The following is a 228,261-nucleotide window of genomic DNA, read 5'->3' as shown; positions in this document are numbered from 1 at the left end:
GGCCAAACATGACGGTGATGCGGCCGTCCGCTTGCTTGTGCCATTTTTGGTTGAACTCGATGGCCTGCGCCTTCGACGCCTCACCCTTCGGCGGGAACCCGATCAGACCGCGGGAGAGCACGCCGCGGATGCCGGCGTCCTGAGTCGCGCTCGCCACACCGTCCATTTCGAAGTACATGTCGGTGAAGGTGGTGGTGCCGCCTTTGAGCATCTCGAGGATCGCCAGTTGCGTGCCCCAGTAGATGTCGTCTGCGGTCATTTTGTCCTCGATCGGCCAGCAGCGCTCTTCCAGCCACTGTTGCAGCGGCAGATCATCCGCGTAGCCGCGCAGCAAGGTCATAGCCGCATGGCCGTGCGTGTTGATCAGGCCCGGCATCGCCAGTTTGCCTTTGCCGTCGATGACGCGGTCAAAGCCTTCCGTGGAGCCCGTGTACAGGCCCTCGCCGATCTCGGAGATGCGCTGACCTTCGATGATCAGGTAGCCCTCTTTGATGTAGGTCTCTTCGGTAACCGGCACGACAACCGCGCCGTTGATCAAAATGCGTCCCATTTTCTCTGTCTCCCTTCGACTCTACGAACGTGATGCCTCACTTTTGTCCATACGAAGTTTTATAAGCATCCCGCAACCACTCTACGTCTTCGTGTGAGAGCAGGAAAGGATTGCCGAGTTGCTTGGCAACGGCAAAGATCTGGGCGCTCTTTTCAACGACCTGCGAGACGCGCAACGCCTCGGCAACGGTGTCGCCGACTCCGACCATCCCGTGATTTGCCAGTAAAACAGCATTTTTGTTGCCCAGAGCTTTGACGGCGTTGTTCGCCAGTTCGGTGCCGCCCGGCAGCGCGTATTTGGCCACGGAGACGGAGCCGCCGACGACCTGCGCCATGTCTTCCACCAGCGGCGGGATCTCTTTGTGCACCACCGCGCAGGCACTCGCGTAGAGGCTGTGGGTGTGCATGACGCCAAACACGTCCGCGCGGGCGCGGTAGATCGCCAGGTGCAGCAACAGTTCGGAGGTCGGCTTGAGCGTGCCGCCGACTCTTTCCTCGGTGTTCAGGTCGATGACGACGAGCATGTCTTCGGTCATCGTCTCATATTCGACGCCGCTCGGGGTGGCGACGATCAGATCGGTGCCCGGCACGCGTGCGGTGACGTTGCCCCACACGGCGGTGACGAGGCCGGTGGCGTGCATTTTCTTCGAGGCTTCGACGACTTCTGTTTTGGTCCTCGAAAGGTCTGGATGGTCAATCATGCTGTTCCTCCTACTTCAAGCGGCTCATCGTGTCCGTGTTCGGATGTTTCACGACGCCCTTGTCGGTAATGATCGCCGTGATCAACTCATGCGGCGTGACATCAAACGCCGGATGCAGCGCCGGCACGCCCTCCGGCACCATGCGCTGGCCGCCGATAAAGACGACCTCGTCGGACGAGCGTTGCTCGATCTCGATCTCGGCTCCCGTCTCCATCTCGTAGTCGAGCGTCGACATCGGAGCGGCCACGTAGAACGGTACGCCGTGGTGCTTCGCCAGCACGGCCAGCGAGTAGGTACCGATCTTGTTCGCCGCGTCGCCGTTTGCCGCGATGCGGTCCGCGCCGACGATGACGAGATCGACCATGCCTTGTTGCATCAGGTAGCCCGCCATCGAGTCGGTGACGACGGTGACCGGGATGTTGTCGCGGTGCAGTTCGAAGGCGGTCAGGCGTGCCCCTTGCAGGTACGGACGCGTCTCATCCGCGTAGACGGAGACGTTTTTGCCGGCCTCTTGCGCCGCGCGGATCACGCCCAGCGCCGTGCCGTAGTCGACGGTCGCCAGCGAGCCGGTGTTGCAGTGCGTCAGGATGCGGGCGTTGTCCGGGATCAGCGGCAGGCCGTTCTGCCCCATCGTCTTGTTCAGGCGCACGTCTTCCTCCGCGACCAGCTCCGCCTCGCGGTTGATCAGGTCGACCAACGCCGGTACGTCGAGGTCGGAGTTGCTCTCGATCAGGCCGCGCATGCGCTTGATCGCCCAGAACAGGTTGACAGCCGTCGGCCGGGTCTTGGCGAGGCGTTCGCACACGCCGTCGATGTAGGCGAGGAACTCGCCTTTTTCCAGCTCACGGCCTTGTTGCGCGCCGATGGCGACGCCGTACGCAGCGGTCGCTCCAATGGCGGGTGCGCCGCGCACTTTCATTTTTTCGATGGCTTCAGCCACCAGTTCGTATGTATCGCAGGTGTCCCAGATCTCGTGTTCCGGGAGTTTGGTTTGATCCAGGACGTCGAGCGTCCGGCCGTTCCAGCGCAAAGGTTGCATAGCGTCTCGTCTCTCCTTCAGTCTGTCTGATACTTACAGCGAACCCAGTTCGGCCAAGGCGTGCGGGCAGGCGCAGGTGCGCTCCCCGGTCCCGCGCTCGATCACGCGGAAGAACAGCTCGCGAATCTTCTGCACGTTGTCCTTCATCGTGTCGATCACCTCTTGGTGAGTCAGCGGATGCGGCGCGATGCCCGCGCAATAGTTGGTGATCATGCCGACGGTCGCATAGCACATCTCCGACTCTTTGGCGAGGATCACTTCCGGGACGGTGGTCATGCCGACCACGTCGCCGCCCCAGGCAGCATACATGCGGATCTCCGCCGGCGTCTCAAAGCGCGGTCCTTCCGTGCAGACATAGATGCCGCCGTCGACCAACTCGATGCCGTGCTCTTGCGCGGTCTCGCGGACATGCCCGCGGATGCGGCCGCAATACGCGTCCGACAGGTCGATGTGGACGACGCCCTCCGGCGCGCCTTCATAGTAGGTCAGCGGGCGCGACTTGGTCATGTCGATGAAATCATCGACCAGCACGAGGTCGCCCGGCTTGTACTCCTCTTTCAACGAGCCGACCGCAGCGGTCGCCAGCACGGTGTGCACGCCGATCTCCTTGAGGGCGCGGATGTTCGCCCGGTAGTTGATCTTGTGCGGGGCGACGCCGTGGTTGTAGCCGTGACGCGGCATAAAAGCCACGCGCTTGCCCGCGTAGGTGCCGAGCGTGATCTCTGCGGGGCCGTATGGGGTCTCTATCGTATGGCGTTCTGCGTCTTCAAGCAGAGCGGGATCGTATACGCCAGTCCCGCCGATGATCGCATATTCCGCATTCATCTCAGGTTAAGCCTCCTAGCTGGAAGAAAAAATCAGGTCATACCCATTTAAACAGAGGAACGATTCGTTCGTCAAGGTGATCTTGAAAATTCGTAACCACCAGAGGAGTTACTATTTCTATTTCAACGGATGATGCTTGATAAAATGCAGGATCTCTCCGATGTCTGCGCCCGGACCCGTCATCGGGGCAAACAGGTCGCCGAGATCCTCGATCCGCTTTTGCATCGTGCGGATCGTAAACTGGCCGGGCAGCACGCCCGCTTCGATCTCCTCCCACCGCAGCGGCGCGGAAACGGCAGCAGACGCGACGGCGCGCGGCGTGTAAGGGCCGGACAGCGTCTTGCCCTTGTGATGCTGGAGATAGTCAAAATAGACCTTGTCTCCCCGGTCTTTTTTCAAGCGCTCGACGGTGCAGATCTCTGGCGCCTGTTGCACCATAAACTCCGCGATGAATTTGGATACCACCCGCGTGTCGTCAAACGTGTAGCCCTGAGCCAGCGGCACAAATACCTGAAGGCCCGTCGCCCCTGACGTTTTCGGATAGCTCGGCAGTCCGAGATCATCGAGCGCCGCTTTCAAATGCAACGCCACCCGGCACGCCTTGCGAAACCCTTCCGCGTCGACCCCCTTCACGGTCGGGTCGAGGTCGAAGGCGATGTTGGTCGGCCGATCCAGATCGCCGATCAGCGAGTACGACGGATGCAGTTCCATCGCCGCTTGATTCGCCAGCCACACGAGCGTCGCCGTATTGTTGGCGAGGATGTACTCGATGTCCCGCTTGGAGTCGTCCGACCAGACCGGATGCGTTTCGATCCACTCCGGCGCCCCGTCCGGGATGTTTTTCTGATAAAAAGACTTCTCGTGAATTCCGTTCGGAAACCGGATCACCGTCAGCAGCCGCTCGCGGTAATGCGGCAACATCACGGGCGCCATCGTAATCATGTACTGGATGTATTCCGCCTTCGTCACGCCCGCTTCCGGCCACAGCACCTTGTCGAGGTTGGTGACATGTACCGGATACTCGGCCATCAGCGTATGTCCCTTTGCCATCGCGCACACCTCCTCACAGCCCGCAGGATGCCGGATCGCGCTGCACAAACCCCTGAATCGCCGGAGCCCGCAGCGTCAGATCGGATGTCCATTCCATGTAGTTCACTTCCGCGACCAACTGCGGCGGGAACCAGATCAGCTCGTCATACGTGCTCCGCAGCAGCTTCGGCCTGACAGCAAACGGGCACGGCTGATCCTTCACCCCGCGCGAAAACGCTGTCAGCGCCTGAATGTCCGATCCGCTCAGTCCCGACCCCGCCTTGCCGATGCAGATCAATTTTCCGTCCGCGTACGCCCCGAGCACCAGCGAGTTGACCCGCCCGCCCTTGAGCGTCGCCCCGCCGACGACCGCGTGGATCGTGCGGATGTATTTGACCTTTTTCCACGTGTCGCTGCGCTCGCCGATCTTGTACAGGCCCTGCTTTTCCTTGCAGACGATGCCTTCCATCCCCTGTTCGCGCATCACGTGAAACAACGCCGTGCCGCTCGGCTGGTTGCCGACGATCTTCACCTGCTCGGTCTCCGTCAGCACGCTCGCCAACTTCTCCTGACGATGCACCAGCGGCTCGTCCACCAGCCAGCGGTCGTCGAGGTACAACAGATCAAACACCATGAAATAAATCGGAATGCTGCGGCTCATCATCCGAATCTTTTCCGGGCTCTTCGACAGATCCCGTTTTAAAATATTCGAAAACGACGGCTTTCCGTCTGTCCCGATCGCCACGATCTCCCCGTCGAGCACAGCCGAACGTCCCTGGATGATCGACGGCAACGCCTGCAACTCCGGGTAGTTGTCCGTGTGATCGTTCAACCGCCGGTTGACCAGCCGCACCCCCGATTCGTCTAAATAAGCCACCATCCGCACGCCGTCCCACTTGATCTGGTACAGATAGTTCGGGTCGTCAAACGGCTCGTCCACCAGCACCATCGCCATCGGGATAAAGGGTTGGATCATTCGGCCGTTTTACGCCGACGCCGCTTCGGCTTCGCTGCCGCAGCCTGTTCGACCCCTTCCCCGTCCGCTTTGGCCGCTTCCGGGCGGTCGACGACCGTCTCGCCCACTGCGACCGGGCGCGATGCTTCTTCGCCGCGCGTAACGTTGAGCGACGCCTGCAGAGCCGCCATCAGGTCGTGGATCTGGTCGCGCTTCGGTTCGGCCGCCTGCGTGATCTCCTCGCCTTCGATCTTCTGCTCGATGGCCTGCTGCAACGCCTCACGGTACTCGTTTTTGTACCGCTCCGGCTCAAAAGGGATCGCCAGGCTCTCGATCAACTGCCGCGCCATCTGCATCTCCGTCTCGGCCACGTCGAGATCGGCCCCGACCGCCGGCAGTTGCGACACCGACCGCACTTCGTCCGGGTAGAAGATCGATTCCATCACCAGCACATTTTCATACGTCCGCAGCACGCCGAGCGTCTGCGTCGAGCGGATGATCATTTTGGCCACCGCGATCTTGCCTGTCTCCTCCATCGCCCGACGCAGCAGCGCGTACGCTTTGCTTCCGGTGTCCTCGGGCGCGAGATAGTACGATTTGTTGAAATAGATCGGGTCGATCTCCTTCAGATCGACAAAGTTCAGAATGTCGATCGTCTTCGTCCGCTGCGGCGCGATCTGCTCCAGTTCCTCGTCGCTCATCAGCACGAACTGACCGGGTTGATACTCATAGCCGCGGGTGACTGCATTCCACTCGATCTGCTTGTCACACGTTGGGCAGGTCCGAATGTTTTTCACCGGCGAGCCGCACTCCGCATGCAGATATTTAAACTTCACATCCTTGTCTTCCGTGGCCGCGAACATCTTGACCGGCACATTGACCAGACCAAACGAGATCGAACCTTTCCACATCGTATGCATACCGCCCACGCCCCTCTCTTGGTGATGAGGTTAGTATGCGACGACATGCAAAAAACCCCTCATGATTTCCATGAGAGGTTCTCATTAGTCGATATAGTAGGCGAGTGCCTGCAGTTCGGTCGTCACGTCGGAACTTCTGACATGCACCTCGCTCGGGACGCGCAGCGAGACGGGAGCAAAGTTTAAAATCCCCGATACGCCCGCTTCCACCAAACGGTCGGCGACCTGCTGAGCGGCCGTCGCCGGCACGGTGATCATGCCGATGCGGATGTCCAGTTCCTTCACCACGCGGTCCAGTTCGTCGATGTGGCGGATCGGCATGTTGCCGACGCTCAACCCGATCTTGGCCGGATCGGTGTCAAAGATCGCGACGATCGACATTTTTTCCTTTGTGTAGCGGTTGTAGTTGGACAGGGCGATGCCCAGATGTCCGGCTCCGACCAGCGCGACGTTCAAGTTGCGGTCGAGCTTGAGAATTCCCTTGATCTTTTCAATCAGGTAGGACACTTCATATCCGATCCCTTTGCGTCCAAATTCGCCAAAGTACGCGAGGTCTTTGCGAATCTGCGCCGGGTTCATGTCGAGTTTCTGACCGAGTTCATAAGAGGAAACAGTCCGGATGTTCATGTCGACCAAGTGTTGCAGATAGCGGAGATAGACCGGCAGCCGCCGGACGACAGCTTCCGAGATCTTCGGCGTTTTCAAAGTATCCCTCCCCTTGCGAGACGAGTCCTCCCTAACATTTTACTTCGCCGCAAGCGTTGGAATTCCTGTCCCGTCGCCTTTTACGAGGATAATTTTTCTAAGTCTTTCGTGCCGTAGTGGTGCATCAGTTTGCGCTTCACCCGGCACAAGGCGTTGTCGACCGCCTTGGTCGTCGTACCCATCTCATCGGCGATCTCCTTGTACGTGTTGTGATCGACGTACAAGAGCAACACGCGCAGTTCAAAAGCGGACAGAGACTCTGTCAATTCCTCACGCAGTTCCTTCAACTGTTCGCGAGCGAGAAACACGTACTCCGGATCGGCGATCAAAGGACCCGGCAGCGTATCCATCAAGGTGCGGTCGGTGTCTTCCTCATAGATCGGACGGTTGAGCGACAGGTAATAGTTCAGCGGCTGATGCTTGAGACGCATCGCCGTCTTGATCGCCGTGATCAACTGGCGGGTGACGCAGATCTCCGCAAACGCGCGGAATGGGATGTTGCGCTCCGGCTGATAGTCGCGGATCGCCTTGTACAGACCGATCATGCCTTCCTGAATCAAATCTTCGTTGTCAGCGCCCGCCATAAAATACGAGCGCGCCTTCATCCGCACGACCGGCTGAAAACGCTGGAGAATGTCGTCGACCGCCTCTGCGTCCCCTTGCTGGGCCCGCAAGACCAGTTCCTCCGCCGTCCCTTCTTCCGGGACGAGCATCATCATTGCGTTCTGTTGTTCGATTACCGTAGCTGCCATTACCGCGATCCCCCCGAGGCACCCATCTAAACGAGTCTTTTTCTAGTTCTAATCCTACTCGCATTCGCTAACTTCCGTCAATCGACGAAAATAGGCGATATAAACGAATTAGCTCCCGTTTCGACACGATTACATATGCAACTCGACACGTCTTTCAAAGTAGGAGAATATTTAGAAAATAATGTCGAAAAATGTTGCACTCCAAAGAAAAGAGGAAAAATCGCGATGATTTTTCCTCACTCTTTTGCCGGCAACGGCGATTTTAACCAATTGTAGACGGTGCGCAACACTTCGCGCTCCGTGCCCTGGTACGTCCACGGATCGGGTAATGACTTAATAAAATGCCGCCCGTAGCGCGTTTCGGTGATCCGGCGATCATATACGACGATGGCGCCGCGGTCGCGCTTGGTGCGGATCAGGCGGCCAAAGCCCTGTTTGAAGCGAATGATCGCTTGCGGGACGCTGTACTCCATAAACGCGTTGCGCCCCTCCCCTTCCAACTTCTCCGTCCGCGCTTCGACGATCGGCTGGTTCGGCGGCCAGAACGGCAGGCGGGCGATCACGAGCAGCGTAAGGTCGTCGCCCGGAATGTCGACCCCTTCCCAAAACGAGCTCGCTCCAAACAGCACCGCCCGGTCATGACGTTGAAACTCCGTCACGAGGCGGTGGCGCGAGGTCGAGTCCACGCCTTGCCCGAGGACGGTGATTCCGTGCTCGGCCAACTGCGGCTTGATTTTGTGGTACGTCTCGCGCAACATCCGGTGCGACGTGAACAGGACCAGCATCCGCCCTTGCGAGACGCGGGCGAGGTTGGTCAGCGACTCGGCGAACGACGTCGTAAACTGATCCTCCGGCACGCCTTTGACCGGCAGCGAGTCGGTCGGTACGCAGAGCAACGCTTGATTTTTATAGTGGAACGGCGAGTCGACCTGCAGGGACAACAGACGCCCCATCTCCTGCGACTCGTACAGCCCCAGTTGATGAATCGCGTACTTGAAGTCTTGATTGATCGTCAGCGTCGCCGACGCCAGCACCACGCTCTCCTTTTTCGAGAACAGATGCGTGTGCAGAAGCGGGCCGACGTCGATTGGCGCCGAGTAGAGGAACACGATGGGTCGCGACGCCCGTTCGTCCGCTTCCAGCCACAGCACCGACGTCTCACTGCCGACCGAGCGCATAAACGAGGCCAGATCCATCCAGCCTTGGTCGATCTCTTTGACCTGCCCGTTGATGTCGGTGATGAGACCTGCGTAGATCTCATCTCGCATCAATTCTTCCGCGTACTCTTCCATCTTCCCGGCCAATTTGCGCATCGTCTGCACTTCCGACTGAAGGTTTTCACAGGCGGATGCGACTCCAGTCCACGCCTCGGCCATCTTTTCGTTCTCCATCGCGTCCGGTTTCAGCCGCATCGTCACGCGGCCGCTGTCCATGCCGGTCGCATGTTTGAGGATAAAGTCGTGCAACTGGCGAAATACGTCCTCGTTGCTCTCCCGCACCTCGCCGATCTGCTCCATCAGCCGCTCCAGCACGTCGCGCAGATCGCCGTAAGCGGTCGCCTCGTCGCCCTGAAGCCCGTCCACCGCTTGGAGCAACTGGAACAGCAGGCCTTTGTTTTTGTCGCGCAGCAGGCGGTTCAGCGCCCCGTACATCTGGAGGTAGGAGACTTCCGACCCGAGATGCTTGGTCGCTTCGTCTTCCATGTGATGCGCCTCGTCGATCACCAGATAGTCGTAGCCCGGCAGGACGTTGTGATCCGTCTTGACATCGGTCAGCACCAGCGAGTGGTTGGTGATCAGCACATCAGCATGCTGCGCCCCCGAGCGCGCCCGGTGGTAGTAGCAGTTGCGGAACCACGGGCACGCCTTGTTGATGCACGAGTCCGCCCCGGACGCCACCTTGCCCCAATGGTCGCCCTGCGGCCCCGCCAGCGTCAGTTCTTCACGGTCGCCGCCGTCCGTCTCCAAGAGCCACGTCAGCATCCGCACGAAAAAGGTGATCTCGTGGTTGTCGGCGATCCACCCTTGGTGGTTGATCTGCGTCGCCACTTTGCGCATGCACAGATAGTTCGCCCGGCCTTTGAACACCGAGATGTCAAACGGGAACGGCATCACTTGTTCCAGCAGCGGAATGTCCCGTTCCCGCAGTTGCTCCTGCAGGTTGATCGTGTGCGTCGCCACCACCACCCGCTGCCCCTTCGCCTTGGCGTAGTAGACAGCCGGGATCAGGTAAGCCAGCGACTTGCCGGTGCCGGTACCCGCCTCGACGATCAGATGCTTGCCCTCGTCGAACGCCTCCGCCACCGCGCGCAGCATCTGCATTTGTTCCGGACGCTCCTCATAGCCGCTCATCAGATCGGACATCGGCCCGCCCTTCGCCAGCACACCGGCGACCTCCTCGATCTCAAATCCGTCGAGGGTGCCGCCCGTCTCATTTTCTTTGATCGTGACCGGCACCGGGCGGTGCATCAGCCGGTCGATCGTCACACAGCCCTCCGGCTCGTCGAGTTGCATCAGCTTGGTGCTGCCCTCAGCCAACCGGCGGAAGAAGTGGCGCAGCGGCCAGTCGCCGTACTCGGTCAAGGCATGGATCTGCTGCAGGATCAAAAACGGCATCTCCTCCGCCTTGGCCAGCAACAGCTTCAGCACCTCTGCCGTCGCCGTGGCATCGTGCATCGCCCGATGAGCGCTGTCATGCACGATCCCGTGATGGCGGGTCAACGCCTCCAACGCATAGCTCGCCTGCCGCGGCCACAGGATCTGCGCGAGGCTCAGCGTGTCGATCACTTCGCCTGCGAACGCGAGATAGCCGCCTTCTTCGAGCGCTTCATTTAAAAAGCGCAGATCAAACTCCGCATTGTGCGCCACCAGCACACTGTCGCCGATAAAGCGCAAAAACTCACCGATCACGTCATCGATCACCGGGGCTTCCTTCAATTGTTCATCGGTCAGCCCGGTCAAATCTTTTATCAAAGGCGGGAGCGGAACTCCCGGGTCGATCAAGGACTGGAACGTATCGGTGATCTGACCGTTCTCCACCCGCACTGCGCCTATCTCGATGATCCGATCGGTCGTCGGCTGCAGGCCGGTGGTTTCCAAATCGAAGACCACGTATGTCTCGGACACCCTAGGGTCAACTCCTGTTTCTGTTCTTTAGGAAATCACGTCGCAAAATAGAGAAAAGACGACCGCCCGAAAAAAGGACGGTCGTCTTTCTTTATACCCTATCTTACTCGTTGCTGTCGAGCAGATAGACCGCTTTTTTGTTTTCCTTGATCTTCAAAACTTGATACGGGAAGGACACGACCTGCGCATGCGCATCGCCTGCGTCCTCTTTCAGGTTGGCTTTGACGAACACGCCTGCGTCCGTTTCATCGAGGCTCTCGATCTCAACGCTGAAGCTTGCATCCGGCACTTCGCCGCCGGTGATGATCACGTAGGTGTAGTCGCCTTCGACCACGCGGAACGTGCCGGTGACCGTCTTGTTCTCCTGTACGACCGTGTAGACCGTCTCCGGCAGATCGCCGGTCACCCGTTCAAACTCGACCTTTTTCGCCGATTGCAAAGAGCGAGCGAGAATGTTTTCCGCGAGGATCGCCGCATCGCCTTTCATCAGGCCATGATCCGGGGAGAAGTGGCCTTGGCCGTCGCCGACCATGAAGCCGAGTTTGTACATCAGTTCCGCTGCCTTTTGTTGCGACTCGGTAGCGGCGGTCAAGTCGGTGAACGGGTTCAAGTTGATCCCGCCTGCGATGCCGGTGTTGGACGGCGGCATCACTTGCGCGATCCACTCCGCCACTTCGGCACGGCGGACATACTCGTCATTCGATTTGTTTGCGTCGTTGATCGACTTGCCGAGCACCTTTTCGATCAGCGCTTTTGCTTCAGAGCGCTTCATCTTTTCGGACGGTTTGTAGGCTTCCGATTTGTTGGCCATGAAGCCCATCTTCACCAGACGGTGCACCGAATCTTTGGCGTAATGATCCGCCAGATCGTTGTACCCCAGCGTCACGGTGTTGGACAGGTTGACTTTTGCATGGCCTTCGTGGACGTGACCTTCTTCTTTCACATCCTGGATATGAACATCATAGTCGCCGTTTACCGGTTTCACATGGTCAGTCGATGCGCTTACAGATGCCGTCGAGCCTGCGAGCAGGGCAGCGGCGAAGAGCAGAGCCGTAGCTTTTTTCATTGAAAAATGCCTCCTTGTGATCTAGCGTTCTGAATTTATTTCACTACACAGTACGATGCGTGAGACATGGAAAAGGTTTCACCTTTTGCGAAAGTTTTTCCTGATTCATGATCATGGGAAGAATTCATAAACGAGAAAGACCCGTCCCTTTCCGAGACGGGTCTTCCTCTTATTCTTTTTCTTTTTGCTGCCTCTCGCCCTACACCGTCATCTCCGCACGCACCACTTTGCACCGTTCAAAGCACTGCTGCGCCCGCTCCCGCTCGCCGAGCGCGTAATGCGCGATCCCTTTGTAGAACAGCGATTCCAGACAGTCGCGGTCGTACACCAACGCCGCGTTGAAATAGCGCAACGCCTGCGTGTAGGTCTCCTCCTCCAAAGCCAGCCGCCCGAGATGATACAGGCCGAGCTTTTTCTCCGCGTTGCCTTCCATCGCCACCAGTTGCAACAGTTGCTCCTTGGCCGCCTCCCGCTTGCCCATCTGACTCCACGTGCGGGCGAGTCCTGCCAGCGCGTGCGCGTCGCGCTTGTTTTTGGTCAGCAGTTTGTTGAAACACGACTCCGCCGTCTGGTATTGCTTGGACTGATACGCCGCCCAGCCGATGTTAAACGTCCCTTGTCGATTTGTCGGGTCGCACGACACCTGCTTTTTAAACAACGCATACGCTCCGTCCACATCGCCGTCCCGCATCGCCAGCCAGCCAAGGCCCCCGTACGCCGGACCCGAGCCCGGATAGTAGCGCAACGCCTTCTTATACAGCGCCCGCGCCTGATCTTTCTCGCCCATCAGTTCCGACAGCCGGGCAAAGTCGAGCAGCACCTGCTCATGGGCCCCGTTCACGTCGTACGAGCGCGCCAGATGGCGGTAGGCCCGCTCGCGGTGACCGAGCTGCTCCCAGATCAGGCCGCAGAGACGGTGTGACTCCCAGTCTTCGTGATCGAGCACCAACGCCCGCTGAAAATGAGTCAGCGCCTCGCGCAGATTGCCGAGGTTGAAATGGCAGCAGGCGATGTTGTAGTTGACATCTTTAAAATTGGGCACCAACTGCGCCGCCGCTTCAAAATCGACGAGCGCCTGTTCATATTTTTCCTGCTCCGCGTAGATGTGCCCGTAGGTGGCGTGCACCGTCGCCTGCAAAAATTCATCCTCTTCATCCGCTTGGATCATGTTCAACTGATGGTCGGCCTCTTCCAGATTTCCCTGCGCCAGATAGCCGAACGCCAGATACAGACGCGCGATCAGGAACTCGCCGTCGATCTCCACCACCCGTTTAAACTCGTTGATCGCCTCCGGATACATCAGCAGGTCGAAGTAGCCGATCGCCCGCCGGAACGACCGCACCATGTGCTCGTCGCTCGGGCGCATCGTCATCCCGTCGCCGACCTGCCAGGTAAACACGCCCGGCGGGTTTTTGCCTTTGCTTTTGCCCGTGGGTGCGCCTTTCGCCGCCTCCTGCGAATCGGTCTCCGCCGGTTTGACCGCTTTCTTCGCTTTCGGCTCCTGCGGGAAAATGTTCAGGCTCTGCAACGCCGCCAGCTTGTTCTGCAGATCCTGCAACTCCGGCGTCGGCAGCGAGCCGTCGAGGTCGAGCTGATAACGCTCGCCAAGCTCCGTGACCCGCTCCTCAAACGACAGCCATTGCTCGACAAATTTGTCGCAGGCGTTGCGCAGTGCGATCAACTCTTCGCCGAGAATGTGCCGCTGGTCGGTGTCCGCCTCCGTCAGTTGCGTCTCGATCCGGTCGACCGCCTTGTTGAGCAGATCAAACGGTTTTTCAAACATGACAAAAACCCCCGTTCCCCAAAATGTCTTAGTGACTAGTTTGGTTCCCGAGGGTCTCTTTTATCCCTGTTTTTGCAGAACTGGATCGAAGTGGATCAGGCGATGACGCCTTGCTTTTCCTTGATCAGATCGGCGATCTTGTTGTCTTTGTCCATCAGCGCGACGGTCGGTTGGTGACGGCGCGCTTCCTCGTCGCTCATCGAGGCGTAAGAGATGATGATCACCGTGTCGCCCGGCTGAACCAAGCGGGCCGCCGCCCCGTTCAGACAGATCACACCGCTCCCACGGCGACCGGAGATCACGTAGGTCTCCAGACGGGCGCCGTTGTTGTTGTTGACGATCTGCACCTTCTCGTTTTCCAAGATGTCGACGGCGTCGAGGATGTCTTGGTCGATCGTGATGCTGCCCACGTAGTTGAGGTTGGCTTCCGTGACGGTCGCCCGGTGAATTTTTGCTTTCATCATCGTACGGAACATAGTGTATGAACTCCTTTGGTGACAGGTCTGTCTCTTTAATGTGTGGTCAAAACGGTGTTGTCAATCAGGCGCGTTTTGCCAAATCGCACCGCCAGCGCCAACAGCGCCGGTTCTTCGATCTTTTGTATCGGAGCCAAGCCGCGGAACTGCACCAGCTCCACGTAGTCGATCTGCGCCAACGGCTGCCCGGAGATCTCTTCGCGCACGGCCGCCACAATCGACGCCACATCGCGCTCTCCGCTCGCCACCAACTCGCGAGCTGTTTTCAAGGAACGGGACAGCACCAGCGCTTGAGCGCGCTCCTCGTCGGTGAGAAACACGTTTCGCGAACTCATCGCGAGTCCGTCCGCCTCGCGAACGGTCGGGCAGGGCACGATCTCCACCGGCAGATTGAGATCATACACCATCTGCTGGATCACCGCCACCTGCTGCGCGTCTTTCATGCCGAAAAAGGCCCGGTCCGGGAGCACGATGTTGAACAATTTAGTCACCACCGTCGACACGCCTTGGAAATGCCCCGGACGCGACGCGCCGCACAGCCCGGTCGTCACTTGCTCCACATCGACGTGGGTCAGCGATTTGCCGTTGCCGGCCGGATACATCTCGTCGACGCTCGGGGCAAAGATCAGATCGATCCCCGCCTGAGCTGCCAACGCCGCATCCCGCTCCAGATCGCGGGGATAGCGGTCAAAGTCTTCATTCGGGCCAAACTGCAACGGATTGACAAAAATGCTCATCACCGCGACGTCGCACTGCTCCTTCGCCGCTTCGATCAGCGACAAATGCCCTTGATGCAGATATCCCATCGTCGGGACGTACCCGACCGTTTTGCCCGCGAGCCGTTGCTCCCGGACGTATGCGCGCACTTCTTGTATAGTATGAACGATCATCATGCCAGGCCGTTCTCCTCTTTTACTTTTTGCAAGACCTCGTCCGACATCTTGAACCCGTGCTCAGGACCCGGGAACACGCCGTCCCGCACCTCGCCCGCATACGCGCGGACGCTGTCTGTCATCGCCACGTTCAACTCTGCGTATTTTTTGGCAAACTTCGGCAGATAGCGGTCGGTGATGCCGAGCATGTCATGGATCACCAACACTTGCCCGTCACACCCGTCCCCCGCCCCGATGCCGATCGTCGGGATCGACAGCGATTCGGAGATCAACTGCGCCAGTTTCGTCGGCACGCACTCCAGCACCAGAGCAAAGCAACCGGCCTCTTCCAGCAGTTTTGCATCTTCGAGGATGCGCTGCGCTCCGGCGAAGTCCTTGCCTTGCACTTTGTAGCCGCCCAGTTGGTTGACCATCTGCGGCTGCAAGCCGAGGTGCCCGACCACCGGGATGCCTGCCCGGACGATGGCGCGCACCTGCTCGATCACTTCGCGGCCCCCTTCGAGCTTGACCGCGTCGGCAAATCCTTCTTGGATCAAACGGCCCGCGTTGCGCACCGCTTCCGGCGTGGAGATGTGGTACGAGAGGAACGGCAGATCAGTGACGATCATCGTCTCCTTCGCGCCGCGTGTAACCGCTTTCGTGTGGTGGATCATGTCATCGACCGTCACCGGCAAGGTCGAGTCATAGCCGAGCACGACCATGCCGAGCGAATCGCCGACGAGGATCATGTCCACGCCGCCTTCTTCCGCCACACGGGCGGTCGGGTAGTCATAGGCCGTCAACATGACGATGTTGCGTTTTTCCCGTTTCATATCCAGCAGTTTGACCGTGGTGGCCTTGTTCGTACTCATTCCTACTCCTCCTTGGTCCCTGCTGCCATCAGCCTTGACCCCCGTGGCCAAAAATCAAAAAGACCCCTTCATGCCGTATATGGGCGCGAAAAGGTCACAAGATCAACAGTCACGTTTGTCCTGTCTCGGTCCGCTAACGGCTCAGAGCAGATGCAATTGTAAGTCACGCATTCAGTGCTACAGAAAAGTCATGCGTACACACACCAAGAGTACAGTTCCCACGGATACTGTCTCCTCGTCAAGTATACATGGGAATCACAGGGATGTATAGGTTTCCTGAAAAAATTTCGACTCTTTTCCGGGAACTGATTTGTGCGCAAAAAAAGACTGCAAACGTAGTGTTCGCAGTCTGCCCGCTCTTACGCACCTTACGCAAACAAAATATCAGCCGAGTAGATCTTTTCCGTCTCCCCGTCCTCGCGGCGTACGAGCAGCACGCCAAACTCGTCGATGTCGAGCGCTTCGCCGGTGATCGGCCCTCTGGCCGTCTGGGCGACGATCTGGCGTCCGAGCGTGATGTTCGACCGCTTCCAGTCCTCGCGGATCGACGCAAACCCGCCCCCGTCCACATAGCGGCGGTACAGCGGCTCCAACTCCTCCATCACCGCCCGCACCACCTCGGCACGAGGGATCGGCACGCCCTTCACTCCCTGAAGCGACGTCGCGATGGACTGGAGCTCCTCCGGAAACTGTTCCTGCGGCACGTTGACATTGATCCCGATCCCGAGCACCAGATGATGCACCTGATCAAACTCGGCATGCATCTCCGTCAGGATCCCGCAGCATTTGCGCTTGTCAAACAGGATGTCGTTCGGCCACTTGATCCCGGCCTCCACGCCGGTGAGCCTCGTCAACGCCCGCGCCATCGCCACCGCCGTGACCAGCGTGATCTGCGCCGCATGCGCCACCGGTAGCTGCGGCCGCAGGATCAGCGACATCCACACGCCCGAATGCGGCGGCGAAAACCAGTTCCGCCCGCGACGGCCGCGACCGGCCGTCTGCTCATCGGCGATCACCAGCGTCCCTTCCGGCGCACCGTTGAGGGCGAGTTTCTGAGCCATCGTGTTGGTCGAATCGATCGTCTCGTGATAGACGATGCTCTGTCCCAGCAACGACGTCCGGAGCCCGTCGCGAATCTCCGATGCCGTCACCAAGTCCGGGGACTGCACCAGTCGGTAGCCTTTATTGCGCACCGCTTCGATCTCATACCCTGCGTCTTGCAACTCCTTAATGTGTTTCCAGATCGCCGTTCGCGACACTCCGCAGGCTTGGCACATCGCCTCTCCGGAGACAAACCCGCCCGGCTGTTCGCGCAGCATGTGTAAAATGGATTCCTGCATCTATATCGGTACTCCTTTTTTCTGTGTCTGCTGGATCTCTCTTGTATTGTATAATACTTGCAGTCCAGAACCCAAGCTAATTTCACGACTGTCAGTGAAATCCCACCCGGAGGTCTTTCCATATATGATCAATCCAAACCTGCTGCTCGGCGTGCTCATGCCGCATCCCCCGCTCTTGATCCCCGAGATCGGCGGTGAAGAACTGTCCCGCATCTCCTCCACCCAAACGGCGATGCAAGCACTGAGCACCGAGATCGCCCGGCTCACCCCGGACGTCGTCGTCATCATCTCCCCGCACGGCCCGATGTTCGACGACGCCGTCGCCGTCATGGGCGGCGACCCGTTGCGGGGGCATCTGACCGAGTTCGGCGTCGGCCGTCGTTTTGTGGTGGGAAATGACGGGGCACTCGTCGACGCTCTTCTGGAAGCAGCCGAGACGCGCGACGTGCCGGTCTACCAGATCGACGACGACATCAAAAAAGAATTCACCATCGACATGGAGCTCGATTACGGTGCGACCGTGCCTTATTTCCACATCAAAGAAGCAGGCTACCCCGGGCCCCTGCTGCACCTCACCCCCGGCGGCCTGCCGCCGGAGACGCTGTATGCGGCGGGTCAATGTGCCGGAGCCGCCCTGCTCGCCACCGGACGCCGTGCCGTCGTCATCGCCAGCGGCGACAACTCCCACGCCCTCGCAGACGACGCACCGGCCGGGTATCGCGAGGAAGGGCCTGCGTTTGACAGGTTTTTGCAACGGGCGTTGGCGGAGAGCGACTGGCTGGCCCTGCTCACCCAAGACCCGGAGTTTCTCGAACACGCCGCCGAAGACACCGTCCGCTCCTGCGCCCTGCTGCTCGGCATCTTCGACGGCATGGCCCTGCGCGGTGAGGTCCTCTCCCACGAAGGCCCGTTCGGCGTCGGCTACACCGTCGCCCGATTCACCCCGACCGGGGAGGAGACCGAGTCCCTGCTCCCCGTACTGTTGCGTCATCGCAAGGCAGAGCTCACCCGGATCCGCGCTGAGGAGTCGCTTCACGTCCGACTGGCTCGTGCGGCACTGGAAGCCTACGTCCGCGACGAGACCTGGAGTGAGCCGCCGACGCCGTTGCCTGCCGAACTTCGAGGACGGGCCGGGTGCTTTGTTTCCATAAAAGAAAACGGCGTCTTGCGCGGCTGCATCGGCACTGCCGCTCCTACGCGTGCCAATCTGGCGGAGGAAATCATCCAAAACGCGATCCACGCCGGTACGGAAGACGACCGATTTTTCCCGCTGGAGGAGGATGAATTGGAAGGACTCGTCTACACCGTCGATGTCCTCGGCGAAGAGGAGCCGGTACACAACCTCGCAGACCTCGACCCTCGCGTGTACGGCCTCATCGTCATCCAAGGCCAGAAAAACGCCCTCCTCCTTCCCGACCTGAGCGGCGTAGATTCGGTGGAGCAACAAATCGCCTACACCAAGGAAAAAGCGGGCATCGCCTTTGAAGACGAGGAAGGTGTGGAGTACTACCGGTTCCGAGTCGAGCGCTATAAATAAACAAAAAGGCAACCCGCACAACATGTGTCAGGTTGCCTTTTTTTAAAATAGGTCGATCCACACAGCTTGAGGTTTCGCCGCATCAAGAGTATGGCACATCAGGACTTCGGCAAGATCTTTGGCGAGGGATCGACATTCTGAATCTCCATCCAATCGATCAGTCTCTGCACAGCCTTCTTGTTCCCCTTCGCCACGTACAACTGCTCCCCGATCTCAAGCAACACCAGATCCTCCGGGTCTTCGATCCCCATCTGCACGTACACATTCATCTTCTCATACTGGATCTTCGTATAGACCGGAGAATGCGCGATCCCGATCCCATACGGCTCCAGCGACTCCAACACATCATCCGACATCTCCTGGATCATCGCCCATCCTTCCGGCGCCCAATCCGCGATGCCGATGCTCTGAAACTCCCGCGGCTTCTTTCCGATATTCTCCTCGATCCGCTGCTCCAACATCTGTTTCTCATCCTTGCCGATCTTCTCAATCCCCGAACCCGTACAGCCCGCCATCACCAACGCCACACTCCACACCGCCACCGCCGCTATCCACTTTTTCAATTCATCCCATCCTTTTTGTATGTAAATTTAGAATTTTCATGTATAATGAAATCAAACCACGAACCATTCAAAACAAAAACAAAGGGAGCGATCATCCAATGACCACCAGCCAACAACAACTCGACATTGAACAACTTCGCACCAAATGGGCCGAACTCCTTCCTTCTTTGGAAGAAAAAGGTGCCCCTTTCTATACACTTATGAAATTTAACGACGACAAGAACCTCGGCGAAATCTTCGCCTACCCGGGCGTCTCCTTCGGCTTTGATGTCCACGTCCTCACCGTCACCCTCTTCCCGACAGAAGAGATCGCCCGTCAATCCGAAGCACTGCTCAACAAGAGCAACCCGGAATGGCGCGTGGTGGGACTGAACGACGAGTTCCTGGAACTGGTTCTGCATTTGGTACGAGCACAAGGGCTGAAACTCAGCATCTCGTTGAACCCGAACGATGCCGTGGTCTATGCTACGGCGAAAGTAAAAGAGCTCGGGGCCGCCATCATGGAAAAAGGCTGGAACGAGGATCTGCTGGATCGCGCAGAGCAGAAGGCGTAAGAAGCGCAAATAGCAAAAACCACTATCGCAGAGATAGTGGTTTTTCCATAATTCTCTTCTACAATTCCTTCAACATCGACAACAACTCCGTAAACGAACCACAAACCGGCCGAATGGCCTCCTCCCGCAGCACTTCCTCATATGACTTGCCTGAGTCCCCCAGCCCCTCGTACTCGTAATCCTCTCTCGCCAACGCATACTCGTGATACCAAAACACGATGCTCGGGTTGTCTTTATCCTGGCTAAAATCAAAGCAAAAGCAGTTACCACTGGGATCATCGGCGAACGGAACCACACCTGTGGGGAGCCTTTCTTCCAAAATACGATACGACTCAATCAGGGAGTTTGAGTCATCTTCCGCGAAGCTGAGTAGCACTCCAAAAACGACTTCATGCCCGCTAGGCAATTGTACTTCATTGGGTCTAGGTCGTCCCCCGTCATTCACCAGCACGCATTCCACGTAATCTGTAGGAAAACCAACACCCAACTCCTGTTCCACTTTTCGAATCTCTTCCAAACTACTTCTTCTTTTCACGTACTTCCAAACCAAATTATTCATAAGTGATCCTCCTCGTCATCTATATTTATCTCCACCGCCCCAGATCGCACGCCCTCCGGTGTGTGTGGCTTTTTTATGTATACTGATGTCTACTAGTTGGAGTTTTCCTTCCACTTGATGATGATGCCATGTGTATCCGTCAATCTGATCTTCACCGTCCCGGATCAGTTCAAGTTGAAAATCCGTAAATTGCTTCGAATCAACCTTACCTTCATCAATTGCTTTTGACAATTGCTTGGTTGCTTTTCGGAATTGAAACGTATCTCGTTTCAAATAATCATCCGGGTCGAGTTTCATTTCAAACTTCGAGAACTTGTCGAAGATCGGGAAGCCTAAAACATCGTACTCAACCCCATTATAAACAGTCCCCGCCTTGCTTTGATTCATGATCGAACGCGCTCGAGCCGTATCCTGATTGAGATACACTTCCACATTCTCGACCACGCGCTTGAACTCCTCTTTGTTCGTGTACCCTTTCACTTCGTCCACAGATAGCAAAAATTCGTCGAGACTGTCATAACCTTTGGGCAAAACTTTTTTATAGGGGCGCAAAACACGCGTGCCCTCAAATGATCCGCCAGTAATGCGGAAAATAGTTCGCCCACTCGGACCACCTGCCCCTGCTCCCTCAAAAGCGAGCGGCATGCTTCGTTCAAGCTTGAACATTCGCGCACCTTTCGTCAACGCTTTCCCCGCCATGCGCAATGCGCCGCTGGAGAAGATACCTGCCGCCGCCATTCCTCGCTCCACACTGGACAGTTCTTCACCGGTGATGACATCACGACCAGTTACTGCGTCAAAAAAGGACAAAACGTTCCCAACGATCGGGATCATATGTGCACCAGCCGAGATCACTTCCGACCACCACTGTTCAGATTCCGTTTTTGGCAATGAATCCGCGATCTCGCGGAATGCTGCAGATGCCTGCGCATCGGCAATTCCAGCCTCACGCTCCATCTGCCATTCCAGCTCCCGAATTCGCTGGATGATATGCCGACGATGTGCTTCTTCGTCTGGTGTGAGGTTATGTGGGCTCCCGAGCGTGTTCTCTAATCGTTTGATTTCCATCTTCAGTTGTTCGACGTGTTCCATTTTATATGCGAACGTTAGAAACACTCTAGATGCTTGCTCCAATGCAGAGCCTGCTTTTAACATTTCTCCTTCCATCCACTCACTGGACTCTTCAAATGAAGTAGCTCCTTCACCTGACCAGCCCTGAGTGCCTGTGACCAGTTGCTCCGCGATTTGTCGAAAGCGATTGACCTGTATTCGCAACTCCTGTGCGGCCGCTGCAAATTTATATCCTGCCTCTCGCATACGGGCTGAATCTGCTTGTACGTACATTTCTACACCTGCCATAATAATTTTATTTAAATAACGAAAATTGTTCACATAGATGATTCCACATGATCGCCGGTAGATCCTTCTAATATAATGAAAAACCACTAATCCAACGATAGTGGTTTTTCATTACCCCTTTATACAATTCCTTACGCATCGACAACAACTCCGTAACCGAACCGCAATTCGGTCGGACTGCCTCCTCCCGCGTCACTTCCTCTTACGACTTACCCAAGTCTCTCCGCCCTCGTAAACCTCCCTCGTCAACGCATACTCGCGATACCAAAACACGATGCTCGGGTTATCTTTGTCCTCATAGCTAAAATCAAAGCCTAAACGATTACCGCCCGAATCATCGGCGAACGAAACCCCATCTGCAGGAGACCTCTCTTCTAAATGATACGACCTAATCAGGGAGTCCCATGAATGGCAGTTTTAACAATAAGGAGGTCTATATCTTCTGATTCAAATCGCCGATCAGATCATTAATATCGCTCAACCAGCGACAGTCCTCAGCTGCCTTCACAAATCTTGCATACTCGCTTTCATTTTTCTTAGAGTCATACAACTCATCCCCCAGGACATTCGGATGCATGGCGGCCGCCATAAAATAGACCTGTTTCATCGGATCAGCCAAAGCTGGAACCCCTGCCAGATAACGATCAAGAAACTCATCGACAGCAGTATCGTCCGTCAAGAAATCCCAATTCGAGGAGATAGACCTGCCCAACAACTTTTCAACGTGCGGCTTCTCGATCCCATTGCGCAATGAACTGACGATGAAATACACTCGATCATTCGGAACACCGTATATCTCTTGCGATTCTTTCACAACTGCTTTGATGTAATCGTACCATCCCTCACCACGGTGAAAGCCCAGATCAGTCATGAACTTCAATGTTGCACACGGTTTTTCTTCCTTATAGAAAACAATCAAGCCATCCTTTGCGCGCTCCACCGTGATCCGGTCATCATCGAGTTGTTCCATAAAAAAGTCTTCGAGTGCAGTCCCTATATTGATCGAGACACGGCGTGCCGCTTTTTTACGTTTGAAGTTAGCAAGGCGCAGAGCCTCCTCCTCCATGTACACCTTCGTCACTTGCATGAAGAGCTCATGCGTGCGAGAATAAGGCGTATGGTCACCCGAGTTTGGGATGAGCCGTTTAATCTGTTGTGCCAAGACAGGGGTGTTCAACACAGCAGAGAGGTTCTTTCCCGTCAAACTCTCGATCAGCATTTGTAGGAACTGGTTGTTCTGTTTTTGAACCTCAACCAAGCTTTCCAAGGACTTGCTGATGCTCTCGAAATACTGTTCTGTCTGATTCACTCACATTACCTCCTGAGTATATATTTATTTCACAGAGAGATGGCGGTCTCTCTAGAAATAAATATAACACAGGAGGTTTTTGTGTTACAATCATTTCTTTGGATGAAAATCACAACTGCGTTATTACTAAGTATATAATCATTCATTCCAAAGCATACTCCCCCGCCATATTTCCCTCCCCGTCCCAATATACTGTCTTGTCAAAGGAGGTGACACATCACATGTTCACTCGATACTGGAACCCCTATCTCGCGATGATCCTCGCGGGTGTGCTGGCTGCTCTCTACTTCGGCATCACCGGAACGGTCTGGGCGGTCACCGGGGAGTTTACGCGGTATGGCGGGCATCTGCTCCACGCGGTCGGGATCGACACGTCCGGTTGGGCGTATTTCAATCTCGTCAGTATGAACGGCACGCCGCTTACCCGAACCGACGGTTGGATCGTGATCGGGATGCTGGGCGGGGCGTTGATGACGGTGTTGCTCAGTCGTTCGTTCAAGATCCGCATGCCGCAGCAGAAGCGGCGGCTGGTGCAAGGCTTCATCGGCGGGATCATCGCCGGGTTTGGGGCGCGGTTGGCTTTGGGGTGCAATTTGGCCGCGTTTTTCACCGGGGTGCCGCAGTTTTCGTTTCATGCGTGGATCTTTATGTTTGCCACGGCGGTCGGTACATACCTCGGGGTCAAGGTCGTCAACACGCGCTGGTGGCGCGGCAGGCCGAATTTGAAGAAGGTGACTGCGACGAAAAAAGCATTCGCTACCGATGGAACAACAAAGACCAACCTTACAAATAGCACCCCACACCCAACCACAGCCATCACTCACACCACCATCCAACCCAACACAGACTCCCGCACTTCCCAAACTTGCACTTCCCAATCTCGCACTCCTCAATCTCGCACTCCTCAATCTCGCAGCATCCAGCCCATCCTCGGCACCATCGTCGCCGTCCTCCTCACAGCCCTCGCCGTCTTCTACTTCGCCACGGCCAGACCGATGCTCGGCGTCGCTCTCCTTGCGGGCGTTGGATTTGGCGTGCTCATCGAGCGCGGTCAGATCTGCTTTACCTCCGCCTTCCGCGATCTCTGGATCAGCGGTCGTGCAGTGATGACCAAAGCCATTGCCGTCGGCATGGCGGTCAGCGTCGTCCTCACCTTCCTCTTTCTCTACACCGGCTCCACCGCGCTCATCAAAATCGCGGCTCCCGGCACGCTCGTGGGCGGGTTGCTCTTCGGGCTTGGCATCGTGCTCGCCGGCGGCTGTGAGACGGGGATGATGTACCGGATGATGGAGGGCCAAGTGCTGTTTCTCGTCGTTGGCATCGGCAACGTACTAGGCGCGACACTTCTCGCGTACGGCTGGGATCACCTCGGCATCGCCGCTCTGCTCGTGGCAGGCTGGCAACCGATCAACCTCATCAGTTCTTGGGGCGCAGCATGGGCGCTGATCGGCACCCTCGCAATGCTCGGCATTTGGTACGCGCTCGCCCACTGGTGGGAGAAACAGTATCGCTACGGTCGCGGTCTGAAGATTGGCGGCGGCGAAAAAGGCGAAGCAACCAACGCAAAGGAGGTCTACTCATGAACCTCGATCTCACCGAAAACCAGAACCTCGACATCGACTACGTCCTCGACATCCGCGGCGAACCTTGACCGTTTCCCATCATGTATGCGCTGGATGCGCTGCAAAACATGGATCCGGGCCAAGTCCTGCAGGTGATCGCCGATTGCCCGCAGTCGTTCCGCAGCGTCCCGGAGGAAGTCATCAAGCACGGCTATGAAATGGTCGGCGATCCGATCCGTGACCGGCAAGACCTCTATTTCACGATCCGCGTCAAACACACCGCTCCCGACTAAAAAACGAGCCTGCCGCACTGGCACGCTCGTTTTTTTCTTCTTTATAAACGCTCCCTCCGCTCCACCGCTTCTTTCAATGCGCGCAACATATAGCCGATCCCCTTCTGCCCCGCCAACGGTCGGTGAATCACGGCCTGCCCGCCAAACACCGCCTCCACGACCCGCGCATACTTTTGTCCGCCCAGCAGCACGACCTCCTGTACATCCGCCAGCCCCTTCTCCGCCAACTGCCGCCGGAGTGCGTCCGGGATGATCACCCCGGACTTTCCGCTCGAAAACGAGACATCGTACGCTTCCGGCACCACGTCATCCGGCAGCAAAAATCCATGCTTGGCCGACAAAATCACCCAGCGGTCGAAGAACAAGTCCGCGTACTGCACCGACAGTTTGGCAAACGTGCCCGTATAGGCATGTCTCGCCGCCACCGGGCCCGCGTTTGGATCTTTGTCCCAGATCTTGGTCTTTCCGCATTGTACGATCCCAAGCCGTTTGCTCATCGATTGTCATCCCTTCCGCAAGTACACGTTGTCAATTCAATTAAACTATGGTATTTTGATTTTTAGTTACCCTCATAGAAGTCACCACTTCAAGCATAGGGTACATGATTTAAGGATTCAAGAGGAGGTGAGGAGCATGCAAAGTGCGATTCTGCGCAACGCGTTTCATTTTCATGAAATCGCGGAAAACGTTCTCAGTCTGGTGCGCGATCTGGTCGGAGCAAAAACGTTTTTTATCGCGTATACAAACCAGGAAGTTTTCACCGTGCTGAAGTTGATCAGCGAGGAAAACAGCCCGCTGCGCCCGGACAGTCTGCCGCTTGAGTCGTCTTACTGAGGCATGATCTACCTCGGCGGCCGTGAGCCGCTGGTCATCCCTGACGCCTCCCAGCATCCCGTTACCAAAGACCTCCCGATCACCAAATCGGGAAATATCGGCTCCTATCTCGGCGTGCCGATCCTGCTCGCCGACGGTACGATGTTTGGCACGCTGTGCGCGCTGAACAGCGAACCGTACGATTTCACCCAAGATGAGCAAGGCATCATGACGCACCTTTCAAAATTTCTCTCGCACGCCCTCGATCTCGAACAGTTGGCGGCGAATTTCCAATTAAAAAGCATGGCTCTGGAAGCGACCCCGAACGCGGTCGCCATCGTGACCATCGACGGGGACATCACATGGGTCAACCCGGCCTTCACCGAACTGACCGGTTACGAAGCGCGGGAACTGCCCACCTACCGCATGCTGGTCCCCGATGACAATCCGGAGGACAAAGCGACGTTCCACCAGATCCGCACAGCGGTCAACAACGGCAGCCCCTGGAGCGGCGAAGTTCTGACCCGACGCAAAGACGGCACCCGCTACGACAGCGAGCTGACGGTGACTCCCGTGCTCGACGAGGCGGGCAACGTGCGCTACTTCGTCTCGATCCAACGCGACATCACCACGCGCAAACAGACGGAGACTCGGCTCCATTTTCTCGCTCACTACGACACGCTCACTCAGTTGCCCAACCGCGTGTTGTTCCAGGAGCGATTGACCGAAGCTCTCTCGTGCGACGACCAAGACGCGCTTCCGGCTCTCTTGTTCGTAAACCTCGACCGCTTCAAAAACATCAACGACACGCTCGGCCATCACATCGGCGACTTGCTGTTGATCGAAGCGGCGAAGCGCATCAAGGACTGCGCAGGTCCTCGCGCCTTCGTGTCGCGGATCAGCGGCGACGAGTTTACCGTCCTCCTGCCCGGTCCGTTCGACAGCCTGACCGTCGAACAACTGGCCGAGCGCTTGATCCAGTCGATCAAACAGCCGATGCTCGTCGACGACTATGAACTGTTCATCTCCGCGAGCATCGGCATCTCGACGGCGACACGGCAGATCGATCCGGACACGCTGTTCCAACAGGCCGACCTCGCCCTCTCCCACGCCAAAGAGTCCGGTCGCAACCGCTGCCGCTTCTACACCGACGACATGGACAACTCCGGTCGCATCGAGATGGAAAACGCGCTGCGCAAAGCGGTCGACCGCGGCGAACTGATCTTGCACTACCAGCCCAAAGTCGACCTCGCCACCGGCAAGATGGTCGGCATGGAAGCGCTCGTGCGCTGGGAACATCCGACGAAAGGTCAGATCCCGCCCTACGTCTTCATTCCGCTGGCGGAGGAGATCGGCATGATCGGCCCGATTGGCGAATGGGTGCTCCGCGAGGCCTGCCGCCAGAACAAGCAGTGGCAAGATCAAGGCCTGCCCGCGCTATGCGTGGCGGTCAACCTGTCCGTCTCCCAGTTCCAGTACGGCAACATCGTCGAACAGGTCAAAGCGGCGCTCGCCGACACCGGCCTCGACGCAGAGTGGCTGGAACTGGAGATCACCGAGAGCATCATCATCCAAGATACGGAAAAGGTCATCTCCACCCTCCGAGACCTGCAGATGATGGGCATTCGCATCGCCATCGACGACTTTGGCACCGGCTACTCGTCGCTGTCCTATCTGAAAAAGTTACCGATCGACTCGCTGAAGATCGACCGCTCCTTCGTCAAGGACATCACCGGCGAATTAGAGGAAGAAGAGACGATTGCCAAAGCGGTCATCTCCCTCGCCCAAAGCCTCAAACTGCGCGTCGTCGCCGAAGGGGTGGAGACGGAAGCCCAGCTCCACTTCCTGATGTGCCAAAACTGCGACATGATGCAGGGCTACTACTTCTCCCGCCCGCTGCCTGTCGAGGAGTTCGCTCAGTTGCTGGCGAGCGGACGCGACTTGTTTGCAGGAGTCCGCGTCAACGCATAAAAGACCAACTGCCCGCGCGGCAGTTGGTCTTTCTGTTTGTATCCCGCAGGCTCTAGCGCAAAAAACGCACGCGCCGGATCAGCCCGTCCTCCACGAGGTAGACCGCGACGACGTGCCGCTCCTCCTCGCTGCCCATCGAGCCGGTCACCCGCTCCTCATCGATCACATAGGAGCCGACCGGGATGCGGTTCATGATCCGGCAATGCAGATTCGGCGAGTTGGCAAACAGGTTGGCGTACCGTTCGCGCATCGCGTCACGGCCCTGCATCTGCACGTGGCCGACACCGTCCTCGACGAGGCAGTCCTCCGCATAGCAGTTCAAAAAAGCTTCCAGATCGCGAGCGTTGTACGCTTCCAATTGCCGTTCCACAGGGAGCAAGCGATTTTCCATCCGACTCTTTCCTCCTGTAACGCAAATCGTCCGTTTCCCGACTACTATAAGGCAAAGGAGTTGGAAAGTCCATGAAAAAATGGTTGTTGTTTTTCACAGCGGGCGTCGTCGCCGGTGCGGTCTATCTGGCGTGGCAGTACTACACCATCGCCCATTTCGGCGAAGGAGAGGTCCCGACACCGTCCGACGCGATCATCGTCCTCGGCGCAGAGGTGCGCGGCACAGAGCCGAGTCCCGCGCTGGCCGAGCGATGCCGCTGGGCGTTTGAGGCGTATGAAAAAGGGCTCGCCCCGAAGTTGATCCTCTCCGGCGCCAAAGGCAGCGGCGAGATCTCCGAGGCCGAAGCGATGAAGCGGTATCTGGGTCGATTGGGCGTGCCGGAGGACGCGATGCTCCTCGAAGAAAACTCCTACTCCACCCGGCAAAATCTCCAAAACTCCAAAAAGATCATGGAGCGGGAAGGCATGCGGACCGCGGTGATCGTCACCCACCATTTCCATCAAAAGCGGGCCGCCGTGTTGGCCGATCAGATCGGACTTTCGGTCTCCTTCCACGGCGGTGTCTCACAGTCGATGTATGAGCCGTATTGGACACTGCGGGAGACGGCGGCGATCTTGAAGACGTACATCGGGAAGTGATCCTTCAAAAACAACCCCCTTTTCTCTGAAAAAGGGGGCTTTCTGCATTCTGCTAGTCAACACGCTGTATCTTCAAATCGTAAACGTCCATGAACTGAAATCGGCGTCTTCCAGTTCGTCAAACACATCCACATACTGATCGCGCACCTGCACGATCTCCGCCAGCGTGTCGAACAGCACATCGACCAACGTCGGGTCAAAATGCGAGCCCCGCTCCGTTCGGAACAGGTCCAAGACACGGTCGAGATCCCAGGCCCGCTTGTAACAGCGGTGGCTGCTCAAGGCGTCAAACACATCGGCGACAGCGGTGATCCGTCCGTAGAGGTGGATGTTCTCGCCGCCGATGCCGTGCGGATACCCCTTGCCGTCCCAGCGCTCGTGATGCTGTCCGGCGATGATCGCCGCCGAAGAGAGGATCTCGCGCCGCGACTTGCTGAGGATGTTGTAGCCGACGGTGGTGTGCGTCTTCATGAGCTCGTACTCCTCGCGGGTCAGCTTGCCCGGCTTTTTCAGAATCGAGTCGGGGATCGCCACCTTGCCGATGTCGTGCATCGGCGAGGCCATCTGGATCAGGTCCGACTCGCTCTCGCTCAGCCCGTAGCCGACAGCGAGGATCTTGGAGTATTTGGCGACGCGCTTGACGTGATAGCCTGTCTCCCGCGACCGCGACTCGCCGACCTCGCCCATCATATAGATCACTTCCCGCTGCGTTTCCGCGATCTCGTTGGCGAGCATCGCCGCCTCCAACGATTTGCCCGCATAGTACGCGGCGAGCGACAGATAGTCGAGATCGCGCTGGTGAAACAGGCCGTCCGGCGTCCGTTTGTTGATCGCCTGAAACGCGCCGATCACCTCGCCTTGATTGTTGCGGATCGGGATCACGAGCAGCGCATGCGTCCGGTAGCCGGTCTGCAGATCGATCTCCGGGTTGAACCGGCGATCCTGATAGGCGTCATTGATGATCAGCGGCTGCCCGGTGCGGATCGTGTCTCCGACCACACCGGCATGCATCGGAGTGCGGATCTCGCCGACCTCGTGCGCGACCTGCGTCCGCAGCTCGCCTTTCTCCTTGTCGAGCAGCCACAGCGTGCAGCGGTCGGCCAAGATCATCTCCCGTCCCATGTCGGCCATCAAGGTCAACAGCTTGTCCAGACTGCGTTCGTCCGCGATGCGCGATGTATAGGTAAAGATCGTTTTGAGCAGAGCATCAGGATTTACTTCATGTTGTGGCACGTGCATGGCTATTCAGCACCTTATGAATCAGATTTATAACTGTTTTACAAATTCATTTTAACATGGGTGCTTGAATTCGCCAAGTTTATAAAAACGACGCGTAGTAAACGTCCCCTCTTTCGTCGTCCATCAAACTCCCTCGTCGAGCAGTACCGTCTGGCTGGCCTCATAACCGCGCCCTGTCGGCTGCGAACAACGCTCCATCCAGATCCGGGCCATGCGGTCATTCGGCACGGTGGCGAGACAGTCGGCAAACATCTCTTTTGCGACCTCCGTCTCGCCCCGTTGGAACAGCCGGATCGCCGTCTCATAGCGCAGTTTCGTCTGTCGCTTGCCCTCGCGCACGTCGTCCGGGTCGGCATCAAACACTTCGTACAGCACGATCTCTGCCGTCTTGCCCCGCACGCGCACGCGGTCGAGCAGGCGGATCGAGTACCGGGCCGGATCTTGCAGCCGCCGCAGCGTCGCCTCCGCGATCAGCAACGACACGCCGTACAGTTTGGTCAGCCCTTCGATCCGCGAGGCGAGATTGACCGCGTCAGAGATGACCGTCGAGTCCATCCGGCGCAGACCGCCCAGCGTGCCGAGCATCAGCCGCCCGGTGTTGATTCCGATGCCGATCTCAATCGGCTCTTCTCCCGCATCGACGCGTTCGCGATTGTACTCATACACCCGATGCTGCATCGCAATCGCGGCTCGCAGCGCGTCGTCCGCCCCTTTATCGAACAGCGACATGATCCCGTCACCCACGTACTTGTCGATAAAGCCGCGGTTTTCGATCACGCACGGCTCCATGCGGCTCAGATACTCGTTGAGAAAACGGAACGTCTCCTCCGGCGTCATCTTTTCCGCCATCGTCGTAAAGGAGCGGATGTCGGAAAACAACACCGTCATCTCCGCCGATACATGATCGCCGACCGTGATGTCGGTAATGCTCTGCTTGTTGAGCAGTTGCAGGAACTGATGCGGCACAAATTTGCCGTACGCCTCGCTCAGCTCCACTTGACGCCGATACAGCTTGGCATTTTCAATCGCCGCTGCGATCTGCGTCGAAAGCAGGTTGAGCAGTTCAAAGCGGTCGGCGGTAAACGCTCCCGTGGTCAGGTTGTTCTCCAGATAGAGCACGCCGACCAGACGACTCTGATTGAGAAAGGGCATGCACAGCACCGACTTGGGCCGCACGTCCCGGAAATAGACGTCCTTGGCAAAGATGTCGCTCTCCGAAGCATCGTGCAACACGACCTGCTCTTTCATCCGTCGCACATACTGCAAGACGCTGACCGGCAGATCGCCGCGTTTGCTGAGCGGCACCGATTGCAACACTTCGACCGTTTCGCCATCCATTTTCTCCGCTTCGATGAACAGTTCAGGACCCCGCTTGACCAACAGCACGCCCTTTTGCGCACCTGCGTTTTCCACGACGATGTTGATCAGATTTTCCAGCAGTTTGTCCAGCACGATCTCGCCGGAGATCGCCCGCGATGCTTTCATCAGCGTCACGAGGTCGATCTGCCGCCCGCCTTCCGAAGTCTGATGCGTGGACGACGTCATCGCCAATTCGGCGCGGGACGCGTCCATCTCCCACAGGTGGGTCAACAGATGCCCGTATTGCTCCGACAGATCGCTCGCCTTTGCCGTCGCCCCCCATTTTAAATAGGTATACAGCGCATCGGTCAGATAGGCTTTGGCCACCTTTTCCCGGCCGCATTTCAGATAGTAGCGTCCGGCGCACTCCTGCGCGATGGCGGCGTTTTGGATGAAACCATGCTCCAGTGCCGATTCAATCGCCCGATCGTACAGTTCCATCGCCGTCAGATCTCGTCCTTCGATCCGTTCGATCTCCGCGCTGATCAGCCAGTATTTATGCAAAAAGTTCTCTGGTCCGTTCACCGACCACTTCTTCAACTGGCGCAGGAGGCTTTTCAGTTTTTTCCGGTACCCTTTTTGCTCGCCTTTTTTGGCACAAGGATAAAGCGCGCAAAGGGTCAACGCGTGGTAAAACACATACTCCGGCACCTGCGGTTGAGCCAGAAACGACCCCAAGATCTCCTCCATCCCCTGCGCCATTTTCAGCGCGCCTTCGTACTCGCCAAAGAGATAATTCGCCTTTAGCTTATAGAGGAAATAATAGCTTTGCCGGCGCAGATGGTCGTCCTCCGCCAGTTTTTCCAGATACGTCTCTTCGTCAAAGTCAGCGTCCCGAAGCGAGCATTTCCCCGCCGTCTCGCCGGTGAGATTGGACACCATCGCCTTCAAGATGAGGTAGTTGTCATGGAAATCAAACATCCTCGCCCGATTGGCAAAATCCATATAAGCGCGCATCTCGCGCTGCACATCGACCAGCGGATCTCCTGCGATCAACCGGCATTGCAACATCTGGACCAGCGTGAAAAAGGCGTAGAGCACATCCCCCGACTCAAGGGAACTTTGAAAGCCGATCTTGTAATGGTCGATCGAGGTGCTGATCGGATTGAGCCAGTGATTGGAGAACGTCGCAAAGGAAAAATCGCTCTTGCTCTTCATCTCCGGATAATAGCGGTCGTTAAAAGCGGTGGCGAGCTTGGCAAACCGATAGCCGTTTTTATGATCGCCAAACCCCACTCCAAGCAGGACGCTGTAGCCGCCGTACGCCAGCGAACCGACGATGGAGTTGCCGTGTTTGAGCGACATGTTCAACGATTTGAGCGAGAGCAACGCAAACAGGTTCTGGTTGGTGAAATAGGCGGCCGTTGCGACGTTGAACATGATCTTCATCGCTTCCGTCCGGTACGGGTCGGTGACGGTCGGCAGGTGCAGCAGGTCCTCGACCTCGCCACCCTGCAGTTTCCACTTCAGATTCCATTTGACGAGCAACATCTCGAGGGCGATCCGCCACGCGCCCGTCTTGCCGTGCAAGCGGATGCCGAGCAAATTGATGCATTCGAGCCCGAGGCGAATGACCTCTTCGTACAGCCCTTTGGCGAGGAACAGCGTCGTCTTGATCTGATAGAGATGCGCCTGCTCCAGCACCGTGCGGGCGTTTTGCATGATCAGGTCAAAACACTGCTCCGCCGTCTCAAAATGGCCGCACAGATACTCGACCTCGGAACGCTCGATATACAGCGCATACGCCGTCTCGTATTGCGCCGTCCAGCAGTCAGCCTCCAGCAAAGACACGCCTTGACGAAGATATTTCAAGGCCGGCTCATATGCGGTCGAGAATTTTGCCCGCTGCCCGGCGAGGAGATTGAGCGAGATCAATTTCTCGAGTTGCTCGCGGGTGGCCATAAACTCACGACCGACATTGAGGTGGTTGACCATGTCAAACACGCGGTCCTCCCACTCCTCCTGCCGATTCGCGTACGTGTCCAGCATCAGGCTGCCGATCTTCCAGTGCACCGACTTGCGCTCCGTCTCCGGCAGCAGCGAATAGGCGACCTGTTGCACCCGGTCATGCAGAAATTTGAACGACACGTTAAATTCGTCCGGCAGCACCGATCCCGGACCTTGCGTGCCGTAGAGCAGTTTGTACGACGTGCCGACCGGCACGACCAGTCCGTCCTGCAACGCGCTCCACAAATCGTCGGCCGTCTCCTGCCGCGTTTGGTTGAGCGCGGCGCAGAGCGTTTGAAAATCAAACGTCGAGCCGATGCAAGCAGCGACCTTCAGCACCTCTTGCGTGTACGGCGGCAGAGCTTTGACCTTTTCCAGCATGAAATTGACGAGATCGTCGGTGATCTCCAAGATCTCGATGCCGGCGAGGTCCCAACACCATTCCCCTTGCTCATGATCGAAGTAGAGATGGCGGTCCGCATACAGCGACTGCATAAATTGGCGCACGAAAAACGGGTTGCCCCCCGTCTTTTGCATGACGATCTCCGTCAGGCCGTCGCTCCGCTCCTCCTCACATTGCAACGTGGCGGCGATCAACTGCCGGACGTTCGCGTGATAGAGCGGTGTCAGCAAGATCTGGCGGAGCGAGCGCTTTTTGCGGCGCATCTCCTCGATCATCAGAGCGAGCCGGTCGGAAGCGGACACTTCGTTGTCGCGGTACGCCCCGATGAACAGCAGATAGGACGTCTCCACCTCCGACAGAAAATATTCCATCAAATTCAGCGACGCCGGGTCAGCCCACTGCAGGTCGTCGAGAAACATCACCAGCGGATGTTCCCGTTTCGTGAACACGGAGAGCAGATTTTGCATCGCCAGTTGAAATCTCACCTGCGTCTCCAACGGCGGCAGTTTAGGCACGGCCGGCTGTTTGCCAATGATCATCTCCAGCTCCGGGATTACGTCGATGATGACCTTCCCGATGCCGCCGAGCGAGTGCAACATGCGCTCACGCCACAGCGAAATCGCTTCCTCGCTCTCGGTCAGCAGTTGGTTCATCAACTGACGCAGCGCTTGGATCAGCGCATGATACGGGATGTGACGTTTGAATTGGTCAAATTTGCCGGAGATGAAAAAGCCGCGCTCGCGGAGCACCGTCTTGTGCATCTCGCCGACCAGCGCCGATTTGCCGATCCCGGAAAAGCCGCTGACCAGCACCAACTCGCTCATCCCTTGCGAGGCGAGGTCGTACGCGGCCAGCAGTTCGTTCAGATCCTGATCGCGGCCGTAGAGCTTGGCCGGGATGAGGAACATCTCCGATTTGTCCGCTTGACCGATGGGAAACTCAGCGATCTCGCCGGTCTCCGCCATCCGGTGCAGGCAATACTCCAGATCGCGCTTCAGCCCGTAGGCGCTCTGGTAGCGGTCTTCGGCGTCCTTGGCGAGACAGCGCATCACGATGTCGGACAAGGGCTTGGGCACGGCCGGATTGACCAGACAGGGCGACACGGGCTGGCGAGCGATGTGGCAGTGGATCATCTCGACCGGGTCTTCCGCCGCAAACGGCAGCTGCCCGGCCAACATTTCATAAAACGTCACCCCGAGCGAGTAAAAGTCGGTCCGGTAGTCGATGGCGCGATTCATTCGCCCGGTCTGCTCCGGCGACATGTAGGGCAGCGTGCCCTCCAGTTGCTCCGGGGTCAACATCTCCTGCTGCTCCCCGGTCAGGAGCGAGGCGATGCCAAAGTCGGTGATCTTGATGCCCCCGCCGTTCGGGGAGACGATCAAGTTTTGCGGCTTGAGATCCTTATGGATCACCTGCCGCTGGTGGAGCGCGCCGAGCGCGTCGGCGAGCTGGATGGCGAACGAGAGAAACGTCGTGATGTCAGGAGGCTCTGCGGTCAGCACCTGGCTGAGCGCGACACCGCCGGTGTCTTGGAAGACGATCGCCACCCCGTTGCCAAACGGGATGAGATCGAGCGAGCGGATGACCCCGTCGTGCTCGATTCCTTTGGCGATCTCGTACTCGCGCTTGTATTTGGCGATGTCGTCCAAAGGCGGATATTCTGCCTTCAGCGCTTTGACGATCACGCGCTCTTGCGTTGGGGCATGCAGGGCCCGATAGACGACCGCCTTGTTCCCTTCATAGAGCTCCTCGACGATCTCGTAGTCGGCGATCGCAAACAACATGGCTTTCTTCCTTCTTTGTGTAAGAGTCGCTTAGAACAGGATCTCTGCCAGCGCGTGGATCGAGAAACGCTTGGTGTCGAGGATTTTTCCTTCCCAGGGCAGCCCTTGTTCAAAGCGCTTTTTGTCGTGTTTGTGCCAAAGTGTCAGCAAGTCATGCTCATACATCTCAAAGATCTCGCAGGGCGGCGCGTCCGAATCTGCCGCATCCAGAATGCAGTTGACCGCACGCCGAGCCGCTTCGTTGGCCGCTTCCATCGACGCGAGGTCGGTGTTGGTGCGCACATAGTCGGACGCGAGAAACAGATTCGGAATGCGGGTGTAAGCGAACGGACGCAGGTCGAACGTGTGGACGTTGTTGACCAGCAGAGGTTCGAGGTTGATCTTATCCCGCGGATTGAGGAATTGAATATCCGGATCAAGGAAAGAGCTGTGCAGCATTTCGTCATCGAGCACGACCTCGGTATGGTTGAGGCTGCGTTTGATCTGCTCCCACACCTCTTGATGGATCTCTTCCTTCGTGCACTCCATCGCCGTTTTGCCAAAGAGGATGCCCGGCGTGGTCCAGTCGGAGACGTCGACGGAGAGGATACCCTTCACCGTGCCGTCACCGCGGTTCCTGATGTCATAGCCGTCCCAGAACTGGATCTGCGAGATCGAGGTCAGCGCCCAGGGCGAGTCCATGTAGGCGACGTGACCGCGCACGACCTCGACGTCTTCCTTCAAATAATATTGAATGCCGGTCATCCATTGCACCGACGTCGATAACTTTTGGATCGCCGCCAAGTTGGGCGCTTCGACCAGCATCTCGTCGGAGATCAGCTTGGCAAACACCTCGACCGGCAAGGCGGAGAGGAAATAGTCGCCGCCGACCGTGTGCGTCTCGCCGTTTTCCACGACGGTGACCGACGTGATCGCGTTGTTTTTGCACTGGATCGACGTCACTTCCGCGCCGAGGTGATAGTCGACGCCTTTTTCTTGTAAAAAGTGCAACCACGGCCCGATCCACACATCGTTGGTCGGACCGTTCAACACGCGGTCGTTCGTTACGCCCGGCGTCAGCATATCCAGAAACAAAGCGGCCGCCACATCGCCGATCGTCTTTGTATTCGACTCTTTCGCTTTGGCAGCGACCAGCGTGCGGGTGATCGTGGCGAAAAACTTTTGGTAGTGGACCGATTGATTTTCCGCGTCGATAAACTCCCACCACGAGATGTTTTGGTATTCGAGCAGTTTGCGCTCGCGGCAGGATGACATCACTTGCCAGGTCTTTGCCGCGGCCAGTTCGATCTCGTCTTCGCTGAGGTTGAGGTCGCTGTCGATGATCGACCGCAGCGCCGTCTTGAGATCCTCGATGGAGGACGGGAAACTGGACAAAAGTACGGTCAGCGGATGGTCAAAGCGAGCCATCCCCATGCGCGGCACCGGGACCAGATTGTCAAAAACTCCGTTTTCGTTTTGACCGTATGGAATGCGCTTCATCGTATCGGTGATATGTCGATAAAATCCGGGGAAAAATCGAAATCCGTGCTCACCCGGCAGATCGAAACGACCGTCCGTTCCCGAGCCCGGCACCGGCATGGAACGCGCCTTGCCGCCCGGAATCTTCTTGTATTCATAGAGAGCCACGTCAAACCCGCGTTCGATCAATTCATGTGCGGCGCTCATTCCAGCCACGCCGCCCCCCAGAATGACCACTTTCTTTTTCATCCCCCATAATCCCCTCTCACACATAAACACTCAAATCGGTTCGACCGATCTTTCCCCCTCTTTATTTATATCATTTAGACCGAAATTAAAAAACGGTTGTTTTGCAAAAAGGGAGAAAAAAAGACTTGGCTCAATCGCCAAGTCTTTCGGTTAATAATGTGGTTATTGATGGTCTCTAATAGGTGTATCTCATGAAGACAGAACCGCTCGTGGAGTTGGCCGCCTTTTGCATCCTGATCGTGTCGGTGGACGATCTGCTCGGCAGAACAGACGGTGTCGAATAGATCACGTCGACATATCCTTGATTGTCCGTGATCACTTCCAGCGGCACCTTCGTCAACAGAATCGATTGGCCGTTTACCAGGACATATGCCTGACCCACCGTTTCTTTATCGACCGTTACGGAGTTCGAAGCGGTGAGATAGACAGCCGTGTACGGACTGGTGTAATTGATTCGCTTTGATTCCCAAGCAACGAAGTGCAACGGACCTTTCGGGATCGTCGTTCCGGCTGCGAGAGACCCAGTTTTCGCAATCAAAGAGGTGCTCGCCTCAAGTTGATTCACACCTTTATAGGTATAGGTGATCTTTTTCGTGATCGACGGGTTCACCGCTTGGTTTTGCACCAAGATCGTGTCTACCAAAGCTGCAGCCGGCAAGTACATCGGCGTCTTGTAGTCGATCGAGATCGACCCGGTCGAGTCGGTGCGTACCAACGTGGGCACGCCCGGCGTCAATGCGACTCCGCCAGACTCTGCCGTCGCTTTGCTCTGTGCGTTGAGCGTCAGATAGACGGGCGTATTTTTCATCGCCTGGACCTTCGAATCATAGACAACGAGATCGACCGTTTTGGTCGTGCCCGGTGCCAAAGTGCCCGATGCGGCGATGTATTGCGGCATAATCACTTCTTTCATCGCCGTGTAGGTGTAGGAAATGGAACTGGTGGATTTCGGATTCACTTGCTTATCTTGCACTTTGATCGTATCGGTACCACCGTTCGGCAACTCAGCCGGAGCGGTGTAATCCACGACGACTTGCCCGAATTGATTGGCCGTGAACTCCTGCGGAACGTTCGTCAGTTCTGTGCCGTTGACCCATGCGGTGCCGCCACCGCCCGTTTGGGCAATCGACAGCCAGACCTTCCCGTACGGGAACGCCTTTTGGTTCGTTCCGGTCACGTTGACAGCGAGGCGCTTTGTTTCTGCAGGTTGCAACGTGCCTGTATCCGCGACGAAACGCGACGGGACAAATACGACACGAGACACACTGGCGTAGGTGTAGCTCGCAGACGCTTTCGGACGGACGCTGATCGGCGAATCGAACACTTGGAGCGTATCGGTGCCGCCGTTCGGGAACAAGCCGGAAGCGGTGTATTCAATGGTCATATTGCCCAAGTCATCCGTTTGGAACGCCTCAGGAGTCTCCCCCACCATGCGGCCATTGACGGTCACGGTACCGCCATCCACCGCTTTTTTTACGGCCAGAAACACTTCTACCTTGCCAAATGTCGTGTTCGATCTGCCGGTTGCTTTGAGCTTGAGCTCCTTGGTTTCATTCGGACGCAGGCTGCCGGTCGTCGCGATAATCGTCGGCGAGAGCACGAGGCTGCCAAGCGGCGAGTACGTATAGGTGGCGGTCTTTAACATCGTCGGACTCACCGCTTTGTCTTGGACGACAACCCGTGCAGTGCCGCCTGTGATCGGCAGCATTTCAGGTGTCGTGAAAGTGACTGTGACCTCGCCGTCTGGGCTGGTCGTGAACGGCTTCGGCGTGGTGTCGAGTGATTCCTCGCCGACCTTTGCCGTGCCGATGCTGCCTGCCGGGAGCGACAGCCAGACCTGGTAATTTCCAAGACCTGCGCTCGGGTACGACGAATCCATCGCTTTGACCACAAATTTAGCTGAGCTGTTGCCGAGCAAAGAGCCGGTCGGAGCGATCGTTTGGCTCACCGACAAGGACTTCAGTTTCACAAAAACAGCTAGAGGTTGAGCCGGCGAGGACACAGATGGGTTGGTGAGGTCGCTCAATCTGAGATTGACTATACCCGCATCGCTTTTTGAAATGCGGAACGTCGCGATGCCGTCTACCGCCGCTACGACGTACTTGCCATTGACGATTTTCGCTGGCGCACCGTTTTGATCCGTGACCGTGACACGGCCGGAATAGCCGCGAACGAGCTCCAAAGCCACCTCGTCAGTGGCCGTCTCGACAACCGTGCCGTTGGCTCTGACCAGCTTTGCCTGCAAGGTCGCTTCATTGCCGACCAACACTTTGTCTAACACAGGCACGACGATTCGAGCCGGTACCTCCTGTACGACAACCTGCTGTTCCGCACTTTCATTTGTTGCTTGTGTATCGGTCGGAGCGGCTGCTCCGGTGGTGACAGTGGTGGACGTTGCGGTTTCGGTCGAGCCCGTCCCGGTCTCAGCGAACGTAGTCGGCACAACCGTCGTCAAAATCAACGCCGTCGCCAACAGGTTCGACACGAACTTCATCCCTTTTTGATTCAATGATCTTCACCCTCTCCAGTTGCTTATCTGAATATATATGACTAAAAGGATCAAAATCCTGCCGTTTCGACAAAAAAAGAACCCAGTTATCACCAACTGGGTTCTTTTCCTCACTTATGGAGCGTCTCTCTTGAGCAGAAGAAATTGTTCTCTGTCATCGGGGTCGGCAAACTCCGCGATCTGATCGTGCTGCTCATACGTCCCGGTCGGCACATCGATCAACGTAAAAGCATCACCGATCACGTACCCCTTCTGACCGATCTCCCGATATTTTTGCACATGTGTGTCAATGAATCGTTCGGTTTGATCTTTATTGCCTTTATTGCCTTGATTGTCCAGCATCTTGGTCCGACCGTCACCCGCCCGGACGATTGAATATTGCCCGTCGTCTCCGAATATATGCATCGTGTCTTTCCCGTGCACATATTTTCCTTCATTCGTCAGACATCCTGACAAGATCAAGATCATCAGCAACGCACATCCCACGAAGACCGTCTTCCACCCGTCTCTCATCTCGCCATTACCCCTGTCGATAGGTCCTCTTCTTCACCCGCTTCGCCAACCATGCGTCCCGCTCAGCCAGCAACCGCTTCATCACTTCTGTCTCAAACACATAGATCTCCGACTCCGGGCCAAACTGCTCCCGGCGGCGGTCGGCAGCCTCGATCTCTGCGTGGAGACGGTCCAATCGTCTCGACCAGCGGGCGGCCGGGGAGAAGTACTCCAGATAGAGCCAGTAGAGCGGCGCGAGGATCAAAAACGAGGTCAGATAGGTCAGCAAGGGATGTACCCGCATCACATCGAACGTCGCTTCCAGCCACCACTGCAAGGAGAAATAAACCAAGACAAACAACGCTGTCGACACGTCATCCACCCTCTCCTTCATCCAGAGTCAGTTCCCGCAACAGTTCCTCCCGCCGATTTCGCTCCGGCTCCCGGAGCACGAGTTGAGCCAGCCGGTTCAGCATCTTGCCGAGCATCGGCCCGGTCGGGACACCGGCGTTGAGCAGATCCTGCCCGCTCACCGCCAGATCCTGCAACGACCAGAGGGGTTGCCGTTCGGCCTGCTCCTCGATCAACCGCTCCCAGTCGAAGTCCCGCTTCCCGGTCTTCCCCGCTTCCAGCGCGGCAAACGCCTGACAGCCTCGTTTCACCGTCTCATACCCATGTCGGTAAAACACCTGCCGCCACTGTTCGGCGCTCCATCGCCGCGGGTCGCCGTACTCCTGCATCTGCCACGCCCCGCGGATCTGCGATTTCACCTCACCGGACAGCTTGAGATCCTGCACCGTCTTTTCCATCCGGGCACTATCGGTCTGCACCGCCCGCAACACGACGACCAGCCGCACGGCGAAATCACGCGGCGCATCTGCCGCCCATCGCCCGGCCAGAAGCCATGGATCGATGCCGAGCCCCCACGGGTCGTTCACCCGCACATCGAACGTCTGCGGCCGTGACAACACATAGCGCAAGGCATCGGTCTGCTGGAGCAGCGGGATCGCCGCATCGGGTGCTGACAACAGCATCTTTTGCCACTCGTCGCGGATGCGCTCGCGGGAGATGCGGCGCAGCGATTGCGACTCATACGTGATCGCCCGCAGCGTCTCCTCCTCGATCACAAACCCGAGCTGCGCCGCAAACCGGATCGCCCGGAGCATCCGCAGCGCGTCTTCCTCAAACCGCCGAAACGGATCTCCGACGGCGCAGATGATTTTGTTCTCCAGATCCTCTCTCCCGCCGAACGGATCGTGGAGCGTTCCGTCACGCCCCAGCGCCATCGCATTGATCGTAAAGTCGCGCCTCGCCAGATCCTCCCGCAACGAACGGACAAACACCACCTCATGGGGTCGACGTCCGTCCTCATAGTCGCCGTCGGTGCGAAACGTCGTCACCTCGTAGCGGGCATGATCGGTCAGTACCGACACCGTCCCGTGCTTGATCCCGGTCGGTACCGTATGCGGAAACAAGGCTTGCACCGCCTCCGGGAGCGCAGACGTGGTGATGTCATAGTCGTACACGTCGCGCCCGAGACGCTTGTCCCGCACGCACCCGCCGACCAGATACGCCTCATGCCCGGCCCGCTCCAACTCCGCCACCACTGCCCACGCATCCCGTTCCATCGGTGTCAAGCCTACTTCACTTCCCTCCACGCAAAATCGCCGCGCTCGAGCGCCTTCACCAAAATCTCTGCCGTCGCGATGTTGGTCGCGACCGGGATGTCGTGGACATCGCACAAACGCAGCAACGCGAGAATGTCCGGCTCATGCGGTTGCGCCGCCAACGGGTCGCGGAAAAACAGCACCAGATCCATCCGGTCCTCCGCGATCAACGCGCCGATCTGTTGGTCGCCGCCGAGCGGCCCGGACAGAAACCGATTGATCGTCATTCCTGTCGCTTCCATGATCCGCAGCCCCGTCGTGCCGGTGGCGTACAGCGTCGCTTTTTCAAAAATGTGCTTGTACGCCACGGCAAAATTGACCAGCGTGTCCTTCTTTTTATCGTGGGCGATCAAGGCGATGTTCATGATCTCGCCCCTCCTTTAGTCCAACAGGTTTTCGAGGCCGTAGACCAGCCCCGTGTAGTTCATCACCATTTTGCAGGACATCACCACGCCCGGCATGAACGACTCGCGGTTGATCGAGTCATGGCGCAGGGTCAACGTCTGTCCGAGCCCGCCGAAGATCACCTGCTGATGCGCCACATAGCCTGGCAGACGTACGCTGTGCACGCGCATGCCTTCATAGTCGCCGCCGCGTGAGCCGGTGATCGTCTCGTGCTCGTTCGGATGGCCTTGTCCCATCGCCTCGCGTTCCTTCGCGATCAGCTCCAGCGTTTTCAGCGCGGTGCCGGACGGGGCATCGAGCTTTTGGTCGTGATGCATCTCGATGATCTCCACATGCGGCATATACTTCGCCGCCATCGCCGAGAAGCGCATCATCAAGATCGCGCCGATCGCAAAGTTCGGCGCGATCAGCCCGCCGATCTCCCGCTCTCGGCACTCGCGATCCCAGTTTGCGATCTCCTCCGGCGTCATCCCCGTCGTGCCGACGACCGGACGCACGCCGAGTTCAATCGCTTTGTCGAGGTTGCCTTTCACGACAGACGGATTGGTGAAATCGATCATCACCGTCGCGTTCGTGTCGATCAGCGCTTTGCCGAGATCGTTGTAGAAAGCAGCCTCGCCGCAATCAAACCCGAGCACCTCCGACACCTGCACCCCGTCCAGCGTGCGGTCGACCGCGCCGACAAAGTCCAACTCCGGATCGTTCATCACCGCTTTGACCGTCTCGCGGCCCATCTTGCCTTTCGCGCCGACGACAACGACGCGGATTTTCTCTTCACCCATGATTACTTCTCCTCCGTATCCTTTCGCGTCCACCGGTTGGCATCCCGCGTGTTGAATTTATGCATGACGGCCTTGTGCGCCTCTTCCAGATCGATGTCGAGCGAGTTGGCCATGCAGGTGATGACAAACATCAGATCGGCCAGCTCCAACGCGATGGAGCCTTCCGCCTCTTCCTTCTTCTTCGGTTTCTCTCCATATGTATGGTTGACCTCACGCGACAGCTCCCCGAGCTCCTCGGTCATCCGCGCGATCAACGACAGCGGCTTGAAATAGCCTTCTTTAAATTGAGAGATGTAGTCGTCGACTTCCTTCTGCATCCCTTTGATCGTCAAATCAGCCAAAATTCCACTATCTCCTCTCTCTGGTTGCGTTTCCCTCGATTATAACAGTTCCTGCCGAGCAATGCTAAACTTGGAAAGGAGTGATCACCATGTCGGACAACCGCAACACCGCCATCCCGCCGGGTGGCATTCAGTTGGGCACATTCTATCATCCCGACTTCGATCAGGCGACCCGCTCAGATGAAGCGGGCACCAATACGACGTCCAACCCGATGACCTCGAAAGAAATCTTGGAAGAAACGCTGGAAGCGCAAGGCAAAGACCCACACCCTTAAAAATAAGGGTGTGGGTTTTTCTTTATTTCCGATACTCCTCCACCGTCATCGCGTACCGGTCATGGTCTTCCCACACATCGTTGATCTTCAAAAACCCCTTGCACAGCCCTTCATACCGGAATCCCACCTTCTCCAGCACCCGTGCCGACCGCTTATTGCGGGGCATCACGTTCGCCTCTACTCGGTGCAGATCCAGCACATCAAACGCGTATTTCAAAGTCAGCCGCACGGCCTCCGTCATATATCCCTTGCCGTTGTGCTCCTGCCCGATGTAATACCCGATATGCGCCCCTTGGTGAATGCCCCGAGCTATGATGTTCACCGTGATCCGTCCGATCAACTCGTTCGTTTCCTTCAAATAAATCCCCAGCGCGTAGTTCTTATCTTCCAAGGCAGCAAGTACGAACCGCTCAATGTCCGCCCGTATCCAATCCAACGTGAACGACTCCGGCCGATACGGCTCATAAGCAGTGAAAAACTCCTGATTGCGTTTGCGCAGTTCATACAGTTCCTGCGCAACATCCAGCGTCATCGGCTTAATAAATACCCTCTCACCCATTAATACCATAAAATCTCACCTCTTTGTCCAGCATACTCTTCCTCCCAAACATAAACAAGCCGGGTCGTCCATATGTATGTCTAAGAGTAGTCCGTACATTTGGAAAAGGAGATGAGGCACGCAATGTCTAGCAGACGAAAGCGCACCTCGACAACACTCCTGGCGACAGCGGTCGTGATGTTGACCCTCTCCCTCGTCTTGTATCCGGAAGCTGGATTCAAGGCCGGGATCGCCGGGCTGAAATTGTTCTGGGACGTCGTGTTTCCCTCGCTGCTGCCGTTTTTCATCCTCTGTGAGGTGATGCTCGGCGTCGGGGTGGTGCACGCGCTCGGGGTGCTGCTCGAACCGCTGATGCGCCCGCTGTTCAGCGTGCCGGGCGTCGGGGCGTTTGCCCTGTCGATGGGTTTGGCCGCCGGGTATCCGATGGATGCAGTCATCACCGGCAAGTTCCGCAAAGCAAAAATGTGCACCCGCATCGAAGGGGAGCGACTGCTCGCCTTCACCAACACCGCCGATCCCCTGTTTATGTTCGGCGCGGTCGCAGTCGGGATGTTCCACTCGCCGCAGCTCGGGATGCTGCTCGCGCTCGCTCACTACGTCGGGGCCTTCCTCGTCGGCGTGGCGTTCAAGTTTTACGGCATCGGCAAAACGTCCCGCGACGATGACGAAGTGGTGCAGGCGCCTGTGGTCAAAGGCAATATCTTCCGCCGCGCCTTCCGCGAGATGATGAAAGCTCGCGAAGAAGACGGCCGTCCGTTTGGCAAGCTGCTCGGCGACGCCGTCAGCGATTCGATGAAGACTCTGTTTATGATCGCCGGTTTCATCGTCTTCTTCGCTGTTCTGTTCAAAGTCCTGTCGCTGGTCGGCATCGTGCCGCTGCTGGCGATTCCGTTCACGGCGCTGTTCATGGTCTTTGGCCTGGACGTCTCGCTCGTCGAGCCGTTCATCGCCGGCCTGTTCGAGATCGATATCGGTTCGGCCGCTGCGGCTGCCACCCAAGCACCGCTCGTCGAACAGCTGATCATCGTCTCCTTCATCATTGCGTGGTCCGGCCTCTCCGTCCACGCCCAGGTCGCGTCGGTCCTCACCGGCACCGACATCCGCATGAAGCCGTACATGGTCGCTCGCCTGATGCACGCCGTGCTGGCAGGCGCGTTCACCTTGATCTTCTACAACATGGGCTGGGGCCAATCTGCCCAAGCCGTGATGGCGCCGATCATGCCGATGATGGCAGCGGTCGCCGATCCCAGCCAGCAGCATTGGGGCCTGTCCCTGATCGTCCTGCGCAACTGGTTCCTCCTCTTTGGCGGTGTCATCGCCGTCTCCCTGATCTGGCACTTCTTCCGCCAAGCCCGCGTCGTCGCTTGGAGCAGCCGCTCCTCGTCGGGTCGCAGAAGATAGAGAAAAACCCCTCGTGAGAGGGGTTTTTTCTTTCGTCTATTCCTTCCATTTAAAAATACCACTTCGTCACATACTGATCGATCAGGATTAACGCCCCGAGCACCCATACGTACCACGCGAACATCCGCATGCCCTTGTTTACGATCAGGCGGATCATGTACTTGATCGCCCAAAATCCGGCCACAGCCGCCGCCAGCGTCCCGGCCAGTTCCGGCAGACCAAAGCTCATCGCCGCGCCTCCCTCGCCTTGTGCGAGGTCGTTCAGGTGCAGCAGGTTGGCGCCAAGGATGACCGGCACGGAGATCAGGAACGAAAACTTGGCGGCAAACTCCCGATCCAGTCCCCGGAACAGCGAGCCCATGATCGTGAGCCCCGAACGAGACAGTGCCGGCAGGATCGCCGCCCCTTGCAGCGTGCCGATGATCAGGGCGTCTCCATAGCCCATCTCCCGCTCTTTCTTGTAGCCGCGACGGGCTGCGTCCGCCCACCAGATGACGAGGCCGGTCAGGATAAACTCGACCCCGAGCGTCTCGCCGGACGCAAACACTTCGTCAAAGTAGTCTTTGAACAATAGGCCGATCGCCGCCGTCGGGATCGCCGCCACGAGGATCAGGCGGCCGAGCTTGCCGAACGGGTTCCTCACGATCTCCACGATGTCCCGCCAGTAGACGGCAAGGACGGCGAGCAGCGTGCCGAAGTGCAACAGGATGTCAAAACTGAGCGCACCTTCCTCCAGACCAAACAGCTTTTGAAACAGCACGAGGTGCCCGGAGCTCGAGATCGGCAAAAATTCGGTCAACCCTTGCACGATCCCGAGGAAGAGAGCCTCCCACAGAGACAACGCGATTCCTCCTCTCTCGTTTCCAAAAAATCATTCATCCCTCTATGCCTATGCCCGTCCCGCAAGTTCCAAGACAAGTTGTGCCCGTTCCTCACATAAATTGGACAAAGAGGTAATAAGGTTGCAAGAGGAGGGGAAAAGCTATGACACGAACAGAAATACGACTCGCGTTACAGGTCGCCTTTACGTACATCGGTACGGTCGTCGGCGCCGGATTTGCTTCCGGGCAGGAGATCGTCACCTTCTTTACGATGCTCGGGCCGTGGGCCTACCCTGGCATCCTTTTGGCCACCTTTTTATTTGCATGGGTCGGCACCCAGATCCTCACCCTCGGCCGCAAACTGAACGCCCGCTCTTACCGGGAGCTGACCGCGTATCTGTTTGGGCCAAAGTTCGCCGCTGTCATCGACACATTTATGATGATCATGCTGTTCTTCGTCACAGTCGCGATGCTGGCCGGGGTCGGGGCTTTGTTTGAGGAGCAGTTGCACCTCTCCTTCCAACTCGGCGTGCTGTTTACGATGGTGCTGACGTTCCTGACGATCCTGCGCGGCATGAAAGGGATCATGATCGCCAACACGATCATCGTCCCGGTGATGCTGACGGTGATCCTGACGATCTTCGTCCAGAGCTATCTGCAGACCGATCACCTGCCGACGGTCGTCAACACCGGGGTCGAGCCGTGGCGCTGGGTGCTCTCCGGCATCTCCTATGCAGCGCTCAATCTCGGCCTCGCCGTGTCGGTGCTGATCCCGCTGGGCGGCGAGATCAAGAGCACCAAAGCGCTGAAACTCGGCGGGCTGCTCGGCGCGGCAGGGCTTGGCCTGATGCTGCTCGGCGCGCAGTATGCGATGTCGACGCGGATGCCGATGATCTTGGAGTATGAGGTGCCGATGGGCTTTCTCTCCTCGACGTTCAACCCGCTGATGCAGGCGTTGTTCATCGTCGCGCTGTGGGGGGAGATCTACTCGACCCTGATCGCCAACGTATTTGGACTCGGCTCACAACTCGCCGCACAGCGCAGTCCGATGCAGGCTCATCTGATCACCATCCTGATCCTCACCGCCGCCTTTTTTGTTGCACAGGTCGGGTTCTCCAACATCGTCCACTATCTGTACCCGGTCTTTGGCCACCTGAGCTTCCTTTTGCTCCTCTTGTTGCTGTGGCCCCGCCATCTCTTCCGAAATAAGGTTTGAGCGCACTCGGCGCAATATGCTATTCTAGATAAGGCTGCGCTTGAGGAGGAACTATGATCAAAGAAACCGTCTTGCAACTCGTAACCGACTACGGGTACTATGGGCTGTTTATCTCCCTGGTGCTCGGCATCGTCGGCCTGCCGATCCCCGATGAGATCTTGATGACCTACTGCGGATTTTTGGTCTCCCAACAACGTCTGGACTACTTCGCCACGCTCGCCACCGCTTTTTCCGGCAGTGTCGTCGGCATCACGCTCTCCTACTGGCTCGGGCTGCGCTTCGGCCTCCCGCTGGTGGAACGCTACGGACGGCGCGTCGGCATCACGGAAGTGCGGCTCCAGCGGGTGAACGGCTGGTACACTCGATTTGGCAAGATCGTGTTGATGATCGGATACTTTATCCCCGGCGTCCGGCACGTCACCGCCTTCGCCGCCGGGGTGAGCCGGATGCCGTTCGGCTCTTTCGCTGTCTACGCCTACACTGGCGGCCTGATCTGGTCGCTGACCTTCGTGACGCTCGGCAAGCTGCTCGGCGTGCACTGGACGCAGGTGACCGCGCTCACCCACCGCTTTATGCTCTGGGCCGTCGTGATCGCCGCCGTTGGAGGACTCTTCTACGGACTGGTCTTCTGGCGTAAAACGCGATCTGCCAAATAGAGTACATAAAAAAGACGGCCCGCGGCCGTCTTTTTTCATTCCGTTCTAGAAAAGATCCATCAAACTCGCAAACAGATTGTTTAACATATGCAGCCAGATCGGCGCCCACAGCGAACCGGTGATCCGGTACAGCCAGCCGAACAACAGCCCCATGCAGAAAATCGGCAAGAACAGCACCACATCCGCGTGGATCAAGGCAAACAAAAACGCTGATGCCACCAACCCAATCACAGCGCCGAACCGGACGGTCAGCACCGACTGGAGCACACCCCGGAACAGCAGTTCTTCCCCGACCGGCGCGATCAACGACGTGGCGAGGATCGGCATCAAGGACAGCAGCAGGCCGTCTTTCAACGCGCCGTGCAACTCCTCGGAGATGTGCTGCTCACGGTAGGAGTCGGTGTTGACCCCAAGCCATGTCCCAAGATGGGCGCTGACCAGCGACATCGCGTAGGTGAAGACAAAGAACATCAGCACATACCCGGCCATCTTCCACGTGATCATCGGGCGTCTCAGCCCGATCTCGCTCAAACGTTTGCGGAAATAAATCGGGATCACAGCCATCGCGACCAACTGCATCGACACGCCGCCGATGGCCGACCCGGCGGAAGAGTTGCGAAACGCCTCCGGGATCAGCAGGCCAAACCCGGAATAGTACAGGAGCATGCCGCCGAAAAACAGCAGCCCCACCCAGCCGTAGGACACCAGCATGTCATAGATCGTCAACCGGCTGCACGGCGGCTGTGCCGGCTCTTTGCGCCGCCTTCGCTTGAACATCCACCCGATCAAAAAGACGAGCAGGCCGGCGAACAAACACATCAGTCCGATAAACGACCACAGTTTCGACACCTTGGCCGCGTCGATCAACACGTGCCACAGTCCGTCATCGTCTTTTCGCCACGTGATTGACGACAGGGTGAGCAACACTTCCTGGAGGTAGACGGCGACCAGCAAGATCGCCCCGCCAAACTGGATTTTGCGCCCGATTCCGTGCGCTCGTTTCAAAGCATTCTCCCCTTTCGAAGTCTGAGAGTTTCAGGTACACTAGGTAGGAATGCAGGATATGCTAGAATAGAAAGGCGGTACCAACATGCAACAAAAACATATCCTTTCGCTGCTGGGCATCATCGCAGGTGCCTTTTTGTTTACGTTCGGCCTCAATAACTTTATCATCGCGAACAAACTGGCAGAAGGCGGCTTTGTCGGCGTGTCCCTGCTGCTCCTCTACCAGTTCGACATTCCGCTGGGCTTGTCGTTCCTCGCCTTGAACATCCCGTTGTTCTTCATCGGGTGGCGTCGTTTCGGCCGGCAGTTCATCGTCAAAACGATCGTCGGCGTCGTGGCCGTCTCCGTCGCCTCCGAAGTGACGCAGGGCTGGTTCCAGATGGGCGTGCAGGACCGGTTGCTCGCCGGTCTCTACGGCGGCGTCTTTGCGGGTCTCGGCCTCGGCCTGATCTTCCGCTGCGGCGGCACGACCGGCGGCGTAGACATCATCGCCCGGATCGTCAACCACCGCTTTGGCTGGAGCATGGGCCGCACGATCTTTGCGGTCGACGTGATCGTCATCACCGCCATCGCCTTCATCGTCGGCATCGACAACGCCATGTACTCGCTGGTCGCCCTCTTCGTGGCCGCTCGCGTCATCGACGTGGTCGTCGAAGGGGTGTCGAACTCCAAGGCGATGTTCATCATCTCCACCGACCCGCAGGCGATCGCCGACAAGATCCACACCGAGCTCGAGCGCGGCACGACGCTGCTCAAAGGCATCGGCGGCTACACCGGCCAGGACAAGGAAGTCCTGTACGTCGTCGTCTCCCGCGAGGAGATCGCCCGCATCCAAGAGATGTGCCGCGAGATCGACCCGACCGCTTTCCTCGTCGTGAACGATGTCCACGACGTGCTCGGTGAAGGGTTCAACCCGCTGGCCAAACAGCGATAAAGCGAAAAACTAGGAGTCCGACACGGATTCCTAGTTTTTCTTTTTGCGCAGGACCCGCCAGCCGACCAGCAGCATCAACGCGCTGCCGAGCGACCCGTACGTCCACGGCGTGAGCGTGACGTGCAGCACCGGCAACAGCGGCGGCTCTTCCATCATCTGAATGCTCGCCGACACTTTGCCGACCGACGCCTTGTACGCCCCCAGCGAGTCGAGGCAGCCTTGTTTGTCGGTCATCTGGTCCATCGCGATTTGTCCCTCGACAAAGCGATGGGCCGACACCTGCAGATTCAATTCGCTCGGGTCGCCGTGCAGTTGCATCGCCAACCAGATCTGATCGCGCTCTTGACGCGCTTTGGCAAACATCGCCTTGGCTGCCTTTTGATCGCCTTTTCCGACCGCCTCGATGCTTTTGTCGAGGTGGTTTTCCAGCGAACGGGCAATCGGCAACCACGCCGGCGAGTTCGGATACGCGAGCGAATCGAAAGCGACCGTGACGCGGTGAATACGAAACTCCGCCACCGCCTGCTCCGGTCCTTTGGCCGCCGCGTACATCGCTTTCAAGCCGACCAACTCCGCCGAGATCGCCTGTACCCCTTCGATCCGCTGATGGACATCACCCACCTGCAAGCGGGTATACATGTCGGACAGCGCATCCAGTTCCGCCAACACTTTTGCAGGCGCGTCCGCTTGACGGATCATGTTCTCCACCTTGACCGTCTGTTGATACAGTTCGATTGGGTGCACGGACTCCGCCGCCTGCACCGGAGCGGCCGACAGCACCACGAAAATGACCAACAGCAACCCTATCCATCGCTGCCACATAACAAAATCGCCTCCACCAACAATTTATGGGTGGGGGCGATCATTTAGACATGCTATTTCAGACGAGCCAGCCTGGTGATTTCTTTCGGACGCAGCACCGCGACCAGCGTCAGCGTCGCAAGGCTCAAGATGATCGTCCAGAACGTCACTTCCGGCAAGAAACGGTTGTCCTGCAGCCACGGATGGATGCCGTACACGTAGTCGACAAAGTCGTTAAACAACAGCCACACGGCCCCGATCCACAACACGCTCCACGTAAAGCGGTAGCGGTAGTTGTACAGCAGTACCTCAAACGCCATCGCACCGTGCGACGCGAGCAGCATCAGATTGGCCGGATGGACCTCTTTGTCGGCGATCCAGTATGTAACGATCACGCCGCATGCCCAGATGCCGTACTTGATGTTCGTAACCATCGACAGCATCTCCAGCACCGGCGAGTGTTTGCCGAGCAACCAGAGCAAAACGACGAGGGTAAACAAGGACGACGAAGTCGGGCTGTCCGGCACGAAAAAGTTCCACAGCCACGGCGTGTCGGCGAGTTGATCTCCGTACCAGATAAAGCCGTAGATCGAGCCGAGCAAGTTGGCAATGAACAGAAACCAAAGGAACGGTCGGCTGTCCAAGGTGGTGCGAAGCAAAGGAGTACTCCAATTCACAGCTGCAACCTCCTGCAAATTTCAAAAAAACCGACCCATCGGGGTCGGTCTTTTTGATTCCATTACTGTTGCTTTTGCTTTCCGAGCCATTCGGCGACAGCTTTGATGTCTTCCGGTTTGGTCAGACCGCCACCAGCCGGCATGTTCGGCGGGAAGCCCTTGGTAATGACTTCTTCCAACTTGGCAGCGTCATGCTTGTTGCCGATGCCGAGCAGGAACGGACCTACAGAGCCTTTGAGGTCTGCACCGTGGCAGCCTGCGCAAGATGCCGAGTAGATCTTTGCACCCGGGTCTGCTTCGTCCACCAGTGCGGTGTCGGTCGGCATCGCCGACTTGTCGACCTGCTTCGGCAGGTGAGCCAGCGCCTCTTCGTGCTGAACGTCCGCTTCGTAGGTCATCCAGATCATCAGGAGCAGAGTCAAGATCATCGAGGTCGTAGCGACCGGACGCTTGAACGGATGACGCGCTTTGGAGTTATCCAGCCACGGAGCGAGGATCAGGAGGGTGACCGCGATGCCAGGGATGACAACGGTACCCATCCAGACCATTTTGCCCGGGAAGTATTTCAAAAGCTGATACAGGAACAGGAAGTACCAGTCCGGCATCGGGATGTAACCCGACGGGTTCGGGTCGGCAACATCAGAGAGATGCACCGGGTTGAAGATGATCCAAATCGTGAAAGCGACCAGGAACAGTGCGCCGACGATCCATTCCTTCAGAAGGAAGTTCGGCCAGAACGGTTCAGATCCGATCGGCTTCTTTTTGTCTTTTTCGCGAAAACGGGGTGTGCCGGGAATCCGGTCACGGTAAAAATCTTGTCCCATTTCTGTTTACCTCCTTCTCCATGCAGTTGAGCTTTTTACGTGCATAAACTTCTTACAGCGGACCCGCGATGCCTTGCTTACGGATCATGATGAAGTGCAAGCCCAACAGGCCGAGAAGTGCGGCCGGCAGGAAGAAGACGTGAATCGCGAAGAAGCGAGTCAGCGTCAGCGCGCCGAGGATGTCGCCGCCTACGAGCAGGGTCTTGATGTACGGACCGAGGACCGGAACGGTCTCTGCGATCTGTGCACCGACGGCGGTCGCCCAGTAAGCCTTTTGGTCCCACGGGAGCAGGTAGCCGGTAAAGCCAAAGCCCATGACGACGAAGAAGATCAGGACGCCAACCACCCAGTTCAGCTCACGCGGAGCCTTGTAGGCACCGGTAAAGAAGACGCGCAACATATGCAGGAACATCATGATGATGACCAAACTTGCGCCCCAGAAGTGCATGCCGCGAACGATGTTCCCGAGCAGAACTTCGTCCGTGATGTACTGGACGGAGCGGTAAGCGTTGACAATATCCGGAACATAATACATCGCCAAGAACATACCGGACAGGATCTGGGTGACGATGATCAAGAACGTCAGACCGCCGAAGCAGTAGACAAACGCAGACATTTTGTTCGCCGGGTTTACGTGAGCCGGGACATCATGATCCGCGAAGTCGCGCCAGATCGGAGTGATGTTCAGACGCTCGTCAATCCAATCGTAAGTCTTTTTCAGCATTCGTTCTCACCTACTTCCATTTACACTTTACGCTGCTTCAAGTTGCCCAGCATAACTTTGCCGCCCTCGATCTTGACTTCATAGACGTCAAGCGGACGTTGCGGCGGTTTCGCCGGGTCGTTAATCCCATGGACAGTGAAACGGCCGCCGTGGCACGGGCAGTGGAACCACCATTCGCCGTCTTTCGACGGTTCCGGGTTTCCGCTTGCATCGACCGAACCGGCAACCTGACAGCCCAGGTGGGTGCAGATCGGGGACATCGCGAGGACTTGACCTGCCTCGTCCTTGATCAGCCATGCACGGACCTTGACGTTCTCTTCAACCCAGCCATCCTTGCGGTGAACCTTAAACTCAGCCATCAGCGGGAAGTCGGACTTTACGTCCGCTTCTGCGATACCGGTGTCAAAGAAGTTGCCACCGGAGCTGCGGGTGAGCGGGTCAATAGCGAACGGAACCAGAGGTGCTGCGATGGTCGCGGCCATGAAAGCACCGGTGCCGCCGAGCGCATAGTTCAGGAATTGACGGCGGGTGAGGCCTTGTTTCCCCTCTTTACCTCTCTGATCGCTCATGAGTGCATCTAAACCTCCCTACCAGACAAAAATTCGAACAGTCATTTAACTAGAGGATCATACCAAAACCGCGAACCCATTTCTCTCGCGGCGAATTAACCCAAGCGCGGATTAATAGGTATGTTTAGATAAAATGACCCGAACATCTCGTTTCAATCTTACATTCTGCCCTATTGAGTGTCAAGCAAGTCATGTGCAATTTTTCTCATAGGCAAAACGTTGTTCAATGCCCTGTCACAACTGGGCTTTTCTAGTTTCTCCCGGAGCTTTGTAACCTATTCGGGAGCTGGCAACACTGGCGAATCTTGTTTGAAACTGTCACAAAATGTTACGAGTTTGTCTCCCACATCTTGGTGATGCCGGCCAACAACCGCTCCCCGATCAGCTCGACCAATCGCTCGCCCTTTTCCACGGAAGCGGATGCCGGGTCGCCCGAGTAGCCGTCCGGATAGAGCGTGCGGCCCATGCCGGGGTATTTGTGTGCCGGATGCTCCGGTTCGTGCCGCTCTTTGGCCAGCGACAGATCGACGATGGATCGGTCGACCGTCATCACCAGCGAGGTCTCATCCTCACCGCCGTGGCCGACGCCTGGCGTGATCGTCTTGATCTCGTCCCGGTAGTCGACCCAGTAGTTGCTGATCCACACGTTCAGCCCTTCGTCGACGAGTCGATTGGCCGCCTCTTGCAGCGGCTGGATGTTGCCGCCGTGGCCGTTGAGCAACACGACGTTTTTTACACCCCAGCGCGCAAACGACGACACGACAGCGTGGACATAATCGGCAAACACGCGTCCCGGCACGTCGATGGAGCCTGGGAAGTCCTGCAAGGCCCACGTCGACCCGTAGGCGATCTCCGGCGCCGTCCAGATCCGTCCCATCAGTTTGCTTTCGATATACTCGGCCAACTTGCGCGGGATCAGCACATCGGTGCCGAGCGGCGCGTGCGGACCGTGCGCTTCAATCGTGCCGATCGGCAGCACCATCGTATCGACGTAGGGGCGGTATTCTTCGAAGTTTTTCATATGTACATGCGTCAGTTTCAATAGTTCTGTCCCCCCTTCCCGTTCCTGGCGGTCCTCTTTATTATGGACGAATGTTCGGCTCCGTGTACATCTACAGTTCTGTGAACAATAAAAAAACCGGCCCCCTCAGTGAGAGCCGATCTCCAGCACCTGATTCAGTTCGGCGGTGAGTTGACGGAACGTCTTCTTGTCGCCGCGGTCCAGCGCTTCGTCGATCTGTTTGTACAGCGATTCGAGGCGATGGTGTTTGATCGCGTAGTCGAGCACCATCTCCGCTTGCAAGGAGACCAGCGCGTCGATCGACTCGCGAGTGTCGTCCATCGGGTTTTGCTCCAGAACCGCTGCGTACTCAGGCGACACGGAACGCTCTTTGAAGAAGAGGCCGATGTAGATATCTTCGGTGGGGTTGTTGTGAATATCGAGGAATGCTTTCTCCACGTCGGAGGTCACACGCTTGTTTTTATAAAATTTGAACGGCGTCATCTGCACGCATTTCGTCGAGAGCAAAATGGTTTTCGGGAGGTTCCGGAAGTTGTCGATGAAGTGAACGCGCTCAAGCAACTGGTCGGAAGAGGCCATATATTGCAAGAGCCATTCAGCCTCGCGGTTCTGCAGTTCGTACTTCTCTAGAAACCATTTGATAAACGTCTTCTTCTCGGCAATCGTAATCACTTCACTCATCATCGTACCCTCCTTCTCTTTATCCATCATCCTTTAAGGATTACAAACAACATCGAAAATTCTGAAAGTTGAGGTGTTACTGTATTATATTCGGCAGAGCTTGTAGATTTCCTCTTTTTCTTGAGAAAGTGAAGATTGTGTAAAAGCCCAAGTCCTGTGTGCGTTCTGTGATTCTATTGTATGTCACCGTAAGATTGTCTGTGAAGGGGGAAATGGAGGAAAAACAAAGAGCAGACCTCCCCGGCGGAGGTCTGCTCTCAGATCGCTTCTGTCTGGCACCACTGTTCGATCATCCGCTCGACGTTGCCCGGCACCATACCGGCCGTCTGGTCGCGCAGAAATTGCAACACCGTCTCCCCCGTCCAGCCGCTGTTCAAGGCGCGTCGCACGCTGGACTTGGTCAAGCGGTGCACCCGCATCGTATCGACGCGGATCAAGTCGGTCAGCTCGTCCAGTTTCCTCTCCACCTGCGCGAACGCCTCCACAGGCACCAGCAGGTCAAAGTTCGGCTGCAGGATCAGCGGCATGCGCGGCAGTTGTTCCTCCGCCTTCTCCTGACTTGGCGAACCGCCGAGTTCCCCTTTTTCTTCCAATAAGAGTTCCCGACCCAGCGCGGTCACTTTCACCACCGCTGTCCCGTCGGCGAGCTGCCCGTGTGCGAGCAGCCCTTGGTGGACAAGCATGCCGTAGATGCGCTGCTCCATGACCGTCGGAGCTTTGTCAAAGTAATAGTCGTTCACATACGCCGCGAGCAGAGCGTTCATCGACTCGACGTGCACCCAGTCCTCCCGTGCCGCCTGCGAAAGCGTGGCGATGCAGTGTTTCAATTTCGGGATCGGACGGCGGTAGAGCAACCGCCAGTACCGGAACACATCGACCGCCCGCTCTTTCTCCTCACGGGAGATCCACTGCTGTGCCTTTTGGTGCAGGAGCAGTTCCCCGTCCGCCGTCTCGACGATCAACTCTCTGGCGTGGCAGTAGTCGTAGATCAAAGCAAAACGGTCCGGATAGTCGTGAAAACGGCGTCCGTAGCCGAACCGCCACGACACTTTGCCGAGCGGCTCCTCTTTGATTTCGAAGAGGGAGAGGATCTGTCCGAGCTGGCGTTTGAGGATCGTGCCGTCCTTGGTGATCCGCACCTCGTACTTGGCGAGGAACTGGAGAAAGACGGTCGTGTCGCGCACCAACGCCATGCCTTCGTCCCGGTAGATGATCGGCTGCGAGTCGGCCACTTGCACACGCTGTTTCAGGCTCTCCGTCAGACAGGTGCGGATCGATTTGCGCAGATCCTCGGGGACGAAGTAAAATTGGCGACCGCCTTTTGCGTGGAGCTGGAACAGCCAGCCCTCGGCGAGCAGGCGGTTCATCCATTTCAAATCGTCGCCCTCTTTGTCCGTCCCGGCACGGCGGACGGCGGCGAGCACTTCCTCACGGGAAAACTCCCGTCGATTGTCGAGCATCAGTTGCGAGACGGCCTCGCGCAGCACGGCTTCCCGGATGCCGGTGAACGATTTGCTGATAAAACGACGGTCGTTAAAATGCGCGATGATCTCCTGCATCAGCGCATTCTTCGAGCTCTTTTGGCACTCAAAATTGTACGCGTCCGCGATCTGGCGCAGCGTGTTGATGTCTGACGAGTTCAGGCATTCGGCGAGTCTCATCGCTTATCCCTCCATATCCAGCACGTGATACGTATAGCCCTGCTCGGTCAAAAACAGCTGTCGGTGCGTCGCCATCTCCCAGTCGACCGTGTCTTTGGAGACGACCGTGTAAAAATGTGATCCGCCGCCGTCCGGTTTGGGCCGCAGGAGACGGCCGATCCGCTGCGCCTCCTCCTGCCGCGAGCCGAACGAGCCGGAGATCTGGATCGCCACGTTGGCGTCGGGCAGGTCGATGGCGACGTTGGCGACTTTGGACACGATCAGCACCGACAGCTCCCCCCGGCGAAACTGGTCATAGAGGCGTTCCCGCTCCGGCATCGGCGTCTTGCCGGTCAACACCGGCGCGCAGAATCGCTCCCCGACCTCGTCGAGCTGTTCGAGATACTGCCCGATGATCAGGATGCGGTCGCCGCGGTGCTTCTCCAAAAGCGACGCGATCACGTCGTATTTGCGCGGGTTGGTGCTGGCGAGCCGGTATTTTTGTTTGGGGAGGGCTTTGGTGTAGCGCACCCGCAGATCGTGCGGCAGGCCGACCGCCACCTCGTAGCAGGTCGTGGGCGCGATATAGCCGCCCTGCTCCATCTCCTTCCACGGCACCTCGTATTTTTTCGGGCCGATCAAAGAAAACACATCGCTCTCCGCCCCGTCTTCGCGCACCAGCGTCGCCGTCAGCCCCAGCCGCCGCGTGCTCTGCACATCGGCGGTCAGGCGAAAGATCGGGGCCGGGAGCAGATGCACCTCGTCATAGACGATCAACCCCCACTTTTCGCCGTTCAGCCGGGCAAAATGCGGGTGCTCCTCTCCCCGGCGGTACGTGAGCATCTGGTAGGTGGTGACGGTGATCGGCTTGATCTCCTTTTTGTCAGCCGAGTACTCGCCGACCCAAGCCGGGTCGAGGTCGGTCTTGTCGAGCAATTCCCGCATCCACTGTCGGGCGGCGACGACATTCGGGGTGAGCACCAGCGTGTGCGCCGACACGGCGGAGATCGCCGCGATGCCGACCACCGTCTTGCCTGCGCCGCACGGGAGCACGACCACGCCGCTGCCACCGTCCGGCCCGTCAGAAAGAAACGCGTCGACGGCCGCCTGCTGGTAGGGCCGGAGCAAAAAGGCGGCTCCGGAACGGGTCTTGTTTTGGAGCGACACCGGTAGCGGCTGCCCGTCGATGTAGCCGACGCGGTCGAGCACCGGATAGCCGTGCGCGGCGAGCAGTCGCTTGACCGCACCGCGGGAGGCGGGCTTACACTCCAGCACGGTGCGCTTGCGGCCGTGCAGATGCTCTTTCAGGCCGTCCAACTGCCGGATCGCATCGAGCATGTCCCTGTCGCCCTGCAAGACGTGACAACCGCCTCCTGACGTCAGCACCAGCGAGCCGTATTTGTTCATCTCCGCCAACACGAGCTGCTGCAGGTCGAGCGGCAGCGGGTAGCGGCTGTACCGATGGAGCACGCCGAGCACATCGGCCGGGGTCTGCCCCGTCGACGCTGCATTCCACAGCGACAGGCGGCTCAGGCGGTAGGTATGAAAGCCTTCCGGGCTTTTGAGCAACTCAGCAAACGTCAGCAGCATCTCCCGGAGCAGCGGGTAGTCAGGATGACCCGCCTCCACCAGCATCGTGCCGTCCGACTGGACGATCAATGGGTTGGGAGACGTGGAAGCGGATTGAGGGGAATGGGATGAGAATGACATGGTGGCACACTCCTTCCATTCATCATTTTTCCAAATTGCTCCGTGATGTATGCGAAATCGAAAAAAAGCTCTGATCGAATGTCGATCAGAGCTTCGGACTTTCCAGCAGGCATTCTCCTTAGCAATCGGTGTTGCTCGGGCCGCCGCCCAAGGACTCGTCATACAGCGTAAAGCCGGGACCGTCATCGTAATCGATGACGAGGTCGCCGATCAACGTGGCAGCCTTCGGGTCAAAGAGGAACAGGATGCCCTCCTCCTCCACCCGCTCATCTTGCGGCGTCGGCTCATCCAGAGCCAACCTGTACTCGGGACCGCCTCAACCAGGGGTGATGCGAACACGCACGCCCAGATCATCCCGGCCGGACTCGGCCAGCATCTGTTCGATGCGCTCCGTGGCATACATGCTGATGTCAATCGAGATCATTCCGTTTCACCTCGCTCCAAGTCATGATAGCATAAGCATGTCCAGATGCGATACAATAAGCGCATACATACAGAAGGAGTTGACAGTCTTCCATGACCTTGACTGAAATCACCGTCGAGCAGGCGGTGGCCGAACTGAACAAACTGAACGGCAAGGATCTCTCCGTTGCCCTCAAAGGCAAAGAAGTCTCCTGCACGTTCCACCTGAAAAACGTCGAAGTCCACATCGAAGAACAGGATCACGAACTGGATGCGGTCCTGATCGCTTCCGACAACGAGGACGACGGCGTCGCGATCGTGCTTCACGACGCACAACGCATCGAATACTCGCTGGAAGCAGCCCGTTACCAACTCGTCGTCACCTACAAAGGCGGCAACCAGATTCAATATTGGATCAGCACCGAGCTTTAATGCCGGTGCTTTTTTTATGTACAAAAAGTACAAAAAGAAGAACTCCGCTTTTTCCACCAAGCGGAGTCTCAAGGAAGTGTTCGAGTTGAAGAAGTGAGTTACCTCTGTATTGTACCACGAAAAACGTAAGTTTGCCTCAGGAAATAGTTTCAAAACGTTTACAGGGGCCGATCAGAAAAACATCCGCTTGATCCGCTCGGCAAAAGCGGCGATGTTGCTTTCACCCTCTGTCGCTTTGTACCATTTGCGAATCGTTTCCAGCACCCAGGACGGCACCGGCATGCCCGGCACGTACATGTCGCGGTAGTAGTCGTAGTACGCCTTTTTCAGCGTCTCCCATCGGGCGCATTCGTCCACCTTGCCATAGTCGGACACGTCGACCAGATAGCCTCGCCCTTCATGGAGCAGCACGTTTTTTAGGTGAATGTCGGCCGGGTTCAGCCCGATGTCGCGGGCATACCCGATCGCCGTATCGACATCGTGGATCACCTGCTCCGGGATCTCCGTGCCTTGGAGCAGGCAGTCATATAAGTTGCGTCCGGGGCGAAACTGGATCACGAGATAGTTGTCGCCCCGCCCGTAATATTTGGGAAAATAGTCGGACTGTCCGAGTTGCTCATAGATGCCCGCTTCCTGCGTTGCGATGTGCTCGAACGTTTCGGCAAACACTTTGACCGCCAGTTCCGGATGGTCTTTGGGTTGAAAGACGGCGGCTGAGTTGCCGACGCCGATCACCCGCCACGAGTCCGGGTGGGAGATAACATGAACCGGGTCGCGCGGGTTCACCGAACGCACGCGCACCCCTTTGATCCATTCGTTCAGTTGTTCGGCCGATAGTTCCATCAAGGATTCCCTCTTCCGCTGGAGTCTTTACAAGATCGTATACGGAAGAGCGCGGCATGCGTTTCACTTGCGCCGCAGGATGCAAGGCACGCCGAATCCGATGGCGCCAGGCTGGCTCATCTTCTCCATGTACGCTTGCCCGCGAGCGCAGACGCTCGGGCATTTCAAACAGACATCGACCGTCACAATCGGCATCTGCTGTTGCCGCTGCCCATCCAGTACAACCTTTTTCTTTTTTGCTGCCGGTTTTTTCCCTGCCATCGCACCCCTCACCTTTCCCGCTGTCTGACATCCCTTTTTGCTGAGATATCGTATGCAGGCGTCTGTCACGACGCGACAGGCAAGGAGAAGGAAACCGACAGATTTTTAACGTTTGTTCAGCATGTTGACCAATTGCTCGGTCATGCCGGCAGACAGTTGGGTAAACAGCGTGGAGGAGCCTTTTTCAAAGACGCCGCTGCGGTTGTAGATCCGCATCTTCATCGCCACGATCTTGTAGGTCATGCCGCCGAACTGGCGGGTGACGTTCGTGTCGCCGTACGTTTCGACCACGTCGTCAAACCCGTCTTCGTCCCGCGAGATGACCCCGAGGATGTCGTCGAGCAGGATGTGATAGGAGATGTCGTCGCGCAGCAAGATAAATTCTTTGTCGGTGAGGCGATACCCGGTACCTCGACGGATCTCTGTCCGTTTGAGCTCTCCGGACAGCGGCTTGACATTGATAAACCGATTCATGTACCAGACTCCTCTCTGCACCGTCTTTCAACTGATAAAAGACTGCAATTTTTTTAGTATATGCCCATCATACTCCGACCCATGCCAAAAAGAAAGAAGCCGACCTTACAGTCGGCTCCTCTCTCTGCTTATTTGGCCACGATATGACCGAGCGCCTCGCCCATGCGGACGACAGCTTCCGGTTTCAGACGCTCCTCCAGTTCGACGCGGCCCGGCTCAAAGAGCAGAATGATCGTCGAGCCAAATTCGAAGCGGCCGACCTCGTCCCCTTTGCCGTACACCGGTCCGTTTTCCAGTTCCTGATGCTGGAGGCGGCCGCCTTTGATGTTCGTGCCGGCCTTGACATCGTACTCCACTTTGACCGAGCCGACGATGGTCGCGCCGACTTTCACCAGCGCCACTTCGCCCGCTTCCGTGTCAAAATAAGTGATCAGGCGTTCGTTTTTGGCAAACAGGCCCTGCACCGCCCGGACACCGAACGGGTTGACCGGGAACAAGGTGCCCGGCACGTAGGTGTAGGCGGTGACGCGACCGGCCAGCGGCGTGTGGATGCGATGGTAGTCGGTCGGGCTCAAATAGACGGTGAGGAACGTGCCGCCGTCATAACGGCGCGCCCGCTCGGTATCGCCGCCGAGCAGGTCGGAGACGGTGTAGGAAGTGCCCTTCGCTTGCACGATCTGCCCTTCGCGGATCGGCCCGACCTGCGACACTTTGCCGTCGACAGGCGAGACCACGCTGGTCAGCCGTTCGTCGACAGGTCGCAAGCCCGGCTTGAGGCGGCGAATGAAGAACTCGACGAGGTTGGGATACTCCGCGATGCTCTTCTCCGCCTCGGCGACGTTGATGTCGAATTTTTTTACATAGCCGGGGATAAAGCCCCGTGAGATCGAACTTTTCGCAAAGCTCCCGGCGAGGCGGGAGATCGTATTTTTCGGAATGAGGTTCATTAAAGCAAGCTGCACGCGATCGTTCATCTGTTCCTCCGCTGTCGACTGGTTTATCCTGTATCATTAGCAGATTACAGCATTCTAGCCAAAACGTAAAGGAATCAGAACGACATCGTGCCTTGAAAGACCGGTCGCGCCCCCCCGCCGACACGGGCGGTGCGCGGGCTGCGCGGCTCGCCGTCCAGTTCGACATGGATGAAACTCGGGCGGTCGCATTCAAAACCCTGCTCGACGATCAGCCGCACCTGTTCCCGCTCCGGCGTGAGCACGCCGTGCTGGAGCAAAAAGGCGGCCAGTGCGCCGTTGGCCGTGCCGGATGCCGGGTCCTCCGGGATGCCGACTGCCGGGGAGAAGTTTCGCGTATGCAGGTGCGAAGTCGGCTCCACCGTCTCAAAGGAATAGCAATGCGTGCTGGTCACGCCGAGTCGCCGGTTGCTGGCCGCAATCGCGTCGAGATCGGGACGCATCCGCTGAAAAGCATCCAGCGTGCGGATCGGGATCATCAGATCCCACAGCCCGGTGTAGGCCAGCCCCAGCGGCCGTTCCGGGTCGAGGTCCGACTCGTCGAGCCCGAGCAGCGTCGCCGCCTCCGCCCGTGTCAGGTCGCACGGGCGAAACTGCGGCGCGGCCTGCGTCACCACCACCTGTAGCCTCTCTTCGGCGTCGCGGGAGAGCATGACCGGCAACAGTCCGGCCTTGGTCTCGATGATCACCGTGCGCGGCAGTTCGCCGCCAAAGCGCTGTTCCAGCCCGAGCGCGGCAAACGCCGAGATCGTGGCATGTCCGCACAGATCGACCTCTTCCTGCGGGGTGAAATAGCGGACGCGCAGGTCGGCGTTCGGCACCTCGCTCGACAGGACAAACGCAGTCTCCGTACAGTTCATCTCGCGGGCGATCTGTTGCATCTCCCGCTCGGTCAACCCGTCCGCATCGGCCACGACACCGGCCGGATTGCCGCCGAACGGAAGGTGTGTAAAGGCGTTGACTTGATAGATTCGGATTTGCGTCATTGTTGCGAATCCTCCTTAATGCTGTCTCCGATTTACTAAATAACTATTTCGTGCCCCTTTACAAAATCACCTTCCTGAGTAAAAGAAAAGGCCCCCTTATCGGGAGCCCGTTCGTTCAAACAGAAAGCCTTGGCCGCGGATCGTTTGGATCTGATAGCCGCTGTCTTGCATCTTTTTGCGCAGGCGGTAGACGAGCGAACTGAGCTCGTCGGTGCCGACGTCCGGCACGCCGCCTTCCTCCACGGCGCGCTCCGGCCAGACGGCCCGCTTGATCGCCTCCAGAGATACCAGCGCTTCCTCCCTCTCCTGCAGCGTCACCAGCAGCCGCCATTCCTTGTCGGACATGGGGATCGGCTCGCCGTTCACATAGCAAAGCCGCCGGTCGCGGTCGATGCGCAGCCCCTCCGCCGGGAGGGTCAGCGGTTCGAGTTCCAACGTCTGGTCGGCAAACGTGTGCGAAAACCGCAGCACGATCATGCCGCCGGCCAGCCGGATCACATCGGACGTGCGCAACGGAAACGGTGTAAACGGCGCGACGATCTCGCCGCTGACCTCCGTCCCGTGCTTGCTGCCAAGGTCATAGAGCAACACCCGGCCGCCCTCGCGCCGGATCGCCGCATGTCGACGGGAGATGTACGCGTTGGCAAACGGGATGTCGGGCACCGCCTGCTGGGCGGGGCGGCCGATCACCGTTTCATCCGCTTCGAGGAAGAGGCAAGCGCCCGGTTGATAGGGCTCTCCTTTTTCTACATACAGACAAGCGAATGGTTCCACGTGTCTCTGATCTCCTCTCTCGCTGTTCACTTTCTCCCATCATACTGAAAACTCAGCGATCCAACAACCGCGTTTGATAGAGACGGCGGATCTTGGGCGCCAGATAGTGACTGCCGCCTTTGTTTTGCACCTGTTCGATCATCATCACGACGAGCAACTGCGGATGCTCCGCGTCAAAGGCGACAAACCAGCCGTATTCGGTACCGGTCTTGCCCTGCTCAGACTTGAGTTCGGCGGTGCCGGTCTTGCCCGCCAGTTTCAAACCGTTGATTCGGGCAGCGTGTCCGGTGCCCGCCGGGTGCTCGATCACCTGGATCAGATCGCGGGCGACGGTGTCGGCGCTCTCCGCGGAGAACGCGTTTTGCTTCCAGATCCGTCCGGTGGACTCCCCTTCTTTGTCGAGCAGTTCCGGAGCGAGCAGACTGCCTTTGTTAAGAAAAGCGGTATAGGTGACGGCGACATGTAGCGGACTCATCAACACCTCACCTTGGCCGTAGCCGGAGTCGGCGAGCTGGATCTCGTTTTTGATGCCGTCGTTCGCCAGCGTCGAAGGATCGATCGGGTAGGGCAAAGGCAATTTTTCGCCAAAGCCGAATCGAGTCGCCGCTGCGGTAAACGTGCTCTCCCCCATCGCCAGCGCTGCTTTTGCAAAGTAGATGTTGTCGGAGGTGAGCAGCGCTTTTTCCAGATCGACCTCGGAGTACCGCTCGGAGACTCGGGTTACCCGGTAGTTGCCCCACGAGGCGTCCTTTTGCCAGTGGAGCCCTTTGATCGTGAACGTCTGCTCCGGCGTGATCGCCCGGTCATCCAACGCGAGGGCGGCTGTGACCGGCTTGAACGCGGAGCCCGGCGAGTAGAGGCTGGCGAAGCGGTTGAGGAACGGGCGATGCGGGTCTTCGTTCCACCGCTTCCACAGTTCCTCGCTCACGCCGCGCACCATCTCGTTTGGATCGTAAGACGGCGCACTGACGAGAGCCAGCACCTCGCCGGTCATCGGATGGAGGGCGGCCACCCCGCCGACGTCCGTTTTGATCTGCTCATAGGCGGATGTTTGCAGATCGGCGTCGAGCGTCAGTTTGATCGTCTCCCCGTTTTTCGCTTCTTTTTTGACGATGACCATCTTTTCGTTGCCTGCGCGGTCGTGGATCGTGAGGACCGCGCCGTTTGTGCCGTGCAGTTTGTCTTCATAAAGGACTTCGAGCCCCGTTTTGCCGACCCCGTCGCTGATATAGCCGACAAGGTGAGCGGCCGCTTCCGAGAGCGGGTAGAAGCGCACCTTTTTGACCTGCGACGTCACGCCGGGGATGTCGTAGAGGCCCGCGAGGCGCGTATCGTTTTTCGGCAAGACGGTAATCGGGACAAAATAGTCCGGTTGCACCCACGGTGCTTTGAGCTTTTGGTTGATGTGCGATTCGCTGACTCGCAACTGTTTCGCGAGCGTGGCGACCGAAGCAGCACCCAGTTTTGCCGGGACGAGGCCGATCTCGACCTGCTCTGCATTGACAGCCAACCCCTTGCCGTTGCGGTCGAGGATCTCGCCCCGGTCGGCGGTGAGCGTTTGAACGCGGATCGTATCGCCCTCGCTCAGTTCCGGGTGGAGGTAGCCCGGATGCCAATTGACTCCCCATCTGCGGCCTTCGCGTGTCGCGACGCCTTTTTGGTCGTACTCGACGTGCCCCGCCACCGTGTCCATCCGCAGGCGGAAGTGAAACTCTTGCGACGGCCCTTTACGCCTCTCCCTTCCTTCTTTTTGGCGACCGACAGTCAGACGGGCCGCTTCGATCCCTTCATAGATCGCCTGATGCCGCTTGACAAATTCCTCTTCTGTGATCGTTCCTTTGGCATCCTCGGACAGATAGCCGTACATCGCGGCATAGTCCTTCTGCTGCCACGCTTGCATAAATCCATCGATTGCCGCTTCCGGCGACGCCGTCTTCCCCATGGCAAACAAGCCCCCGGCCACGGCCAAAAGCACGACACATCCCGTGAGGACCCACGTTTTCAGTTTCTTTTTCATGGAGTCAGTGTACGGCCGATTGGCTCCATTTACCATGACAACAAGCTCAGATTTTTATGAGAGAAAGGAAAAAGAGAACGGCCGGCAGGCCGTTCTCTTCTACATGCCGATCTCCTCCGCGCCGCTCTCCTTCCGGTCTTTTCGGCATGACGCGCAGACGTGGAGCGTCTCGGCCATCAGTTCGCTCGTCTCCATCGTCTCGTCTTCGATCTGTCCGCACACTTCGCAGAGATTGGCCATGCGGGTCCCTCCTCTCAGAGATTCGGTTCGCCGTCGACGACGCCGTAGCCGCGATCCAGCACCGCCGTTTTAAAGTCTTCGTATCGGGCCGCCCGCTCGTCGTAGGAAAAGGTGACCTCCGCTCTGTCCGGCCAGATCGCGACTTCCTGGATGCCCCAGACGCCGCGGATCGCCGCTTCCACCCGCTCCACGTCTTCTTTTGCGGTCATGCCTTGAATCTGAATCTTTCGCGTCGTCATGCTCTCAATCCCTTTCCCATGCCGCGCAGGAAATTCATCATCACGCCAAGCGAAGTCTGCACTTCGGGGTCACGCATCGATTTGAACAGACCCATCATCCCGAGGTGTGTGTGCTCTTCCTTCGCTTCCGACGCCTCGTCGACGCCTGTCGCCACCGCGCCGAGCAAGGTCTCCAGTTTCGCCGGGTCGAGCCGGCTCAGAAACTGCACCGCGCCCATGCCGTTTTTGATGATCCGTTGCGCACCCGATTTGTTCAGTTGGTGCAGACCGATCAGGCCGATCTTGTGACGGTTGGTCAAAAAGCCTTGCGCCATCTCCAACAGGCCCGCCTGATGCAGTTGGTTCACCACGTCGATCAGGATCAGCAGCGCTTCTTTGTTCGCGGCGGCTGCCGTCAGGATCTCTTGGATCGCCTGCGCTTGCTCCTCTTCCGCGTTCGGCACCCGTTTCTCAATGTGTGTGATGGCCTTTGCCATGTGTGTCACCTCCGTCGATCACCTGGGAGATCGGGATGTAGTCATCACGCTTCCACTTTTCCTCCACCCGCACCCCGATCTGCGGCGTGCGATGGCCGAAGCGATGGTTCCACGTCGGCAGAGGCTTGGGCCCTTTGTCTTCCAAGACCTCCATCTTCACGCTCATCTCCTTGTAGTTCGGCGTGTGCGTGATCTTGTCGTGGTAGGAGGAGGTCAGGCGGTTGATCGCCGCCTCCGGGTCACGGGTATTCATCGTCAGGTACAACTCTTTGCCCTGTACCGTGTCGGTGACTTCCACGCGCACTTTGACGTGACCGTACGGCGAGGTCAGCCGCACCAGCGAACCGGATTCCAACCCCCGCTCTTTGGCCAGTTCGGTCGAGACCTCCAGCCATTCGCGGGGTACTTTGTGGGTGAGCCCTTCCGATCTGTACGTCATGTTGCCTTCGTGGAAATGTTCCAGCAGGCGGCCGTTGTTCAAGTGCAGATCGTACTCCTCGCCCGGATGGAACGGTTGGGTCCACTCCACCGGGAACAGGCGGGCCTTGCCGTCCGGGAAGGCAAATCGCTCTTTGTAGAGCAGCGGCGTGTCACTCCCGTCCGCCGCCACCGGCCAGAGCAGACTCTGCCACCCTTCCAGCCGCTCGTAGGTCACACCGGCGAAGATCGGCGCGAGGCTGGCCGCTTCCGCCATCAACTCGCTCGGGTGCCGGTAGTTCCAAGCTGCGCCCATGCGGTTGGCGACCAGTTGGAGGATCTCCCAGTCCGGCTTGGAGTCGCCGAGCGGCTGGAGTGCTTGGTAAAAGCGTTGGACGCGCCGTTCCGTGTTGGTGAACGTGCCGTCCTTTTCCAGGCTCGGAGCGGCGGGCAGCACCACGTCCGCGTACTGCGCGGTACGGGTGAAAAAGAGATCCTGCACCACGAAGAACTCCAATTGTTCAAAGGAATGCTCCACATGGTTCGAATTGGAGTCGACGAGTGCCATCTCTTCGCCAAACAGATACATCGCCTTCAGCTTGCCTTTGGTGATCGCTTCGACCATCTGGTGGTTGTTCAGGCCGGGCTGCTCCGGCAATTTCACGCCCCACGCCCGTTCGTATTTGGCGCGCACTTTTTCGTCCTGCACCGCCTCGTAGCCCGGCATCCACGCCGGCATCGTGCCAAAGTCGCACGCGCCCTGCACGTTGTTGTGCCCGCGCAACGGATAGGCTCCGGCGTTGGGTCGGCCAAAGTTGCCGGTGACGAGCAGCAGATTGGCAATCGCCGTCGAGGTGTCGGTGCCGCCCATATGCTGAGTGACGCCCATCGCCCACAGAATGCACGTGCCGTCCGCCTCGTGGATCATCGCGGCGATCTGAATCAACTGCTCGCGTGCGATCCCTGTCCTCTCCGCCGCGTAGTCGAGGGTGTAGCGTTCGAGCGACGCCACATACTCCTCCCAGCCGTTGACGCGGTCGCGGAGAAACGCTTGATCGTGCCAGCCTTGGTCGATGATGTACTTCGTCACCGCCGACATCCAGATCAGGTCGGTGCCAGGGGTCGGATGAATGTACAGGTCGGCCCGCTCACCGAGTTCATGACGGCGCAGATCGAAGACGATCAGCTTTTGGTCGCGCAGTTTGTGCGCCCGCTTGACGCGGGTGGCCAGCACGGGATGCGACTCGGCCGGATTGGCCCCGACGACGATCACGAGGCCCGCCGAGGCGATGTCGTGAATCGTGCCCGCGTCACCGCCGATCCCGACGGTGCGCATCAGGCCCGCGGTCGCCGGAGATTGGCAGTAGCGCGAACAGTTGTCTACGTTGTTCGTTCCGATCACCGCCCTGGCAAATTTTTGGGCGATGTAGTTTTCTTCGTTGCTGCACTTCGAAGAGGCGATCACCCCGATGGAGTCCGGGCCGTATTTCTGCTTGATCTCGCCCAGTTTGGAGGCGATCAGGTCGAGCGCTTCGTCCCACGTGGCTTCGACAAATCTGTCCCCTTTGCGGATCAACGGATGTGTCAGCCGCTCCTCGCTGTTCACAAAGTCCCAGCCAAATTTGCCTTTGACGCAGGTGGAGATCGAGTTGACCGGCGCTTCCGCCTGCGGTTCGATCTTGAGGATCTTGCGCCCTTTCGTCCAGACCTCAAAGGAGCAGCCGACCCCGCAGTAGGTGCAGACCGTTTTCGTGCGCTTGATCCGGGAGGTGCGCATCGCCGCCTCCACCTCGGAGATCGCAAAGATCTCCTGATAACCCGGCTCCACCGCTTTGGTCAAATCGATCATCGGCAGGAGCATGTCATTCGGGATGTCGGTGAGATAGCCCGCTTCGCCGAGCATCGTTTTTTCCATCAAGGCGTTGCACGGGCAGACGGTCACGCAATGCCCGCAGGAGACGCAGGAAGACTGGTCGATGGGCGCACCGCCGTCCCACAGGACGCGCGGGTGTTCCATGCTCCAGTCGATAGTGAGCGTCTCGTTGACCTGCAGGTCTTGGCAGGCTTCCACGCAACGGCCGCAGAGGATGCATTGATCCGGCTCGTAGCGGTAGAACGGATGCGTGGTGTCGGGCGGGTACGGCTTGGGTTGAAATTCATATTTTTGGTGCTCGACTTGCAGATATTCGGCCGTGTTGTGCAACGTGCAGTTGCCGTTGTTGTTGTCACAGACGGTGCAGTACAGCTCGTGATTTTTTAAAAGGCGCTGCATCGCTTCGAGCTGCGCCGCCTTGGCCCGCTCAGACACGCTGTTGATCACGTCGCCCGGACGCGCTTTCGTCGAGCAGGACCGCACCAGTTCGCCGTTCACCTCGACCAAGCACGTGTCACAGGACTGGATCGGACCGAGGGCGTTGTGATAGCAGACGTGCGGCAGGTAATAATCTTGGGACTCGGCGATCTCGAGGATGCTCTGCCCCTCTGAGAAAGGAAAGTCCTTGTCATTCATGCGGATCGTGGATTTCGGGTACTGGTCGTTCATCATGAGTCGGGGTCACCACCTGATGTTGTACGGGATAGCGGTCTTTGGTAGTATGACCTGCCCGGATGGGAAGATTCACAGGTTTTGACAATCCCGGCAGGTGCAGTAGAATGGAGAGTACACAGAGGAAAGGCGGTGCCCTCGTTGCAACCGGTCGTGAAAACGCGCAAGATCCTCTCCTATCACAACGGCGCACTGCTGGAGGTGCAAGACCGGATCGTGACCGAGTACCCCGTCACGATCTATTTAAACAGCGAAGAATTTGCCACGATGGTCTGCACGCCTGAGCATCTCGAGGAAATGGTGATCGGCTTTTTGGCGTCGGAGGGTGTCGTGCGGAGATATGAGGATATCAAGAGCGTGACATTGGATGAAAACCAAGGGCTCGCGTACGTCGAGACGGAACAAGTGGTGAAATTAAACCATCAACTCTATTCCAAACGGTATATCACCTCCTGCTGCGGAAAGAGCAGGCAAAGTTTTTATTTTTACAACGATGCCCGGACGGCGAAAACGATCACGTCGCGGAATGTGACGGTCTCCCCGGAGGACTGTTTGGCACTGATGCGCCAGATGCAGGACGGTGCGACAGTCTTTCAGGAGACGGGCGGCGTGCACAATGCGGCGCTGTGCGACAGTCAAGGCGTGTTGCTGACGAGGACGGATATCGGGCGGCACAACGCCTTGGACAAGATCTACGGCCATTGCCTGCAAAACGGCATCCCCGTCGACGACAAGATCATCGTCTTCAGCGGCCGCATCTCGTCGGAAGTGCTCCTCAAAGTCGCCAAGATCGGCTGCGAAGTCGTGCTCTCCAAATCGGCTCCGACCGAATTGGCCCTGGAGATGGCGGATGAACTGGGCATCACGGCGGTCGGGTTTATCCGAGGCGGATCGTTGAACGTGTACACGCACCCGGAGCGGATAATGGTGCGGGAGTTGGAGTAAGTGAAATCATAAAAAATCCCGGTTCTCTGAATTTCATGGAGAACCGGGATTTTTACGTTTCAATTCGACCTCGTCAAAAACTCACAATAATGCAACAGCCGCATCAACGATTTGGCGCGAATGTAGGGTTCATCAAATTTCATCGGCTTGGCATTGGCTTCGAAAAACCACAGCTTGCCGTCGCTGGCGAGCCCGATGTCCATCGACATCTCACCGATCAGCCCGCCGTCGCGAGTGGCGGCCCGCTCGATCGTCTCCGCGAGCCGAAGTGCCGTCTGCTTGACCTTGTTCCCCACCTCGTCGCCCTTCTGGCGGCCAAAGCTCGCGCGGAGCAGCTTATCCGCCTTCTCGATCTGCCCCCCGTTCGGGACGTGGGTGGTGATCCCGTCCGCATCGGCGATCCGAGCCCCCATGCCGGTCACCTGCCAGTTGCCGTAGCGATTTTTCTGCAAAAGCAACCGCAGATCGAAGTGCCGCCCGGCATGCGAGGTCAGGTAAATGCCCTGCTGGAGCAAATAGTCCCTCCCCCGCGTCCGACTCCAGACCGCGTCGGCTGCGTCTTGGCGATTTTTGTGCGTCGTGTGCGAGCGTTTGCCGTTGTTTTGGTAGGTGACTCGGAAGCGCTCTCCTTCGCGGCGGACTTGAATGATGCCGTCGCCCGCTTTGCCGTCGACAGGCTTTACGTATAGCAGTTCATGCTGTCTCACCCAGCGGCGCAGTTGGTCGTGGCTCTCCAATGGTGCCGTGCGCGGCAGGTAGGGCGCGGTCTCCTGGTCGTCTTGGAGCCAGCGGTAGAGATCGGCTTTGTTGAAAAATCCGTTGTTAAAGAGAGGGATGCCCCGCTCGGCCAGCCACTTTTTCGCCCGCACCACGTCCGCCCGCGCCTCCGATTCGCGGTCCGGCACGCGGTTGTAGACGACTGACGGCAACGGGAGCACCACCTGCCGCCATTTCGTGCCGGTCGCTCCTTTGCGCGGTCCGGCATGGATGTAGCCGAGGACCGAGTCGCCGCCTTTGGCGAGACCCTCGGGGGTAAAGACCGCGACGGTCAACCCGAGCCGCTTGCCCATTTTGGCGATGTCGCGAAAATTGGCGCGGTTGCCGCGAAACGTCGTCGCTCCCGGGCGTTTGACCGTCAAGATGCCGATGATCGGACCAAGCACGATGCCCTGTTTGTTTTTCGAGACTCGAACCGGGAGCAGGGTGTCCTCCGCGTGAACAGCCGTCCGCCACGTCGGAACGACGGGCAAGATCACCGGCGATCCGTGCGGGCTCAGGCGCACGCGCAGCCGCTTGTGATACGGGAGCCGCATCTCGCGGCGGGCCGTCTCGGAGATGGAGAGATACCAGTGCCGCGCCGGGTCTTTGGCGGCGTGTGCGGGGCCACCGTCCGGGTGGGCCCGCACGCCGATGTGGATGATGTCCTTACGGTTCATCCTCTTCCTCCTTTCCGGTCAGGGGGGGCTGTGCGGGCGAGACTCCGCCCGTCATCGGCCGTCCGATCAGATAGGCCGCATACTCGACGATGCGGCTGGCCGAACGCCGCCCTGCCTCCTTGAGATCCCGATGGCGGAAGATGGCGCGGCCGGGCTTGGCATTGCCTTCGAACACCCACACCCGCCCTTGCTCATCGAGGCCGACATCGAGGCCGAACTCCGCCGTCGGCCCTTTGAGATGGCCTTCGAGGACTTGGCAGATGCGCACCGACGCCTCGATCATTTTTTCCCGCATCTGGGAGGCGTTCTCGCCGTACCATGCTCGCAGGACGTCATCTCCCGCGATCACCCGGCCGCCGTTGTGCACGTGCGTGGTGACGGCCGCCTTGCCCGCCACCTTGCCGCCGATGCCGCATGCCTCCCAGCGCCCCTGGCCGTTTTTGTGCATGTGCATGCGGAAATCGGTCAAACTGCCTTGGTAGCGCATCAGCCGGATGCCTTGCTGCATGATGTAGGTGGAGCGCGGGTTGTTCTTTTTCACGAAGAGATCGAGCTGCGTCGCGCTGTAGAACAGCCGGGTGACGTGCTCCTTCCCCCGCTTGTAGCGCACGCTGTAGCGATCGCCGGTGCGTTCCACGCGGTAGATCCCCATGCCAAGACTCCCCCCGGCAGGTTTGAGAAAGACGAGATCGTGCGTGCGGGTAAATTTGTCCAGACCCTCCGCCGTCGTCAGCCGTTGCGTCGCGGGGGTCAAATCTTTGGAACGCGGATCGCCGAGCAGCCAGCCGTACATCTCGCGTTTGCTCAGAAACCGCTCGTTGAAGAGCGGGATGCTGTTTTGTTCAAAATATTTTTTGGCGGCCATCACCGCCGGAGCCCCTTCCGCCTTGCGGTGCGGGGCGCGGTTATAGACGACATCCGGCAGCGGAAACCGGTAAAACCGCCACCGCTCCCGACCGGGCGGACCGACCAGCGTCACCCCGCGGATCGTCTTGCCCGCGCGGTCGATGTCGCTCGCGTTGAAGATGTAACAGAGCGCGTTCCACCTGCGAGCCGCCCGCACAAAGTCGCCCAACAGCCCCGTGCGACCGCCGACCGGGCGCTGTCCGTCCTGCCGCACCCCCGTCGTCAAGATGCCGATCACCGGACGCCCCTCCTGCAGGCCCCACTCGCGCAGTCTCGCGCGCGGAACAGACAATGTCAGGGAGTTGTGCGATTTGCGAAGCGAGGATTGAGGCCGGTTCAATTGATCCACAAAGGTGCCCTCCCTTTGGTCGTGATTGTGTATGATATGCAGGATGGGTTGTGGCGGTCTCTGTTAGATGGGAAAAAGCCAAGGCATGGCGCCTTGGCTTTTTTACATTTCTTCCTCCCAGTTTTCCTTCGCTTCCACGAGTCTGGTCACGAAGAAATCATGAAAATGGTCTGCTCGTTTCCCACTGAACCCTGCTATTCGATCCCAAGAGATGACCGGACATTCGGTGTCTGAAAAATCTCGAGTATCAAGGCAATAGTAAAATTCATCGCAATCCTCAATGACAATGAACGCTTCGGGTAGTCCGTACTGACGAAGGCGTTCCGTGTAAGAAATCACAGAGGGAATGGTTGATTTCCCACAACCAAGAATATCTACGCCAAACAACCCTCCAGAGCCAAAGTTCCTCAGAAACCATTTGTAACTCTCAGGGAAACGCACACCTAATTCTTCTTCAATACTTTTTATATGCTCATCCGGAATACCACCAGTAAAGTCGGTATCATCTGCGTTTTTCTGGATAAAGGTCTTCAACTCAAGGCTGTTCACTGCCTACACCATCTCCCCAATCATTGACACAAATTCCAAAATCGACAACCTCGAATGTTATAATTCCGTCTTGGTCTATTCACATCGGATTGTCAGGATATTCTTCAAAATATTTTTCAATCAAAGCCGTAATCGGGCCAACTCTTTCCTCACTATACAACAAGTCACTAAGGTGCCGAATGTCATGATTCATAGGCTGGTTCACCTTTTTGCGTCATCTGTATCGTCGTACAATCGTTCCAAAAATTCATAAATATCGCGAGCAAGTAAATACATATTGGTCATATCATCAGGCTCATCCGATTCTTGCTCATGATCCCAGAAGTAAATTTGCTCATAGTACGGCTCTTTGGTTCCTACACAAATGACGTTTCCGCCTGGGTCATCTCCGATCGGTATGAAGCCGGTTGGCAATCTGTCTTCGTAGATATCCATGACCTTTTCTAAGTTATCATACATGTCGCCGATTCCATTTAATACGTTGAGGACACTTGTGCCTTGTTCATCCGAGATTTTAAAAACGTTCAGTTCAGGATATCCACCATTCCATTGGAGCAAGAACGTTTTGTATTTCAATGGTAAAATCACGCCCTGAACGGCTTCGAATTGCTCGACCTGCTCCAACGAAAGTTTTTCATGAGAGTTCCCGATCTTCGCCATCCTACACACCCCCCGTTATAGTGATGACTATTGAAGACTTGTTTTGAGTGCTTCCTCCAACATAGTGTCAAAGGCGACGAATGTATTCATTACAGTACCAGAAGGCTTATCCAGTTCTACAAACACTCGATTCATTCTGTCATAGCAGTACCAAGCCGAATCCGAATCCCCGAAAAACACGTACTGCTGCTGCCATTCGTTCTCATACCAAAGCTCATTCATTTCAATAAATCCCTGAACTTCATCATCCGTTTCCGGTTCCTGCAATTCACGATCAACCCCGTACAGCACCAATCCATTAAAATCCAGCCCATTTACGAGTTTGAGGAACTCGATGTATCGATCCGACACCTCAAAATGGCGGAACTTCAACTCGAACTCCTGTTTCATCTTCGTTAATTCCTGAATCTTTGCAGGTTTACGAAGAGCCCCGCCATACCTCTCTTCAATTTTCTGAATCTCTGACAAGAATAGTTCCCACACTATGAATTCCTCCCCGTCAATCAACTTATTTGCCTGAAGGGTAAATATCACCCTCCGGTATCGGCCAGTTTATCATTTTATTTTGACCTGGAGCTAAATCTCTGGTTAGAGCGTTTTGTTCATTGGTTATTGCCTTATGGTACGGGTCATTTCTTATTAGAATCAAATTATCAAGGGCATTTGTCCCCCCATCATCTAATGGCAATTTGTGATGCACCTGCCATCCTTTCGGGTTATATCCATCCCTCATTCTTGCTATATCAGTTTCTGCCAAGCCTGCGATACGGAGTTGTTCGACTTTCTGAGGTGCATTAGCCAACTGTCGAAGATATTCCTTCCTCACAGAACTATCGAATTCTTTACGAAGTTTAGCTGTTTCGTCTGGAAATCTCTTTGAATAGATGATCTCTTTTACTTTCACACCCTCAAGGTGAACCTTTTCGCCCTTTAATGTCCCAACGAAGTCATCTGAAACCCGCTCAGTTGCCCCAACTGATACGTTTGCGCTATCCGAAGACTGTTCACCCTTGAAATACGATAACAGTTCCTCGTTGGACTGAATCACACGATCAGACACACGAATGACTGTGCCGTCTGAGAAAATCACTTTTGGGGACGGGGTGAGGATATTGCCAAACAACTCAATTTTCGACTTTACGGCGATTGATGCGAGTTCTGCACCTTCCTCGGTCACCCCTGCTCCCTTTAAACCGATTACACTCCAGATGATCTCGTGAAATGTCTTGCTCCATCCGTAGGTATTGCCTCGTTTCCAATCGGATACGAACTCGTCTTTCTTACGAACGAGACTCGCGACGACGAGATCAGGATGAGTGACCGCATAGGCGATGTCCTGTACGGTATCGATAGGATGAGAAACAGCGGTAATGAGACCGAAAAGCAGTTCCTTTTCTCCATCCACGCCGCCCGCGATGAATCCTTGCATTTTATCCAGAATCGACTGGTCGTCCTGCTGATGATCCTCAACATACTCTTGGACTCCTACTGCATCCGCGCGTTTGTATGAACCCATCGTGAGTGTAGGAGCGATCTTCTCCTCCTTCAACAGTTCCGGGTGACGGCGATAGTAATCCTGCCAGTGTTTCGGAAGTCCGTCAAGCAAAGCGGTACTCGCATCAGCCCCCGGTATGAGCGTGGCAGGTATCATCTTCGCGATCATCTGAAACTCAGCGGATGCCTGCGAGTCTGCTAGGCTCGCCTCTGAGTCAGCTTGATACCGCAGTTGCGCCGCTTGATGGCGGAGGTGTTGGCGGGTGTGGATACTGTCGAGGGTGTCGTCACCGTACTCGAATGCGCGCTGGTCGAGATGATCAGCACGCAGCCGGAGTTCGAGTACGCGCTCCATTCGCATCGCGAACCGACTCATCGTGTTCGCGATGCTCGTAAAGGCACTGCTGGCCTGTTTTACGTCTGCTGCGAGTCGTTCACCCCGAAGTTGAAAGGATTGCGCGCCCTCACCAGACCAGCCCTCTTGTCCTTGACGGACGCTGGTTGTCGTTTCGAGGAGTCGATCAGCATTTCTCTGCATCTCTTGCGCGGCTGCGGCAAATCGCTGAGCACCGTATCGCAGAGTGCTTGGGTCGGCTGTGATCAAGGGGTGCCCTCCCTTATATGATTCTTATTTAAAATAATAAGACTAGTATACTAGTAAGTAGACCTTATTGGACAGTAGAAATAGCGGGAGAGTCCAGCTTCTTCTCCCGCGAATGCTTCTATCCACTTCACAGCGCGATTCCCCTCTTCGACAACGTCTCATGCGTGACCGCTCGCATCTTCTCCAGCACATCAGCCACCCGCTCAAAGTCGCCCTGGATGCGATAAACCTGAGACAGCGCGTGCATCGTTTGATCGTACTCCAACGCCTCGTCCAACTGCTTAAATCCTTCCGAAGCCAACTGATAGCGACGAGTCGCTTCTTCCATTTGGCCGCGAGCCTCTGCGATCCCTGCCAGCGTTCGGTTGACTTTGGCTTGATACAGATGGGGCACCGGCAAGAGGGTCTGAGCTTGGTGGCACGCACTTTCTGCCTTTTCAAGCTCTTCTTTGCACAAATAAACATGAGCGAACTCAGCGTGGGCCATCCCGATTGTCTCCTTGTCGCCGATCGCTTCCGACTTTTGAATCGCTCGAATCAACATCGCTTCCGCTTCCGGCACACGACTCGCCTGAACATACAGCGAGGCGTTATGGATCTCCAACTGAATCGTCATCAGTAGATTGTCCATCCCTGAGAGGATCGACGCAGCCCGTTCCGTGTCTGACAAGTTAAAAGCCCCCGGCTGGAAAAGCCGAGAGCTCGAATGACCGATACCTTTTCCTAATGCGGCAACCCCGTTGCATCCCTTAACGCGTCGGCCATGACGCTGTACGCCACGCGTACGTCGGCGCGGTCTGTGAGGTGCCAGAGGTCGCCGAGGATGTCGCAGACGCGCTCTGCATCTTCTCTCTGCGGGACGCCCAGCACTTGCTCCACTGTGATCTGTGCCCCTTTGCGGGCAGCGTTGGCGGCGTAGTTGTAGGCGATCCTCGCGTCTTTGTCGGCGGTGCGGGTGAGGGATTGCATTTGCAGGATGGCTTCGCGGGCGGCGTCGGGGGCGATTTTGAGCGACGCGGCGGGTGCGGTATTCTTCGCGAGCTCGGCTGCGACGGCGTTGCGGAAGTCGTTGACGGTTTTGCCGAACATGGCAAAGTACTCGTCCGGGTCGGTGTGGTCCGTCCCGCCGAATTTCTTCCCTACTTCGTGGTGCGACAGGATCATGTCCGTGCCTCGCCCGTACACTTGGCAGCGGTAGGTGAACCACTCGACGGCCCCGTCCCATTGCTTCTTAAAATCGGCCGCATTCGCAGCCCGACACAGTTCCACGCCCTCGGTGAACGCATTCGCTTTCGGACCTACATGCCAGCCGACCTCGTCGAGGGGCAACGTGACCAGCACCTCTTTCCAGTCGATGAAGACGTGACAGTTTGCCCCTCTGTCGCCGGTGTTGAAATAGTTCAGTTGCCTGCGGGCATCTGCGTTTGATACGGTCTCGTGCAGGACGAGGTAGCGAGTTTCCGTTCGCTTGCGGTTGCTTCTGTTCGCAGGATGAGTGATGTAGGCCGTGTTTACAGGTAAAGACATTTTGTCACCTCCTTCTCTCCTGCTCAGTATCTCCCCCCGCAACGAAAAAGAGCCAGATAACCTCCCTGCAAAAAGGAGGCTACCTGGCTTGCCTGTTGCGCCGTACTTTTTTCCGATTTGCTTTCACCGCAGGCTGAGCACCGGAACTTCGCCTGGCAGTTTCTTGGGGCAGCCCCCAAGAGCGTTTGATGTCGACTCCCTCGTTCCAGGCGATCCCCTGCTCCACCATCTCGGGGATGACGCGCAGAACGCCTTGGTAGCGGCGGTAGGTCGAGGTGTCTTCGACCTCGCGCCAGACGCGGCGGAAATCGGCCATCAGACCGAGTTTGTCGCAGGTGTAGAACATCCGCTGTTTGCGCGGGTTGCTGAAGATGTCGAGCGACAGGTCGCGGTAATGCACCGCCACCACGTACGCCAACGCCAGCACGGCATGGGTGATCTCCGGGGTGATCAGCCAGCTCCCCGGCGTGCGGTATTCAAATCCGCCGTGCGATTTGAACCGGACGTCGCCTAAAAATCCGTACTTCGGACGCCGCTTCACCGCTGTGCTAGACGCTTCGATCATCAAGACGGGAAATCCGAGATAGTTGTCGAGCGCCTTGACGAGCCGCGAAGAGAAGGCGAGGTCGGAGAAATGTACGTGGCCGCCCAACGAATAGTTCGGGAAGGGCATGCTGCCCGCCAGCCACTGCAACTCGCGGGAGGTGATCAGCCGCTGCGCCTCGGTCAGCGTTTCGCGGATGTTCGCGACGAGATCCTCCGGTGTGCGGGCCGGATCGGGTCGCAACTCCGCCAGCGGGAACCGCTTTTGGTCGAGGTTGATGCTGCGGTCGTCGCAACCGACGCGCCCTTTTCGCGGCAAAAATTTGGAGGCGAGCACCATTTTGCCGCGCGGCGACCGCAGCATGAACTCCAAGTCGGTGCCCATGAGGAACGGCCGGTTGTTGCGACCGTCCGCGTCCCACACGCGCTCCTCCGCCCGGTCGCGGGTGATGAACGCTTGCAAGGCGTCTTCATACAAATCGAGCATCCGCCCTTGCAGCACGGGCGCTGGATTGACGTTGAGGCAGATCGTGCGGTCGCGGGCTGTGATGCCGATGTTGACGACGCCAAAGTCCAGCCCCAGCGCATGCAGGGAGCGCAAAGCGAGGCGCACCGCCCGCTCGGCATAGACGTCTTCGTCGAACGGCACTTCTTTAAATCGATCCTGCGCCCGGCCCATGCCCTGCTTCAACCAGACCGATTTGCTGTCCGCTCGAAATAAGGCGAGCGGTTGCAGGTCGAAGAGCGGCACGCGGTAATGGCGCATCACTTTAACCCGCTTGCCGCTGTCGAGCGTGACGTAGTCGGCCAGTTCGGACGACAGGTCGCTGGTCGAGAGCGGCGCGTACACCCCGTTTAGTTTCAAGATGCGCAACATGCGCGTGCGATTCGATGTATTTACTATCGCCTGGCGGGGGTTGAGCGTCCATGCGGCACGACTGTCGCTGCCCTGCACGTTCCCCCAGCGAATCACCACATCCTGACTGGCCACCGGGTTTACGTGTTCGACGCCGGTGCACTCCTCGACGCGCTTCAGCAGGCGCTTGGCGCTCGGTTGCCCCGAATGCAACAGCCAGTAACCCATAGCCACGTCTCCTTTCCGTTGAGCATTGAGGGGTGATCAGCCCTCAAGATGTTGTTTGCACAGATAGAGCGCATACTGAACGGGTCGCTGAAACGCCAGCAGAGCGAGGTCTTTCCACTCCCCTTCTTGCGTGTTCGGTTTTTTCCACGGCTTGGCATTGACTTCGATCACCCAGATGCGACCGTAGTCGTCGAGTCCGAGATCGAGTCCCAGTTCACCGAGCGTGCCGCCGACCTCTTTCTCGATCACGGCCGGCACCGCTTCTGCGATCGCGTTCAGGCTTTTCATCACTTTGGTGACTTTCTTGTCATCGCGCAACACGTCTTTGAGCAGTTGTTTGACGGCCAGCGCGTCGCCGCCGGTCGAGAGGTTGCTGGTGATCTGCCCTTGCTGCGCGATGCGGCAAAAGGATTTGGTGCGCTGCCAACGTCCGGTGCTGTCCTTTTGCAGGAGCAGCCGGATGTCGAACGGCCGCCCTTGGTAGGTGCGCAGCCACAACGCTTTTTGCAAGAGATACGGCCCTTTTTTCAAGCGGCCCTGATAGCGTTTGAGAAACGTGGAGATCGTGCCGGCCTGCCCTTGGCGCAGACCGCCCTCCTTGGTCTTCATCTGGTAATTGACGCGCCCGTCCGACCGCCTTTGCACGCGGATGATGCCGATGCCAAGGCTCCCGTGCACCGGTTTCATGTACACGTCTGGATGGCGGTACAGAAAGCCCGCCGCCTGCTCGACCGATTGAAAGATCGCAGCGTCCGGCACGTACGATTTGGTGCGGTCACTGCCTTGCAGCCACTGATGGACTTGCCATTTGTCAAAATAGCCGGGGTTGAAACAGCGCGGTGCCAACAGTTTATACAATCGTTGCCGCTCCGGTGCCACGTCGGAGCGGTTCTCGTAGGTGCGGGAGATGATCTGGTCGTACAGCACGTCGGGCAGCGGGACGCGGGACTTGGTCCAGCGCTTGCCGTCGAGCCAGTAGCCGGTGACGGAGAGGTCTTCCCAGTCGATGTCCAGCGGCGAGAACACGTAGCCGTGCATCCCGGTCTGGGTGGCGGCTGTCAGCAGGTTGCGAAAGGTCTGTTGCTGCTGGCCGGTGACGCGCTCGCCTTCCGCCTTGACGTTGGCGAGGATGCCGAGGACGTAGCCAAAGCGCAGCCCGGGACCGCTTTTGTGGAGCGACAGTTTTTTTTCCGGCAGGTGGAGTTCGTGGAGCACATCAGGCGACACGAGCGCGATCGGGTCGCCGCCCTTGCCGCCGCGCTCCGGCAAGGATTCCAGTTCGCGGACGGTCACCGTCATCCGTTTCGCGCCGAACGACAGCGGATACGAGCCATTGCCAAGACTCAGCTCTTTGAGCACAGTTCGCGGCAGAAAGAGCGTCCCGCGTACTGACGGGGCAGCCGCTTCGACTCGGATTTTTTTCGGAAGAGCCATTCCCCGTCCTCCTTTCCAAGCAGAGGGGTGCTTCATGTGTGATCAGCATATTCAGGCGTCTTCCGATGTGTCAACGCCCTTGCCAAAGCCGGTGACGAGCTTGGCGAACTCCAGGTTGCGGCGCAGGGACAGCGAGCGGGTCTGCGGCGATGTGTCTTTGAGCATCTGGCGTCCGGGGCGCGGATTGACTTCGATCAGGTAGATCCGCTCCCCTTGCGTCAGGCCAAAGTCGATGCCGATCTCGCCGATCCGTCCTGCTTTTTGTTCTAAGGCTTCCGCGATGCGGACGGCCGCTTGGTCGAAGCGCTGGAGCAGTTCGCGGCGGTTCGCCTCCTTTGGGTAGCCGTTTTGTGTCAAGAAGGTCTCGGCGAGCACCGCGTTGCCGCCGGTGTGCAGGTTGGTGGTGATGCTGGCACGCGGGCCGACGCGAGCGACGCGGGCGGTGATCACCCAGCGGTTTTGGCCGTCTTTTTGAATCAGCCAGCGAAAGTCGACGGGACGAGTGCCTTGGGCTTTAACCAGTTCCAGGGCTTGTTGAACGAGAAATGGACGTCGGCCGCAGAATTTTTTGGTAAGGAAGGACTGCCAGACGGAGCTGCCCCGGTTCATGCGGCGGTTTTGGGTCTGACCGCCCGCTGTGTATTGAACGCGGATGCCGCGCGGGTCTTGCTCCAGTCGGTAGATGGAGCGGCCTTGGGTGCCGTATGACGGTTTGACGTAGACGGCGGTGTGGCGGCGCAGCAAGTCTTCGATATCGAGCGGCGAGCGCACGAGGCGCGTATCCGGGAGCAGGTCGCGGGTGTCGGCGCGTTTTTCGAGCGTTTGGTGGACCTCCCATTTGCTGCCGACGGCGAGGGAAAACGTGCCGTAGGGCACGCGGCGCGACATCTGGGCTTGGTCGCGGCGCATCTTTTCGCGCCAGAGCGGCGGCGTGCCCATGATCTTCGGAAGCACGAGGTCGGGCAGCGGTCGCTTGGTGCGCTGCCAGGAGTTGTTTTGCCAGACATAAGCGGTGGTGAAGCCGCTGTCCCAGTCGGCGTCTCCCGGGGAAAAGACGTAGAGGAGCACGCCTTCTCTGCGGGCGATCTCCATCTGATCGCGAAAGACGGCGGTCAGTTCGCCGAACGGTTTTTTCGGGTCGCGGGACGGGAGCGCGTACAGCCCGATGCACGGGCCAAAGCACAGCTCGCCGTCTTGGGCTTTGACGGAGACGGTGCCGCGCGGCAGGTAGAGCGATTTGCGGATACGGTCGGTCAGTTGCACCTCCTGCTCGTCGGTGAACACCGCTTCGGCGGTGATGCGGCGGTTGCCGGCGCGGATCGTGATTCGGTCGCGGGTGCCAAGGCGCAGGTGCGGGTGCCACTCGCCTGGCAAGGAGAGGATCGCTTGATCCGAGCCGGGCCAAGTGGAGATCGAAACCGTTCCGAGCGGTGTCTGTGCCATGAAAGCATCTCTCCTTTTTGAGTGAAAAAAATGCGGGCATCTATGTATATGAAAAAAGACCCCGTTCGTCGACGGGGTCTAGGGCGGGGACAGCTTGGGGGAGCTGTCCCTTTTGCAGGTGGGGATCGTGATCTTGGGGAGAATCACGACGCGAGCGAGGTTGAAATGTTGTGTTTGTGGAAAAATCGGGGTTAGTCCTTTTCCGATTTCTCTTTTTCGGACTCTTCTTTTTCAGACTTTTCTTTTTCTTTTTCAGCTTTCTCAGCTTTTTCTTTTTCAGACTTTTGTTTTTCAGACTTTTGTTTTTCAGACTTTTGTTTTTCGGACTTTTGTTTTTCAGACTTTTCTTTTTCGGACTTTTCTTTTTCGGATTTCGGTTGCTCGGTCTTTTGCTGCTTTTCAGTCTTCGGTTGTTCGGTCTTTTGTTTGTGGGTTTGTTCCGGCTTTGCTTGTTCCGGTTGTTTGCCGGAGTGGGACGGTTGTTGCTTGTCCGACTTTTGGGTAATGGTGGCCGCTGCTGCCGGGTCGGTCACAGCAGTGTCGGTCGATTCGGTGGCTTCCGGAGTTTCCGTTTCCGTTTCGGTCTCGATCTCGTCCTCTTCGTTGGACTCTTGGCCGTTCTTCACCGATTTCTTTTGCTCTTTTACTTTCTGTGCCAACTCTTTCGGCTTCACACCGAGTTCCTGCGCGAGCTTGCCAAATCCGCCGTGCTCGCCGCTCGTGACGAGGCCTGCCACTTCATCGACCGTTTTGCCGGTAAGATCCGCGAGGGCGAAGATCTTGGCGATCTGGCCGTAGCCGAGGCCCTGATCGTGCATCGCTTGCACCTGCGCCGGGTCGAGACCTTGCACGACGCGGGCGAGGATCACCGCTTCTTGCTGCTGCTCCTCCAGTTCGGTCTGCTCTTGCTCGCCAAGATGCGTCACGAGCTCTTCGGTGATGCTGCTCGACTCGGCCAGCAGTTTCGACAGCTCTTCTTGCTTGGCTGCGTCGACTTCGCCGTCGGCCGATGATTCGGTGATTTTGGCGACCGCTTCAGCGAGGACTTCTTGGTAGGCGGTCATCAGTTCTGCGACTTGCTCCGTCTCGCCCTGCTCAGCCATCGCTTCCGCTTCGGCGAGGCGCTCTTGCGCTTGTTGGAGCAGCAGTTCTGCCTCTTTCTGGTCATCGAAGGTGATCAGCAACTGCAGCGTTTCACCGAGACGGTCGAAGAAATAAGCAAACGTCTCATCCGGGGTCGCCCCCTCTTCCGCGGCCGGTTCTTCAGCGTCGGATTCGGTTGCGGTGCCGCTTTCGGTCTCAGTTTCACTTTCGGTTGCGGTTCCGTTTTCGGTTGCAGTTCCGTTTTCAGTCGCAGTCCCGTTTTCGGTTGCAGTTCCGGTCTCTGCCGTCGTGCCGGACTCGGTCGTGGTGACCGTTCCTTCGTCGCCTTCTGCTTGTGCGACGCCGCCCGAGAGCAGCAGCACAGCGAGCGCACTCGTTACGAGCCATTTGTTCATGATGATCACGCCTCCTGATGGATAAGAAAAAATAAGCCCTCTCCACCGGAAAAGGGCCCTTTGCGATGCCGTCCGGCACCGCTCCGTTGCAACCTGGCAATCTTTGATCGATCTCTCGATCCGAAGACCCACGGCTTTGCGTCCTTGCCTTTCGACAAGTTTGCCCATTCCGTTTGAAGTTAGCTTTATTGTAATGGAACCGCCCGCTCCCTCCAACGCTCAAATCTTGGCAGTTCTCCAAAAAAATAGACGACGCCATGACGGCGTCGCCCGATTAATCCTCGAAGTCTTCGTCCTCTTCGAAGATCTCTTCCTCGATATCTTCTTCGTCGTCTTTATAGATCGGCGCATCGATCGTCAGCACCCACACTTTGGTTTTGCCGACGATTTCCACAGCCAGCTCTTTCTCGACGCGGACCAGAATCTCCGAGCCGTCGTCGACGACGGTCGCATCCAGGCAGTTCGGTTGTTGGAGCGCCTTGACGTAGGTTTGCACCTCGTCACGGGAGCAATGCGGGTCAAGGTCACGGAGCGGAACCACCTCTTGATAGGAGACGGTGTCTTTGGCAATCGCCGTTTCGCTGTTTCCATGGTACGAATACCACACGTTCAGATCGAGGCGCCCGCGCACTTCCACCGCGTCGCCCACCAGTTCTGCCTCATAGGAATGATTCATGACCCAGCATCCGCCGATCGTCGTCGGGCGGTTGGCCGGACGGATCGTGTACGTGGTCTGCGAGTATTTGCTTCCTTTGCCGCAGACCGCACTGGTGATGATCTCCCGGGCTCGATAGTCTTTTTCGCGTGCCATCTAGCTACCTCCTCTTGAAGTTCAGGTACGTGCAGGCAACGGACGGATCGCCTTTGTCGATTGCGAACCTTGGAAAGAACTCGCAAGTAGTACCATTTCTATGCGGGACATTTGCCTTTGGTGCAGGTGCCCTCTACTCGGTACTTACGTCGCTGCACTCCCGTTTTCAGCCATGTGAAATAGGGGTCAACTGTCCCTATATCCTATGCGGGGGTGGAAAGAATGTGCAGGTGTCTCTATGTTTAACGCCTATTTTCCAGATGTAAGCCTTGATAAGAACTTCTGTTCGGGGTTATAATACAGAACAAACGTTCTGAATATGCGAGGTGAAGAGACGATGAACCGCGGCAACAAACTCTGGGAAGGCCACCGCATGATCATCCCCGAACACCGCGCCTACATGCTGGCCCGCGAAGACCGGCAGATGGAACGCGAACGTCCCGTATTAGATGAAGACCGACTGGAAGAGATGAACCGCAGCCTCTCCGAAGCGGTGCAAGAAGGACGGCTCGTGACGCTGACCGTCTTCCACCCTCTCGCTGATGAAGAAGTCTGCATGGTGCCAAAGCGCCTGAAAGGCGACCACCTGTGGGGATTGGCCCTGAGCGGCGAGGCTGTGGGGGTGAGGTTTTTGGATATTGTCGGCGTGGAGTAAGCAAGAAGCCAACAAAACATAACTATTATTTCAGTCAACTAAAAAGACCATCTGCCCGCTCGGACAGATGGTCTTTCCTCTTCCTTCTACAACCCTTCAATCTGCTCGATCACCTTTTCCAACTCCATCTCCGCCATCGAAGTCAGGCGCAGGTGGTGCTCGCCGAACGGGAGCGGCGAGGTGACGAGGTTGGGGACGATGACGACGTTCATCCCGGCGCGATGAGCGGCAAGGGCGCCGTTGGGAGAGTCTTCGAAGGCGATGGCGTGCTGGGGTTCGACGCCGAGGTCTTCGAGGACGCGCAGGTACAGCGCCGGGTCGGGCTTGACCTTTTCCACGTCATCGGCGGTGCGGATGTGCACGAAATGATGACGGAGACCGAGTTCCTCCAGATGGCGGTCGATCCAGTCGCGATGTGAGCTGGAGGCGAGGCCGATCTTCAACCCGAGATCCTTTGCCGCGCGGATGTAGTCCTCGACTCCGGGACGCGGCTGCTGCCCTTTCGAGAGCTCTCTCTGGCGGGCTTGGTACGCCGCTTTGACAGCCGGTCGGTCGACCGGGCGGCCGATCAGCTCTTCCAGTTTGCGTTCAATGAAATCGGGTCCCGAGTGCGTGCCGACGATGCTCCCGAAGATCTCCAACGTAAAATCAGCGCCGTACTCCGCGTAGATCTCCCGTACCGCGTTGTACCATTGCACTTCTGTATCGACGATCAGACCGTCAAAGTCAAATACGACCGCTTGTATCTTCGCCATGTGCAGTTCCACTCCTATTGCGTGTATGTGTCTCTCTTTGATTCTACCCGATTGAAACATTTCCTTCCAATCACAACATTCGGCGAAACTTTCTGTCACTTTACCCGTATGTAAAGTCAGGAGGTGAATTCCATGTGGTTTATGATCCTGCTCGGTGCCGCATGCGTAGGTGCGATGTTTCTGCTCAGCCGTCTTAGCATCTCCGACCGTCAACAACACGACTACCACGCCGAGGACGACGTCCATCGGCAAAATCACAACAATACGCTGTTGTAACGTGAGAAGCCGCCCCGTCTACGGGTCGGCTTCTTTTTCATCTGTGCTATTCCTTGACCTTCAGCTCGACGTTGGCCGTCCGGGTCTCGCCAGCGACGGAGGCGCGGACGTGGGCTGTCCAAATCCCGCCCATCGGGAAGGTGCCGGTGCCCGAGTAGACGCCCGGCTCTGCCGTCTCGTTGAGGGAGACCCGGTTTTCGCCGTGATCCATCTCTTTCATTTCCAGATACATCGCCACGTCCGCTCCGGCGATCTCCTCATCCCGTTCCTGTTTGGTCACGGTGACGCGAAACGTCGTCTCAGCACCCGCCACCGGCTGTTTGGGCGTCGTCTCGATCACGGCGTGTATGCCGCCCTGCTGAGCCGGCGGACTGTCACTGCGCGCGCACCCGCCGAGGAGCAGGGCAGCCATCGCGATCAAAAGCAAACTGCGTCTCATGCTGCGATCCCCTTTCTTCTGCTCTTCATCCACCAGTTCAACAGCGGCGGGATGCCGAACATGATAAAGAAGAGCCGGAAAAATTGATACCCCGAGACGATCGACAGGTCAGCCTGCACCAACCCCGCCGTCGCCCCCATCTCCGCCATGCCGCCGGGCGCGATGCTCAAAAACCCGGTCGCCAACGATTCGCCGTGCGCGGCCGACAGCACATAGCCGACCAGCAGTGAAAATCCGATCAAACACACGCTGCCGACCAGTGTGTACAAGGTCAACGCCCGCACGTTGCCGACACTCTGCGGCTTCATCAGCAGTCCGAGATGCGTGCCGAGCATCACTTGCGGCACGATCAACAGCAAAGGCGGCACCGGCGGGGCCGGCACGAGCAACAGCACCACCAGCGCGGTCACGGCCATCGGCCCGGTCAGATAGGAGATCGGCATCCGCGCCTTCTTCCCCACCCACGCCCCGAGCACCGCTGCCACCGCATACGCGAGGTAGCTGTACCACGGATAGCCGAGTAACGCCGAGATGTCCCAGATCGAGCTCCCGGCCCCGCCTGCCGCCGGATCGACCTCGCCGCCCGCGAGACCGTGCACCGTCAGAAACGGCACGACCATCACGATGGAGATCAAGCGGATCGTCTGCATCAATGTGACCACCGTCACGTCAACCTGCGGATAGCTCTGGGCGAGAAATGCCATCTGCGACAGCCCGCCCGGCACGCTGCCAAATATCGCGCTCTCCACATCCACTTTGGAGCCGCGTGCGACGAGATAGCCGAGAAACAGCGAAAATCCAATCGTCACGACCGTCGCCACAAAGATCGACGGCAGTTGATGCACCACCTGCCACGCCGTATCGCGAGTGAACGAGCGGCCGAGCAGATAGCCGAGCACGATCAAAGCAAATTGCTGAAACTCGTTCGGCCAATACAGGTCCCGCCGCGTCATCAGCCTGTACACCATCACGGCTGCAAGCGGCCCCAAGAGCCACGGCAACGGGATGCCGCTCCAAACAAACAGCAAAGCCCCGGCCAACGCGATCCCTGCCGTCTCCAATCCGCGGCTCCATCGATTCTCAGATTTCATTGCCGGTCATCTCCACGTCTCTTTTACAAGTCCTCTGACTCCCACTGTACCACAAATAGCCAAAAAGAAAACCCGCAGACACAGCGGTCTGCGGGCAGATTCGTCATTCAGGCTCCTCAAGGCAAAGCAGGCAAATACACAGTCACCGTCGTCCCGCCCGCATCGCTTTCGATCTGCAACGTACCGCGATGCGCCTCGACGATGCGGCGCGAGATCGAGAGGCCAAGGCCGGTGCCGGTGTCTTTGGTGGTGAAAAACGGCTGACCGACCTGCGTCAGGATCACTTCTGGAATACCCGGACCGTTGTCGCAGACCTCGATGCGCACCTGCCCGCCGCAGCTCTTGCTTCGCACGCGGACCTCGCCCCCGCCTGACAACGCTTCCATCGCGTTTTTGATCAGATTGAGCAGCACCTGTTTGATCTGCGCACGATCGATCTCCACCGACGGCAACGACTCCGGCAGTTCGGCGACCAGCTCCACGCTGCGCATCGCCGCTTCATTTTTCATAAATTCGATCGCCTCTGCGATCACCCCGCTGACCGGAACGCGCTGCGTCTCCGGAAAGGACGGCCGGGTCGCCAGCAGAAAGTCGTTGACGAGGCGATTGATCCGGTCGAGCTCCTCCAACACCAACGAGCGGTAGGCCCCCGCACGCTCCGGTGACTCGAACAGCACTTGGATAAATCCTTTTACCGTCGTCATCGGATTGCGAATCTCATGGGCAAATCCGGCCGCCATCTGGCCGATCAGCGACATTTTTTCCAAGCGCAGCATCTGCGTGATGTCCTGAAACATCGTCGTCGCGCCCAGCAACACCCCACGCTCACTGCGGAGCAATTTCGTATTGACGTTAAACACGCGGCCTTGGAAGTTGCTCTGCACCGAATGGTACTCCACCCCGTCTTGCAACGTGCGCGTCAGATAGCTGTCATAGCCTTTCGACAGTTCAAGAAAGGAACGACCGATCACTTCTTCACGAGCCGTGCCGAACATCGTCAGGTAGCTCTCGTTGACGGTCGTGATCACGCCTGCACGGTCGACGATGATGATGCCGCAGTTCATCGAGTCAATTAAAAACGCGGCGTCCTGCATCGTCATCATCGATTGTTCCTCGTCGCTTGGCATCGGATACCCGATCGTCATCGTGCCGCGCGACTCGCCGTCCGCCCCGGTCAGCGGCACCATTTCGCGATGGATCGAGAGCAAAGCCCCAAATCGGTCGTAGATCGGCGCGGTGCGAACCGTCTTTTTCTTGTACGTCAGATCCTGCTCGGTCAAATCTTGTGAACGGTAAAAGGAAATGCCGAGTTGCAGGACCGGTTTGCCGATCAGATCCTCACTGGAGTAGCCGGTGTACAGGACGGCGTTGCGGTTCACATATTGACACACCCCCGCCGCGTCGGTCAGCAAAAAAGGGTTGGGCATGTCGTCGATCAGGACCGCCAACTCGTCTGACAGCGGTCCGCCGTTGTAATCTTTTAGCAGTCGTCCAAAAAAACGGGCCAAACTCATCGGCTTCTGCGGCATAAAAATTCCTCAATATTTGTCGAATGATATGCCTTCATTATATCGCATCGCGCACTCCTGCCGCCACCGGTATGTTGCGGCGGTGAAACGGGCATTCTAGCAGCGGGTACAGCACTCTAGGTGGAGGGGGATGGGTCTGATGCCGAACCACAAGAATATCTTCCGGAACAAAGTCGACTTTGCTCACGAAGAGTTCGCCACCGAGTTTTACAAACCGAAAGGACGTCCGCGGCCGAGAGAGATGAAGTCGCAACAGGGTCAGTACACCCACAACGACTTCACGCACAAATCGCTCAAGCGTCAGATGCACGCCAAGATCGGCAACGCCAGCGAGTAATTTTTCGACGCACTCCTTTTTGGTCCCGTACCCGGCATGGAAAAACCCGCGCTGTCTCGTTGGACAGCGCGGGTTTTTCCGTATTTTATATGAAGAGACTCAGATCTCGTAGACAGCGCCTTTTTCCGCGACCAGCACGTCGCGGCCAAACTCCGCCTCGGCCTCCGCTTTGAGCAGCGAGCGGTCGTAATCCGGGTAGATGTGGGTCAAGCATAACGTTTTGACGCCGACGCGCTTGCCGATCTCGCCGACTTCTTTGGCGGTGAGGTGGCCGATCTGGTCCGGGCCTTTGTCCTTGTGCAGCCAGGATGCCTCGCACAGGAAAAAATCAGCCCCGGCTGCCAACTGCTCCAAGCTTTCCGACAGGCCGGAGTCCCCGGAAAAGACAAATCGCTTGCCTTTGTATTCCGCCGAAACGGCCAGACACGGGATCGCGTGCTTGGTGTTGGCGAACGTAAATTTCATGCCGCACAGTTCGATCTCCGTCTCGGCATCGAGCGGCGACGCTTGGACGTGTTCCAAGAACGGCAGCTCTTGGAAATCGGCCGCCGGTTCTTTGTTGGCATAGATCGTCAGCGGGTCTTTGCGACCGCCGTGCAAGCGCTGGATCATGATCCCGTAGCGCAGGACCGGAATATCGGACACGTGGTCGGCATGGTGATGCGTGATGATCACAGCGTCCAGATCGGCGATGCCGATGTGTCGGGTCATCTCCGCAAAGACGGCGCTGCCGCAGTCGATCAGCACGTTGCCTTCCTCCGTGGACAGCAAATAGCCGGTGGTCGCGCCCCCCGGTGCCGGGTACGGGCCCGTTTCGCCTAAAATGCGCAATTTCATCATGGCAACAAAACTCCTCTCTCCTTCAAACCTTCTGTCAGCCCCTGCCGGTAACCGGCGAGATCCCCCTGCTCGATCAACTGCCCCCCGAGGCGTTCCAACTCCGCCACCGCCCGATCAAGGTCGGTCGCGTCGACCGTCAGGATCTCCCCGTCGTAGCTCGCCAGTTTGTGGCGGTACTTGGGGTCGTAATACAGGCCGAGGATCTGCTCGCAAAACTCCTCATAGCGCTTGTTTTCCAGCTTGTCCCGCATCTCCTCGAAGTCTTCGCGGCGAATGCGCTTTTGAATGGATAACAGCGCTTCTGCCAAGCCGGCCTGCACCGCTTCGTTTTGATGCGGGATATAGTCTTCAAACAGACGGTCCACGCGCTTGTTCATGGGAGCTTCGATCAATACGTGCAGACCTGCTTTTTTGTCCCGGTCCAGCCACTCCGGCATCACCGAACGGCCGATGCGACGGCTCTCCGCTTCCATGTACACGGGGCGGGAAGGATCGAGCAGGCGCAGCTCCTCGAACAGCAGCGAGTCGAACGTCTTTTGATTATGCGGCTCCCCGAGCCCGATCGCGCCAAACACCGAACCGCGATGGTTCGCCATGCCTTCCAGATCGAGCACTTGCTGGCCCCGCTCCTGCAACAGTTGCAAGATGCGAGTCTTCCCCACCCCGGTCATGCCGTGCAGCACGATCAACGGCGCGGTCAGGCCTTTGTACACGTCGAGATAGTCAATGACCATCTGGCGGTAAGCGCGATAGCCGCCTTTCAGCCGCCGCACCGGGTATTTCAGCAGATCCATAAACGTGCAGGCGGCAAAGCTGCGCATCCCGCCCCGCCAGCAAAAGATCACCAATTCGCCCTGTGCCAGCAACGGCTCCATCTGCTCGACCAACTGCGGGATCTTCGGCGAGACGGTCAGCATCGCCAGTCGTCTGGCCGCCGCCGGGCTCTCCCTTTTATACACCGTGCCGATCATCGCCCGCTCTTCGTCGGTGAACAGCGGCACGTTGACCGCGCCGGGGATCGTCCCTTCGGCAAATTCGCCGGGGGATCGCACATCGATCAAGATCCGCTCCTGTAGGTTGTGAATGTCATGTACGCCGATCTCTTGAAAACTCATCCTCGCCATCTCCAATTAACTGACAAAATGAGACGAATCGACAGCGGCTTCGGTCGAAACAGGGCGAGGAATCTCATTGCCTCGGAAATCTTCAATTTCCACGAGGTCCACTTCATCACCCGTTTGCAAACCGGCCGCGTTGGCTTCGTCCGTATCGATATGAAAATCAAGCTTGAACGACGGGCTCACCCGCGCCACCACATGGTCAAAGATCAAGCTGCGGTCGCCGCTTTCCGCACGCACGGCGATCTCCTCTTTGTCATGAACGCCGAGCGCCCGCGCATCTTCCGGAGTCAGGTGAATGTGGCGCATCGCCACGATCACGCCTTTTTTCAGCTCCACCGAGCCCTGCGGCCCGACCAAGGTCAGACCTGGTGTGTTTTCGATGTCGCCCGACTCGCGCACCGGCGCGTCGATGCCGAGTTTAAAAGCATCCGTTCTCGACACTTCCACCTGCGTATGCGGGCGGACCGGACCGAGGATGCGTACGTGCGGGATCGTGCCACGCGGGCCTTGCAGGTCGACCGTCTCGTCGGCGGCATACTGCCCGGGCTGCGACAGGTCTTTTTTCGGGTGCAAGACCGCACCTGTGCCAAACAGTTTTTCCAGATCCGTTTGGCTGACATGGACGTGACGGGCAGAAACCCCTACAGGAATGCTCATCCAGATTCTCCCCCTCATTATAGCGAAGTCGTGACAGAGCGACAATTTGATTGTTTGTAGCGTGCCCTCGTCGCTCTCATGCTACAAAGAAAGACCGCCTGTAAAAACAGGCGGCCTTAACGAATCTTGGATTTCTGTTTGAGTTGCTCCACGATCTCCATCGGCACGTGCACCGAGCCGAGATCACCGCGATGCTCCGCCCCGCCGCCATGAAAATCGGAACCGCCGGTGGCGAGCAAACCGTGGCGTTTTGCGAGCGCGGCGTAGTGTTCCCTCTTTTCCGGCGAATGGTCCGGGTGGTACGCTTCAAGGCCGACCAGTCCGAGCGGCACCAGCGTGTCGAACAGATAGTCTTTGTCAAACAGCCCCGGATGAGCGACAACCGGGCAACCGCCCGCTGCGACGATCAGTTGCACCGCTTCTTCCGGTGTGACTTTCAAGCGCGGCACATAGCCGATCTTGCCGGAGCCGAGATAGCGGTCAAACGCCTCGGGGATGTCCTGCACATAGCCTTTCTTGATCAGCACGCGGGCAAAATGCGGACGCCCGACGGAGCCTGCCGCCTCCGCCAACACTTCTTCGCGGGTGATCTCAAGGCCCGCCTTTTGCAAGTTGCCGATCATCCGGTCGAGGCGCGTCAGACGGTCTTCGCGCATGTTATCGATCAACTCGCGAAGGCCCGCGTGCTCCTGATCGTAATAGTAGCCCAGCACATGGACTTCCCGCCCTTCAAACACGGTGCTCAATTCGATGCCGGGGACGATCTCGACGCCCACTTCCCTGCCTGCCGCTTGGGCTTGTGCGAGGCCGTCGGTGGTGTCGTGGTCGGTGACGGCGACGGCCGTCAGACCGTTTTGCTTCGCCAACTGAACCAATTCGCGAGGCGTGAAGGTCCCGTCGCTGGCGGTGGTGTGCGCGTGCAAGTCTGCGATCTGCATATACGGATCGACTCCTTTGCGGGGAATCTGGATACTTCGAATCATGAATGAGTCGTGACTAGTCGTGCAGGATGCTCTCCAAGACGCGCTTGAAGTTGGCACCCATTATCTTGCTCGCGACGCGGTCGCCGTATGCTTTGACCAGCGCCTCTTCCAGACGCGGCAGGTCGCCGCCGTGGCGCAGGTCGAGCGGCGTGCGCTCGATGCCGTCAAAGTCGGAACCGATGCCGATATGATCCTCGCCTCCGAGGGTCAACATCCGGTCGATGTGGCACATCAGATCGTTGATAGCGACTTCGCCTTCCGATTTGATAAAATGCGGGACAAAGGTCACGCCGACCACGCCGCCGGTTTGGAACACCGCTTTGAGCTGATCATCGGTCAGGTTGCGGCGATGGTCGCACAGGGCGCGCGCGTTGGCATGCGAGTTGATCACCGGCGCGTTGGCGACTTCGATCACGTCCCAAAAGCCTTTTTCGGCAACGTGCGCCACGTCGACGACCATGCCGAGTCGGTTCATCTCGGCGACAACATCGCGGCCAAACGCGGTGAGACCGTGATCTTCCGGATCGTTGACCCCGTTCGCGATGCAGTTGCCCGGGTTCCAGGTCAGGCCCATCGCCCGCACGCCTTGGGCGTACAGACGGCGCAGGATGCGAATGTCGCCTTGCAAGCAGTCGCCACCCTCGATGGAGAGCAGGCCGGAACGCTGGCCGTTGGCCAAGTTGTGCACCAAGTCGCGCTTGGAGAGGATCGGCCGGATCTTCCCTGAGGAGCAGACGTCTTCATAGAACATGTCGATCATCGCCAAGATCGATTTGAGTTGCTCCGCCGCTGTCATCCGGGAACCCGGCCAGAGCACAAAGAACTGCAGATCGATGCCGCCTTGCACGATGCGGTTGTAGTTCAGATGCAGGGTGTGAGTATCTTGGTAAAAATCCAAACTTTCTGTTTCCATGCGATACAAAATATCAGCGTGTCCGTCAATGCGCAGCAAGTGAGTCCCCTCCATCTCTTTCCGACCTCTTTCGACAACGCAAATAAAAAAACCTGCTTATCCCCAGATAAACAGGCAGCATCTCTCTTGTTATGAAAAGATACAAAGATAAAGACCGATGTTATCGCGGTTCCACGATCAGTTTGATCGCCGTACGTTCTTCTCCGTCAATCATGATATCGGTAAACGCGGGAATGCAGATCAGGTCTACGCCGCTCGGTGCTACAAAGCCGCGTGCGATCGCCACCGCTTTGACAGCTTGATTGAGTGCGCCCGCGCCGATCGCTTGAATTTCAGCATTGCCTCGTTCGCGAAGAACCCCTGCTAGTGCGCCTGCTACAGAATTAGGATTCGATTTAGCTGAAACCTTTAATACATCCATTTCAAGTTCCTCCTTTAAGGTTGGATCGCTTAGGTGAGATCGCCTAGGACACTTTATCTATATTTCGATCAATACGAAATAATTCCTTCAATAAAGAATCTAATTTTCTCAAAATTCCCTCACGTCAACCTAAAGAAAGAACGGAACTGGATCTAACAGGTCTTTACCAACTGTCAAACGGGCGATCCGGCGTGATCGAAATGCGTTCGATCGAGACGGCGCGGCCGCGTTCGTTCGTATCGATCACGACGCCGTGCAGTTGCCCTTCGCCTTGTGCCACTTCAAAGCGGGTCGGGAGTTGGGTGCGGAATTTGTGCAGCACGCCCTCTTTGGTCATGCCGATGATCGAGTCATACGGGCCGCACATGCCGACATCGGTCAGAAAGGCGGTGCCGCCCGGCAAGATGCGCTCATCTGCCGTCTGCACATGGGTGTGCGTGCCGACGACGGCCGATACGCGGCCGGCCAGATGGTAGGCCATCGCCGCTTTTTCCGACGTCGTCTCGGCGTGCATGTCGACGAAGATGTGCGACGTCTGCGTGCCGACCTCCGCCAAGATGCGGTCCGCCTCGCGGAACGGGTCGTCATAGTCGCCCATCAAGGCGCGTCCCAGCAGGTTGACGACGGCGATCTGCTCTTGACCGACCTTGCACAGGGTGTAGCCCTGACCGGGCGCACCGGGCGGGAAATTGGCCGGTCGCACAACACGTCGGTCGCTGCCGATGAAAGACAGCGAGTCGCGCTGGTCGAACGTGTGGTTGCCCATCGTCAGCAGATCAACCTCTGCATCAAACAGAGCTTCTGCCAGCCGCTCGGTGATGCCACGCCCGTTCGGCGCGACGTTTTCCGCGTTGGCGATGGTGATGTCGGGACGATAACGCTTGATCAATTTCGGCATCCACGCCTCCACCGCTTGCTTGCCAGGATGTCCCACGATGTCTCCTAAAAACAAAATGCGCACTTCTGTTCCCCCGTCCTATCTATTGAAAACGAACACGCGGCCGCCTTCACGGTAGCCGACGATCGGCTTTTCTTCCCGAATGGTGTTTTTGTTTTGCAAGATCCGTTCGATGACCTCTTCCTGGGCCGCCACTTCCTCTTCATACGGCGACAAAAGCTTGTCGTCGCTGAACAGGTCCCCGTAGTACTGCCGGGCCAGTTCCATAAACAGCCGCACCTCCGGCAGATCGAGCTGTTGGATGCGCTGCTCATAGCACAGGGCCGTCGCTCCCTCCTCGAACCGTTCAAAACGGATCGTGCCCGCGTCTGCAAAAGAAGGTTCCAGTTCCCGGCATGCCGCCACATACGTTTCGACGTACTGGATAAACGCCTGCTCCTTTGTCAATTCTACAATACCTTTTAAGAAAATGCGAAATGTGAGGCGTTCCGTTTCCGGGCAAAACCTCACCGATGACAGCTCCGGATAGCGTATCAAAAAAGAGACGACCAAAGAGGTTCCCGGCGACTCTTTCACCCTCATTTTAGACAACCAAATCAACACCTTCTGCGACAAAGTATAGAAAACGACCGTTTTGTGTCTCTACTTCGCCCTTTGCGTTTTAGATTCCTGCAGGTAAATTTGACCGAACCGTCTCACAATCAGGAGGAGAAAAAAATAAAGCAGCCGGAATGGCTACTTTATTTTGCGTATTCGACGGCTCGGGTCTCCCGGATGACCGTAACTTTGATTTGTCCAGGGTAATCGAGTTCGCTCTCGATTCGTTTGGATATCTCACGTGCAACGCGTACCGATTCTGCGTCGTCAATTTGCTCAGGTTTGACGATGATCCGTACTTCACGTCCTGCCTGAATGGCATATGACTTTTCCACGCCGTCAAACGACTCGGCGATTTCTTCCAACTTTTCAAGACGCTTGATATAGATGTCAAGCGTTTCACGACGAGCACCGGGGCGGGCTGCCGACAGAGCGTCTGCTGCCGCGACCAGCATGGAGATCGGCGAGGTAAACTCGATGTCTCCGTGATGCGCGCCAATGGCATTGATGACGACCGGGTGTTCCTTGTATTTCTTTGCAAGGTCAACGCCGATCTCCACATGCGAACCTTCGACTTCGTGGGTGATCGCCTTGCCGATGTCATGCACGAGACCGGCACGTTTGGCAAGTTGTACATCGAGACCCAGTTCAGCCGCCATGAGGCCGGCCAGATGGGCGACTTCGATGGAGTGCTTGAGGACGTTTTGACCGTAGCTTGTACGATATTTGAGTCGACCCAAGACTTTGATGAGGTCCGGATGGATTCCGTGGACCCCGGTTTCGAAGGTTGCTTGTTCCCCTTCTTCGCGGATGCGCTCGTCGATCTCGCGGCGAGCTTTTTCCACCATCTCTTCAATGCGAGCCGGATGGATACGTCCATCGGCCACAAGCTTTTCAAGTGCGAGACGGGCGATCTCCCGACGAACCGGGTCAAACCCGGACAGAATAACCGCTTCCGGTGTGTCATCGATGATCAGGTCGATGCCGGTCAACGTCTCCAGCGCGCGGATGTTGCGGCCTTCGCGGCCGATGATCCGGCCCTTCATCTCGTCGTTGGGCAGAGCCACGACGGAGACGGTGGTCTCGGCTACGTGGTCGGCTGCGCAACGCTGAATGGCAGTCGCGATCGTTTCCTTCGCTTTTTTCTCTGCTTCTTCTTTTGCTTGTTGCTCGATCTCTTTCATCATGATGGCCGCTTCATGGCGGCATTCATTTTCCACGTTCGTCAGGATCAACTGACGGGCTTCCTCACGGGTCAGACTGGAAATGCGCTCCAGTTCGGACACTTGTTCGTGAAGAAGAGCCTCTATACGCTCTTTCGCTTCTTCAATACTACGTTCTTTATTCGATAGAGCATCTCCGCGCTTCTCGATCGCTTCGGTCTTGCGGTCGAGAGTCTCTTCTTTTTGAAGCAGGCGGCGCTCGAGACGCTGGATCTCGTTGCGGCGCTCGCGGATATCTTTCTCAGCTTCGGAACGTAACTTGTGAACCTCTTCTTTCGCTTCGAGCACCGATTCCTTTTTCTTCGCTTCCGCTTCTTTGGCAGCAGCTTCTACGATTTGGGTGGCGCGCAATTCGGCGGTGGCGATCTTGCCCTCCGCGATGTTGCGGCGCACCAGATAACCGGCGACTACGCCGACGACCAAGAAGATCACCGATAAGAGTATCGGAAATAAAAGATCCATGGGAGTGAGCCTCCTTGCTCAGTTCTATTCTGATCTGAGCAAATCAACGGGGTCCCGGTAGGCGAAAGTTACGTACGTGAGACCGATCAAGCTGTTAGTATACGCAGTTCATATTGTATCGTTTGTGTCAATCATTGTCAAGATTGGAGCCAGCACGGAAACGGCGGATCGACTCGTAGACCACGTCGGACGAAAAGCCGCGCCGCGCCAGATGAGCCGCCAGCTTGCGCGTTTCATCGGCGGTGAACGCCAACTGTTTGCGTCCAATCTTTTTCTCCAACGCACGCATGGCAGCGTCGAGCTGTGCGTCGCTGTCGAGGCTCTCCAGCGCGCGGGAGATCTCCGCGCTGCCGACCCCCTTTTGCTGCAGTTCCCAGCGCAGCATGGCGCGTCCGCGGGGCTTGCTGCGCATGCGGCTCTCCACCCAAGCTTTGGCGTAGAGCTCATCGTCGAGGTAGCGGCGTTCGACCAGCCATTCGACGGTCATCGCGACCACCTTTTCCTCGAATTCCTTGCCCGCCAGATAGTCGGCGATCTGCTTGGCGGTGCGCGCCTTCATCCCGAGGTATCCGATGGCGAGGTCACGGGCCTTGAGCACCTGCTCGTCTCGCCACAGCGCCTCCAGTTGCTCGGAGGTGACGTCCATCCCCTTTTTCATCCCGTGATGGTAGGCGACCTCGCGGAACACGCCAAACCGGAACTTGCCGTCGAGAAACAGCGAGACCCGGTCCGGATTGCCTTTCTGTGTCAAAAGGGCGGTCAATTGACCGCCCTCGAAGGACACTGCTTCTTTTGGTTCTTCCTGCTTAGTCATCTAACAGGCCGATTCCCAGATCGTCTTCTTGATCGGCGATCTCCTCGGCCGTCGCTTTGAACTCTTCGGCGACTGCCTTGCCGATTTTGTGATATTCACGAATGCGGTTTTCCACCTTTTGCGCGATGGCCGGGTGGTCTTTGAGGAACTGCTTGGCGTTTTCGCGGCCTTGGCCCAGTCGCTCGTCTTCGAACGAGTACCAAGCGCCCGATTTGTTGACGATGTCGAGGTCGGTGCCCATGTCGACGAGGGAGCCTTCACGGGAGATGCCTTCGCCGAACATGATGTCGACTTCCGCTTGGCGGAACGGCGGCGCGACTTTGTTTTTCACGACTTTGATGCGGGTCCGGTTGCCCATCACGTCGTTGCCTTGCTTGATCGCTTCCGCACGGCGCACTTCGAGGCGCACGGTGGAGTAGAACTTCAGCGCACGGCCGCCGGTGGTCGTCTCCGGGTTGCCGAACATGACGCCGACCTTTTCACGGATCTGGTTGATAAAGATCGCGATGGTCTTCGATTTGTTGATGACGCCGGCGAGCTTGCGCAGCGCTTGCGACATCAGGCGGGCCTGCAGACCGACGTGCGAGTCGCCCATGTCCCCTTCGATCTCCGCTTTCGGCACGAGGGCTGCGACGGAGTCGACGACGATGATATCGACCGCACCGGAGCGAACGAGCGCCTCGGCGATCTCCAGCGCTTGTTCGCCGGTGTCCGGCTGCGCGATCAGCAGGTCGTCGATGTTGACGCCCAACGCCGCCGCATAGGTCGGATCGAGAGCATGCTCGGCGTCGATGAACGCCGCTTGGCCGCCTGCGCGTTGCACTTCTGCGATCGCGTGCAGGGTGACGGTCGTCTTACCGGAAGATTCCGGGCCGTACACTTCGATGATGCGGCCTTTCGGGTAGCCGCCGACACCCAATGCGATATCCAAAGCCAGAGAGCCGGACGGGATGACTTCCACGTTCATCGAGGAAGCCGCCTCACCGAGCTTCATGACAGAGCCTTTTCCGAACTGTTTTTCGATCTGGCGCAGTGCCATATCGAGAGCTGCTTTGCGGTCAGTAGCCAATTTTCTGCACTCTCCCCTGTATACGTTCTACGAATCAAAAAGATTCGCTGTTGTTTCTCCAAATCCCTGCTCCTATCATACCTCAGGAGCGGCAGAAAAGCAAACGTTTGTTCGCAAGAAAATGCCCCTGTTTTACACAGGGGCATTTCGGGATGCGTTTATCGTTTGGCCCGTTCGCGGGGGCGGGCCGGTTCGAGGTTGATCCGGGAGCCGTTGATCCGCGACTTGCGCAGTGCTTCAAAAACAAACGGCGCCGACTCTTCCTGTACTTCGACAAACGTAAATTTATCGAAGATGTCGATCTTGCCGATGGCATTGCTCGGGATGCCCGCTTCGTCGGCGATCAGCTTGACCAGATCGGACGGACCGATCTTGGCGCTGCGGCCGATGTTGACAAAGAAGCGCACCATGCCCGGCGCACCGCCGGTCTCACCCCAGTTGTACTCCGAGTCGGATGCCGGTTCAAAGTCTTCACCGCTCGCCAGTTTGAGAGCGGCGGCCGCCAGATCGAGCGGGTCGATCTCGTCGACGAGCCCGGCGAGGATCGCCCGGTACATCGCCAACTTGCCGTCTTGGACGGTGCGCACGAGGCGCTCGCGCCACATCTCGGACTGACGCTCCGCAACGTCGGCGAGCGTCGGCACTTCCCGCGCTTCGATCTGCGCTTTGGTCACGCGCTCGATCAGCTTGAGCATCTTGAAATCAGGCGGCGTGACCAACGTCAGCGCGAGGCCCGCCCGTCCCGCACGCCCCGTGCGGCCGATGCGATGGACATAGGACTCCGGGTCCTGCGGCACGTCGTAGTTGATGACGTGCGTGACGTTTTCCACGTCGATGCCGCGGGCGGCGACGTCCGTTGCGATCAAGATCTCGATGTCGCTCGTGCGGAACTTTTTCATGACCCGGTCGCGCTGCGCCTGGGACAGGTCGCCGTGCAGACCGTCCGCCAGATAGCCGCGCGAGATCAGGGCGTCGGTCAACTCATCGACACCGCGCTTGGTGCGGCAGAAGATGATGCCAAGCTCCACCTCTTCGCTGTCGATCACTCGGCACAGGCTCTCCAACTTGGTGCGCTCCAGCACTTTGTAATAGACCTGCTCGATCAGCGGCACCGTCATCTCGCCCCGGTCGATGGTGACGCTCTCCGGGTCTTTCATGTACCGCACGGAAAGGCGTTTGACCTCCGGCGGCATCGTCGCCGAAAAGAGCAGCGTCTGCCGCTCATCAGGAGCCTCTTTGAGGATCGCTTCGATGTCTTCGATGAAGCCCATGTCCAGCATCTCATCCGCTTCGTCGAGGACGATCGTGCGCAGCTTGTCGAGCTTGAGCGTGCCACGGCGCAGGTGGTCAAGCACCCGGCCCGGCGTACCGATCACCACCTGCACGCCCTGCTGCAGCGCCCGGATCTGACTTTGTATCGGTTGGCCGCCGTAGATCGGCAGGGCGCGGACTTTTTTGTACTTGGCGATCTTGCGCAGTTCGCCTGCGACTTGGATCGCCAGCTCACGGGTCGGGGTGAGGATCAAAGACTGCACGCCTTTGCCCACCGCCGCCAGTTCGATCAAAGGAATCCCGAAGGCGGCCGTCTTGCCGGTGCCGGTCTGCGCCTGACCGATCACATCGCCGCCCGCCAGCACCTTCGGAATGCATTGCACCTGAATCGGCGACGGCTCCTCAAAGCCCATTTCGCTGATTGCCTGTTGAATCTTTTTATTCAAATTCAGATCGAGAAAAGTCGTCATTCGGTCACCAATCACCTTTCGCTATCGTTCTGAATGCGTTGCATCAGATCGTACAGAGCCACTTTGGCGGTGCGCAGACGGAACTGGTGGCGGTCGCCTCGCAGATGATACTCCTCCACCGTCGTCCCGTTCGGACCGGCAACGCCGACAAAGACCAGACCGACCGGCTTTTCTTTGGTGCCGCCCCCAGGTCCTGCGATGCCGGTGACGGAGACCGCCCAATCGGCTCCCGTCGTCCGGCGCGCTCCTTCCGCCATCTGCCGCGCGCATTGGGAGCTGACCGCCCCGTGTTCGCGCAGCACCGACTCTTCCACGCCGAGCACGCCGTGTTTCACGTCATTATGATACGAGACCACGCTGCCCCAAAAAATGTCCGAACAGCCGGGCACGTCGGTGATCATCGTCGCGATCATCCCGCCGGTGCAGCTCTCCGCCGTGGCCATCGTCTGCCCTTTCGCCCGCAGCAGTTTGCCGACCTTCACCGGGAGCGTCTCGTCATCCACGCCATAGATGTACTTTCCGATCCGCTCGCGGATCGCCGTTTCGACCGGCGTGATCAACGCCTGCGCCTCCGCTTCGGTGGCGGCGCTCGCCGTCAAGCGAATCATCGCTTCACCCTCTGACGCATAAGGCGCCACCGTGGGGTTGGTCTGGCTGTCGACGATGTCCTGGATCTTGATCTCCATCGCCGATTCGCCGATACCGTAGGTGCGCAGGTAACGAGAGGCAAAGACGAGGTTTTCCTCGCCCTGCAGCCGGCGCAGGATCGGCAACACTTGTTCTTCGTACATCGGCTTCAACTCAGTCGGCGGTCCCGGCAGCAGGAAATAATGAACGCCATCCCCTGCCACATACTGCCCCGGTGCCGTGCCGCGCGGATTTTCCAGCACAGTCGCGCCTTCGATCACCATCGCCTGCCGCTTGTTGTTTTCAGGCATCTCACGTCCACGATATGTAAAAAGGCTCCGAATATGTTCAACGATTTCATCTGATATATTCATCGACTTTCCAAGACACGAAGCGACAACGTCACGTGTGATGTCGTCTTGCGTCGGACCGAGGCCACCGGAGATCAACACGATGTCCGCCCCGCGCTCTTTGGCCAAGGAAAGCGCCGCTTTTGCCCTGTCCAGATTATCCCCCACGACCGTGTGGTGGTAAACGGAAACGCCGATCTCCGCCATCCGCGTCGACAGATATTGCGCGTTCGTGTTGGCGATCTGTCCCATCAGCAATTCGGTGCCCACAGCCAGAATTTCTGCGATCATCCCCGCATCCGCTCCTTTTGAAAAAATGGTAGCCGGGGAACTTCAGCTCTCCGGCTACCGCAAAGACAATCTAACGACGCTTACACTTCTTGAATCGCGTGTTTGTTTTTGACAAAATAATCGATCCCCGACCAAACGGTGATCACGACCATCGTATACACCATGATCAAATCAAACGGAATGCCCAGAATGGCAAACGGGAAGTTGTTCAGCACGAGCACCGCCACGGCGATGATCTGGAACGTGGTCTTCCATTTGCCCCACTTGCTCGCTGCGATGACGATCCCGCCCGCCGCTGCGACGGCGCGCAGTCCGGTCACAGCAAACTCGCGGGAGATGATCACGATCGCCACCCAAGCGTCGAGCCGTCCCATCTCCACCAAGGAGATCAGAACAGCGGAAATCAGCAATTTATCAGCCAGCGGGTCCAGGAATTTCCCAAAATTGGTCACCATCTTGCGGCTTCTCGCGATATATCCGTCCAGCCCGTCTGTCGCCGAGGCGATGATGAAGATCAGGGCTGCGATCAGATCAGAGACGACCAGCGTATGACCGAGCACCGTAAACTTCCCCAGATTTAAACGGACCAACAAGAAAAACATCACGATGGGAACCAACGAGATCCTGGCTAAGGTGATGCGGTTAGCCAGATTGAACTTCAAACTAGACAGCCTCCCCCGAGAGGTCGAAGTCGTAAGCGTGCGTGACGCGAACCTTGATCATGTCGCCAACGTTCGCATCGCTGTTCGCCACGAAGACCAGCCCGTCGATGTCGCGAGCGTCAAACTGCGTGCGGCCGACGCGGATCTTTTCATCCTCTTCGTCGAACTTCTCGATCAGCACGTCGAGCACTTCGCCGACGTGGCGCGCCTGACGGGCAGACGCCACTTCACGGGCGACTTCCATCAAGATGTTGTGACGGCGTTCCTTGACCGCTTCCGGCACCTGCTCGCCAAACTCGGCGGACGGTGTGCCTTCTTCCGGCGAATAGGTGAAGACGCCGATGTGATCGAACTCGAGGTCGCGGACAAAGTTGCACAGGTTCTCGAAGTCCTCATCGGTCTCACCGGGGAACCCGACGATGATCGACGTGCGCAGCGCGACGTTCGGCACGCGCTCGCGGATCTTTTTGACCAACTTGCGGACGCCTGCCTGATGGCCTGGGCGCTGCATCGATTTGAGGATTTTGTCTTCGGAATGCTGCAACGGCATGTCGATATACTTCGCCACTTTGTCGCACTCGGCGATGGCGGTGATCACCTCGTCGGTGAAGAAGCCCGGGTACGCGTAGTGAAGACGGATCCAGAACTGGCCTTCCACTTCGTTCAGGGCACGCAACAGATCGGCCAGACGACGCTCTTTATAGATGTCGATGCCGTAGTCGGTGGTGTCTTGCGCGATCAGGATCAGTTCCTTGACGCCTTGATCGACCAGCCCTTGCGCCTCGGTGACGATCGATTCGATCGAACGGCTGCGCAATTTACCGCGCATGGTCGGGATGATGCAGAACGTGCAAGCGTGATTGCAGCCCTCTGCGATCTTGATGTAGGCTGAGATGTTGCCCGAGGTGTGAACGCGCGGGGTCGCCTCATCATACAGATAGACCGGGTTGTCTGCGGAGAAATAGCGCGGACGGGAGCCGGTCAGCGACTCTTCGACGAGGTCGGTGATGCGGATGAAGTCCTGGGTGCCGACGATGCCGTCGATCTCCGGGATCTCGTCCATCAGTTCGTCTTTGTAACGCTGCGCCATGCAGCCAGCGACGAGCACCGATTTGACGTTTGCCGTCTCTTTGAGCTGTGCCATGGTCAGGATCGTCTCGACCGACTCCGCTTTGGCGGTGTCGATGAAGCCGCAGGTGTTGACGACAACGACGTCCGCGTCTTCCGGATTTTCCACGATGGTGTAGGCCTCGCCTTGGGCGATGCCCATCATCACTTCCGAGTCCACGAGATTTTTTTCACAACCAAGGGTCACGAAGTGTATCTTTTTTGCGTTTTCTTTTTCGGTGTTTGTAGTCACTTTATCTATATCCCTTCTAGCTGAAACTCTGCATACGTACCACAAGTATAAACGAACGGCGGACAGGGTGTCAAAACCTAAGAAAGGTTCCACCGGGGGTGGAACCTGCGATTAGCGATAGTTGGTGTATTGCAGATCGACGCTCAGGTCGGCATCGCGCAGGAGCGCGATCACCGCTTGCAGGTCGTCACGGCTCTTGCCTGTGACGCGGACTTGATCGCCTTGCACAGCCGCCTGCACTTTGAGTTTCGAATCTTTGATGATCTTTACGATCTTTTTCGCGTTGTCTTGATCGATCCCTTGGCGCAGTTTGGCGACCTGACGCACGGTGCCGCCCGATGCCGGTTCAACCTTGCCGAGATCGAGCGATTTGAGCGAAAGCCCGCGCTTGATCAATTTGCTCTGCAGGATATCGATGACGCTGCGCAGTTTGCCTTCGTCGTCAGAAGCGAGCTTGATTTCATTCTCGCCCAGTTCGATGGAGCTCTTGCTGTTTTTAAAGTCAAAGCGGCCGGTCATTTCCTTGACCGCCTGATTGACCGCGTTGTCCAGCTCTTGCATGTCGATCTTGCTGACGATATCAAAAGATGCATCTTTTGCCATTGTCTGACAACCTCCTCTTGCCCGTATGTACGCTGACAATTATACCATTCCTTACCCGTCTGCGCCAAAAATAAACACCAAAAAATGACACCAAAAAAATTCGACTCCGCACTTTTAATTGTTCGATGTCGGTGTTAGAATACGAACATACATTCGACAGGAACAAACGTTCGCGCGTTCGTGTGTTCGCATTTCGCGTGAAAGGAGCTTGATTCGAGATGGACGCGTCGTTCGACCCTCTCACCTGCGTCAAGAGCGTGCTGGTGATGCACGTGCTTCGCCAACAGATCGAGTCGGACTTGGCGGCGTTGCAAAACAACCTCACCCTGCGGCTGGCTCACAGTTATCAAATGTGGTTGAAAGGCGTGCATGCCCGGCTGCTCACCCTCATCGGCGAACGCAAGCGGGAACTGCGACGGCACAGCGTTCGCATCGTCAAACAACAAAAAAACAGTCTGGATTTCTCCATCGCCTACACATGGAAGGGCTATGAAGTCCAACACTGTTTTTTGCTCGCCGCGCTGTTGGCGGAGGCACAAGAATTATTTACCCGCTATCTAGAAGGAGGTCTCTATGAAGGGTCAAGAACAAATTAGACTGGCACGGGCGCTTTATCAATTGCAGATCTACTTTGCGGCGTTGCGCCTGCCATTCGGGCTTCGCGATCTCTATCGACTCGCCTATGGCGATGATCTCTGGGAGGAGATGCCCGGTGCGACGTGGATCGATCATCTGCACAAAGATCCGACCATCGTCTCGGCTCGGGACGAATTTTATACGCTGTGGACGATCTTTGAAACGCTGGAGAGGTCAGGTCTCAGACTGTTGCTGGAGGTGATCGACGAGGAGACAGCGCGGCTCGGGATCGGCATGGGCGTGATCAAGCCTGGACACTTCCGGCGCAGACCGCCGGATGATCCAAACCGGTAGATCGGGCTGTCTTGCACAGCACCGACCCCGAGGACTGCCAATTGAGGTGTGACTTGCGGGAGGTTACGGTTTGATGTGGAACGCGTAGGTGTAACCGCGCAGTTGCGGTTCAAACGCCACGTTCTGATCGTTGATCTTCATCGTGACACCTTTCGAGTTGCCGGTGAGGACGGCGATGTTTTGGTTCGCCTGCCACGTGCGGGTCTCGCCCGCCTTGACGGTGCCGGTCTCGATGATCTTGCCGTCGGCCGTCACTTGGATCCAGCAGTCGGACGTTGCAGCCAACTGCATCGACATCGGCCCTGTGGTCGTGACGGCGTAGGTGGTGCTGTTGTTCGTCTTTGCCGATTGCTCGACCGTGGTCTTTGGCTTGGGCGGTTCCGGAGCGGGCTGCTGCGCCGGCGCGGGCGCAGGTGTCTGAGCCGGTGCCGGCGCGGTCTCCAGAGGAGCAGCCGGTTGACCCTCCGCCTCTGTCTTGGCCGTTTCCTGCGACTTGCTCTCTGTGTCCTCCGTCTGGTTGTTGCTCACGATCACGCCGTAGCCGATCGCCAGCACCGCCACGACGGCGACCACCGCGACGATCTGCGGAAACGCGCGCGACCCGAGCAGCGACGGACGAGCATTGGTCAGGCTCGCCTCCCGCTCCTTTTTGACGCGAGTGCTGCGCATCTCTTCCGGCGGCGGCGACTGCACGTCTGCCGCCAAGCCGTGTTGTTCGAGCAGTTCCTGCCCGTTCACGCCCAGATATTCGGCGTAGCTCTTGATGAAACCGCGCGCATAGACCATCCCGGGAAGTGCGGACAGGTCGCCCTCTTCGATCGCTTCCAGATACCGGCTGCGGATCTTGGTCGCCTGTTGCACTTCCTCAAGGGAGCAGCCCTTTTGTTCACGCAGTCGTTTCAGCTCGTTTCCGATCTCTTGCACGAACATACCTCCTTCGAAGACATGGCTGACTTTGGTTAACTGATATCGAAGGATGAGAATCCGGTCGTGATCATCTGGTACGAGATCTCCTCATCCGGGTTGTGGCGCAGTTCGATAATGCGGTCGAAATGCTCCCAACCGAACTCGGTCTCACGCACAAAGATGTCCGGGTGCTCGATCACCTTCGGAGCGTCCAAGCGCATGATCTCGCGCACCAGCGAATGATGCTGCTCGTTGGAGCGCAGTGTCGAGACGATGCCGTCGATGATGTAGACCATGTTCTCGGTCGCCATCTCATCTTCTTCCAGCCGATAGCGGATCGTCTGACGCAACAGCGTCGAAGACACAAACGACCAGCGTTTGTTCGCATAGACGCTGGCTGCGACGACCGACTCCGTTTTGCCGACGCGCGGCATCCCTCGAATCCCGATGACCTGATTGCCTTCCTTTTTTAGTAATTCCCCCAAAAAATCGACAAGGATTCCCAATTGGTCTCTGGTAAATTTATACGTTTTCGTGTTCTCTTCCGAACACTCTCGTTGAATGAACACTCCGTGACGCAAAGCCAAGCGATCGATCAGCGTCGGCTGGCGTAGTGCAGTGACGGTGATGTTCTCCACTTTGCGCAGCATCGAACGCAGCGCGGGGATCTTTTGGCGATCATCCGTCTGCAGGAGAAAGCCGCGATTTTTATCCTCCACCCCGCTCACGGTCAAGATGTTGATCGAGAGCATACCCAGGAGCGACGCGACGTCGCCGAGCAGACCCGGGCGGTTTTTGTGGATGTGATATTCGAGATACCAATCCTCCAAAACGTTCAACCCCTTTTCTTTTCCGCTGTCCGATTTCAATCGCGGCGCGCCGAGAGGAAGCTCTCCGGCTGGACGCGTCCGGCAGCAAGCAGTTCTTCGATCTGTTCAAGACGGGTCGCCAACCCTCGGTCGGCAAACAGTTCCGGCAGCCGCAGATCATACTGGTTTTTTTGTTTGAGAGCGGCGGTCTGATCGCCTGCCCATCTGCCTGAGGTCAGCACGCCCGCCTCTTCGCCGATCATCGAATCCAGCACGGTGGCCGGCAGGGCGGCGACCCGCTCTTGCAAAGTGATCGGACGGCTGTCCTGATCGGTGCGGATCAGCACCATCCCCTTGCTGCGCATCGCGGCAAACGCCGACTCCGGCGCAGTCCGCTCCGTGCTGTCGAGGAAGATCAACCCCCGTCCGCTGAGCTTTGGCTGCGGAGTTCGGGGTTGCGTGCCCGTCCGTGAGCTCTCCTGCTGCGGGGCAAACGCAGAGGCCGGCACCTGCACCGGCGCGTCCTTGCGGCCGCCGTAGATCACGCCCGCGAGGATCATCTGCCAGTCCGGGTCGGTGGCCGGACGGACTTTGTCGACGAGCACCGTAATCGGCTCGCTGGACTGCTTGTTCGCTTCAGCGGCTAAAAAACCGGCGAGAAACAGCAGTTGTTTGCGCTCCAGTGCCACTCGGCGCACGTTGGTTCCTTCTGTTGCACCTTCCCCTGCCACGGCAAATCGCAACTGGGGATGCTTGGCGGCGACATCTGCGAGGTTGTCGACCGGCGTGCCCAGCACGACCAGATCAAGACCTTGCATCTGTGCGGTCTGTTCCAAAGCGGCTGCTGCCTCCTCAGGTTTGACAAAGCGAACCTGCGCGGTGACAGACTTCTCCTGTGCTGTTTTGTTGACAGCCGCTTGCAATGCGTTGTTTTCTGCTTCGTCGCCCGCCGCTGCGATCACGGCGAGCGACCATTTCGTTTCCTTGGATTCTAGATGATCGAACGTCGGCTTGTGACACCCGGTCATCATAACGGCGATGAGCAAGGCGGCTAACAGCCCTCGTCCTGTATATGTTTTCATGACGGAATCAAACACTCCTGCTTACAGTATCAAGCTTTAGTATAACATACCCCGCGCGGGAGATGAGGATTTTTCCATAGTAGACTGCTTTCTGGTCGGGAAAGATTAGAACTGTACATTCTTCGACGAGGAGGAGGCGATCGGCCATTCGCATCGCAGAAGTCCATCGGGAACCGCTGCCTAAGGACGGAAAGTGGCTCTTGATGATCAACGTGCTGTTTGCGGGAGCGAGCGCCCTGTCGAACACGTTTTTGAACATCTATTTGTGGAAGTTGCTCAAGGATCTCGAACAGATCGCGATCTTCAATTTCTACATCTTTGTGTTCACCGCAATCGGTTTTGCGGTCGCCGGTTGGCTGGCCAAACGATCCGACCGGCTGTACACGTTGCGGCTCGGAATCGGCATCCTCGCGCTGTTCTACGTGCTGATTCTCTTGCTCGGAGCCCGGGTGGGCTCCGTCTATGCCTGGCTTGGCTGTCTGCAAGGATTTGGCGCGGGCTTTTACTGGCTGTCGTTCAGTGTGTTGGTGTTTGAAGTGACCGAACCTGAGACGCGCGATCAGTTCAACGGTGCCAACGGGTTTCTCGTCGCCGTCGCGGCCGGTGTCGCCCCGTTGCTCGCCGGGCAGGTGCTTTCGATGTTCGCCGATGTCGGGTACCGGATTTTGTTCATCCTCTCCTTTTCTTTTTTCTTGGCTGCCGTCCTGATCACGTGGTGGCTGAAACTGCGCTCAGGACCTCCTCTTTATGATCTGTACGCAGGGTTTCGTCCGGAAGAACATCGGGCACTGTGGCAACGAACGCTGACTGTCGCCCTGCTGATGGGGTTCCGCGAGGGGACACTGTATTTTCTGCCCTTTTTGCTGGTCTTTCTCGTCACGAAAAACGAGTTGCTGGCCAGCCGCTATCTGCTGCTGACGTCGGTGCTGTCACTGCTCTCCTACTACTTTGTCAAACGGTTTCTCACGTTTGAGCGCCGCAGCACGTTTGTCACCGTCGCCTCGTTTGCGCTGGGCGGGTCTGTGTTGCTCCTGTTGTTCCAAGTCAACACTTTCTCCCTGTTTGTGTTCGGCATCATGAACTCGCTGTTCACGCCGATCTTGCTCGTGCCCTACTCCTGCCTGACGTACGATGTGATGGGCCGCCTGCCGCAAGCGGTGCATCGCAAGGTGGAGTATCTGGTCATCCGCGAGGCGGCTGTCAATCTGGGACGCTGCCTGTCGATCCTCGTGTTGATCGGGGGAGCTGCGTGGTTTCAGGATGCGCTGGCGATTCGCACATCCTTTCTGCTCGTCGGGGTCACCGCTGTGATCGCGATGTTTTTCTATCGACGCTCCTTGGAGGAGTATCGAGCCTGCTCCAAATAAAAAAGGAACTTCGCTCTGACGAAGTTCCTATTTTTTCTTCTTTTTTGCGGCCCGCATCACGAAGACGAACGACAAGACAACGAACAGGATAAACAAAAACGCCATCGAAAAATCTGCACCCACCACTCTGCACTCCCCTCTGTTTGTCTTCTGCTCCCCATTGTATCAAAAACTTTCGCTTGTAAAAACAATTCCTGTGCTATCATGAATATACATAGTGTATCCGACGGTCAAGGTAAGGGGAGTTGCAGATGGCACACGACCATTACAATCAATCGAAGTACACGAGTGATCAAGCTCTCTATCAGCTCGACTTTTACCTGAGAGCGCTGGAGTTGCCTTTTTCCGTAAAGGATCTCTACCGCAAAGCCTATCAAGAACGGCTCGGTCCGCATTACAGCGACGAGTGGCTGGATGATCTGGAACACGATCCGGACGTGCAGGAAGGCATGAGCGAACCGTTCACCACCCAGACGATCATCGAGACACTGATGCAAAACGGCCACGAGTCGATCGTGCGGGCTCTGCTGCGCGAAACGCGCAACTTGGGCGTCGGCTTTACGCAGGCGTATATCATTCGCACCAACAAATGGCGTTGATTGCGGACAGAAAAAAGCCGCCTGGCTCTCGGCACACGGCGGCTTTTTCGTTACCGGTTGCGTCCGCGACGGCGGTAAGTGATTAGCCACGCGAGCACGCCGACCGTCGCGGCGATCGTCAGCACCCAGATCCCGTTGGCTGTCCACCACATGGAAGGCGGCATGACATCTCCTCCTTTTGCGAATGGCTTTCTCAGCGCCTCAGTCCAGATGGCGGCTGAGTTCTGACAAGAATCGCTTGATCGTGTCTTCCGTTCCCGGTTCGAAGTCGGCGTCGAGGTTTTCATATTCTTTCAGATCGCTTTGCAACACATCGACCAGTCGCTTCACATCGGTGATCGGGACCTCGTACAGGTTGATTACTTTCAACGCATCAGAACGCACAAACAGGCACCTCCGCTCCGTTTCCTTTTAGGATGCGCGGAAGGTGCCTGTTTTAGTGATCGAGTTCCTTTTATTGCCCCAACTCCGGCCAGATCTCTCCGACCGGCAGTTTCAAGACTTTGGAGATCTTTTGGGCGATGTGCCGCTTGGGCACGCTGTTATTCTGTACCATGTATTCGAGAGCCAACAGCGAGACGCCCGTTTGCTCCGCCACTTTTTGCAGGGTTAATTTTTGCTCTTGGACCAAATGCTCCAGAGATTGAGTCTGTTTCACGCGCCAATCTCCCTCCTTTTCCTTCCATTGTACCACAGCCGCACAGAAAAAGACGGAGAGAACGCCTCTCCGTCTTTTTTCCTGTGCCTGTAAAATTTAGCGGCTGCCTTTTTGGTACGGCTTGCCGTTTGCTGCCGGAGCTTCGGCACGACCGACGACACCTGCGAGTGCGAGGATCGTCAGCAGATACGGCAGGGCGTTGAGCAGTTCGCTCGGAACGTACGCGGTCAGGCCGAGGACCTGTCCGGACACACCGAGTGCCGTTGCAAAGCCGAAGAACAGCGCAGCACCGAGCGCGCCGCTCGGATGCCATTTGCCGAAGATCATCGCCGCCAACGCCATGAAGCCGTGACCGGAGACGGTCGCGTGCTGGAACGAGGAGGAGATGGCGATCGACAAGGCGCTGCCGCCGATGCCGGCCAAGCCCCCGGAGATGATTACCGCCATGTAGCGCATGCGGCGAACGTTGACACCGACGGTGTCGGCAGCTGCCGGATGTTCACCGACGGCGCGCAGGCGCAGACCGAACGGCGTTTTGTACAGAACGTACCACGAGATCGCCACGAGGATGATCGCGAGGTAGGTCAGCGCGTAAACGTTGAAGAAACCAGGCCCGATCAGCGGGATCGAGCTCAGTCCCGGGATTGCGAACTTGGAGAAGGCGTGCTGAACGGTGGTCGTCTGCCCCGCCCCTTCGAACAGTTTCTTGACCATGAACATCGCCACGCCCGCGGCGAGGAAGTTCAAGGCGACACCGCTGACGACTTGGTCGGCGCGCAGGTCGATGGAAGCAAACGCATGCAAGAGGGCAAACAGCATACCGGCCACCATCGCCGCCAGCACGCCGAGCCACGGCGCAAGCGCCGGGGAGATCCCCATCCGCTCACCGGTCCAGATCGTGACGACGGCGGCGGTGAACGCACCGATGACCATCAGGCCTTCCAGTGCGATGTTGACCACGCCGGATCGCTCCGAGAAGACGCCGCCCAGCGCGGTGAAGATCAGCGGCGTGGCATAGATTAAGGTGCCACTGAAGATCGTGATCAGCATATCGATCATGCTCATTTTGCTTGCACCTCCCGACGACGGCGCAGATAGCCGAGTACCGATTGGACAATCGCCGAAGCGGCGACGAAGTAGATGATCATCGAGATGACGATGCGGATACTTTCCGTCGGGATGCCTTCCACGCGCTGCATGTTGTCAGCGCCGAAGGACAGGCCGCCGAACAGCAGGGCACCCAGGATGACGCCAAACGGATGGTTGGTGCCGATCAGCGCGACGGCGATGCCGTCAAAGCCGATTCCGGTAAAGCCGGCGGAGATGTTCATGTAGCCGTAGACACCCAGCGTGTCGGCCGCACCGCCTGCACCGGCCAGCATGCCGGAGATCACCATCGAAAGGATGATGTTCTGCTTGACGTTCATCCCGGCATACTCGGAAGCGTGCGGGTTGAAGCCGACGGCGCGCAGTTCGTAGCCACGGGTCGTCTTCCAAAGCAGGAACCAGACGACGAGAGCCAAGATCAGCGCGATGATCAAGCCCCAGTTGACGCGGGCCCCGTCGAACATCGTACGTAAAAACTCGGAGGTCAAGGACGCGGACGGCAGGATGTCGGCCGTGCGCTCGCCTTGCCCTTTGAGGAAGTTGCGGATGATGTAGTTGGCGCTGAACAGCGCGATGTAGTTCAGCATGATCGTGGTGATGACTTCATGCACGCCAAGGCGCGCTTTCAGCCAACCGGCAAATCCGGCGTACAGACCGGACGAGATCATCGCCACCATCACAGCGGCCAGCGCGTGCAGGCCCGGCGGCAGATCCCAGCTCATGCCGACCCACGCGGCGGCGAGCTGGCCGATGATGAACTGACCCTCGACGCCGATGTTGAACAGACCGGTGCGGAACGCGAACGCGACTGCGAGACCGGCAAAGATCAGCGGCGTGACAGCGCGCAGTGTCTCGCCCAAGAAGTACTCGCTGCCGAAGATGCCTTGGAAGATCAGGTTGTACCCGAGGATCGGGTCATAGCCCATCAACAGCATCAGGACAGCCCCGAACAGAATGCCCAGCACGACCGCGATCACCGGAACGAGAAACGCATTCCATCTGGATGTAGAATTGTTCATCTGCGTCTCCCCTCCTTACGACTTTGCGCCGCCGGCCATCATCAGGCCGAGTTGGTCGTGGTCGGTTTCTTCCGGATTCACGATCCCGACGATGCGGCCTTCATAGATGACCGCGATGCGGTCGCTGACGTTTAAGATCTCGTCCAGTTCGAGCGACAGGAGCAAAACAGCTTTGCCCGCATCCCGCTGCTCGACCAGCTTTTTGTGAATAAACTCGATGGCACCGACGTCCAGACCGCGGGTCGGTTGCGCGGCGATCAGCAGGTCCGGGTTGCGGTCGACTTCCCGCGCGATGATGCCCTTTTGCTGATTGCCCCCGGAGAGTGCCCGTGCAGGCGTGTCTTCGCTCGGAGTCCGCACGTCGAACTGTTTGATCAGCTTGCGAGCGTATTCGAAGATCGCGTTCCGTTGCAGGACGCCCGTTTTGGCGAACGGGGACTTGTAGTACGTTTGCAGCACCATGTTCTCGCCGATGGAGTAGTCCAGCACGAGACCCCGTTTGTGACGGTCTTCCGGGATGTGTCCGACACCGCGCTCGGTGATCTTGCGCGGCGGTTGATTTTGAATCTCAGAGCCGTTCAGCTTGATCGAACCGGTCTTGGTCTTGCGAAGTCCCGTGATCGCCTCGATCAATTCCGACTGGCCGTTGCCTTCGATCCCGGCCACGCCGAGGATCTCGCCGGCCTTGACCTCCAGCGACAGACCGCGCAGCGCGTCGACACCCCGGTTGCCCTCGACGATCAGGTCGCGAATTTCCAGCACCGGCCCTTTCGGCTGCGGCGGCGTTTTTTCCACGGTGAACGAAACGTGGCGGCCGACCATCTTGGCGGCGAGGTCATCGACGTTGGTCTCGTTGATCGAGACGGTGTCGATATACTTGCCGCGACGGATGATCGTGACGCGGTCGCAGATCGCCATGATTTCTTTGAGTTTGTGCGTGATGAAGATGATCGTCTTGCCCTCGCGGACGAGATTTTGCATGATCTCCATCAACTCTTTGATCTCCTGCGGCGTGAGAACGGCGGTCGGCTCGTCGAAGATCAAGATCTCCGCGCCCCGATACAGCGTTTTGAGAATCTCCACGCGCTGTTGCATGCCGACGGAGATGTCTTTGATTCGGGCGCGCGGATCGACTTTCAAGCCGTAGCGCTCAGACAGTTCCGAGACTTTTCGCTCCGCTTGTGCGATATCGATCTTGAGACCCTTGGTCGGTTCGACGCCGAGCACGATGTTTTCGGTGACGGTAAACGGCTCAACCAGCATGAAGTGCTGATGCACCATGCCGATCCCGAGGTCGTTGGCCATGTTCGGGTCGGTGATCTTGACCGCTTTCTCCCGGATCTTGATCTGGCCTTCGTCAGGCTGATACAGACCGAAGAGAATGTTCATCAGGGTCGATTTCCCCGCCCCGTTTTCGCCGAGCAGGGCGTGGATCTCGCCTTTCTCCACAACCAGGTTGATGTGATCATTTGCTGTAAAGCCGGCAAATCGTTTCGTGATTCCCAGCATTTCGACTACTGCTGGCACAGGCCTTTCCCCCCGTTTTCCGTGCCTTTATCCAAAAACAAGGCTGATGTGAACGTTCGCACCAGCCTTGGCTTTTAGATCAGGATCAAATTTTTACTTGAAGTTGTTGAACGCTTCTGCGGTCGCCGGGACTTTGATTTCTCCTGCGACGATCTTTTTCTTGTAGTCGTCCATCAGGGTGATCACGTCTTGCGGAGTGTTGGTGCTGGTGGTCGGAGCGTAGCCGACGCCGTCTTCTTTCAGGCCGAGCACGGTGTTCTTGCCCGCCACTTCGGACCACTTGCCGTTTTTCAGTTGCTCGGTGACTTGGTAGACTGCGTTGTCTACGCGCTTGACCATGGAGGACAGGGTGTTTTTCGGAGCCAGGTTGGACTGGTCGCGGTCTACACCGATGACCCAGTGGTTCGCGCCGCGCTCGACCGCTTCTTTGAACACGCCGTCGCCGGTTGCGCCGGAAGCGTGGAAGATGATGTCCGCGCCTTGTTGGTAGATCTGGGAAGCCAGCAGACTGCCTTTGTCCGGCTTGTCAAATGCATCCGCGTACGCCACGATGACTTCTGCGCCCGGGTTAACCGACTTCACGCCCGCTTTGAAACCGTATTCAAACTTTTCAATGAGCGCAAACTTGACGCCGCCGACAAAGCCCACTTTGTTGCTCTTGGTCATTTTGCCAGCCAGAACGCCCATCAGGAAGGAGCCTTCTTCTTCTTTGAAGGTGACAGACGCAACGTTTTTCGGGATCTCGCCGCCGAGGTTGGAGTCGATGATGCCGATGTGCGAGTCCGGGTTTTCCGTTGCGACTTTCTTGATGTCGTTTTCCATCAGGAAGCCGATGCCCCACGTCAGGTCGGTGCCCGACTTGACGAAGGAGGTCAGGTTCGGCGTGTAGTCTTCCGCACGCTTGGACTCTTGGACTTTGACTTCGACGCCGAGCTTTTCTTTGGCGCGGGTCAGGCCTTCCCATGCTGCTTGGTTGAAGGAGTTGTCGTGGATGCCGCCAACGTCGGTAACCATCGCGATGTTCATCTTTTTGCCTTGATCGCCGCCGGCAGCACCGCCGCCGTCTTTGTTATCGGATGTGCCGCAGCCTGCCAGCATGGATGCTGCGAGAATGCCGGCAAACGCGGCACTCATCAGTTTTTTACCTTTCATCTCCAATGTTCCCTCGCTTTCATGATTTGAACAATTCGGTGTGCGGAATGCAGTCAGACATAGCTGCGAGAACTGGTATGTACCTTCTCATGTTTCCCATTTCCGTGCGTTCTAACATCAGGGACGCCGACGCAAGACATGAAAATGGAACGTGTCGGTGCGGAAGTAGTTCGCCGACAGCAGTACTGGACAGCCGTTTGAATCGAAGTGCATCTGCTCCAAGAGCAACAGAGCGTCTCCTTCCCGAACACCAAGCGCCGGAAAGACAATCTCGTGGCCTGCGATCGGTTTGATCGCCGTCTCAGCGTACGCGATCGTCCGGCCGACTCGCTCCAAGTCGGTGAAGATCGAGCCTGAGAACTCGTTCAGCCCGCTTGGCAACACCGACTGCGGGATGCGGTCTTCACAGTAGACGACCGGATCTCCGTCGGCGGTGCGAATGCGCGTGATAAACCAAAACGGCTCAGGTGTGTTGAGGCCAAACCGCTCCAGATCTTCCGGAGATGCTTCGCCTTCCGTTGCTGTCAATCCAATGGTGCCCGGTATGCGGTTTGCCCGTTCGATCCATTCGGTCACGCTGAACAACTGCTCGATGCCTGCCTGCACGACAGACCGCTCTGCTATGAACGTGCCGATGCCGTGCCGGCGAACTACGACTCCCTCTTCCTCCAAAACGCGCAATGCCTCTCGCAAGGTCGCGCGACTGACGCCAAACAGTTTGGCAAGTTCAAATTCAGAAGGCAGACGAGTGCCCGGCGGCCATTCACCATTCGCTGACTGATCTTTGATGCGGTCGATGACCAGCATGTACAAGGGGCGTGTGTCCAGACGCAATTGATTCACTGTTACCTCCCCGGTCAGATGTCTGACACCAGTTCCTATTCTACATATTTCGACCCTTCTGTGCTAGAGATATTTTGTCACATTTACAAAAAAGATAAACAAACAACATGATTTGCCCCTACCCATGTCATCATATGGAAAAACAGGCAGCCTTATTCGGCTGCCTGTTGTTGCATCATCATCCATTGGTCGCGCGTGACGAGCACTTCGCGAGGTTTGCTGCCTTCGAACGGTCCGACAAAGCCCCGATCCTCCATCTGATCGACGAGACGGGCGGCCCGTGCGTAGCCGACTTTCAGTTTGCGCTGGATCAAGGAGACGGACGCCTGTTGGTTGTCGACGATCAAAGTGACCGCGTCGTAGAACAGGTCGTCGACATCGTCGTCGCCTCCCCCGCTCCCTTCATCACCCGCCGGTTGAGTCAGGTCGACGGTGTAGTGCGCCTCCTGCTGCGACTTGGCCGCGTGGACCACGCGCTCGACCTCCGCGTCGGAGAGAAACGCGCCTTGGACGCGCACCGGCTTGCTCGCGCCAACCGGCAGATACAGCATGTCGCCGCGTCCGAGCAATTTTTCGGCACCGCCGCTGTCGAGGATCGTGCGCGAGTCAACCTGCGAGGAGACGGCAAAGGCGATCCGCGACGGGATATTCGCTTTGATAACACCGGTGATGACGTCGACCGACGGACGCTGGGTGGCGATGATCATGTGAATGCCCGCCGCCCGCGCCATCTGTGCGAGACGGATGATCGCGTCCTCGACGTCGCCGGGAGCGACCATCATCAGGTCGGCGAGCTCGTCGACGATGACGACGATAAACGGGAGCGGCTGGGCTCCTTTTTCGTTCATCAGCGCGTTGTAGCCGTCGATGTTGCGGCAGCCGGTCTTGGAAAACAGCTCATAGCGGTGCTCCATCTCCGCGACGACCTTTTTCAACGCGTAGGCGGCACGACGCGGGTCGGTGACAACCGGAGCCATCAAGTGCGGAATACCGTTGTAGACATTCAGCTCGACCATCTTCGGGTCGACCATGATAAATTTGACCTCGGACGGTTTGGCCTTGAACAGGATCGAGGTGATGATCCCGTTGACGCAGACCGATTTGCCGGAGCCGGTCGCCCCGGCGACGAGCAAGTGCGGCATCTTGGCGAGATTGCCGACGATGGGACGGCCGGAGATGTCACGACCGAGCGCGACGGTGAGCTTGGAGTCACCGCCGGAAAACTCCGGCACGTCAAGCACCTCGCGCAAGGTGACGACGGCGACCTCGGAGTTCGGCACTTCGATGCCGACGGCCGATTTGCCGGGAATCGGGGCTTCGATCCGAATGTCTTTGGCTGCCAGAGCCAGCGCGATGTCGTCGGCGAGGTTGACGATCTTGGAGACTTTTACGCCGGTGGCCGGCTGCACCTCATATTGAGTGACCGTCGGGCCGATCTGCGCGTTGACCACTTTGACGGAAACGCCAAAGCTGTCGAAGGTCTGTTCCAATTTTTTGGCGTTCTGCTTGACCGAGTTGACGCCGACGTTGCGCGCGCCGCCCTTTGGCATGTCCAGCAGGGTCAAAGGCGGGATCTCGTAGTGCTCGTCCTCGATCCGGGGCGTCAGTTCCAACGCCAGATCGGGCGGCGCTGCCTCAAGGCCCGGCACCCCTTTTACGGGGAGCGGCTTTTTCGGCGGCAGATCGACCGGCTTCATCGGCGGAACGGGCTCCACCGGGAACTGCACCTTGATCTGCGGGGAATTGTCGTCCTGCATGAAGCGCGGCAGTTGGACCGGAATGTCGAGGTCCTCCTCGTCCGCCTTCTCCTCCCGCTGCTCGGCGAGCAATTGATCGGCGAAGGAGGAGACAGTAAAGGACATCTCCTGATCGGCGACGGCGACTGTCGTTTCTGCCGCGACGGCCAGCTCTTCCTCATCCGATTCCCACGGCGGCGTGTCATCGTCGCGGGCAGCCGCTTTCTCCTGGCGACGCTGTTCTTTTTCCTGTTGCTTTTGCTCCCGCTTTTCCCGGAGCAGACCGCCCCATTCGCGCATTGACTCATAGGTGTTTGCCATGCGGTTGGCGGCGCGCTGACGGCCTTCGCCCAGCACGGCGACAATCGATTTGCGGGTGATCAGGATCACCGAGATCAAGCTGCCCATGATCAGCACGAACAACGTGCCCGCCGTGTCAAACAGCACGTGCGTCGACATGAAAAAAACGTAGCCGATCAATCCGCCGCCGGCAGACGGTTTGGCCGCGATCTGTCCGTTCGATGCCACCGGCACGGTCGAGTTGTAGTCGACCTGCAAACCGATGCGCTCCCACGTAACGCCAAACATATCGGGCGTCTCTTTCATATGCGGCAGGTGGATCGAGTCGTACAGGTTCATATGCGACCAGGTCAACACGACCAATAAAAAGACGAGAAAGCCCCACTGCCGGGCGTTCATCACGATCCGGTGGCGGTGAATCATCAGATACAGGGCGCAGTAGATCAGATAGCTCTCCAGCAACCAGTCAAAGTTGCCCCCAAGCCAGATAAACACCGAGTCGATCGTCTTGCCCACCCAGCCGGAAGCGGCAAGACCGAGGATCGCCAGCGTGATCAGCGAGAGACCGATGATTTCAAATTTGATAAAACGCTTGGTTGAATCGAGTTTGCTGCTGCCTTTTTGGCTGCTCTTGTTGCTTTTGCTCTTCGTGGATTTCGCCATGCGTCATTCTCCGTTCTGTACTCCTTTTTGCCTTTAGAAAGTTTCTCCAAATTCCCGCTATTTCCTTCAACTCCCCTCTCTAAAAAATGAAAAAAGCCGCCCGCTCGGACGGCTTCTTCCTTATTGTTGAAAGAGGCAGACGGTCTGCCCCGGAGCAAACTCGGCCCGCATATAGCTGGCCGGTTTCGGACAGAGCAAGCGAATCACCTTGGCATAGCCCGGTTGATCGGCGCTCGGTTCGACCAGCATCTTCACGCCTTGCACCTCTGCCTCGATCCAATTGTACGTCGCGTTGTCCATGCCTTCAAAGATAAACTCCTCCGGCATCGTGGACCAGATCAACATTACTGGATCACCTCACTGCCCTGCGGCTGCGAACGGCGTTCCCCGATCAGTTGGTTGAGCTTGCGGATCGCGTGACCGATGCCGCCGATCTCGTTGATCAGGCCATAGTTGACCGCGTCGCGGCCGACGACGGTGGTGCCGATGTCGCGGGCAAGTTCCCCCGTTTTCAGCATCAGCTCACGGAACTTTTCTTCCGTGACGGCCGAGTGCGTGGTAACAAATCGAATCACGCGCTCTTGCATTTTCTCCAGATACTCGAACGACTGCGGCACCCCGATCACAAGTCCGGTCAGACGGATCGGGTGGATCGTCATCGTGGCCGTATCGGCGATGAACGAGTAGTCGGACGCCGTGGCGATCGGCACGCCGATCGAGTGCCCGCCGCCGAGCACCAGCGTGACGGTCGGCTTGGACAGCGAGGAGATCATTTCTGCGAGCGCGAGACCCGCCTCGACATCGCCGCCGACGGTGTTCAGGATGATCAACACCCCTTCGACCGAGTTGTTTTGCTCAGCCGCGACGAGTTGCGGGATGATATGTTCGTATTTGGTGGTCTTATTCTGCGGCGGCAGGACGACATGTCCTTCCACCTGTCCGATCACTGTGATGCAATAGATGTTCGATTGGTCGGTCGACGGTACGTTGGTTGTGCCGATCGCTTGGATGTTGTCGACCGGGCCTTTGATCATCGGTTGATCGAGGGGCGGCATCCCAGGCGGTCCGGACGGTCCCGGTCCCTGCGGGGTGATGCCGGGCGGCATGTCCATCTGGCCGTTTCTCCATTCTTGCATGTGACCATCCTCCTAACAGTTCTCACCGCTAGTATGAGCCACCTTTTTCCCGATCATGCAAAAAAGTCCGGTCGAAGATCGACCGGACTTTGGATGTGACGATTATGAATTAGACTTCCATGATGATCGGCAGGATCATCGGACGACGACGCGTTTGCTCGAAGAGGAAACGGGAGAGCGCGTCACGTACGCCGGTCTTCAGCGAAGACCATTCGTTGACGTTTTCTGCCACCATGCGCTGGAGCGTTTGCGTGACGATGCGGTTCGCCTCTTCCAGCAGCTTCTCCGATTCGCGGACGTAGACGAAGCCGCGGGAGATGATGTCCGGACCCGAGAGGATCGCACCGTCTTGTTTGGAGAGCGTGACGACCACGACGAGGATGCCGTCTTGCGAGAGCAGCTTGCGGTCGCGCAGGACGATGTTGCCGACGTCGCCGACTCCGAGGCCGTCGATGAGAACGGTGCCTGCTTGCACTTTGCTGCCGACACGGCCGCGGCCGTTTTGGAACTCAATCGAGTCACCGATGTCGACGATGAAGCAGTTTTCCCGCTCAACGCCGGTAGAGGTCGCCAGTTCCACGTGACGCTTGAGCATGCGGAACTCACCATGAACCGGGATGAAGTACTTCGGCTGGACGAGGTTGAGCATCAGTTTCAGCTCTTCCTGCGAACCGTGACCGGAGACGTGAACGCCGGAGACTTGCTGGTAGATGACCTTCGCACCGATGCGGAACAGTTGGTCGATGGTGCGGGAAATGTGCTTTTCATTGCCGGGGATCGGCGAGGACGCGATGATGACGGTGTCGCCCGGCATGATCTCGACTTTGCGATGGGTCGCGCGCGCCATGCGGGTCAGTGCCGACATCGACTCGCCTTGCGAACCGGTCGAGAGGATGACGACCTTGTCGGCCGGCAACTTGTTCACATCGTCCGGGTCGATGATCGTGCCTTTTGCCACGTTCAGATAACCCAGTTCGATGGCGATGTTGATGTTGTTGACCATCGAGCGGCCGACGATGGCGACTTTGCGCCCGAAGCGCTCGGCCGACTCAAACACCTGTTGAATCCGGTGCAGGTTCGACGCAAAGGTCGCGAGGATGATGCGGCGGTCCGCTTGACGGAACGTCTCATCGATGGTTTGGCCGACGACGCGCTCGGACATGGTGTAGCCCGGACGCTCTGCGTTGGTCGAGTCGGACAAGAGAGCCAGAACGCCCTTTTCACCCAGTGCAGCGAGGGTGTGGAAGTCGGCCTTCCGCCCGTCGACCGGGGTGAAGTCAAATTTGAAGTCGCCCGTGTGAACGACGACCCCTTCCGGCGTGTCGATTGCGAAACCGACCGTGTCCGGGATCGAGTGGTTGTTGTAGAACGGGGTGATGGTGAAGACACCCGCTTTGATGATGCTCTTGTTCGTAATCGTGATGAGTTTGGTGACGTCGAGCAGGTTGTGTTCGCGAAGTTTGCCTTCGACCAGACCCAGAGTGAGTCGAGTGCTGTACACCGGCACGTTGATGTGTTTCAGGAAATACGGAAGACCTCCGATGTGGTCCTCGTGTCCGTGCGTCAAGAAGACACCGCGGATCTTCTTTTTGTTTTCGATCAAATACGTGATGTCCGGAATGACGATGTCGATCCCGAGCATTTCCTCTTCCGGAAATTTCAACCCGGTGTCGACGACAATGATGTCATCTCCGTACACGTACGCTGTCATATTCTTGCCGATCTCCCCTACGCCGCCCAACGGGATGATCGACAATTTGTTGTTGTTCTTGCTCAACTCTACACCTCCAAATCAGATAACCGTATCAAAAAAAGACTTGTCCTAGTTCGCGTCACCATTAACCCGTACCAGTCACTTGGTAAATATTATACATGATCGCTACCTTCGAGACAAGAGAACCGTAGGCGTAGTATTTCCGCAACCTTTTTCGATTACCCGTTTTCCTCGACTTCATCCCCTTTTGACGGGACTTGCCATAGAATGTATAATGTGTAGACGTTGAAAAGTAGGTGTATAGAATGCGCGATCCAATTATACGAACCAACCTCATAGATACAGGGCCTCAACCAATAGCTGGTTGAGGCCCTTTTTGTTTCCCTGAGGAAAGAAAGATGGAGAGGGGCAAGATAGAGAGATGAACCATACACAAAAAGGTACCGCCCTGTTTGCGGCATGGATTTCTCTGCTGAGCAATCTGTTTTTAACGGTGATCAAATTGGGAGTCGGTCTGCTGTTCAACTCCCCGGTACTGGTCGCCGACGGTGTACACAACGGCGCCGACGTGGTCGCTTCTCTGGCTGCGCTGTCGTCGATGCGCATCTCCTCACGTCCCGCCGACGAGGATCACCCGTACGGCCACGGCAAAGCGGAGGTGATCGCATCCGGCGCGGTCGGGATCATCCTCGCCCTCGCCGCAATGATGATCGGCTATCATTCCTTCCTGGCGCTGTTTGAACCGGCGCATGAAGCGCACTGGATCGCTTTGGTCGCCGCCTTGATCTCAATGGTCTGGAAGCAACTGCTTTACGTCTTTACGATCCGTATCGGCAAAGCGTCGAACAGCAAAGGTCTGATCGCCACCGCCTACGACCATCTCGCCGATGTGTGGGCGTCGCTGGCAGCCGTGATCGGCATTGGACTGGCTCTGCTCGACCAACATGTGGCGATCCCCTTCGCCCAATACGGCGACCCGCTCTCCGGGATCATCGTCTCCGCGCTGGTGCTCAAACTCGCCTATGACATGTGCCGCGAATCGGTGGAGATCCTGATGGAAAAAGCGGTTGAACCGGACAAACTCTCCGAATACGAGCGGCTGGTCCTTTCGGTGCCGCAAGTCAAGCGCATCGACCGGCTCCGGGCCCGCGAGCACGGCCACTACATTCTCGTCGACGTGCGTGTCGGCATCTCCGGCGAATTATCCGTTCAGGAAGGCCACGACATCGGCCGGGCGATCAAACTGGCGATCATGAACGCGCACTCGGACGTTGATGAGGTGCTGGTGCACTTAAACCCGTGGTACGCGACCGACGTGCCGCCGCCTCCGCACCTTTGAGGAAGAACAAGATCGAAGAAAGGGTGAACAGCGCCACGATCCAAAATGCCGCCGCGTCATAGCGGGCGAGCAGAAACCCGCCGACCCACGGGCCGAGGAAATGACCGAGATTTTTCAGGTTTTGCGAGCCGAAGTACGCGCCCCGCATCCCCTCCGGCGCGAGACGGTCGATAAACAAACTGCCCGCCGGGAAGGACAAGACTTCCCCAAGCGTAAACACCACCATCGCCATGATCATCAGCGCCCACGTATCCGCAAAGGAAAAGGCGCCGATCCCCACCGCATACAGCACCGTGCCAAGCGAGATCAAAAACATCGGCGAGAACTTCTCCGCCCATCGGGAGATCGGCAGTTGCAGCGCGACGACGACGATGGCGTTGACGCTGCACAGCAGGGCAAACAGCGTCACCCCGTCGGTGAAACTGACCTCTAAAAATTGGGAGAGCGTCGAAGTCATCTGCGTGTAACCGAACGTAGTGATCGTCCCCCCGATCACGTACAGCAGTAGAGCATTGTCATGCGCCACCGTGCGGACGGTCTGGCGAAACGTGACGTGCTCTTTTTTCTGCTCCTCCAGTTCCCGCAGGCCAAAGCGGTTCATCAGCACATGCAAGGAGACGGCATAGATCAGATACACAACCCCGCTGAGCACAAACGGCAGCGGACCTGCCGCCAGACCCAGCCACGCGCCGAGCATCGGGCCGACCGCAACGCCGATGTTAATCGCGGTGTAGCGCAGCGAAAAGACGCGCATCCGCTTTTCAGGCGGGGTCAGATCACCCATCAAAGCTTGCGACACCGGCTCGAAGAACGCCCGGCACAGGCCGTTAAGAGCACTGAGCAAGATCAGGATCCACGGCGTCTCCGTGACAGCAAACGTGAGGAATACGACGCTCCAGACGTACAGCGCCCCGAGCATCACCACCCGGCGGCCAAATCGGTCTGACAGCGTGCCGCCGAAAAATCCGCCGAACGTGCCGGCCAGCGGACCGACCCCGACTGCAAGGCCGATCATCTCCGGGCTCATATCGGTGCGAAAAGCTAAGTATAAGGCCAAAAACGGCAAGCTCATCGAACCTGCCAGACGGGCCAGAACGGTTCCGACCAGCAAGGAATGGACGATGGGATGATACGAATTGAGAAAGACACGCAAACGTTGCATGCCAGCACCCCCTTTGTTGTTTTTCTGTTTTCTTTATTCTGACTATACTCCATTTTCTTGGGAATTTGTTATAGAATACCGGTAAGGAGTTATCAATATTTTCGATTGGAAGGTTGACCTCATGAACCTCGAATATCTGGAGATGTTTTTGACCATCGCCCGCTTCGGCTCGATCAACAAAGCGGCCGATGCTCTCTATCTCGCCCAGTCCACCCTCACCCACCGGCTCAAACAGTTGGAAAAGCAGGCAGGGGCCTCCCTCTTCGTCCGCACGGCCAGCGGAGTGGCTTTGACGCCGGAAGGACGCCGCTTTGTGCCGGTTGCCACGTCGGTCGTCGAACAGATGCGCTCGTTTCGCCAAGAAGCCGGAGCGAGGCGTCCGCTGACGATCTCCGCCGGCAAAGCGTTTGCTTCCTACGAACTTCCCCGCTTGATCGGCAGTTACCGCCGGCAGCACCCGGACTTCACCTGTTATGTAAAATCCAATCTGTTCGAAGAAGCGATCACCGCCCTTTTGACCGGCACCGCCGATCTGGCTTTGCTCGGCAGCGAAGTCTATCATCCCCAGTTGCAACAGATCGCGTTGACAGACGACCGGATCGTGCTGATCGTCGCGCCGGAGCACCCTTGGGCGGAGCAGTTCCCCGGTTTTGATCATTGGGGACTGCAAGAGGTGATCGCCTTTGCTGATGCGTCCGCCCCGTTCCGTCAGCGGGTCGACCGCTTTTTGGCGGAACAGGGTCTCTACTCGAACGTGATCATGGAATTGGACAGTTTCAGCGCCGTCAAGCGGATGGTGATGCAAAATCTCGGGGTGGCGATGCTCCCGGAGCGCACCGTCTGCGAAGAGGTCGCGGCAGGCACGCTGATCATGCACGATATCGCGGGCGGGGTGCTGACCCGACCCACCCTGATCGCGTTCGCCAAGCACAAGGAACAGGATCAAACGTTTCGTGATTTTGTGGAGTGGGTCAAACAGGCCTATTGATCGTCAAAAAAGCGCATGAAAAAGAGCCGGACGCTGATCGTCCGGCTCTTTTTCGACACTCACCCATCTCGTGATCGGTCAGGCTTTGTCTTTGACTTTTTTCAGGCGTTTCTTGACTTCCTCGATCAATGATTCGTCCGCTGCCACCAGCGGGAGCCGCACGCCGCCGACTTCGATGCCCTGCGTGCTCAGCGCCGCTTTGACCAGCGTCGGGTTGGTCGTCAGGAACAGACCTTTGAAGACCGGGGTCAGTTCGATGTTCAAACGAACCGCCTCAGCGAGGTTGCCTTCAACAAATGCGTTGATCATCGCAGTCATCTCTTCGCCGACGACATGTGCCGCCACGGAGACGATACCGTATGCGCCGATCGACATCATCGGCAGCGTCAGGAAGTCATCGCCGCTGTAGACGTAAAATCCTTCCGGCGCGCCGCTCAAGATGTCGATGATCTGGGAGAAATCGCCGCTCGACTCTTTGGTGGCGACGATGTTCGGGATCTGTGCCAGGCGCAGTTGGGTCGAGGCTTCCACGTTGATGGAGGTGCGACCCGGAATGTTGTAAAGGATGCACGGGATCTTGACCGATTCCGCGATCGTTTTGAAATGCTGGTAGAGTCCTTCTTGCGAAGGTTTGTTGTAGTACGGAGCGACGAGCAACAGGCCGTCGACGCCCAGCGCTTCCGCCTCTTGGGAAAACTGCACGCTGTCAGCCGTGTTGTTGCTGCCGGTGCCGGCGACGACCTTGACGCGACCTGCCACCTTTTCGACAACGTGTTGGAACAGTGCGAGCTTTTCGTCGTGCGAGAGAGTCGGCGATTCGCCGGTGGTACCTGCGACGACAATCGTCGTGGTGCCGGTTGCGATCAGGTGCTCGACCAACGCATCAACTTTTTGGAAATCAATGTTGAGTCCTGCGTCAAAAGGCGTGACCATCGCCGTCATCAGTCTGCCAAAATCCACGTCTTTCCACCATCCTGTATCGATTGTCCCTGTCAGGCGTCTGCCCTACAGAGCGTGTAGTTTAAACGTATTGTGCAGGGCGCGCACCGCCGCGACCATGTCTTCGCCGCGCACGAGCACCCAGATCGTCGTGTGCGAGTCGGCCGATTGCAAGATCTCCACGCCTTCCTCGGTGATCGCCTCGACGATCTGCGCCATCACGCCCGGCACGCCGGCGATCCCGGCTCCGACGGCCGCCACTTTTGCACAGCCGCGCAGAACGTCCGGCTCAAAGCCGAGCTCCCGCAACACGTGCACCGCTTGTTCGGTGTCCGCATCCTGTACCGTGTAGGCGACGCCCCGCGAGTTTACGTTGATAAAGTCGACAGAGATGCCGTTTGCCGCCATCGCTTTGAAGACTTGCAGTTGCATGCCCTTCTGACCCGGCTGAGCATACACCTTGATCTGGGTCACGTTCGCCGCCTGCGTGATCCCGGTCAGCAGACGGTCCTTCAGTTCCCCTTCAATCCGGTCGCTGTCGACCTGATTGGTGACCAGCGTCCCCTCGTCGCGCGACATCGTCGAACGCACGCGGATCGGGATGTTTTTTTGCATCGCGATCTCCACGGCGCGCGGGTGGATCACTTTGGCTCCTTGATAGGCCAAGTTGCAGATCTCCGCATACGTAACGGTGTTCAGACGACGCGCTTCGTCGACGATGCGGGGATCAGCCGTCATGATGCCTTCGACGTCTGTGAAGATGTCCACGACCTCTGCGTCGAGCGCGACGCCGAGCGCGGTGGCGGTAGTGTCGCTGCCGCCGCGCCCCAGCGTCGTGACCTCTTGGTCCTGACTCCAGCCTTGAAAGCCGGTCACAATCACGATGCGTCCTTGTTCCAATTCATTCAAGATCCGCTTCGGATTGATCGTCAAAATGTGAGCCCGCGTGAAATCATCGTTCGTCGTGATCCCGGCCTGCCCCCCCGTCAACACTGCCGTATCCACGCCGTGTTGACGAAGGTGTGAAGCAAAGACGACGCCGGAGATCAATTCCCCGCAGGACATCAAGAGATCGAGCTCGCGTCGGTTCGTGCGGTCATCCTCTCCGATCAGCCCAAGCAGCGTATCTGTCGCATACGGGTCGCCTTTGCGCCCCATCGCCGACACGACGACGACAACGCCGTATCCACGCTCTTTTGCCTCCAGGATGTGTTCGATCGCCCGCTCGCGAACTTCACGGGTGGCGACCGACGTGCCGCCGAACTTTTGAACGAGTATGCGCATGGCTGTCCCCTCTTATCCAGTTTTTGCAAGTGTTTACGCCCGATGTGAAGATTTAACGGGTTTTGACCATGTATTCTGCGATCTGCACGGCGTTCCACGCAGCGCCTTTGAGCACGTTGTCCGAGACGACCCACAAGTTCAGGCCGCGCGGATGGAACAGATCCCGACGGATGCGTCCCACATACACGTCGAGCGTGTCTGCGGTGGTCGCCGGCATCGGATATTCTTGTTCGTCCAAATTGTCAACCACGGTGACGCCGGTCGCCTGCTCCAGCAGCCCGCGCACTTCCTCCAGATCGAACGGACGCTTGGTCTCGATGTAGACCGATTCGGAGTGACCAAAGACGACCGGCACACGCACGGCGGTCGGCGTGACCTGAATCTCTTGGTCACCGAAGATCTTGCGGGTCTCGTTGACCATCTTCATCTCTTCTTTGGTGAAGCCGTTATCGGTGAACGTGTCGATCTGCGGAATGACGTTAAACGCCTGCTGGTGCTTTTTCGGCAAAGAGCCGACCGGCAGATAGCTCGGAGTTGGTTGCTCCCCGCCCACGATGGCTTTCGTCTGCGACATCAGGTCGTCGATCCCTTTTTGACCGGCACCGGACACCGCCTGATAGGTGGAGACGATGATTCTGTCGATGCCGTACGCGTCATACAGTGGTTTCAGAGCGACGACCATCTGGATGGTCGAGCAGTTCGGGTTGGCGATGATGCCCCGGTGCTGCGAGATCATGTGCGGGTTGACTTCCGGCACGATCAGCGGCACTTCCGGCACCATGCGGAACGCGGAGGTGTTGTCGATGACGACAGCGCCGCGCTCCACCGCTTCCGGGGCCAGACGCTCGGATACGGAACCGCCTGCGGAGAACAGAGCGAAGTCCATGCCTTCGAACGCCTCCGGGCGCGCTTCTTCCACTTTATAGGTCTGACCTTTAAACTTCAGCTCCTGCCCGACAGAACGGGCAGAAGCGAGCAGACGAAGTTCACCGACAGGAAAGTCGCGTTTTTCGAGCGTTTCGACGATTTTTTGTCCGACTGCGCCGGTGGCTCCCACCACTGCGACATTGTAGCGTGCCTTTTTCTCCATAAATTGCCCAACTCCTATTCTTGATTAAAGGACTATGCTTGCAAGTCCCGCCACTTCTCCACGACCATCGGTTGGAGTTGTTTTTTCTCGAGGGCGTGTTCCAGCGTCGGGATGATCAACTCATTGCGTGCGACCAGGGAATTGATCTTTTTCCAAGGATCATCTTGCCCGAACGGCACGAAGAAAATGTTTTTCGTCGCCAAAAGCCGCCCGACATTGACCGCGTTCAGGCCAAGTCCGTCGTTGGTCGAGATCGAGATCACGACCGGGCGGTCATTGCGCAGCGTGGATTTGGCCGCCATCAGCACCGGCGATTCGTTCATCGCGTTGGCAAGCTTTGCCAGCGAGTTGCCGGTGCAAGGAGCGATCAGCATCACGTCGAGCAGTTTCGACGGGCCGAGCGGCTCCGCTTCCGGGATCGACTTGATCGCCGTCTCGCCGGTGATCGATTCAATTTTGGCCACCCACTCATCCGCTTCGGCAAATCGGGTGGTCGTCGATTGTACAGTATACGAGAGAATCGGCACGACGCGTGCGCCAAGCTTCATCAATTCTTCCATCGCCGGTTGAACTTCCGCATAGGTGCAATGCGAACCGGTCAAACCAAAACCGATCGTTTTGCCTTTGAGATCCATATGCTTTCCCTCCAAGGATTACGCGTGTTCCCAAAGCAGACGGCAGATGGTGCGAGCCAAGATCTGACCGGCTGTCTTCGGGGCAACGATCCCCGGCAGGCCTGGAGCGAGCAGTGCTTTGATTCCCCGTTTTTCCGCATAACGAAAGTCTGTGCCGCCCGGTTTGGACGCGATGTCGATAATCACAGAGGAGCGCGGCACCTTGGCCAGCACCTCCGCCGGCAAGACCATCGCCGGAATGGTGTTGAAAATCAGATCTGCCTCCCGGACAGCCTGTTCCAACTCGTTCATCGGCACCGCTCGCAGTTTCATCTCCTGAATGCGGGCGATATCTGCCGGTTTGCGTGCGCAGACAGTCACCTCCGCCCCGATGCCACCAAGCATCCGGGCCAGCGTGATCCCGCAGCGACCAAAACCGAGCACGACGGATCGCGAGCCGTGAATGGTGATGTCGGTATGCTCCATCGCCATCTGGATCGCCCCCTCCGCCGAGGGCACCGAGTTGTGGATCGCCACTTCGTCCAGCTCCATCAGCTTGACGAGGCGCAGATTGCGCTGCCGGCAGATCTCGCTGAGTTTCTGCCTGGCGATGCCGGTGAAGATCTGAGCATGGCGCGGGATCGCGTCAAAATGCTTTTGTTCCAACACCAACTCGGTTGAGGAGTATTTGCTTTCCACTTTACCAGTATCGTCCATCCCGGTGACGGGAAGCACGATTGCATCAACGTCAGCCAACACATCAGGGGTGAGTTCTGCCTTCACCGTGTCGGCGAGGGGTGTCTCGAACTGGTCGAAGCCGATCAATACGATGCTCGCATCGAGATCGCTCGCGTGCTTGATGACCTCCATGATGCGGGCATCGCCGCCGACAAACGCCATCTTGATCCCTGTCAGCATGCTTCTCCGTACCCCTTTCAAAACATTTTACGCGATTTTCTAAAATATTCAAGGCTTGAGGCTTTGCTCAGTCCGGCACGACAGCAGCACGGTTCACGGGGAATGCTCCATGCCGCGGTCGTTGCGAGTGAGATATCGTATGCCGCTGCCTAGTTGCTGGTTCCTGTTGACGAGGACGTTTGCTCAAACGGGTGCGTGTCACCTTCGCTGTCCAACAAGATCATATCCGGTCCGACCTTGCGGATCGCGTTCCAAGGAATCACCGTATCCTCCCGCTTTTTACCAAAAGGCAATCCGCCCGCTGCCAGAAGGATCGACTCGATCTTGCCCGTCTCCTCGTCGATCCACAGATCTGCTCCGCCGAGCACGCCCCGCCTTGTTCCCGTCTGTACATCGATCATCTCTTTGCCAGCCAGTTCGCTCAATCTCATCGCTGTTATGCCTCCTTCGCCTGTGGGCGTGTTTTGGTATTGCTTATGCGTCCGGAAAACGAAAAAGTACCCGTCTGCATCAGACGGGCACTTTCAGGTGATTTATGCGTTTTCGTTTGGAGCACGCAGATCGTCGAACGGACCGACGGCCGCCATGGCAAACGTGCCGCCGAGCATCTGTTTGGCAGCGGCATTGACTTGGTCGAGCTCGACCTTTTTGATCTTTTCGACCAGATCGTCGAGCGTAACGTGCCGACCGAGCAGCTCGTTTTTGCCGAGGCGGCTCATGCGGGAAGAGGTGCTCTCCAGCGACAGCATCAGCGAACCTTTGACCTGCTCCTTGGCTTTGTTCAGTTCCTCTTCTGTGATCCCTTTGGCCGCGATGTCGGCGAGGATCTCGCCGCACAGGTCGGTGACCATCTGCGCCCGCTCGGGACCCGTGCCGACGTACAGACCGAACATGCCGGTCTCTTTGTAAGCGGTATGGTACGAGTAGATCGAGTACGCAAGACCGCGCTCTTCGCGGATGTCTTGGAACAGACGGGACGAGGAAGAGCCGCCGAGCACGTTGTTGAACAGGATCGTCGGGTAGATCATTTCATGGTCATACGCAAAGCCCGGAGCGGCCAGCAGGATGTGTGCTTGCTCCGTGCCTTTGTTGCGGATCGCTTTGCCGGACGAGAAGGTGGCCGCTTTGTCCTGACGTTGCACGCGCGTTTGCGGCAGGTCGCCGAACAGGGCCTCGACCAGTTGGAGAGCCTCGCGGTGTTTGACGTTTCCTGCGATGGCGATGACGATGTTGTCGGTCGTATAGTTTTGTTGCATGTATTGGAAGAAGTCCTGCTGCCGGAAGGAGTTCAAAGACTCCTCCGTGCCGAGGATGTTGTAGCCGAGCGCGTGATCCGGGTACACGACTTCTGCGATCATGTCGTGCACGAGATCATCGGGCGCGTCTTCATACATTTTGATCTCTTCGATGATGACGCGGCGCTCTTTGACGAGTTCTTCCTCGGCAAATTTGGAACGCAGCAACATGTCGGCCAACGTCGACATGGCGAGACCGAAATGCTCATCCAATACTTTCGCGTAATAGCAGGTGTATTCTTTAGAAGTAAACGCGTTTACCTGGCCGCCGATACCGTCAAACATTTCGGCGATCTGCCGGGCAGACAGCTTTTCCGTTCCTTTAAACATCATGTGCTCGATAAAATGGGTGATGCCGTTGGTCGCCGGATTTTCATCCCGGGAACCGGTTCCGACCCAGATACCCAGCGATACGGAACGCACAGACGCGATCTCTTCGATCACGACGCGCATGCCATTGGAAAGAACCTCACGATAGATCAAGTATATCCTCCTCTGTTACAGAGAGACAACACATCGTCTCGCCTGTTTTCTTCAGGCCATCCGATTTTGGTCTGAACATCTTTTGGGGTGATGCAAAATTTACTATAACATACATTCAGCCTATGTCGCCAATTTCCACCATGTGATGTCCCCTCTGAGATTTTCCCGGTTGCTCTGTACTTTCCTTATTATATGGGAATCGCGCACGAGCTAGTACAAGCTCCAAATATAGCTACTTTTCGCTAAAAAAGGCTGTCGAGAGCTCGACAGCCTAGGGGTTTTGCAAGGGCCGGGTCGGATCGATCAACTCCGAGACGGTGACAAGGTCGTAGCCCTTTTTCTTCAGATTGGGAAGCAGCGACCGCAACGCCTCGCGGGTCGGTTCGGTCGGATGCATCAGGACGAGCGCTCCATTTTCCGCACGGGACAGCACTTTGTCCTGAATCGAGGCGGCAGGCGGTTTGCGCCAGTCCAGCGTGTCGATCGTCCAGAGAATCGTCCGCATCTTTTGTCCGTGCGCCTGTTTGACCGTCTCATCGTTAAACGCGCCGCCCGGCGGGGCGAACAATGTCGGCGTTTGACCGGTCGCCCGTTTGATCGCCTGATTGGTGCGGACGATCTGGCTCAGTTGACTGCGGCTGTCGAGATTGGCCATGTCCGGGTGCGAATAGGCGTGGTTGCCCAGTTCATGACCGCGCACGAGGAGTTCTTTGGCAAGGTCCGGATTTTTTTTGGTCCAGGAACCATCCAGGAAAAAAGTGACCTGCACGTTGTGTGTCTCAAACGTGTCCAACATGTCGGCCAGATACTCCTCGCCCCACGCCACGTTGACCATCAAAGCCATCTGTTTTTTCTCGCCGTTGCCCCGGTAGATCGGCAACGGTCCAAGGTCATCGAGGGAGATGGCGGCCGGGATCTGCTTGGCTACCAGCGGGATGCGGTCACCTTTGCTCGCCTTCGCCTTTTCCATCGTGGCTTCGACGTCGACTTCCACACCGTTTAAGGAAGGGATCGCCTTCCAGACCGGGTGATTTTGGGCATCGATGGGGTCGGCGTTATACTGCTTGGCCAACACTTCGACTCTTTTGCGCAGGTCTTTGTCCTGCTGATTCGCCATCGCGCTGACGACCGGCATCGGATGATCGACTTTCGCCGGGGCGCTTTCTGCACCGGAGCGAAAAAGACCGCTCAGGAGAAACACGAGGGCCACCGCACCAAATAAAAGCGGACGGCGTTTCACGGCTGAGACAGTCGGGCTGTTACGGTGCTTCATGATCTGTCACCCTCCCCTCGCATCTCGTTGACAGATCGCACGTCATACCCGCTGTCACGCAAGCTTTTCAACAGGCCCGGCACCGCAGCGGCCGACAGTTGATCCACGCGCATCCGCAGGATATCGCCCGGTTGCACCCCTTCGTGCATCCGGCCAAATACGTGAACGGCGTCATCCTTCGTTTTCGGAGCGGCGTCAATCGACCAGCCGATCAACTCGGCATGGCGGGATCGAATCGCTTTGGCGACCGCGCTTTTCGCTTCTCCATGCGGGACTCGAAACGCCCGGTGTTCCGGGAGACCCGCCTTTGTCCACGCGGCGTCGGAACGCTCCAACTCCGCCCGCACTTCTTCTGCCGACATCTGGCTCGTGTCGCGGTAGGTGTACAGGCTCTGCCCGACCTCATGCCCGGCAGAGACAATCGCCTGAGCGCTGCGGGGGTTGGCCTCGATCCACGAGCCGGTCAGGAAAAAGGTTGCCTTGACGTTGTGCGATCGCAAAGCGAGCAAAATGTCGCCGATACGCGCTGAGTTGGAGTCCGCTCCCACATCAAACGTGAGCGCGACAACGGAAGCTTCCACCGGGTAGGACTGAACGGGGATCGACATCCCTTTCAGGTCTCGTACATATGTATTGATCGCCAGCGTGTCGCTGATCCCGGAAAACAGCAACAGACAGGCGGCGCCGGCGGTGAGCAATTTGCCGACGTGGATGCGACGTGCAACCGTCATTTTCTTCATCGTCTTCATGGCGTCCACCTCACTCGCTTCTAATTTATGCGGGTCAAAGGTGGACTAGACCTCAAGGGGCGGTGCCAGCCCTCGTGGAGCAACTCGGAACGCAAACGAAAAAAAGAGGCAGATCGCTCTGCCCCTCTTACAGGTGGTTTCTGACTAACTGGATTAGCTGCGCGGACGCACGCGGTCACGGTCGCCGCCGCCACGCGGGCCGCGGTTGCCGCCACCGCTGTTGCGGCGGTCTTCATCGCGGGATGCCTTGATCTGACGCTGGATCTCTTCCAGCGGCGTCGGCGGCTCGCCGCGCATTTCGCGAAGTGCTTCGCGATGGGACAGGTTGACGCGGCCTTGCGGGTCGACCTCGGTGACTTTGACCGGCAGAATGTCGCCGACGTTGCAGACGTCTTCCGTCTTCGCCACGCGCTCTTCCCCCAGCTGCGAGATGTGAACGAGACCGTCTTTGCCCGGCAGGACTTCGACGAACGCGCCGTATTTCTCAACGCGGGTGACTTTGCCGCTGTAGATCGCACCCAGTTCGACTTCGCGGACGATGCCTTCGATGATCTCTTTTGCCTTTTCACCCGCTTCGCCGTTGGTCGCGGCGATGAAGACGCGACCGTCTTGCTCGATGTCGATCTTGACGCCGGTCTCTTCGATGATTTTGTTGATCACGCGACCGCCCGGCCCGATGACGTCGCGGATCTTGTCCGGATGGATGCGCATGGTGATAATGCGCGGTGCGTACGGAGACATTTCCGCGCGCGGCTCTGCGATCGCTTCCAGCATTTTGCCGAGGATGTGCTGACGGCCGCGGTGCGCTTGCTCCATCGCACGCTCCAGCACTTCACGGTTGATGCCTTTGATCTTGATGTCCATCTGCAGAGCGGTGATGCCCTCAGCGGTGCCTGCGACTTTGAAGTCCATGTCGCCCAGGTGGTCTTCCATGCCTTGGATGTCGGTGAGGACGACCATTTTGTCACCGTCTGCGATCAGGCCCATCGCCACACCGGCGACCGGTGCTTTCAGCGGGACGCCTGCGTCCATCATCGCCATGACGGAGCCGCAGATCGCTGCTTGCGACGTCGACCCGTTCGACTCGATGATCTCGGAGACGACGCGGATCGTATACGGGAAATCGTCAGAAGACGGGATTACCGGTTCCATCGCGCGCTCGCCGAGTGCGCCGTGACCGATATCGCGGCGGGACGGAGCACGTAGCGGACGCGCTTCGCCGACGGAAAACGGCGGGAAGTTGTAATGATGCATGAAGCGCTTTTCGGAGTCGAGGCCGAGACCGTCGATCTCCTGCGAGTCGCCAAGCGTGCCGAGGGTGCAGACAGACAGCGCTTGCGTTTGACCGCGGGTGAACAGACCGGAGCCGTGAACGCGCGGCAGCAGACCGACCTCGGTCGAGATCGGGCGGATCTCATCGATGGCGCGGCCGTCCGGACGAATGCCTTCGTGCACGATGGCATGACGAACTTGCTCCTTGACGATGTCATAGAGCACTTCGCTGATATCGCCTTGGTGAGAAGCGAACGACTCTTCACCCAGCTCTTCGAGCAGTGCCGCTTTGACTTCTTCTTTCACAGCGGAGATGTTTGCTTCACGCTCTTGCTTGTCGTACGTGCGGATCGCTTCTTTGAGCTTGTCCGTCGCCAGGGAGCGGACTTTGTCATTGATCTGTGCATCGACTGCGTGCAGGATGACTTCTGCCTTTTCCGGTTGCAGTTCGGCGACGATCTGCTCTTGGAAAGCGACCAGTTCTTTGATCGCATCGTGTCCGAACATGATCGCTTCGATCATCACCTGTTCCGGGACGACGTTTGCACCCGCTTCGACCATGTTGATCGCGTCTTTGGTGCCGGCGACGATCAGGTGGATGTCCGATTTGGCAGCTTGTTCGACGGTCGGGTTGATCACAAACTCGCCGTCGACGCGACCGACGATCACACCGGCAATCGGGCCTTCAAACGGCACGCTGGAGGTCATCAGAGCGGCCGAGGTGCCGATCATCGCAGCGATTTCCGATGCGCAGTCTTGATCCACGGAAAGTACGAGGTCGACGACTTGGATGTCGTTGCGGTAGCCTTCCGGGAACAGCGGACGGATCGGTCGGTCGATCAGACGGCTGGCGAGGATCGCTTTTTCCGACGGACGTCCTTCGCGCTTGATGAAGCCGCCCGGGATTTTACCAACCGCATATAAACGCTCCTCGTAGTTGACGGTGAGCGGGAAAAAGTCAAGATCTTTCGGTTCACGGGAAGCGGTCACCGTCGAGAGCACGACCGTGTCGCCGTAGCGGACCATCACAGAACCGGTCGCTTGCTTGGCATGCTTGCCGAACTCCAGGGTCAGCGTACGGCCGCCGAGGGTAGTGGAAAACGTTCTATGCATATGAAAACAAGTGCCTCCTTTCGGCTGTTGCGCCGAAGAGTATGGGGTTTATGTATGACTCATGGGTTACTTTAGTTCGCACTACGCACAAGTATTTCCTTCTTTAGCGTAGAAAAATCATGCAAAACACAAAGAAGAAGCGGGAATCCAGTAGAATCCCGCTTCTTTCCATGTTACTTACGCAGACCGAGTTTCGCAACCAGGTCGCGATAACGGTTAACGTCTTTGTTACGCAGGTAGTTGAGCAGGTTACGGCGACGGCCGACCATTTTCAACAGACCACGACGGGAGTGGTGGTCTTTCTTGTGCGTGCGCAGGTGATCGTTCAGGTAGTTGATCTTGTTGGTCAGGATCGCGATTTGTACTTCCGGCGAACCGGTGTCGCCTTCGTGAACTTTGAACGATTCGATCAGGTTGGTCTTTGCTTCTTGATTGAGTGCCATTGTTATGGTACACCTCCAAATAATATATCCCCAAGGCCCAGAACGCCGTCGGTGTGTTCGGCGATCCGCGCACGTGGTTCACTGTGTCATTTGCCGATGACGGTGATGACGAGTCGGCCCTGTGCAATGTCTTTCGCCACGATGTCAAAAGCTCGACCGCCGATGGATACAAATCCACGGAAGCGAGTCGCCACCGGCACAAGACCTGGAATCAGCTTGGCAGCGCGCACGATGTCATCTACAAAGATGCCGCGTTGGCGATCTTCGAAGAGCCGCTGCTTGGCATGGACCGTGACGATGACGCGCATGCTCAGTTGTACTCAAGCGATACTTGGCGATCATCGTCCAACTCGGTAAACATCGAAAACAAGGAATCTTGAAACGCCAGCATCAAAGCGTCGTCCTTTCCGCTCTTGCGGTAGAACTTGACCAAGTCGCGGTTCAATTGCTTGAATTCGTCGCTGATGCAGATGCGTGCCACCTCGCGGCACCACTCCATCAGTCGTGTATCACGTTCATCGACATACGGGTATCTCACGTGTCCATCCCCCCGCTCGCAGAACTGCGTGCCTATGAGTCAGGATGATAGGAGCAATAGTAAGAACCACTCAGACAGTATATCATACAGGGTTTGGTTCGACAACAACAGGCGGCACATGTGCTAGTAAATGTATGCGCAGGCCGTGTCCGCTTATACCGAAAACAGTGACAACCGGGAACGCGCCTCCACCACATCGCTCTGGATCTGTGCGATCAGTTCCTCGACGGAGAAAAACTTTTTCTCGTCACGCAGGAAGTCGAGAAACTCTACACGGATCGCCTCGCCATAGAGATCGCCGCTGAAATCGAGGAGATGCGCTTCGAGCGAACGGTGCATCTGGTCGTGGAACGTCGGCTTCGTGCCAATGTTCAGAACAGCTGCATGCCACTCATTCTTGACCAAGACCCGCACCACATATACCCCGTTTTTCGGCAATGCGAACGAATCGAGCGGTTCGATATTTGCCGTCGGGAAGCCGAGCAGCCGCCCGCGCTTCTCGCCGTGGATGACGGTACCGGTGACGGCGTAGGGGCGTCCGAGCAATTCGCAGACGAGCCGGGCATCGCCATAGGACAATTTCTCCCGGATCAGTGTCGAGCTGACTTTTTCACCGTAGCGGTTGACCGCGCCGACGATCTCCACCGGGATACCCGCTTCCGCCGCGAGGTCCTTGAGCATCGAAGCATCTGCCTTGCCACCGCGACCGAATGCGTAGTCAAAACCGACGACAAGGCCCTGCGGATGCAGTCGGGAAAGGAAGCCATAGATGAACTCCTCGGCCGTCAGCCCCGCAAACGCCACTGTGAAGTGAACAACATACACGATCTCGACGCCCAATTCCTCCATCACGCGCATCTTTTCATCGAACGGCGTGAGCAGGTTGGCATGCGCTTGCGAGTTGCCGAGCACCTGTCTTGGATGCGGGTAAAACGTTAACACGCTGGCGGGCAGACCAAGTTGACCGGCCAATTCAACAGCTCGGCCGATCAACCCTTGATGCCCTATATGTATTCCATCGAAGTTTCCCAGTGCCATGACCGACGGCTGAAACGCCGCATTGTCCTGGAGATCTGTGATTTGGATGATCTTCACGACATCTCACCCCTACTCTTTGAACACCTTCTCTGGTACTGTGTGCGTCTCCCCGTCCACGATCGACTCGATGCGGTACAGAGCGAGCAATCGCCCCGTTCGACTTTCGATCCGCACCAGTTGTCCCGCTTGGGCACCTGGAATCACGCGGCGCAGCGTCAGTTCGCGACCGTTATCCACACGCCGCTCCAGCGCCTCCGGGATCGTCGCAGCCGTCAGATGAGGCAACGCGGATTGCAACGGTTGCAGCTGCTCGGCGATCTGACCTGCCGCCGCCAACTCCTCGATCTGTTCAAACGTCAACGCCTGTTCCAGCGTAAACGGGCCGGAACGGGTGCGCACGAGGTGCGACATATGGGCCGGCACGCCAAGCGTGCTTCCCAAGTCCTGACACAGTGTACGCACGTAGGTTCCTTTGGAACACTCCACGTCAAACCGTACTTTCGGGTGGTTCGGCTCCAGATCAAGGGAGAGGATCTCCAATTTGTAGATCGTGACTTCGCGCGGCGGGATCTCCACCTCCTCGCCTTGGCGGGCGAGATCATACGCACGCTGGCCGTTGATCTTGATCGCTGAAAAGGCGGGAGGACGCTGCAGGATCGGACCGATGAACGAGGCAGCCGCCTCGCGCACCTGCTCCTCGGTCACCTGCACGGTATCCACCGATTCGACCGGTTCCCCCGATGCGTCCTGCGTGGTCGTCGAAACGCCGAACGTCACTTCGCCCCGATAGGCTTTGGCCTGATCAAGCAGATATTCAGCGACGCGCGTCGCGCTGCCGATGCAGATCGGCAAGACGCCGGTCACATCAGGATCGAGCGTGCCGGTGTGCCCGACCTTTTTCACGCCGAGCACCCGTTTGACCCTGCCGACGACCTGCTGCGAGGTCATGCCGGCCGGTTTGTTGACGATCAGAATGCCATTCATGCGTTCGCTCCCACTTCTGCTATTGCTTCTTTGACGCGAGCCAGCACGCGTTCACGCACTTCCTCGAGCGATCCGTCCATCTTGCAACCGGCTGCCCGTGCATGACCGCCACCGCCAAACTCCAGCGCGATCCGGCCGACGTCGACCACATATTTGGAACGGAACGAGACCTTGGTCTTGTCAGGAGACAGTTCGCGGAAGCAGATGCCCACCTCTACTCCTTCGACGTTGCGCGGGTAGTTGACGAGACCTTCGACGTCTTCGTCATCGCCTTTCACACGCTCCAGCATCTCGCGGGAGACGGCCACCCATGCGATGCGGCCGCTCTCGTCACGTCCCAGCGAATCCAACCCTTCGCGGATCAACTGCACCTGCGCCCACGTCATCGTTTCCAACACCTTGTCCACCACGTTGTAAGGCTGCACCCCGTGACGCAGCAGATCAGCCGCGATCAAGAGCACGTCTTCGGTGGTGTTCGAGTAGCGGAAACCGCCCGTATCGGTAACAAGCCCGGTGTACAGGCAGGTCGCCGTATCAATGTCCAACTCCACGCCCAGTTCGCGGGCTACTTTATAGACGATCTGGCAGGTGGCCGCCGCCGTGAGATCGACAAGGTTTTCCGTGCCGAAACGGTCGTTGGTGACGTGGTGATCAATGTTCAGAATCTGCGCGTTGTCGGCGATCAGTTGGCCGGAGCAGCCCAATCGCTTGCGGTCGCCGCAGTCAAACGAGATCACCGCATCAAATCGTTCCTGCACACCGTCCGGCAGTTCAAATCGATCCGCCATCGGGAAGAACGAAAATTTATTCGGGATCGGATCGTCGTTGATCAGGCGGAACGACTTGCCGAGTTTGTGCAACAGGTGAGCGGCACCCAGACAGGAGCCGAGTGCGTCACCGTCCGGCTTTTCATGAACGAGCAGCAGAAAGTGATCGTGGTTGCGGAAAAAATCGGCAGCCGCCTTATACTCCTGCTTCAGGTTCTGCGTTTGACTCATTGCTCTCGTCTCCTTTGATGTCCCGCAGGACTTCCGAGATTCGGGTCGAGTAGTCGATCGAGGTGTCAAGTTTGAAATGCAGTTCCGGCGTGCGGCGCAGGCGAATCCGGCGTCCCACCTCGGAGCGGATGAAGCCAGATGCTTTGTTCAACGCATCCATCGTGCCGTTGCGCTTCGACTCGTCGCCAAGGACACTGACATACACATTGGCGTGTTGAAGGTCGCCCGATGCTTCCACATCGGTGATCGTCACGAAGCCGACGCGCGGGTCTTTGACTTCAGTGCGCACGATGTCGACGATCTCTTTTTTAATCTGTTCCCCTACACGGCTGACACGAATCTTTGCCATGATTGGTTCACCTCTTTTTCCGTTAGATAGACGTTGGAGTTGAATTCTGCCCCTAAGGGAAAATTCAACTCCGTCACGTCACTCATGCTGTTTTAGACTACTTTAATTTGCTCCATTTGGAACGCTTCGATGATATCGCCTTCGCGCAGGTCGTTGAATTTCTCAATCGTCACGCCGCACTCGAAGTTGGTTGCCACTTCGCGGACATCGTCCTTGAAGCGTTTGAGCGAGTCAAACTTGCCTTCGAACAGGATGACGCCGTCACGCAGGACGCGCAGTTCGGCCGAGCGAACCAATTTGCCCTCGGTGACGAAGCAACCGGCGATGGTGCCGACTTTGGAGACTTTGAAGGTTTGGCGCACTTCTGCACGGCCGAGCAACACTTCCTTGAACTCCGGATCGAGCATGCCTTTCAGCGCTGCTTCGATCTCTTCGATCGCGTTGTAGATGACACGGTACAGGCGTACGTCGACCTTCTCCGACTCGGCCATCTTCTCAGCTTGCGTCTGCGGACGGACGTTGAAGCCGATGACGATTGCATTGCCTGCCGTCGCCAGCAGGATATCGGATTCGTTGATCGCGCCGACGCCCTGATGGATGACTTTTACGCGAACGCCTTCCACATCGATCTTTTCCAAAGAACCGCGCAGGGCCTCGACAGAACCTTGTACGTCCGCTTTGATGATGACGTTGAGTTCTTTGATGTCGCCCTCTTTGATCTTGGAGAACAGATCGTCCAGCGTAACGCGGGATTGAGCCCCGATCGACTCTTGACGATGTTGGTGCGCGCGCTTTTCCACGAGCTTGCTCGCTTTGCGTTCGTCATCATAGACGACGAACAGGTCACCGGCACTCGGAACGTCAGACAGACCGAGGATCTCGACCGGCATCGCCGGCAGCGCTTCTTTTACGCGGCGACCGCGGTCGTTGACCATGGCGCGAACCTTGCCGTAGGTGGTGCCGGCGACAACGATGTCACCGACTTTGAGCGTGCCGTTTTGGACGAGCACAGTCGCGACCGGGCCGCGACCTTTGTCCAGTTCGGCCTCGATGACCGTACCGCGCGGACGCGCATCCGGGTTCGCTTTCAGTTCTTGTACTTCCGCGACGAGCAGGATCATCTCGAGGATGTCCTCGATCCCTTGGCGCTTGAGAGCGGAGACCGGAACGAAGATCGTTTCGCCGCCCCACTCTTCCGCTACCAGGCCGTACTCGGTGAGCTCCTGCTTGATGCGGTCAAGGTTTGCGTCCGGCTTGTCGATCTTGTTGACCGCGACGATGATCGGCACGTTGGCCGCTTTCGCATGGTTGATCGCTTCCACCGTCTGCGGCATGACGCCGTCATCCGCTGCAACGACGAGGATCGTGATGTCGGTGACTTGAGCACCGCGAGCGCGCATCGTGGTGAACGCTGCGTGGCCCGGCGTGTCGAGGAAGGAGATCTTCTTGCCTTTGATCTCGACTTGGTAGGCGCCGATGTGCTGGGTGATGCCGCCTGCCTCGGACGCGGTGACGTTGGTCGAACGGATCGCGTCGAGCAGCGTGGTTTTCCCGTGGTCGACGTGGCCCATAATCGTGACGATCGGCGGACGCTCACTCAGAGATTCCGGATCATCCTCTTCCACCAGCATATCGACCGCTTCTTCGTCGACCGGCTCTTTGATGGTCACTTCGATGCCGTAGTCTTCTGCGACCAGTTGGATCGCATCGGCGTCGATTTCGTTGTTGATCGTCGCCATGATGCCGAGGAACAGGAGCTTTTTGATGATCTCGGACGGCTCGCGCTTGATCAGTTTCGCGAAGTCCTTAACGGTCATTGCGCCTTCGATCTCGACGTTTTTCGGCATTTCAACCGGTTTCGGAGCCGGACGTTGTCCGCCTTGGTTCTGTGCGCCGCCGCGTGCGCCGCCACGGGTGTTGCCGCCGCGTCCGCCTTGGTTGCCGCCGCGGTTGTTCGCGCCGCCGCGGCCTTGGTTGTTGCCGCCGCGTCCGCCCGCGTTGCCGCCACGGTTCCCGCCGGTGTTGCCACCCGGACGGTTGCCGCCGGTGTTGCCGCCGGGACGATTACCGCCGCCACCGCCAGCCGGGCGGTTGCCACCGTTGCCTGCCGGGCGATTGCCGCCGCCTGCCGGGCGATTGCCGCCGCTTGCCGGTCTGTTTGCCGTCGTACCAGCCGGACGGCCTGCCGGTTGGTTCGGCTTCTTTTGCGGAATGCGCTCGTTGCGCGGTTGAGAAGCGACACGATCATCTACGAGATTGTCGTAGTCCTTTTCATTCGCTTTGGCAGGTTGTCCTGCTTGATTCGCTTGATTGTTTTGCGTCATATTCCCCTGATTTCTCCGTTCTCCACCAGATTTAGGTGCTTGATTTGGCGATTGTTGCTCAGAACCCTTTTTCTCGGATTTGCCTTTAACATCTTTGAAAAATTGTTCCACTTTTTGAATCATCTCCTGATCCATCACGCTCATGTGATTGTTGACCGGGACATTCATGCGAGTGAGAATTGCAATGATCTCTTTGCTGATGAACCCGCAATTTGGTCACTGCGCGTCACCCCCGGCATTTTCTCCAGCCAGTTGGCGTATACGCTTTGCAAAACCGGATTCGGTCACCACGACGATGGCGCTGTGGGGTTTGCCCACCGCCTGCCCAAGGGAGATCTTGTCGAGAACTTCGATCAAAGGCACCTTGTAATGCTTGCATTTGTCGTGGTATTTCTTCATCGCGTTTGCACCTGTATCGCGTGCCACCAGAGCCAGAGCCGCCTTGCCGGCTCGCACTTGAGCTAAACAGGCGTCATGGCCTGTTACGAGCGCTCCCGCCCGCTTTGCCAATCCGAGCATGTTCGCAAATTGTTGTTCACTCATCCTCATCGCCCTCCGGTTCCACACCGGCCAGTTCCCGAGCCAGCGTGTCGTAGATCTCTTCCGAAACGGAAGTTTTCAGAGAGCGCTCCAAGGCCTTCTTCTTGCGCGCCGGCACCAGACAATCCGCCTGACGACAGATGTAGGCTCCCCGTCCCGCCTTCTTGCCTGTCGGATCGAGTTCAACAGACCCGAGCGACTGGTTGAAGACGAGCCGGATCAATTCGCGCTTGGGCTTCATCTCCTGACAGCCCACACATTTACGAAGAGGGATCTTCTTCTGCATGGACGACCCCCTCCCTTTCCTCAGTCAAACGCCTTTTCGTCGGCAGTGTCTGCCAGAGGCGCGTAGTCTTCGGCGAGGTCGGTCGAATAGTTCTCGTTGTCGTCCGCACCTTCACTCTCTTCGCGATGCACCGGCACGAACCCTGCTTCGATCGCTTGGGTTTCGCTCTTGATATCGATCTTCCAGCCTGTCAATTTAGCTGCCAGACGCGCGTTTTGGCCTTCTTTACCGATCGCAAGGGACAGTTGGTAGTCCGGAACGACGACGCGAGCCACCTTGTTCTCCTCATCCACATCGACAGAGACGACCTTCGACGGCGAGAGCGCGTTGGCCACGTATTCCTTCGGATCTTCGCTCCATTTGACGATGTCAATCTTCTCACCGCGCAGTTCGTTGACGATCGTCTGCACGCGCATGCCGCGCGGACCGACGCAAGAGCCGACCGGATCGACGTCCGGATTGCGAGAGTAGACGGCGATCTTCGAACGGTAGCCCGCTTCGCGAGCGACCGATTTCAGTTCGACAACGCCTTCGTAGATCTCCGGCACTTCCAACTCGAACAGACGTTTGAGCAGGCCCGGATGGGTGCGCGAGAGCTGAATTTGCGGTCCCTTGGTGGTTTTCTCCACCTTGGTGATGTACGCCTTCACGCGATCATTATGCTTAAATTTTTCGGTCGGCATCACTTCGTTGAGCGGCAGCACCGCTTCGACCTTGCCGAGATCCACGTAGTAGAACCGGTTGTCCTGACGTTGGACGATACCCGTCACGATGTCAAACTCGCGGTCGACGAACTTGTTGTAGATGATGCCGCGCTCCGCCTCACGGATGCGCTGGGTGACGACCTGCTTGGCCGTCTGCGCTGCGATGCGGCCGAAGTCGCGCGGGGTGACTTCGATCTCGGCGATGTCGCCGATCTGGAAGCCCGGGTCGATCTGCTCCGCTGCGTCAAGCGAGATCTCAAGGCGTGCGTCTTCCGCCTCCTCGACGACCGTCTTGCGCGCGTAGACTTTTACGATGCCGGTGTGGCGGTTGACGTCCACGCGGACGTTTTGCGCCGAGTTGAAGTTGCGTTTGTATCCGGAGATCAGCGCAGCTTCGATCGCTTCGAGCAGGATTTCTTTGTCGATCCCTTTCTCGCGCTCGATCTGTTCTAATGCGTCAATAAACTCGCTGTTCATAAAAGATGTTTCTCCTCCTCACGAGAATCACGGTTAAAAGACGACGGCGAGCCTTGCGGATGCAATCGCCTCAACCGGCACTTCTCGCACCGATTTCGCCTCTTGAATGGTGACCGTCGTTCCGTCATATGCGTTCAAAACGCCTTCGAACGCTTTTTGACCGTCAATCGGTTCATACGTTGTTATGTATACATGCTTGCCAATCGACCGCTCGTAATCGGCTGGCTTTTTCAACGGCCGCTCGGCGCCAGGGCTCGATACTTCCAAAAAATAACTGGTCGGGATCGGGTCCACCTCGTCCAGCATATCGGAGACCTTCTCGCTGACACGTCCGCAATCGTCGATGTCAACGCCCTCCGGCTTGTCGATGAAAATGCGCAGGAACCAGTTGGCCCCTTCTTTTTTATACTCCACATCGACGAGCTCGAGGCCCTCTCCTTCGACGATCGGGGTTGCGAGTTCCTCGACGACGTCCGTCACTTTCCGTTTCGTCATTCTATCCCTCCTTCAATCTGAGCCAGAATCGGGTGACAGTAGTATTCCCTTCATCAGCCCTCTGTGAAACGCCCAGATAAACCGAAAGAGTGGGTTTCCCCACTCTTCTCATAGACAGTATTCTACGTCTAATACTATACAAATTATAGCATGACTCCTACGGAGATGCAACATTTCGCCTCGTAGCCCTAGAACAGCGAGAGTTGATTGGTCTCCGGCAAGCCGGTCAAACAACCGTGTGATTCCAGCAATTCGATGACCGTTTTCGAAGCGCGGGAACGCTCCTGCAGGTCTTGAATCGACAGGAACTCGCCTTGCTTCGCCGCTTCAGCGATGCCCTTCGCAGCGTTCTCGCCGACGCCGGCCAACGCACCAAACGGCGGAAGCAGTCCGTTCGACTCCTTGATGACTTGGAAGCGGGTCGCGTCCGACTTGTACAGATCGAGCGGAAGGAAGTGATACCCGCGCGCGGTCATTTCCAACGCCATCTCAAGGACGGTGTGGAGCGCCTTTTCCTTTGGCGCGGCTTGGAAGCCCTTCTCCTCGATCTCGATGATCTTCGCTTTGATCGCGTCGTAGCCCTTGCCCATGATCTCCAGATCAAAGTCGTCGGCGCGAACGGAGAAGTAAGTTGCATAAAATTCCAGCGGATAGTGGACTTTAAAGTAAGCGATCCGTACCGCCATCAGGACATACGCGGTGGCGTGCGCCTTCGGGAACATGTACTTGATCTGCTTGCAAGACCAGATGTACCAGTCCGGAACGTTGTTCTTCTTCATCTCGTCTTCCATCTCCGGCGTCAGGCCTTTGCCTTTCCGCACGCTCTCCATGATCTTGAAGGCGAACGACGGTTCGAGACCCGCATAGATCAGGTAGACCATGATGTCGTCCCGGCAGCCGATGACGTCTTTGAGCACGCAGATCTTGTCTTGAATCAATTTCTGAGCGTTGTTCAACCAGACGTCGGTGCCGTGAGACAAGCCGGAGATCTGCAACAGCTCGGAAAACGTGCTCGGTTTGGTGTCTTCAAGCATCTGTCGGACAAACTTGGTGCCAAACTCCGGGATGCCGTACGTACCGGTCTTGGAGCGAATCTTCTCCGGCGTGACCGGATTTTCCGGATCGATGGTCAACGCGTCTGTCCCTGCGAACAGCGACATCACCTTCGGGTCATCGGTCGGGATCTTTTTCGGGTCGAGGCCCGTCAAGTCCTGCAACATCCGGATGACCGTCGGGTCATCGTGACCCAGGATATCGAGTTTGAGCAAGTTGTCATGGATGGCGTGGAAGTCGAAGTGAGACGTCTTCCATTCGGCGTTCTTGTCATCAGCCGGGAACTGGATCGGCGAGAAGTCATACACGTCCATGTAGTCCGGAACGACGAGGATGCCGCCTGGATGCTGGCCGGTCGTGCGCTTGATCCCGGTGCACCCGTCGACCATCCGCATCATCTCCGCGTTGCGCAGATTCCAGCCTTTTTCTTCTGCAAACTTCTTCACGTATCCGTACGCCGTCTTTTCCGCGACCGTTGCGATCGTCCCTGCGCGGTAGACGTACTCATCCCCGAACAACACCTTCGTATAAGCATGCGCCCGCGCTTGGTAATCCCCGGAGAAGTTCAAATCGATATCAGGGACCTTGTCCCCTTTAAAGCCAAGGAACGTCTCGAACGGAATGTCATGGCCGTCCTTGTCCAGTCTCTCGCCGCATTTCGGGCAGTTCATGTCTTCCAAGTCAAAGCCGGAGCCGACCTTCCCACCGTGGAACTCGCTGTATTGGCAAGCCGGGCAGCGATAGTGCGGCGGCAGCGGATTGACCTCGGTGATCTCCGACATCGTCGCCACAAACGAGGAACCGACAGAACCGCGGGAACCGACCAGATAGCCGTCATCGAGCGATTTGCGGACGATCTTCTGCGAGATCATGTAGATACCCGCAAAGCCGTGGGTGATGATCGAGTTCAGTTCTTTTTTCAAACGCGCGTCGACGATCTCCGGCAGCGGTTCGCCGTAGAGCGCCTTCGCCCGGTCATAACACATGTTAGTCAGTTCATCGCCGGCCGTCTCCATGCGCGGCGTATACAGTTTGTCCGGGATCGGCGACACGTCTTCGATCATGTCGGCGATCTTGTTCGTATTGGTGATGACGATCTCTCGCGCGGTCGCTTCGCCAAGGTGCGCGAACGCGTCGAGCATCTCATTGGTTGTCATAAAGTACAGCGGCGGTTGATCGTTCGCGTTGCGGTCGTTTTGCGACGTCAGGAACACTTGGCGGTAGATCGCGTCTTCCGGATTGACAAAGTGGACGTCGCCTGTCGCCACGACCGGCTTGCCCGTTTCTTTGCCCACTTCGAGGATCAGGCGATGGTACTCTTTGATCGACTCCAGCGAACCAACCGACTCGTTGAGCAGGAGCGGCTTGTAATGCAGGAGCGGCTGGATCTCCAAATAGTCGTAAAACTCAGCGACTTCTTTGAGTTCCTCTTTCGTCTTGCCCCGCAGGATCGCATCGAACAACTCGCCCTGCTGGCAGGCGGTGCCGATCAGAAGTCCGTCGCGATGCTTGGTGATCAGACTGCGCGGGACGCGCGGCACGCGATGGAAATGCTTGATGTGCGATTCGGATACGATCTTGTACAAATTTTTCAGACCTGTTTTGTTCTGCACCAAAAGAATGGCGTGGAACGGGCGGACACGGGAGTAGTCAATCTCGCCGTCAGTTTCGTTCAGACGGCTGAGCGTGAAAAAACCCTGCTCCACCATATCTTTCAACATATATTGGTAGACTTTCGCCAGCGCGACCGTATCGTCGAGCGCGCGATGGGCGTTGACCAGATCGACATCAAACTTTTTGGCCAGCGTGCCCAGGCGATAGTTTTTCTCGCGCGGATAGAGCTTGCGGGCCAGCGACAGCGTGTCGAGGGCGATGTTCGTCCACGGCTCCATGCCGATCCGCTTGGCACATGCTTTCAGGAAGCCCATATCGAAGTCCGCGTTGTGCGCGACCAAAATCCCGTCATCGACAAACTCGCGGAAGGTCGGCAAGACTTCGTGCAATCTGCGCTTACCGCGTACCATGTCGTTCGTGATGTTGGTGATTTCGGTGATCTTGGCTGAAATCGGCACCTGCGGGTCGATGAGTTCGGTCCACTCTCCGATGATCTCCCGGCCCTTCATTTTGACGGCCGCGATCTCAATCAGGGTGTTCTCCGCCGCGTTCAAACCGGTGGTCTCCGTATCGAACACAACCCATTCGGTGTTTTCATCAATCGGGATCTCCGTGCCGTCCGGCAGGTTCAGCACGACCGGCACACCGTCATCGACAACGTACGCTTCGAGACCGAGCAAGACTTTAATGCCGTTCTTCTGACCGGCCGAGTATGCTTCCGGGAACGCCTGCACCACGCCGTGGTCGGTGATCGCAACCGCTTTGTGTCCCCACTTCGCCGCTTGGGCAACGAGCGTTTTCACCGGGGCGATCCCGTCGAGCGACGACATGTTGGAATGCAATTGCAGTTCGACGCGCTTCTCGTCCGCCGTGTCGGTACGAGTCTGCCCCGGGATCTCGACGAGATCCTGGATCATCAGCACCAACTCTTTTGCAAACGTGTCGAATTGGACGGTGCCCCGCACGCGCAGATGCATGCCGTCTTTGAGCAGACGCAGGACTTCCACCTGCTTGTCCCCTTTTGCGAACGTCTTGCAGGAGATCGAATCGGTATTGTCGGTGATGTTAAAGGTAAAGAGCGTACGACCGGAAGCCAGTTCACGCGTTTCAACGGTGAAAATCCGCCCCTCGACGACAACGCGGCGCATCTCGTCTTGGACTTCTTTCAGCGGTGTGGCCGGCTCTTGGATCGGATGACCCAATTCGACCTTGTCAGGCGGCGGACCGCCGTCGCCTTTGCCGCCGCCCTTGGTGCTGCGGGTGGCTTCTTGACGCTTCTCCTCTTCGTTGGCGACGAACGCCTTCTGCCCTTCAAGGCGGTCTTGCTCCTCGATCAGCGAGCGCATCGATTCGGAGACCTCTTGGAGCTTTTCTTTGTCGGCGTCCACCTGCACGACCACCGAGAGCTGGAGCACGTCGCGCAGCCAGAGAGCCAACTTTTCATCGTAGCCCTTCTGCTGGCACCGCTGTTTGATCACATCGGTGGTGACAGGCACACGCAGGTCGCGTCCGTCCAAGGTCAGGCGGCTGACGTCTTTGAGCTCCGCCTTCAGCGAGTGATCGTCGCCGAGCACCTGATCGACCGCATACCCAAAGTAATCGCGCACACGCTCCAGCACGTCCGTCTCTTCCCCTTCATACTCCAAGCGCAGCGTCACGTGACGCGCATCCTCTGCAAAGAAAGTTCGAAACGCATCTTGAATCTGTCTGTACACCGCCGATGTCAAACGCTGCGGCAGTCTGTATGTGACCTCGACCGAGCGTTCGCGGCGGTTCACCAGGGCGCGGCTGACCTGCAGACCCGCCTGCAACTCGCGCAAGACGCTCTCCTCACGGATACCGAGCCGTTCGCATAAAAAAGAGAGACTTTGCCCATTCATATCCACAAGACTCATAATGGGAAACCCCCTCCACTCTATTTCATTATACTAAATGCCCGTTCACGAGCGGACCAGCACGCGCAGGATATCCCAGTACATCCGCAGCCGCGCGGCAAATCCGGACACGTAGCCGAGCTTTTCTTCTTTCATCCGGTGCGTCAGGTCAAAGAGCGGCACTTCCACGACCGGCCAGCCCTGTTGGCGGACATGACGCGTCAAAGCGACCTCCACGCCGTAGCGCGTCGTTTCAATCAGCGGCAGGGATTCGAGCACTTCCCGCCGGAGCACGCGCTGCCCTGACAAATGAGGAGCCACCCGCTGCGCCCAATCGGTCGCAAAACGGCCAGCTCCAAACAGTCCGAGCGCCATCGCCGCCCCGTCTTCCACAACGGGACGGATCAGGCTGTGCAGATGTGTGGCCTTGAGTCCGATCAGATCGGCATCGAGCAACATCACGAAAGGAGAGCGGGCAGACTGAACGCCCGCCCAGATCGCTGCTCCTTTGCCGCGGTTGAGATCAAACCGAATGATCTCTACCGGATACTTTATGATTTTATCATAAGTTCCATCGACCGAGCCGTCATCGACGACGATTATTTGCTGGAAATCCGGCATCTGCGTCACGACGTCGAGCACAGGCTCGATGTTATCGGCTTCGTTGTAGGCTGGAATGATCAGCGTGATCAAACAACATCGCTCCTTTTTTAGAAAAGGCGCATCCGCTGTTTGCTCCTCTCCCAAGGAGACGCTTAGTGACCGGCGACCAGACCCATGATCTCTTCGTACGCTTGCTCCAGCGACACTTCTTTCGCTTCGCCCGTTTTGCGCACGGTAAATTCGACGATGCCCTCGCCCGCTTTTTTGCCGACGGTGACACGCACCGGCAGGCCGATCAGGTCGGAGTCTTTGAACTTGACGCCGGCCGACTCATCGCGGTCGTCGAGCAACACGTCGACGCCTTGTTCACGCAGACGGTTGTACAGTTGTTCCGCGAGGCGCATCTGTTCTTCGTCCTTCACCTTGACCGGGATGACGTGGACTTGGTACGGAGCGACAGCCATCGGCCAGATAATGCCTTTTTCGTCGTTGTTCTGCTCGATCACGGCGGTGATCAGACGCGAGATGCCGATGCCGTAGCAGCCCATGATGAACGACTGCGCTTTGCCGTCTTGATTGAGGAAAGTAGCACCGAGCGAGTCGGAATATTTGGTTCCCAGTTCGAAGATGTGACCGACCTCGATACCGCGGTAGAACTCCAGCGTGCCTTCTTCACAATGCGGGCAGAGATCGCCTACAACTGCGTTGCGCAGGTCGCCGACGCGCTCCGTTTGGAAATCACGGCCTGCCACGACGTTTTGGAAGTGATAGTCGCGCTCGTTCGCACCCGCAACGCCCGCACTGACACCCAGCACGTCGCGGTCAATGACGACCGGGATCTTCAGACCCACCGGGCCGACAAAACCGGACGGCACGCCGGTCACGCGCTCGATTTCCGCATGGCTTGCCAGCTCCAAGGTACGGGCACCGAGGAATTTTTGCAGTTTCAGTTCGTTGACTTCATGGTCGCCGCGCAGGACGACAGCCACCGCTTCACCGTCCGCCAGATAAACCAGCGTTTTGATCACAGTGTTTGCTTCCACATTCAGCGACTCGACCAATTGATCGATCGTCTTGATCTCCGGAGTGTGAAGTTTTTCATACGCCGGCGCGTCCTCGGTCGGAGCCACGCCCGCTGCAGCGTAACGCGCTTCCGCTTTTTCGAGGTTGGCCGCGTAGTCGCAGTGCGTGCATACCGCGATGGTGTCTTCCCCGATGTCGGCCAACACCATGAACTCATGGTTGCGGCCGGAGCCACCGATGGTGCCTGCGTCCGCTTGCACCGGGCGGAAGTTCAGGCCAAGGCGGGTGAAAATGCTGGTGTAGGTCTTGTGCATCAGGTCGTACGTCTCGCCAAGAGACTCATAGGAAGCATGGAAAGAATACGCGTCCTTCATCGTGAACTCGCGAGCGCGGAGCATGCCAAAGCGCGGACGGCGTTCATCACGGAACTTGGTGGCCACTTGGTAGATGTTGAACGGCAGGCGCTTGTACGAGTTGACTTCTTGCTTGGCCAGCGTGGTCACCAACTCTTCATGCGTCGGGCCGAGCACGAAGTCGCGGTCGTGACGGTCTTTCATCTTCATCATCTCCGGGCCGTAATCATCCCAGCGGCCGGTGGTGTGCCACAGTTCGGCCGGCTGCAGGATGCTGCCGAGGATCTCTTGGGCACCGGATTTGTCCATCTCTTCGCGAACGATGTGTTCGATCTTGCGGAGCACTCGGAGGCCGAGTGGCAGATATGTATACATCCCGGCTGCAAACATACGGGCAAGACCTGCGCGCAGGAGCAGTCTGTGGGATACGATTTCAGCATCTTTCGGCACTTCCCGCAAGGTGGGAAGCAGCATTTTGTTTTGACGCATCTGATATTCCTCCAAATCGTGAGTGGCTTGCACTCTTGCATGATTCTTTATTGTACGGTATTTTTCACCAAAACTCAAAGCAAAAGCCCCGAAAGATTCGGGGCTTTTTTACCTACTTCAACGATCCGGTCAGTTCGTACTGCTTGGCAAGGGCGTCGATTTCTCTTTTCAGTTCTTCCACCATCGTCGCTTCCGGGATCTTGCGCACGATCTCACCGTGGCGGAACAAGAGCCCTTCGCCGCGAGAGCCTGCGATGCCGATGTCCGCTTCGCGTGCTTCGCCAGGGCCGTTGACCGCGCAGCCGAGGACGGCGACCTTGATCGGAGCTTGAATCTTCGAGACGTATTCCTCGATCTCATTGGCGATGGAGATCAGGTCGATCTCGATTCGGCCGCAGGTCGGGCAAGAGATCAGCGTGACCGCATTGCTGGCCAAACCGAACGACTTGAGCAGTTCGCGGCCGACTTTGATCTCTTCCACCGGGTCGGCCGACAGCGAGATGCGCATCGTCGAACCGATGCCCTTTGCCAGCAAGGCGCCAAGGCCCGCTGCGCTTTTCACCGTGCCGGAGAACAGCGTGCCCGCCTCGGTGATGCCAAGGTGCAGCGGATAGCGGAACCGCTCCGCTGCCAAGGTGTAGGCTTCGATCGCCAGCGGCACGTCGGACGCCTTCATCGAGATGATGATGTCCTCAAAGCCGAGGTCCTCCAAGATGCCGACATGGTACTCCGCACTCTCCAGCATCCCGCGTGCAGTCGGGTAGCCGTATTTGTCGAGGATGTGCTTTTCCAGAGAACCGGCGTTGACGCCGATTCGGATCGGCACTCCCCGTTCTTGGCAGGCTTTGACGACTTCCTGCACCTTTTCCCGCTTGCCGATGTTGCCGGGGTTGATGCGGACTTTGTCAATGCCGTTTTCAACAGCTTTCAGAGCGAGCTTGTAGTCAAAGTGGATGTCAGACACCAGCGGGATCGAGATCTCTTTTTTGATCTCCTTGATCGCCTCGGCCGCCTCCATGTTGTTGACCGTCACCCGTACGATCTGACAACCCGCTTCTTCCAGGCGCAAAATCTGTTCGACGGTCGCTTTCACATCGGCCGTCTTGGTCATGGTCATGGATTGCAGAACGACCGAGTCGCTGCCGCCGATCGTCACGTTACCGACCTGTACGGGACGAGTCATCGAGCGATGAGTCAGCATGTTGTACACTCTCCCAAATTCGCAGTTGTCACGACTGTTTCGCCACGGCGAGCGCTTCCTGCCGCGCCCACGCATCCGCTTCCAGCACCTCATCGAGGCTCGGATGGGACAGCACGCTGTGGCGGTCCATCACAGTCGCGATCACGCGTTCGATGTCTAAAAATCCGATCTGTTCTTGCAAAAACAGTCCGTTGGCAATCTCGTTGGCTGCGTTCAACACCGTCGGCATCGAACCGCCGGTCCGTCCTGCATCAAAGCAATAGCCAAGGCACGGGAAGCGCACCAGATCCGGAGCGCGGAAATTCAGTCGGGACGCTTCCACGAGATTGAGCCGTCTATAGGGACCCGGCAACCGCGTCGGGTAGGTCAGCGCGTATTGGATCGGCATCCGCATGTCCGGCTCGCCGAGCTGGGCCAGCACGGAGCCGTCTACAAACTCAACCAGCGAGTGAATGATGCTCTCCGGGTGAACGACCACCTCGATCCGGTCATACGGCATGTCGAACAGCCAGTGCGCTTCGATCACTTCCAGCCCCTTGTTCATCAAGGTGGCCGAATCGACGGTGATCTTGGCCCCCATCGACCAGTTGGGGTGGTTGAGCGCCCCGTTTACGGTGGCGACGGCCATCTCTTCGCGGGTTTTGTCCCGGAACGAGCCGCCGGACGCAGTGACGATAATCTTTTCTACGTCAACCGGTCGCTCCGTATGCAAACATTGGAAGATCGCCGAGTGCTCGCTGTCCACCGGCAGGATCTTGCAACCTTTTTCTTTCGCCAATGCGGTGACCAAGTGACCGGCCGCTACCAAGGTCTCCTTGTTCGCCAGCGCGATATCCTTGCCCGCCTCCAACGCTTTGAGCGTCGGCAGAAGCCCGGCCGCGCCAACGACGGCGGTCAGGACGATGTCCACTTCGGGCATCGTCGCCACGTCCACCAGGCCCTGCGGCCCGATCACCACTTCCACCTGCGAACCAAAGCGTTCGCGGACCATGCGGGCTCCCTCATCGGTCGCCACGCTGACAAGGCGCGGGCGATAGCGTTCGATCTGTTCCAACAAAAGTTCGGTGTTGCGCCCGGCCGCCAAGCCTGCGACCCGGAACTGATCCGGGTGCGCCGACACCACATCAAGCGTCATGGTGCCGATCGAGCCAGTGGAGCCGAGCAGAGCGATTGTGCGAGACATCTTGTTCACCTCATAGGTTACAACGGAACAAACCGCGTTTGGTTACAACTATTTTTTAAGCAACGTGTCAGGTTGCCCACATCAATATCAAATAATAGGCGATCGGAGCAGCGAACAAAAAGCTGTCAAAGCGGTCAAGCACCCCGCCATGACCCGGCAGGATCGTGCCGGAGTCCTTCACATCGAGCACACGCTTCAACCCGGATTCCACAAAGTCCCCCAGTTGACCAGCCACAGACAGGACGGCGGCCAGCAACGTCCAAGGCAACCACGACTGGTCGAGAACCGTCGCAAACACCGCGCCGACGAGCAACGCGCCGAACACGCCTCCGATCGAACCTGATACAGTCTTGTTTGGAGAGATCGCAGGCCAGATCTTCGGCCCTTTCAAAGCCCGACCGACAAAGTACGCAAACGTGTCGGTCGTCCAGATCACGACCATGACGAACAGAAAATACGCAAGCCCGTTCCCCGGCATCTCCCGCAGGAGCAATGCGCATTGGAACGGCAGACCGACATACAGCGTCCCCGTGAACAGGTACGCCATGTCTTGGAACGTGTAGCGATTTTTCGACGCCACAGAGATTGATAAGAACAAAAACAACGGCACGATAAGCCACAGCACGGGCAGGACGGCGCCCGCCGGCACTTCGATTCCGATCCATTCAAACAAAAACGGATTGCAGTAGAACAACGTCACCGCGTACCCAAGACATGCAGGCAGCGAGAACGAAGAAACCTTTTTCATATGGACCATCTCGCTGAACGCGATGAGGGCCAGCAGCATGATCAAGAAGGTAAACGGTGCTCCGCCATAGAAGACGGCTCCTAAAAACGCAGCCCCGCCGACGATTCCCGTCAGCACCCGTTGAAATAACATTCAGCCACCCCTATTTGAGTCCGCCAAACCTCCGCCCGCGGCCCTGGTAGGCACGGATCGCTTCCAAGAAATTCTCCCGCTTAAAGTCCGGCCAGTATACGTCTGTGAACCACATCTCCGTATACGCCGATTGCCACAAGAGGAAATTGGACAGGCGCACTTCGCCGCTGGTCCGGATCAACAAGTCCGGATCGGGCAATCCGCTCGTGAGCAGAGCACGGTCGACGGTCGCTTCATCGATGTCATCAATCGAGAGAGTGCCGCTGGTCACATCTCCGGCAATCTGCTTGATTGCGTTTATGATCTCCAAACGGCTGCCATAATTAAGCGCGATATTCAAAATCAGCCCAGTGTTTGCCTTGGTCTTTTCCTCGGCATCCACCACAACGCGGCGCGTGTGTTCCGGCAGTCGGTCCACTTCACCCAAGATGCGGATCTGACAATTGCGTGCGATCAGCGTCGCCAGTTCCTTCTTCAGCCACTCTTCCGGCAAGCGCATGAGGAAATCAACCTCTTCTGTCGGGCGTTTCCAGTTTTCCGTGGAGAACGCATACAGAGTCAGCACTTTGATGCCGATGTCGTCCGCTACATTTGTGATTTCTTTGACCATCTGCATCCCGGCGCGATGACCGGCGATGCGCGGCATGTTCCGCTGTTTGGCCCAGCGGCCGTTGCCGTCCATGATAATCGCCACGTGATTCGGCACTGCCTCCAGATCGATGTCAGAGGGGCCAAGTTGCCGATTCGGTTCGGGCGTACGTTTGAACAATCGTTTTAGTCCGCTTAGCATCTTCAGTCCCCCACGTCAAAAATAACCCCCTCGCTCGGAGGGGGGTTTCGACGGTCTTATACTTCCAAGATCTCTTGCTCTTTTGCGGTGAGCAATTTATCGATCTCCCCGATGAAGCGGTCGGTTACAGTCTGAACTTTCTCTTGTGCGCGACGGCTGTCATCTTCGGAGATGTCACCCGATTTTTCCAGCTTTTTCACTTCATCGTTCACGTCACGACGGATGTTGCGTACGGCAATACGGCCGTCTTCCGCCAGTTTTTTCACTTGTTTGACCAACTCCTGACGGCGTTGTTCCGTCAGTTGCGGAATCGACAGGCGGATGACCGAACCGTCGTTGGTCGGCATCATGCCGAGGTCCGACTTGACGATCGCGCGCTCGATTTCAGCGAGCGAGCCTTTGTCCCACGGCGTGATCACCAGCATGCGCGGCTCCGGTGTGGAGACGTTTGCCAACTGATTGATCGGCATCGTGCTGCCGTAGTATTCCACCTGAATCCGATCGAGCAGGGCCGGCGTAGCACGGCCAGCGCGAATGGTGGCAAAATTCCCTTTGACAGAGCTGATCGCTTTGTCCATACGCTCGTCAAGAGCTTTCAGAATGTCGTTTACCATCTATCGTTCACCCCTCAACAATTGTACCGATCTCTTCACCGAGAATCGCACGCTTGATGTTGCCTTCTTCTGTGATGTTGAACACGACAATCGGGATCTTGTTCTCCATGCAAAGCGTGATCGCCGTCGTATCCATGACGCCAAGGCCTTTGTTCAACACGTCCATGTAGGACAGAGTGTCAAACTTGGTAGCGGTCGGCACTTTCTTCGGGTCGGCATCGTACACGCCGTCCACGTTGTTCTTTGCCATCAGGATGACCTCCGCCTCAATCTCGGCAGCACGGAGCGCTGCCGTGGTGTCGGTGGAGAAGTACGGATTGCCCGTACCGGCTGCAAAGATCACGACGCGGCCCTTTTCCAGGTGACGAATCGCCTTGCGTCTTATGTAAGGTTCTGCGACTTGGCGCATCTCGATGGACGTCTGCACACGGGTGATCACACCCGCATGTTCCAATGCGTCCTGCAAAGCCAGTGCATTGAGTACGGTAGCGAGCATGCCCATATAATCGGCCGTCGCCCGGTCCATGCCTTGCGAACTGCCCGAGACGCCTCGCCAAATGTTACCGCCGCCGACGACGACAGCTACCTCAGCGCCTAATGCCACAATATCACGAATCTGCCCTGCAACGGAAGCAATCACAGGTGCCGTAATGCCGTATCCTGCATCGCCAGCAAGAGCTTCCCCGCTGAGTTTCAGGATCACGCGCTTATACTTGGGTTGAAGCATTGCAGATCCTCCAATACGTTAATTTCTACATGATTGTCTTAAGTCCTGCATCGCTTGAAAAAAAGGGAACACGGAGAGTGTTCCCTTCAACAGAAGTTGTTACAATTAGCCTTTGTTAACTTGGCTCATAACTTCTTCTACGAAGTTGTCGACCTTCTTCTCGAGGCCTTCGCCCATTTCCCAACGCACGAAGCGACGGATGGAGATGTTCTCGCCGATGGTCGAGATCTTTTCTTTGACGATGGTTTCGATCGTCTTGTCCGGATCTTTAACGAACGGTTGCTCGAGCAGAACAACTTCTTTGTAGTACTTTTGCACGCGGCCTTCAACCATCTTGTCGACGATGTTTGCCGGCTTGCCTTCGTTCAGTGCTTGAGCGCGCAGGATTTCTTTCTCGTGATCGATGGTCTCTTGGGAGACTTCTTCACGGGTCAGGTACAGCGGCTTCGCAGCTGCGATGTGCATCGCGATGTCTTTGACGAATGCGCGGTAGTCATCGTTTTTCGCAACGAAGTCGGTTTCGCAGTTGATTTCGAGCAGGACGCCGATTTTGCCGCCAGCATGTATGTAGGACTCTACGAGACCTTCAGCCGCGATGCGGCCCGCTTTTTTAGCAGCAGCAGCGAGACCTTTTTCACGCAGGAAGTCAATCGCCTTTTCCATGTCGCCGTTGGTTTCTACCAGAGCTTTTTTGCAGTCCATCATACCAGCGCCGGTTCTTTCGCGCAGTTCTTTTACGAGTGCAGCAGAGATGCTCATTTCAGTCGCCTCCTTAGGATTATCATGCCCATCCGGACATAAGATTACATCGAAGAAAAAGGAGGGTGACACTCGCGGGCATCTTTACCCGAAGGCCACCCTCCCTTGAGAAATTATTGCTCGATTTGTTCGCCTTGCTTGCCTTCTACGATCGCGTCTGCCATTTTGCCGGTCAGCAGTTTTACGGCGCGGATTGCGTCGTCGTTGCCCGGGATGACATAGTCGATTTCGTCCGGATCGCAGTTGGTGTCAACGATCGCAACGATCGGGATGCCGAGCTTGCGAGCTTCAGCAACCGCGATGCGCTCTTTGCGCGGGTCGATGATGAACAGAGCACCCGGGAGATCTTTCATCCCTTTGATGCCGCCGAGGAATTTCACGAGACGATCCATTTCCTTCTTCAGAACGATAACTTCTTTCTTCGGAAGTACGTCGAAAGTGCCGTCTTGTTCCATCGTTTCGAGCTGGATCAGACGCGTGATACGCTTCTGAATGGTGGAGAAGTTGGTCAGCGTGCCGCCGAGCCAACGTTGGTTGACAAAGTACATGCCAACGCGCTCAGCTTCTTCCTTAACGGAATCCTGAGCTTGTTTCTTGGTGCCTACAAAGAGAACGGACTTGCCTTCAGCAGCCAGTTCACGTACAAAGTTGTACGCCTCTTCGACTTTCTTAACAGTCTTTTGCAGGTCAATGATGTAAATGCCGTTACGTTCGGTGAAGATATAGCGAGACATTTTCGGGTTCCAACGACGGGTTTGATGACCGAAGTGAACGCCTGCCTCCAGCAGTTGTTTCATGCTGATGATCGCCATGTATCTTCAACCTCCTCTCTGGTTTTGGGTCCTCCGCTGCCGTCAATCCCTCCCGACACTCACCTGTAGCAGACAAGCACCTTCGAAAGAGTCGAGCAGCGTGTGTAGTGTAATAACACCAGAAGTTAATATAACATGGGGAACAAGCTTATGCAAGAGCTGCCAAGAAAAAAACAACCGGGTCGAGTGTGTCGCCCGGTTGTTTTTATTTTGGCGGTGTCGCGATCTGTTTTAACACAGCTTGCGGATCGCCATGTACAGGCAATTGATACGTGCCGGAACGGATCGGATTGGGATGCCCCTGGCGCAAGCGAATCAGCTCGTTGCCGTTCGCAAGCACACCGGCCGCCTGCAAGAGCAGCGCCACATCGTTCGTTCCCATTCCAGGCTGAATGTAGACAGAGACGGTCTGCGGCGCGGAAGGGACCTGCGCCAGTTCCTCCGCCTTCTGCTTGGCACCCTCGCTTTTGGCTGCTGCCAGCCGTTCGTCGAGTTCCTGTTTGGTCAAGACGGCCATCCCGGCCTGCTCCGCCGCCTGTTTCCAGTCTCCTCCCTGCTGGATCGGCGCCGGCATGACCGGTTGGGTTGAAGACAACGACTGACCGATGCCGAGCGTCAGCGTGGCAGCCAACAGACCTGAACCTACGCCTAAAAAGAGAGCCCGTGTATCCATCAGCTCTCCTCCCGCTCGCTCAGCCCGATCACCATTTGGATCTCGCCGATCCCGATGCCGGTGAAGCGGGCGATCTGCTCCGGCGTCTGCCCTTGCCTGATGAGTTCGGCGACGCGGGCGTATTTTTCGTTAAAGGCAAAGCCAGAAACGGTCGTCGGTGCAGTCGATACCTTCGGCTCCGGCACAGGCGGGCTTGACGGCTGTGTTTCCACCTCGGTCAATCGACCTTCCAACTCGGCCACACGCTCGATCAGTTCTTCGATCTGTTGTTGCTGTGTCCCGAACTGTTGCTTGTACTCGACCTGCAACCGGGTGAACGAGTCGAGCAACCGAGCGTTCTCCTCTTCCAGCCCGTTCATAAATTCATCGAGTGCCATTTTCAGTTCCCGCTCTTGCTGCGGTGCTCCGGTGGCTTGGGAGACGGTCTTGGCCTTTGTTCGGGTGAGCGCAAACAGGACGAAGCCGACCCCGATCAATGCGACGTATAAGTACAGTTGGTCCATTCCCGTCTCGTCCTCACTCTTCTGAAAGTCTTGACTCACATCTTAATGTCCAACACATGCCCTTTGTAGGGATGAGGAGCTGCGTCCGCATCCGCTTTTGCAGCTTCCTGCTTTTGCAACGTGCGATCCCGGCGGTCATGTTGCCGTTCGCGCTCCCGATTTTCCGTGCGGGCGTTCTCTTCCATGCTGCTGACCGTCTGTGTTGTCTGTCTCGTCTGTTTTGCCAAGTCTTCGGCGTTCAGCGCACTTTGCACATTGTGCTGATGCAACTGATTCTGCACATTGCGGCTGTTTTCGATCGTCCGCGGCAAGGCGACTTGCAGTTCCACGTTTTTCAGCGACATGTCAGCATCCTCCCTAACGACCGTTGTGGGAGGTGGTGCGAGCCACCACTTCGCCGTCTGAGATTTCAAAGAAAAGCGGACCGCGCATCGGGTCGCGAACAAACATCACGTTCTGACCGAGCGTCAGTTTCACACCGGCAAAGATCTGTTCCAGCGTGTACACTTTTGCCTGACGCGTGTCGAGCAGGATCGCTTCGATCTCCGAACGGCGGTACATCAATTCTTCCTCTTCGTGCAGATAAAAATCATAAGTCAGCGACAAACTTTGACGCAGTTGTTGCTTGTCGGGCGGCAACGGGTTTTGCCCGGCCATGTTGTCGAGCATCGCCAACGCTTTTTTTGTTTTATCGATGTTCAGGTGCAGCTCTTTGAGCTTGGCATGGATCTCCGCCATCTCAATGCGCAGGTGCGGATGCACCCCGACTTCCACCTCGGTCGGCGTCGCCATCGGCGAACCGAGCGTGCGGGTGCGGATCTCGTTGCCGGCGCGAACAAGGCCGCCGACGATGACCGACTTTTGCGCTTCCATCAGCACGTTGCGACCTGCTGAAATATGGCTGTGCATGATGCTGTCACGCACCAGCACGTCCATCCCCGCCTCTGCAGTTGCCCCTTGCAAGAAGCGAACGCGAACGGTGCCACCCGCTTTGATCGCGCCTTGGTTGCGCATCTGCACGCCGCCGCGGATCTGGATGTCGCCCCCCGCTTCCAGCGTGGCGCCGTCCACATTGCCGAGCACTTCGATATCGCCTGCTGCGACCACTTTGAAGCCGGGCAGGATACTGCCTCTGATCAAGACGCTGCCGAGGAAGTCGATATTTCCCACAGAAAAGTCAACATCGCCTTTGACTTCAAAGATGTCAAAGACGTTGATCTTATTCTCCCTTGGCGCGTAGGAGACATGCCCGTCCGAATCGGCGACGAGCAACAGCCCGTCCGCGCTGACCGACGTATTCTTCCCCTGCGGCAAGCGCGTGTCACGCCCCGGCTTGGCAACCAATGTCGCCCCGCTGACAGAGATGCCGGCGATGCCTTCGGTGGGAGGTGTGCGCTTGGCCAAGATCTGGCCTCTGTAGATCGTGCGCACCGCACCGAGGTCAAAATAGTCGACACGACCGCCTTCCAAGACGCGAGGCGTGTTGTCCGGCTCATTGTCGACCAAAATTTCAATCTGAGCGTTTTGACCGTGAATCTGTTCTTTTCCCGATGCAATTCGAGCTCGCGCATCGATGTATCCGCGCGGGTTCATGACAATCTGCTGACAGGCGACCATATCGATGCCGTATGTGATCCCGTTCAGACGCAAAAACTCGCTCAGACCGGCAAAGCTCAACTCCGGAAGTTTTTCTTCTTGCAACAACTCCGAACGCAATACCAAATACCCGTGAAGGCCCCCGTCTTCGACGGTGATCTTTGCGTTTTGCGCCCACCAGTGGAGTTCTTCTTGTGATAGTGCCATCGTCAACCCCCCCTACAGTGAAACCCTACGCTCTCAATTCCTGTTTTCGTCTGCTCAACGCACCGCGCAGCCTGTAAATCGCCTTCGTGTGCAATTGCGAAATCCGCGAGCTGGACAGTTCGAGGATCTCTGCGATTTCTTTGAACGAAAATTCTTCATAGTAATGCAGAGTAACGACCAGCCGCTCCTTGTCGGGCAACCGGTTCAACACGCCGGTCAACAGCGCTTGCACATTGGAGCGGTCAAGCATCGTATCCGGCTCGATCGCATTCGGATCGATGATCGTATCTGCCAAACGCACTTCCTGCCCGCCCTCGTCGGTCGGCAAAACACCGTCGAGCGAAACGAGCGGCGAAACAGACAGCTCATAAAGCATCTGCTGAAATTCGTTCAAAGACACCCCAAGATGAGCAGCGACCTCTTCATCATGAGCAGAACGCAAATGTCTGTGTTCCAACTCCGCGTACGCAGTCTCCATTTCTTTCGCTTTGCTGCGCAGGGAGCGAGGCACCCAATCCAAATTTCGCAGTCCGTCCAAGACAGCGCCGCGAATACGCCAGGTGGCGTACGTGACGAACTCATATCCGCGCCCTGGATCGAACCGTTCGATCGCTTCGATCAAACCGAGTGTGCCCATGCCCACCAGATCATCGTCGTTCACGACCCCGTTCCAGTTGCGCGACAACTTGCGCACGACTTTTTGCACGAGCGGGAGATGAGCGAGAACGAGAGCATCCCGCGACTGCCTGTCTTGTGTCGATTGCCAGTGTGTCCAAAGGTCGTTTGTATGCTCCGCCTGTTGCAACTCCTGCATCTGTGCCACCACCTTCTGTGCGTATCCTTTTATCTAGTTACTCGTTGAGGTGCCGCAACGCATCGGCCAACTTGCGAGCCTCGACGTCGCTGAGCGATTGCTCTTGTTTCACCGATTGAGACAAAGGAACAAACTCCCCGTTCTCCGGCCCTTCTTCAGGGAGTACGATGTCAACGTGCGTCCCGCGAACCTCTTTATCAGTCTCATTACGTTCCGCCTCTTGGCCGTCAGCCGAGTCTGTGGGAGGGTTGCTGTGCACAAACGTCTTCCAGGCAAATTTGAGCCCGTATCCGAGCGCAAACAGTCCGATCATCCCCATGCCGCCGCGCAGCAACGAAGTTGTCATCGAGTTGCCGCCAGCGAGGCTTAAGCCCCCCGCCAGAAAGAAACCGAATACACCGAGCGCCACTTGCAGACCGAGTCCGTCGTTCTCTTGTTGTTGTCGATTCATCAGAGCGTCATTACTCCTTGCTTGGCCGTACGCACGAGGAGCGAGCCGTCTTGGCCGCTCAACTCGATTGTACGTCCACAGTTTCCACCTGTGTCTTCCGCTTTGATCGGGATCGTAAAGAGCGCCAGCGCTTCTTTGACGGCCTCCACATTGCGCGGCCCGATCCGCATCAGGTCACTTTGCCCTGCAAATGTGAACATCTGAGCCCCGCCTGCCAACTTAGCGATGATCCGCCGTCTTTCCGCCCCGCGCTGAGCCATCATCTCGAGCAGCATGGGAACGGCGGTATTTGCATATTTGGGGCGGTTCTGTTCCGCAGCCCCATTCGCAGATGTTGGCAACATGATGTGAGCCAGCCCAGCCACTTTCGCGTGAGGATCGAACAATGCAATCCCTACGCAAGAGCCGAGCCCGGTCGTCCGAAGCGAATCGGGGGCTGCCGCGATGTTCAGGTCCGCCATGCCGACTCTGATCACGTTCATCCGAGTTCCACCCCTAGTGATTCAAAGAGTATCTGAACGGAGCCGGGATCAGGCAACAGGAAGAAATGTCCCTTGATCTCGCGTTCCCCTTGCAAAAACTCGGTGTCGACGACCAGCGCGTAGTCGGCCGCCGGGCCCAGTTGGATCAGACCGATGCTCAAGATCGCGCCTGCCATGTCCACAGCGATGGCCGGCGGAGTCGGCGACAGTTCTTTTTTCGTGAAATCGGCCAGCGAAGACAGATAGGAACCGGCCAAGATGTTGCCGATCTCCTGCAAAGCGGAGATCTCCATCTCAGAAAACTCCTCCGCCTCACTGGAAGCAAAATCTCCCACCAGCCCGGCCACAAGACGCTTGGCACTCTCCGTCTCCAGGAGGAAGAAGATGGAGCTTGGAATCTCGCCTTCGACTCGCAAGAAGATGCCGATCACCAATTGCTCCGAGCCGCCGACCACATCTGAGATCTCGTCAAAGGAAACGACCGCCACTCGCGGGACGTTCATTTGGATCTCAGAGTGCAACAACTGCGAAAGCGCAGTCGCTGCATGTCCTGCTCCGATATTTCCCACTTCGCGCAGGACGCTGAGCCCAAACTCTCCCAGATTCCGAATCTCGTCGTTCATCACGGTTAGCGCTCCAGCGTGGACATCGCTTGGATCTCTTCTTGAGAGAGCACTTTGTCCAGGTTGAGCAGGATCAGGAGGCGATCCTCCAGTTTGGCCACACCTCGCAGGTAGTTGGCTTTGATGCCGCCAACGACCGCCGGCGGGAGTTCGATGGAGTTGACTGCGATGTCGATGACGTCGTTTGCCGCATCGACGATCAGACCGACTTCCATATCGTCCACAGCCACGATGATGATGCGGGTGGAGTCGGTGTACTCTTCGACGCCGAGGTCAAAGCGGGTCTTCAGGTCGATGATCGGGGTGACGACGCCGCGCAGGTTGATGACGCCTTTGACAAACTCCGGGGTGCGCGGTACGCGGGTGATGTTCTGCATTTTCTCAATCGACCGGACTTGAGCGACTTCCACGCCGTACTCTTCATCGACGAGACGGAAAACGATGACTTTGATTTCTTCTACGATATCCTTGTGCTCCAACATACAGGGGCCCCTCCTCTTATTGAATCAAAGCGTTGCAATCCATGATCAGCGCCACTTGTCCATCGCCCAGGATCGTCGATCCGGAGATTGCAAACACGGTACCGGTCAGGTATTTGCCGAGCGATTTCAGGACAACTTCCTGCTGACCGATAAACGAGTCGACGACCAGAGCCGCCATGTTTTCGCCTTTGCGTACGATGACGACGTTCTCTTCTTCCAGATCGGTCGCCGTTTCGCGCGGGATGTTGAACACGTCCTCCAGATAGAGGAGCGGCACCACGCGGCCGCGGAAGTCGATGACCGCTTGCTTGTGGACTTTCTTGATGTCCGCTTTGCGGATGATCGCCGTCTCGATGATCGAGGAGAGCGGGATCGCGTATTTTTCCTCAGAAATCTGCACGAGCATCGCTTGGATGATGGAGAGGGTCAGCGGCAATTGGATGCTGAACTTCGTCCCTTTGCCCGGCGTGGAGTGCGTGACGACGCGTCCGCCGAGCGATTCAATCTTGGTCTTGACCACGTCGAGACCGACGCCGCGACCTGAAACATCGGAAATCTTGTCAGCAGTCGAGAAGCCGGAGTGGAACAGCAGATCGAACACTTGCGAATCGGTGAGCGTGCTCGCGAGCTTTTCATCGACGATGCCGTTGGAGATAGCTTTCTTCAAAACTTTTTCGCGGTCGATGCCATTCCCGTCATCAGTGATTTCGATAAAGACGTGGTTACCGGAATGGAAGGCGACCAGTTCAACTTTGCCGACCTCTTCCTTGCCCTTTGCTTTGCGGACGTCCGGCAGTTCGACGCCGTGGTCCAGCGAATTGCGCAAAAGATGGACAAGCGGGTCCCCGATCTCGTCGATGACGGTACGGTCAAGTTCGGTCTCTTGACCGCGGATGACAAAGTCGATCTTTTTCCCGAGATCGCGAGCCAAGTCGCGGACCATGCGCGGGAAGCGGTTGAACACAGTGTCGACCGGCACCATGCGGATCGTCATGACGAGGTTCTGCAGATCGGTGGAGATCCGGCTCATATGCTCGACCGTTTCCACAAGGTCTTGGTGGTTTAACTCGCGAGCGATCTGTTCGAGGCGAGTGCGGTCGATGACCAATTCGGAGAACAAGTTGATCAGTACGTCGAGACGATCGATGTCAACGCGCACCGATTTGCCTAGCTGTACCTTTTTCGTCTCCTGCATCGCGGCTTTGCCAGCGGCAGCCGCTTCCACAAGCGCCGGTTTTTCCTCCTGTTTCGGAGCCGGGGCAGGAACGGTTTCGACAGCCGATGCTGCCGCGATCTCTTGCGGCGCTTCCACGACAGCGGCGATCTGTTCCGCTCCGACCTTGGTGATCGTGACCGAGTTGACTTCGGAAACGTTGAGGCCGGTTTGACGCAACTCTTCTTCTTCGCGCTGCGAGACGAGGATGATCATAAACTCGCGGTCAAATTTCTCTTCTTCGAGATCTTCGACGCGCGGTTCCGACTTGATCACTTCGCCAACGCGCTCGTACGCATCAAACACCATGTAGGCGCGAGCGGCGCGCAGGACGCAAGATTCTGTCAGCGTAACAACGATTTTGTAAGCGGTGAAACCGCTCTGGTTCGACTGTTGCAGGATCGCCGATTCATATTCGTTAAAGTCGACCCCGACCGCCGCTTCAGCAACCGGTGCCTCCCCTGCCGAAACTTGAGTTGCGGCTGCCACGACCGGCTTGCCGGAAACGACCGCCTTCATCTGTTCGACCGGACCTGCGATGTCGATGCCGACATCTGTGCTCGATTCGATGATCAGCGTCAGTTGAGCTTCCAGTACGTCGACGCAAGCGAACAGCACGTCCATCACATGGCTCGTGACGGCCAGTTTACCGCCGCGCATCAAGTCGAGACCGTTTTCCATCTCATGTGTCAGATGCGCCATCTGCTCGAAGCCCATCGTCGCCGCCATGCCCTTGAGCGTGTGAGCGGAACGGAAAACCACGTTGACGATGTCGAGAGATTGGGGCGACTGTTCCAGCGCGAGCAGGCTGTCATTGATCGCCTGCAGATGCTCTTTCGATTCTTCGATGAACATTTCCAGATATTGACTCATGTCCATATCACGAACACCTCCTAGCGTGTCCAAGCCTTGGTTAATTCGTTTGCCACTCGGTCCAGCGGGACGACCGAATCCACACATCCTTTGGCAATCGCCATGCGCGGCATTCCGAACACCACGCAAGACTCTTGTGCCTCTGCGATGGTGAAGCCGCCTCGCTGTTTGATCTTGACCATGCCGTTGGAGCCATCGCCCCCCATGCCGGTCAAGATTGCGGCCCGCAGCCGCACCTGTTTGAGTTCGGCAACGGAATCAAACAGGATGTCGACAGCCGGACGATGACCGCCGAGCGGCGGTTGTTGGTTGAGACGGGTCTCGAACACTCCGGGTCGGTGTTCAACGATACTCAAATGGTAGTCACCCGGCGCGATATAGACATGTCCCTCTTGCAGGACCTGTCCGTGCTCCGCTTCGTGAACGCGCACCTGACAGATCTGATCCAGACGCTGTGCCAGTGATTTCGTAAACCCAGGCGGCATGTGTTGCACCACCACGACAGCTGCTTTCAAGGTGGCGGGCAGGTGGGACAAAACCACCTGCAACGCGCGCGGACCGCCAGTGGACGTGCCGATCGCGATGATCTCCTCCACCCGATTGCCGGTCGGTACCGGTTTGGGCGGTTCCGGGATCGGCAGCGGCAGCGGTCTGAAGTATTTCGTGCTCCGGACGACCTGTTCCTTTTTGGCGGCCGCCCGAACTTTTCCGATCAGTTCGTGGCCGACCTTGGCAAGGTCGAGCGAGATCGAACCGGACGGCTTGCCCACGAAGTCAAATGCGCCGAGTTCCAGCGCTTGGATCGTGGCAACGGCTCCGTCTTGCGTCAGAGAGGAGAGCATGATCGTGGGGATTTTGTACTTCCGCCAGATCATCGGCAACGCTTCCAATCCGGTCAAGACTGGCATTTCAATGTCGAGCGTGATCACATCGGGATTGAGCTTGGGAATCGCCTCGAGAGCTTCCTTTCCGTTGCGCGCCGTCCCGACAACGGCAATATCAGGCTCTTTCGAAAATATGTCGCTGATGATGCGTCGCATCAACGCCGAATCGTCTACGACGAGAACTTTGATCCGGTTCATCTTGTCTAACATCCCTTAACTACCGAGTTTATCGGAACAGCCGAACCATGCGATGTAAAAATTGCTTTACACCGTGGCCCTGACCGTCCGTTTTGGACATGTCGTGCAAGCGTTCCCCGTGCAACTGTTCCTGAATCAGTTTCAAGATGCTCCTGCTGGCTTGAGAATCCGGATGCGAGAGCAGAAACGGCGTTTGACGCCGCACCGCCTTCGAGACGATCGGGTCATCAGGCAGGATGCCGAGCGTAGGGAGCTTCAAATCCAAAAATCGCTCCGCCACCAAGCGGATCTTTTCGGCCGTCTCGCGTCCCTCCGCCGCGCTCTCTACACGGTTGATCACCAGTTTCAACTTTGCCTCCGGGTGACGGTTCGCCACCGTCTTGATCAAGGCGTACGCATCAGTGATTGCAGTCGGCTCCGGTGTGACGACGACGAGGATCTCGTCGGACGCCAGCAACAGACGCAACGTCTGGTGGTTCAGACCGGCTCCGGTGTCGATCAATACGTAATCGACCTGTCCTTGCAGTTGTCCCAGTTGCGACACGAGATAGTCGTACTCCTCGGTGCGCACTTCGAGCAATTCCTGAAAGCCGGAACCGCCCGCAATAAACTGGACGCCGTTCGGACCCGTTTCGAGGATCTCCCACAGATCAGCTTCCCTGCGGATCAGATCGGCGAGCGTCTTTTTCGGCTTGATGCCCATCAGGACGTCGATGTTGGCAAAACCGACGTCCGCATCCAGCACGACGACCTTTTTCCCCTGCGCCGTCAAGCCAAGCGCATAATTGAGGGTGAAGTTGGATTTACCGACGCCGCCTTTCCCGCTGGTGACGGTGATCACGCGGGTGTTGATCGCAGGTTGGTGACTCCGCTTGGCTACCAGCGAACGCAAACGCTCTGCCTGATCACTCATAGCACTCTTCACCCACTATCAATTTCGCGAGCTTCTCGGTGGAAACGGCCTCGATATCATCCGGCACGTTCTGACCTGTCGCAAGATAGGAAAGCGGAATCTGGTAGCGGGAGACCAAGTTGTAGATTGAACCGTACGTTCTCGTCTCGTCCAGTTTGGTGAACAGGAACTTGTGGATGTCCACTTGAGAAAAATTGTTCACGATCTTCAACAGGTCGGCCGGCTTGGTGGTCAGCGAGACGACAAAATACGTCTCATCGGGCTTCAACACTTGCAGGTAGGTGTTCAATTCATTGACGTTTAAGAGGTCACCGTAGTTGCGTCCCGCCGTATCGACCAAGATCAGGTCACGGTCTGCCAAGCGTTCCAAGGCGCGTTGCGCGTCTTCCGGCGAGTAACAGACCTCCAGCGGCACGTTGAGGATATTGGCGTACGTCCGCAGCTGTTCAACAGCGGCGATCCGATACGTGTCAGCGGTGATCAGCCCGACGCGCTTGCCGCGCGTCAACACTTGCTCGGCTGCCAGCTTGGCAATCGTCGTCGTTTTACCGACGCCGGTCGGTCCGACAAACGCGCAGACGCGTGTGGTGGCCGAGATCTGCGACGGCTGGGCCACCGCATCCAATTCCTCCTTTATAAATTTTGTCAGAATACCTCGAAATTCCTGCTCAGAGATCTGGTTAACTTCATGGAAATGTTTAATCCCCCGCTCGATCAGCCCGTCGACCACCTCTTCATCGACATCGTTCTCGATCAGTTGCCGACGCACGCTTAACACCGACTCCGGCAACATCGACTGCACAGATGCTGTTTTGAGCATGCCCCGCAGCAACGAGCGGAGTTCCTGCACCTCTTTAAGGACTTCATCCCGGTCGGCCAATTCGGCACTCATCGGTTTCATCTGAACAGCAACCGGCACCGAAACAGGAGCTGGAATTGGCCGTTCAGGTTCGGCGACTGCGGTGGCCGACGACGGGTTGGCCGCCTGTTGGTAAGCGCCGAGTGCCGCCGGCCGCGCCACCTGCCCGGCAGGCAGAGCGGCCGGAGCCGGGCGCTCCTGTACAGCCGTCGCCGTGGTCTTGCGAGCGGGTGGAGCGGTCTCGACGTCATTGGCGGCAGCGACCACTTCAATCTGCGATTTGGCGAACAGTCCGAAGAATCCGCGGCTCTGCACTTTCTTTGTCGACAAGATGACAGCGTCTTTGCCGAGGTCCTCGCGAATCAATGCGACCGCCTCGGGCATCTCTTTGACCAGATAGCGTTTGACGAGCATTACAGGTTCACCACCCCTCCGCTTTGTACATCCACACTTGCATCCAGTTCATTGAACGACAGAACGGCCACATCGGGCAACACGCGCTCGATCAATTTGCGCATATGCATGCGGATGTTCGGCGAGGTCAGCAGGATCGGCGAATGTCCCATCACGGTCAACTGCTGCACCTGCTCGGCGAGCCGCTGATAGATCTGTTGCGACACGCGTGGATCGAGCGCGAGATACGTGCCTTGGTCGGAGGACTGAATGTTTTCCACGATCAGTTTCTCCACGTTTGGGCTCAACGTGATCACTTGCACCGGACCGCCGGGCCCTTTGTACTGGTTGGTGATCTGACGGGCGAGCGACTGACGAACATACTCGGTGAGAATATCCGGATCTTTCGTGTACAGTACCGTATCGGCCAGCGTCTCCATGATGGTGACGAGGTCGCGGATCGAGATCTTCTCGCGCAACAGATTGACGAGCACCTTCTGGATCTCGCCGACCGCCATCTGATTCGGAACCAGTTCGTCGACCAGCGCCGGATAGTTTTCGCGCAAAGAGTCGATGAGTTGCTTGGTCTCTTGGCGGCCGAGCAGTTCGCTAGCGTGGCGGCGCAGCACTTCGGTCAGGTGCGTGGCCACGACAGACGGCGGATCGACGACCGTATATCCGGCAAACTCCGCCTGTTCGCGCATGTTGTCCGCGACCCACAGCGCCGGCAGTCCAAACGCGGGCTCTTTGGTCGGGATCCCGACAATCGACTCGTCGTCGTAGCCCGGACTCATCGCCAGGTAGTGGTCGAGCAGCAATTCGCCTCTCGCCACTTCGTTGCCTTTGATCTTGATCACGTACTCATTCGGCCGCAGTTGGATGTTATCGCGGATGCGAATGACCGGAACGATCAAGCCCATCTCCATCGCAAACTGGCGGCGGATCATGATGACTCGGTCGAGCAGGTCACCGCCCTGATTGACATCGGCGAGCGGGATCAGCGCGTAACCGAACTCAAACTCAATCGGATCGACGTGGATCAACGAGATCACGCTCTCCGGGCTGCGCACTTCTTCTTGCTTGTTCTCTTCCGCTTCTTCAAACTCGCGGATCGTCTCCAATTTCATGTTGCGTTGCATGCGGAAGCCGCCAAAGGCGATGAGACCTGCGACCGGCCATGTCGAAATGACGCCGATCGGAGTAAACAGGCCGAGCATTGCCATCACGCCTGCAACGATGTAGAGCATCTTCGGATAGGCGAAGAGCTGTTTCATCAGGTCATCGCTCAGGTTGCCGTCAGACGCGGCGCGAGTGACGACAAGACCGGTCGCCGTCGAGATCAGCAAAGCCGGAATCTGCGAGACCAGACCGTCACCGACCGAGAGGATGGTGTAGGTCGTCATCGCTTCCGATGCCGACTCGCCGCGCATCGCGACACCGATGATGAAACCGGCGACGATGTTGATAATGACGATGATGATCCCGGCGATGGCGTCACCTTTGACAAACTTGGACGCACCGTCCATCGCGCCGTAGAAGTCCGCCTCACCCTCGATCTTTTGACGGCGAGCGCGCGCTTCTTTTTCGTTGATCAAACCGGCGTTCAGGTCGGCGTCAATCGCGATCTGTTTGCCCGGCATCGCATCCAAGGTAAAGCGGGCCGCGACTTCCGCCACGCGCTCCGAACCTTTGGTGATGACGATAAATTGAATGATGACGAGAATCAGGAACACGATGATCCCGACCACTGCGTTTCCGCCGATAACGAACGTGCCGAACGTATGAATGACGTTCCCGGCCTCCCCTGTCGAGAGGATGGCGCGGGTCGACGAAACGTTCAGCGAAAGGCGGAACAAGGTCGTGAGCAACAACAGTGACGGAAAGATCGCAAATTGGAGCGGCTCTTTCGTATTCATCGCAACCAGCAAAATCGTCAGCGCGATGCTTAAGTTGATCACGATCAGAAAATCGAGCAAACCGGTAGGCAAAGGAATGACCATCATGATGACAATTCCGATGACAGCCCCGATCACGCCTAAGTCTTTCAGCTTCAATGCGTTCCCTCCCTACCTACGCTTTCCCTTTCAGTCGGTATACGTACGCCAGCACTTCGGCAACCGCTTGGAACAGTTCACCCGGTATCGCGTCGCCGATCTCGACCGTTTTATACAGGGTCTGAGCGAGCGGCCTGTTTTCGACGAGCACGACGTTCGCGTCGCGGGCCACTTGCTTGATGCGTTGTGCCAATTCATCCACGCCTTTTGCGAGAACATACGGGGTGTCCATCTTTTCCGCATCGTAGCGGATGGCGATGGCAAAGTGAGTCGGGTTGGTGATGACAACGTCCGCCTGCGGCACGTCGGCCATCATGCGGCGCATCGCCATCTGACGCCCCCGCTCCTTCATCTTCGCCCGCACTTCCGGGCTCCCCTCCGTCTGTTTGAACTCCTCTTTGATCTCCTGTTTGGACATCTTCATCTGCTTCTCATAGTCGAAGCGCTGGTAGAACAGGTCGAAGATCGCGAGGACAAGCAACGCGACCCCTACCTTCCAGAAGATCTCAAAGGAGAGGTGAGCGACCAAACGAAAAGTGTCTGACACTTCCATCGTTGCCAGTTGCGTGACTCGTTTCCAGTCACTTTCCAGCTCTTTATAGACGATAAAGCCGACGATCAACATTTTGAGCAGCGACTTGATCAGTTCGACGAACGAGCGCATCGAAAACATTTGCTTGAACCCTTGGATCGGGTTGATTTTTTTGAAGTCAGGTGTGATCGGTTTGAGCGTAAACAGGGCGCCTACCTGCAGGTAAGCCACCAGCCCGCCGATGACGAGCACGACGAGCATGAGCGGGAAAATCAGTTTGGCAAGCACGATACTTAGATGCAAAAAGAGCGGGACGACAGACTGCTCGTTCAACTCATACATGAGTTCCAAAGACAGTTCGCGGCGGAACAAGTTGGATAGCTCTGTCATGTACAAGCCGGACAACAGCTTGAGTGACAAGAGTCCCACCAGCAACACGATCGCTTGCCCCAGCTCTTGGCTGCGGGCGACCTGCCCCTTTTTGCGTGCGTCATCCCGCCGTTTTGGCGTGGCTTTTTCTGTTTTTTCACCGCCGCCGCCCTCGGCAAACAATTGGAGATCAAGGCGTATCACAGCGATCCCCCCATCACCCTCAAGAGCGTATCCATCTGTTGAAACATCGTATGGAACAGCCCGCGAAGGACGTAGATGAAGGCCGGCATCGCAAGCACGATCATGATCAGACCCACCCCGATCTTAAGCGGCATGCCGACGACAAACACGTTCATCTGCGGCACGGCGCGAGACAAGATCGCCAAGCCGACATCCGTGAGGAACAACGCCGCAACAACCGGCATCGCGATCTTGATCCCGAGCACAAACATCATGCCAAACGTCTGCAGCACGACCTGAATCAATTCACCTGTGATCTGGAACCCGCCTGCCGGGATAAAGGTGTAACTTTGCAAAATCGCCGTCAACAGTCCATGATGACCGTCAAGTCCGAGGAACAACAGCATCGTGAACGCGTATTTGATCTGACCTGTGATCGGAGTGCTTACTCCGGTGGCTGGGTCGAACACGTTCGCCATCGCAAGGCCCATCTGCATATCGATAAACATACCGCCCACCTGCACGGCTGCAAAGACAAATGCGGCGATCAGACCGAGTGTCAAACCGACCATCAGTTCTTTGATTACGATCAAAAACAGATTCGCAAATGCGATTCCTTGATATTGTGCCACCAATTCTGACGTCGCAACAACCGGCGTGACCAGGATGGTCAACGTGAAGATCAGACCGATCTTCACCATCGCCGGCACATTGCGTCCGCCCAAAAACGGCGTCATCAAAAAGAAACCGGACATGCGTATGAGTACGAGGGTAAACACCTCCGCATAGTTCACAACCAGAGTCAACATGCGATCCGCCCTTCTAGCCGATGAACGTGCTGAGGTTGCCGAGAATCCCTCGGGTATAGTCGAGAAGTAAAGAGAGCATCCACGGTCCAAATACGATCATTGCGACGAAAATTGCGACGAGTTTCGGGATAAATTGGAGCGATTGTTCCTGAATCTGTGTGGTGGCCTGAAAGATCGAGACGATCAAACCGACCAGGAGACCGATACCAAGCAGCGGTGCGCACAACATGAGCAACGTCCAGATCGCGTTCTGTCCCAAAGTGATTACGAAATCAGAGCTCAAGGCACATCCACCTTTCTATCACTGGTACCCGCTCAAGAGCGACTTGATTACGAGATACCAACCATCGACCATGACGAACAGCAAGATCTTAAACGGCAGTGAGATCATCACGGGCGGCAGCATCATCATCCCCATCGACATCAAGACGCTGGAGACTACCATATCGAGGATCAAAAAAGGTATAAAGATCATGAAACCGATTTGAAACGCAGTCTTTAATTCACTGATGGTATAAGCCGGCACCAGCGTGGTGATCGGGATCTCCTCCACCGTGCTCGGCATCGGCTGTTTGCGGAAATCGAGGAACAGGCGCAAATCCTGTTCACGAGTCTGCTTGGCCATGAATTGTTTGAGCGGGACAGCCGCCTGCTCCAGCGCTTGCGTTTGTGAGAGCTGACCGTTCAGGTACGGTTGCAACGCTTGATCGTTAATCTGCGTGAACGTCGGATACATCACGAACATCGTCAAGAACAACGCAAGCCCGATCAGGACTTGTGTCGGCGGCATCTGTTGCAACGACAAGGCGTTGCGCACAAACGACAACACGATGACGATGCGGGTAAAACTCGTCATCAGGATCAGGATCGACGGTGCCAGTGAGAGCACCGTCAAGATCATGATGATCTGAAGCGAACTGGATACATCTTCCGGATTGTCTGAAGTCCGAACCCCCACGTCGATGCCGGGAATGACGACCTGTGCATTTGCAACCGGCACGTTCCACAGCACAGCGAGCAACAGTGTGAACAGAAGAATCAAGACTCTGTGCTTGTTGATCATAGGTCCCTTCCTTCCTGCCAATCCTGTGCGCTTTGGGTCCGCTGTTCCTTGAGGTTGTTCAGCTTCTCCCGCAGTGCCTGATCGAAACCGATGTCCCGCATTCCGATCTCTTCCACCTGCGGATTCGATTTCTTGCGCAGGCGTTGAATCAAGTCTTGCAGACCCTGCCAGCCGTTGCCGTTGAGCGACGAAGTTGGCTCGGCATCGTCTTTCACCTGATTGACCAAGTCCGGATCGGTGATCGTGTCGAGCAGTGTGACGTTGTCGCCGACACCGAGCACATACACTTTGTCGCCGATGGCGAGCATGTGCACAGAGCGGTTGTTTGTCAGTGACTGCGCCCCAAGGTTTTGCATGGTATGGCCGCGGAACGCGTTTTTGGAACGCGAGGAAAGGAATCGGATCAGAAGATAGATGATCGCGATGATGATCCCGAGAGAAAACACCAGTTGGATCATCGACATCAACAGCGAAGTATCTCCGGTGGTCACACCCGGCGCAGCTGGTGCTGTGCCGGGGTTCCCTTTATTGATCGCGTCTTCCACGCTGCCGTCAACCGCCAACACGCGGGATGGGGAGGACAGCCAGAGAACTGCCGCCGTGAGAGACCAGAGGATACGTCGAGAAGTGCGAAACGGTCGCATGACCCCACCCTTTCTAAGATGTTGACAGCTCGTGATTTTCGTTTAGCCGAGCGTCTTTTTGATCGCTTCGATAACGCGGTCCGCTTGGAACGGCTTGACGATGAAGTCTTTTGCGCCAGCTTGGATCGCGTCGATGACCATCGCTTGTTGGCCCATCGCGGAGCACATGATGATCTTTGCGTTCGGGTCGAAAGAGCGGATCTCTTTCAGTGCATGAATGCCGTCCATCTCCGGCATCGTGATGTCCATCGTCACGAGGTCCGGGCGGAGTTCTTTGTACTTTTCAACCGCTTGTGCGCCGTCTTGCGCTTCGCCGACAACGGTATAGCCGTTCTTGTGCAAAATTTCTTTGATCATCATCCGCATGAATGCAGCATCATCAACGATGAGGATTTTCTGAGACATGTTTGTTTCCCCCTAAGGTTACTGTAATTTTCGAACGCGTTCCGACGGGCTGATGATGTCAGTCACGCGTACACCAAAGTTTTCGTCAATGACCACGACTTCTCCTTTGGCAACCAGCTTATTGTTGACCATGATATCGACCGGATCCCCAGCCAGCTTGTCCAGTTGGACGATCGAACCGGGCACCAGTTCCAAAATGTCTCGGATCAACATCTTCGAACGACCCAACTCAACGGTGATCGAAAGCGGAATGTCGAGCAGCAGGTCGAGGTTGCCTTGCCCGCTCGCGGTGTCTGCACCGTCGAACGAGGTGAAGGAGGCCGGTTGCACGTTGACCGGCGGTGCGGCCGGACGCGAAGGCGCCATCGCCGCTGCGGCTTCAAGGTGACCGTAGCCTTGCGGGGCTTGCGGCGGGTATTGCGGCGGATACGGATAGCCATAAGGCGGATACTGCGGAGGATATTGCGGCGGGTACCCGGCCGGCGGCTGTTCCGCGTACACCGGTTGCTGCGGCGGATAGGCCGGCGGCATCTCGACTGGCGGTGCCTGTACAGGCGGTGCCGTCGGTGCAGCTGCCATCGGTGCCGGAGCGACCGGGGTCGGCGCAGGCGCGCTGTAGACCGGCTCTTCGACCGCCGGAGCAGGAGGCGGGGTCGAATCGCCCATGCCGCCCGTCAGTTTGTCGATCATGCTCTTGGCGAACGAAACCGGTACCAACTGCATGATGTGCGAATCGATCAGCGTGCCGATGATCAGGCGGAAGGAGATCTTGATCAAGACTTCGTCTTCCGGGAACAGCGACATCGTCTGCTTGTTGTCGAAGTCCATCACGTCGACATAAGGCGGCGTAATGTTGACCATCATGTTGAAGATCGTCGACATCGACGTGGAAGCGGATCCCATCATCTGGTTCATCGCTTCTGCGACGGCCGAGAGATGCAGTTCGTTCAACTCGGTCGGAGCGCTCGTACCGTCTCCTCCCATCATCAGGTCTGCGATGATCTGCGCGTCTTCCACTTGAATCGCCAACACGTTGGCACCGATAAATCCATCGGTGTATTCGACCTTGATGGCCACGTGCGGCAGCGGGAAGTCGGCACTCAGTGCAGAGCGGGCAACGACGTGAACTTGCGGCGTGGTGATGTCCACCTTTTGTCGCAGCAAAGTGGACAGTGCGGTGGCCGCCGTACCGAAGGAGATGTTGCCGATCTCGCCGAGAGCATCCACTTCAAAGTCGGTCAAGTAGTCCGAAAGTTTCAGCCCGTCTGCATTGTCCTCCATCTCATCGTCGCTGTTTCCCTGCCTGAGGAGGGCATCGATTTCCTGTTGCGACAAAACATCTCTATTCATCTTCGCCCACTCCTTCATTCAGTACGGTAGAAATCTGGACCGCGACCCGTCCGCGCGTCGTGCCCGGCTGCCCGAGATATTTCGTGCGCGAGCCGACTTGCAAGCGGATTTTCGCGTTTACGTCCTGGTCCAAAGTGAAAACGTCCCCTACAGCCAAGCTCAAAAATTCGCCGACTGAAATGGTGGAAGTGCCAAGCTCAGCGACGAGCGGAACGCTGGTCTTGCCGAGGCTCTGACGGATGGCTTCCCAGTCTTCACTGTGGTCTTTGTTGCTCTTCATGTTCCCCATCCAATAGTGGGCGGAGAGCTTGGGCACGATCGGCTCCAAGACGACATGCGGCATACAAATGTTGATCATTCCGGTGGTCTCGCCGATCTTGGTCGACAGCGAGACGACGGCCACCGTTTCGTTCGGTGAGACGAGCTGAAGGAACTGCGGATTGACTTCGAGATTTTCCATCTCCGTCTCGAGTTCCGCGACCGCCTTCCACGCTTCTTGGAAGTTGTCGAGCGCCCGTCCAAACACGCGCTCCATGATCGTCATTTCGATCTCGGTCAGATCTCTCAGTTCGTCAGCTCCGACACCCGAGCCGCCAAGCAATCGATCGAGCATCGCATAGGCGATGTTCGGGTTGATTTCCATGACGAACTTGCCGTCAAGCGGTTTGACATAAAAGACGTTGAGGATCGTCATCTTCGAGATCGAGCGGATAAACTCCTCATAAGGAAGCTGATCGACCGAGACGACGTTGATCTGCACAAACGTCCGTAGTTGTGCGGAAAAATAAGTGGTGAGCAGACGCGCAAAGTTCTCGTAGATCCGCGTGATACTGCGGATGTGATCTTTCGAGAAGCGCATCGCGCGTTTGAAATCGTAATTGCGTACTTTGCGGTCGGTGTCCTCTTTGCGGATCTCTTCAGCGTTTAATTCGCCAGACGAGAGCGCGTTTAACAGGGCATCGATCTCATTTTGCGACAAGACTTCTGCCATCAGTCATCACCTCCTTATCCAAGAAGTGTCCTATTGAACCACGATGTCGGAGATGTACACGTTTGTGACTTTGCCCTCGGTCATCACTTTGTTCAATTCGTCCACCAGGCGCACCTTGAGTTTGGCGAGGCCGTCTGCTTTGGAGACGTCGGCCGTGGTGGTGTTGTGCAGGACGGCGTTGATGATGTCTTTGACTTGAAGTTTGCGCTCTTCCAGTTCCTTCTTCGCGTCTTTGCTGTCGCCCTGTACGGAGAAATTCGCTTGAATCAATCCGTTTCCTGCCAGATTGGTGGTCATCTTGCCAAGATCCATCTGGCTTTCCAGCATTTCTTTCGGCGACGGGAGTTCCACTTCCCCTTCTGCCGTCGGGGCGAGCATCGTCTTGTACGCGACGACCCCGACAATGCCCAACAGGGCGATTGCCACAATGAGTATCAGTGCGATGTTGAATAATTTATTCCGAAACATCAGAACCCTCCGCCTTCTGCTGGATTTGTACTCCAACCAGCCCTATGCTTCGATAGTACAATTCCACCTGTTTGAGAACATCCTCGATCGAATCCAAGACGATGAACTTCCGACCCGTAGTCAAAGTGACCACGGTGTCGGGAGTCGATTCCACCGTCTCGATCAGCGTGGCGTTCAAGTAGAATACGGATCGGTTAAACTTGGTGACCCGAATCATGCCATCACCTCACGATAGATTAGCGCTTCAGGTTGACAACCTCTTGGAGAATTTCATCCGAGGTGGTGATCGTGCGGGAGTTCGCTTGGAAACCGCGCTGTGCGACGATCATCTCGGCAAATTCGTTCGTCAGGTCGACGTTGGACATCTCCACCGCCCCGACCATCAGCATGCCGATGCCAAGGTCCGGATCGCCCGGCTCCCCGATCTCCGGGTCTCCAGGGTTGGCGTTCGGAGATGTCTTGAACAGGCTGCCTCCGACCTTCTCCAGACCGGACGGGTTGGCAAACTTGGTCAGACCGATCGGCCCGAGTTGTTCTTCGCCATCTGCGGTGACGACCGTCAGAATGCCTTTGGTGTCAAAGGAGAACGACTGAACCGCACTCATGTCGTCGATCTGGATCTGACCTTCGTCAGCGCCGAGGACAAACCAGCCATCGCTGTTCACAAGGAAGCCGTTTGCGTCAAAGTAGAAATTGCCTTGACGGGTGTAGTAACGCTCGCCGCCGCCGTTTTCGACGGTGAAGAAGCCGTTTCCTTGGATGGCAAAGTCGAGCGGACGGCCGGTGGTCTGGGTCGAACCGTCGGTCATGACGGTGTCGATCGCCGAGATCGTGGAGCCAAGGCCGATTTGCTTGGCGTTGACGCCGCCGTAGTTGTCATTGCCCGCGCCTGCGCCTTGGAGCGTTTGGCTCATCACGTCTTTGAACATCACGCGACCGGATTTGAAGCCGGCGGTGTTGACGTTGGAAATGTTGTTACCGATGACATCGAGCTTGGTTTGGAACCCTTTCATCCCGGAAATACCCGAATAAAGCGAACGCAACATGTGTCTGCTACCTCCTCAAATTGTGGAGCCGCGTCTGTCATTCGGCGGCTCAGAGCTTCCATTGAATGGTCCGGCTCTTTGATTGATTCAGGCAAAGACGGCGCTGTCGATCTGCGTGAACACATGATCTTTCATGTGAGCTGTGTCGACCGCTGTGATCACCGTCCGGTTTTTAATGCTGATGACATAAGCGGTGTCCTTGTAAACCACCAGAGACTCGCGTCCCCCTTTGGCCGCCGCTTTATCCACGGCGTTGCCAAGACGCACAAGATCGTCTTGCGTCAAGCGAATGTTGCGGCTGCGCAATCTCTCCATCGCATGGGCGGAGAAAGTGACGACCTGAGCCTGCGATTGCAAAGCTTTGTTCAGTTCGTCCTGAAAAGAGACAGGGGGAGTTCCAGACAAACCGCCCTTCTTCAGAGCGAGGCCGTTCGGAGGCGAGACCGGAAGCGATACAGGACGCAAAAAATGATCCTGGCTCACGTCTTCACCCCCTGGAAGAAATGATCTTACACAGCAGAAGGCTCTTCTGACTGCGCGGCTTGCGGCTGTTGCGGCTTGATCTGTTCAACAGCGGACAGGTCGATCAATTGATCGCCCACTTGCACCATGACAGAGCCGTTTTGCGTTTTGATGCCACTGACAGCACCCGACTTCTCCGCGCCTTTGTCGTCACGCCACGTGACGGTGGTGCCGAGCATCTGTGCGCCAAGTTGCATTGCGCCAAGCCGGAACAATTGTTCATTCGACGCCGCCACTTTGTTCATCTGCTCCAGCGAAGAAAACTGCGCCATCTGCGAGATGAACTCGCGGTCGTTCATCGGCTGCGAAGGGTCTTGGTGCTGGAGTTGGGTGACAAGAATTTTCATGAACGCATCTTTGTCCAACTCGCGTTTGCCAGAGGAAGTTACGTTGCGTGAGTAGAGATTGGGATTGAGTGAAACATTGTCCGCCATTCCATTGCCCTCCTAGGGTAGCCGTCTTAAGCTGTCACATCGAGCCCGTCAGCCGGTGTCGCTTCTTCCAGAGCTGTGTCTGCAGCTTCCAAGCCATCGAGGCTAAAGGCTGCTGAGTCCCCGCCGGGGCGTCCCGACGAATGACCGGATTGACCTTGTTGCTGGCCGCCGCGCTCTTGCGGGAGGCCGGAGTTCGCATCGTTTTGACCGTTCCCGCTCTGGGCGGTGACGTCGATGCGGTCATATTGGATCCCTTGCGCTTGGAACTGCGCGCGCAAGCTCTGGAGGCCGGCGTCGATCAGTGCTCTGGAAGCCGTGTTTTCGGCAGCGATCTGCAACGAGATGCGATCACCGATCTTTTGCACGATCACTTCGATCTCACCGAGGCCTGCCGGTTCAAGAATGATGCGGAACTCGTGACGTCCCGGCGCTTCAAGAAGCGAAGCGCGCTTGATAATCATATCGGGCAATTCTGCTGCCAACTGGTCTCCTTGCATCGTCACGACGGCAGGTTCGCCAACGATCGTGCGAGTGACCAAATGCGGTTGTGCCCCGATGCCAGCCGCAGCAGACTGTGCGGCGGACTGTCCATTCGACAGTTGATCGGACGACCCGCTTTCAGCCATCGTGACAACTGCGCGAACCGTGTGCGTGGAGAGCGTCGCTTGGAGCTTTCCGAATGCGGCTGACGATTGCGGCGCGACCTCTGCCGTCGGTTCACCTGCTGCCGCGTTGGTCTGCGGCTGCGCGACTTTCAGTTGAGCGAAGATCTCCTTCATCAAGGCTGCCACTTTCTCGTTTGCTGCGAGGAGGATCGACGGTTGATCGGCCATCGACTGCACCATCTGGGTCAAGGCGCTTTTCAGTTCCAGACCAAGTTCCGGGTTGTCCTGTAGCGTGAGCGAAAGTTTCCCTTTTGGATTTTCCAAAAGTACGGTCACAAGGGCCGGAGCCAGTCCGAATTGCTGTAACAACAAAGCCATGTCCTCATGGCTGAACGGAAGATCTTTCAGATCGAGGGTGAGTTTTTGCTCACCGATCATCACTTCAATCAGTCCGTCAGAAGTCGGCGTCGCCGATCCTTGTTGACCCGTTTGGTTGACTGTCAGCGGCGAGAGGCTTCCGGAGAGTGCCGTCAGCATTTCCAGAAGTCCCGAAGGACTCTTTTGTCCTGCGTCTCCCTGGGTACCCAGTGACAAACCGAGCGCTTGCAGGAGTGCGGAAAACGGATTGCCGTTGCCGTCGACCGTCATCGATCCGGCGCCCCCTTTTGCAGTGGGCAGAGCGGCGTTCGTTGTGCCGACAAGTGCATTACTCAGCGTCATCATGTCCATATCTGTTTCACCTCCTCTCAACAACGTTATTTCGCTGCCAAAATCTGAGCGGCAATGGCGGGCTCCATCTTTTCCAGAATCGAAGCTTTTTGTTCGCTGTTCATCTTGTCCAAGATGCGCTTTGCTTCCGAAGCGGACAGCTCGACCATGATCGCTGCCGCCTTCGAAGAGGACATTTCTGCGTACACGTTGGCCTGTTCGGTCAGCGGGTCCACCGTTTTCGGTTCCACCGAAGTAGCGGATGCGCCTGCTCCTGGATCGCCCTCTTTGGCTTTCTTCAGCGAATCGACCTGCTTCTTCAAGCGGTCGATCTCCGCATTTTTCTTCGTCAGATCTTCCTCCAACTGTTTGTTTTCAGATTCCAACGCTTGCATTTGATCGTTCAACTCTTGTTTCTGTTGCTCTTCTGCCTCGGCCGTCACAGGCATCGCCTGTTCCTCAGAAGGGAACAGATAAGAAACGCCCGGGATCTGCTTGGCACCCGACGCAATCTTCCCCGTCACATCCACCCCTAAGAATTGGAGGATGATACCGGACAACAGCGCGGTGAACAGCAGCGGCAGAACCACGATGTAAAACAGCCATTCCAACTTTCCGTAGCGGTGAGTTTCCGCTTCCATGATCCTACCTCACCCCCTCGTGTGTCGGCCGGACACAGCGATCTCGTCCAGCGCGTCCTGGCTCAATTTCTCCATGAGCTGACGATGCTCCAACACGCGGCGTTCCGAAAGGCGCGACCACTTTTTCTCATCCAGATAGCGTTCGTTTAGCGCTTCTCTGCGTTCATGGCACACCTTTTCTTGCTTTTGCACCGCTTTGTGCTGGTGTTCGATCTGTGCTCGTTGCGATTTGAAAAAGAGCGTCCACGCATGGAGGTCTTGAGCAGAAACCGAGCGGCTCGTCATGTCGAAAAACTCACCGACGTCGCCTTCGTGCTGCGCTTGGATCTCGCGCAACCGAGCCTGCTCTGCTTCCAAGTCACGCAACGACTCGCTGTAGTGCAGGGTCGCCTGCTGTGTCATCCGGCCTTTGATATCGGTGATCTTGCGCAAGGAGGACAATCGAATCGTCATACGTCTACCCCTCCGAACGTCTCGATGAGCGTCTGCGTGGCACTCGCCAGATCGGAGCGCTCATGCGTGCCCTGAGCGGTGAACTGCTCCACTTTGGACGCATATTGGATGGCGCGGTCAATCTGGAAGTTATTTCCTCGCTGATACGCCCCGATGTTGATCAGGTCTTCTGCGTCCTTGTAGATCGAGGACAGTTTTTTCAGCGTGTTCGCCGCTTTGCCGTGTTCCGGTGCGACGAGGTCGCTCATCACGCGGGAGACGCTGGCCAGCACGTCGATAGCCGGAAAATGACCTCGATTCGCTAACTGGCGGGAGAGCACGATGTGACCGTCCAAGATCCCGCGCACGGCATCGGCAATCGGCTCGTTCATGTCGTCGCCGTCGACCAGCACGGTGTAAAACGCGGTGATCGTCCCTTGCATCCCCGTCCCCGCCCGCTCCAGCAACCGCGGCAGCATCGCAAAGACGGACGGTGTGTACCCGCGAGTCGTCGGCGGTTCACCGACGGCGAGGCCCACTTCCCGCTGCGCCATCGCAAAGCGGGTGACCGAGTCCATCATCAACACGACATCCTGTCCCTGATCGCGGAAATATTCAGCGATTGAAGTGGCGACCTGTGCGCCTTTGAGACGGACGAGCGGCGGTTGATCGGAGGTGGCGACAATGAGCACCGAGCGGGCCAAACCTTCGGGGCCGAGATCCTTCTCGATAAACTCGCGCACTTCCCGCCCACGCTCACCGATCAGCGCGATCACGTTGATATCGGCCGATGTGTTGCGAGCCATCATGCCCAGCAGGGTACTTTTGCCTACCCCGGAACCGGCAAACAGACCGATGCGCTGTCCACGACCGACTGTGAGCAGACCGTCGATGGCGCGAACGCCGACCGAGAGCGGCTCAGAGATGCGCTTGCGGGTCAAGGGGTTGGGCGGCGATTGCGTCGCCGGATAGTGTTCCGGCGAGAGCAGCGGTCCTTTACCGTCAATCGGGTTGCCGAGTCCATCGAGAACGCGCCCGAGCAGATGCGGTCCGACCGGGACTTTCAGTTCGCCGCCGGTGGCGACGACGTCAGAGCCGGGACCGATGGAGCCAAGGTCACCCAACGGCATCAACAGCACGTTGTTTTCGCGAAATCCGACCACTTCGGCAAGGATCGCATGGGACTCGTCCCGTTCGATCTTACAAACATCGCCGAGCGTGACCGTCGGGCCTTTCGATTCGATCGTCAGCCCGATTACTTTGCTGACCTTGCCGTTGACGCGGATCGTTCTCGTCCGGTCTAGACGGCGCAGGTATTGCTCAAGTCTCACTTGTTGGGTCATGGCTTCAGCCCGGCAGCGACTTCCTGCAGAGCCTTTTTCACCTCTTCCAACTGAGTGTCAAGGCGCGCGTCGACGTTGCCAAAGGCAGTCTGTACCACACATCCGCCCCGGTCAACGCCGCGATCCGGCAGAATCAACAGTTCACTCTGACCCGGTACCTCTTTGCGCAGTCCTTCCCGGCGCGCTTGTACCGTCTCGTAGTCGGCCGGGTGGACGCGCACTTCGATCTTGCCTGCGTCGTGAATCTCTTCCAACGCGCGGCTGACTACCTGCGACACCCACTCCGAGGAGACGGACAGTTCTTGGTGAATGATCTTGCGGGCGACCGCGACCGCCAGTTCGACGAGCATGGGTTCCGACTCGGCGAGATAGCGATGGCGCTCCTCGACGGCGAGATGATGCAATTGCTCAACTTCATCGAAGCGAGTGCTCCACTCCGCGGCGACCTGTTGTTCGGCAGCCAGGCGGCCGTCTTCATAACCTTGTGCCTTCGCTGTTTCGATCTCCGTCAACAGGATCGATTCGACGCGCTCGCGCTCGCGGGTGAGGAGGTTCATCGCTTCCTCTTGTGCTTGTCCCACGAGCTGCGCCGCTTCTTCGCGAGCCTGCTGACGAATCGCCTCCGCTTCACGGAAGGCGGCTTGACGCGCCATCTCCCATTCCGGATCGATCGGCACAGCCGGCGCGTCTTTGACAAAACGGGTCACTTGAATCTGATACGCTTCAGGTGTCATCGACGTACGGCTGGCTTTGAACAGTTTAGACAATGATATCGTCTCCTCCACCGCGGGCGATCACGATCTCGCCGCTCTCTTCGAGGCGACGGATGATGCCCACGATGCGTTGTTGCGCTTCTTCGACGTCGCGCAGTCGGACCGGACCCATAAATTCCATGTCCTGCTTGAACGTTTCCGCCATGCGCTTCGACATATTGCGGAAGATAACTTCCTGCACCTCTTCACTCGACACTTTGAGCGAGAGTGCGAGGTCGCTGGTCTCCACGTCGCGGATGACGCGCTGGATGGCGCGGTTGTCGAGGTTGACAATGTCCTCGAAGACGAACATGCGCTTTTTGATGTCCTCGGCCAACTCCGGGTCTTGCAACTCGAGCGACTCGAGGATCGTCTTTTCTGTCGAGCGGTCGACACCATTGAGGATCTGTACGATCGCGTCGACACCGCCACCGGCGGAAAAGTCGTGCAGCGACATCTGCGAGAGCTTGCTCTCGAGCACACGCTCCACTTGGTTGATCACCTCCGGAGAGGTGCGGTCCATCGTCGCGATGCGACGCGCGATCTCCGCTTGGCTGTCCTGCGGCAAAGCGGAGAGAATCATCGCCGACTGTACCGGCTCCAAGTAGGAAAGCACCAGTGCAATCGTCTGCGGATGTTCATTTTGAATGAAGTTTAAGATCTGGTTGGGATCTGCCTTGCGTGCAAAGTCGAAAGGTCGAACCTGCAACGACGCGGTCAGACGGTTGATGATGTCAACTGCCTTCTGCGGGCCGAGCGCTTTCTCCAGAACGTCCTTGGCATACTCGATCCCGCCTTGCGAGATAAACTCCTGTGCCATGACGATCTGATGAAATTCTTCCAAAATATCTTCGCGCTGTTCAAATTCGATCTTTCGAACGTTGGCGATTTCCAGTGTCAGCTGTTCGATTTCTTCTTCGCGCAGATGCTTGAAGATCTTCGAAGCGATTTCCGGCCCCAAGGACACGAGCAGGACCGCCGCCTTCTGACGTCCGGTCAATTTTTGTGTGCGTGCCACGCGCAGTCACTCCTACTCTTCTACCAACCAAGTACGCAACAGGTTGACAAAATCTTCCGGCTTGTTCGATGCGAGCTTTTCCAGTTGTTTGCGCATCTTCTGGTTTTCTGTCTCTTCGACAATCGTTGGTTGCTCGACCACACGAGGAGCATCCTCTTGCGGCAAGACCGCTGCGTTTTTGCGACGACGGGAGACTGCATACAGACCGCCGCCCAGCAACACAAGCGCCGCTGCCATCGCGCCAAAGAACCACGGTTGCGTGTAGAACGCTTCATTCTCAAACGGATTGGCCGGAGCTTGGAACTGTCCTCCGGTGACGGTGATCGAGTCATCTGCTGCCCCGTCATTGGTGCGACCGATGGCGGTGGAAACAAACTGCTTGATCTCCGTTTTGCGGTTTTCCGAGAGATTCGGGTCGTTGATCAGAACCGAAACGGTGTACGCGTTGACTTTGTAAGGCGCGCTTGCGCCGTTTTCTGTGTAGGTGTTCCATTCGCGGTTGATCGTGCTGTCTTTTTTGGAGGCGCTGGTATCGCCTGCATCAGGTGCCACATAGTTCGGAGCGTTCGGATCGGTGGATTGCGAACCCGGAGGACCGCCTGCCCCTTGCCCTTCGCTCTCCTCTTCGATGTTCCGCTCGGAGATGACTGCACCGTCGGTCGTGCCGGCGATCGGAGTCATTTTTTTATCGGTCCAAGAGCGCTGGTCGAAGTCAACATCCGCATTTACGATCACATCGACGTTGCCAAGACCGACTAAACGCTCCAAAGCGTTTCGAATCTTTATAGTAGTTTCTTTTTCCACTTGAATCTGGATCTGCTGTTGTTTGGTCAACTGCGGGTTGTTGCCGCCGCCTTGGACGAGCACTTCCCCTGCTTCATCGACCAGTCGCACGCCGTTTTGATCGACGATGGCGACGCTTTCTGCTTTCAGTCCGGCTACGGAGTGAGACACCAGTTGTTGGATGCCGTGTACCTGATCGGCGGTGAGCGCTTTGCCCGGCTCCACCATCAACACGACGGATGCTTTGGCGTTTTGGTCCTGCTCGGAGACAAACAGTTTTTCTTTGGCCGGCACGATGTTCACGCGCGCTTCTTTGACGTATTGCAGCGTTTCAATCGTGTTTTGAATGTTGCCTTCCAAAGCTTGCTTGTTTCGGACGTTAAACTCCTGCTCCGTCATGCCAAACTGCGCAGAGTCGAACACTGAGTAACCCGGTGCGCCCGATTGCGGCAGACCTGCCATCGCCAGTCCCATGCGGGCTTCGTACTGGTATTGCTCCGGTACGGAGATCGAGTCCGGGCCGACTTCGTTCGGAATTTTCAGCTCTTCAAGCTTTTGCTGAACAACGCCCAAACTCTCCGGCGGTTGATTTGCCAGCACGACGACATAGTTAGGTCGAAATGCGAACCAGCTCAGAAGGGAGACCGTCACCAGAAAAAAGACAGCAACCAGGATTAAGTTTCGTTTTTGTTTTCTTTCAAGTTGCTTCCAGTACCCCGTAAGTTTCTCAAACAGTTGCTTAAGCTGTTGGTTCACAATGTCACCCCGTCATCCATCACTTCTAAAACGAACACCCATAAAAATGAAAGAAAGTACGTACACTATATCTGCATGCGCATGATCTCTTGATACGCTTCCATCGCCTTATTCCGGACTTGCACCGCGAGTTGGAAGGAAATCGTCGCCTTCTCCGCGGCCACCGTGACGCTGTGCAGATCAGGCGCTTGCCCGGTCGCCAGCGCGGCCGTCAATTTTTCCGCTTGCACTTGCTGTGTGTTCACCTGTTCCAACGCTTTCGTCAGGTAGTCGGTGAAAGAAGGACCGGAAACCGCCTTCTGAGCAGCCGGGTTCAGAGCTTTGACTGCATCGAGGCCGCCGGTCGGCAGCAGTTTGTTAACCGAGTTGATCATCTTTACTCCTCCTATCGACCGATCTCAAGCGCCTTCATGGCTTGAGATTTTGCTGCGTTGATCGCAGTGACGCTCGCCTCATACGAGCGGGAAGCGGAGATCATGTCAACCATCTCCGTCGCGACGTTTACATTTGGCATCCGCACATACCCGAACATCGGGTCTTGCGGATTTTTCACCGCATCCGGGTGATTCGGATCATAGACGAGCTTAAACGGCGACTGGTCGCGGCCGATGGACGTGACGCGAACCCCTTGCCCCGGTGCTTGACCCAACTCTTGCGCCAGCACGTTGCTGAACGACGGCTGAGCGGTCCGCTCACCGAACGAAACGATCTGGCGGCGGAACGGCTGTCCGTCGATGCCGCGGGTGGTGTTTGCGTTGGCGATGTTGTTCGAGATCACGTCCAAACGCAGACGTTGCGCCGTCAGCGACGAGGCGCTGATGTTAATGCTGTCGTACAATCCCATGATTATCGCTTCCCTTCGCTGATGGCGTACTTGAGCAAACCGAAATGATGATTGATCTGCTGTACCAGAGCGTTGAACTGGATCTGGTTGGTCGCAAGGCTCGTCATCTCGGAATCGATGTCGACGTTGTTGCCGTCATTGCGCAGCGTGGTGTTACGCTCGGTATACACCTCCGGGCTCACGTCGGAGATCGAGACATGTCCGATCTCCAAGTGCCGCTCATTCGTGCGGCGGCCGGCCAGCGTTTCACCCGCAAGCGTCTGTTGCAAAATCTTTTCGAACGCTACATCGCTTCGTTTGAAGTTTGGCGTGTCGATATTGGCGATGTTATTCGATAATACTTTTTGGCGCAGACTCGAAGCATCGAGCGAACGCTCCAGCAAATTGATCGATTGATTGCTGATGATCGACATAATAAGGACCATCCTCTACTTCAGTATTTTAACGTATTTCTTTTCGTCATGATATGAGAAAATCCTGCATATACCGACACGCGCATAAAGCCTATTGACCATTTTACCTGCAACGTTTTATTTTCTCTAGGGTCTTTCGCCCCCAATTCGACAACATCCTGCTAATCTCCCGATTTTTTTACATAAAAATATAAAAAAAAGCGCGGATTGCATCCGCGCTTCTTTGTTTTATTTCGACTTCATGTTTTCCAGAAGAGGCAATAACTTCTCGTTCAGAATCTTAATATGCGTACCTTTCATACCCAGCGAGCGCGCTTCTACAACGCCTGCGCTTTCCAATTTGCGAAGCGCGTTGACGATGACGGAGCGCGTGATGCCGACGCGGTCGGCAATACGGGATGCGACGAGCAGACCTTCGCGTCCGTTCAATTCGGTAAGGATGTGGTCGACAGCCTCCAGTTCGCTGAAAGACAACGAATCGACAGCCATCTGCACGACCGAGCGATCCCGACCCTCTTGCACCAGCTTGTTGGCGTTGACGCGACTCATCTCGTAACCGATCACAGTCGCGCTGTATTCAGCGAGGACGATGTCCTCCTCTGTCAGCCCGCTGCTGTGCCGGGTCAGCATCAGCGTCCCGAGGCGGGCACTGCCGCCCATCACCGGGATATACGTTGCGTAAGCTTGCGGACCTTCCGATCCTGCGCAAAACGGGGTGGTTTCTTGGATGTTGGAGAGCGTTTCTTCTTCACGCCGCAGTTTGGTCAGATACTCGGCCGGGATGCGGTTCGGTCCGCTCTCACCAGGCGGGGCGACTAGGTCGAAAGTCTCAGCCGCCGCGTAGGCGAGCACCATCCCTTCCGGATCGATCAAAAAGACGTTCGCTGCGGTCATATCCCGCAGCGTGTGGATCAGTTCGTGATGCTCTGCTCTCATTGTATCGGATCGTTGCAACAATTGATTGATGACCCGCGTTTTGCTCAACAATTCCATGTCAGCCTGTTAACCTCCTGTGCGGAAAACGGCTACAGGATGAATTGGCTGAGATCCTTGTTCTTGACGATGCCTTCCAGTTTTTCCGAAACGTAAGCCGGTGTGATCACCACTTTGTCGAGCAGGACTTCCGGCGCTTCGAAGGAGAGGTCTTCAAGGAGCTTTTCCAGCAACGTGTGCAAGCGGCGCGCTCCGATGTTATCCGTCTCTCGGTTGACGGTGGCGGCGAGTTCAGCGAGCTTAAACAGCGCGTCCTCGGTAAACTCGACCTTGACCCCTTCCGTCTCAAGCAAGGCGGTGTACTGTTTGATCAGGGCGTTTTTCGGCTCGGTGAGGATGCGCTGGAAGTCTTCAGCAGAGAGGCTGGTCAGTTCCACCCGGATCGGGAAGCGCCCTTGCAACTCGGGGATCAGGTCGGACGGCTTCGAGATGTGGAACGCCCCGGCTGCGATGAAGAGGATGTGATCGGTCTTCACCGGGCCGTATTTGGTCGTTACCGTCGAGCCTTCGACGATCGGCAAGATGTCGCGCTGCACCCCTTCGCGGGATACGTCCGGGCCGCCGCCGCGCTCTTTGCCGGCGATCTTGTCGATCTCGTCAAGGAAGATGATCCCCGACTGCTCGGCGCGCTGCACAGCGTCTTGCGTCACCTCGTCCATATCGATCAGCTTTTGCGCCTCTTCCGCAGCCAGCAGCTTGCGCGCTTCAGCAATGGTGACTTTGCGCTTTTTACGGCGCTTGGGCATCATGTTGCCGAGCATCTCTTGAATGTTGCCCATGCCAAGACCTTCCATGCCAGGGACCCCGAGCATATCCATCATGCCCGGCGCATGGTCCTCGACTTCGATCTCGACCAACTGTTCTTCCATCTCACCTGCACGGAGCCGGTTTCGCACGTCGTTTCGCTTCTGGCGGATCTCATACGATTCCTGTGCGTTTTCTTCTTGATGGTTACCAGCATTGCCACTAAAGAGCATTTCTAACGGATTTTTGAAATTTTTATTTTTTGCCGGATCGGGCACGAGCACAGAAATCAGACGTTCCTCCGCCATTTCTTTGGCCTGCTCCCCTACCGCTTCCATCCGCTCCGCTTTGACAATGCGGATCGCTGTCTCCACGAGGTCGCGTACCATCGATTCGACGTCGCGACCGACGTAGCCGACCTCAGTAAATTTGGTCGCTTCCACCTTGATAAACGGAGCGCCGGTCAGTTTCGCCAACCGGCGGGCGATCTCCGTTTTGCCGACGCCGGTCGGTCCGATCATCAGGATGTTTTTCGGTGTGACTTCGTCGCGGATCTCATCGGTCAACAACGCACGGCGATAGCGGTTGCGCAAGGCGACGGCGACCGCTTTTTTGGCGTTTTTCTGACCGACGATGTATTTGTCGAGCTCTTCGACGATGCGCCGCGGCGTCAACGATTGGATCTTCATGGGTTCTCGCCTCCTCAGATCTCTTCCACGATGATGTTGTGGTTGGTGTAGACGCAGATATCGGCCGCAATCGTCAACGCGTTCTTGGCGATCTCGCGAGCCGACAGCTCCGTGTGTTGGACCAAGGCGCGGCCTGCCGCCAGCGCAAAGGAGCCGCCGGAGCCGATCGCCAGCACGCCGTCGTCCGGTTCGATCACTTCGCCGTTGCCGGAGACGAGCAGCAAGGACTCTTTATTCATCACGATCAGCATCGCTTCGAGGTTGCGCATCATCTTGTTCATGCGCCATTCTTTTGCAAGTTCCACAGCGGCGCGTTGCAGATTGCCGTGGAACTCTTCAAGTTTGGATTCGAATTTTTCAAAAAGGGTGAACGCGTCGGCGACAGCGCCGGCAAAACCGGCGACGACTTCGCCGCGATAAAGCCGTCTGACTTTTTTGGCGCCGTTTTTCATCACCATATTTTGTCCGAAGGTGACTTGGCCGTCACCGGCCATCGCCGCCTGACCGTCCTTTTTGACTGCGAAGATCGTCGTCGAGTGGAATTGACTTTCACTCATGGGATCGTGCTCCTCTCGTCAGGCCCTTGGGTGGGCCTTTGTGTACACGCGCTCCAGATGTTCGCGCGTCGTGTGCGTGTAGATCTGCGTGCTGGAGAGGCTGGCATGGCCGAGCAACTCCTGAATGACGCGCAGATCCGCTCCATGATCGAGCAGATGGGTGGCAAACGTATGCCGAAGGGTGTGCGGGGAGATTTTTTTCATGCCCGCTACTTGGTATACGTATTTGTCGACGATGCGTCGCACACTGCGATCGGACAGGCGAGTACCGTTTTTATTCAAAAAGAGCGGGTGGCTTTCGCCCCCCGGTCCCTTTTGCCACAATTGCGGCCTCGCCTCTGTGAGATATTGTTTCAACGCGTTCGTCGCTTGACCGCCAAACAGCACGTAACGCTCCTTGCCGCCCTTGCCGAACACCAGCGCCGCTCCGAGGCTCATGTCGAGATCGGACACATCCAGACCGACGCATTCGCTGACACGGACGCCCGACGCGTAGAGCAGTTCCAGCAGGGCTCGGTCCCGCAGACCGAGCGGCGTGGTGAGATCGGGCGCTTCCAGAAAGCGCGTCACTTCATCGATGTATAAGAAGTTGGGTAACCGTCGTTCGAGCTTGGGCAGATGGACCTGTTTGGCCACGTTTCGTTCCACGACGCCTTCGCGATGCAAAAACGCGAACAGCGAGCGCAGGGCCGAGACTTTGCGGGCGATGGTACGCTTCTCCCGCTCTTTTGCCATCCGTCCGACGAAGGTGCGGATGGCAAGGTGATCGATCTCAGCAAACGAACGTTTGCCCTCTGCGATCATAAACGCCACAAACTGTTCGATATCGGAAAAATAATGGTCCAGCGTGAGATCGGCCACTCGCTTTTCCACACGCAGATACTGCATGTACAGCTCGATGAGGTGCTCGATCTCCGGCGGCCAGATCAAAAGATCTTCCATGATGATCCCGCCTTTTTCTGCATCCCTATGCGGAGGCAGACGTGTTTATGCAAAAGCTCCCTATACGCCGTGAGCTTCCACGAACTGAGCCAGACTGTCCAAGGCGCGTGCGGAGATCATTTCGTTCTTCTCCTGCTTGTTGCGGATCTTTTTTCCGAGCGGCGGCAACAGACCGAACGTCGCGTTCATCGGCTGGAAGTTTTTCGCGGAGGTGTGCGTGATGTAGTGCGCCATCGCGCCGACTGCCGTGTCTTCCGGGAAGACGAGCGGTTCCTTGCCTTCGAGCAGACGAGATGCGTTGATGCCGGCGAGCAAACCTGCCGCCGCCGATTCCACGTAGCCTTCCACACCGGTGATCTGACCGGCGAAGAACAGCGTGTCCCGCTTTTTGGCCTGATAGGTCGCCTTCAGGAAGTTCGGCGAGTTGATGTAGGTGTTGCGGTGCATGACGCCAAAGCGGACGATCTCGGCGTTTTCAAGCCCTGGGATCATCTTAAAGACACGGGACTGCTCGCCCCATTTCAGATGCGTCTGGAAGCCGACGATGTTGTACAGGGTCGCCGCCGCGTTGTCTTGACGCAGTTGCACGACCGCGTACGGCGTTTTGCCGGTGCGCGGGTCGGGCAGGCCGACCGGTTTGAGCGGACCGAACAGCATCGTCTGCGGACCGCGCTTGGCCATGACTTCGATCGGCATGCAGCCTTCGAAGAAGACCTCTTTTTCGAATTCTTTCAAGGGAACGACTTCGGCGGTGATCAACGCTTCATAGAAAGCGTGGAACTCCTCCTCTGTCATCGGGCAGTTAATGTACGCCGCCTCGCCTTTATCATAGCGGGATGCGATGAACACTTTATCAAAATCGATCGTCTCTTTGTTGATGATCGGTGCGGCTGCGTCGTAGAAATACAGATACTCCTCACCGGTCAGATCAGCGATCTGCTGTGACAGCGCAGGTGACGTGAGCGGTCCGCTGGCGACGATGACGATGCCGTCCTGCGGGATCTCTTGGATCTCTTCTCGTACGACGGTGATGTTCGGGTGCTGGAGCACCCGCTCGGTCACGCGCTCCGAGAAAATGTCGCGGTCGACGGCGAGCGCTCCGCCCGCCGGAACGGCCGTGGCGTCCGCCGAGGTGATGATCACCGAGTCGAGGCGCCGCATCTCTTCTTTTAACAGGCCGACTGCGTTGGCGAGCGATGCGCCGCGCAGAGAATTGGAGCAAACAAGTTCTGCGAAGTTTTCGGTTTTATGAGCATCCGTCTTGCGCACGGGACGCATCTCGTAAAGAGTGACCTTGTGGCCCCGCTTGGCGATTTGCCACGCGGCTTCCGACCCGGCAAGGCCCGCGCCAATAACGGTGATGGATTGCGACATGATGTTGGCTCCTTTCAAAATAAGGACAAGGGCAAACTAGTCCTGTTTGCCCTCGGTCACTTCTTCTTTATGGTCACATTCAGTATTTACACATTGGATAACTTCCTTGCCTTCGCCTTTGCCGGTACGCTTGATCACCAGCGTGTCGCCGCAAGACGGGCAAGCACGACCGACCGGACGATCCCAGATGATAAAGTCGCATTCCGGGTACTTGTCGCAGCCGAAGAACACGCGGCGGCGTTTGCCTTTGCGCTCCACCAGCGAGCCCACTTTGCATTTCGGGCAGGCGACGCCGATCTCTTTGAGGATCGGCTTGGTGTTGCGGCAGTCCGGGAAGCCCGGGCAAGCGAGGAATTTGCCGAAGCGGCCGTGTTTGAACACCATCAGACGCCCGCATTTCTCGCAAGGAACATCAGACTCTTCCTCTTCGAGCACGACGTGCTTCATCTCTTCTTCCGCGATTTTGAGGTCTTTTTCAAAGTCGCCGTAGAACTGACCGAGCACCTTGACCCAGTCGATGTCGCCTTCTTCCACGTCGTCGAGGTTGTTCTCCATCTTGGCGGTGAAGTCGACATCGATGATCTGCGGGAAGAACTCCCTCATCATCTCGTGCACGATCTCGCCGAGCTCCGTCGGGACGAAGCGTTTTTCTTCGAGCAGCGTGTACCCGCGCTTTTGAATCGTCTCCAGCGTCGGAGCGTAGGTGGACGGACGGCCGATGCCGATCTCCTCCATCGTCTTGACCAGACGCGCCTCGGTGTAACGTGGCGGCGGCTGTGTAAAGTGCTGTTTTTCTTCGAGGGAAGGCGCTTTCAACTCTTGCCCTTCGGTCAACGGCGGCAGGAACTTTTCATCCTCATCGCCGCCTCCCTCATCATTTCCTTCTATATATAAGGTCATGAAGCCGGGGAACTTGATCTTGGAACCGGTCGCCCGGAAGCGGACGTCGCCTGCCAAGATGTCGACGGTCATCGTGTCGAGCACGGCGGACGCCATCTGCGAGGCAACAAAGCGCTCCCAGATCAGTTTGTAGAGGCGGAATTGATCCCGGCTCAGGAATTCTTTGATCTTTTCCGGGTGGCGCATCGCTGAGGTCGGACGTACCGCTTCATGCGCTTCCTGCGCGCCTTTGGACTTGGTCGCATAGTTGCGGGGCTCAGCTGGGTAATAGTCCGGGCCGTACTCCTCGAGAATGTACTCGCGGGCTTCTTCCTGCGCGACAGGCGAGATGCGGACCGAGTCGGTACGCATATAGGTGATCAGACCGACCGTGCCTTCGCCGCCGATGTCGATGCCCTCATAGAGTTGCTGGGCGAGGGACATCGTCTTGGCTGCCCGGTAGTTCAGTTTGCGCGCCGCCTCCTGTTGCAAGGTGGAAGTGGTGAACGGTGCGGACGGATTGCGCCGCCGCTCGGTCTGTTTGACTGACTGGACACGGTAGGACTGGTTCTCCAGGCGTTTGAGAACTTCCTTGACGTCCGCCTCCGATTTTAATTCTCCCTTTTCCTCTCCGAACCCGTGGAACTTCGCTTCGAACTTGGACTTCTCCATGCGGAACTGCGCAGTCAAAGACCAATACTCCTCCGGCGTAAACGCGCGAATCTCGTTTTCCCGGTCGATAATCAGCCGAACGGCGACCGATTGGACTCGGCCGGCCGACAGCCCTTTTTTGACTTTCTTCCATAATAAAGGGCTGATCTGATAGCCGACGAGACGGTCAAGGATCCGACGCGCCTGCTGGGCGTTGACCAGATTCATATCGATCGAGCGCGGATGCTTGAATGCGTCTTTGACGGCATCCTTGGTGATCTCGTTAAACACGACGCGGCAGTTGGCACTCGGCTCCACATCGAGGATGTGCGCAAGATGCCAAGCGATCGCCTCTCCTTCGCGATCGGGGTCGGCCGCCAGATAGACGGCTTTGACCTTTTTGCGCTCGTCTCGCAATTCTTTTAATACGTCGCCTTTTCCACGAATGGTTATGTATTTCGGAGAGAAGCCGGACTCCACATCAACGCCTAGCTGAGATTTCGGCAGGTCGCGCACGTGTCCCATCGAGGCTTTGACCACGTATTTCTTGCCGAGATACTTGCCGATGGTCTTTGCTTTGGCGGGTGACTCGACGATTACCAAATAATCGGCCACGACTTCTCCTCCCTTCCTTTTTATTTGGGTTTTTTATGGTTTGGAATGCTTTTCTAATAATAAGAGCATAGCTATTCCTTTGTCAAACTATACTCCTGTCTTATCTTGTCGAATCGATCCTGGCAAAGCGTCCGCCGGGCACAGCGGCGATCACGCCGCGCAGTTGCAACTTCATCAATTCCGCATAGAGCGGCCCCGGCGAAAAGCCGGTGCGGGCGGCGATCAGATCGAGGTGCACCGCCTCCCAGCCCATCGCGTCGAGCAGCCGTTCTTCCGCGGAAGAGAGTGGTGGCACCGGCAAGATCTGCCCTTGCGATGATGCAGGAAAAACGGATGGAATCGCGCCGGCATAATCCTCCCAGATATCGTTCGGACTCGCCGCTAGTTTTGCCCCTTGCTGGAGCAGACGATTCGTGCCGACGCTCTGCGGGGAAGTCACGGGACCTGGCAACGCGTACACATCACAACCCTGTTCCAAAGCGAGATCGGCGGTGATCAGCGACCCGCTGCGCTCTCCGGCTTCGACGACCCACACGCCTTGCGAGAGCCCGGCGATCAGGCGGTTGCGAACGGGAAAGTGCCCCGGCTTGCCCGGTGTAAGCGGGTGATACTCCGAGACGACGAGACCATGCCCGGAGGCGATCCGCTCGGCGAGGCGGGCGTTCTCCGGCGGATAAAGCCGCAGCAGGCCGCTGCCGAGCACGGCGACCGTCTGACCGCCCGCAGTCACCGCCGCTTCGTGCGCGACCGTGTCGATCCCGCGAGCGAGCCCTGAGACGATGGTCAGTCCCCGCTCCGCCAGTTCACCGACCCACTTTTTCGCGACGGTGCGTCCGTAGACGGTCGGCGTGCGCGGACCGACCACAGCCAATGCCCGCTCCCCCGTCGCCGGCCACTCTCCCCGGCCAAACAGCCCCGCAGGCGGGTCGAAGAGATGGCGCAGCGAAGCCGGATACTCGCGGTCCGCCATGGAAAAGTAGCGGATCCCCTCCCCCTGCAGGCGGCTCCTGACCTCTGCCGGGTCAAAGTCAGTCCGCGACCGACACAGTTCCTTGACGATCTGCGGTCGCACACCCGCCGCCCGCAACGCACCATGATCCGCCTCCCACACCTCCCGCCAATCGGTGAAACACTCCTGCAACCGCTGCACCGTCCTCCCGCCGACACCCGGCGTCCACGACAGCCACAACAACACGTCCGCGTCCCGCACATCCGTTCCCCCTCTCCGAGATAAAGAAAAGAGACCTCCGTATGCCGGAGCTCTCTTTTCTTTCAAGCGTATGAAACTCGCACTACTTCACGAGCACTTTTTCGAGAATGCCCTTTTCCTTGAGCAGCTCATACATGGTCGAGCCGAGGTCGGACGGGGTCGGAGCGACGCGGATGCCCGCTGCTTCCATCGCCTTGAACTTCTCAGCTGCGGTGCCTTTGCCGCCGGAGATGATCGCGCCGGCATGGCCCATGCGCTTGCCGGGCGGTGCGGTCGCGCCGGCGATGAAGCCGACGACCGGCTTGGTGCAGTTTGCCTTGACCCACTCAGCCGCTTCTTCTTCCGCGGTGCCGCCGATTTCGCCGATCATGATGATCGCATCGGTGTCCGGGTCGTTTTGGAACAGTTCCAAAACGTCGATGAAGTTGGTGCCGTTAACCGGGTCGCCGCCGATGCCGACAGCGGTCGATTGACCGATGTTCAGCGTGGTCAGCTGGTAAACAGCCTCATAGGTGAGGGTACCGGAACGGGAGACGACGCCCACGCGGCCCGGGGTGTGGATGTAGCCCGGCATGATGCCGATCTTGCACTCGCCCGGCGTGATAACGCCCGGGCAGTTCGGACCGATCAGGCGGGTGCGCTTGCCTTCCATGTAACGGCGAACTTTTACCATGTCGAGGACCGGGATGCCCTCGGTGATGCAGATGACGAGATCGAGGTCTGCGTCGACCGCTTCCATGATCGAGTCAGCCGCGCCGCCCGGCGGGACGTAGATGACGGAGACGTTGGCGCCGGTTGCGTTTTTCGCTTCCAGAACGGTGTTGAACACCGGAATGCCTTCGACGACCGTGCCGCCTTTGCCCGGCGAAACGCCTGCTACCATGTTGGTGCCGTATTCAACAGCTTGCAGCGTATGGAAAAGGCCCGTTTTACCCGTCATGCCTTGGGTCATGACCTTTGTGTCTTTGTTGATCAAAATCGACATTGGGAATACCTCCTTACCCGATTATTTCACCAGTTCAACGATCTTCTTCGCAGCGTCCGCGAGAGAATCAGCCGCGACGATGTTCAGCCCGGACTCATTCAGCAACGCTTTGCCCTTCTCGACGTTGGTGCCTTCGAGACGGACGACGAGCGGGTGGGAAAGCGAAACTTCCTTCGCAGCGGCGATGACGCCCTCTGCGATGGTGTCGCACTTCATGATGCCGCCGAAGATGTTGACCAGGATGCCTTTTACGTTCGCGTCGGACAGGATGATCTTGAACGCCGCGGTGACTTTCTCGGTGGTCGCGCCGCCCCCAACGTCGAGGAAGTTTGCAGGCGTGCCGCCGAAGTGTTGGATGGTGTCCATCGTCGCCATCGCCAGACCCGCGCCGTTTACCATGCAACCGATGTTGCCGTCAAGCGCGATGTAGGTCAGGTCGAAATGAGACGCTTCGACTTCCTTCGGATCTTCTTCATCCAGATCGCGCAGTTCGGCTACGTCCGCATGGCGGTACAGCGCGTTGGAGTCGAAGTTGAGCTTTGCGTCGAGCGCGATGACTTTGCCGTCGCCGGTGACGACGAGCGGGTTGATCTCCGCGATGGAGCAGTCATTGTCCACAAACGCGCTGTACAGCGCTTGCATGAACTTCACCGCTTGACCGACGAGCTCATTCGGGATGTTGATCGCGAAAGCCAGCTTGCGAGCTTGGAACGCGGTCAGGCCAACAGCCGGGTCGATCGCTTCTTTAAAGATCTTCTCCGGGGTCGCTTCTGCCACTTCCTCGATCTCCGTGCCGCCTTCTTCGGAAGCCATCATCGTGACGCGGTTGGTTGCGCGGTCGATGACGACACCGATGTAATACTCTTTCTTGATGTCAGACAGTTCCTCGATCAGAAGGCGCTTTACAACTTTGCCCTCCGGACCGGTCTGATGGGTGACGAGGGTCATGCCGAGGATTTGTTCCGCGTATGTACGAACTTCGTCCAAAGATTTGCCCAGTTTGACACCGCCTGCTTTGCCGCGGCCGCCTGCATGGATCTGAGCTTTTACCACCGCTTTGCCGCCGAGTTCCTCAGCGATCGCGACAGCCTCATCTACCGTAAAGGCCACACGGCCGTTGGGAACAGCAACGCCATACTTTTTCAAGACAGCCTTGCCTTGATACTCGTGAATGTTCATTCTCCCGCTTCCTCCTTACTTATGAACGTGAAAAATGGTACAACACCAAAAATGATAATTCGACTTCGTTCGTCATTCCCCTGCTGCATTCGTCGAAAATCTGTCAGATTTAAAGAAGAAAGACTATTTGAACTTATTTTCGCTCTCCACCTGCACCTTGCGCTTGCAAGTTTCGCAGATGTGGACGGAGCCGCCGTGCTTGGCAGCCGTCACCTGTGCCACGTTTGTGCCTTCCACCTCATCGGTACGTCCGCACATCGTGCAAGTCAAAGCATACTCGTTTTCCATTCCACTCACTCCTTTTCAGTAATGGCAGATAGGGGTAGTATGCGTCTTCCTTCCCCGGCGAATGCTACAGTTTCTTGACCGGTTTATCGGTGAGGCCCGACTTGTCAGATTGCCAATCGGGTTGTTCGTCATCCATGATGTCCAAAATACGGGCAACCACTTCAGCGATCGTGTCTTTGCCGTACAGTTCGTCGCCCAGTTCTTTTTCCATCGCTTCCAGAGTGGCGACCACAAATTTTTCATCGAGATAGAGCTCTTCCTTGACCTTGGTGATCACCATCTCGCGGACGGCAGCCTTGTCCATCTGTTTCTGCCTCCCTTCCCCAACAAAGTCATCCTGTTCTAGGATAATGGAAGTACTGGCAAATTACAAACCGAAAATCACGATCTCGACAAAATTTCGGATACAAAAATATCTCATTATCGCATACAATATAAAATAGAGAAGCCGAAGTTAAGAGAGGGGAATTTAAAATGGATGTAATTCAGGCGATTACAGGACGCCGCAACGTGAAAAGTTTCAAGCCCGACCCTGTCGATGAGCAAAAGATCCTCTCGTGGTTAGAGACGGCCTCTTACGCGCCCAACCACCGGATGACCGAGCCCTGGGAAATCCATTTTCTCGGGGCACAGACGCGGGAGCAGATCGCGCACAAAAATGACTTTGGCGGGGCTCCCACCGTGCTGGCGATCGTCTCCACGCCGGCCAAGTCGACCGTCGACCGCGACGAGCATCTGCAAGCGGCGACCTGCTTTGTGCAAAACTTCCTGCTGGCCGCCTATGCGGAAGGCGTCGGCACCGGCTGGGCTTCCATCGGGTGGAGTCCGCGTGTGCATGAGATCCTCGGCCTCGGTCCGGCTCATGAGATCATCGCGATCCTGCCGGTCGGCTATCCGACTGAATGGCCGGAAATGAAGCCGCGCACGGAGATCTCGGCCAAAGTGCATCGACTGCCGTAAAACTGCCGTAAACAAACAGACACCCTCTCCCGGCTGAAACGTCCGGTGAAAAGGGTGTCTGTTTTATTTGCGCAATTCGTTGACCGACCCGTAGGTCGCTTCCGGCGCGTTGTCGAGCGCGTACCATTTTTTGTTGAACTCAAAGCGGTCTGTGTAGACGTTGAGGACCGCCTTCCCGCCTTTTACGTCGAAGATAAACTGCACGTACGGTACCCCGGACGGTGCTTTGTCGACCGTCATTTCCTTGCCTTGCTGGAGCACCGGGATCAGTTTGACCACGCGGGTTCTCGCGTCTTCCCCGGTGTACGTCCACGTGTGCGGCAGATCGGTGTCCGCCTTGGTCGTCAGCACCAATTTATCGGTGTTGGCGAGATCGTCAAACGACTGGACAGCACTCTGCTCATTGCCGCTGCCCGGCTGTGTCCCCGGCGTCTGTTGCGGACCGCACCCGACCGTCAGCAGCGCGGCTCCTAGCAAAGCCGCCGTCCATACGCCTCTCATCCGTTGTTTGTTCTGGCGCAAGGTAGTTCCTCCGTTCTCTGGTCTATCAATTGCCTCTTCTATATAGCATTTCCTATTTTTCTGTTTCTGACAAGGGCTTCTGTCCGGGCACGGCAAACTTGAGCCAGATCGCGTTCAGGAACAGGATCGCCGAGGAGACAAAGAAGATGTAGTGCAGCCCGAACGCCCCCGCCACAAAGCCGCCGACGTTCGGCCCCGCCATGTTGCCGATAAACATCGCGGAGGTGTTGTATCCAAAGACGCGCCCTTGCACCTCTTGCGGGGCCAGCGACCGCAGCAACGAATTGACCTGAGGCAGGAGACCGCCGACGCAGATGCCAAAGCCGAACGCACAAGCCACCAGTTGCCATGGCGTGGCGACGAACGCTTGCGGCAGATACATCAGCGATCCGCCAAGCAGCGCGGCGAGCAGCACCCGCTTGTATCCGATGCGGTCGCCGAGCTTGCCAAAGCGCGGCGAGAACAGGATGTTCGCCACCCCGGTCGAAGCGGTGACAAGACCGGCAAACAAGGCGATATTTTCGGCTGTCGGCGCCAGTTCGGCCACGTAGACCGACATCAGCGGATTGACCATCATCATCGCGAAGGTGATGCCAAACGAGCAGACAAACAGCGGCCAGATCGCCTTGAGATGGCGCAGGTTGGCAAAGGGCGAGACTTTCACCCGCTCCTCCTTAGTCTTTGGCTCCGGCTTTTTGAAATTTTCTTTGACGTATACCCACACGATGGCCGAAGCCACCAGCAACAGGCCCGATGTGACCCAAAACACGTGCTGGAAGCTCATGAAATGCGCCAGCACTCCGCCGAGCAACGGGCCGATGATCTGACCGGACACCGCGCCCGTCTGCAAGGTGCCGAGCGCATAGCCGACATGTTCCTTTGGCGTATTGGCGGCGAGCAGCGCGACGGCAGCCGGGATAAACCCGGAGATGATGCCCATCGCGAGCCGCAGAAAGAACAGGTGCTCGACGGAGGTGGCAAACCCCATCAGGAGCATGACGACCGACATGCCGATCGCGCTGCGCAAGAGCATCACCTTGCGCCCCGTCCGGTCTGACACCGCGCCCCAGATCGGCGCAAAGATCGCCGACGTCATAAACGTGGCGGAAAACACCAACCCCGACCACCGGGTCAACTCGACAGGATCGGTGATGCCCAATTCATGGATGTACAAGGGCAGAAACGGCATGACAAGACTCATTCCTGCCATGACGGTAAAGTTTGCAAACCACAGCACAAACAAGTTGCGTTTCCAAAGTTGCATAGACTTTCCTTCTTTCTGTGCGGTACAATCACCTTGAGGTGAACAAAAGATGACAGAAGATCGTAAGAGGTTGTTTCTCGTGCAAGTACGTGGTCTGGTAGCAGACGAGCGCGACCTGCACTATGCAGATTTTCAGGATGGAGCGCTCGGACCGCACATGGATGTAACTCCTATTGTACCAACGTTTTCCGGAATTGCGACTCCCCTTTCTTCGCTTCTCGAAATGTGTAAGCCCTTAACGGAGTGCACGCACGCCGTTTTTCACGCTAGCGACGAATTTCAAGCGACCGTCCCCGTCGGCGATCTGGGACAGGCTCTGCTGTTGTTCCAACAGGACGGAGAGCCGCTGAAAAAGGGCTTCCCCGTGCGCCTGCTGGTGCCGGACGGTTCGAGCGACTGCCTCAACGTCAAATCGGTGGTCCGCATCGAGTTCGTTAAGCACACCGCACCGGAGCAAGAAGCGACGTTCGGATTTAAAAACATGGTGTCGCCTGCCGAACTGTAGGCTGGCACCCTGTTTTTCGCACAGGCATATGGTAAAACAGGTGTGAATCCGCCACGAGCAGGGCATCCTGACTCGGGAGCGGTTCCACCTGCAGAACATGTGAAAAACCCCACTAGTGACCTAGGGGGTTTGTGATACGCTTACGATGAAAAAAGGGGGGGGAGCTCGATGAACCAAGACTTTTGCTGCGGACTGACGATGGTTGCGATGATGCGCAGCATCTACTCCGAAGGAGGAGTGCTCGTGCATGACGTGCCCATGCTCGTCTGCCCCACCTGCCACAAAAGCCACATCGCCCCCGATGTCGAGTTTGATTACATCATGCACTCGCACAACTGCGAGTCGGACCGCGTCAAAGTCACATCGCTCAAAGATGTGGTCGGCTACGGGAAGATCGACACGGTGCTCAAACGCTACCCCGATGACGAGCGCATTCGCAGCGGTCGCCGCGTCCTGCCCGAGCAGGTCGACACCTTGCTCGACATGATCAACGTGGCCAAATCGCTGGAAGACGAAGCATGGCACCAAGAATTACTCGACCAATTAAAGACGTTCTCCGGCTACAACCGGATCAAACTTCGCTGATCTCTCCCCACACCATGCCGTCCTGGTAGTTTTTCAAACGATCGCGATAGAGAATCAGATTGTTAACCTTGCAAAACTCTTCGAACTGCCCCTCAGACATTTGCGCCCGGTACACCTCGCCGCTTCGATCAAACTGTGCGAGCAATCGGGCTTCCCGCGCATTCTCCATCTTATCCGGATAGAGCGATACTTGGATCATTGGCGGTGTCTCCTCCTCTTTGTGTTGAGAGTTGGGGTTCGCTCTTATTGTGCGTCAAGGCGACAATGACTAAACGCCCCCAAATTCTAGCGCGTCCGCTAGCCTTTGGGGGCGTTTACGATGGGCTCTCGCTCGTATTAGAGGTTGCCATGAAGGTCTCCTTGTTCTTCGTCAGGATTCACATCTTCACATGTTTCGCAACGGTTCTTAGAACGGCGGATTTCGTCGCCCTCGAAAAAACCACCACACTCGAGGCACACAAACTCCAACCCTTTCACCCCCTTCTCCCAGTTTCCATTCTGTTAACTCTCTTCATTATAAGCCAAAATCTCCAGTAATGCTATTAGCTCAGCTCGGTTCGAAGAATTGTCACAATTTATTTTGGTCCAATCGCTCTCTTTATTGTATGCAAAAGTTGACGAACATGCGCACGAAAACCATCAAGTCTTAAACAATTTTCGCAAAACCCGACACTTTACTTCAGCACAGGAGGTTTCTTTATGTATGCACATGTGTACGGAATCGCACTTCTCGGGCTGCACGGTATCGCCGTTCAGGTGGAACTGGACCTCGCGAACGGGCTGCCGAGCTTTGATCTGGTCGGACTGCCTGACAGTTCGGTTCGCGAAGCAAAAGACCGCGTGCGGGCGGCGGTGCGCAACAGCGGTTTTGAGTTTCCACTGAAACGGATCACCGCCAATCTCGCCCCGGCAAACGTCAGAAAAGAAGGCTCCGGATTTGATTTGTGTCTCGCCCTCGGCATCCTCCTGGCCGCCGATACGCTGCCCGAACATGCGCTGCGTGAGACGGCAGCTGTCGGAGAATTGGCTCTCGACGGAACAGTCCGCCCGGTGCGGGGGATGTTGCCGATGGCATTCGCCGCGCGCGAACAAGGACTGCGCACACTCTTGGTCCCAGCCGAAAATGCACAGGAAGCTGCAGTCGTCAGTCAACTGACAGTTATCCCGGTGCGCTCCTTGCGCGACGCCTGCCTGCACCTGAGCGGCGAGAGGGTGATCGCGCCGATGGCGCCTCCCTGCTACGGAGACGATTCGGCGTCAGGCAGTTCGGACGCTGGCGAAGCGCTGGATTTTGCCGACATCAAAGGCCAACACCATGTCAAACGAGCCTTGGAGATCGCCGCAGCGGGCGGACACAACGCGCTGTTGCTCGGTCCGCCGGGCAGCGGCAAAACGATGCTGGCCAAGAGACTCCCGACGATCCTGCCGCCGCTGACCGAGGAGGAGTCGCTGGAGGTGACGCAGGTGTACAGCGTCTCCGGCAAAGGGGCGCATCTGGGCGGCCTGATCCGCACCCGGCCGTTTCGCACGCCGCATCACACGATCTCGGCCGGCGGGCTGATCGGCGGCGGCACGATCCCACAGCCTGGTGAAGTCTCGCTCGCCCACGGCGGCGTGCTGTTTTTGGACGAACTCCCCGAGTTTAGCAAAGGAGCCTTGGAAGTGTTGCGTCAACCGCTCGAAGACGCCCGCGTGACGATCTCGCGCACGCAGGCGGCCTTTACGTTCCCCTCCCGCTTCGTCCTCGTCGCGGCCATGAACCCCTGCCCCTGCGGATACTTTGGCTCCGATTTCAAACCCTGTACTTGCTCCCCCGCTCAGATCTCCCGCTATCGTCACAAAATCTCCGGCCCGCTGCTCGACCGGCTCGACCTGCACATCGAAGTCCCTCGCGTCAAACACGAAGATCTGGTCGGCCCGGTCGACGGCGAAACATCCGCCACGGTCCGCCAGCGCGTACTGCTCGCCCGCGAGATCCAACGCGCCCGCTTCCCCGGCCGCCCCTTTCCGCTCAACGCAGGGATGAATCCCGCCGACACACGCGACTGCTGCTCACTCTCCGCCGATGCCGCCGCTCTGCTGCGCGATGCGTTCGATCTCCTGGGATTGTCAGCCCGCGCCTATGAGCGGATATTAAAAGTGGCGCGCACCATCGCCGATCTGGAGATCAGTTCCGAGATCCAAGCGCATCATCTGGCGGAAGCGGTGCAGTATCGGAGTCTGGACCGCAAGTATTGGGAATGATCGTGTGAGACGCTCTTGCAGAAGAGATTTTGTCGCATTTTCCCGCGCATGTGTGACCGAGATATGCTACATTTACTATATCTGGATTTTTGTAGAGAAAAAGGAGGTTGTTTCGATGAGCGAACAAGTGGCAACGTTTGCCGGCGGCTGTTTTTGGTGCATGGTGACCCCGTTTGAAGAGCAACCGGGCATTTTGAAAGTCGTCTCCGGCTACACCGGCGGCCATCAAGAAAACCCGACCTATGAAGAAGTGTGCTCGGAGACCACCGGTCACGCCGAAGCGGTGCAGATCACGTTTGACCCGGACGTGTTCCCCTACACCAAACTGCTCGATGTGTTTTGGCGTCAGATCGACCCGACAGACGAGGGCGGCCAGTTTTTTGACCGGGGGTACTCCTACCGGACGGCGATCTTTACCCACAGCGAGGAGCAGGCGCGTCTCGCAGAAGAGTCGAAGCGGGCACTGGCTGCCAGCGGACGTTTTGACAAGCCGATTGTCACCCCGATCGTGCCCGTCGGCCCGTTCTACCCGGCGGAAGAGTATCATCAGGATTTCCACAAAAAGAACCCGATGCGCTATAAAATGTACAGACACGGCTCGGGCCGCGATGCGTTTCTTGAGCGCCATTGGTCGGTGCAAAAGGACGAGCAGGAACTGCGCGGCCGCCTGACGCCGATGCAGTACGCGGTCACACAGGAAAACGGCACCGAGCCGCCGTTCCGCAACGAGTTTTGGGACCATGAAGGCGAAGGCATCTACGTGGACATCGTCTCGGGCGAGCCGCTGTTTTCTTCGCTGGACAAATATGACGCCGGTTGCGGCTGGCCGAGTTTTACCCGGCCGATTCAAAAGTCGACTATCAAAGAAAAGATCGACACCAGCCACGGCATGATCCGCACCGAGGTGCGAAGTCAAGAGGCGGACTCCCACCTCGGCCATGTGTTTGACGACGGCCCGGGCCCGGACGGTCTGCGCTATTGCATCAATTCGGCCTCGCTCCGCTTTGTTCCCAAAGAAGAGCTGGAACAAGAAGGATACGGCGACTATCTCCACCTCTTCACAAAAGCCTGACTGCTCAGCTCCTTGGCGTCTCGCCAGGGAGCTCATTTTTAGAACCAGCAGGAGGTCCACAAAGATCATGCAGAGATTTGACTATCGCTCCGGCTACTCGAACGACGAGACCCGACGAGAATATTTATATCCGTTGTTTGAAGCGGTGTTCGGGATTCCCGTCGAGGTCTTGAAAGATTTCCATCAGCGCGGATTTTGGAATCCTACCTACTGTCCGTATACGCTGTTTGACGGCGAGATGGCAGTAGCGAACGCCTCAATGTTCTCTCTGCCGATGCGTATCAAAGGGAGACGCGTGTCGGCTGCCGGCATCCAGTCGGTGATGACACACCCGGAGCATCGCGGGCAAGGCTTGATGAAAAAGTTGGTTGCAAAGATGTTGGAGGAGATCGATCAGGAGTTTGAAGCTGCGTTTTTGCAGACCGAATCGCCAGCTTTGTATACCCCGTTTGGTTTCCGCGTCGTGGAGGAGCATCGTTTCCTCGCCCCGTTGCGTCCTGTGCCTGCACAAGAGACACAAAAAGTGCGCAAAATAAACTTCTTCAAGGAAGCCGATCTGGAGATCGTGCGCGAACTGTTCCGGCAATACGAGCCGCTGTCTCACGAGTTTGCGCCGCTCGATCATGCGTCTTCCTTCTATTTGAATCTGTACAACCCGTTTTTCCAAGAGAGGCTCCATTACTCGGAAGCTCTGCACGCGGTCGTGGTCTTTGAGACGGACGGCGAAACGTTGCGATTGTTCGATGTGGTGGCGGCGAAACTGCCATCGCTGGATGAGATCCTCGCTCAGATCGGGCTCCCCTTCTCACGGATCGAGTTCTCCTTCTTCCCGGATCGGTTTGGCATCACGGCATACGAAGCCGTACCGATGACGACGGGCAATCGATTGATGGTGCGCGGTCCGGTCGGACTGGAGCCGGAATTGTGCAAATTGCCGATCACAGCCGCTTTTTAGAAAAAAGGGAAGGACCGTTTCAACGACGAAATAGTACAGATGCATATTTCGTATACAATAGGAAACTGAGGCACTTCGCATGTGGAACAATCGAAATTTCTGGATATTAATGGTCAATGAAGCGATCGCCGGTCTTGCGCTGTGGTTCGGGCTGATCGGCAACTTGGAGTTTTTGCAACAAAACGTGCCCTCCGACTTTCTCAAGGCGTGTCTGCTGATGACGGCCGCTTTTGTGGCGGTTCTGTTCGGGCCGCTGGCGGGCAAGGTCGTCGACCGAACGGAGAAGCGCAAAGTGCTGTTCGTCTCCGGGTTTGCCCGCATCGTCGCCGTCGGCTCGATGCTTATCGCCCTGCAGACCGACTCGGTCTGGTGGATGCTCGGCTATACGATGATGGTCGGCGCCGCGTCGGCGTTCTACTTCCCTGCCCTGCAGTCTTTGCTCCCGATGATCATCAAAGAGGAGCACCTGACGTCAGCCAACGGCTTTCACATGAACGTCGGCACAGTGTCCCGCATCCTTGGCACCGCGGCTGGCGGCGTGCTGCTCGTCTCGGTAAGCCTGCAAAGCCTCTACTTGCTCGCGTTGGTCTTGTACGTACTCATGCAGTTTACGCCGATGCTGTTGCAGGTGGAGGAAAAGATCGAACGAGTGCCAGACAAATCCGGCAAAAAGCAATCGACACAATTTAAAGACGTGCTTCCGATCATCACCGGATCGCCGGTAATCGTGATGGCGTTGCTGTTGACGCTGGCTCCCTCGATCTTTATCGGCAGTTTCAATCTGATGGTGATCGCGGTCAGCGAGATCCAGCAGGACCCGACGGTCAAAGGGGTGCTGTACACGGTCGAAGGTCTCTCCTTCATGGTCGGCGCCTTCCTCGCCCGCCGCGCGGCCAAAGGTCGCAACTTGCTCAATCTGCTCGTGTTCTGCTCTCTGATGATCGGGGTGGCCACCTTGGCGCTCTACCCGGCGGAAATGAAATGGGCTCCGATCTTTGCCTTTGGGCTGTTTGGCATCAGTGCGGGTGTGTTGTACCCGCTGGTGGCGACGCTTTTCCAAACGACGGTGCCCAAAGAGTATCACGGTCGGTTCTTCTCCTTCCGCGGCATGATGGACCGGGTGTTGTTCCAGGTGTTCATGCTGTTGACCGGACTGTTTCTCGACACGATCGGTTTCAAACCGATGATCTTGCTGTTTGCTGCCGTCGCGTTCTTCTTTGCCCTCCGTTACTCGTGGCTGCAACTGCGCAGTCCGATCGCGTACGACGGGCACAAACAAAAAGCCGCCTGATGAAGAAACATCAGGTGGCTTTTGCTTTTGTCTGGACCGTGGAAGTAAGCAATGAAGCTTGGCGTTTCCAGTCGCGTTGCAGTGCGATCAGAACGACCATCGCGGCGAATGCCGTGAGGGCGAACCACCAAAAGCCGTACGAATAGGAGCCGGTCCAGTCTTTGAGCGTTCCAAGGATCATCGGGACGAAGAAACCGCCCAGTCCCCCGGCCGCGCCGATGAAACCGGTCATCACGCCGACTTCGCGCGGGAATCGGGTCGGGACGACTTGGAACAAGGACCCGTTGCACGCGCCGAACAGGAGCAACGTGAGGAACAAGAGCACGAAACAGACCCAGAAGGTCGGTAAAAATCCGACGCCGATCAGCACCAGCCCGGCGAGGGCGAACAGGCGCACGAGCAGATTCGAGCCGCCAAAGCGGTCGGCCAGGTACCCGCCGATGGGACGGATAAAACTGCCGCCAAAGACGATCAGGGTGACAAAGTCGCCCGCTTGGACTTTGGAGATGCCGTACTGGTCAACGAAAAACAGCGACAGGTAGCTGGTCAGTCCGACAAAGCCGCCGAAAGACAGCGAGTAGAAAAAGCTGAACAGCCACGTTTCTTTGCGTTTGGTAATCGTGAGGTACTCGACGATCTTTTGCGGTTGCGGGCGGTTCGGACTCTCTTTCACGCAGAGCAGAAACACGAGGAACGCAGCGAACAGCGGCAAGAGCGCAAATCCAAACACCGCATGCCAGCCGAAGTGTTCGGCGAGGCGCGGTCCGAACAGCGTCGCCAACACGGTGCCGCTGTTGCCCGCCCCGGCGATGCCCATCGCAAGACCCTGATGCTCCGGACGGTACCATCGGCTCGCCAGCGGCAGAGCGACGGAGAAACTAGCCCCCGCCACGCCGAGCAAGAGCCCGAACGCATACAGTTCACTCAAATGTTGTCCGTACAGCCAACCCCACAGCAGGGGAATCATCGTCACCGCCATGCCGATCAAGCCGACCCGTTTGCCTCCGTAGCGATCTGCGAACAGGCCAAGCGGAATGCGCAGCAGTGCGCCGCCGAGGATCGGAATGCCGACGAGCATGCCTTTTTGGGAAGCGCTCAGACCAAAGTCGGCGGTGATAAAGGTCGATACCGCCCCGAGCAGCACCCAGATCATAAAGGAAACGTCAAAGTAAAGAAACGAAGAGAAAAGCGTCGGCCAGTGGCCGTCTTTGGCAAAGGTGCGAATGTTCACACGCGGACACCTCCTAGTACTGAATCGCCCTTCCATTTTCGCAACGCAGCCGCACAGTGTTTAAACTCCGGCATCCGAGAGATCGGGTCGAGATCCGCCAAGGTCAGCAGATTGATCGACTCGGCATGTTCCCAATGAATCGGAGCAAACAGCAGGTCTTCCCGCATGTCGGCGGTGATCTTCACCCGCATCGGAACACTCCCCCGCCGCGTCGCGATCTCCACCGTCTCGCCAGCCACCACGCCGTAGCGAGCTGCCGTGGCCGGGTGCATCTCGACCTGCGGATGCGGATCGCGAGCGTGCAGGCGAGATGTGCGGCGGGTCTGCACGCCGGTCAGGTAGTGATGAAGCAACCGTCCGTTCGTCAGATGGAGCGGATAATCGCGATCCGGCTCTTCCGACAGCGGGCGGTGTGTGACGGCGTGAAAGACCGCCTTGCCGTGCGGGTGAGCGAACGAATCGGCAAACATCCGCTCCGTCCCGCTGTGTGACTCATTCGGGCAAGGCCAGAACACGCCTTGCTGTTCCGCGATCTTTTGATAGCTCGCTCCCGCATAGTCGGCCCGCCCGCCCGCGCTGGCCCGCCGAAGTTCATCATAGATATCTTCCGTCTCTTCGAAGGCAAAAAAGCTCCCTTTTCCCAGCCGCTCAGCCAGTTCACAGAGGATCTGCCAGTCGAGGCGTGCCTCTCCCGGCGGGCGTTGGGCGGCGCGGCGCAGCACGATTCTCCCTTCGAGGTTGGTCATCGTACCTTCATCTTCCGTCCACGCCGACCCTGGCAGCACCACATCGGCGAACTGCGCCGTCTCAGTGAGAAACAGGTCGGTGACCACGAGAAAATCGAGATCTTGCAAAGCCCGTTTGACCAAGTGTGTGTTGGGGCTGGACGTGGCCGGATTGGACGCCATCACGAACATCCCCCGGATGTCGCCGCGATCTGCTCCTTCGAACAACTCATACGCAGACATCCCTTTCCCCGGCAATTCTCTCTCGTCAACTCCCCACACATTTGCGATGTGCTGACGGTCGACTGGATTGTCAATCATACGATAGCCCGGCAATTGGTCCGCTTTCATGCCGTGCTCGCGTCCCCCTTGCCCATTGGCCTGACCGGTGACCGCACCAAAACCGCTCCCCGGCCGTCCGATCTGACCTGTGGCAAGCACGAGGTTGATGCAAGCCAACACGTTGTCGACACCGCGCGCCTGCTGTTCGATGCCCCGCGCCGTGAAAATGATCGCCGTCTCAGCTGTGCCGTACCATCGGGCGATCTGCTCGATGTCCGAAGCCGGAACGCCGGTGACCTCCGCCACCCGCTCCGGGGTATAGGCGGCGACCGTCTCCCGCACGGCCTCAAAGCTGAGCGTGCGTTTTTCGATGAACGACCAGTCAATCAAATCATCGCGCAAAAGAATGTGCAGAATGCCGTTCATCAACGCGACATCGCTGCCCGGACGGACGGCCGCATGCAGATCGGCCCCTTTTGCCGTCTGAGTGCGGCGCGGGTCGACCACGATCACTTTGGCACCGCCCGCCTTCGCTTGGCGCAGATACGGGATCATCGTCGGCTGGCACTCGGCGATATTGGACCCGACGATCAGGATGCAGCGTGCCAGTGGAATGTCCGACAGCGGCACGGTCATCCCCCGGTCGAGACCGAACGCTTTGTTCAGCGCCGCTGCGGCCGAGGACATGCAGTAACGCCCGTTGTAATCGATGTTTGCCGTGCCGAGCGCGACGCGGGCAAATTTGCCGAGCAGATACGCCTTTTCATTGGTCAGTGAACCGCCGCCGAACACGGCGACACTGTCCCGGCCGTATTGGTCCTGCAGGGATCGGAATCGCTCGGTGATCCGATTCAGCGCCTCCTCCCAAGAGATCGGCACAAAGCGATCCCCCTGCCGCAACAGCGGCGTCGTCAATCGTTCCCGGTGCCGGGCATGCTCATGAGCGAAAACCCCTTTGGCGCACGCTTTGCCGCTGGCAACCGGAAACGCGGGCGCAGGGTGGGCGCGGACGATCTCCTCGTCCCCGTCGACCGTCAGTTCCAGCGCACACTGCATGGAGCAAAAACAGCAGTGGCTCAACACGTTGGTGGTGGTCAGTAGAGACTGCATCGCGATCACTTCTCCTTAAAGAAACAACTCCTGACTCCGAAACTGCTCTTTCGAAATCAGGAGCTGATAGTGGCTCCTCTTGCAATTGATCATATCATAAATAATTATCAAGATTCAATTGTTAAAATGATAATTTACGATGCGACAAATGAAAACGCGAGTGCTAGGCCCGTCAGCAACAATAACGTCGCTGCACCCACCCCCATCATGTGCCGCAGCAGTCGGTTCTCTTGCTCGCGGATGTTCAATACGGTGACACCGAGCAACACGCGAGACGGCGAGGCCATCGTCAAATGCGACGCTGCCGCATTTTGCACGCCCGCGAACAGTTCCGGCGGCAGACGCAACTGGGCGGCTGCCGCGACTTGCAAGTTGAGAAACATCGCATTGGACCCCGCATTACTCCCGGTCAGAAAACCGCCGAGCCCGCCGACCCATGGCGAGAGGGCGAGGAACCAATACCCGAACAAGGCGGCCGTCACTGTGGCGAGCGCCGCCGTCATGCCGGACATCGCCATCACCTCCGACATCGCCACAAACGCGACAGTAGAGAGATTGACCGACACCCATTGCTTGACAGTCGCCCGCGCGGCACGGCCGACCATGCCCCGATCTGGGCGGAAGAACCACCAAGTAAACAGACAGGTCACCGCCAACGCAAAGCCCGGCGAGTAAAGCAAGGGCAACGAAAAGGAATAGCTCGCAAACTCCAATCGCGCATGACTGCGCAGCCATGCTTCCAGCGGCGGGATCAACCGGGTCAAAAACAAAAAGACGGTCAGAAACAGATACGGGCTCATCGCTTTGAACAAAGAGTAAGCGGGCGCCGCCTCAACATCTGCCGCCGTCTCCCTGACGCCGTCGACAGCCTGCCTTGCCGCTCGGGACGCGGAGAGCCGAACCAGAGTCAGAGCGACAGACAGCGTGACAAGCCCGCCGAAAACACCGGCCAGTTCGACGCTGACCCAGGCGTTAAACAGGTAGACGGACGCACCCAGCACAGCGGTGAGGAACAACGCCTCCGCCCCCCTCTTCTTCACGCCCTGCCAGCCGCCGGCCAACCAGACGAGCAAGAGCACAAAAAAGAAAAAGGTCGGCACCGTAAGATTTGCCGTCCACACGCCGATGGTACGCAGAGGCAGATCGGAGAGCGACGCGCCGACCACCATGCCGGTTGCCATCGCGCCCCAAGGCACAGCGAACATAGAGATCAGCGAAAGCAGCGCAGCGCGATAGGGGCGAAACCCGAGCGCGACCAAGATCGGGGCTACGACGATGACAGACACCCCAAAACCGCTCGCCGACTCGACCAGCGGCGAAAAGGCGACGCAGAGGATCAACACCTGCCGCACCGGGTCGTCTGTCGAACGGGCGACGAAGGCGGCGATGGACGGGATGATTTCTTTTTCTTTCATTAAATGATAAAGGAAAATACCAAAAAGCAAGACGTAGGCGACGAGCGATGTCGTCAGTACCCCCTGCACGGAGGCATGCCAGATCCCCGGCAGTCCGAGCGAAAAGGCAGGTACGGCGAACGTAAGTAACAGAGCGATCACGTATCCGCCCAGTGCGGTGCGGGTCGCCGTCTGCTTGAACCCAAACAACAGCAGCAGAATGACGGCGACAGGCAACAAACCGAGACTCGATTCCCACATTCGGCAACACCCCTCTTTCCCCGATGATACGTCGAAAGATACGAATTGACAAGAATCTGCCATTCTTTTATCAATCCTTCCCCTGCCTGTTAAAAGGAATTTGTCGACCACTGTCGAATGGGTTAACAAGAGTATGGTTTGGAGGGGTCTGTTTGTCGATCAAAACAAAACTAACCACCGTTATTTCCTTGATTGTCACCGTCTTTCTGATCGCAAACAACGCATTGTATTATTTCTCAGCTCGAGATGCGCTGGTGCAAGATCAAGAGCATCAGATGGAGATGATCGCAAAGGAAGTGCGTATCGCCATCGAGAGTTCGGAGACAGGAGCCCGACAAGTGGAAGATCTGATCGGTCGGGAGTTGCGCGTGGCTGCCGTCGCAGCGCTGCATGCCCTCGATCCGGACATCAACAAGGTGACGAACGAAGAACTGCGCACGCTCGCCGACAAGTTGGGCATCTCCGATATCACGTTGTTCGCGCCGGTCGGCGATGACATCGTCGGCTTGAAATCGTCCGATCCAAAGGAGATCAACCTGAGCACCAAAGACTGGGGCTTTTGGTACACGGCGCTGTGGCAACTGCTCGACACCCACGCTGTCAGCATCACGCAAGGACAGAAACTGCCAAACTACTGGTCCGGTCCGATCGACGTGGCCAGCTCCGATCCGGTGCATCTCAGCAAATGGGGCTACTACTATGACGGAACGACCAACTATATCATCGATCCGTACGTGAATGATGTCGATGTCCGCGAGTTTGAGCGGCTGACCGGGCCCAAGGCGGTCATCGACAAGACGCTCGCCGACAACGGTGCGCTGCTGGAAATCACCGGGTTCAACCCGCGCACATTCGGCAAGGATCCGATCATCACGAAAAACAACGGAGTCGAGTACATCGAGCTTGCAAATCGACCGATCCTGTTTGGCGACTACAACTATCAAGACGATTCGCAGGATCAGGCCAGCATCGAACGGGCGTCTGAGTCTGGCAAACTGGTCAGTTTTAACACCGAGGTCGACGGCCTGCCTGTGATCAAGAGCTTCATCCCGATCCACTCGACTGTACAACCGTACGTGATCGGCGTCGTGACCGACTACCGCGTCGTGCAGGACGTGCTGAACCGCCAGTTGTTGAACAACGTCTTGATCTCGCTGATCCTCTTGGCGATCGTCTTTGTCGGCTGCTATCTGCTCGCCGGCTGGATCGTTCGCCCGGTGCACGTGATCTTGCAAAAGGTCAACGAGATCGCCGAAGGAAACTTCGGCACGCGGATCCGAATCGACCGGGGCGATGAGCTCGGCCTGCTGGCAGGTCAAGTCAACCTGATGTCGGAAAGCTTGCAGAGCTACACGACCGAATTGCAAGCCCAGTCCGAGCAGATCCGCTACCAAGCCTATCATGACGCACTGACCGGCCTCGCCAACCGTCGGATGTTCAACGACCGGTTGCAAGAGTCGATCGCAGCAGCTCGGCTGACCGACCAGCCCATCGCCTTGTTCTACCTCGATGTCGACCGCTTCAAGGCGGTCAATGACACGCTCGGCCACAGCATGGGCGATCTGCTGTTGCAAGAAGTGGCGGAGCGACTGACCGATTGCGTGCCGGAGCTCGACTTTGTGGCAAGACTTGGCGGCGATGAATTTACCGTGATCTTGCCGAACGCGACCGGCGAGCAGATCGAGGCGACGGCGCAACTGATCTTAAACCGACTGGCCGATCCGTTTTTGCTCAGCGGGTATGAGCTGTTTGTCGCTCCGAGTATCGGGGTGGCACTCTACCCGCAGGACGGCGAGGAGTTGGAAGTGCTGCTGAAACACGCGGACACGGCGATGTATCAAGCGAAGGAACAAGGGGGCAACCGCTACCAGCTCTACACCGCCGAGATGAAAAGCACCGATTTTGAGCGGATGGAGTTGGAAGGTCATCTGCGCAAGGCGATTGAACGAGAAGAGTTTGAACTGTATTTCCAGCCCAAACTGCATCTGCACTCGAGCGGCATCTCCGGGATGGAGGTGCTGATCCGCTGGCACAACCCGCAGCGCGGTCTTATCTCCCCTGCCACCTTTATCCCCCTCGCCGAGGAAACCGGACTGATCATACCGATTGGCGCGTGGGTGCTGCGACACGCTTGTGAGCAGGCAGTAAACTGGCAACAGGCCGGTCACGCTCCGGTGCGGATGGCCGTCAACCTGTCGCCGCGCCAGTTTCTATCCCCCGACCTGATTGCCACTGTCGCCGACTCGTTGCAGGAAACCGGGCTCGACCCGAAGTTTCTGGAGTTGGAGATCACCGAGAGCACGCTGATGCAAAACACGGAAAAGACGCTCAACACGCTGCGCCGCTTGAAAGAGATGGGAATCCGCATCTCCATCGATGATTTTGGCACCGGCTATTCGTCGCTCAGCTACTTAAAACGATTCCCGTTTGACATGCTCAAGATCGATCAAGCGTTCGTGCGCGACATCGCTCATGACCGCAAAGACGCGGAGATCGTCGCCGCGATCATCTCTCTCGCCCACTCGCTGGACTTGGATGTGGTCGCAGAGGGGGTCGAGACGGAGGAACAACTGGCCTTTCTGCGCGCACACGGCTGCGATGAGATACAAGGCTATCTCTTCCACCGCCCGATGCCGGCCCGAGAGTTTGAACGGGTCTTGCTGGACCGCACCGAATAAGAGAGACCGCCTGCACACATCGAGTGCGTCAGGCGGTCTTTTTTGTGTAGGTGATCTGCTGTTACCGGTATTGAACTTTCAGCGTCGGCACATAGGCGCCTGCCGAGTTGCCGCTGAAGAAGCGCATCACGTCGAGCGCATAGCGGTTGTTGGTTGCCTTTTCAAAGTGAATGCGGAACTGGGTGCGACCGGTTTTGTTCAGGTAGGGCAAGGCAGCCGTGGCAATCGAGTCAGAGATCGCCTGATACTGCGCCGTGGGTACCGCGTCGAAGTTGCCGATGTTTACAACCGCAGCCGGTGCCGCATAGTCCGCCTGCTCCAATGAGTAGTTGCCGTTGAAGCCGGAGAGCGGCGCGATGTCAGCCGTGATCGGACCGAGGTCATAGTAATAGAGCGTATTGTCATAGCGGTACATGGTAATCGAAGCGCTGACCACCGTTGCGGTATCCGGGATCGACGAGGTATCGAACGAAAGAATGCCGATCTGACCGTGGTTGAGCGAGCTCGAACCGACTTCGAGGTAGTTGATCATGCTGTTCGGAACGCCGTCGCTGCTGTATTGGTAGACGTATCCGTCATCCGCGGCCAGCGATTTGAACGTGACGTCGGTGGCAGGCGGCGAGGTGATCGTGTAGGTGTGCGACTGCACACCCGACAAATTGCCTGCCAGGTCTTTGCCGATAAATTTCAGCGTCTGCGAGGCGGAGACTTTGATCGGACCTGTGTAGACGGTCGACGCGATCGTCGGCGTGGTGCCGTTGGTCGTATAGTAGATCGTACCCGGCATGTTCATCGACAGGGATACGCTCTGTGCACCGCTGTACGTGCCGCCTGCCGGGCTGGCCGACAGTTCGAAGCCGGTGATCGCGTAGGTTTTGGTCGTGACCGGGCTCGTGTTGCCGATGCTGTCGACCGCAAAATACTTCAGCGTCGTCGCAGCGGACAGAGCCAATGGTGCAGAGTAGCGAGCAGAAGAGGCGGTCGGCGTGCTGCCGTTCGTGGTGTAGTAGATCGTCGTGCCCGTTTTGTTGGAAGTGAGCGAGACACTGACCGGGCCGCCGTACGTGCCGGCATCCGGAGAAGCGGTGATCACAGGAGCAGGGGTGCTGATCGTGTAGGTTTCCGACTGGATCGCGCTCTTTTGTCCGCCTGCGTCAACGGCGAAAAACTTCAGCGTCGTCGTCTGCGTCAGCGTAACCGCGCCTGTATAGCGAGTCGAGGCTGTCGTCGGCGTGCTGTCGTCTGTCGTGTAGTAGATCGTACCGGACGGCGTGCTGCTCAGCGTGACTTGCACAGAGGACGAGAAGGAGCCACCCTTGGGGGAAGCGCTGACTGCGATGCCTTTGGGGTGCGCCATGAAGAATTGATACATGGCAAGGCTCGCGTTCGGACCGTTCGGGTCCGTGTAGGAGCCGCTGGTGCTGCCGCCGGACCATGCATGGCCCATCGAGTTGATCTTCCAGTATTCTTGCACGAGATTGCCGTTGTTGTCATTCCAACGGTAGATGTTGTAAGAACGCCCTTGTGTGCCGGATACTTGCCCCGGCGTGGTGCTGGACGGGGTGTTGAACGATGCGTTGTACGAACCGCCGGATGCGAGTCGATCCGTCTCCATGTATTGCTGGATCACTTGATCGCCGTTGACCGGGTAGACGGTGTAGTCGCTGGTGCCTTGGAAGACGATGGTCGGGACCACGCGGGCATAGGAGCCCATCGCATTGTAAGCAGCCTGCCCTTGCGAGGTCGGGTTCGGACCGCCGCTGCTCATCGCGGTGAAAGCGGCTGTCATCGTCGTGGCCGCTTTGTACTCCAGCCCCGAGTGTATACCGATGGCGGCAAATACGTCAGGGTGCGTGACGCCGACGATGGCCGACATCGCCGCTCCTGCGGAGAGGCCGGTGACGTAGACGCGGTTTTTGTCCACCGTCCATTTTGCCGTGTTGTCTGTCACGGCCTTGACGATGCCGGCGATGATCGCCGGTTCGCCGCCGCTGCGTGCTTGATGCGCAGTTTCAAACCAGTTCCAACATTGATTTTGATTGTTCGAACTGGTCTGTTGCGGGTAGACGACGAGGAAGTTGTACTGCTCGGCGAGCTCGTTCATCCCCGTGCCAGCCGCAAAATCGGCCGGCGTTTGCGTGCAACCGTGCAACATAACCACCATCGGCACCGACGTGCCCGGTTGATAGGTCGATGGCGTGTAGACAAAGTAAGGCCGTGAACCGGGGGTGCCGCTGTAATTGAACTGCTCCCATTTTCCAGTGGCTGCAAACGTCGGGAATGTGCTCGGCGCAAACAGCGCAAGCAGCATCGTCATGATGATGCCCCATACCAAAGTGCGTCTCATGGATAGTACCTCCTTTTTTATTGAGCATAGATGAAATCGGTTACATCCCGGTTGCAACCTCGTTTATCAATTAAAAAAGCTCCCCGCAAGTTGTGCGAGGAGCTTTTTATCGTTTGATTAGAAGCCGAAGACTGCGTTGTACGCGTTCACACGGCCGTATTTGTAGTAAGAACCTACGCCAGCGGTGTTGTCAGCAGTGGTCAGCACGCGGTTGATGACGCCCGCGTTGGTTGCGCCCGGGTTTGCACCCCAGGTCAGGGACAGCAGGCCAGCGACCAGCGGAGTAGCCATCGAGGTGCCGGACATCGTGGTGTAACCGCCGTCGTTGTAGGTCGAGTAGATCGACAGGCCCGGAGCTGCTACGTCAACCCAGGAAGAACCGTAATTCGACCAGGAGGTCTTCACATCGTTTTGGTCGGTTGCTGCAACAGACAATACGTTGTTGTAAGCAGCCGGGTAGGACAGCGTGGAGACGCCGCTGTTGCCTGCAGCCGCTACGACGATCTTGTTCTTGCCGTGTGCGTAGTTGATCGCGTCTTGGAACGCAGAGGTCGCGCCGCCGCCGCCAAGGGACATCGACAATACGTCCGCGCCGTTGTCAGCTGCGAAGTATACGCCCTCGATGATGTCGGAGGTGTAGCCGGAGCCACGCTTGTTCAGAACCTTAACCGGCATCAGTTTCGCCGTTTGGTCCATGCCCGAGATGCCGACGCCGTTGTTGCCGATGCCAGCCGCGATGCCTGCGCAGTGCGTGCCGTGCCCTTCATCGTCATCCGCAGTGGTGGTACGGTCTACGAAGGTCGCGCCCGGTACGATCTTTGCAGCGAGGTCCGGGTGATCGAGGTCGATGCCGGTGTCGATGATCGCGATGGTCTTCGTGGAGCCGGTCACAACGCCCCAAGCAGCCGAGGACTTCACGTTGGTGTGGTGCCACTGCTGACCGATCAACGGGTCGTTCGGCAGTGCGGTCTTGGTGTACACGAGATCAAGTTCCGCTTTCTCGATGTTCGGGTTTTTTTCGTATTTCGCTTTATATGCTTCCGCTTGACCCGCCGGAACTTCTACGAGCGTCCAGCCCGACTTGCCTTGAGCCAGTTCGCGCTTCACTTTGCCGCCGAGAGCCGCGTGTACCTTTTCTTTGTCAACAGCCGCTTTGCCCGGTGCAAATTTGACCAAGATGCGGTCGGTCGCTGCCGTAACGTCAGCCGTTTTGGTTACCGCCGGAACTGCTGCCGGAGTTGCGGATGCGCCCGCCGGAACAACCAGTGCCAATGCCGCGATGGCGGTCATCATGGAAATCGCTTTTTTCATGATTCATTTCCTCCCTTTGTAAATAAAATATTTTCAGCAGGGATCTTTTGTTTTACTGTCCCTTGCTTCTGATTATAAATACTATTCGAAACATTTGCAAGGCTATTTTTAGGAATATTTTGATAACTTATGTCGAAGCCTCTAAAACACGGAGAACCACGTCCTCAACAGAACGTGGTTCTCATCGCATCAGTCGCCCTTGAAACCGGTACAACGGGCGTTTGGCCGCTTTCGACCGACCAGACTTGCCAAGGCGAAGACCGACGACCAGTCCGATCAAAGTCCCGGTCAACAGCCAGAACAGCCACCAAGGGAAGGATGGTTCCTCCACCGCCTCTTCCGATTTTTCCAAACCGATGTGAATCGTGTCCGGGGAACTGTCCCGCAGCGGCACCGCCTTGCCGTTGAGCTTGATCTCTTTGCTGTTCGCCGGGAGCAAGACGACGCGATCCCCCTGCTGAAAGATCAGATTGCCGCCCGAGTCATAGCCGCCATAGACCCATCCGTCGATCACCGACTGCCCGACCGTGCGGGTGACCGCCTCTCCCCCGTCGCCCGCTCCCTTTGAAAACGCCAGCGCGATCAGACAGACCAGCAGAGCGGCCGCAGCCAGCGGAACGAGCAGGAGCCACGGTTTGCGACGCATCTGGTATTGAACCTGCCAGTGCGCAGAGCCCATCTTCATGGAGCCTCCCTCCTCACCTTTCTATGTGTATGCCTTGGATGTCCGCCCTATTTTCCTTTGTCCTCCGCTCTTGCCATGAGCATGTCTTGGCGTTTGCACATAGGTTGATAGTGACATCACCGAGAGGAGGGGGTTCACACATGCAACGCTACAATCATAAAACGTGCAGATCGTACCTCGGCAAGATGGTTCGCGTCCACACACAACAAGGCATTCAAGAAGGGGTCGTCGAACGAGTCACGAAAAAAGGTCTGTACATGCGTCGTGCAAACGGTGGAAATCATCTCGCCTCCGGCCCGGTCGACCAGCGGATCTTCCCGGCTGAACAACTTGACAACACTCTGGATGCGGAGCTGGTATACGGCCGCCCGTACGGATACGGAGCGCCTTATGGCCGGTATCGGTACGGATACGGTTATGGATATGGGTACAATCCGGCTGCGTTCTTCGTGCCGTTCCTGAGCATTCTGGCCTTGTCCAGCTTGCTCTTCTGGTAAACCGCCAAAGGACGCAAAAAAAAGAGAGGGGCTCCCCTCTCTTTTTGACGTTGGCGCTACTTTTTCTTTTTCGGTTTGCCAGCACCCGGCATACCTTTGCTGTTCATGTTCTGCATGCGCTTGGAAACTTGCATCAGTTGCTTTTGGTTGAGATTCATGCCCATGTTGCGAGCCATTTGCTGGATGTCTTGGTCGGACATCTTCATGTTGGACATCTTTTGTTTCAGATAGTACACGCCCCCGAGTGCGCCGAGCACGAGGCCGAGGATAAATGTACCGATCGCTACCAGTGTCATTACCATGTTGCGACAATCCCCCTACTACTTGGTTCTTACCAGATATTGATACTATACCATAGCTGAACGTTTTTAAAAAGCGTCTTCGAGGTGACGGAGCGTTTGCAACTCGCCTGTTCGCCGGTCGAGCTGAACGGCGATCACGTCAAAGCGGAAGCGGCGAAACGGGAGACGACCCGCCTCGACCAGGTAGAGGGCCGCGACTTTGCGGACTTGGCGTTGTTTGCGTGCGTCGACCGACTCCTCTGCGCTGCCGTAGGCGCGAGACGTTCTCGTGCGCACCTCGATAAAGACCAGTGTGTCGCCGATGACCGCGATCAAATCGATCTCTCCGCCGGCGCGCCGCCAGTTGCGGTCGAGGATGCGGTAGCCGTACCCGGCGAGGTAGTCGGCGGCGAACGCTTCGCCCCGAGCACCCGTTTGTTTGCGAGGGTCTGTGACCGTCATGAGCGCGGTCCTCGTTTATCGATGCGTTGTACGAAAGCAAGGACCTCTGCGACGACTTGATAGAGTTCCGGCGGGATCTCTTTGCCGACTTCAAAGGCGAGCAAGGTTTCAACGAGCGCTTTGTCCTCTTGCAGCGGGACGCCGGCCGCTTCGGCGGTGGAAAGGATCTGCTCCGCCAAGGCGCCTCGCCCCGAGGCCACGATGCGGGGAGCGGCGCTTTGGTTCGGGTCGTAGCGGAGGGCGACCGCTTTTTTTGACGACGGATGTTCGCTGGACAAAGGGCACGCCTCCTAGATTTTCATATCGACAGCCCCTTGGGTCAGCACCGGCGGGAGCAAAGGCAATCGCTCGCCGGGTGCCGGGGGCGTTTTTGTTTCCGAGCGGACGACACCCAGATGGAAGCCGACGTTCTGCAGGGCATCCCGCAGCTCGCGTTGTTCCCCGCCGGTCAGTTCGATCCGTGCGGAGTCGGGAGCGGTCTGGAAACGGATGCCGACCACTTTGTCAACGATGTGCAGGTGGATGTCTGTCTGGCCGAGATGTGGCAGATCGAGGCGGAACAGGACATAGCAGTTGGACGGATCGATCGCTTTTTGACCATTGTTTTTGCGGGACATGACGTGCAGTTCGAGCGTCTGACCTTTGCCGCCTGCTTGGAATGGGATGGCGGTGAATTGGTAAAAAAGGTCTGACCTTTCCGCACCTGCCGTTTGCATGACCTGTTGGCCACTGACATGGCGCAGAAGCGTCGAAACGTCATCTGCGAGATGAGGGAAGCCTGCCGCAGAGAGATCGTCCGCTACGGCGGCGACGCGGAGCAGCGCGGATTTGAGGCTCCCGTCTGAGGTGAGATCGGCACGCAGGGCGGAATTGGCAGCGGTGCGCAGCGCTTCCGGGTCTGCGTCGGTCGGCAGGCGGCGCATCGTGTGAGCGAGCCGCTCTTCCAGACCGAGTCCAAGACGGCGTGCTTTGTCGGCCAGATCGGCGTGATCCGACTCCGGTACGGTGGCGAGCAGTTCCTCCGCCGTTCGGGCGAGCCATGCAAGATCGCGGACGGTCGATTCGGAGAGAACGGAACGGGGTGTTGAGTCGGCTCCTGTCAGGTTCGGTCGACCCATCTCATTTTCCAGGAAAAGCCCAGCATTTCCAGAAGCGGCAAAGGCCCGTTGAGAAACGGGACCGGAGCCTGTTTGGGCAGTGCCTGTTTGGGCAGTGCCTGTCTGGGTAGTCCCTGTCGGAGCAGTACCTGTCGGAGCAGTACTTGTCGGAGCAGTACCTGCTGTTGGAGCAGCACCTGTCGCAGCAGTACCCGTCTGCACAGTACCCGTCTGCACAGTACTTGTCTGAGCAGTACTTGTCTGAGCAGTACCCGTCTGCGCAGTACTTGTCTGAGCAGTACCCGTCTGCGCAGTACTTGTCTGAGCAGCACCTGTCTGAGCAGCACCTGTCTGAGCAGCACCTGTCTGAGCAGCACCTGTCTGAGCAGCACCTGTCTGAGCAGTACCCGTCTGAGCAGTACCCGTCTGAGCAGTACTTGTCTGAGCAGCACCTGTCTGAGCAGCACCTGTCTGAGCAGCACCTGTCTGAGCAGTACCTGTCGGAGCAGCACGTGTCTGAGCAGCACCTGTCGGAGCAGTACCTGTCGGAGCAGTGCCTGTCTGAGCAATCCCTGCTTGCACAGTCCCGGTCTGCCCAGGTGAGGGGGCGGACTCGGGGCTTGCTCCGGCGGCGAAGAGGCTCGCCGGGAGCGCGGTGCGGAGGTTGGTGGCGAGGCGAGTCAGGAGGTCGTGCAGTTTCGGTCCGGTCTCGAGCGCCAACATCGCTTCCACAGTGCTCTTGTTGATCGGGATGCCAAGCTCCGCCATCTTGCCAATCGTCGCAACCTGTTCAGGAGTTGGTTTCGAGATGCCGAGTTGGTGCAACGCTTCCACTGCCGCTTTCACCGTGTCGGTGCGCAGCGGCACCCCGCGTGCCGCAAACTCGCGGACGACAGCCTTGGCTTCTTCCAACTCCGGCAACCCCAACGCTTGCAACAGACTCGCCGCATCGACACCGCTGCTCGCTTCCGAGCCAGCCTTGCCGACCACTTTCAGTTCCAGCGCGCCGCGTGCGGTCTGCCCGGCGACGAGCAGATTGACACGATCACCCGGTTGCAGGTTGGCTTCCAATTTGGCCCGGACCTTCGCACCGCCGATCTGTACGGTCGCTTCTCCGTCGCCGTGCTTTTCCAACAACGTCGCCTTGACCACACTGCCGACCTTCAGGTCGACCTCCTTCGCGCCTGTGACCGCCTGCACCGCCAACTGCGCGTATTGCCCCGCCGACACTCTCAACATTCGCCTCTCCCCCTCCTCCTAGCAGATCACCACTCCATGCCGTCAAACAGCGAACCTTGCACCATCTGCTTGATCGGCGCAAACGACTTCCGATGGATCGCACACGGCCCATGCTGCTCAATCGCCGCCAGATGTTCCGGGCTGGAATACCCTTTGTGCCGTTCAAATCCATACTCCGGATACTCGCTCGCATACGCGCTCATCAGTCGATCCCGCGTCACCTTTGCCAAAATTGACGCCGCAGCGATCGAATACGAGCTGGCATCCCCTTTTACAATCGCCTCATAAGGCTGCGTCACACCGGGGATCTTCAAATAATCAGTGACGAGATAATCGGCCTCCAACGCAAACGACGCGCTCAGTTGCTTTAGCGCACGGCGCGCCCCTTCAAACGTCGCCTGCAAAATGTTGTGCCGGTCGATATATTCCACCTCGACCACTCCGATGCCAAACGCCACTGCCTGTTCCCGGATCAAATCGAACAGCAGATCCCGCGTCTCTTCCTTGACCTGCTTTGAATCGTTTAACCCCGGCAGATCGATCTCCTCCGGCAAGATCACCGCTCCGACGACGACCGGCCCTGCCAACGGTCCGCGGCCTGCCTCGTCGATCCCGGCGACAAAGCGATAGCCTTGTTCCTTCGCCGCCCGCTCATAACGCCACATCCGCTCCTGCCGGGCCGCCTCCGACGCGAGCCGCTCCTGCGCGCGCAGGTAGCTCTCGATCACCTTGCGCACTCCGGCCCTTTCGTCAGCCAACAATTGCTTCACTTGCCGCTTGTTCGGTGCTTTTTGCTGTATGTGATCGCGGATCTCTCCCACGGTCAT

Annotated in this window: 230 protein-coding genes, 1 pseudogene and 1 riboswitch (2 of these 232 only partly in view); of the genes and pseudogenes, 32 read left to right on the top strand and 199 right to left on the bottom strand. The window is 57.4% G+C overall.

The genetic code is table 11. The features are described 5' to 3' along the window. The 16 genes and pseudogenes from OS242_RS01810 to OS242_RS01735 form a co-directional block, all read right to left on the bottom strand. Positions 1-550: the beginning of an amidohydrolase gene (locus OS242_RS01810; RefSeq protein ID WP_267149945.1), read on the bottom strand. 746 nt of this gene lie to the left of the window's left edge; 550 of the gene's 1,296 nt are visible here — the first part of the coding sequence; the start codon lies at positions 548-550; its stop codon lies off the left edge, out of view. Between the two features lie 37 nt (positions 551-587). Then, positions 588-1,250, bottom strand: a complete 663-nt coding sequence (locus OS242_RS01805) for a class II aldolase/adducin family protein (RefSeq protein ID WP_267149944.1) — start codon at positions 1,248-1,250, stop codon at positions 588-590. A gap of 10 nt (positions 1,251-1,260) precedes the next feature. Then, positions 1,261-2,289: an S-methyl-5-thioribose-1-phosphate isomerase gene (mtnA, locus tag OS242_RS01800; RefSeq protein ID WP_267149943.1), complete on the bottom strand. Its 1,029-nt coding sequence runs from the start codon at positions 2,287-2,289 to the stop codon at positions 1,261-1,263. Positions 2,290-2,322: 33 nt separating this feature from the next. Continuing rightward, a complete protein-coding gene (gene mtnP / locus OS242_RS01795) occupies positions 2,323-3,114 on the bottom strand; it encodes an S-methyl-5'-thioadenosine phosphorylase (protein WP_267149942.1) in 792 nt (263 codons plus the stop codon). Between the two features lie 117 nt (positions 3,115-3,231). Next, a complete protein-coding gene (ligD, locus tag OS242_RS01790) occupies positions 3,232-4,164 on the bottom strand; it encodes a non-homologous end-joining DNA ligase (RefSeq protein WP_267149941.1) in 933 nt (310 codons plus the stop codon). A 13-nt stretch (positions 4,165-4,177) separates the two neighbouring features. After that, a complete protein-coding gene (locus OS242_RS01785) occupies positions 4,178-5,119 on the bottom strand; it encodes an ATP-dependent DNA ligase (protein WP_267149940.1) in 942 nt (313 codons plus the stop codon). Further along, the gene (gene ku, locus OS242_RS01780; RefSeq protein ID WP_267149939.1) at positions 5,116-6,018 is read right to left on the bottom strand and encodes a non-homologous end joining protein Ku; all 903 of its coding nucleotides are present in this window, start codon (positions 6,016-6,018) and stop codon (positions 5,116-5,118) included. Before ku ends, OS242_RS01785 begins: the two co-directional genes overlap by 4 nt. An 84-nt stretch (positions 6,019-6,102) precedes the next feature. Then, positions 6,103-6,735 (bottom strand): annotated as a pseudogene (locus OS242_RS01775) (redox-sensing transcriptional repressor Rex); the annotation flags it as partial. A gap of 68 nt (positions 6,736-6,803) precedes the next feature. Further along, positions 6,804-7,475: an RNA polymerase sporulation sigma factor SigH gene (gene sigH / locus OS242_RS01770; RefSeq protein ID WP_267149938.1), complete on the bottom strand. Its 672-nt coding sequence runs from the start codon at positions 7,473-7,475 to the stop codon at positions 6,804-6,806. Between the two features lie 236 nt (positions 7,476-7,711). After that, the gene (gene dinG, locus OS242_RS01765) at positions 7,712-10,600 is read right to left on the bottom strand and encodes an ATP-dependent DNA helicase DinG (protein ID WP_267149937.1); all 2,889 of its coding nucleotides are present in this window, start codon (positions 10,598-10,600) and stop codon (positions 7,712-7,714) included. 103 nt (positions 10,601-10,703) lie between these two features. Then, positions 10,704-11,666 carry a protease complex subunit PrcB family protein gene (locus OS242_RS01760; RefSeq protein ID WP_267149936.1) on the bottom strand — a complete coding sequence of 321 codons (963 nt, stop codon included), beginning with the start codon at positions 11,664-11,666 and terminating at the stop codon, positions 10,704-10,706. A gap of 199 nt (positions 11,667-11,865) precedes the next feature. Beyond that, positions 11,866-13,449, bottom strand: coding sequence for a tetratricopeptide repeat protein (locus OS242_RS01755; protein WP_267149935.1), 1,584 nt, complete (start codon positions 13,447-13,449; stop codon positions 11,866-11,868). Between the two features lie 95 nt (positions 13,450-13,544). Next, the gene (panD, locus tag OS242_RS01750; protein WP_267149934.1) at positions 13,545-13,925 is read right to left on the bottom strand and encodes an aspartate 1-decarboxylase; all 381 of its coding nucleotides are present in this window, start codon (positions 13,923-13,925) and stop codon (positions 13,545-13,547) included. 35 nt (positions 13,926-13,960) lie between these two features. Continuing rightward, positions 13,961-14,818 carry a pantoate--beta-alanine ligase gene (panC, locus tag OS242_RS01745; protein WP_267149933.1) on the bottom strand — a complete coding sequence of 286 codons (858 nt, stop codon included), beginning with the start codon at positions 14,816-14,818 and terminating at the stop codon, positions 13,961-13,963. Further along, positions 14,815-15,669 (bottom strand): 3-methyl-2-oxobutanoate hydroxymethyltransferase, encoded by an 855-nt coding sequence (panB, locus tag OS242_RS01740; RefSeq protein ID WP_267149932.1) that lies wholly within the window; start codon positions 15,667-15,669, stop codon positions 14,815-14,817. The genes panC and panB overlap by 4 nt, the downstream gene beginning before the upstream one ends. A 368-nt stretch (positions 15,670-16,037) precedes the next feature. Beyond that, entirely contained in the window at positions 16,038-17,009 is a 972-nt protein-coding gene (locus OS242_RS01735) for a biotin--[acetyl-CoA-carboxylase] ligase (RefSeq protein ID WP_267149931.1), read from the bottom strand. A gap of 124 nt (positions 17,010-17,133) precedes the next feature. On the opposite strand from OS242_RS01735, the gene amrA reads away from it, so the two are divergent. Then, a complete protein-coding gene (gene amrA, locus OS242_RS01730; RefSeq protein ID WP_267149930.1) occupies positions 17,134-18,546 on the top strand; it encodes an AmmeMemoRadiSam system protein A in 1,413 nt (470 codons plus the stop codon). A 98-nt stretch (positions 18,547-18,644) separates the two neighbouring features. On the opposite strand, the gene OS242_RS01725 is transcribed toward amrA, so the two are convergent. Continuing rightward, complete coding sequence (locus OS242_RS01725) at positions 18,645-19,109, bottom strand: hypothetical protein (protein WP_267149929.1); 465 nt, start codon at positions 19,107-19,109, stop codon at positions 18,645-18,647. Between the two features lie 98 nt (positions 19,110-19,207). Between OS242_RS01725 and OS242_RS01720 the strand changes: the two genes are divergently transcribed. Next, positions 19,208-19,663 (top strand): hypothetical protein, encoded by a 456-nt coding sequence (locus OS242_RS01720; protein WP_267149928.1) that lies wholly within the window; start codon positions 19,208-19,210, stop codon positions 19,661-19,663. A gap of 58 nt (positions 19,664-19,721) precedes the next feature. On the opposite strand, the gene OS242_RS01715 is transcribed toward OS242_RS01720, so the two are convergent. The 3 genes from OS242_RS01715 to OS242_RS01705 all read right to left on the bottom strand — a co-directional run bounded on the left by OS242_RS01715 (position 19,722) and on the right by OS242_RS01705 (position 22,890). Beyond that, positions 19,722-20,222 (bottom strand): SMI1/KNR4 family protein, encoded by a 501-nt coding sequence (locus tag OS242_RS01715; RefSeq protein WP_267149927.1) that lies wholly within the window; start codon positions 20,220-20,222, stop codon positions 19,722-19,724. Between the two features lie 15 nt (positions 20,223-20,237). Continuing rightward, positions 20,238-21,614, bottom strand: a complete 1,377-nt coding sequence (locus OS242_RS01710; RefSeq protein WP_267149926.1) for an HNH endonuclease — start codon at positions 21,612-21,614, stop codon at positions 20,238-20,240. 400 nt (positions 21,615-22,014) lie between these two features. Continuing rightward, positions 22,015-22,890, bottom strand: a complete 876-nt coding sequence (locus OS242_RS01705) for a hypothetical protein (protein WP_267149925.1) — start codon at positions 22,888-22,890, stop codon at positions 22,015-22,017. Between the two features lie 98 nt (positions 22,891-22,988). On the opposite strand from OS242_RS01705, the gene OS242_RS01700 reads away from it, so the two are divergent. Next, positions 22,989-24,473 (top strand): YeeE/YedE thiosulfate transporter family protein, encoded by a 1,485-nt coding sequence (locus OS242_RS01700; protein ID WP_267149924.1) that lies wholly within the window; start codon positions 22,989-22,991, stop codon positions 24,471-24,473. Between the two features lie 80 nt (positions 24,474-24,553). Continuing rightward, positions 24,554-24,745, top strand: a complete 192-nt coding sequence (locus OS242_RS01695; RefSeq protein WP_267149923.1) for a sulfurtransferase TusA family protein — start codon at positions 24,554-24,556, stop codon at positions 24,743-24,745. Positions 24,746-24,786: 41 nt separating this feature from the next. On the opposite strand, the gene OS242_RS01690 is transcribed toward OS242_RS01695, so the two are convergent. Beyond that, the gene (locus OS242_RS01690; protein ID WP_267149922.1) at positions 24,787-25,242 is read right to left on the bottom strand and encodes a DUF6884 domain-containing protein; all 456 of its coding nucleotides are present in this window, start codon (positions 25,240-25,242) and stop codon (positions 24,787-24,789) included. 136 nt (positions 25,243-25,378) lie between these two features. Between OS242_RS01690 and OS242_RS01685 the strand changes: the two genes are divergently transcribed. After that, the gene (locus tag OS242_RS01685; RefSeq protein ID WP_267149921.1) at positions 25,379-25,579 is read left to right on the top strand and encodes a hypothetical protein; all 201 of its coding nucleotides are present in this window, start codon (positions 25,379-25,381) and stop codon (positions 25,577-25,579) included. Positions 25,580-25,582: 3 nt separating this feature from the next. Further along, positions 25,583-27,529, top strand: a complete 1,947-nt coding sequence (locus OS242_RS01680) for an EAL domain-containing protein (protein WP_267149920.1) — start codon at positions 25,583-25,585, stop codon at positions 27,527-27,529. A 52-nt stretch (positions 27,530-27,581) separates the two neighbouring features. Here the strand turns inward: OS242_RS01680 and OS242_RS01675 are convergent, their stop codons facing one another. After that, positions 27,582-27,920, bottom strand: coding sequence for a nuclear transport factor 2 family protein (locus OS242_RS01675; RefSeq protein ID WP_267149919.1), 339 nt, complete (start codon positions 27,918-27,920; stop codon positions 27,582-27,584). A gap of 71 nt (positions 27,921-27,991) precedes the next feature. Here OS242_RS01675 and OS242_RS01670 point away from each other — a divergent pair, with 71 nt between their 5' ends. Beyond that, entirely contained in the window at positions 27,992-28,558 is a 567-nt protein-coding gene (locus OS242_RS01670) for a YdcF family protein (RefSeq protein ID WP_267149918.1), read from the top strand. A gap of 72 nt (positions 28,559-28,630) precedes the next feature. Here the strand turns inward: OS242_RS01670 and OS242_RS01665 are convergent, their stop codons facing one another. The 10 genes from OS242_RS01665 to OS242_RS01620 form a co-directional block, all read right to left on the bottom strand. After that, complete coding sequence (locus OS242_RS01665) at positions 28,631-29,797, bottom strand: HD-GYP domain-containing protein (protein ID WP_267149917.1); 1,167 nt, start codon at positions 29,795-29,797, stop codon at positions 28,631-28,633. A 123-nt stretch (positions 29,798-29,920) separates the two neighbouring features. After that, the gene (locus OS242_RS01660) at positions 29,921-35,290 is read right to left on the bottom strand and encodes an AAA family ATPase (RefSeq protein ID WP_267149916.1); all 5,370 of its coding nucleotides are present in this window, start codon (positions 35,288-35,290) and stop codon (positions 29,921-29,923) included. Between the two features lie 30 nt (positions 35,291-35,320). Continuing rightward, a complete protein-coding gene (locus tag OS242_RS01655; protein ID WP_267149915.1) occupies positions 35,321-36,997 on the bottom strand; it encodes a hydroxysqualene dehydroxylase in 1,677 nt (558 codons plus the stop codon). A 175-nt stretch (positions 36,998-37,172) separates the two neighbouring features. Beyond that, positions 37,173-39,506, bottom strand: a complete 2,334-nt coding sequence (locus OS242_RS01650; protein ID WP_267149914.1) for a hypothetical protein — start codon at positions 39,504-39,506, stop codon at positions 37,173-37,175. 114 nt (positions 39,507-39,620) lie between these two features. Then, entirely contained in the window at positions 39,621-40,019 is a 399-nt protein-coding gene (locus OS242_RS01645; protein ID WP_267149913.1) for a hypothetical protein, read from the bottom strand. Positions 40,020-40,026: 7 nt separating this feature from the next. Then, positions 40,027-40,371: a hypothetical protein gene (locus tag OS242_RS01640; protein WP_267149912.1), complete on the bottom strand. Its 345-nt coding sequence runs from the start codon at positions 40,369-40,371 to the stop codon at positions 40,027-40,029. Position 40,372: 1 nt separating this feature from the next. Beyond that, positions 40,373-41,626, bottom strand: a complete 1,254-nt coding sequence (locus tag OS242_RS01635) for a CCA tRNA nucleotidyltransferase (protein ID WP_267149911.1) — start codon at positions 41,624-41,626, stop codon at positions 40,373-40,375. Between the two features lie 11 nt (positions 41,627-41,637). Further along, the gene (gene mgsA, locus OS242_RS01630) at positions 41,638-42,030 is read right to left on the bottom strand and encodes a methylglyoxal synthase (protein WP_267149910.1); all 393 of its coding nucleotides are present in this window, start codon (positions 42,028-42,030) and stop codon (positions 41,638-41,640) included. A gap of 15 nt (positions 42,031-42,045) precedes the next feature. Next, on the bottom strand, positions 42,046-42,852 hold the full coding sequence (dapB, locus tag OS242_RS01625) for a 4-hydroxy-tetrahydrodipicolinate reductase (RefSeq protein ID WP_267149909.1): 807 nt from the start codon (positions 42,850-42,852) through the stop codon (positions 42,046-42,048). Between the two features lie 2 nt (positions 42,853-42,854). Next, positions 42,855-43,169, bottom strand: coding sequence for a nucleotide pyrophosphohydrolase (locus OS242_RS01620; RefSeq protein ID WP_407702075.1), 315 nt, complete (start codon positions 43,167-43,169; stop codon positions 42,855-42,857). A gap of 113 nt (positions 43,170-43,282) precedes the next feature. Between OS242_RS01620 and OS242_RS01615 the strand changes: the two genes are divergently transcribed. Continuing rightward, the gene (locus OS242_RS01615; protein WP_267149907.1) at positions 43,283-43,468 is read left to right on the top strand and encodes a hypothetical protein; all 186 of its coding nucleotides are present in this window, start codon (positions 43,283-43,285) and stop codon (positions 43,466-43,468) included. 22 nt (positions 43,469-43,490) lie between these two features. Here the strand turns inward: OS242_RS01615 and OS242_RS01610 are convergent, their stop codons facing one another. After that, on the bottom strand, positions 43,491-44,036 hold the full coding sequence (locus OS242_RS01610; RefSeq protein WP_267149906.1) for a GNAT family N-acetyltransferase: 546 nt from the start codon (positions 44,034-44,036) through the stop codon (positions 43,491-43,493). A 114-nt stretch (positions 44,037-44,150) separates the two neighbouring features. On the opposite strand from OS242_RS01610, the gene ylbJ reads away from it, so the two are divergent. Then, entirely contained in the window at positions 44,151-45,428 is a 1,278-nt protein-coding gene (ylbJ, locus tag OS242_RS01605; protein ID WP_267149905.1) for a sporulation integral membrane protein YlbJ, read from the top strand. Positions 45,429-45,477: 49 nt separating this feature from the next. Here the strand turns inward: ylbJ and OS242_RS01600 are convergent, their stop codons facing one another. Next, the gene (locus tag OS242_RS01600) at positions 45,478-46,269 is read right to left on the bottom strand and encodes an undecaprenyl-diphosphate phosphatase (protein WP_267149904.1); all 792 of its coding nucleotides are present in this window, start codon (positions 46,267-46,269) and stop codon (positions 45,478-45,480) included. Positions 46,270-46,412: 143 nt separating this feature from the next. Between OS242_RS01600 and OS242_RS01595 the strand changes: the two genes are divergently transcribed. Then, complete coding sequence (locus tag OS242_RS01595; RefSeq protein WP_267149903.1) at positions 46,413-47,465, top strand: YkvI family membrane protein; 1,053 nt, start codon at positions 46,413-46,415, stop codon at positions 47,463-47,465. A 53-nt stretch (positions 47,466-47,518) separates the two neighbouring features. Then, the gene (locus OS242_RS01590; protein ID WP_267149902.1) at positions 47,519-48,121 is read left to right on the top strand and encodes a DedA family protein; all 603 of its coding nucleotides are present in this window, start codon (positions 47,519-47,521) and stop codon (positions 48,119-48,121) included. Positions 48,122-48,166: 45 nt separating this feature from the next. On the opposite strand, the gene OS242_RS01585 is transcribed toward OS242_RS01590, so the two are convergent. Beyond that, the gene (locus OS242_RS01585) at positions 48,167-49,126 is read right to left on the bottom strand and encodes a CPBP family intramembrane glutamic endopeptidase (RefSeq protein WP_267149901.1); all 960 of its coding nucleotides are present in this window, start codon (positions 49,124-49,126) and stop codon (positions 48,167-48,169) included. An 85-nt stretch (positions 49,127-49,211) separates the two neighbouring features. Between OS242_RS01585 and OS242_RS01580 the strand changes: the two genes are divergently transcribed. After that, a complete protein-coding gene (locus OS242_RS01580; protein ID WP_267149900.1) occupies positions 49,212-50,060 on the top strand; it encodes a YitT family protein in 849 nt (282 codons plus the stop codon). A gap of 30 nt (positions 50,061-50,090) precedes the next feature. On the opposite strand, the gene OS242_RS01575 is transcribed toward OS242_RS01580, so the two are convergent. The 10 genes from OS242_RS01575 to OS242_RS01530 form a co-directional block, all read right to left on the bottom strand. Next, on the bottom strand, positions 50,091-50,882 hold the full coding sequence (locus tag OS242_RS01575) for a hypothetical protein (protein ID WP_267149899.1): 792 nt from the start codon (positions 50,880-50,882) through the stop codon (positions 50,091-50,093). A gap of 53 nt (positions 50,883-50,935) precedes the next feature. Then, on the bottom strand, positions 50,936-51,538 hold the full coding sequence (locus OS242_RS01570) for a DUF1405 domain-containing protein (RefSeq protein WP_267149898.1): 603 nt from the start codon (positions 51,536-51,538) through the stop codon (positions 50,936-50,938). Between the two features lie 62 nt (positions 51,539-51,600). Beyond that, on the bottom strand, positions 51,601-52,362 hold the full coding sequence (locus OS242_RS01565) for a menaquinol-cytochrome c reductase cytochrome b/c subunit (protein ID WP_267149897.1): 762 nt from the start codon (positions 52,360-52,362) through the stop codon (positions 51,601-51,603). Positions 52,363-52,414: 52 nt separating this feature from the next. Beyond that, complete coding sequence (gene qcrB / locus OS242_RS01560) at positions 52,415-53,086, bottom strand: menaquinol-cytochrome c reductase cytochrome b subunit (protein ID WP_267149896.1); 672 nt, start codon at positions 53,084-53,086, stop codon at positions 52,415-52,417. 20 nt (positions 53,087-53,106) lie between these two features. After that, positions 53,107-53,655, bottom strand: coding sequence for a ubiquinol-cytochrome c reductase iron-sulfur subunit (locus OS242_RS01555; RefSeq protein WP_267149895.1), 549 nt, complete (start codon positions 53,653-53,655; stop codon positions 53,107-53,109). A 328-nt stretch (positions 53,656-53,983) separates the two neighbouring features. Further along, complete coding sequence (locus OS242_RS01550; protein WP_267149894.1) at positions 53,984-54,697, bottom strand: creatininase family protein; 714 nt, start codon at positions 54,695-54,697, stop codon at positions 53,984-53,986. Positions 54,698-54,802: 105 nt separating this feature from the next. Continuing rightward, positions 54,803-55,357: a ReoY family proteolytic degradation factor gene (locus OS242_RS01545; RefSeq protein ID WP_267149893.1), complete on the bottom strand. Its 555-nt coding sequence runs from the start codon at positions 55,355-55,357 to the stop codon at positions 54,803-54,805. A gap of 257 nt (positions 55,358-55,614) precedes the next feature. Further along, positions 55,615-57,018 carry a helicase-associated domain-containing protein gene (locus tag OS242_RS01540; protein WP_267149892.1) on the bottom strand — a complete coding sequence of 468 codons (1,404 nt, stop codon included), beginning with the start codon at positions 57,016-57,018 and terminating at the stop codon, positions 55,615-55,617. Between the two features lie 3 nt (positions 57,019-57,021). After that, positions 57,022-58,707 carry a DNA repair helicase XPB gene (locus tag OS242_RS01535; RefSeq protein ID WP_267149891.1) on the bottom strand — a complete coding sequence of 562 codons (1,686 nt, stop codon included), beginning with the start codon at positions 58,705-58,707 and terminating at the stop codon, positions 57,022-57,024. A gap of 118 nt (positions 58,708-58,825) precedes the next feature. After that, positions 58,826-59,005 (bottom strand): hypothetical protein, encoded by a 180-nt coding sequence (locus OS242_RS01530; protein ID WP_267149890.1) that lies wholly within the window; start codon positions 59,003-59,005, stop codon positions 58,826-58,828. Between the two features lie 218 nt (positions 59,006-59,223). On the opposite strand from OS242_RS01530, the gene OS242_RS01525 reads away from it, so the two are divergent. Beyond that, on the top strand, positions 59,224-59,541 hold the full coding sequence (locus OS242_RS01525) for a hypothetical protein (RefSeq protein ID WP_267149889.1): 318 nt from the start codon (positions 59,224-59,226) through the stop codon (positions 59,539-59,541). Between the two features lie 171 nt (positions 59,542-59,712). On the opposite strand, the gene OS242_RS01520 is transcribed toward OS242_RS01525, so the two are convergent. From OS242_RS01520 to fdhF, 11 genes are all read right to left on the bottom strand, one after another. Next, positions 59,713-60,384 carry a serine/threonine protein kinase gene (locus OS242_RS01520; protein ID WP_267149888.1) on the bottom strand — a complete coding sequence of 224 codons (672 nt, stop codon included), beginning with the start codon at positions 60,382-60,384 and terminating at the stop codon, positions 59,713-59,715. Positions 60,385-60,447: 63 nt separating this feature from the next. Continuing rightward, positions 60,448-60,645 (bottom strand): hypothetical protein, encoded by a 198-nt coding sequence (locus tag OS242_RS01515; RefSeq protein WP_267149887.1) that lies wholly within the window; start codon positions 60,643-60,645, stop codon positions 60,448-60,450. A gap of 105 nt (positions 60,646-60,750) precedes the next feature. Then, positions 60,751-61,119 carry a hypothetical protein gene (locus OS242_RS01510; RefSeq protein WP_267149886.1) on the bottom strand — a complete coding sequence of 123 codons (369 nt, stop codon included), beginning with the start codon at positions 61,117-61,119 and terminating at the stop codon, positions 60,751-60,753. 128 nt (positions 61,120-61,247) lie between these two features. Further along, complete coding sequence (gene asd, locus OS242_RS01505; protein WP_267149885.1) at positions 61,248-62,093, bottom strand: archaetidylserine decarboxylase; 846 nt, start codon at positions 62,091-62,093, stop codon at positions 61,248-61,250. 74 nt (positions 62,094-62,167) lie between these two features. Then, positions 62,168-63,076 carry a PhzF family phenazine biosynthesis protein gene (locus OS242_RS01500; RefSeq protein WP_267149884.1) on the bottom strand — a complete coding sequence of 303 codons (909 nt, stop codon included), beginning with the start codon at positions 63,074-63,076 and terminating at the stop codon, positions 62,168-62,170. Positions 63,077-63,172: 96 nt separating this feature from the next. Continuing rightward, entirely contained in the window at positions 63,173-63,850 is a 678-nt protein-coding gene (locus OS242_RS01495) for an FHA domain-containing protein (RefSeq protein ID WP_267149883.1), read from the bottom strand. A gap of 52 nt (positions 63,851-63,902) precedes the next feature. Continuing rightward, positions 63,903-65,792, bottom strand: a complete 1,890-nt coding sequence (locus OS242_RS01490; protein ID WP_267149882.1) for a penicillin-binding transpeptidase domain-containing protein — start codon at positions 65,790-65,792, stop codon at positions 63,903-63,905. 174 nt (positions 65,793-65,966) lie between these two features. Continuing rightward, entirely contained in the window at positions 65,967-66,107 is a 141-nt protein-coding gene (locus tag OS242_RS01485) for a hypothetical protein (RefSeq protein ID WP_267149881.1), read from the bottom strand. Between the two features lie 14 nt (positions 66,108-66,121). Next, a complete protein-coding gene (locus tag OS242_RS01480; protein WP_267149880.1) occupies positions 66,122-66,346 on the bottom strand; it encodes a heavy-metal-associated domain-containing protein in 225 nt (74 codons plus the stop codon). Next, the gene (locus tag OS242_RS01475) at positions 66,343-66,822 is read right to left on the bottom strand and encodes a DUF1641 domain-containing protein (RefSeq protein WP_267149879.1); all 480 of its coding nucleotides are present in this window, start codon (positions 66,820-66,822) and stop codon (positions 66,343-66,345) included. The genes OS242_RS01480 and OS242_RS01475 overlap by 4 nt, the downstream gene beginning before the upstream one ends. Beyond that, positions 66,797-69,781, bottom strand: a complete 2,985-nt coding sequence (fdhF, locus tag OS242_RS01470) for a formate dehydrogenase subunit alpha (RefSeq protein ID WP_267150410.1) — start codon at positions 69,779-69,781, stop codon at positions 66,797-66,799. The genes OS242_RS01475 and fdhF overlap by 26 nt, the downstream gene beginning before the upstream one ends. A 144-nt stretch (positions 69,782-69,925) precedes the next feature. Between fdhF and fdhD the strand changes: the two genes are divergently transcribed. Then, positions 69,926-70,729 (top strand): formate dehydrogenase accessory sulfurtransferase FdhD, encoded by an 804-nt coding sequence (gene fdhD, locus OS242_RS01465; RefSeq protein WP_267149878.1) that lies wholly within the window; start codon positions 69,926-69,928, stop codon positions 70,727-70,729. Between the two features lie 59 nt (positions 70,730-70,788). Here the strand turns inward: fdhD and OS242_RS01460 are convergent, their stop codons facing one another. The 13 genes from OS242_RS01460 to cotE form a co-directional block, all read right to left on the bottom strand. Next, positions 70,789-72,165, bottom strand: a complete 1,377-nt coding sequence (locus tag OS242_RS01460; RefSeq protein ID WP_267149877.1) for a YheC/YheD family endospore coat-associated protein — start codon at positions 72,163-72,165, stop codon at positions 70,789-70,791. Then, on the bottom strand, positions 72,155-73,420 hold the full coding sequence (locus OS242_RS01455) for a YheC/YheD family endospore coat-associated protein (protein WP_267149876.1): 1,266 nt from the start codon (positions 73,418-73,420) through the stop codon (positions 72,155-72,157). The genes OS242_RS01460 and OS242_RS01455 overlap by 11 nt, the downstream gene beginning before the upstream one ends. A gap of 102 nt (positions 73,421-73,522) precedes the next feature. Next, positions 73,523-73,969 (bottom strand): SMI1/KNR4 family protein, encoded by a 447-nt coding sequence (locus tag OS242_RS01450; protein ID WP_267149875.1) that lies wholly within the window; start codon positions 73,967-73,969, stop codon positions 73,523-73,525. Positions 73,970-74,170: 201 nt separating this feature from the next. Further along, a complete protein-coding gene (locus OS242_RS01445; RefSeq protein WP_267149874.1) occupies positions 74,171-74,629 on the bottom strand; it encodes an SMI1/KNR4 family protein in 459 nt (152 codons plus the stop codon). Between the two features lie 27 nt (positions 74,630-74,656). After that, the gene (locus OS242_RS01440; protein ID WP_267149873.1) at positions 74,657-75,112 is read right to left on the bottom strand and encodes a YrhA family protein; all 456 of its coding nucleotides are present in this window, start codon (positions 75,110-75,112) and stop codon (positions 74,657-74,659) included. Positions 75,113-75,137: 25 nt separating this feature from the next. After that, positions 75,138-76,727, bottom strand: a complete 1,590-nt coding sequence (locus tag OS242_RS01435) for a hypothetical protein (protein WP_267149872.1) — start codon at positions 76,725-76,727, stop codon at positions 75,138-75,140. Between the two features lie 127 nt (positions 76,728-76,854). Further along, the gene (locus tag OS242_RS01430; RefSeq protein WP_267149871.1) at positions 76,855-77,397 is read right to left on the bottom strand and encodes a tetratricopeptide repeat protein; all 543 of its coding nucleotides are present in this window, start codon (positions 77,395-77,397) and stop codon (positions 76,855-76,857) included. A gap of 53 nt (positions 77,398-77,450) precedes the next feature. Next, positions 77,451-78,254 carry a peptidoglycan recognition protein family protein gene (locus tag OS242_RS01425; RefSeq protein ID WP_267149870.1) on the bottom strand — a complete coding sequence of 268 codons (804 nt, stop codon included), beginning with the start codon at positions 78,252-78,254 and terminating at the stop codon, positions 77,451-77,453. Positions 78,255-78,333: 79 nt separating this feature from the next. Continuing rightward, on the bottom strand, positions 78,334-79,881 hold the full coding sequence (locus tag OS242_RS01420) for a putative amidoligase domain-containing protein (protein ID WP_267149869.1): 1,548 nt from the start codon (positions 79,879-79,881) through the stop codon (positions 78,334-78,336). A 36-nt stretch (positions 79,882-79,917) separates the two neighbouring features. Then, positions 79,918-81,315: a YheC/YheD family endospore coat-associated protein gene (locus OS242_RS01415; protein ID WP_267149868.1), complete on the bottom strand. Its 1,398-nt coding sequence runs from the start codon at positions 81,313-81,315 to the stop codon at positions 79,918-79,920. 51 nt (positions 81,316-81,366) lie between these two features. Then, the gene (locus tag OS242_RS01410) at positions 81,367-82,758 is read right to left on the bottom strand and encodes a YheC/YheD family endospore coat-associated protein (RefSeq protein WP_267149867.1); all 1,392 of its coding nucleotides are present in this window, start codon (positions 82,756-82,758) and stop codon (positions 81,367-81,369) included. Positions 82,759-82,949: 191 nt separating this feature from the next. Further along, positions 82,950-84,257 (bottom strand): DUF5667 domain-containing protein, encoded by a 1,308-nt coding sequence (locus OS242_RS01405; protein ID WP_267149866.1) that lies wholly within the window; start codon positions 84,255-84,257, stop codon positions 82,950-82,952. An 84-nt stretch (positions 84,258-84,341) separates the two neighbouring features. Next, a riboswitch (cyclic di-GMP riboswitch) is annotated at positions 84,342-84,432 on the bottom strand. A 99-nt stretch (positions 84,433-84,531) separates the two neighbouring features. Beyond that, positions 84,532-85,068, bottom strand: coding sequence for an outer spore coat protein CotE (cotE, locus tag OS242_RS01400; protein ID WP_267149865.1), 537 nt, complete (start codon positions 85,066-85,068; stop codon positions 84,532-84,534). A gap of 337 nt (positions 85,069-85,405) precedes the next feature. Here cotE and OS242_RS01395 point away from each other — a divergent pair, with 337 nt between their 5' ends. Further along, the gene (locus tag OS242_RS01395; protein WP_267149864.1) at positions 85,406-85,723 is read left to right on the top strand and encodes a YolD-like family protein; all 318 of its coding nucleotides are present in this window, start codon (positions 85,406-85,408) and stop codon (positions 85,721-85,723) included. An 86-nt stretch (positions 85,724-85,809) separates the two neighbouring features. On the opposite strand, the gene OS242_RS01390 is transcribed toward OS242_RS01395, so the two are convergent. Then, positions 85,810-86,478, bottom strand: a complete 669-nt coding sequence (locus tag OS242_RS01390; RefSeq protein ID WP_267149863.1) for an HAD family hydrolase — start codon at positions 86,476-86,478, stop codon at positions 85,810-85,812. Between the two features lie 132 nt (positions 86,479-86,610). On the opposite strand from OS242_RS01390, the gene OS242_RS01385 reads away from it, so the two are divergent. Further along, positions 86,611-86,754, top strand: a complete 144-nt coding sequence (locus OS242_RS01385) for a hypothetical protein (protein WP_267149862.1) — start codon at positions 86,611-86,613, stop codon at positions 86,752-86,754. Positions 86,755-86,800: 46 nt separating this feature from the next. On the opposite strand, the gene OS242_RS01380 is transcribed toward OS242_RS01385, so the two are convergent. From OS242_RS01380 to OS242_RS01370, 3 genes are all read right to left on the bottom strand, one after another. Next, positions 86,801-87,193 carry a FixH family protein gene (locus tag OS242_RS01380; protein ID WP_267149861.1) on the bottom strand — a complete coding sequence of 131 codons (393 nt, stop codon included), beginning with the start codon at positions 87,191-87,193 and terminating at the stop codon, positions 86,801-86,803. After that, entirely contained in the window at positions 87,190-88,284 is a 1,095-nt protein-coding gene (locus OS242_RS01375) for an AbrB family transcriptional regulator (protein WP_267149860.1), read from the bottom strand. The genes OS242_RS01380 and OS242_RS01375 overlap by 4 nt, the downstream gene beginning before the upstream one ends. 116 nt (positions 88,285-88,400) lie before the next feature. Further along, the gene (locus tag OS242_RS01370) at positions 88,401-89,813 is read right to left on the bottom strand and encodes a PAS domain-containing sensor histidine kinase (RefSeq protein ID WP_267149859.1); all 1,413 of its coding nucleotides are present in this window, start codon (positions 89,811-89,813) and stop codon (positions 88,401-88,403) included. Positions 89,814-89,952: 139 nt separating this feature from the next. On the opposite strand from OS242_RS01370, the gene OS242_RS01365 reads away from it, so the two are divergent. Then, positions 89,953-90,150 (top strand): hypothetical protein, encoded by a 198-nt coding sequence (locus OS242_RS01365; protein ID WP_267149858.1) that lies wholly within the window; start codon positions 89,953-89,955, stop codon positions 90,148-90,150. Between the two features lie 99 nt (positions 90,151-90,249). Here the strand turns inward: OS242_RS01365 and OS242_RS01360 are convergent, their stop codons facing one another. From OS242_RS01360 to OS242_RS01285, 16 genes are all read right to left on the bottom strand, one after another. Further along, complete coding sequence (locus OS242_RS01360; protein ID WP_267149857.1) at positions 90,250-90,990, bottom strand: MBL fold metallo-hydrolase; 741 nt, start codon at positions 90,988-90,990, stop codon at positions 90,250-90,252. Continuing rightward, positions 90,987-92,105 carry a tRNA 2-selenouridine(34) synthase MnmH gene (mnmH, locus tag OS242_RS01355; protein WP_267149856.1) on the bottom strand — a complete coding sequence of 373 codons (1,119 nt, stop codon included), beginning with the start codon at positions 92,103-92,105 and terminating at the stop codon, positions 90,987-90,989. Before mnmH ends, OS242_RS01360 begins: the two co-directional genes overlap by 4 nt. 15 nt (positions 92,106-92,120) lie before the next feature. Next, entirely contained in the window at positions 92,121-92,768 is a 648-nt protein-coding gene (gene pduL / locus OS242_RS01350) for a phosphate propanoyltransferase (RefSeq protein WP_267149855.1), read from the bottom strand. A gap of 116 nt (positions 92,769-92,884) precedes the next feature. Beyond that, positions 92,885-93,706 carry a PHP domain-containing protein gene (locus OS242_RS01345; protein WP_267149854.1) on the bottom strand — a complete coding sequence of 274 codons (822 nt, stop codon included), beginning with the start codon at positions 93,704-93,706 and terminating at the stop codon, positions 92,885-92,887. A 58-nt stretch (positions 93,707-93,764) separates the two neighbouring features. Next, positions 93,765-94,718, bottom strand: a complete 954-nt coding sequence (locus OS242_RS01340) for a dipeptidase (protein WP_267149853.1) — start codon at positions 94,716-94,718, stop codon at positions 93,765-93,767. Between the two features lie 106 nt (positions 94,719-94,824). Continuing rightward, positions 94,825-95,085 carry a stage V sporulation protein SpoVS gene (gene spoVS / locus OS242_RS01335; protein WP_015758542.1) on the bottom strand — a complete coding sequence of 87 codons (261 nt, stop codon included), beginning with the start codon at positions 95,083-95,085 and terminating at the stop codon, positions 94,825-94,827. A 163-nt stretch (positions 95,086-95,248) separates the two neighbouring features. Further along, a complete protein-coding gene (locus OS242_RS01330; RefSeq protein ID WP_267149852.1) occupies positions 95,249-96,046 on the bottom strand; it encodes a TIGR00282 family metallophosphoesterase in 798 nt (265 codons plus the stop codon). Between the two features lie 15 nt (positions 96,047-96,061). Beyond that, a complete protein-coding gene (locus tag OS242_RS01325; protein WP_267149851.1) occupies positions 96,062-96,430 on the bottom strand; it encodes a hypothetical protein in 369 nt (122 codons plus the stop codon). A gap of 293 nt (positions 96,431-96,723) precedes the next feature. Then, positions 96,724-98,265, bottom strand: a complete 1,542-nt coding sequence (gene rny / locus OS242_RS01320; RefSeq protein WP_267149850.1) for a ribonuclease Y — start codon at positions 98,263-98,265, stop codon at positions 96,724-96,726. A 127-nt stretch (positions 98,266-98,392) separates the two neighbouring features. After that, positions 98,393-99,079: a regulatory protein RecX gene (locus tag OS242_RS01315; RefSeq protein WP_267149849.1), complete on the bottom strand. Its 687-nt coding sequence runs from the start codon at positions 99,077-99,079 to the stop codon at positions 98,393-98,395. Beyond that, positions 99,072-100,118 carry a recombinase RecA gene (recA, locus tag OS242_RS01310; RefSeq protein ID WP_407702074.1) on the bottom strand — a complete coding sequence of 349 codons (1,047 nt, stop codon included), beginning with the start codon at positions 100,116-100,118 and terminating at the stop codon, positions 99,072-99,074. Before recA ends, OS242_RS01315 begins: the two co-directional genes overlap by 8 nt. A 188-nt stretch (positions 100,119-100,306) precedes the next feature. Beyond that, entirely contained in the window at positions 100,307-101,890 is a 1,584-nt protein-coding gene (locus tag OS242_RS01305; RefSeq protein ID WP_267149847.1) for a DEAD/DEAH box helicase, read from the bottom strand. Positions 101,891-101,901: 11 nt separating this feature from the next. Then, positions 101,902-103,158, bottom strand: a complete 1,257-nt coding sequence (locus OS242_RS01300) for a competence/damage-inducible protein A (RefSeq protein WP_267149846.1) — start codon at positions 103,156-103,158, stop codon at positions 101,902-101,904. Positions 103,159-103,238: 80 nt separating this feature from the next. Beyond that, a complete protein-coding gene (pgsA, locus tag OS242_RS01295; protein ID WP_267149845.1) occupies positions 103,239-103,820 on the bottom strand; it encodes a CDP-diacylglycerol--glycerol-3-phosphate 3-phosphatidyltransferase in 582 nt (193 codons plus the stop codon). A gap of 1 nt (position 103,821) precedes the next feature. Next, entirely contained in the window at positions 103,822-105,135 is a 1,314-nt protein-coding gene (gene rimO / locus OS242_RS01290; RefSeq protein WP_267149844.1) for a 30S ribosomal protein S12 methylthiotransferase RimO, read from the bottom strand. Positions 105,136-105,291: 156 nt separating this feature from the next. Next, entirely contained in the window at positions 105,292-105,783 is a 492-nt protein-coding gene (locus tag OS242_RS01285; protein WP_267149843.1) for a YajQ family cyclic di-GMP-binding protein, read from the bottom strand. A gap of 218 nt (positions 105,784-106,001) precedes the next feature. On the opposite strand from OS242_RS01285, the gene OS242_RS01280 reads away from it, so the two are divergent. Beyond that, a complete protein-coding gene (locus OS242_RS01280; protein WP_267149842.1) occupies positions 106,002-106,379 on the top strand; it encodes a hypothetical protein in 378 nt (125 codons plus the stop codon). Further along, entirely contained in the window at positions 106,357-106,713 is a 357-nt protein-coding gene (locus OS242_RS01275) for a hypothetical protein (RefSeq protein WP_267149841.1), read from the top strand. The genes OS242_RS01280 and OS242_RS01275 overlap by 23 nt, the downstream gene beginning before the upstream one ends. A 63-nt stretch (positions 106,714-106,776) precedes the next feature. Here the strand turns inward: OS242_RS01275 and OS242_RS01270 are convergent, their stop codons facing one another. From OS242_RS01270 to OS242_RS01260, 3 genes are read right to left on the bottom strand one after another with little or no spacing between them, the layout of a single operon-like run. Then, positions 106,777-107,637 carry a helix-turn-helix domain-containing protein gene (locus OS242_RS01270; RefSeq protein ID WP_267149840.1) on the bottom strand — a complete coding sequence of 287 codons (861 nt, stop codon included), beginning with the start codon at positions 107,635-107,637 and terminating at the stop codon, positions 106,777-106,779. A 35-nt stretch (positions 107,638-107,672) separates the two neighbouring features. Further along, complete coding sequence (locus OS242_RS01265; protein ID WP_267149839.1) at positions 107,673-108,449, bottom strand: DUF3388 domain-containing protein; 777 nt, start codon at positions 108,447-108,449, stop codon at positions 107,673-107,675. Positions 108,450-108,484: 35 nt separating this feature from the next. After that, complete coding sequence (locus tag OS242_RS01260) at positions 108,485-109,510, bottom strand: type 1 periplasmic-binding domain-containing protein (protein ID WP_267149838.1); 1,026 nt, start codon at positions 109,508-109,510, stop codon at positions 108,485-108,487. Positions 109,511-109,713: 203 nt separating this feature from the next. Here OS242_RS01260 and OS242_RS01255 point away from each other — a divergent pair, with 203 nt between their 5' ends. Further along, positions 109,714-110,877: an MFS transporter gene (locus OS242_RS01255; RefSeq protein WP_267149837.1), complete on the top strand. Its 1,164-nt coding sequence runs from the start codon at positions 109,714-109,716 to the stop codon at positions 110,875-110,877. A 251-nt stretch (positions 110,878-111,128) separates the two neighbouring features. After that, on the top strand, positions 111,129-111,476 hold the full coding sequence (locus tag OS242_RS01250) for a hypothetical protein (RefSeq protein WP_267149836.1): 348 nt from the start codon (positions 111,129-111,131) through the stop codon (positions 111,474-111,476). A gap of 201 nt (positions 111,477-111,677) precedes the next feature. Here OS242_RS01250 and OS242_RS01245 read toward each other — a convergent pair whose 3' ends face one another. From OS242_RS01245 to OS242_RS01195, 11 genes are all read right to left on the bottom strand, one after another. After that, the gene (locus tag OS242_RS01245; protein ID WP_267149835.1) at positions 111,678-111,860 is read right to left on the bottom strand and encodes a hypothetical protein; all 183 of its coding nucleotides are present in this window, start codon (positions 111,858-111,860) and stop codon (positions 111,678-111,680) included. Positions 111,861-111,930: 70 nt separating this feature from the next. Further along, on the bottom strand, positions 111,931-112,134 hold the full coding sequence (locus OS242_RS01240; protein ID WP_267149834.1) for a helix-turn-helix domain-containing protein: 204 nt from the start codon (positions 112,132-112,134) through the stop codon (positions 111,931-111,933). A gap of 96 nt (positions 112,135-112,230) precedes the next feature. After that, positions 112,231-113,199 (bottom strand): ABC transporter permease, encoded by a 969-nt coding sequence (locus OS242_RS01235; protein WP_267149833.1) that lies wholly within the window; start codon positions 113,197-113,199, stop codon positions 112,231-112,233. Next, the gene (locus OS242_RS01230; RefSeq protein ID WP_267149832.1) at positions 113,196-114,260 is read right to left on the bottom strand and encodes an ABC transporter permease; all 1,065 of its coding nucleotides are present in this window, start codon (positions 114,258-114,260) and stop codon (positions 113,196-113,198) included. The genes OS242_RS01235 and OS242_RS01230 overlap by 4 nt, the downstream gene beginning before the upstream one ends. A gap of 15 nt (positions 114,261-114,275) precedes the next feature. Then, on the bottom strand, positions 114,276-115,787 hold the full coding sequence (locus tag OS242_RS01225; protein WP_267149831.1) for an ABC transporter ATP-binding protein: 1,512 nt from the start codon (positions 115,785-115,787) through the stop codon (positions 114,276-114,278). 93 nt (positions 115,788-115,880) lie between these two features. Beyond that, the gene (locus tag OS242_RS01220; RefSeq protein ID WP_267149830.1) at positions 115,881-116,939 is read right to left on the bottom strand and encodes a BMP family lipoprotein; all 1,059 of its coding nucleotides are present in this window, start codon (positions 116,937-116,939) and stop codon (positions 115,881-115,883) included. Between the two features lie 117 nt (positions 116,940-117,056). Next, on the bottom strand, positions 117,057-117,782 hold the full coding sequence (locus tag OS242_RS01215; RefSeq protein ID WP_267149829.1) for a GntR family transcriptional regulator: 726 nt from the start codon (positions 117,780-117,782) through the stop codon (positions 117,057-117,059). 152 nt (positions 117,783-117,934) lie between these two features. Continuing rightward, positions 117,935-120,481: a DNA translocase FtsK gene (locus tag OS242_RS01210; protein ID WP_267149828.1), complete on the bottom strand. Its 2,547-nt coding sequence runs from the start codon at positions 120,479-120,481 to the stop codon at positions 117,935-117,937. A 120-nt stretch (positions 120,482-120,601) separates the two neighbouring features. After that, positions 120,602-120,826, bottom strand: a complete 225-nt coding sequence (locus OS242_RS01205; RefSeq protein WP_267149827.1) for a YlzJ-like family protein — start codon at positions 120,824-120,826, stop codon at positions 120,602-120,604. Beyond that, complete coding sequence (locus OS242_RS01200) at positions 120,826-121,536, bottom strand: ClpP family protease (RefSeq protein WP_267150409.1); 711 nt, start codon at positions 121,534-121,536, stop codon at positions 120,826-120,828. Before OS242_RS01200 ends, OS242_RS01205 begins: the two co-directional genes overlap by 1 nt. A 190-nt stretch (positions 121,537-121,726) precedes the next feature. After that, complete coding sequence (locus OS242_RS01195) at positions 121,727-123,394, bottom strand: ribonuclease J (RefSeq protein WP_267149826.1); 1,668 nt, start codon at positions 123,392-123,394, stop codon at positions 121,727-121,729. A 358-nt stretch (positions 123,395-123,752) separates the two neighbouring features. On the opposite strand from OS242_RS01195, the gene OS242_RS01190 reads away from it, so the two are divergent. Next, positions 123,753-124,670 carry a cation diffusion facilitator family transporter gene (locus OS242_RS01190; protein ID WP_267149825.1) on the top strand — a complete coding sequence of 306 codons (918 nt, stop codon included), beginning with the start codon at positions 123,753-123,755 and terminating at the stop codon, positions 124,668-124,670. Here the strand turns inward: OS242_RS01190 and OS242_RS01185 are convergent. Further along, a complete protein-coding gene (locus tag OS242_RS01185) occupies positions 124,582-125,832 on the bottom strand; it encodes an MDR family MFS transporter (RefSeq protein ID WP_267149824.1) in 1,251 nt (416 codons plus the stop codon). The two genes, OS242_RS01190 and OS242_RS01185, sit on opposite strands and share 89 nt — an antisense overlap. Before the next feature lie 121 nt (positions 125,833-125,953). Between OS242_RS01185 and OS242_RS01180 the strand changes: the two genes are divergently transcribed. Next, a complete protein-coding gene (locus OS242_RS01180; RefSeq protein WP_267149823.1) occupies positions 125,954-126,820 on the top strand; it encodes a LysR family transcriptional regulator in 867 nt (288 codons plus the stop codon). A gap of 78 nt (positions 126,821-126,898) precedes the next feature. On the opposite strand, the gene dapA is transcribed toward OS242_RS01180, so the two are convergent. The 81 genes from dapA to OS242_RS00775 form a co-directional block, all read right to left on the bottom strand. After that, positions 126,899-127,780 (bottom strand): 4-hydroxy-tetrahydrodipicolinate synthase, encoded by an 882-nt coding sequence (dapA, locus tag OS242_RS01175; RefSeq protein WP_267149822.1) that lies wholly within the window; start codon positions 127,778-127,780, stop codon positions 126,899-126,901. A gap of 45 nt (positions 127,781-127,825) precedes the next feature. After that, positions 127,826-129,043, bottom strand: coding sequence for an aspartate kinase (gene dapG / locus OS242_RS01170; protein ID WP_267149821.1), 1,218 nt, complete (start codon positions 129,041-129,043; stop codon positions 127,826-127,828). Between the two features lie 52 nt (positions 129,044-129,095). Further along, positions 129,096-130,133, bottom strand: a complete 1,038-nt coding sequence (locus OS242_RS01165) for an aspartate-semialdehyde dehydrogenase (RefSeq protein ID WP_267149820.1) — start codon at positions 130,131-130,133, stop codon at positions 129,096-129,098. A 32-nt stretch (positions 130,134-130,165) separates the two neighbouring features. Continuing rightward, positions 130,166-130,768 (bottom strand): dipicolinate synthase subunit B, encoded by a 603-nt coding sequence (locus OS242_RS01160; protein ID WP_267149819.1) that lies wholly within the window; start codon positions 130,766-130,768, stop codon positions 130,166-130,168. A gap of 18 nt (positions 130,769-130,786) precedes the next feature. Next, on the bottom strand, positions 130,787-131,665 hold the full coding sequence (gene dpsA / locus OS242_RS01155; RefSeq protein WP_267149818.1) for a dipicolinate synthase subunit DpsA: 879 nt from the start codon (positions 131,663-131,665) through the stop codon (positions 130,787-130,789). A gap of 149 nt (positions 131,666-131,814) precedes the next feature. Next, on the bottom strand, positions 131,815-132,096 hold the full coding sequence (locus tag OS242_RS01150) for a YlmC/YmxH family sporulation protein (RefSeq protein WP_267149817.1): 282 nt from the start codon (positions 132,094-132,096) through the stop codon (positions 131,815-131,817). 102 nt (positions 132,097-132,198) lie between these two features. Continuing rightward, positions 132,199-133,443 carry a M16 family metallopeptidase gene (locus OS242_RS01145; protein WP_267149816.1) on the bottom strand — a complete coding sequence of 415 codons (1,245 nt, stop codon included), beginning with the start codon at positions 133,441-133,443 and terminating at the stop codon, positions 132,199-132,201. Positions 133,444-133,714: 271 nt separating this feature from the next. Next, positions 133,715-134,716: a polysaccharide deacetylase family protein gene (locus tag OS242_RS01140; protein WP_267149815.1), complete on the bottom strand. Its 1,002-nt coding sequence runs from the start codon at positions 134,714-134,716 to the stop codon at positions 133,715-133,717. Next, positions 134,713-135,465 (bottom strand): polysaccharide deacetylase family protein, encoded by a 753-nt coding sequence (locus OS242_RS01135; RefSeq protein WP_267149814.1) that lies wholly within the window; start codon positions 135,463-135,465, stop codon positions 134,713-134,715. The genes OS242_RS01140 and OS242_RS01135 overlap by 4 nt, the downstream gene beginning before the upstream one ends. A gap of 153 nt (positions 135,466-135,618) precedes the next feature. After that, positions 135,619-137,850, bottom strand: a complete 2,232-nt coding sequence (locus OS242_RS01130) for a polyribonucleotide nucleotidyltransferase (RefSeq protein ID WP_267149813.1) — start codon at positions 137,848-137,850, stop codon at positions 135,619-135,621. A gap of 173 nt (positions 137,851-138,023) precedes the next feature. Next, a complete protein-coding gene (gene rpsO / locus OS242_RS01125) occupies positions 138,024-138,293 on the bottom strand; it encodes a 30S ribosomal protein S15 (protein ID WP_267149812.1) in 270 nt (89 codons plus the stop codon). A gap of 86 nt (positions 138,294-138,379) precedes the next feature. After that, on the bottom strand, positions 138,380-138,601 hold the full coding sequence (locus tag OS242_RS01120) for a hypothetical protein (RefSeq protein ID WP_267149811.1): 222 nt from the start codon (positions 138,599-138,601) through the stop codon (positions 138,380-138,382). Positions 138,602-138,603: 2 nt separating this feature from the next. After that, positions 138,604-138,831 carry a hypothetical protein gene (locus tag OS242_RS01115; RefSeq protein WP_267149810.1) on the bottom strand — a complete coding sequence of 76 codons (228 nt, stop codon included), beginning with the start codon at positions 138,829-138,831 and terminating at the stop codon, positions 138,604-138,606. Positions 138,832-138,984: 153 nt separating this feature from the next. After that, complete coding sequence (locus OS242_RS01110; protein ID WP_267149809.1) at positions 138,985-139,926, bottom strand: bifunctional riboflavin kinase/FAD synthetase; 942 nt, start codon at positions 139,924-139,926, stop codon at positions 138,985-138,987. A 12-nt stretch (positions 139,927-139,938) separates the two neighbouring features. Continuing rightward, entirely contained in the window at positions 139,939-140,853 is a 915-nt protein-coding gene (gene truB, locus OS242_RS01105) for a tRNA pseudouridine(55) synthase TruB (protein ID WP_267149808.1), read from the bottom strand. Then, the gene (locus OS242_RS01100; protein ID WP_267149807.1) at positions 140,850-141,851 is read right to left on the bottom strand and encodes a DHH family phosphoesterase; all 1,002 of its coding nucleotides are present in this window, start codon (positions 141,849-141,851) and stop codon (positions 140,850-140,852) included. The genes truB and OS242_RS01100 overlap by 4 nt, the downstream gene beginning before the upstream one ends. Continuing rightward, positions 141,817-142,200, bottom strand: coding sequence for a 30S ribosome-binding factor RbfA (gene rbfA / locus OS242_RS01095; protein WP_267149806.1), 384 nt, complete (start codon positions 142,198-142,200; stop codon positions 141,817-141,819). The genes OS242_RS01100 and rbfA overlap by 35 nt, the downstream gene beginning before the upstream one ends. A 92-nt stretch (positions 142,201-142,292) precedes the next feature. Next, entirely contained in the window at positions 142,293-144,692 is a 2,400-nt protein-coding gene (gene infB, locus OS242_RS01090) for a translation initiation factor IF-2 (protein WP_407702064.1), read from the bottom strand. A gap of 48 nt (positions 144,693-144,740) precedes the next feature. Next, on the bottom strand, positions 144,741-145,067 hold the full coding sequence (locus OS242_RS01085; RefSeq protein WP_267149805.1) for a L7Ae/L30e/S12e/Gadd45 family ribosomal protein: 327 nt from the start codon (positions 145,065-145,067) through the stop codon (positions 144,741-144,743). Beyond that, positions 145,060-145,350: an RNase P modulator RnpM gene (rnpM, locus tag OS242_RS01080; RefSeq protein WP_267149804.1), complete on the bottom strand. Its 291-nt coding sequence runs from the start codon at positions 145,348-145,350 to the stop codon at positions 145,060-145,062. Before rnpM ends, OS242_RS01085 begins: the two co-directional genes overlap by 8 nt. Positions 145,351-145,370: 20 nt before the next feature. Beyond that, positions 145,371-146,531, bottom strand: coding sequence for a transcription termination factor NusA (gene nusA / locus OS242_RS01075; RefSeq protein WP_267149803.1), 1,161 nt, complete (start codon positions 146,529-146,531; stop codon positions 145,371-145,373). Positions 146,532-146,564: 33 nt separating this feature from the next. Further along, complete coding sequence (gene rimP, locus OS242_RS01070; RefSeq protein WP_267149802.1) at positions 146,565-147,026, bottom strand: ribosome maturation factor RimP; 462 nt, start codon at positions 147,024-147,026, stop codon at positions 146,565-146,567. Between the two features lie 188 nt (positions 147,027-147,214). Next, positions 147,215-151,588, bottom strand: coding sequence for a PolC-type DNA polymerase III (locus OS242_RS01065; RefSeq protein WP_267149801.1), 4,374 nt, complete (start codon positions 151,586-151,588; stop codon positions 147,215-147,217). 45 nt (positions 151,589-151,633) lie between these two features. Next, the gene (locus OS242_RS01060; protein ID WP_267149800.1) at positions 151,634-152,260 is read right to left on the bottom strand and encodes a glycosyltransferase family 2 protein; all 627 of its coding nucleotides are present in this window, start codon (positions 152,258-152,260) and stop codon (positions 151,634-151,636) included. 62 nt (positions 152,261-152,322) lie between these two features. Then, on the bottom strand, positions 152,323-154,035 hold the full coding sequence (locus OS242_RS01055) for a proline--tRNA ligase (RefSeq protein WP_267149799.1): 1,713 nt from the start codon (positions 154,033-154,035) through the stop codon (positions 152,323-152,325). Positions 154,036-154,147: 112 nt separating this feature from the next. Then, on the bottom strand, positions 154,148-155,236 hold the full coding sequence (ispG, locus tag OS242_RS01050; protein ID WP_323372869.1) for a flavodoxin-dependent (E)-4-hydroxy-3-methylbut-2-enyl-diphosphate synthase: 1,089 nt from the start codon (positions 155,234-155,236) through the stop codon (positions 154,148-154,150). Positions 155,237-155,264: 28 nt separating this feature from the next. Then, the gene (locus OS242_RS01045) at positions 155,265-156,419 is read right to left on the bottom strand and encodes a 1-deoxy-D-xylulose-5-phosphate reductoisomerase (protein ID WP_267149798.1); all 1,155 of its coding nucleotides are present in this window, start codon (positions 156,417-156,419) and stop codon (positions 155,265-155,267) included. Positions 156,420-156,486: 67 nt separating this feature from the next. Beyond that, complete coding sequence (locus OS242_RS01040; protein WP_267149797.1) at positions 156,487-157,299, bottom strand: phosphatidate cytidylyltransferase; 813 nt, start codon at positions 157,297-157,299, stop codon at positions 156,487-156,489. Between the two features lie 10 nt (positions 157,300-157,309). Next, positions 157,310-158,089, bottom strand: a complete 780-nt coding sequence (locus tag OS242_RS01035; protein ID WP_267149796.1) for an isoprenyl transferase — start codon at positions 158,087-158,089, stop codon at positions 157,310-157,312. A gap of 56 nt (positions 158,090-158,145) precedes the next feature. Beyond that, a complete protein-coding gene (gene frr / locus OS242_RS01030; RefSeq protein ID WP_267149795.1) occupies positions 158,146-158,703 on the bottom strand; it encodes a ribosome recycling factor in 558 nt (185 codons plus the stop codon). A gap of 7 nt (positions 158,704-158,710) precedes the next feature. After that, a complete protein-coding gene (gene pyrH / locus OS242_RS01025) occupies positions 158,711-159,430 on the bottom strand; it encodes a UMP kinase (RefSeq protein ID WP_267149794.1) in 720 nt (239 codons plus the stop codon). 105 nt (positions 159,431-159,535) lie between these two features. After that, a complete protein-coding gene (tsf, locus tag OS242_RS01020) occupies positions 159,536-160,189 on the bottom strand; it encodes a translation elongation factor Ts (RefSeq protein ID WP_267149793.1) in 654 nt (217 codons plus the stop codon). A 113-nt stretch (positions 160,190-160,302) separates the two neighbouring features. Beyond that, positions 160,303-161,001, bottom strand: a complete 699-nt coding sequence (gene rpsB / locus OS242_RS01015; protein WP_267149792.1) for a 30S ribosomal protein S2 — start codon at positions 160,999-161,001, stop codon at positions 160,303-160,305. A gap of 205 nt (positions 161,002-161,206) precedes the next feature. Then, positions 161,207-161,674, bottom strand: a complete 468-nt coding sequence (locus OS242_RS01010; protein ID WP_267149791.1) for an MltG/YceG/YrrL family protein — start codon at positions 161,672-161,674, stop codon at positions 161,207-161,209. Continuing rightward, positions 161,674-162,177 (bottom strand): DUF6115 domain-containing protein, encoded by a 504-nt coding sequence (locus OS242_RS01005; RefSeq protein WP_267149790.1) that lies wholly within the window; start codon positions 162,175-162,177, stop codon positions 161,674-161,676. Before OS242_RS01005 ends, OS242_RS01010 begins: the two co-directional genes overlap by 1 nt. Before the next feature lie 35 nt (positions 162,178-162,212). Continuing rightward, positions 162,213-162,521: a hypothetical protein gene (locus OS242_RS01000; RefSeq protein WP_267149789.1), complete on the bottom strand. Its 309-nt coding sequence runs from the start codon at positions 162,519-162,521 to the stop codon at positions 162,213-162,215. Between the two features lie 13 nt (positions 162,522-162,534). Next, positions 162,535-163,980 carry a DUF342 domain-containing protein gene (locus OS242_RS00995; protein WP_267149788.1) on the bottom strand — a complete coding sequence of 482 codons (1,446 nt, stop codon included), beginning with the start codon at positions 163,978-163,980 and terminating at the stop codon, positions 162,535-162,537. Positions 163,981-164,005: 25 nt separating this feature from the next. Next, positions 164,006-164,794 (bottom strand): FliA/WhiG family RNA polymerase sigma factor, encoded by a 789-nt coding sequence (locus OS242_RS00990; RefSeq protein ID WP_267149787.1) that lies wholly within the window; start codon positions 164,792-164,794, stop codon positions 164,006-164,008. Positions 164,795-164,831: 37 nt separating this feature from the next. After that, complete coding sequence (locus OS242_RS00985) at positions 164,832-165,245, bottom strand: hypothetical protein (protein WP_267149786.1); 414 nt, start codon at positions 165,243-165,245, stop codon at positions 164,832-164,834. Continuing rightward, entirely contained in the window at positions 165,245-165,727 is a 483-nt protein-coding gene (locus OS242_RS00980; protein WP_267149785.1) for a chemotaxis protein CheD, read from the bottom strand. Before OS242_RS00980 ends, OS242_RS00985 begins: the two co-directional genes overlap by 1 nt. Further along, positions 165,724-166,350: a chemotaxis protein CheC gene (locus tag OS242_RS00975; RefSeq protein WP_267149784.1), complete on the bottom strand. Its 627-nt coding sequence runs from the start codon at positions 166,348-166,350 to the stop codon at positions 165,724-165,726. Before OS242_RS00975 ends, OS242_RS00980 begins: the two co-directional genes overlap by 4 nt. Positions 166,351-166,355: 5 nt before the next feature. After that, entirely contained in the window at positions 166,356-166,832 is a 477-nt protein-coding gene (locus tag OS242_RS00970; RefSeq protein WP_267149783.1) for a chemotaxis protein CheW, read from the bottom strand. Positions 166,833-166,848: 16 nt separating this feature from the next. Then, positions 166,849-168,924: a chemotaxis protein CheA gene (locus tag OS242_RS00965; RefSeq protein WP_267149782.1), complete on the bottom strand. Its 2,076-nt coding sequence runs from the start codon at positions 168,922-168,924 to the stop codon at positions 166,849-166,851. A gap of 14 nt (positions 168,925-168,938) precedes the next feature. After that, positions 168,939-170,000 carry a protein-glutamate methylesterase/protein-glutamine glutaminase gene (locus OS242_RS00960; RefSeq protein WP_267149781.1) on the bottom strand — a complete coding sequence of 354 codons (1,062 nt, stop codon included), beginning with the start codon at positions 169,998-170,000 and terminating at the stop codon, positions 168,939-168,941. A 28-nt stretch (positions 170,001-170,028) separates the two neighbouring features. Further along, entirely contained in the window at positions 170,029-170,913 is an 885-nt protein-coding gene (locus OS242_RS00955; RefSeq protein WP_267149780.1) for a MinD/ParA family protein, read from the bottom strand. Further along, positions 170,906-172,186, bottom strand: a complete 1,281-nt coding sequence (gene flhF, locus OS242_RS00950) for a flagellar biosynthesis protein FlhF (protein ID WP_267149779.1) — start codon at positions 172,184-172,186, stop codon at positions 170,906-170,908. The genes OS242_RS00955 and flhF overlap by 8 nt, the downstream gene beginning before the upstream one ends. After that, positions 172,186-174,219: a flagellar biosynthesis protein FlhA gene (flhA, locus tag OS242_RS00945; RefSeq protein WP_267149778.1), complete on the bottom strand. Its 2,034-nt coding sequence runs from the start codon at positions 174,217-174,219 to the stop codon at positions 172,186-172,188. Before flhA ends, flhF begins: the two co-directional genes overlap by 1 nt. Positions 174,220-174,235: 16 nt before the next feature. Next, positions 174,236-175,324, bottom strand: a complete 1,089-nt coding sequence (gene flhB / locus OS242_RS00940; RefSeq protein WP_267149777.1) for a flagellar biosynthesis protein FlhB — start codon at positions 175,322-175,324, stop codon at positions 174,236-174,238. Next, positions 175,321-176,112: a flagellar biosynthetic protein FliR gene (gene fliR, locus OS242_RS00935; RefSeq protein ID WP_267149776.1), complete on the bottom strand. Its 792-nt coding sequence runs from the start codon at positions 176,110-176,112 to the stop codon at positions 175,321-175,323. Before fliR ends, flhB begins: the two co-directional genes overlap by 4 nt. Before the next feature lie 13 nt (positions 176,113-176,125). Further along, complete coding sequence (gene fliQ / locus OS242_RS00930; RefSeq protein ID WP_267149775.1) at positions 176,126-176,395, bottom strand: flagellar biosynthesis protein FliQ; 270 nt, start codon at positions 176,393-176,395, stop codon at positions 176,126-176,128. An 18-nt stretch (positions 176,396-176,413) separates the two neighbouring features. After that, a complete protein-coding gene (gene fliP, locus OS242_RS00925) occupies positions 176,414-177,175 on the bottom strand; it encodes a flagellar type III secretion system pore protein FliP (RefSeq protein WP_267149774.1) in 762 nt (253 codons plus the stop codon). Continuing rightward, the gene (locus OS242_RS00920; protein ID WP_267149773.1) at positions 177,172-177,819 is read right to left on the bottom strand and encodes a flagellar biosynthetic protein FliO; all 648 of its coding nucleotides are present in this window, start codon (positions 177,817-177,819) and stop codon (positions 177,172-177,174) included. The genes fliP and OS242_RS00920 overlap by 4 nt, the downstream gene beginning before the upstream one ends. 42 nt (positions 177,820-177,861) lie before the next feature. Then, on the bottom strand, positions 177,862-178,224 hold the full coding sequence (locus tag OS242_RS00915; RefSeq protein ID WP_267149772.1) for a response regulator: 363 nt from the start codon (positions 178,222-178,224) through the stop codon (positions 177,862-177,864). A gap of 18 nt (positions 178,225-178,242) precedes the next feature. Continuing rightward, the gene (gene fliY / locus OS242_RS00910) at positions 178,243-179,574 is read right to left on the bottom strand and encodes a flagellar motor switch phosphatase FliY (protein ID WP_267149771.1); all 1,332 of its coding nucleotides are present in this window, start codon (positions 179,572-179,574) and stop codon (positions 178,243-178,245) included. Further along, complete coding sequence (gene fliM, locus OS242_RS00905) at positions 179,567-180,565, bottom strand: flagellar motor switch protein FliM (RefSeq protein ID WP_267149770.1); 999 nt, start codon at positions 180,563-180,565, stop codon at positions 179,567-179,569. The genes fliY and fliM overlap by 8 nt, the downstream gene beginning before the upstream one ends. A 30-nt stretch (positions 180,566-180,595) precedes the next feature. Then, complete coding sequence (locus OS242_RS00900) at positions 180,596-181,033, bottom strand: flagellar basal body-associated FliL family protein (RefSeq protein ID WP_267149769.1); 438 nt, start codon at positions 181,031-181,033, stop codon at positions 180,596-180,598. Next, positions 181,020-181,250 (bottom strand): flagellar FlbD family protein, encoded by a 231-nt coding sequence (locus tag OS242_RS00895; RefSeq protein WP_267149768.1) that lies wholly within the window; start codon positions 181,248-181,250, stop codon positions 181,020-181,022. The genes OS242_RS00900 and OS242_RS00895 overlap by 14 nt, the downstream gene beginning before the upstream one ends. Positions 181,251-181,269: 19 nt before the next feature. Beyond that, entirely contained in the window at positions 181,270-182,079 is an 810-nt protein-coding gene (gene flgG / locus OS242_RS00890; protein WP_267149767.1) for a flagellar basal body rod protein FlgG, read from the bottom strand. 87 nt (positions 182,080-182,166) lie between these two features. Further along, on the bottom strand, positions 182,167-182,562 hold the full coding sequence (locus OS242_RS00885; protein WP_267149766.1) for a TIGR02530 family flagellar biosynthesis protein: 396 nt from the start codon (positions 182,560-182,562) through the stop codon (positions 182,167-182,169). A gap of 26 nt (positions 182,563-182,588) precedes the next feature. Beyond that, positions 182,589-183,035, bottom strand: a complete 447-nt coding sequence (locus tag OS242_RS00880) for a flagellar hook capping FlgD N-terminal domain-containing protein (protein ID WP_267149765.1) — start codon at positions 183,033-183,035, stop codon at positions 182,589-182,591. Between the two features lie 26 nt (positions 183,036-183,061). After that, complete coding sequence (locus OS242_RS00875; protein ID WP_267149764.1) at positions 183,062-184,369, bottom strand: flagellar hook-length control protein FliK; 1,308 nt, start codon at positions 184,367-184,369, stop codon at positions 183,062-183,064. A 26-nt stretch (positions 184,370-184,395) separates the two neighbouring features. Further along, on the bottom strand, positions 184,396-184,989 hold the full coding sequence (locus tag OS242_RS00870) for a MotE family protein (protein WP_267149763.1): 594 nt from the start codon (positions 184,987-184,989) through the stop codon (positions 184,396-184,398). 9 nt (positions 184,990-184,998) lie between these two features. Further along, positions 184,999-185,442 carry a flagellar export protein FliJ gene (gene fliJ, locus OS242_RS00865; RefSeq protein WP_267149762.1) on the bottom strand — a complete coding sequence of 148 codons (444 nt, stop codon included), beginning with the start codon at positions 185,440-185,442 and terminating at the stop codon, positions 184,999-185,001. Continuing rightward, positions 185,439-186,764: a flagellar protein export ATPase FliI gene (gene fliI / locus OS242_RS00860; protein WP_267149761.1), complete on the bottom strand. Its 1,326-nt coding sequence runs from the start codon at positions 186,762-186,764 to the stop codon at positions 185,439-185,441. Before fliI ends, fliJ begins: the two co-directional genes overlap by 4 nt. Then, positions 186,761-187,531, bottom strand: coding sequence for a FliH/SctL family protein (locus OS242_RS00855; protein ID WP_267149760.1), 771 nt, complete (start codon positions 187,529-187,531; stop codon positions 186,761-186,763). The genes fliI and OS242_RS00855 overlap by 4 nt, the downstream gene beginning before the upstream one ends. Then, the gene (gene fliG / locus OS242_RS00850) at positions 187,524-188,534 is read right to left on the bottom strand and encodes a flagellar motor switch protein FliG (protein WP_267149759.1); all 1,011 of its coding nucleotides are present in this window, start codon (positions 188,532-188,534) and stop codon (positions 187,524-187,526) included. The genes OS242_RS00855 and fliG overlap by 8 nt, the downstream gene beginning before the upstream one ends. Positions 188,535-188,546: 12 nt before the next feature. Beyond that, a complete protein-coding gene (gene fliF / locus OS242_RS00845) occupies positions 188,547-190,073 on the bottom strand; it encodes a flagellar basal-body MS-ring/collar protein FliF (protein WP_267149758.1) in 1,527 nt (508 codons plus the stop codon). Positions 190,074-190,138: 65 nt separating this feature from the next. Then, a complete protein-coding gene (fliE, locus tag OS242_RS00840; RefSeq protein WP_267149757.1) occupies positions 190,139-190,447 on the bottom strand; it encodes a flagellar hook-basal body complex protein FliE in 309 nt (102 codons plus the stop codon). Between the two features lie 11 nt (positions 190,448-190,458). After that, the gene (gene flgC, locus OS242_RS00835; protein WP_267149756.1) at positions 190,459-190,917 is read right to left on the bottom strand and encodes a flagellar basal body rod protein FlgC; all 459 of its coding nucleotides are present in this window, start codon (positions 190,915-190,917) and stop codon (positions 190,459-190,461) included. A gap of 2 nt (positions 190,918-190,919) precedes the next feature. Beyond that, entirely contained in the window at positions 190,920-191,330 is a 411-nt protein-coding gene (gene flgB / locus OS242_RS00830) for a flagellar basal body rod protein FlgB (protein WP_267149755.1), read from the bottom strand. 228 nt (positions 191,331-191,558) lie between these two features. After that, entirely contained in the window at positions 191,559-192,323 is a 765-nt protein-coding gene (gene codY / locus OS242_RS00825; protein ID WP_267149754.1) for a GTP-sensing pleiotropic transcriptional regulator CodY, read from the bottom strand. A 32-nt stretch (positions 192,324-192,355) separates the two neighbouring features. Further along, positions 192,356-193,756, bottom strand: coding sequence for an ATP-dependent protease ATPase subunit HslU (hslU, locus tag OS242_RS00820; protein ID WP_267149753.1), 1,401 nt, complete (start codon positions 193,754-193,756; stop codon positions 192,356-192,358). Between the two features lie 14 nt (positions 193,757-193,770). Further along, a complete protein-coding gene (gene hslV, locus OS242_RS00815; RefSeq protein WP_267149752.1) occupies positions 193,771-194,313 on the bottom strand; it encodes an ATP-dependent protease subunit HslV in 543 nt (180 codons plus the stop codon). Between the two features lie 18 nt (positions 194,314-194,331). Continuing rightward, on the bottom strand, positions 194,332-195,255 hold the full coding sequence (gene xerC, locus OS242_RS00810) for a tyrosine recombinase XerC (RefSeq protein WP_267149751.1): 924 nt from the start codon (positions 195,253-195,255) through the stop codon (positions 194,332-194,334). A gap of 60 nt (positions 195,256-195,315) precedes the next feature. Beyond that, the gene (gene trmFO, locus OS242_RS00805; protein WP_267149750.1) at positions 195,316-196,629 is read right to left on the bottom strand and encodes an FADH(2)-oxidizing methylenetetrahydrofolate--tRNA-(uracil(54)-C(5))-methyltransferase TrmFO; all 1,314 of its coding nucleotides are present in this window, start codon (positions 196,627-196,629) and stop codon (positions 195,316-195,318) included. Positions 196,630-196,665: 36 nt separating this feature from the next. Next, entirely contained in the window at positions 196,666-198,774 is a 2,109-nt protein-coding gene (topA, locus tag OS242_RS00800; RefSeq protein ID WP_267149749.1) for a type I DNA topoisomerase, read from the bottom strand. A gap of 100 nt (positions 198,775-198,874) precedes the next feature. Continuing rightward, positions 198,875-199,984 (bottom strand): DNA-processing protein DprA, encoded by a 1,110-nt coding sequence (gene dprA / locus OS242_RS00795; protein WP_267149748.1) that lies wholly within the window; start codon positions 199,982-199,984, stop codon positions 198,875-198,877. 82 nt (positions 199,985-200,066) lie between these two features. Beyond that, a complete protein-coding gene (sucD, locus tag OS242_RS00790) occupies positions 200,067-200,969 on the bottom strand; it encodes a succinate--CoA ligase subunit alpha (RefSeq protein ID WP_267149747.1) in 903 nt (300 codons plus the stop codon). Between the two features lie 21 nt (positions 200,970-200,990). Next, positions 200,991-202,148: an ADP-forming succinate--CoA ligase subunit beta gene (sucC, locus tag OS242_RS00785; RefSeq protein ID WP_267149746.1), complete on the bottom strand. Its 1,158-nt coding sequence runs from the start codon at positions 202,146-202,148 to the stop codon at positions 200,991-200,993. A 123-nt stretch (positions 202,149-202,271) separates the two neighbouring features. Further along, positions 202,272-202,436 carry a hypothetical protein gene (locus tag OS242_RS00780; protein ID WP_267149745.1) on the bottom strand — a complete coding sequence of 55 codons (165 nt, stop codon included), beginning with the start codon at positions 202,434-202,436 and terminating at the stop codon, positions 202,272-202,274. Between the two features lie 64 nt (positions 202,437-202,500). Then, positions 202,501-202,740 carry a hypothetical protein gene (locus tag OS242_RS00775; protein WP_267149744.1) on the bottom strand — a complete coding sequence of 80 codons (240 nt, stop codon included), beginning with the start codon at positions 202,738-202,740 and terminating at the stop codon, positions 202,501-202,503. A 170-nt stretch (positions 202,741-202,910) separates the two neighbouring features. On the opposite strand from OS242_RS00775, the gene OS242_RS00770 reads away from it, so the two are divergent. Continuing rightward, on the top strand, positions 202,911-203,396 hold the full coding sequence (locus OS242_RS00770) for a nitroreductase family protein (RefSeq protein ID WP_267149743.1): 486 nt from the start codon (positions 202,911-202,913) through the stop codon (positions 203,394-203,396). Between the two features lie 63 nt (positions 203,397-203,459). On the opposite strand, the gene OS242_RS00765 is transcribed toward OS242_RS00770, so the two are convergent. Then, positions 203,460-203,918 carry a hypothetical protein gene (locus OS242_RS00765; protein WP_267149742.1) on the bottom strand — a complete coding sequence of 153 codons (459 nt, stop codon included), beginning with the start codon at positions 203,916-203,918 and terminating at the stop codon, positions 203,460-203,462. Between the two features lie 52 nt (positions 203,919-203,970). Continuing rightward, positions 203,971-205,182 (bottom strand): MFS transporter, encoded by a 1,212-nt coding sequence (locus OS242_RS00760; protein ID WP_267149741.1) that lies wholly within the window; start codon positions 205,180-205,182, stop codon positions 203,971-203,973. Positions 205,183-205,231: 49 nt separating this feature from the next. Between OS242_RS00760 and OS242_RS00755 the strand changes: the two genes are divergently transcribed. Together OS242_RS00755 and OS242_RS00750 are read left to right on the top strand one after the other, a co-directional pair. Continuing rightward, on the top strand, positions 205,232-205,687 hold the full coding sequence (locus tag OS242_RS00755) for a molybdopterin-dependent oxidoreductase (RefSeq protein ID WP_267149740.1): 456 nt from the start codon (positions 205,232-205,234) through the stop codon (positions 205,685-205,687). 168 nt (positions 205,688-205,855) lie between these two features. After that, complete coding sequence (locus tag OS242_RS00750) at positions 205,856-206,272, top strand: hypothetical protein (protein WP_267149739.1); 417 nt, start codon at positions 205,856-205,858, stop codon at positions 206,270-206,272. On the opposite strand, the gene OS242_RS00745 is transcribed toward OS242_RS00750, so the two are convergent. Beyond that, positions 206,259-206,471 (bottom strand): hypothetical protein, encoded by a 213-nt coding sequence (locus OS242_RS00745; protein WP_267149738.1) that lies wholly within the window; start codon positions 206,469-206,471, stop codon positions 206,259-206,261. The two genes, OS242_RS00750 and OS242_RS00745, sit on opposite strands and share 14 nt — an antisense overlap. A 500-nt stretch (positions 206,472-206,971) precedes the next feature. On the opposite strand from OS242_RS00745, the gene OS242_RS00740 reads away from it, so the two are divergent. The 4 genes from OS242_RS00740 to OS242_RS00725 all read left to right on the top strand — a co-directional run bounded on the left by OS242_RS00740 (position 206,972) and on the right by OS242_RS00725 (position 211,834). Beyond that, complete coding sequence (locus OS242_RS00740; RefSeq protein ID WP_267149737.1) at positions 206,972-208,516, top strand: YifB family Mg chelatase-like AAA ATPase; 1,545 nt, start codon at positions 206,972-206,974, stop codon at positions 208,514-208,516. Positions 208,517-208,631: 115 nt separating this feature from the next. Next, the gene (msrA, locus tag OS242_RS00735; RefSeq protein ID WP_267149736.1) at positions 208,632-209,588 is read left to right on the top strand and encodes a peptide-methionine (S)-S-oxide reductase MsrA; all 957 of its coding nucleotides are present in this window, start codon (positions 208,632-208,634) and stop codon (positions 209,586-209,588) included. Positions 209,589-209,655: 67 nt separating this feature from the next. After that, on the top strand, positions 209,656-210,543 hold the full coding sequence (locus tag OS242_RS00730) for a GNAT family N-acetyltransferase (protein WP_267149735.1): 888 nt from the start codon (positions 209,656-209,658) through the stop codon (positions 210,541-210,543). Positions 210,544-210,622: 79 nt separating this feature from the next. Next, positions 210,623-211,834, top strand: a complete 1,212-nt coding sequence (locus tag OS242_RS00725; protein ID WP_267149734.1) for an MFS transporter — start codon at positions 210,623-210,625, stop codon at positions 211,832-211,834. 10 nt (positions 211,835-211,844) lie between these two features. Here the strand turns inward: OS242_RS00725 and OS242_RS00720 are convergent, their stop codons facing one another. From OS242_RS00720 to OS242_RS00710, 3 genes are all read right to left on the bottom strand, one after another. Continuing rightward, the gene (locus OS242_RS00720) at positions 211,845-213,065 is read right to left on the bottom strand and encodes a nitrate/nitrite transporter (protein WP_267149733.1); all 1,221 of its coding nucleotides are present in this window, start codon (positions 213,063-213,065) and stop codon (positions 211,845-211,847) included. Further along, entirely contained in the window at positions 213,062-215,182 is a 2,121-nt protein-coding gene (locus tag OS242_RS00715) for a molybdopterin oxidoreductase family protein (protein ID WP_267149732.1), read from the bottom strand. The genes OS242_RS00720 and OS242_RS00715 overlap by 4 nt, the downstream gene beginning before the upstream one ends. A gap of 134 nt (positions 215,183-215,316) precedes the next feature. Continuing rightward, complete coding sequence (locus tag OS242_RS00710) at positions 215,317-216,837, bottom strand: L-lactate permease (RefSeq protein ID WP_267149731.1); 1,521 nt, start codon at positions 216,835-216,837, stop codon at positions 215,317-215,319. A gap of 152 nt (positions 216,838-216,989) precedes the next feature. Here OS242_RS00710 and OS242_RS00705 point away from each other — a divergent pair, with 152 nt between their 5' ends. Continuing rightward, the gene (locus OS242_RS00705) at positions 216,990-219,515 is read left to right on the top strand and encodes a putative bifunctional diguanylate cyclase/phosphodiesterase (RefSeq protein ID WP_267149730.1); all 2,526 of its coding nucleotides are present in this window, start codon (positions 216,990-216,992) and stop codon (positions 219,513-219,515) included. A gap of 61 nt (positions 219,516-219,576) precedes the next feature. Here OS242_RS00705 and OS242_RS00700 read toward each other — a convergent pair whose 3' ends face one another. From OS242_RS00700 to OS242_RS00690, 3 genes are all read right to left on the bottom strand, one after another. Continuing rightward, positions 219,577-221,862: an extracellular catalytic domain type 1 short-chain-length polyhydroxyalkanoate depolymerase gene (locus tag OS242_RS00700; protein ID WP_267149729.1), complete on the bottom strand. Its 2,286-nt coding sequence runs from the start codon at positions 221,860-221,862 to the stop codon at positions 219,577-219,579. 117 nt (positions 221,863-221,979) lie between these two features. Next, the gene (locus OS242_RS00695; protein WP_267149728.1) at positions 221,980-223,173 is read right to left on the bottom strand and encodes a S8 family peptidase; all 1,194 of its coding nucleotides are present in this window, start codon (positions 223,171-223,173) and stop codon (positions 221,980-221,982) included. Positions 223,174-223,354: 181 nt separating this feature from the next. Then, complete coding sequence (locus OS242_RS00690) at positions 223,355-223,858, bottom strand: hypothetical protein (RefSeq protein WP_267149727.1); 504 nt, start codon at positions 223,856-223,858, stop codon at positions 223,355-223,357. 140 nt (positions 223,859-223,998) lie between these two features. Here OS242_RS00690 and OS242_RS00685 point away from each other — a divergent pair, with 140 nt between their 5' ends. Then, positions 223,999-224,355: a hypothetical protein gene (locus OS242_RS00685; RefSeq protein ID WP_267149726.1), complete on the top strand. Its 357-nt coding sequence runs from the start codon at positions 223,999-224,001 to the stop codon at positions 224,353-224,355. A gap of 56 nt (positions 224,356-224,411) precedes the next feature. On the opposite strand, the gene OS242_RS00680 is transcribed toward OS242_RS00685, so the two are convergent. The 5 genes from OS242_RS00680 to OS242_RS00660 form a co-directional block, all read right to left on the bottom strand. Continuing rightward, on the bottom strand, positions 224,412-224,657 hold the full coding sequence (locus OS242_RS00680) for a YneF family protein (RefSeq protein ID WP_267149725.1): 246 nt from the start codon (positions 224,655-224,657) through the stop codon (positions 224,412-224,414). 66 nt (positions 224,658-224,723) lie between these two features. Beyond that, positions 224,724-225,098, bottom strand: coding sequence for a YraN family protein (locus OS242_RS00675; protein WP_267149724.1), 375 nt, complete (start codon positions 225,096-225,098; stop codon positions 224,724-224,726). Then, positions 225,095-225,376 (bottom strand): EscU/YscU/HrcU family type III secretion system export apparatus switch protein, encoded by a 282-nt coding sequence (locus OS242_RS00670; protein ID WP_267149723.1) that lies wholly within the window; start codon positions 225,374-225,376, stop codon positions 225,095-225,097. The genes OS242_RS00675 and OS242_RS00670 overlap by 4 nt, the downstream gene beginning before the upstream one ends. Before the next feature lie 12 nt (positions 225,377-225,388). Next, positions 225,389-227,434 carry a hypothetical protein gene (locus OS242_RS00665; protein ID WP_267149722.1) on the bottom strand — a complete coding sequence of 682 codons (2,046 nt, stop codon included), beginning with the start codon at positions 227,432-227,434 and terminating at the stop codon, positions 225,389-225,391. A gap of 26 nt (positions 227,435-227,460) precedes the next feature. Then, on the bottom strand, positions 227,461-228,261 hold the 3' portion of the coding sequence (locus OS242_RS00660; protein ID WP_267149721.1) for a ribonuclease HII. It continues 27 nt past the right edge of the window; the window shows 801 of its 828 coding nt (coding positions 28-828); its start codon lies beyond the right edge, outside the window; it ends in the stop codon at positions 227,461-227,463.

The organism is Tumebacillus lacus, assembly GCF_026410385.1.
Classification (GTDB): domain Bacteria; phylum Bacillota; class Bacilli; order Tumebacillales; family Tumebacillaceae; genus Tumebacillus; species Tumebacillus lacus.
Note: the sequence above shows the minus strand (reverse complement) of the source record. Positions and strands in the feature narration are given on the sequence as shown.

Excerpts from the sequence above, each read along its gene's own strand:
- OS242_RS01805 (WP_267149944.1), bottom strand. The coding sequence starts at position 1,250 with ATGATTGACCATCCAGACCTTTCGAGGACCAAAACAGAAGTCGTCGAA.
- mtnA (WP_267149943.1), bottom strand. The coding sequence starts at position 2,289 with ATGCAACCTTTGCGCTGGAACGGCCGGACGCTCGACGTCCTGGATCAA.
- mtnP (WP_267149942.1), bottom strand. The coding sequence starts at position 3,114 with ATGAATGCGGAATATGCGATCATCGGCGGGACTGGCGTATACGATCCC.
- ligD (WP_267149941.1), bottom strand. The coding sequence starts at position 4,164 with ATGGCAAAGGGACATACGCTGATGGCCGAGTATCCGGTACATGTCACC.
- OS242_RS01785 (WP_267149940.1), bottom strand. The coding sequence starts at position 5,119 with ATGATCCAACCCTTTATCCCGATGGCGATGGTGCTGGTGGACGAGCCG.
- ku (WP_267149939.1), bottom strand. The coding sequence starts at position 6,018 with ATGCATACGATGTGGAAAGGTTCGATCTCGTTTGGTCTGGTCAATGTG.
- sigH (WP_267149938.1), bottom strand. The coding sequence starts at position 7,475 with ATGGCAGCTACGGTAATCGAACAACAGAACGCAATGATGATGCTCGTC.
- OS242_RS01760 (WP_267149936.1), bottom strand. The coding sequence starts at position 11,666 with ATGAAAAAAGCTACGGCTCTGCTCTTCGCCGCTGCCCTGCTCGCAGGC.
- OS242_RS01755 (WP_267149935.1), bottom strand. The coding sequence starts at position 13,449 with ATGTTTGAAAAACCGTTTGATCTGCTCAACAAGGCGGTCGACCGGATC.
- panD (WP_267149934.1), bottom strand. The coding sequence starts at position 13,925 with ATGTTCCGTACGATGATGAAAGCAAAAATTCACCGGGCGACCGTCACG.
- panC (WP_267149933.1), bottom strand. The coding sequence starts at position 14,818 with ATGATGATCGTTCATACTATACAAGAAGTGCGCGCATACGTCCGGGAG.
- panB (WP_267149932.1), bottom strand. The coding sequence starts at position 15,669 with ATGAGTACGAACAAGGCCACCACGGTCAAACTGCTGGATATGAAACGG.
- OS242_RS01735 (WP_267149931.1), bottom strand. The coding sequence starts at position 17,009 with ATGCAGGAATCCATTTTACACATGCTGCGCGAACAGCCGGGCGGGTTT.
- amrA (WP_267149930.1), top strand. The coding sequence starts at position 17,134 with ATGATCAATCCAAACCTGCTGCTCGGCGTGCTCATGCCGCATCCCCCG.
- OS242_RS01720 (WP_267149928.1), top strand. The coding sequence starts at position 19,208 with ATGACCACCAGCCAACAACAACTCGACATTGAACAACTTCGCACCAAA.
- OS242_RS01715 (WP_267149927.1), bottom strand. The coding sequence starts at position 20,222 with ATGAATAATTTGGTTTGGAAGTACGTGAAAAGAAGAAGTAGTTTGGAA.
- OS242_RS01695 (WP_267149923.1), top strand. The coding sequence starts at position 24,554 with ATGTATGCGCTGGATGCGCTGCAAAACATGGATCCGGGCCAAGTCCTG.
- OS242_RS01690 (WP_267149922.1), bottom strand. The coding sequence starts at position 25,242 with ATGAGCAAACGGCTTGGGATCGTACAATGCGGAAAGACCAAGATCTGG.
- OS242_RS01685 (WP_267149921.1), top strand. The coding sequence starts at position 25,379 with ATGCAAAGTGCGATTCTGCGCAACGCGTTTCATTTTCATGAAATCGCG.
- OS242_RS01680 (WP_267149920.1), top strand. The coding sequence starts at position 25,583 with ATGATCTACCTCGGCGGCCGTGAGCCGCTGGTCATCCCTGACGCCTCC.
- OS242_RS01675 (WP_267149919.1), bottom strand. The coding sequence starts at position 27,920 with ATGGAAAATCGCTTGCTCCCTGTGGAACGGCAATTGGAAGCGTACAAC.
- OS242_RS01670 (WP_267149918.1), top strand. The coding sequence starts at position 27,992 with ATGAAAAAATGGTTGTTGTTTTTCACAGCGGGCGTCGTCGCCGGTGCG.
- OS242_RS01665 (WP_267149917.1), bottom strand. The coding sequence starts at position 29,797 with ATGCACGTGCCACAACATGAAGTAAATCCTGATGCTCTGCTCAAAACG.
- OS242_RS01660 (WP_267149916.1), bottom strand. The coding sequence starts at position 35,290 with ATGTTGTTTGCGATCGCCGACTACGAGATCGTCGAGGAGCTCTATGAA.
- OS242_RS01655 (WP_267149915.1), bottom strand. The coding sequence starts at position 36,997 with ATGAAAAAGAAAGTGGTCATTCTGGGGGGCGGCGTGGCTGGAATGAGC.
- OS242_RS01645 (WP_267149913.1), bottom strand. The coding sequence starts at position 40,019 with ATGAGAGACGGGTGGAAGACGGTCTTCGTGGGATGTGCGTTGCTGATG.
- OS242_RS01635 (WP_267149911.1), bottom strand. The coding sequence starts at position 41,626 with ATGGAACGGGATGCGTGGGCAGTGGTGGCGGAGTTGGAGCGGGCCGGG.
- mgsA (WP_267149910.1), bottom strand. The coding sequence starts at position 42,030 with ATGAACATCGCCTTGATCGCCCACGATAAAAAGAAGGACACGCTGGTC.
- dapB (WP_267149909.1), bottom strand. The coding sequence starts at position 42,852 with ATGGGTGAAGAGAAAATCCGCGTCGTTGTCGTCGGCGCGAAAGGCAAG.
- OS242_RS01620 (WP_407702075.1), bottom strand. The coding sequence starts at position 43,169 with ATGCAGAAGGAAGTCGACGACTACATCTCTCAATTTAAAGAAGGCTAT.
- OS242_RS01615 (WP_267149907.1), top strand. The coding sequence starts at position 43,283 with ATGTCGGACAACCGCAACACCGCCATCCCGCCGGGTGGCATTCAGTTG.
- OS242_RS01610 (WP_267149906.1), bottom strand. The coding sequence starts at position 44,036 with ATGGTATTAATGGGTGAGAGGGTATTTATTAAGCCGATGACGCTGGAT.
- ylbJ (WP_267149905.1), top strand. The coding sequence starts at position 44,151 with ATGTCTAGCAGACGAAAGCGCACCTCGACAACACTCCTGGCGACAGCG.
- OS242_RS01595 (WP_267149903.1), top strand. The coding sequence starts at position 46,413 with ATGACACGAACAGAAATACGACTCGCGTTACAGGTCGCCTTTACGTAC.
- OS242_RS01590 (WP_267149902.1), top strand. The coding sequence starts at position 47,519 with ATGATCAAAGAAACCGTCTTGCAACTCGTAACCGACTACGGGTACTAT.
- OS242_RS01580 (WP_267149900.1), top strand. The coding sequence starts at position 49,212 with ATGCAACAAAAACATATCCTTTCGCTGCTGGGCATCATCGCAGGTGCC.
- OS242_RS01575 (WP_267149899.1), bottom strand. The coding sequence starts at position 50,882 with ATGTGGCAGCGATGGATAGGGTTGCTGTTGGTCATTTTCGTGGTGCTG.
- OS242_RS01565 (WP_267149897.1), bottom strand. The coding sequence starts at position 52,362 with ATGGGACAAGATTTTTACCGTGACCGGATTCCCGGCACACCCCGTTTT.
- qcrB (WP_267149896.1), bottom strand. The coding sequence starts at position 53,086 with ATGCTGAAAAAGACTTACGATTGGATTGACGAGCGTCTGAACATCACT.
- OS242_RS01555 (WP_267149895.1), bottom strand. The coding sequence starts at position 53,655 with ATGAGCGATCAGAGAGGTAAAGAGGGGAAACAAGGCCTCACCCGCCGT.
- OS242_RS01545 (WP_267149893.1), bottom strand. The coding sequence starts at position 55,357 with ATGAGTGAAGTGATTACGATTGCCGAGAAGAAGACGTTTATCAAATGG.
- OS242_RS01540 (WP_267149892.1), bottom strand. The coding sequence starts at position 57,018 with ATGAGACTCGCCGAATGCCTGAACTCGTCAGACATCAACACGCTGCGC.
- OS242_RS01535 (WP_267149891.1), bottom strand. The coding sequence starts at position 58,707 with ATGTCATTCTCATCCCATTCCCCTCAATCCGCTTCCACGTCTCCCAAC.
- OS242_RS01525 (WP_267149889.1), top strand. The coding sequence starts at position 59,224 with ATGACCTTGACTGAAATCACCGTCGAGCAGGCGGTGGCCGAACTGAAC.
- OS242_RS01520 (WP_267149888.1), bottom strand. The coding sequence starts at position 60,384 with ATGGAACTATCGGCCGAACAACTGAACGAATGGATCAAAGGGGTGCGC.
- OS242_RS01515 (WP_267149887.1), bottom strand. The coding sequence starts at position 60,645 with ATGGCAGGGAAAAAACCGGCAGCAAAAAAGAAAAAGGTTGTACTGGAT.
- OS242_RS01510 (WP_267149886.1), bottom strand. The coding sequence starts at position 61,119 with ATGAATCGGTTTATCAATGTCAAGCCGCTGTCCGGAGAGCTCAAACGG.
- asd (WP_267149885.1), bottom strand. The coding sequence starts at position 62,093 with ATGAACGATCGCGTGCAGCTTGCTTTAATGAACCTCATTCCGAAAAAT.
- OS242_RS01500 (WP_267149884.1), bottom strand. The coding sequence starts at position 63,076 with ATGACGCAAATCCGAATCTATCAAGTCAACGCCTTTACACACCTTCCG.
- OS242_RS01490 (WP_267149882.1), bottom strand. The coding sequence starts at position 65,792 with ATGGGGAAGACGGCGTCGCCGGAAGCGGCAATCGATGGATTTATGCAA.
- OS242_RS01485 (WP_267149881.1), bottom strand. The coding sequence starts at position 66,107 with ATGGCCAATCTCTGCGAAGTGTGCGGACAGATCGAAGACGAGACGATG.
- OS242_RS01480 (WP_267149880.1), bottom strand. The coding sequence starts at position 66,346 with ATGACGACGCGAAAGATTCAGATTCAAGGCATGACCGCAAAAGAAGAC.
- OS242_RS01475 (WP_267149879.1), bottom strand. The coding sequence starts at position 66,822 with ATGGCAAAGGCCATCACACACATTGAGAAACGGGTGCCGAACGCGGAA.
- fdhF (WP_267150410.1), bottom strand. The coding sequence starts at position 69,781 with ATGAACGACCAGTACCCGAAATCCACGATCCGCATGAATGACAAGGAC.
- OS242_RS01460 (WP_267149877.1), bottom strand. The coding sequence starts at position 72,165 with ATGAACCGTAAGGACATCATCCACATCGGCGTGCGGGCCCACCCGGAC.
- OS242_RS01445 (WP_267149874.1), bottom strand. The coding sequence starts at position 74,629 with ATGGCGAAGATCGGGAACTCTCATGAAAAACTTTCGTTGGAGCAGGTC.
- OS242_RS01425 (WP_267149870.1), bottom strand. The coding sequence starts at position 78,254 with ATGTCTTTACCTGTAAACACGGCCTACATCACTCATCCTGCGAACAGA.
- OS242_RS01420 (WP_267149869.1), bottom strand. The coding sequence starts at position 79,881 with ATGGGTTACTGGCTGTTGCATTCGGGGCAACCGAGCGCCAAGCGCCTG.
- OS242_RS01415 (WP_267149868.1), bottom strand. The coding sequence starts at position 81,315 with ATGGCTCTTCCGAAAAAAATCCGAGTCGAAGCGGCTGCCCCGTCAGTA.
- OS242_RS01410 (WP_267149867.1), bottom strand. The coding sequence starts at position 82,758 with ATGGCACAGACACCGCTCGGAACGGTTTCGATCTCCACTTGGCCCGGC.
- OS242_RS01405 (WP_267149866.1), bottom strand. The coding sequence starts at position 84,257 with ATGAACAAATGGCTCGTAACGAGTGCGCTCGCTGTGCTGCTGCTCTCG.
- cotE (WP_267149865.1), bottom strand. The coding sequence starts at position 85,068 with ATGGCACGCGAAAAAGACTATCGAGCCCGGGAGATCATCACCAGTGCG.
- OS242_RS01395 (WP_267149864.1), top strand. The coding sequence starts at position 85,406 with ATGAACCGCGGCAACAAACTCTGGGAAGGCCACCGCATGATCATCCCC.
- OS242_RS01390 (WP_267149863.1), bottom strand. The coding sequence starts at position 86,478 with ATGGCGAAGATACAAGCGGTCGTATTTGACTTTGACGGTCTGATCGTC.
- OS242_RS01385 (WP_267149862.1), top strand. The coding sequence starts at position 86,611 with ATGTGGTTTATGATCCTGCTCGGTGCCGCATGCGTAGGTGCGATGTTT.
- OS242_RS01380 (WP_267149861.1), bottom strand. The coding sequence starts at position 87,193 with ATGAGACGCAGTTTGCTTTTGATCGCGATGGCTGCCCTGCTCCTCGGC.
- OS242_RS01375 (WP_267149860.1), bottom strand. The coding sequence starts at position 88,284 with ATGAAATCTGAGAATCGATGGAGCCGCGGATTGGAGACGGCAGGGATC.
- OS242_RS01370 (WP_267149859.1), bottom strand. The coding sequence starts at position 89,813 with ATGCCGCAGAAGCCGATGAGTTTGGCCCGTTTTTTTGGACGACTGCTA.
- OS242_RS01365 (WP_267149858.1), top strand. The coding sequence starts at position 89,953 with ATGCCGAACCACAAGAATATCTTCCGGAACAAAGTCGACTTTGCTCAC.
- OS242_RS01360 (WP_267149857.1), bottom strand. The coding sequence starts at position 90,990 with ATGATGAAATTGCGCATTTTAGGCGAAACGGGCCCGTACCCGGCACCG.
- mnmH (WP_267149856.1), bottom strand. The coding sequence starts at position 92,105 with ATGAGTTTTCAAGAGATCGGCGTACATGACATTCACAACCTACAGGAG.
- pduL (WP_267149855.1), bottom strand. The coding sequence starts at position 92,768 with ATGAGCATTCCTGTAGGGGTTTCTGCCCGTCACGTCCATGTCAGCCAA.
- OS242_RS01345 (WP_267149854.1), bottom strand. The coding sequence starts at position 93,706 with ATGCAGATCGCAGACTTGCACGCGCACACCACCGCCAGCGACGGGACC.
- OS242_RS01340 (WP_267149853.1), bottom strand. The coding sequence starts at position 94,718 with ATGGAGGGGACTCACTTGCTGCGCATTGACGGACACGCTGATATTTTG.
- spoVS (WP_015758542.1), bottom strand. The coding sequence starts at position 95,085 with ATGGATGTATTAAAGGTTTCAGCTAAATCGAATCCTAATTCTGTAGCA.
- rny (WP_267149850.1), bottom strand. The coding sequence starts at position 98,265 with ATGGATCTTTTATTTCCGATACTCTTATCGGTGATCTTCTTGGTCGTC.
- OS242_RS01315 (WP_267149849.1), bottom strand. The coding sequence starts at position 99,079 with ATGACTAAGCAGGAAGAACCAAAAGAAGCAGTGTCCTTCGAGGGCGGT.
- recA (WP_407702074.1), bottom strand. The coding sequence starts at position 100,118 with ATGGCACTGCGCCAGATCGAAAAACAGTTCGGAAAAGGCTCTGTCATG.
- OS242_RS01305 (WP_267149847.1), bottom strand. The coding sequence starts at position 101,890 with ATGACGACTTTTCTCGATCTGAATTTGAATAAAAAGATTCAACAGGCA.
- OS242_RS01300 (WP_267149846.1), bottom strand. The coding sequence starts at position 103,158 with ATGATCGCAGAAATTCTGGCTGTGGGCACCGAATTGCTGATGGGACAG.
- OS242_RS01285 (WP_267149843.1), bottom strand. The coding sequence starts at position 105,783 with ATGGCAAAAGATGCATCTTTTGATATCGTCAGCAAGATCGACATGCAA.
- OS242_RS01280 (WP_267149842.1), top strand. The coding sequence starts at position 106,002 with ATGGACGCGTCGTTCGACCCTCTCACCTGCGTCAAGAGCGTGCTGGTG.
- OS242_RS01275 (WP_267149841.1), top strand. The coding sequence starts at position 106,357 with ATGAAGGGTCAAGAACAAATTAGACTGGCACGGGCGCTTTATCAATTG.
- OS242_RS01260 (WP_267149838.1), bottom strand. The coding sequence starts at position 109,510 with ATGAAAACATATACAGGACGAGGGCTGTTAGCCGCCTTGCTCATCGCC.
- OS242_RS01255 (WP_267149837.1), top strand. The coding sequence starts at position 109,714 with ATGATCAACGTGCTGTTTGCGGGAGCGAGCGCCCTGTCGAACACGTTT.
- OS242_RS01250 (WP_267149836.1), top strand. The coding sequence starts at position 111,129 with ATGGCACACGACCATTACAATCAATCGAAGTACACGAGTGATCAAGCT.
- OS242_RS01235 (WP_267149833.1), bottom strand. The coding sequence starts at position 113,199 with ATGAGCATGATCGATATGCTGATCACGATCTTCAGTGGCACCTTAATC.
- OS242_RS01230 (WP_267149832.1), bottom strand. The coding sequence starts at position 114,260 with ATGAACAATTCTACATCCAGATGGAATGCGTTTCTCGTTCCGGTGATC.
- OS242_RS01220 (WP_267149830.1), bottom strand. The coding sequence starts at position 116,939 with ATGAAAGGTAAAAAACTGATGAGTGCCGCGTTTGCCGGCATTCTCGCA.
- OS242_RS01210 (WP_267149828.1), bottom strand. The coding sequence starts at position 120,481 with ATGGCGAAATCCACGAAGAGCAAAAGCAACAAGAGCAGCCAAAAAGGC.
- OS242_RS01205 (WP_267149827.1), bottom strand. The coding sequence starts at position 120,826 with ATGTTGATCTGGTCCACGATGCCGGAGGAGTTTATCTTTGAAGGCATG.
- OS242_RS01200 (WP_267150409.1), bottom strand. The coding sequence starts at position 121,536 with ATGCCGCCCCTCGATCAACCGATGATCAAAGGCCCGGTCGACAACATC.
- OS242_RS01190 (WP_267149825.1), top strand. The coding sequence starts at position 123,753 with ATGAACCATACACAAAAAGGTACCGCCCTGTTTGCGGCATGGATTTCT.
- OS242_RS01185 (WP_267149824.1), bottom strand. The coding sequence starts at position 125,832 with ATGCAACGTTTGCGTGTCTTTCTCAATTCGTATCATCCCATCGTCCAT.
- OS242_RS01180 (WP_267149823.1), top strand. The coding sequence starts at position 125,954 with ATGAACCTCGAATATCTGGAGATGTTTTTGACCATCGCCCGCTTCGGC.
- dapG (WP_267149821.1), bottom strand. The coding sequence starts at position 129,043 with ATGCGCATACTCGTTCAAAAGTTCGGCGGCACGTCGGTCGCCACCCGT.
- OS242_RS01165 (WP_267149820.1), bottom strand. The coding sequence starts at position 130,133 with ATGGAGAAAAAGGCACGCTACAATGTCGCAGTGGTGGGAGCCACCGGC.
- OS242_RS01160 (WP_267149819.1), bottom strand. The coding sequence starts at position 130,768 with ATGGATCTCAAAGGCAAAACGATCGGTTTTGGTTTGACCGGTTCGCAT.
- dpsA (WP_267149818.1), bottom strand. The coding sequence starts at position 131,665 with ATGCTGACAGGGATCAAGATGGCGTTTGTCGGCGGCGATGCCCGCATC.
- OS242_RS01150 (WP_267149817.1), bottom strand. The coding sequence starts at position 132,096 with ATGAGATTGAGCGAACTGGCTGGCAAAGAGATGATCGATGTACAGACG.
- OS242_RS01140 (WP_267149815.1), bottom strand. The coding sequence starts at position 134,716 with ATGAAGCACCGTAACAGCCCGACTGTCTCAGCCGTGAAACGCCGTCCG.
- OS242_RS01135 (WP_267149814.1), bottom strand. The coding sequence starts at position 135,465 with ATGAAGACGATGAAGAAAATGACGGTTGCACGTCGCATCCACGTCGGC.
- OS242_RS01130 (WP_267149813.1), bottom strand. The coding sequence starts at position 137,850 with ATGCATAGAACGTTTTCCACTACCCTCGGCGGCCGTACGCTGACCCTG.
- rpsO (WP_267149812.1), bottom strand. The coding sequence starts at position 138,293 with ATGGCACTCAATCAAGAAGCAAAGACCAACCTGATCGAATCGTTCAAA.
- OS242_RS01120 (WP_267149811.1), bottom strand. The coding sequence starts at position 138,601 with ATGCGCGTCATCGTCACGGTCCATGCCAAGCAGCGGCTCTTCGAAGAT.
- truB (WP_267149808.1), bottom strand. The coding sequence starts at position 140,853 with ATGAATGGCATTCTGATCGTCAACAAACCGGCCGGCATGACCTCGCAG.
- OS242_RS01100 (WP_267149807.1), bottom strand. The coding sequence starts at position 141,851 with ATGAGTCAAACGCAGAACCTGAAGCAGGAGTATAAGGCGGCTGCCGAT.
- rbfA (WP_267149806.1), bottom strand. The coding sequence starts at position 142,200 with ATGGCAAAGATTCGTGTCAGCCGTGTAGGGGAACAGATTAAAAAAGAG.
- infB (WP_407702064.1), bottom strand. The coding sequence starts at position 144,692 with ATGAATGTCCCGGTCAACAATCACATGAGCGTGATGGATCAGGAGATG.
- OS242_RS01085 (WP_267149805.1), bottom strand. The coding sequence starts at position 145,067 with ATGAGTGAACAACAATTTGCGAACATGCTCGGATTGGCAAAGCGGGCG.
- rnpM (WP_267149804.1), bottom strand. The coding sequence starts at position 145,350 with ATGCAGAAGAAGATCCCTCTTCGTAAATGTGTGGGCTGTCAGGAGATG.
- nusA (WP_267149803.1), bottom strand. The coding sequence starts at position 146,531 with ATGAACAGCGAGTTTATTGACGCATTAGAACAGATCGAGCGCGAGAAA.
- rimP (WP_267149802.1), bottom strand. The coding sequence starts at position 147,026 with ATGACGAAACGGAAAGTGACGGACGTCGTCGAGGAACTCGCAACCCCG.
- OS242_RS01065 (WP_267149801.1), bottom strand. The coding sequence starts at position 151,588 with ATGAGTCTTGTGGATATGAATGGGCAAAGTCTCTCTTTTTTATGCGAA.
- OS242_RS01055 (WP_267149799.1), bottom strand. The coding sequence starts at position 154,035 with ATGCGTCAAAACAAAATGCTGCTTCCCACCTTGCGGGAAGTGCCGAAA.
- ispG (WP_323372869.1), bottom strand. The coding sequence starts at position 155,236 with ATGCTGACTCATCGCTCGATGACTCGTCCCGTACAGGTCGGTAACGTG.
- OS242_RS01045 (WP_267149798.1), bottom strand. The coding sequence starts at position 156,419 with ATGTCTCGCACAATCGCTCTGCTCGGCTCCACTGGCTCGATCGGCACC.
- OS242_RS01040 (WP_267149797.1), bottom strand. The coding sequence starts at position 157,299 with ATGTTATTTCAACGGGTGCTGACGGGAATCGTCGGCGGGGCTGCGTTT.
- OS242_RS01035 (WP_267149796.1), bottom strand. The coding sequence starts at position 158,089 with ATGCTAAGCGGACTAAAACGATTGTTCAAACGTACGCCCGAACCGAAT.
- frr (WP_267149795.1), bottom strand. The coding sequence starts at position 158,703 with ATGGTAAACGACATTCTGAAAGCTCTTGACGAGCGTATGGACAAAGCG.
- pyrH (WP_267149794.1), bottom strand. The coding sequence starts at position 159,430 with ATGCTTCAACCCAAGTATAAGCGCGTGATCCTGAAACTCAGCGGGGAA.
- tsf (WP_267149793.1), bottom strand. The coding sequence starts at position 160,189 with ATGAGCATCTCTGCTGCACTCGTAAAAGAACTGCGCGAAAGAACCGGC.
- rpsB (WP_267149792.1), bottom strand. The coding sequence starts at position 161,001 with ATGGCGATCATCAGCATGAAACAACTGCTGGAGGCAGGCGTTCACTTC.
- OS242_RS01010 (WP_267149791.1), bottom strand. The coding sequence starts at position 161,674 with ATGGATACACGGGCTCTCTTTTTAGGCGTAGGTTCAGGTCTGTTGGCT.
- OS242_RS01005 (WP_267149790.1), bottom strand. The coding sequence starts at position 162,177 with ATGGACCAACTGTACTTATACGTCGCATTGATCGGGGTCGGCTTCGTC.
- OS242_RS01000 (WP_267149789.1), bottom strand. The coding sequence starts at position 162,521 with ATGTCGCTGAAAAACGTGGAACTGCAAGTCGCCTTGCCGCGGACGATC.
- OS242_RS00995 (WP_267149788.1), bottom strand. The coding sequence starts at position 163,980 with ATGGCACTATCACAAGAAGAACTCCACTGGTGGGCGCAAAACGCAAAG.
- OS242_RS00990 (WP_267149787.1), bottom strand. The coding sequence starts at position 164,794 with ATGCAGGAGTTGCAACAGGCGGAGCATACAAACGACCTTTGGACACAC.
- OS242_RS00985 (WP_267149786.1), bottom strand. The coding sequence starts at position 165,245 with ATGAATCGACAACAACAAGAGAACGACGGACTCGGTCTGCAAGTGGCG.
- OS242_RS00980 (WP_267149785.1), bottom strand. The coding sequence starts at position 165,727 with ATGAACGTGATCAGAGTCGGCATGGCGGACCTGAACATCGCGGCAGCC.
- OS242_RS00975 (WP_267149784.1), bottom strand. The coding sequence starts at position 166,350 with ATGAACGACGAGATTCGGAATCTGGGAGAGTTTGGGCTCAGCGTCCTG.
- OS242_RS00970 (WP_267149783.1), bottom strand. The coding sequence starts at position 166,832 with ATGTTGGAGCACAAGGATATCGTAGAAGAAATCAAAGTCATCGTTTTC.
- OS242_RS00965 (WP_267149782.1), bottom strand. The coding sequence starts at position 168,924 with ATGGACATGAGTCAATATCTGGAAATGTTCATCGAAGAATCGAAAGAG.
- OS242_RS00960 (WP_267149781.1), bottom strand. The coding sequence starts at position 170,000 with ATGAACCGGATCAAAGTTCTCGTCGTAGACGATTCGGCGTTGATGCGA.
- OS242_RS00955 (WP_267149780.1), bottom strand. The coding sequence starts at position 170,913 with ATGAGTGATCAGGCAGAGCGTTTGCGTTCGCTGGTAGCCAAGCGGAGT.
- flhF (WP_267149779.1), bottom strand. The coding sequence starts at position 172,186 with ATGCTCGTCAAACGCTATCTGGTCAAAGAGATGCCCGAGGCGGTCGCA.
- fliR (WP_267149776.1), bottom strand. The coding sequence starts at position 176,112 with ATGTTGACTCTGGTTGTGAACTATGCGGAGGTGTTTACCCTCGTACTC.
- fliP (WP_267149774.1), bottom strand. The coding sequence starts at position 177,175 with ATGATCAACAAGCACAGAGTCTTGATTCTTCTGTTCACACTGTTGCTC.
- OS242_RS00920 (WP_267149773.1), bottom strand. The coding sequence starts at position 177,819 with ATGCGACCGTTTCGCACTTCTCGACGTATCCTCTGGTCTCTCACGGCG.
- OS242_RS00915 (WP_267149772.1), bottom strand. The coding sequence starts at position 178,224 with ATGTCTCAGAAAATCCTCATCGTTGATGATGCTGCATTCATGCGGATG.
- fliY (WP_267149771.1), bottom strand. The coding sequence starts at position 179,574 with ATGAATAGAGATGTTTTGTCGCAACAGGAAATCGATGCCCTCCTCAGG.
- fliM (WP_267149770.1), bottom strand. The coding sequence starts at position 180,565 with ATGGCAGAAGTCTTGTCGCAAAATGAGATCGATGCCCTGTTAAACGCG.
- OS242_RS00900 (WP_267149769.1), bottom strand. The coding sequence starts at position 181,033 with ATGTTTCGGAATAAATTATTCAACATCGCACTGATACTCATTGTGGCA.
- OS242_RS00895 (WP_267149768.1), bottom strand. The coding sequence starts at position 181,250 with ATGATTCGGGTCACCAAGTTTAACCGATCCGTATTCTACTTGAACGCC.
- flgG (WP_267149767.1), bottom strand. The coding sequence starts at position 182,079 with ATGTTGCGTTCGCTTTATTCGGGTATTTCCGGGATGAAAGGGTTCCAA.
- OS242_RS00880 (WP_267149765.1), bottom strand. The coding sequence starts at position 183,035 with ATGGCGGACAATGTTTCACTCAATCCCAATCTCTACTCACGCAACGTA.
- OS242_RS00875 (WP_267149764.1), bottom strand. The coding sequence starts at position 184,369 with ATGGACATGATGACGCTGAGTAATGCACTTGTCGGCACAACGAACGCC.
- OS242_RS00870 (WP_267149763.1), bottom strand. The coding sequence starts at position 184,989 with ATGGAAGCGGAAACTCACCGCTACGGAAAGTTGGAATGGCTGTTTTAC.
- fliJ (WP_267149762.1), bottom strand. The coding sequence starts at position 185,442 with ATGACGATTCGATTGTCCTCCTTGCGCAAGATCACCGATATCAAAGGC.
- fliI (WP_267149761.1), bottom strand. The coding sequence starts at position 186,764 with ATGACCCAACAAGTGAGACTTGAGCAATACCTGCGCCGTCTAGACCGG.
- fliE (WP_267149757.1), bottom strand. The coding sequence starts at position 190,447 with ATGATCAACTCGGTTAACAAACTGCTGCCGACCGGCGGCCTCGATGCA.
- flgC (WP_267149756.1), bottom strand. The coding sequence starts at position 190,917 with ATGGGATTGTACGACAGCATTAACATCAGCGCCTCGTCGCTGACGGCG.
- flgB (WP_267149755.1), bottom strand. The coding sequence starts at position 191,330 with ATGTCGATCATCAGCAATCAATCGATCAATTTGCTGGAGCGTTCGCTC.
- codY (WP_267149754.1), bottom strand. The coding sequence starts at position 192,323 with ATGGAATTGTTGAGCAAAACGCGGGTCATCAATCAATTGTTGCAACGA.
- hslU (WP_267149753.1), bottom strand. The coding sequence starts at position 193,756 with ATGAAGATCCAATCGTTGACGCCGCGGCGCATCGTCGAAGAGCTCGAC.
- hslV (WP_267149752.1), bottom strand. The coding sequence starts at position 194,313 with ATGAGTGAAAGTCAATTCCACTCGACGACGATCTTCGCAGTCAAAAAG.
- xerC (WP_267149751.1), bottom strand. The coding sequence starts at position 195,255 with ATGGAAGATCTTTTGATCTGGCCGCCGGAGATCGAGCACCTCATCGAG.
- trmFO (WP_267149750.1), bottom strand. The coding sequence starts at position 196,629 with ATGTCGCAATCCATCACCGTTATTGGCGCGGGCCTTGCCGGGTCGGAA.
- sucD (WP_267149747.1), bottom strand. The coding sequence starts at position 200,969 with ATGTCGATTTTGATCAACAAAGACACAAAGGTCATGACCCAAGGCATG.
- sucC (WP_267149746.1), bottom strand. The coding sequence starts at position 202,148 with ATGAACATTCACGAGTATCAAGGCAAGGCTGTCTTGAAAAAGTATGGC.
- OS242_RS00780 (WP_267149745.1), bottom strand. The coding sequence starts at position 202,436 with ATGGAAAACGAGTATGCTTTGACTTGCACGATGTGCGGACGTACCGAT.
- OS242_RS00775 (WP_267149744.1), bottom strand. The coding sequence starts at position 202,740 with ATGGACAAGGCTGCCGTCCGCGAGATGGTGATCACCAAGGTCAAGGAA.
- OS242_RS00770 (WP_267149743.1), top strand. The coding sequence starts at position 202,911 with ATGGATGTAATTCAGGCGATTACAGGACGCCGCAACGTGAAAAGTTTC.
- OS242_RS00760 (WP_267149741.1), bottom strand. The coding sequence starts at position 205,182 with ATGCAACTTTGGAAACGCAACTTGTTTGTGCTGTGGTTTGCAAACTTT.
- OS242_RS00755 (WP_267149740.1), top strand. The coding sequence starts at position 205,232 with ATGACAGAAGATCGTAAGAGGTTGTTTCTCGTGCAAGTACGTGGTCTG.
- OS242_RS00750 (WP_267149739.1), top strand. The coding sequence starts at position 205,856 with ATGAACCAAGACTTTTGCTGCGGACTGACGATGGTTGCGATGATGCGC.
- OS242_RS00745 (WP_267149738.1), bottom strand. The coding sequence starts at position 206,471 with ATGATCCAAGTATCGCTCTATCCGGATAAGATGGAGAATGCGCGGGAA.
- OS242_RS00740 (WP_267149737.1), top strand. The coding sequence starts at position 206,972 with ATGTATGCACATGTGTACGGAATCGCACTTCTCGGGCTGCACGGTATC.
- msrA (WP_267149736.1), top strand. The coding sequence starts at position 208,632 with ATGAGCGAACAAGTGGCAACGTTTGCCGGCGGCTGTTTTTGGTGCATG.
- OS242_RS00730 (WP_267149735.1), top strand. The coding sequence starts at position 209,656 with ATGCAGAGATTTGACTATCGCTCCGGCTACTCGAACGACGAGACCCGA.
- OS242_RS00725 (WP_267149734.1), top strand. The coding sequence starts at position 210,623 with ATGTGGAACAATCGAAATTTCTGGATATTAATGGTCAATGAAGCGATC.
- OS242_RS00715 (WP_267149732.1), bottom strand. The coding sequence starts at position 215,182 with ATGCAGTCTCTACTGACCACCACCAACGTGTTGAGCCACTGCTGTTTT.
- OS242_RS00710 (WP_267149731.1), bottom strand. The coding sequence starts at position 216,837 with ATGTGGGAATCGAGTCTCGGTTTGTTGCCTGTCGCCGTCATTCTGCTG.
- OS242_RS00700 (WP_267149729.1), bottom strand. The coding sequence starts at position 221,862 with ATGAGACGCACTTTGGTATGGGGCATCATCATGACGATGCTGCTTGCG.
- OS242_RS00695 (WP_267149728.1), bottom strand. The coding sequence starts at position 223,173 with ATGAAAAAAGCGATTTCCATGATGACCGCCATCGCGGCATTGGCACTG.
- OS242_RS00690 (WP_267149727.1), bottom strand. The coding sequence starts at position 223,858 with ATGAAGATGGGCTCTGCGCACTGGCAGGTTCAATACCAGATGCGTCGC.
- OS242_RS00685 (WP_267149726.1), top strand. The coding sequence starts at position 223,999 with ATGCAACGCTACAATCATAAAACGTGCAGATCGTACCTCGGCAAGATG.
- OS242_RS00680 (WP_267149725.1), bottom strand. The coding sequence starts at position 224,657 with ATGGTAATGACACTGGTAGCGATCGGTACATTTATCCTCGGCCTCGTG.
- OS242_RS00675 (WP_267149724.1), bottom strand. The coding sequence starts at position 225,098 with ATGACGGTCACAGACCCTCGCAAACAAACGGGTGCTCGGGGCGAAGCG.
- OS242_RS00665 (WP_267149722.1), bottom strand. The coding sequence starts at position 227,434 with ATGTTGAGAGTGTCGGCGGGGCAATACGCGCAGTTGGCGGTGCAGGCG.